Genomic DNA, 230,686 nt, shown 5'->3' with positions numbered 1-230,686 from the left:
GCAGATGCTGTCTCGTCAATCAGCGGCGTTCCCGGCCCAACCGTGAAGAACACCCACAAGCCAATCACGGCAAGCGCAGCAAGCCCGGCATGGCGCAGGCCCTTCTTCTGGTCGGGTGCGATCTCGGCATCTGCATCCTGCACGGCATGGGGATCGGGTTCTCCGCCACCCAGCATCGCCGGATCGCCATCATCTTGCAGTGGCGCAGAGCCACCGGCAGCGATCGCCGCCTGGCCTTCGGGCTCATAGGTGCCGAGCCGCGGTTCAATTACGCGATCCGTGACGTACCAGATGACCGGCAGGAACAGCACGGTCATCACCATGATGAAGTACCAATTGCCGGCGATATTGGCTTCCCAACCGGTGAACACCGTGTCGACCGCAGCCTGGGTAATGCCGAACAAAAGCGCGTCGAGCTGGCCGGGAAGGAGGTTGGCGGAGAAACCGCCGGACACACCGGCAAAGGCCGCCGCGATACCGGCAATCGGATGCCGTCCGGCGGCTGCGTAGATGACACCGGCAAGCGGGATCAGCACGACATAGGCCGCATCGGCTGCCAGGTTGCCGATCATGGCCACCAGCGCAACAATCGGCGTCAGCAGCGCGGTCGGCGCATTGCGAACACCCGCGCGCATGGCAGTGCCGAAAAGCCCGGATCGTTCGGCGACACCGGCGCCGAGCATCACGACAAGCACATAGCCGAGCGGATGGAAATGGGTGAACGTCGCCGGCATATCGACCCAGAGCCGCTGGATATTATTGGCAGACAACAGGCTTTCAGCCGAGATGATGCGCGCAGCACCTGTCGCTTCGTCAATCTCGGTTGGGTGGGCAGCAGACCAGCCGGTCATGCCGGCGATGACGCTCAGAACGATCAATATGCCGATCAGGTAGAAGAAGATGAAAACCGGATCGGGGAGGCGATTACCTGTCCGCTCAATCCATGCCAGAATTCCGCGCCGCTCTTCCGTCGCTGTCACACCGTCGCTCATAATTCCCCACCCTAACTCACAACAATGACGGCCTTATCAGCGAGAATGCGATAGAGTTCAATTGTGCACGCGCGATTGGTTGTGCCTATCGCGGCGAGCGAAACGTCCGCTTTGCGCCCAAAGCGGACATTCACCTAACCTGGCCTGTTGACTATCGGCTTCCGGTTCATCTCCATCCGCTTTGCTATCATGCCATTCAATCTGTTGGGTAGATCCAAACTTTTCCAATTCGAACATTCTGGCGCGGCTCAGGCTGTTCAGCGCGTTCATTTGCTTCGCGCGCGAGGCGTTGTTCGCGTTCTTCCGAAGGCATTAACACGACATCTGTTTCGGAGTGAGGGTCATCAGCATAGTCCGATTCGAACCGGAGATTTGGTGGGGCATTCTCAAATGTGATGAAGTCACGGGTTTCGGCGTCGCGCTCAGTGTCAAAGACCGCGTCGCCATAGGCTCCCTCGGCTGCAACCAAATCAGTGCCAGGGCCAACACCAGCTTGTGTTCGGCAATGCGGCGCGCGGACCACGAGCGCAACAACGCTGATACTCGGTTCATATGCGTAATTGTTTTCGAAACTGAGCCTGTGTCTATTGAAGTCATCGGCCTCAAACAGGGCGCATATTGCCCTTCGCCCTTGATGCAGGACGCAGAGCTCTGCGTAGTCAAAATATACGTGGCCGTAGATCATGGCGGTGTCATTGGAGAAGCCGTTGGCAAATTCACCAAGAGTGAGAGGGAGACCGATACCGGCTACCCCGTTTGCACTGATTGTGCATTCGGGATCGAAGACAGCGCTGTCTCCTCCAGAGCCGTGATACATTGGGTCTCGCCGGCCAATCTGACTATCCAAAATCAGAGCGCCCAATTCCGAACTTTCTTCACGGACATTGTCGCTGCGAAATGTTGGTTCACCATCGCCATCTGATTGGCCGCACGCAGCTGCGAGTGTGGAAAGGCAACAAATCGAAGCTAGTCGAGACCGCATGATGGTCTGTTCCTTCAGGACAATTGTATCTGTTGGGATTATAATGAAGCAGCGTCCGCTAGCCACCCACTGCGGACATTGCGGAAAACCGATTCACCAACGTCCCGTCCAAAGCGATGCTGAACTCTGGCGGCGATCAGACCGGCTTCTGCACCGAGCCGATCTGGGTCGCTATGCTGTAAAGGAAAACTGCTGGTGACCCCTACGGGAATCGAACCCGTGTTTCAGCCGTGAAAGGGCCGCGTCCTAACCGCTAGACGAAGGGGCCGTCCCAGCGGGAGCGCAAATAGGCGAGGGCGCGGGGCGGGTCAAGCATTGTGTTGCACTGCAAGGCAGTGCGTGCGCCTAATCAACCCAGGCAGCATCTTCGAGGTGGAGCTCGGCAGCGGGACGCGGACCCCAATCATCGATCTTTGCGCGACCAGCAACCCAGAGCTTGCGCACATTACCCGCGCTCAAAATGGCCTGTCCGAGCGGTGTGTCTGCGGCGCGGAAGGCAATTGTCTTGAGGCTGCGACCATCCTCGCCAGCCACAATTGCGCGGACATGGTCGGTGCCAACGATATCAGCCTTGATGACGCGCACAGGTCCCGTGGCGATGCGGGGCGCGGGCCAACCCATGCCATAGGGGCCGCCTTCCTCCAGCGCGTTTACAAAGGCCGGGGTGACGCCGCCGGGCGCGACGACTGCATCCAGCTGCAAGGCCCGCGCACCGCGCGATTCACTGACATCATTAGCGAGCCGGGAATCGAGAAACTCGGCCAGCGCGTCGATCTTGTCTTCGGCAATGGTGAGCCCAGCCGCCATCGGATGGCCGCCGCCCGCGATCAGGAGTCCGTTATCCTTGGCGGCGAGAATAGCGCTGCCGAGGTCGGCACCCGCCACCGAACGACCCGATCCCTTGCCGATGCCCTCATCGTCCAGGGCAATAACGATAGTCGGACGGTGCAGCTTTTCCTTCAATCGGCTCGCGACGATCCCGATTACACCGGGGTGCCAGCCTTTGGCCGACACCAGTGCAACTGACCGGTTATCTTGCCCCTTGCCAAGCTCGATCGCCTGTTCTGTGACCGCGGCTTCAATTGCGCGTCGTTCTTCGTTGAAATGTTCAAGTTCGGCAGCAATCGCGTCAGCTTCTTCCGGATTCTGGGTCGTTAGCAGGCGCACACCAAGATCTGATTTGCCGACCCGGCCACCGGCATTGATGCGCGGGCCAAGGCGAAAGCCGAGATCGGAGGCGATCGGTGCGCGATCAAGTCGAGACGCTTTTATCAGGGCGTTGATGCCGACATTGCGTTGCGCCGCCATCACCTTGAGACCCTGGGCAACAAAGGCCCGGTTCAGGCCCCGCAGAGCAGCGACATCGGCGACAGTTCCAAGGGCAACAATGTCCAGCAGCTCGATCAGCTTGGGCTCGGGGCGGTTTTCGAAATACCCCTTTGCTCGCAACTGTCGGACGATTGCGGCCGCGAGCAGGAAGGCGACACCTACTGCGGCGAGATGACCATGGGCGGCACCTTCATCTTCGTCCAACCGGTTCGGATTGACGAGGCTGTGGGCGACGGGAAGGTCGGAGGCGCATTTGTGATGGTCGACGACAATTACGTCGACACCCGCATCGCGGGCTTGTTGCAGCGCTTCAAAAGCCTGCGCGCCGCAATCTACGGTGACAATCAGCGACGATCCTTGTTCGGCGAGTTTCACCAGCGCCTCACCGGACGGGCCATAGCCCTCCATCAGCCGGTCCGGGATATAGTATCCGGCCTCGAGCCCGAGATCGCGGAGAAGCCGGATCAGCAGCGCAGCTGACGTCGCCCCGTCGACATCATAATCGCCGAAAATCGTTACCTTTTCCTGCGTTTCGATCGCGTCGACAATGCGCTGTGCGGCCTGATCCATATCGCGAAAAATGGACGGATCAGGCATGAAGCTGCGAATGGTCGGGGTCCGATAGGCCTCAATCTCACTGCGATCACAACCGCGCGACAGGAGCAGGCCGGTGACAAGATCGTCGGGCTGGAAATCGCCACTCAGCCCGTCAATCGCGCCGCCCCGCCAATGCCAGGGCTGGCCGGAAATGGAGTGGGCGATGTCGAGCGCGGGTGTCATGGACACAGCCCATAGCGGGCGCGACCGGTGCTTGCCATCGGCGGGTAACGCCTGGCTGTGGGCATTGGGATCCTGCAAATATGCACCATAGTGTCTTGGGGTGGAGCACCGGGTTGAACCGCGGCTGGGGGCAGTGCAGAGAATGGAAATGCAGCCGATCATTTCAATCACAAATCTCAGCAAGACCTATGACGGCGGCGTAAAAGCCCTCGATTCAGTCAGTCTCGACATCGAGCAGGGTGAAATTTTCGCGCTGCTCGGTCCGAACGGTGCAGGCAAGACGACGCTAATCAGCGCCGTGTGCGGAATCGTCAATCCGACATCGGGCACCATGTTTGCCGGTGGCCATGATGTGATCCGGGACTATCGCAAGGCGCGCCGGATGATTGGCCTCGTACCCCAGGAAATCAGCACCGATACCTTCGAGACTGTCTGGAACACGGTGAGCTTTAGCCGCGGGCTGTTCGGCAAGCCGCGCAACAAGGCGTTTATCGAAAAGCTGCTCAAAGATCTCTCACTCTGGGACAAGCGCGACGCGAAGATCATGGAGCTGTCGGGCGGCATGAAGCGCCGGGTGATGATCGCCAAGGCACTAAGCCATGAGCCCGAAATCCTGTTTCTCGATGAGCCCACGGCGGGCGTCGATGTCGAGTTGCGGCGCAATATGTGGGATCTCGTGCGCGGGCTCCGGGAACGCGGTGTCACCATCATCCTCACGACCCATTATATTGAGGAAGCTGAAGAAATGGCCGACCGGGTCGGGGTGATTCGGGGTGGTGAAATCATTGTTGTCGAGGAAAAGGCCGCCATCATGCAGAAGCTTGGCAAGCGGCAGCTCCGCCTAACGCTTACCGATGTGATGGATGCAGTTCCTGAGGCACTTGCACAGTGGAACCTCGAGCTGGCCGATGAGGGCCATCAGCTGATCTACAATTTCGATGCGAATGACGAGAGCACCGGCATACCGTCCTTGCTCGCGAAGATGAGTGCGCTTGGCATCGGATTTGCCGATCTCGATACGTCCAAGAGTACGCTCGAAGATATCTTTGTCGGGCTAGTCAGCGAGGAGGCCGCGGTATGAATATTCGCGGCGTATGGGCTCTTTACAGCTTCGAAATGCAGCGCACCTGGCGGACATTATGGCAGAGCATAGTCACGCCAGTGATCACGACCGTGCTCTATTTCGTTGTTTTCGGTAGCGCGATCGGATCGCGTATGGAGGATATTGGCGGCGTTGATTATGGCGCGTTCATCGTGCCGGGTCTGATGATGCTCTCACTGTTGACGCAGAGCATCTCCAACGCCTCCTTTGCGATCTACTTTCCGAAATTCACGGGCACGGTGTACGAGATGCTTTCCGCGCCCATGTCCCCGATTGAACTGGTGATCGGCTATGTCGGGGCCGCGGCGACCAAATCGATCTTGCTCGGCCTGATCATCCTGGCGACCGCTAATCTCTTCGTCGATGTGCGAATCGAATATCCGCTGGTGATGATCGCCTTCCTTTTCCTGACCGCAATCACCTTCAGCCTGTTCGGCTTTATTATCGGCATCTGGGCTGACGGGTTTGAACAACTCTCTTTCATTCCGATGCTGATCGTCACGCCGCTGACATTTCTGGGCGGCGCTTTTTACTCGATCAACATGCTGCCGGAATTCTGGCGCGGGGTCAGCCTGTTCAACCCGGTCGTCTATTTGGTCAGCGGTTTCCGCTGGAGCTTCTATGGCGAAGGCGATGTCAGCATCGGGGTCAGTCTTGGCATTACAGGCGCGTTCCTGATCGTTTGCCTGAGCATCGTGATCTGGATTTTCCGCAGCGGCTATCGCCTGAAGGAGTAGCTTTGGCCCGGCTTTTGATTGTCTATCACAGCATGACCGGCGGCACCCGGCAGATGACCGAGGCCGCCGCTGATGCGGCCCGGGCAGCGAAGGGCGCTGAGGTGATCGTGAAAGACGCACCGGATGCCCAACCGGAGGATTTGCTCGCTGCTGATGGCTATCTATTTGCGGCGCCGGAAAACCTCGCCGCGATTGCGGGCGTGATGAAAAGTTTCTTCGATCGCTGCTATTATCCGCTACTCGGCAAGATTGAAGGTCGCCCCTATGCAGCGATGATCTGCGCGGGTTCGGATGGCGAGAATGCGCGCACCCAGCTTGAGCGCATTGCAACCGGCTGGCGGCTGAAAAAGGTCGCCGACACCCCGATCATCTGCACCCATGCGCAGACGACGGAAGCGATATTGGCGGAGAAGGAAATCCCTGAAGCCGATCTGGCTCAATGCCGCGAAATCGGCGCGGCCCTGGCGGCCGGACTGGAACTCGGCGTTTTCTAGCTCTTGTAATGCTCGCCTTTGACCCAGCGGACGGTTCCTGAGCTTGCGCGCATCACGACGCTTTCTGTTGTCATGCAACCTTTGCGGAGGCGTTTGACGCCGTCGAGCATCGATCCGTCGGTAACACCGGTTGCCGCAAAGATCACATCGCCCTTGGCGAGTTCCTTGAGCGAATAGATCCGGTCGAATTCTTCATCCGGGATGCCCCATTTGCGGGCGCGGGCTTTTTCATCGTCGTTGCGGAAGACGAGCCGACCCTGGAACTGGCCCCCGACGCAGCGCAATGCGGCGGCCGCGAGTACGCCTTCAGGCGCGCCGCCCTGGCCCATATAAATATCGATCGTTGTGTCTTCGTCGGTGGTTGCAATGACCCCGGCGACATCGCCATCCGGGATCAACTGCACACCGCAGCCAATCTCACGCAACTCGGCGATCAGCGCCTCATGCCTCGGGCGATCCAGCACACAGGCGATAATCTCATCAGGTTGTACGCCCTTGGCCTTTGCAACGGCAGCGACATTTTCGGTCGGCGATTTGGTGAGGTCGATCGTGCCGTCGGGATAGCCCGGGCCGATCGCGATCTTGTCCATGTAGGTGTCCGGTGCATTCAGCAGGCAGCCTTTCTCGGCAATCGCAAGCACCGCAAGCGCATTGGCCCCGGCCTTCGCCGTAATCGTTGTGCCTTCCAACGGATCGAGCGCGATATCGACCTGGGGGCCGCCTTCGACCGCGCGGCCGACCTTTTCGCCGATGTAGAGCATCGGGGCTTCGTCGCGCTCACCTTCGCCGATCACGACCGTGCCATCGAAGTCGAGTTCGTTAAACGCGTCGCGCATCGCTTCGACGGCGGCAGCATCGGCGGCTTTCTCATTACCGCGTCCGATTAGCTTTGAGGCGGCGATTGCTGCGGCTTCGGTTACGCGGACCATTTCAAGTACGAGAACGCGATCCAACACTTCGCTGGCTTTTGGCATTGTCCAGTCATCCTTCAGTCATGTTGTCGGCGCGATAAGCCAGCAGCATGATCTTGTCGAGAATAGCAATCGGGTTTTCGTCAGTAACTCTGCTGTTGCCGAGTGTCGCCACTGCCGAGACGACGGCAGAGGAAGCCGTGGCCGCGGCCCGCGCTTTTTTCGCGATATCCGACGATCAATGTGAGCGGCGCGGCCGGGAGATTCTGGTCTGCGCGCAGCAGAATGAAAATGATCGATATCGCCTGCCCCTTGAAACGGTCGTTGCCGGTGATCCCGCCAATGAGGGTGTATGGGCCGAGCGCGAGCGGATTCAGGCTGAACCAAGCCGGTGCCAGGGTTGGGAACATGTCAGGGTCGGCTGCGGATCGGTGGGTGTCAGTTTCGGTATCCGTGGCGGGAATCCAAGGTTCCAACTCGGCGGCCTGCGCCGCGCACAGCCCTGATCAGCTGACCTCGTCGACAAATTTACCCGCCTTGCGGTCCTTACGGGCAGTTGCGGGGTCGAAAATCTGGCCGTTCATCGCGACATAGACGCCGTCTGGCAGGGCCTGCGCGGCTGCCAGCGCGAAGCCGATATTGAACTCAGCATCGCTATGTTTGAGTGTCGCCGGCTGCAGCGCACCGGTCAGCACGATGGTTTTTCCAGCAATGCCGCCCAATGTGCGGGCCGTATCGACCATTGTGTCTGTGCCATGGGTGATCAGGATTCGCGTCGCATCGCTCGTGTGTATGGCTTCGCGAATGGCCGCGCGATCTTCATCGGTCAGCTCCAGGCTGTCCTTGCGCATCAGCTGGGTGACCCGATGATCGCACTGGACGTTATTTTCGCGCAGGATATCGGCCACGGCAGTCGGGCCGACCTGATATTCCGACAGCGCATCGAAATAGACTTTGTCGATCGTGCCACCGGTGGTGAATATCTGGATCATATCGGTCATTGTGCCAAAGCCTGCTCTTAAAGATCCAAAATGTGCATCAGCATGGGTTCTCCCGCGAGGCTTTGTGAGCCGCGCAGGCGTTCCAGGGCATCGGTGACGCAGTGTTCCGGGCCTTGGTGCGTGACGATCATCAGATTGACAACATCGTCGCTATCTTCGCTAGGGTCCGAACCGCCACGCTGAATCATGCTCTCGATCGACACATTCGCATCGCGCATCGCGGCCGTAATCTCTGCCAACACCCCGGGGCGGTCATGCACGGCAAAGCGCAGATAGGCCCGGCCGCGCCGATCGCCGGCATCCACTGTTTCGGCCTTGGAAAGCCGGGCAAAGGGCATCGCAAAAGCCGGGCCATATTCGCCGCGCGCGACATCAATCAGATCGGCAACCACGGCGCTGGCCGTCGGCCCTTCTCCGGCACCCGCACCTTCGAAGAACAAGCGCCCAACAAAATTTCCTTCAGCAACAATCGCGTTCAGCGAGCCCAAGACATGCGCCAGCGGATGGTTGCGGGGTACCAGGCAGCAATGGACGCGCTGGAACAGCTTGCCACCGCTTGCTTCCGCCGTGCCGACAAGACGGATCTTGAAGCCTAGCGCCCGGGCTTCGGCAATATCTTCCGCAATCACATGCCGGATGCCGCTTGTTGCTACTGCATCGAAATCGAGCGCGGTGCCAAAGGAAAGGCTTGCGAGGATAGCGAGCTTGTGGGCTGCATCGATGCCATCAATGTCGAAGGTCGGATCAGCTTCGGCATATCCGAGTGCCTGCGCGTCAGCGAGCACATCGGCAAAATCGCTGCCATTCGCTTCCATCTCGGTAAGGATATAATTGCAGGTGCCGTTGAGAATCCCATAGACGGACGTGATGGCATTTGCTGCGGCGCCTTCGCGCAGTCCCTTGATGACCGGAATGCCACCAGCCACCGCCGCTTCATATTTGAGCGCAACGCCAGCTTTTTCGGCAGCGTTGGCAAGTTCCATCCCATGATGCGCGACCATCGCCTTATTGGCGGTAACGAAGGATTTTCCTGCGCCGATCGTGTCGCGGGCAAGGTTCAGCGCTGGTCCGTCCGACCCGCCAATCAGTTCGGCAACCACATCCACATCGGTGCGTGCTGCAAGGGCAGCAGGATCGTCTTCCCATGCCAAGCCGGACAGATCGACTCCGCGGTCTCGGCTGCGATCCCGCGCGGAAACAGCCGTTACTTCGATAGCCCGGCCTGCACGGCGCTCAATGAGCGCGCGATTCTCTTCGAGAAGCTTGATGACGCCTGCGCCAACAGTTCCGAGGCCAGCCAGCGCCACGCGCAATGTATCGCCCATATCATTCGCCCTTTAACTCATGCACGCCCGGCCTTAATTGTGTCCCGGTTCAAATGCTACCGGGCAAAATATGAAGACTGATCATTCTCCCCCTACAATCCTCGTGCTCGCGGGTAAGCGAGACGGTGCGCTCGATCCCCTGGCGGAACGCGCGGGCGTCACACACAAGGCGGTTGTGCCGATCGGCGGAAAACCGCTGATTGGCCATGTTCTCGCGACACTCGAAAAAGCGTGGGACGATGCGCAGATCCTGGTGTCGATCCATGACGAATCAGTGCTTGAGGATGTTGAGGAATATCAGCGCCTTAAGGCAGCTGGACGGTTGAAGGCATGCGAGGCGCAGGCCGGGATCGTCGAAAGTGTGGAAGCGGCAGCCGAACAGGCGGAATGGCCGATCTTGATCACCACCGGTGATAATGCGCTGACGACTGCTGATGCCCTGCATGAAATCCATGCGCATGGGATCGAAGATGGCGCCGATGTGGCGATCGGTCTTGCCAAGCGCGAGGATATTCAAGCTGCACATCCGGATGGCCAATATGGCTTCTACCAGTTCAAAGATATCGCGATTTCCAACTGCAACCTGTTCTGGCTGGGCAATCCGCGCGCTTTCTCTGCCGTCGAGTCCTTTCGCACTGGCGGGCAGTTTTTCAAGAATCGCAGCCGGATCATCAAGGCGTTCGGCCTTGGGAACATGATCCGCTTCCTCCTCAAGACCGAGACCGTAGATAGCGCCATGGCGCGCTTGTCGAAGCGGTTTGGTGTGAAGGTGATCGCTCACAAATTCACCGATGGCCGGCTCGCCATCGATGTCGATAATGAGCGGACCTATCGCGTAACTGAGGAGCTGATGAAAGAGACGGCATGACCGATACGCCAACTATCCTCGTGCTGGCCGGCAAGCGCGATGGAGCGCTGGATCCTCTCGCAGAACGTGCCGGTGTCAGTCACAAAGCGGTTATCCCTGTCGCAGGCAAGCCGCTCATCTCGCACGTACTCGAACGGCTCGAAGAGGCCTGGGAGGATGCACGCATCATCGTTTCGATCCATGACCCGACGGCCCTTGATCATGTCACGGCTGTCCGCCGCCTGCGCGATGCGGGTCGATTAGAACTGGCCGAGGCGAAAGATGGCTTAGTCGAAAGTGTCGCAAGTGCGGCCGAGAATGTCAGCTGGCCACTGTTGATCACAACCGGTGATAACGCGCTGACGACTGTCGAGGCGCTCCACACGATCAATGCGATCGGCGATGAGAAGAGTGTTGATGCGGTCATTGGCGTCGTCAGCACGGAGGCGATCCAGGCGGCTTATCCCTACCAGAAAAAGGGGGGATACGAGTTTCGCGACCTGACAATCTCTAACTGCAACCTCTTTTGGCTGCGCAACAGTGATGCGCTGGCTTCGGCCGAGCCGTTTCGCCGGGGCGGGCAGTTCGCCAAGCGCAAGGGCGAGCTACGGCGCGCATTCGGCCTGTGGAATCTCATCCGCTTCCGCCTCAAGCTCGATACGCTGGACAAGGCGATGGGCCGCCTGTCGCGCCGGGTCGGTGTGCCGGTTGTCGCACATCTGTTTGCCGATGGGCGGCTTGCAATCGATGTCGATAATCTGGAAAGCCTTGAGGCCACCGAATCCCTGCTGGCCGCGGACCAGGCAGACTAACGCATTTCCGCCATGCGGGAGCGAAGATTTGCGTTCCATCGATCTTGCTCAGCCGCAACGCAGGCCGCCGAATGGCATGTCGCCCGGACATTATTGTACCAGTTGCGCTGTGCCCGGTTGAAATTTCTCAATCTGTCGGGCGATGATTCCAGCCGCGCTCGAATCTGGCGGATCAGCCCAGACATTTCGCGCGCCCGATCGCCAAGCGATGAATCGGCGCAGATCAGATACTCGGTATCGCTGGGTACTCCGGCACACGCTTGCACGACCCGTTGGAGCGGTCCGGCGGGCGCAGGAGCAGGCGTTGGCGGGGCAGCTTGCGGTTGCGGCGCCGGAGTAGGGCTGGGCGCGCTGCTGGCCGGTGGCGGTGCGCTTGGTTGCGATTGTGGCGGTGGCGCTGCGGGCGTTTCAACTACTGGCGTTGCGGTACCCTCAGGAACATCATCGCCGTCTTCAATGCCCTCGGCCAAGTCTGCATCAGCGATTTCGACGGCATCGCTTTCGTCGGTTGCAATCTCCCGGTCTTCGCCTCCACGGCTGGTGATCATCCAGGTGATCAGCACGGCGGCCAGCAGGGCAATCGCGGCGAGTGCTATCCAGGTGCCGGGAATTTTTGCGGGAACACCGGTTGCTGGTTCTGCTGAGGTGGCAGGAGGAGGTGGCGGAGGCGGGGCTGTTTCCGACAGCCCGGCATAGGATTTGGCTTGCGATGCCACACGGTCAATGACGCTGTCGCGGCGATCGATCCAGTCGATCCATTGCGAGTCCGCAAGATGATAGGCGAGCTCACCCGGATCGATGGCTTCCAGGCGAAGCGGAATGATCGGCCGGCCGGCGGTATCGCCAAGGATCAGCTCGCGTTTTACGTGCCGGCTCTTCTCCGATTCCGCGCAGAAAAGCAGCAGGATGGCGGATGATTTGTCGATTGCGTTGCGGACGGACTTGTCGAACGGTTCGCCCGGATCAACGTCCCGCGGTGCGATCCAGCATTTTACTCCGCGCTTCTGTAAGGCCGTCTCGACAGCCTTTGCCACTTCGACCTTGCTCGAATGATGGCTTACAAAAACTGTGACATTGTCTTCACTGCCCACGCGCTGCCCCTCAGTCCGTGAAGCCCGAAGCTAGCCCATGTCAGGCAGATAGGCCAGCCGCGCGGCGGTCGTGAAAAGCCGCCAGCTCCCGATCCATTACGCGGAACCAAAAAGGTGGCAGCATGGCGAGCACGACCATCGCCGAATAGCCATAAGGTAGCTGCGGTGCTTCGTCATGATTGCGCAGCGAATAAAAGGGTCGGCTCGATTGCCGGTGATGGTCAGAATGGCGACCGAGATTGAACAGGCTCACATTGGTGAGGATATGGTTGGAGTTCCAGCTATGGACCGGCTTTACCGCCTCATAGCTTCCATCGGGGCGCTGAGCGCGAAGCAGTCCATAATGTTCGATATAGTTGATCGTCTCGAGTGCGAAGATCGCAAACAGCGCCTGCACCGCGAACAGCAACAGGCTAAGCGGCCCGAGGAACAGATACGTTGCTATCATCAATGCAATGGTGAAAGCCTGCCAGCGTAGGATCAGGTTATGGTGCGACCAGAACGCCCGCTTCTCTCGCTTTAGCCTCTCATGTTCCAGCTGCCAGGCGCTGGCGAAGCTACCGAACACTGTGCGCGGCAGGAACGCATAGAGCGACTGGCCGGCACGCGCCGTCGCGGGATCGTCCGGAGTTGCAACGCGGCGGTGATGGCCATGCACATGTTCGACGCAGAAGAAGCTATAGGCTTCGAGCGCCATCAGCAGAAAAGCCAGTTGTCGCTTGCCAGTCGATCGGCGATGCATCAACTCATGGGCGGTGACGATGCCGACAAATCCGCCATATTCGCCGATAATTATCGCGAAGAGCAGGAACTCCCACCAGCTCAGTGGCGTGACTGAGACCGCATAGAGCGCCCAGCCCAGCAGCAGCACCATCGACCAGGCCGCAGTCATCAGCGACATGTCATACTGGCGCTTGGTTCGCGCATCGAACCGGGCGATCCGGCTTTCCGACGGCCATAGCGATGTTCCCGTCACACTGTCGCCGATCGGCAGCAGGAAATAGAAAATCACCGGCATGACGGCGAGCCAGATGCCGCCGGCATAAAAGCTCGCCACAATCAGCAGAGCGGCAATCGGGCCGACAAGATAGGCGAGCGGATAACGCATGGGCCCTACATAGTGTCGGGCACGGTTAGCGGCAATCAGATGCGGCTATGTATCTGGGCTATTCAGCGGGCTCAGCATCGACGCTGATCGTAATCCCGTCGCCGTCATCATCTTCGATCCGGAAGCTGCGCTGGTTCGAGTCGGACCGCGTTTCAACAATCCGCCGATCTCCGACAGTCCGTTCGGATACCACCTCCTCGTCGGCCGTCGCATCCGCGTCTTCGGCCGTCGCATCCGCGTCTCCGGCCGTTCCGGCCTCGGTCGCATCGCCGTCCGCAGACTCTTCTTCGCCATCAGTGGCTTCGTCGTCTTCACGGTCTTGATCGCGTTCGCCGCGAACACCGGCACGCACACTCTCTCGTATCTCGCGACGGATCGTGTCCCGGGCGTCGCGGATGTCGGAATCCTCGATGGTGATTTGCACCGGATCACGGTCGTCAAATCCGTCAAAATTCCAAACGATCGCAGCCAATGCGATAGCGCCGCCGATATAGAGCGCGCGTTTACGCCGTGGATCGGGTTCGGGGGAGGATTCGGACGTCACGGTATTTCCCTTGTTTCTGTCCGTTCACTGTATCGCAGCGCGCATCAAAACGGAAGGTGTGTTTGTCGACTAATACACCTATTTTGTCAAATTGTGCTTGTAATCGCCCTGCGCACCAGGGGCAGCTGATCATTGCCGAAATACAAGTCGCTGCCATTGACGAAGATGCTGGGCGATCCAAAGCCGCCCCGCTCGATGACCTCTTCGGTGTTGGTGCGCAAGCGCAATTTTACCGGATCGTCCTGAGTTTGGGCGACCAATGCCGCGCCATCCATTCCGATATCATTCGCAATCGCGGCCAGCACTTCGGGTTCGTCGATATTTTCCTGGCGGTCGAAATAGGCGGAGAAAGCAGCTTCGGCGAATTGGGCGAGTGCCGGTTGATCCTCTTCGAGCGCGCAACAAGCACGCATAGCATGGACGCTGCGCACTGGATGCCATGGCGCCGGGAAATTCAACGGCAGATCGGACCAGGCCGCCCAATCGCGCAGGCTTTTCATGAAAAACCGCGCCTTGGGACCCTTGCTGTCTTCGCGCGCTGCATAGACAGATTTGTTCACTGCGTTGAACACACCGCCGACCAGAAACGGCCGCCAGGTTACCTCTGCGCCGGTTTCCGCAAGGATCGGGCGGATATTGTGGAAGGCCAGATAGGTCCACGGGCTGGAGAGATCGAAGAAGAATTCAACTTTGGCGGTCATGTCAGTCTTTCGTATCTATTCCGAACAGGACTTTTGCCGTTTGGGCATCGTCCTGGGGATTGCGATTGAGTCGCTCGCGGCCGAGATCCATGCCGCGACGCAGGCCCTCGCGTTGTTTCAACTGGTCATACCAGCGGCGGACATGGGGAAACTGCTCCAGATCGATTTCCTGGCGCTTATAGGTCTGGATCCAGGGGAAACAGGCCATATCGGCAATGCTGTACTCGGCGCCGGCGACATGCTGATTCTCTGCCAATTGCCGGTTGAGCACGCCAAACAGGCGCTCGGTTTCGCGCCGATATCGATTGATGGCATAGGGAATTTTTTCCGGTGCATAGAGTTTGAAATGGCCATGTTGGCCGAGCATCGGCCCCAGCCCGCCCATCTGCCACATCAGCCATTGGCGCACTTTCGAGCGTCCGACCGGGTCGAATGGCAGAAAGGAGCCAGTTTTCTCCGCCAGATAGACAAGGATCGCACCGGTTTCGAACACCGAATGTGGCTGGCCGCTGCCGAGCGGTTCATTGTCGACAATGGCGGGAATACGGTTGTTCGGGCTGATTGCGAGAAATTCCGGCTCAAATTGCTCGCCTGCGCCAATATTCACCCATTTCACCTGATAGGGCAGGCCGCATTCTTCCAGCATGATGCTGATTTTCCAGCCATTCGGCGTCGGGGCGAAATAGAGATCGATCATGGGCCTGTCCGTTTGTCAGCTTGACACTGGTTGACACAGGACCGGCCCCAATTCTCGTCTGAAACCGCTGTAATGTAAGGCTTTACCCAAATCGAGTGTGGCCTTTTACAATGCAGCGATTATCTCCTTGATCCGTCTTCGTGTCGATATTGGTTGTGGGTATAGTGTCCCAGCCCATCGCCTATTTTGCAAGAAAACGTTGGCGAACAGTGTCCGGAACTGGGATTGGTTTACCGGATTTCAAATCTACATGGACATGGACCAGCTCGATCCGGGCACGCAGATCATTTGTGCCGTCTTGGCCGATGAGGTGGATTTCGGTGGTCACGCTGCTGGATCCGACACGGGTCGTTTCAGCCAGCCCATCAACCTCCTCATCGGCACGGATTGGCTGGATGAATTCAACCACCGCCTTCACGACATGGAATTCCAGCGCCTCATCGCCGCTGAAATGCACATCGAGCGTGCGCCAATATTCGGTGATGATCAGATCCGCATATTCCAGATAGCGCGAATTAAACACGACCGACTGCGGATCGACCTCAGAGTAACGAACACGGAAACGATGGGAGAAGGGTGCGGCCATTAATCGCCGTCGGTACCCGCGCTGTTGGACCGGAATCCATCGAGATATTTCTTGATGCCGCGCGCGGCCTGGCGAATGCGCTGTTCATTCTCAACCAGCGCGATGCGGACAAAACCTTCGCCTTCTTCACCAAAACCAACGCCCGGGCTCACGGCCACGCCGGCATGGCGGAGCAGGTCCTTGGAAAATTCCATCGCGCCCATATGCGCGCATTGTTCCGGGATCGGCGCCCAGGCGAACATGCTGGCGTCTGGCGAGGGGACGTCCCATCCCGCGCGGGCAAAGCTTTCGACCATCACATCGCGGCGATTGCGATACAGGGTGCGGTTCTGATCGATAATGTCTTGCGGGCCGTTCAAAGCAGCGACTGCGGCGACCTGGATCGGCGTGAACGCACCATAGTCGAGATAGGATTTCACCCGCGTCAGCGCGCTGATCAGATGCTCGTTGCCGACTGCAAAGCCCATCCGCCACCCGGCCATGCTGTACGTCTTGGACATGGAGGTGAATTCGACCGCGACATCCTTTGCACCCGGGATCTGGAGCAGCGAAGGGGTCGGCGTGTCGCCATAATAAAGCTCGGCATATGCGAGATCGCTGATCACCCAGATTTCATGCTCTTTCGCGAATTCAACGACTTTTTCGTAGAAATCGAGATCGGCGACATAGGCAGTGGGATTGCTCGGATAACCGATCACCAGCACCGAGGGTTTGGGCACGCTGTATGCGAGCGAATATTTGAGGCGATCGAAAAATTGCGGTCCGGGCTGGGCCGGGATCGACCGGATCGCCGCTCCGGCAATGATGAAACCGAAGGTGTGGATCGGATAGGAGGGGTTCGGCGCAAGCACGACATCGCCGGGCGCAGTAATCGCCTGGGCAAGGTTGGCGAGCCCTTCCTTGGACCCCAATGTCACAACGACTTCGCTGTCGGCATCAACTTCGACATCGAAGCGGCGCTTGTAATAGGCGGCCTGGGCCTTGCGGAGGCCGGGAATGCCTTTGGAGGCGGAATACCGGTGGGCGGTCGGATCGTTGGCAACTTCGGAAAGCTTGTCGATCACATGCTGGGCCGGCGGCGTATCCGGATTGCCCATGCCCAGATCGATAATATCCTCGCCCCGCGCGCGCGCCTCGGCCTTCATCGCGTTCACTTCGGCGAAGACATAGGGCGGCAGGCGGCGGATGCGATAGAAATCGGTATTCATAATGTCGCTGTTCTACAGAGACTTTGCGCAAGGAAAAGCAAAAAGCGCGTTTCCGCATTCCCGCGCCGCCGGGAATCGAGTAGCTTCGATCGGATCTGGATTCCCGCATGCGCGGGAATGACGAGGGAGACTGGATGTGGCGAGTAAAAGCGATACCTCTGACACAGGGCCGGATATGCCCACGCTGGAGGATATGCAGCACTGGACCGGAATTCTCGGCCAGGCGCAGCAGATGATGCTTGAATATGCCTCCACCCAGATGGAGCAGGCCAAGGAGGGCGCGCCCGGCGCGCTTGATCCGGCGAAGCTGGCAGAGGCCGTGCCATCAACCGACCAGCTCGCCGCGATGTTCCCCAGTGTCCCGGCTTTCAGCTTCGACAGTGAAAAATTCGCCAAAGCGCAGAGCGATTTCTGGGAAGATAGTTTGAAGCTATGGACGCGCTTCCTTAATCCGGGCGATGGCGAGAGCGAAGGCGAACCTGCGCCGCCGCGCTCCAAGGACCGCCGCTTTGCCGCCCCGCAATGGCAGGATAATCCGGTTTTCGACATGATCCGGCAAAGCTATCTGATGATTGCCGATCATATGCTGCGCGGCGTTGACCTGATTGATGGCGTCGATCCCAAGCAGAAGGAGCAGGTCCGCTTCGCAACCCAGCAGTTTGTGGATGCGATGAGCCCGTCCAATTTCGCCCTGACCAATCCGCAGGTGCTCGAAAAGGCGATGGAGACCAAGGGTGAGAGCTTCCTCAAGGGCCTCGAGCATATGCTCAGCGACATGCGCAAGGGGCAGCTCACCCATACCGATCCCGATGCCTTCACCCTGGGTGAGAATATTGCGACGACGCCTGGCAAGGTGGTCAAGGAAACGCCGCTCTACCAGCTGATTCAATATGAACCGGTGACGAAAAAAGTATTTGAAACGCCGCTGATCATCTTTCCGCCCTGGATCAACCGTTTCTATATTCTCGATCTCAACGAGAAAAAGAGCTTTATCCGCTGGGCCGTGGCGCAGGGGATCACGGTGTTTGTCGTCTCCTGGAAGTCCGCCGATGAAAGCATGGGTGAAGTGACGCAGGACGATTATGTTGTGCGCGGCCAAGTCGATGCGATCGATACGGTGCGGGAGCTACTCAAAGTGCCGTCGGTCAACACGATCGGCTATTGCGTGGCCGGCACGACGCTGGCGATGACGCTGGCCTATCTCGCCGCTCGCGGCGAAGCGGACAAGGTGGAGAGCGCGACCTTCTTTACCGCGCAGGTGGATTTCACCATGGCTGGCGACCTCCATCTCTTCATCGACGATATGCAGGCCAAGCTGATTGAACAGCTGGGCGAGGGCCAAGGCTATCTGGACGGCCGCTATATGGCGGCGACTTTCAACATGCTGCGCGGGCGTGACCTCATCTGGAACTATGTCGTGAACAATTATCTGATGGGCGAGGAATATCCGGCATTCGACCTGCTCCACTGGAATGGCGACACGACGAATCTGCCTGCGAAATGGCACAAGAATTATCTGCAGGATTTCTATCGCGACAATAAACTCGCCGAGCCGGGTGGGCTGAGTGTGGATGGCGAGCCTATCGATATGCGCAATGTGGAAACGCCCAGCTATGTCCAGGCAGGCCGCGAAGATCATATCGCCCCGCCCGAAAGCGTATGGAAGATCACCGAGCATTTTGCCGGTCCGCTGAAATTCGTACTCGCGGGATCGGGGCATATTGCGGGCGTCGTCAATCCGCCCGACGCCAACAAATACCAATATTGGACGAACAAGAAGCAAGCGGACACGCTGGAGGACTTTATCGCCGGCGCGAAGGAAACGGCCGGCAGCTGGTGGCCCGACTGGCTCAAATGGTTGGGCGGCCATTCGGGCGAGATGGTTGAGGCGAAGAAGGCGCGCATCCCGGGCAAGGGCAAATTCAAGGCGATTGAGGATGCTCCGGGCAGCTATGTGCGTTCGCGCTAAGCGAAGAAACGCGCAATTTCCTTTGTGATAATAGTCTATAACCCTATATAAACAGCCACTTGGCAATTTTGTTGCAGTGCACAAAAAAGTGCTTGCATTTTGCCGAGTCGTCCTATATTGTGCACCGCAACATAACAGATTGAAGGTCTGGCCACAGCGCCGGGCCCCGATAACAGGCCGTTCAAGTCGGCCAACACAGAAGGAAGACGAAAATGGCTACGAAGAAAACCACGAAGACGACCGCCAAGAAGGCCGCTCCCAAGGCTACCAATCGCGTTGAAGAAGCGATGGAAACCGCCAGCGAGCGCGTAAAGGAAACCGCTGAAAAGACGCGTGAGCGCGTTGAAGGTTTCGTTGCTCAGGCACAGGACCGCGCCAAAGAAACCGCTGAAAAGGTTTCGGCAATGGGCACGGACATGGTTGAATTCCAGAAGGCAAACGTTGAAGCAATGGTCGAAAGCGGCAAGATTGCTGCCCAGGGCGTTCAGGACATTGCCAAGCAGAATGCTGAATATGCTCGCACGAACCTCGAAACTGCCACCAAGGCATTTGAAGGTTTCGGTTCGGTCAAGTCGCCGCGCGATCTGATCGAAGTTCAGAACGAACGTGCTCGCGCTAGCTTCGACACGCTGGTTCAGCAGGCTTCGCACAACACTGAAGCATGGATGAAGCTCGCCGGTGACGCATTCCAGCCGATCTCCGAGCGTTTCACCGCTGCAATGGAAAACGTTCGTAAAGCTGCCTAACTCTCCGGCAGTATTCGAACGAGACAAAAGGGGTCGCTCCGGTAACGGAGCGGCCCTTTTTCTTTGGCCATCGGCGCATCACCCCCTTGCTTCGCGGCGGTGCAATACGATATTCTCCTCATCATGCTCGACAGCCGTGAAATTCTGGCCGCCAATGGCGATGAAGATGGGGACGATGAATCCGGTGGATCCGGGATCGGCGTCGCCACCCAAACGCGCACGCGGACCAAGAAGCCATCACCCTATAAAGTGCTCATGCTGAATGACGATTTCACGCCGATGGAATTTGTGGTGCTCGTGTTGCAACGCTTTTTCAGCATGAATATGGAAGATGCGACACGCGTGATGTTGCAGGTGCATCAACGCGGCGTGGGTGTGTGCGGGGTCTTCAGCTATGAAGTGGCCGAGACCAAGGTGACCCAAGTGATCGATTTTGCCCGCGAAAACCAGCACCCGCTTCAATGCACGATGGAAAAGGCCTGATTTAGCTGGCCGGGATTGCGCGTTTCTGAGGGTGCGCTAGAAGCCGCTCATGGACAGTATAGTAATTCGCGGCGGCAACCGGCTTTCCGGCACGCTCCAAATCTCTGGCGCAAAAAACGCGGTGCTCACGCTGATGCCGTGCGCATTGCTGACCGATGAGGCCTTGTGCCTGGAAAATCTGCCGCGGCTCGCCGATGTCGATGGCTTTATGCATTTGCTCAATCAGCATGGCGCGTCGACCATGCTGGAAGGCGGGCATAATGGCGGAGCGCGCAAGATGACGGTGACGGCAAAGACCATCGCCTCCACCGTCGCGCCCTATGATTTCGTCCGCAAGATGCGCGCCTCTATTCTGGTACTGGGTCCGCTTGTTGCGCGGGCCGGCGAGGCGACCGTATCCATGCCGGGGGGCTGTGCGATCGGCAACCGACCGATCGATCTCCATCTGAAAGCTTTGGAAGCACTGGGCGCTGAGATCGAGCTTGCCGCTGGCTATGTGAAAGCGAAGGCGCCGGATGGTGGTTTGCACGGCGGCACGATTTCCTTTCCGGTCGTCTCTGTCGGAGCGACAGAGAATGCACTGATGGCAGCGGTGCTCGCGAAGGGCGAGACGGTGATCGAGAATGCTGCGCGCGAGCCGGAGATTGTCGATCTGTGCAATTGCCTCGTCGCAATGGGCGCAGAGATCGAAGATATCGGCAGCGACCGACTGGTCGTCCATGGCAAGGATCGGCTGCACGGTGCAACCTATGCGGTGATGCCCGATCGGATCGAAGCGGGCAGCTACGCCTGTGCGGCGGCGATCACAGGTGGTGAGCTGATGCTCAACGGCGCCCGGGCGAGCGACATGCCATCGATCATAGCGGGGCTTCGCGATGTTGGCCTGGAGGTTGATGAGCGCGATGATGGGGTGAAGGTGACGGCCAATGGCCGCCTCGACCCAGCGACTATATCGACCGCGCCTTTCCCGGGCTTCCCGACCGATATGCAAGCCCAGTTCATGTCCATGCTGGCACTCGCCGACGGGACCAGCATGCTGACCGAAACGATCTTCGAGAACCGCTATATGCATGTGCCCGAGCTAGCGCGCATGGGCGCGGATATCGAAGTGCGCGGCCGAACGGCGGTGGTGAAGGGCGTTGACGAGCTGGTTGGCGCCAATGTGATGGCAACGGACCTGCGCGCCTCAATGAGCCTCGTGCTCGCCGGGCTCGCGGCCAAAGGCGAAACCAAGGTGCTGCGCGTCTATCATCTCGATCGAGGCTATGAGCGGCTTGAGGATAAGCTCGGCGCAGTCGGTGCGGATATCGAACGCGTCAGCGAAGGCTAGATTATCGTAATGATCGTGTGAATAGTGAGGCCGACAAGCCCGCCAACCAGCGTCCCGTTCATCCGGATATATTGTAGATCCCGGCTCACCGCATTTTCCACCCGATCGGTGATCGTTTTCGCGTCCCAGCCTTTGACGGTGTCCGAGACCAGCCGGACGATGCTGTCGCCATAATCGGCTACGGCGCCGACAGTCGCGCGGCGCGCAAAGCTGTTGATCGCGCGTTTGATTTCTGGATCTTCCTGCAAGGTGCGGCCCAGTTCCTGCAGCGCTTCGCCGAACCGTCCCTCCATTGCCCGATCGGGATCGCGCGCTGCGCGGAGCAGCGCCTCGCGCGCCTGCTGCCACAATCCGTCAAGCCATTCGGTGACGGCTTCATTCTCGATCATATCCTGTTTGAAATGCTCGACCCGCTGGCGCATCTCCGCGTCATGCTGGAGGTCAAATGCCAGCCGGACAAAACCTTCATTTGCTTGGTCGCGCAGCGGATGATGCGGATCGCCTTCCATCTGCACGAGCAGCCTCCTGAGGCCGGTGATGATCGATTCTGACAGGCGATCGTCAATTGCCAGCCAGCGCATGAAGTTATTGGCCCGCTCATGGACCATGGCGCGGACAATATCTTCGTTCGAGTCGAGGATATTTGCAGCCCATCGGACCATGCCATCAACAATCGGGATATGGCGATCTTCTTTCATCGCCGCGACCATCGATTGGCCAAGCAGCGGCGCAATATCAAGATCGCGGAGCCGGTTGGCGATCATCGTCTTGGTGGTGCCGCCGAGTTTCTCGTCATCGAGATTTTCGAGCACCATCGCGACCAGATTGGAGGCGCCTTTGCGCATCCGGCTCTCATCGCCATTGGGATTGGTAAGAAATTTGCCGATTGCGCCCGCGACATCGAAACGCTGCATCCGGCGTGCGACGATTGCAGGCGTCAGGAAATTATCGCGCAGGAACCAGGCGAGTTGCTCACCAATCTGATCTTTTTTCCGCGGTACGATGGCAGTGTGCGGGATCGGGATACCCATGGGATAGCGAAACAGTGCCGTGACGGCGAACCAGTCTGCCAGTCCGCCGACCATTGCGGCTTCGGCAAAGGCCTGGACAAAACCCCAGGCCGGATGCGCGTCTTCCATCGAATGAGCGAGGACGAAGATCCCCGACATGAGGAACAGCATGGCGGTGGCCGTGCGCCGCATATTGCGGCCACGATCTTCCGATGCATTGAACCGGCTGATCGGCCGGGTGGGTTCCTCAGATGTCATTCGGCGGGCTGGATCGTTGCCTTCTCGTCATCTTCGGGCTTGTAGGTAAGCGCCCGACCGAAGAAGCGACGCAGCCGTTTTTCGGTACTGTCAGCCAGACTGAAGCAAGCCGGCACGATCACGAGCGTCAGTACGGTCGAGAGGATAAGGCCGCCAATCACCGTCCACCCCATGGGAGACCGCCACGCCCCATCGCCGGTCAGGGCAAGGGCCGTTGGGACCATGCCTGCGGTCATGGCGACGGTCGTCATCACGATCGGCTGGGCGCGTTTGTGGCCCGCTTCGATAATTGCGGTATCCTTGTCGACGCCCTTATCCATTTCCTCGATTGCGAAATCGACGAGCAGGATCGAGTTTTTGGCGACAATACCAAGCAGCATCAACAATCCGATAAAGACCGGCATGGAGAGCGGCTGACCGACAATGTGGAGCGCAATCGCACTGCCTAGTGGGGCCAGGATCAGCGACCCCATATTCACGAGCGGCGCCATGATCCTGCGATACAGCAGCACAAGGACGGCAAAGACTAGCAGCACCCCGGACAGCACGGCCACGAAGAAGTTGAACAGCATTTCTGCCTGCCATTCTTCGGGACCGGCAACGACGCGATCGACACCCGCCGGCATGTTTTCCCAGAAGGGAAGGGCATTGATCTCCGACATCGCATCGCCGCTCACCAGGCCGGGCGCGAGATCGGCGCCAATCACGATGCGGCGGCGCTGGTCATAGCGCCGAATTTCCGTCGGACCCGAACCGAATCCGATATCGGCGACGAGGCGCAGCGGAACCGAGCCGCCATTTTGCGTTGTCACCGGCAGGTTTTCGATGGTCGAAAGATCACGGCGTGATTCTTCGGCCAGCGCCACCCGGATCGGAATCTGGCGATCGCTAAGCGAAAAACGGGCAGCGTTTTGATCAATCTCACCCTGGGTTGCGATGCGGATCGCACGGCTGAGCTCTGCCGTAGTCACGCCGAGATCGGCAGCCAGGTCGAGACGCGGTGTCACAACGATTTCCGGACGCCGCAAATCGCCGTCGATGCGTGGTGCGATAATCGTATCCAGCTCGCTCATCTGGCGGACCAACTCATCGGCCTGTTCCTGGAGAATAACAGGATCGTCACCGCCGATAACCATCGAAATGTCTCGGCCGCTAAAGCCGCCTTGCTGCGATCGGAATGTCACGCGGGCATCGGGAATAGCGCGCAAGAGCGGCGCTGTTTCGCGTTCGAACTCGGTGCTCTTGCGTTCGCGATCATCCTCCAACGTCATGAAGATACGACCGCTGCCCGGATCGATCCGCTGGAATGCCGTGCGCACTTCCGGTTGTTCGCGCAGGATGGCCGCGACCTGGTCAGACACGCGTTCGGTTTCCTCAAGCGTCGTGCCCGGAACCATCTCAATATTGACCCGGCTGAAATCGTCATCGGTTTCCGGCTGGAAAGTGATGCCCAACTGGCTAAACGCGAAGATTGTTGCGACCAGCGCACCGCCGCCGCCGAAAATAGCGGTCTTCCAGCGATGGACGAGCGACCATTTCAGAAGCGCCATATAGCGATCCATGACCGGACCTTCGCCATGTTCGCGGACGCCTTCGGCACGCAGGAAATAGGCCGCGACCAATGGCGTAATTAATCGCGCCACGGCGAGGCTCATGACCACGGCAACCACCGTGGTGAGGCCGAACTGGATGAAGAACTGACCGGAAATGCCGGGCATCAGCGCGACGGGCAGGAAGACCGCGACAATGGCCATAGTCGTGGCCAGCACGGCCAGGCTGATCTCTTCTGCGGCATCAATCGATGCCTGGTATGAGGATTTGCCCATCCGCATATGCCTGACGATGTTCTCGATCTCGACGATCGCGTCATCGACAAGGACACCGGCCACCAGACTAAGCGCGAGGAGGCTGATAAAGTTGAGTGAGAAACCGAAGAGATCCATGAACCAGAAGGTCGGGATGGCAGAGAGCGGGATCGCGATCGCCGAGATCAGCGTCGCGCGCCAGTCACGCAGGAAGAACCAGACAACGATAACCGCAAGGATTGCACCCTCGATCAGTGCCATCATCGCGGATTCATAATTTTCGCGCGTATATTCCACGGTCGTGAAGAGTCGGGTGAAAGTAACGCCCGGATTGGCTTCCTCGATCTCCGCAAGCACCCGCTCGGCTTCGTCATAAACGGTAACGTCGGACGCACCCTTGGCGCGTTCGATGCCAAAGCTCAGCACCTGGCGGTTGTTCATCTTGGAGAGCGAACGCTGCTCACCATAAAGATCGCGAACTTCGGCGATATCGGCGAGTTTGACCGTTCGGCCACCGCCCAGTGCAATATCGGTCTGGCCGAGTTCATAGGCGGTTTCTGCATTGCCGAGAACGCGAACCGATTGCTCGGACCCGGCCACTTCGGCGCGGCCGCCTGCCGCATTAAGGTTGGTCGCGCGGAGCTGTGCATTAACCTGACTGGCAGTGATGCCCAAAGACTGGAGTCGTGCGGGATCAAGGATAACGCGGATTTCGCGGCTTACCCCGCCACCACGGTCGACTGCGGCCATGCCTTCAATTGAAAGCAATTCTCGAGCGACATTATTGTCGACGAACCAGCTGAGCTCTTCGAGCGTCATGTCGACATTTTCGACTGCGAAATAGGCGATCGTTCCGCCACCATTGATTTCGACGCGGACAACCTGCGGTTCTAATATGCCCTCCGGCAGGTCACCCCGAATCTGGGCGAGCGCATTGCGCACGTCATTCACTGCGCGATCGACCGGCGTACCAATCGTAAATTCGATAAAGGTGCGCGAATTGCCTTCATTGACGAAGGAGGAGAGCGTGTTCACGCCGCTGATATTGCGGACCGCAGCCTCAACCCGCTGGGTGACCTGATTTTCCATTTCCGTCGGTGCGGCGCCGGGCTGGGCAATAACCACCTGGACGGCCGGGAAATCGATCTCGGGACTGTCATTCACGTCGAGCCGGATGAAGCTGACAATGCCAGCCAGCATCAACCCGAGAAACAGCACGAGCGGCGGGGTTGGGTTCTTGATCGCCCAGGTCGATACGGTCCGGAAACTCATTAGTGGCTCCTAGCTCTCATCTTCCTGGGACATACGCTGCGGTATCACTTCGTCGCCCGGGTTCAGGAAGGCACCGGCCGAGCGAACGACCCGTTCATCGCCAGCTAAACCTTCACGGATCGTGATGCCCGCGCTGCCGACCGTTCCGATCGTCACGTCGCGGCGCTCCACGATATTATCTTCGTTGATAACATAGACATAATTGCCGGCGCTGTCGCTCTGGACCGCAGATTCTGGCAGCATCGGCGCATCAATCGATCCGCTGATGATTTCCGCCGTGGCAAATCCGCCCGGACGCAAGCCTTCCTGATAGGACAATGCGACACTCGCGGTGCCCTGGCGGCTCTGCGCGTCAATGGTTGGCGAAAGTTGCCAGACCTGGCCTTCAAAGCGATCGGCGGTGCCGACCGGGATGATTGTGGCTTGCTGGCCTACGGACATACCGCGCAAATCGGATTCCGATACGCGGGCATTCATTTCCATCTCACCGCCCTGGGCGAGCATGAACAAGGCGCCGCTACCGGCACTCACGACCTGGCCAGGCTCGGCATTGCGCGTGAGCACCAGCCCAGCGGCCGGCGCACGAATCGCCAGGCGACCTGCCCGGGCGCGAAGCTCATTGAGCTGGGCCCCGGCGACATTAACCCGTGCGCGCTCGGCATCGCGGGTTGCGGTCAGACGGTCGATATCGGCCTGACTGATAAAGCCACGCTCAACCAGCTGGAGCGAACGATCGAGATTGGCTTGGGCAAGCGCAAGATTGGCACGGGCCACCTCGAGCTGCGCAGATGCGCCGCCGACCTGTTGTGACTGGACCGAGCTTTCGATGGTCGCGAGAACCTGCCCTCTACCGACCCAATCGCCGGCATCGACCATTACACGCGCGATCTGCCCGCCTTCACCAGCCACACCGACCGGCATCGGACGCCGGGCGTCCAGCGTCCCGCTGGCTGAAATCGTGTTGGAGATGGACTGCGAACCCGGAACGATAACCGTAACGGTCGGCAATACGCGTGCCGGGCCGTCTTCGCCCGCTGCTGCGCCAGCGCCTTCACCGGCACCGCCCTGGAACATGAAATAGGCAGCAGCAATCACCAGCGCACCAAGGATGGTCGCAATGATGATAATCCGCCGCCGTCGATCCCGGCGCCGTTCTTCTTCTTCGAATTCGCTCATCGGCGCGGCGTCACCCGCAAAGCGCGTTTCAACATTCATGTCTGCCACCTTGGCTATACTCCGAATTCCCTTACTGTCGTGCTGTATTACATGAATATAACACAGGGCTCAAGTCGGAAGTGTTTCTGCGGTTCGTTTGCGTTTTTTGCAGTGCAAACGCAAGGTGTCCTGACGGACAATATCGACCGTTCATCGAAGGGAAACGCCACTTCTGGTGGAAACGGGAAAGCCGGCGATTCGGCACATACATAAACGACCCAAGGGAGCGACAAATGAGATATATGATCTTCGGCCTCGCAGCGGCAGTTTCACTGGCATCAGCAGCGGCTGCACAGGTAGCAACACCGGTCCCGGTCATTGAAGGAACGCGACTCGATATCGTGGCGACGGGCGAGTCGCTGAGGACGCCGGATATAGTGGTGATCAACGCCGGCATTGTTACTGAAGCGCCAACAGCATCTGATGCGCTCAGGGCGAATAACAGACAAATGAATGGCGTGTTTCGGGCTCTGCGGTCCGCCGGTTTTGCCGATCGCGACATCCAAACCGCGTCGATCAGCCTCCGCCCGCGCTATGATCATTCGAATCGCAACGAGCGTCGCCTGCTCGGTTATACGGCATCGAATCAATTGACGATTCGATTTCGCGATGTCGATCAGGCGGGGACCGTCATCGACATGCTGGTCGCCCAGGGTGTGAACCAGATTAACGGACCAAGCTTTCAAGTAGATTCGCCGGAGGACGCCCTGGATGAGGCGCGCCGCGACGCGATCACCACTGCCCGCGCCCGCGCTCAGCTGTATGCGGCAGCAGCCGGGATGCGGGTCGTACGCATCGTCGCGATCAGCGAAGCCGGTGCGTCACGTCCACCGGTTGTTATGCAGCGCATGGCCAGTGCCGCGATGGACATGGCCGAGTCGGTTCCGGTCGCGCCGGGCGAACAGCGGCTTACCGCCAATGTGTCTGTGACGTTCGAGCTGCAATAAAATGGGGCCGGGCATTTGCAGCCCGGCCCCATCTTCTAACGATATCTATAGCGTGGGTTAGCGAACGCGTCCGCGCTGGATCAGATTCATGATCAGCAGCAAGACGACGGCACCTGCAAAGGCCACGCCCAGCGTTTCGAGGTTAAACGGATTGTCCCGCATCCTGTCAGACGCGCCGCCGACGAGCATGCCGTACAAGAAGCGTCCCAGCACCGAGCCGACACAGCCGACGATGATGTTCCAGAAAATGCCCATCGATGCATCGCGCTTCATGACAATGCTCGCGAGCCAGCCGATGATACCCCCCATCACAAGGGCCAAAATGAAATCAAGCATGCGTTCCTCCCGTTGGCGCGCCGTCCGAATGGCGACGCAAATGCACATATATTCGATCTACGCCACGGAACACCCATTAGTTCCGTGCTGCCGAATCTTATGTGTTGAGCGGGAAGCTAGCCGCTTCGGGCCAAAAAACAAATTCCCCGGCCGCCGACGGAGATGGCGACCGGGGAACCCATTGTTGCGAACGACCGATGGACGACCGTGCGACAATATTTCTAAAAGCTGGCTCTAATATTTCTGCTGGCGCTCATAGAGCGACTTGTAATGCTGGATCCGGGTGACCCGCAGGCCGGGCATTCCCGAACGATCAATCGCGCGCTGCCAGCTGGCAAATTCTTCAACCGTCAGATCGTAACGCTCACACGCCTCGTCCACGGTCAGCAAACCTCCATTTACGGCGGCCACAACTTCAGCCTTGCGACGCACGACCCAGCGACGGGTCGAGGGCGGCGGAAGCGATTCCATCGTCAACGGTTCCCCCAAGGGTCCTATGACTTGTGCCGGTCGTATCTTTTGGTTCTCGATCATTATTTCCTCAATGGGATCATGCGATCCTGCTTGGCTCTTCGGCATTACGATGAATGCCTTATATGCAAAGCACGTTGAAAAAAGCCTAAAATGCCAAGGTAAACAGACACTTTATGATCCTTTCCGTGCGGTTACCGGCATGGACGAAAATGGGACAGTCGGATTGAAACATCCTTTCAGCACGGCCCCCATTGTGCTGCTTGTCCGTCGGTCTGCGTCCGAGCCTGGTGCGAAGAGAGATATCAGCGCTTCCGTGGCTGCAATCTGGCGTGTCTCGCCCAATGCAAGGCGGGTCGCCAGGCGCCCGGTCGGCTGAGCCGCCTGTGCCGCGGCCAGCAAGCCGACAAGGGCGCGGAAGTCCGGAGCGATAGCCCCGGCCGCGTCCATGCGATTGCGAAATGGTGTGAAACTCATCTCCATGGACATAGCTATTAGGGAGGAAGGTTGAAAACGTGGTAAAGGCGCTGGCAACGCTTTGGTGAGGATTGGCGGCGGTTTTCGATGGGTTTGGTTAGCAAAGCGGAAACAGGGCTAAAGATTGCCCTTTGCGGACATGGCTACGAAACACTAAATAGCCCGTCATGACAGTCCCAGATTTCCAGCTTGATAAGCCGGCGGCAGAAAGCCGCATCGTTGTCGCCATGTCCGGCGGCGTCGATTCATCGGTCGTTGCAGCGCTCGCGGCCAAGACCGGCGCCGAGGTGATTGGGATTACCCTCCAGCTCTATGATCACGGCGAAGCAACCGGTCGTACCGGCAGCTGCTGCGCCGGTCAGGATATTCGGGATGCCCGTGCTGTCGCCGAAACGCTGGGCATCGCGCATTATGTGTTCGACTATGAAAGCCGTTTCCGGGAATCAGTGATCGACGATTTTGCCGATGAATATATGGCGGGCCGAACGCCGATCCCCTGTATCCGGTGCAACCAAAGCGTGAAGTTTCATGACCTGCTTGGAATGGCCCGCGATCTGGGCGCCGATTGCTTGGCGACCGGGCACTATGTTCGGCGCGTTTTGGGGGAGGATGGTCCAGAATTACATCGGGCCCATGATCCCGCGCGAGACCAAAGCTATTTCCTTTTCACGACCACCAAGGAGCAGCTCGATTATCTGCGCTTCCCACTGGGTGACATGCCCAAGGCGGAAGTGCGCGAAATTGCCAAAGAGCTCGGCCTGGTCGTCGCGATGAAGCCAGACAGCCAGGATATCTGCTTCGTGCCCGATGGGGACTATGCGAAGATCGTCAAGAAGATCCGGCCCGAAGCGGGCGAGGGTGGCGATATCGTGACGCGAACCGGGGAAGTGCTCGGCCAGCACCAGGGCCTGATCCACTTCACGGTGGGCCAGCGACGCGGATTGGAGATCGGCGGCCAGCCCGAACCGCTTTATGTGGTGAAACTGGAACCGGAAACGCGGCGCGTGATTGTCGGGCCAAAGTCGGCGCTCGCGGTCAATGCGGCGCGGATCGAGGATCTGAACTGGCTTGGCTCCGACATTGATACGGCAATTGATGGTCCATTGACCGTCAAGGTGCGGTCTCTGGCAAAGCCTGCTCCCGCCCGCTTTGATGGAGAGATGGTTACCTTCGACACACCGGAGTTCGGCGTTGCGCCGGGCCAGGCTGCGGTCATCTATGCCGGCGATCGGGTGATGGGTGGTGGCTGGATTGCCGAAACCGTTGCCGCTGAAGAAGCGCTGGCGGCCTGATGCGTTTTGCGCGCTGGACGTTCGGCCTGGCCGCGATCTGGGGCATCATCGTCGTCGGCCCGCTTTATTTCCTGGAAAGCCAGATTGCCGAGAGCGCGCCGCCAGCGATTACGCATCCGGAATATTATTATGGCTTTATTGGAGCGGTGCTGGCCTGGCAGTTGGTCTATGCGCTGATTGCAACGGACCCGATGCGCTATCGACCGATCATGTTGATCGGCGCGCTCGGCAAGGTGGCGTTTTTCGCCGCCTGTATGGTCCTCTATCTGCAAGGACGCGCGGAAGCGGTGCTGCCGCTCGCAACGGCACCCGATCTCTTGCTGGCGATACTATTTTGCGTTGCCTGGGCGCGGCTTGGCGCTCAATCGGCGGATTAGTGCTGCGGAGCGCGGAATTAGTCGCTATTTCCGGGGAGCGGTTCCAATACGCATCCAAGACCCTCGCGGAACTGGGCTGAGCGGCTCGCGAGCAGCGGCACGCTGGCGGTGATGCGGCGTTCTTCCGGGTCATCAGTCATCGAAACCATCTCCATGCCGGGCTCATAGTCATTGTAGCAGCTCTCCATGTCGCGCCCGCCAATATAGCGGCACGAGCACACGACATGCGCGCCATAGCCAACCCCGAGCTCGACCGTTGGCTTCATCCGCATGGCATAAACCACAACGGCAATTAGTAGGACGAGCAGCACGATTATGGTGCCGGTGAGAATTGGGCGCTTCACTTTCATGGCCGCCAGCCCTAGCCTGATGCGATGATGAAGCAAAGATGGGTTATTCCGCTCGCCGCCGGGGCAGCACTGGCCGTTATCGCCGCTGCACCGGTTCTTGAAACAGACATGTCAGTCGAGGACGCGGCAAATGATACCGCGCCTGCTGTCGTGGCACGGCCAGATATCGAACCGTTGGTCGACGCGCTATTCAGCGCCGAAGGCGTTGGCGAAACGCGCGTAGTGCTGGTGATGCACGAAGGCGAGATTGTCGCCGAACGTTATGCACCCGGATACACACCGGACATGCGCTACATCTCCTGGTCTATGGCCAAGACGGTGACGGCAATGCTCGTGGGCTTCCTGGTGGAGGACGGCGTGCTGGAGCTCGATGCCCCAGCGCCGATCCCCGAATGGCAGGGCGAAGATGATCCGCGCGGCGCGATCACGTTGCGGCATCTGCTGCATATGGCTTCCGGCCTCGACCATACCGAAGTGAATGATCCGATCTGGGATTCGGATACCAACCGAATGCTGTTCACGTCCGAGACGGATGATATGGCCGCCTATGCCGTGTCGCGGCCGCTTGAGGCTGATCCGGGCGAGAAATTCGAATATTCGAGCGCCACCACCATCATTCTCTCGCGGATCATCGCCGATGCGCTGACGGACTCCGAAGATCCCGGCGCGCGGGCGGCAGCCTATCGGCGATTTGCCGAGCAGCGCCTTTTGGGCCCGGCCGGCATTTCCAGCGTATTCTTTGAGTTCGATGCCAGCGGTACGCAGATTGGCGGCAGCCTGATTCACGCTACTGCGCGCGATTGGGCGCAGCTTGGCGAAGTGATGCGAACGGGGCAGGGGCTGGACGGTCGCGAAATCATCTCGCCTGAATGGCGTGAATTCATGGTCACTCCATCGCCGCTCAATGGCGAATATGGTGGCCAGACCTGGCTGAACCGGCCGGGCGGCGTTTACGGCAACCCTGTGTTATTCCCGGATCGCGCTCCCAACTCGCTCTTCGCCTTTAACGGCCATCTTGGCCAATATGTGATGGTGTCCCCTGAACAGGGCCTCACGGTCGTCAGACTGGGCAATACGCCTGATGGTGACCTGCGCGAGGCTGTCGTTGTTCGATTGGCGCGGATCTTCGAAGCTTTCGGATAATGTGCTGCAGATCATAGCGGCGCGCCGCGCCGTGCCGTATCGCCACCCCATATAGGAATTAGAATCGGCTTATCGCTGTTCAGCCCCGCTTCACCGCAGCGCTGCTACCTGATAAGCGGATCGCCGAACCTTTGGGGGGATAATGACGATGAAATCGAAGTTTTTGGCCGGACTGGGCGTGGGCCTGGCTGCACTGGCCGTGACGCCCCCTGTACAGGGCCAATCCCAAGATACCGCATTGACGGTCGGCCGGACTTTCCAGGGCGAGCTGGCTGCGGGCGATCAGGTGTCAGGCGGCAAGCAGCAATTTTACGACCAATGGACCGTTCGCGGAACGCCAGGTCAGCGGCTCTCGATCCTCATGGAATCCGAAGCGTTCGATACGCAGCTGCGCGCTGTATTGTCGGACGGCACAACCTTGGTGAATGACGATAATCACTGGGTTCCCGAAACTACAAATAGCCGGATTGATCTCACTGTCCCGAGCACTGGTCGGATTTCTGTTCGCGCACAGGCGTTCAGGCCAGCAGAAACCGGTGCCTATACAATCCGGCTGGAACAAACCGAATCCCTGGCAGCCGCGGCAGACAATGCCGTGCCACCTGCCCCCATCACCCTTGGCCAGTCGCGCAACGGTTCGCTGACCTCCGGCGAAGATCTCACCATCGCTGGGCGCTACACGGATCGCTACGTGTTCAATGGTACGCGCGGTCAGCGCGTGGACCTGCGTGCGTCAGGCGAATTTGATACGATGCTCACCGTCACGGGCCCGGATAATTTCTCGGTCCGCAACGATGACGACACCACCGCACGCGAGCAGACACTCAACAGCCGCGTGCTCGCAACATTGCCGGCCAATGGGCAGTACACAATCTCCGTCACCAGCTATGGCCGGGGTACGACTGGCAGCTATCAATTGGCAACCGGGCTCAACAGGGCAGGCGTGCCGGATACTGAAACCCTTACCGGCGATGCGACTCCGCTGAGTTTTGGCCGCACCCTGACAAGCGTGCTCGGCAAAGAAGACGAAACCCTTGGCAGCGGCGAATATCTTGAGCGCTATAGTTTCGAAGGTCGGCGAGGCCAGCCGATCACCATCGATCTGAGTTCGGATGATTTTGACACCTATCTGATTCTTCGTGCACCGTCCGGCGAACAGCAGGATATCGATGATACCGGTCAATCTCTGAACAGCCGCTTTGAGCGCGTGCTCGAAGAAGATGGCGTCTACACAATTATCGCGACCAGCTATGCGCCGGGCGCGACCGGCAATTTCCAGCTAGCGCTGAGCGAGGGCACGACCCGCATTCCGGCTAATCCGGAGCAACGCCAGGTGTTCGCCATCTCGGTCGGCATTGCAGATTATGGCGGCAATACCTCCAATCTCAGCTACACCGATACCGATGCGCGAAAGCTGTTCCAGAAGTTTGAAGAGCTAGGCATGCTGCGCGAGGAAAGCATTGTGCTGACCAACCAGGACGCAACGCTGCCGGCGTTCCGCCGCGCCTTCCAGCGTGTCGCATCGCAGGCCGGGCCAGATGATATCTTCCTGTTCTTCTATTCAGGCCATGGCAGCCAGGTTGACGATCCCAATGATCGGGCTGAGCTGGATGGCCGGGACGAAACGCTTGTCTTTGCCGATGGCGAGGAACTAACGGATGATGATCTGGCGCTGATGTTCGCCGATATCCGGGCTGGCACAACGATGATCGTTCTCGATGCCTGTTTCTCGGGTGGCTTCGAGCGGGACTTGATCACGCGGCCGAACATGATGGGCCTGTTCAGCTCCGAAGAAGATCTGACGAGCCTGGTCGCTTCGGAATTCAATGCAGGCGGCTATCTCTCGCGCTTCTTTTCCGACGGTGTCGGCGGTCAGGCCGATGACAATGGCGATGGCAACATCACCGCTGGCGAGCTGGTGGCCTATCTGCGCTATCGCTTCCGGGAACAGTGCGACGGACGCAATTGCATTGAGGCGGAAACCGGCGATGCGCAGCGCAATCACCAGGAACTGGTCGTCCAGCGCGGCAGCGTCGAAGTCGACGATATCCTCGTCACCCTGCCAGACCAGTTCGGTCTGATGCGCGGTGGCGACTAAGGCGCAGCTCAACCAATCTAGGGAATTGCGAAACTGCCTTCGACGACAGTGACGCAGTTTCCGCCAAGGATCGCGCGATCGCCGTCCAGCCGACAGGTGAGATATCCGCCGCGTTGGCTTGCCTGATATGCGGTGAAACGATCTCGTCCGAGCCGGTTCGCCCAGAACGGCGTCAGCACGGAATGGGCAGAGCCCGTGACGCTATCCTCATCAACACCGGCACCCGGAACAAAGACGCGGCTGATAATATCGGTGTCTGTGCCCGGGGCTGTAGCGGTGAAACTGTCATCACCTAGCGCACCCAGTGCCCGGATATCGGGATCGAGATTCAGCACATCCTCGGCAGATTCATAGAGAAACAGATTATAGTGATCCGGATGGCGAAGGGTTTCGACCGGCTTGGTGCCCATCGCCGCTTCGGCTTCTGGCAGTGACGTCGGTTCGGCGACAATCGCTGGCAATGCCACGGCATATTGGTCGCCGTCGCGCCACACCTCGAGGATCCCGGCCTTGCGGGTGCGGAAGCGGACCCGGTCGAGCTCGGGATTCTGGGTCAGCAGCACATGACCGCTGGCCAGCGTCGCATGACCGCACAGTCGGATTTCGTCGGATGGGGTGAACCAGCGCAGCTCATAGTCCGCCTCACCGCTTGCGTCGGGGACATAAAAGGCCGTCTCGGCAAAATTATTCTCTTCGCCGATCGCGCGCAGCTGATCATCATCGAGCCATGCGTCAAGCGGCATGACCGCGGCCTGGTTGCCAGTGAATGGGCGGTCGGCAAATGCGTCGACATGGAAATAGGGGAGGATAGGCATTGCGAGCTCCTTTGCTGGCACCGCTCTATCGCCGGAGTGAATGCCAACAAAGCGCAATTATCTCGTCACGGATAAAGCAGGCCTTCATCCCAACCGCTTTCAGTGCGCGTGAACACGCGGCGATGGTGGAGCCGATGTTCGCCATCATTCCAAAATTCGATCCGCTGGGGATCGAGTCGAAAGCCGGACCAATGCGGGGGGCGTGGAACATCCTGTCCGTCGAAACGCGCCTGTACCTCTTCGTAGCGCGCTTCGAACACGCCCCGGTTTTCGAGCGGACGAGACTGGTCGGATGCCCAGGCGCCAAGCTGCGAATCCCGGCTACGGGTCGCAAAATAGGCATCGCCTTCAGCATCGGAGACCCGGCTGACCGGGCCTTCGATGCGCACCTGGCGCCGCAGCGATTTCCAATGGAAGAGCAATGCCGCCTTTTTAGTGGCGATCAGCTCTTCTGCCTTGCGGCTTTCCAAATTGGTGTACCAGACGAAGCCGCGCTCATCGTGACCTTTGAGCAATACCATGCGCACTGAAGGCTGATGGTCCGCAGTCGTCGTCGCCAGCGCCATTGCATTGGAGTCGTTAAGCTCACTGGCGCGCGCTTCGGCAGCCCAGGCGGTAAACAAGCTGTGCGGATCATCTGTCATGGCAGGGCTTCTAGGGCAGTCACCTATCGTCTATCAATGGCGCAGATGGGTTGAACGAAGGGGGAGTTATCATGGATTGGCCATTGGTATTTAGACTGGCGAACCTGTTTGCCTTGCTGTGCTGGATCGTTTTGATCTTTGCGCCGCGGCAGGAGATTATCTTCACCTTGCTGAGAGAGATTGCGATTGGGCTTTTATGCCTGCTCTATGCCAGCGTGCTTGTGATGATGATGGTCTTTCCACCGCCTGGCAGCGAGGGCGGAGATTTCTCATCGATAGAGGGCGTACGAGCGCTTTTTGCCAGCGACGCAGGCATCACGCTGGGTTGGGTACACTATCTGGCATTCGATCTGTTTGTCGGGCTTTGGGTAGCGCGGACCGCCGATGAAATATCGCTGTCCCGGATCGTTCAGGCACCGATCCTGGCCGCCACTTTCATTTTCGGCCCGGCCGGACTGCTGATCTTCCTCATAGTCCGACGTATCCATGAGGCCCGAAAAACCGCTTGAAATTGAACATCAATCGCCCCATTTCAGCTGTGGTATTATTGCAACAGTTGGCTAATGGGACATGATATACGACACGGGGACCATGGCAGCAGATCCATATGCAACACTGGGAGTCTCGCGGGGGGCCAGCGAAGCCGAAATCAAATCGGCCTATCGTACGCTCGCCAAAGAGCTGCATCCCGACCGCAACAAGGACAATCCGAAAGCCGCTGAGAAATTCTCTGCGGCAACCAATGCCTATGATCTGCTGAGCGACAAGGACAAGCGTGCCCAGTTTGATCGCGGCGAAATTGATGCTGAGGGAAATCCCCTGCATCCATTTGGTGGCGGCGGCTTTGGCGGGCAGGGCGGCGCTGGTGGTTCATCTTTCGAATTCTCAGAAGCGGGTGATATCGGAGATATCTTCGAAGGCCTGTTCGGTGGTGGTCGAAGCGGTTCGTCGCGCGGCCCGTTTAGCGGATTTGGCCGGCGCAGCGCGCCGCCACCCAAGGGCGCGGATGTGGCCTATCGCCTAGCCGTGGCGTTCGATGATGCTGCTCGGCTCGATGATCAACGCATTACCCTGTCGAGCGGCAAGACGATCGATCTGAAGCTCAAGCGCGGCGTTGAGAGCGGAACGCAGATGCGCCTGACTGGCCAGGGCGAGGAGGGACCGGGTGGATCAGGCGATGCGATCGTCACGATTTTCGTCCAGGATCATGAATTCTTTGAACGCGATGGTGACAATATCCGCCTCGACGTGCCGATAGGCCTCGATGAAGCCGTGCTCGGTGCGAAGATCAAAGTGCCAACTGTGGACGGGCCAGTCATGCTAACGGTGCCCAAAAATGCGGCGTCGGGGAAAACATTGCGGTTGAAGGGCAAGGGATTTCATAAGAAATCTGGCGGTCGCGGCGATCAGCTGGTGAAGCTCGAAATCGACCTGCCTGAAGATGATGGCGATCTCGCCGAGTTCGTGAAGAGCTGGAAACCCGGCAAACCGCAAAATCCCCGTTCGGAATTCGGTGTCTAGGCTTTGACGCACGAAGCCTCGCATTCGCCTGAGGCGCGGCGCAGACTGGACGAGCTGCGCATCCGCGAGGGTAAACCGCTTGAACGGCCGGAGCCCAATACCTGGGGCTGGACGACAACCAAACGGGTAATTGAAGGCGTCTATGCCGAAGGCTTTATCCATGCCGGCAATCTGGCGTTCATGGCCCTGCTGGCGCTGTTTCCCTTCTTCATCGTCCTGGCTGCCATCGCCCAGAGCGTGGGGCGCACCGAAGACGGGCTCCAGGCGGTGGCCATGTTCCTCCAAAATGTACCACCAAGCGTCGGTTCGGCGCTGGAGGACCCGATCGCCAGCGTATTGTCGGCACGTACCGGAAATCTCCTCTGGATCGGCGCGGCCATCGGTTTGTGGACCACGGCGAGCTTTATCGAGACGATCCGCGAGATTCTGCGGCGCGCCTATGGCACGCCCTATGGGCGGCCCTTTTATGAGTATCGGCTATTCTCGATCGGATTGATTATCGCGGCCGTCGCAATCGCGCTGCTCGCCTTTGGTTTGCAGTTCGTCATGACCGGGATCGAGCAATTCATCTATGACGTTGCACCGGTGCTGGAAGAATATCGGGTGGTCGTAACAATTTCCCGGTTGGTGCCTGCGGCGGCGATCTATATCGGCTTCTACCTCGTGTTCTGGACGCTAACGCCACGCGAATATCGGGCGCGGCGCTATCCCAAATGGCCAGGCGCGCTGCTGGTCACGGTCTGGTGGCTTGGCACCACGGCGTTAATGCCAATCATACTCTCCAACCTGATCAGCTATGATCTCACCTATGGCAGCCTAGCCGGTTTCATGCTGTCGATGATGTTTTTCTTCGTCATTGGCTACGGGGTGGTGGTTGCATCGCATTTGAACGCAGCACTGGCGGAAGTACCCGAAAGCGAGTTAAGGGAAACAGCGGACGAAACTGCGTCCGAAATTACAGTCGAGGAACCGTAATGACGGGATTGATGGACGGAAAACGTGGCCTGATCATGGGGCTAGCCAATGATCGGTCTTTGGCATGGGGTATTGCCAAGCAGCTGCACGAGCAGGGCGCCGAAATGGCGTTCAGCTATCAGGGGGAAGCATTGGAGCGGCGTGTGCGGCCGCTGGCCGAAAGTGTCGGCTCCGATTTCCTGATTGAATGCGATGTTTCCGACATGGATGCGCTGGATGCGGCATTCGCTACGCTCAAGGATCGATGGGAGACGATCGACTTTGTCGTCCATGCGATCGGCTTTTCCGACAAGAATGAGCTGCGCGGCAAATATGTCGATACCAGCCTCGATAACTTCCTGATGACGATGAATATCTCGGTCTATTCGATGGTCGCGGTCACCAAGCGCGCCAGCGAAATGATGCCGGAAGGCGGATCGATCCTGACGCTGAGCTATTATGGCGCTGAAAAAGTCGTCCCGCATTATAACGTCATGGGCCCAGCCAAATCGGCGCTTGAGACGAGCGTACAGTATCTCGCGATGGATTTGGGGCCGGACAACGTTCGCGTGAATGCAATTTCGGCTGGCCCGATCAAAACGCTGGCGGCGAGCGGGATCGGCGATTTCCGCTACATCCTAAAATGGAATGAGCTCAATTCACCGCTCCGCCGCAATGTGACAATCGATGATGTCGGCGGGGCCGGGCTTTACCTGTTGAGCGATCTCGCTTCAGGGGTCACGGGCGAAACCCATCATGTTGACGCCGGTTATAATGTAATTGGCATGAAGGCCGAGGACGCGCCGGATATCGCGCTGGAGAAGTGATCCGGCGCTGCCGCGTGCGGCCGATCGAGGGATGGGTAGATAGCTGATGAGCCATAACAGTTTTGGACGCATCTTCCGCTTTGCGACCTGGGGTGAGAGCCACGGGCCGGGGCTTGGTGCCGTCATCGATGGCTGCCCGCCAGGTATTGCGCTCGAAGAAAGCGATATCCAGCCCTGGATGGACAAGCGCCGTCCTGGCCAGTCCCGCTATACGACGCAGCGCCAGGAACCGGATGCGGTCAAGATCATGTCCGGCGTGTATGAAGGACGCACTACGGGTACGCCGATCCATCTGATGATCGAAAATGTAGATCAGCGGTCCAAGGATTATTCGGAGATCGCTGCCAAATACCGCCCAGGTCATGCCGATTATACTTATGACGCGAAATATGGGTTTCGCGATCCGCGCGGTGGTGGCCGTTCGTCGGCACGGGAGACCGCCGCCCGTGTCGCGGCTGGCGCTGTTGCCCGCAAGGTGCTGGGTGAGGCGATCTCGATCCGCGCCTATCTGACCGAACTGGGTGGCATTGCGATCGATCGCGCGCGGTTTGACGATGCGGCGATTGATGCCAACAGCTTCTTCTGTCCTGACCCGGTAGCGGCGTCAGAGTGGGAAGCGGCGGTTGATGGCGCGCGCAAGGATGGCAATTCGCTAGGCGCGGTTGCTGAATGCGTCGCGCTGGGCGTGCCCGCTGGCTGGGGCGCACCCGTCTATGCAAAACTCGATGGCGAGCTCGCCGCGGCAATGATGTCGATTAATGCCACCAAGGGCGTTGAGATCGGTAATGGCTTCGAAGCGGCGCGCATTTCGGGGAGTGAAAATGCCGATCAGATGGAGCCGGGCAACAATGAACCGCGCTTCCTTTCGAACAATGCCGGCGGCATTCTGGGCGGAATATCAAATGGCGATGCGATAGTCTGTCGCACTGCATTCAAGCCAACCAGCTCGATTTTAACGCCATTGAAGAGCGTTACCAAAGACGGCGAAGCGACTGAGATATCGACCAAGGGCCGCCACGATCCCTGTGTCGGGATACGCGGTGTCCCGGTCGTAGAGGCCATGATGGCGCTGGTGTTGGCAGATCAAATGCTGCTTCACCGCGCTCAATGCTCCTGATAAGCAAGAATATTCGGGGGTAGGATTTGGAAGCAATACGGCTCTTTATCGACGCGAACGAGGCGATTATCGGCCTTGTGATATTGGGCGTGATGTTCGTCGCCTTTCTGTTCGAACGCTTTCCCGCCGCCGTCGTAGCCCTGTTCGGCGCCTGTACATTCCTGTTTCTGGGAATTCTCGATTCAGACGGGCTTCTCTCGGTATTCTCGAATCCCGCTCCGATAACCATTGGTGCGATGTTCGTGCTCTCTGGCGCGTTGCTGAGAACGGGAACAATTGACGCACTGGCGTCGGGCATTGTTGCGCGCGCCGCAAAACGACCGCGCCTCGCGCTTGTCGAGCTGTTGATTGGTGCCTTTGTCGCCTCGGCCTTCATGAACAATACGCCAGTGGTGTTGGTGCTGATCCCGATCATCGCCCGGTTGGCGGAAGCCACCGGGATGTCGCTCAAACGGCTGCTGATACCGTTATCCTATATCTGTATCCTAGGCGGTACGATGACCTTGATCGGAACATCGACCAACCTGATTGTTGATGCTGTCGCACGGCAAGAAGGGCTGGAGCCGTTTGGGATATTCGAGATTTCTCCCTATGGATTCATGGCAGCGCTGGCCGGTGCGGTGACGCTCGCGATCTTCGGTCCGCTGCTCCTGCCCAAGGGCGATCCGTCCTCCCTCTATCGCAGTACGGAAGACACCGACTTTCTAACCGAGTTGATCGTGCCCGAAGATGGCGATGTCATCGGCCGTAAATATGGTGAGCTATCGGCCCTTCGCCCCTCGCGACTGAAAGTTTTGTCGATCAAGCGTGGCGACCAATTTGTTCGGCAAGAGATTTCAGAAGAAATCGCGATGGCTGGCGATCATTTGATCATTCGCACCGACATGACAGAATTGCTCTCACTCCGTCGGACGCGCCAGTTTGAAATGGGCATCGCCGGGCGCAATGGTCCGAGCGCAAACAGCGAAGCGCTGGTCGAGGCAACTATCGCGCCGACCCATCCGAGCCTTGGGCGTCGTCTCAGCGACATCCCGTTTCTCAGCCGTTTGCGGGTACGCATTATTGGCATCACGCGCCACCGGCAGCTGCCTGGGCCGGACATGCCCAATTCGCGCATGCGGGCGGCGGACCGTCTGTTGGTTACGGGTTCTGAAGATGCAATTCGGCGGATGTATGAAAATCCCAACCTGCTCGGTGTCGGACAGACGCGGACCCGGGAGTTTCGCCGCGATCGTGCGCCGATTGCGATCATGGCCCTGGCGGCCGTTGTCGCTCTGGCGGCGCTCAATATTGTTTCGCTCGCAGTCGCTGCGATCCTCGGCATGGGCGCCATTCTTGCCGCGCGCTGCATTGATGCGGAGGAAGCCTGGGGCTCGATCGACGGCAATGTGTTGATCCTGATCTTCGCGATGCTCGCTGTGGGTGTCGGACTGCAACAGGCGGGTAGCGTCGGGCTGATCGTCGATGCGGCAGTGCCAGTGCTGCAATCGGTGCCGGCCTGGTCGCTGATCTTCCTCGTCTACATCCTCTCCGTGATCCTGACCGAGATCGTTACCAACAATGCGGTTGCTGTGATTGTGACGCCGATTGTGATCGGTTTGGCGAACCAGCTGGGCGTCGATCCGCGGCCATTGGTGATCGCCGTCATGTTCGCCGCATCGGCCAGTTTTGCAACGCCCATCGGCTATCAGACCAATACCCTGGTCTATGCCGCGGGTAATTATCGCTTCCTCGATTTCGTCAAAGCCGGCCTGCCATTGACTGCGGCTGTGGGCTTCACGACCTGCTTAACGATCGCCTTTATGTTCTCCTAGGAGTTGCCGCGCCGCCGCTTGGGCGATAGCAGAAGAAAAAACAAAGCGGGCGGAGAGAGTTACGTGATCAAGAAATGGTTTGAAATCCCGCTTTGGCAACGGGTTATCGGCGCACTCATTCTCGGGATCATTGTCGGTCGCCTCTGGGGGCCTGACGCCGAAAGCATCAAAATCATCGGCGATGTCTTTGTCGCATCGATCCGTATGCTCGTCGTCCCACTCATTTTCTTCAGCCTTGTTTCCGGGGTGGCCGCGATTGGCGACCTTAGAAAACTCGGTAATGTCGGCGGCCGCGCGCTGCTGCTGTTCATCGTCACGGGTCAGATCGCCGTTTGGCTGGGCCTGGCGCTCGGTACCTTTGTGGGCCCGGGTCTTGGGGTCGATACCAGCGCAATCGAAATGGGCGCTGTTCCAACGCCCAATGAGACGACCTGGCGCGATATGCTTTTGTCGGTGATCCCGGAAAGCCCGGTCCAGGTGATGGCGGACGTGGCCGTGCTGCCGCTGATCGTCTTCTCGATGCTGCTCGGCATTGGCATCTTGATGGCCAAGGAGGATGGCGAACCTGTCCAGAAAATCTTCGATAGCGGCGCGATCATCATGCAAAAGGTCACGATCCTGGTCATGGAACTGACCCCATTCGGTGTCTTCGCGCTGATGGCCTGGGTCGCCGGGACGCTGGGTTTCGACGCACTGGTGGCGCTCGCCAAGCTCGTGGCGCTCAACTATATCGGCTGCCTCTTGATCATCCTCGTCATGTATTCGGCGATGATCAAATTCCTCGCCAAATTGCCGGTGATCGATTTCTTCCGTGGCATCATCGATGCAATCGCGGTGAGCTATTCGACCGCATCATCCAATGCGACACTTCCTGTGACGCTGCGATGCACACAGCGAAACCTTGGCGTTTCTCCCAGTGTATCGAGCTTTGTCGTTTCGCTGGGCGCGACGATCAACATGAACGGTACGGCGATGTATCTGGGCCTCGCCACCTTGTTCGGCGCGCAGATCTTTGGTGTTGAATTGACGCTCGCGCAGTATTTCCTGATCTCGATCCTCTCGACACTCGGTGCCATCGGCGCCGCCGGTATTCCCGGTGCGGGCTTGATCATGATGGCGCTGGTGTTCGGTGCCGTTGGTGTGCCGCTGGAAACGATTGCCTTTGTAGCGGGCGTGGACCGGATCATGGATATGATGCGGACGACCACCAACGTTTCCGGCGATGCAGCGGTGGCGACGACAGTGGCCAGCATGACCAACGAAATCGATCGTGAGGAAATGGTCTCGGCGGACGACGTTTAGCGGCGGCGTATTCCGATGACGGTGCCCTTGGTGCCGTCGCTCACCAGTTCGAAATCGAAATTGGGGTGCGCTTTTGCCCAGCGCCTTCGGATCACCCGCTCGCCGGGTCGCGCGCCATCGTCCAGCATCACCATTCCGCCAATTGCAATCTTGTCGAACGCTTCTGCGGCACCCCCGCGCGTAAAGGGATGAATGGTCCAGCACGGGCCGTCGATCAACATCAGGTCGATATCATCCGGCAATGGTCCGTGATCATACCACAGGCCATGCCAGGGCCCCGGAGAGCGGACCAGCGGGACGGCGTGCATCTCTGCTGACAGGTTATGATCAGCGAGCCAAGCGCGCGTCTGTTCAACGAAATCGGCATGCTGATCGAAACTGACCAGCTGCCCGCCGCCGGCTATCTGGAGCGCGCGCGATGCAATCAGGGTCGATGCGCCTGCGCCGAACTCCACGACCAGCTTGGGGCGCGTTTCGAGGATGCGATCGGCGATCTTGCTGAGCAGAGCCACATCGGCCTTCCAACTGCCCAGATTGGGTAAGGCATCACCAGGCAGGCCCAGCCGATCGAGCAGCGCTTCCTTATCTGCTGGGCTCCCGCCATTGAGCGACCGCAACAGCCAGGGCCATTGGATGGCGCCGATACCCAGCAACGCCGCCCAATCTGCAGCACTGCGGTCAAATGCCGCTTCATCGGCATGAGCCCGCGGCAGCAACTGGGTGGATTCGCGTGATGTCATCGATCCATCCTCAACTCTGCTCGTCCATCGCGGCGATATATTCCTCGATCAGCGCGATGCCTTCGTCATGGAGCATCCCGCGCCCCAGTTCCGGCATCGCGATGCCGGGGTCTCGCGATTGCATGCGATAGACGAAGATCGAGCGTTCCGGATGACCGGGTTCGATATCGAAATCGCGACCGCCGCTGCCGCGCCCGGCGGCTACCGGGCGTTTCAAGATGCCGCGGGCGACGGTCTGGTCTTCATTATAGCTGAGGAACAGGCCCGAATTGCTCGCGCTGCCCTCGCGCTCATGACAATGGGCACAATTGATATCGAGATAGGCGCGGGCGCGCTCGTCGAGCGTACCGCTGCCCGGATCATCCCAAACCGGCACGCGGGGTGCATCGTCGGGAGCCTGATCGAGTATCGACCAATCAACCCATTGCGCCAGCCGTACACCATCATTCAGATTGCGCGCATTCGGTCCGATCAGGGCGATCTCGTCATCGCGCGCATGACAGGTCTTGCACTGGTTCTGGTTCGGGACGCGATAGCTGATCTCTTGCGTCTCTCCATTGGCATCGATCCAGCTCACCGGCATGCGGCGCCCCGCCCGGCGCAAGGTCGCATCGCTGCCATCTTCATTCCAGACATAGGGGAGGGCGACCCAGCCGCTGTCCCGCCGCAGCAACACGCGGGTCTCCAGCCAGCGTATCTCGCTATCGGGATCCCGAAAATCGGCCGGATAGCCAAAGCTTTTGATGAGCGCAGAGCCGACCGGAAACTCGAACACCCCGTCGGCATTGTAGGTCGCAGTCTGACCTTCCGGCACATAGACAAAGCGGTTTTTGAGCGCATAATCGCTGAACAAGGGCGTGTTCAGCGCATAGGGCCTGACCCTGTCATTGGGCGAATGGCCGATCCCGTCGGTGAAGAAGCGAAACTCGGATAGCGATCGGGGCAGCGTATCGCCGGTGATCACGTCCTGGGCCACAGGCATGGGCGCGCTGGCACTGACAAGCGCCAGCCAGCCGGCCAGTGCGGCCAGCGCGCGGATCACTGGAGTGCAGCCTCCATGCTCGCTGGCAGGACGACCGCTTCAGGTGCATCTGGCGTTTCTTCGCTGGCAATTTCCGCCATGGACGGTTGCGCCTCGCTAAGCGCCTGGCCAGCGCTGGTCAGGCCGAGCGACAGAACAGGTACTTGGTCATTGACGATGATATTGTCACCAATGCCGTCCCACAGCACAGGCGGCAGGGTGCCGCCGACAGCAGCGGCCAGCTGCTCGCCGCCCTCAAAATCCGGCGCATAGCCAGCGCGACCCTGTACATTGTCGCGCACCACCACATCGCGAATTGTCGGCTCGTAATTCGGATCGTCAAATTCTTCGGTATAGGCGACGAGCATCACATTGCTGGTGCCATGATCCTGGATCACATTTTCAAACACATGGACGTTGCGATTGGCCATCACCATCACACCGGTACCGGCGGGTACGCCCGCGACGATATTGCCTTCCGGCGCGAAATTGTCGGTATTGTTGTCCTGGATCAGATTATTGAACACCCGGACGCTATGGCCACCCATTTGCGGCAGGTTCGGCAGGTCAAAGACGAGGATGCCGCCGGTATTTTCCGTCGCCATATTCTCATAAACATCGGCGAAGAAACTGTTCTCGATCTCAATCCCGGCGACATTATGGGTCACCATATTGTGGCGCACGACAATCTGCTGCGACTGGCCGACATATATTCCTGCATCCGATGCCCCGATCACCCGTGAATTCTGTACCAGAACATGGGTCGATTCGACCGGATAGATGCCATAGGCGCCGTTGCTTGCATCTGGGCCGTTCGTCCATTCAACCCGCAGATTGTCATAGACGATCCGATTGGCTTCCTTGGATTTTATCCCATCGCCGCGTGTATTCTCAATCGCAAAACCGTGCAGCACGACATCGTCTGACGTCACCATCAGACCCTCGCCGGAACCGACTTGGTTGGTGAAATCGAGAATCGATTCGTCCGGACCGGCACCGCGAACACTGACATTATCGACATCGAGCGAGAGGCCATCGGTCAGCTCGAACCGGCCTGCGCCAATCTGGACCGTATCGCCGGGTTCCGCCTCGATCAGCGCGGTTTGCAACCGTTCCTGGGCGTCCGGACCCGCTTCAACGGTGTGAATGGCGGCAATTGCGCTTGTCGATGCAAGAAGCATCGCGCCAATGGCGACGATCGATTTCATAACACTGGTCCTCCCTAAATCCCGGGACCAGTCTACTGACAACACTGTCAGCGATCAATCGGCGAAGGGATCGCGCACCAATATCGTATCTTCGCGTTCCGGACTTGTTGAGACGAGCGCCACTGGGCACCCGATCAACTCTTCGACCCGGCGGACATATTTGATCGCCTGGGCGGGAAGATCGTTCCAGCTGCGTGCGCCCGCTGTCGTCTCGCTCCAGCCTTCGATTGTCTCATAAACCGGCTCGACCGCGGCCTGATCCTGGGTGTTCGGCGGCAGATAGTCATAGTCCCGGCCGTTCACCCGATAGCCGACGCAGATCTTGAGTTCGGCAAAGCCGTCCAGCACATCGAGCTTGGTGAGCGCAACACCTGTCACGCCGGATACTGCAACTGACTGGCGCACCAACACCGCATCGAACCAGCCACAGCGCCGCTGGCGACCGGTAACGGTGCCGAATTCATGGCCACGTTCGCCCAGTCGTTGGCCATTCTCATCCTCAAGCTCGGTCGGGAAGGGGCCTGCACCAACCCGGGTCGTATAGGCTTTGACGATGCCCAGGACGAAACCGACTGCGCCCGGGCCGAGGCCTGAGCCGCCAGCGGCGGTCCCGGCAATCGTGTTGGACGATGTGACGAATGGATAGGTGCCGTGGTCGACATCGAGCAATACGCCCTGCGCGCCCTCGAACAGGATCCGGTCTCCACGCTGTCGCGCCGCATTGAGCGAGCGCCAAACCGGCTGCGCAAATGGCAGGACAAAGTCCGCGATCTCGCGCAAATCATTGAGCAAGCGCTCGCGATCGACCGGCGGCTCGTTAAAGCCGGCACGCAACGCATCATGATGCGCGCACAGGCGATCGAGCTGCGGCGCAAGATCGTCCAGATGGGCAAGATCGCAGACCCGGATCGCGCGGCGCCCGGCCTTGTCTTCGTATGCGGGGCCGATACCGCGGCGCGTCGTGCCAATCTTGCCTTCACCGCTGGCGTCTTCGCGCAGGCCATCAAGATCGCGATGGATCGGCAGGATGAGCGGGCAGGTCTCGGCGATTTGCAAGGTATCGGGCGTGACATCGACGCCTTGGCCGCGCAGCTTTGCGACTTCTTCGCGCAGCGCCCAGGGATCGAGCACAACGCCATTGCCGATCATCGATGGTGTACCGCGAACAATGCCGGAGGGCAGGAGGGATAATTTGTAGGTTTCGTTGCCGATCACCAGTGTGTGGCCAGCATTATGGCCGCCCTGGAACCGCACGACTGCGTCGGCGCGGGCCGATAGCCAGTCAACGATCTTGCCCTTGCCCTCATCGCCCCATTGGGCGCCGATTACCGTTACATTAGCCATGGAGAAACGCTTTCGCTTGCGGGTTACGACCCGCTCCTAATTGCCTGAGAGGGGTACGTCCACGGCGCTATTCACGGTTGCGCCGAAATTGCCGTCTGAATTCAGATTTCCTGCGGTTCGCTACCATCATATCGATGGGTGCAATCCAGCGTTTCCGCGCTGTCCGCGTTGGTGAGTGCGGCAACCGTCCGCCAACCATCCGCGCGCAGCTGGTTGGCGGTGGCTGCATCCGTTCCCAGCGGAAGGAACAGACGCTTCTTGTCCTTGGTTCCCAATCCGGCGTCGACCAGCGGATCGACATAGAGGGAAAAGCCCATCGCCGGTTCTTCTGTGCCATCGGCATGGTTGATCACATAACTCCCACCGCGGCCGATCTCGCCGCCAATCCCTGCGCCAAACAGAGAGAAACCCAGCCAGCTTTGATATTCAAAGCCATGCCGTTCGGTGGGATCGAGCGTAATCGTCGCTCGGCTGGCGAGCGTCCCGGCAATCGCTTCTACGCCGTCCAGTCGTGATTTGAGCGCACCGCCGGCATCGATCGCGCGCATCTGCGTGAGCGCTCTGTCAACCGGCCCGGCGGCATGGATCAGCGGCAAATAGGCATCGGCTCCCAGCGCAGCGATCGCACCTGCATCCTTCTCGTCCAACTCGGTACGGACCGGTTCGACCAGCTCAGGAGCGAGCGGGAAGGGGCCTTCGGCGAGGGTCGGCACGAGATCGGGCAGCGTTAGGTCTACCGTAATGTCGGAGACGCCAGCAGCGGCCAAAGCATCAACCGCAACGGACAGGATTTCACTCGCCGCGGCCACGCTATCCGCGCCGATCAGCTCCGCTCCCGCCTGGACGAGTTGGCGCTCGGGCCGCAGCTGGGTCGCACGCAATCGAAGGATCTCACCACCATAGCCAAGCCGTACAGGGCGCGGGCGCCCCGCCATGCGGGTTGATGCAATACGGCCAATCTGGGCGGTGATATCGGGCCGCAGGGCCAATGTCCGCCGCGATACCGGGTCGATGATCCTGAGCAGATCCTGCGCACCATCGGATTTGAGCTGGCCGACCATGCCTTCCTCAAACTCCGCCAGCGGCGGTGAGACGCGCTCATAGCCATAGGAAGCGACGCTATCCATTACAGACCTGAGCAGGCGTGCGGCAGCCTCGGCCTCGGGCGGAAGCCGGTCGCGCAGCCCTTCGGGCAGCAATCCAGGTGCAATCTTGGTCATGGGGTTTGCCTTAGCGTCATATTCGATTCGCTAGAAGCTTAGTCCCATGACGGTTTTTACGCCTTCAAGATTGCAGACATCCCACATCAGCGGCTCTTCGACCTGCTGATCAACGGACAAGAGCAAGATTGCGTCACCGCCGCCTTCACGCCGGCCAAGGTGGAAATTGCCGATATTCACGTCGGCCTTGCCCAGTGTCGTCCCGATCCGTCCGATAAAGCCGGGGGCATCCTGGTTGACGACGTAGAGCATCGGTCCGGCAAGATCGGCCTCGATCTTCACGCCAAACAGTTCGACGAGCCGGGGCACATTTTCACCGAATAGTGTGCCCGCTACCGATTTTTCGCCCTCATCGGTCATCACCGCGACACGGATCAGTGTATGATAGACGCCTTCGCGATCATGGCGGACTTCGCGGACGTCTAGCCCGCGCTCTTTGGCGAGATAGGGTGCGTTGACCATGTTCACGGTGTCCGAATAGGCGCCCATGAACCCGGCCAGCACGGCACCGGTGATCGGTTTCTGGTTCAGCTCGGCGGCTGCCCCTTCTACTTCGATCGAGATGCCTTTCACCGCGTCATGCGCGAGCTGACCAACGAGCGCGCCGAGCTTTTCAGCAAGCGTCATATAGGGTTTCAGCTTCGGCGCTTCTTCGGCGGAGAGCGACGGCATGTTGAGCGCGTTCGTTACCCCGCCATCAAGCAGGAAATCCGACATCTGTTCGGCTACCTGGATCGCGACATTGACCTGCGCTTCGCTGGTCGATGCGCCGAGATGCGGCGTTGAAATCAGGCCGGGTGTGCCGAACAGGGCATTTTCCTTGGCCGGCTCTTCGGCAAACACATCGAGAGCCGCACCGGCCACTTGGCCGCTCTCAAGCGCGTCTTTCAATGCCTCTTCGTCGATCAAGCCACCGCGCGCGCAGTTGATGATGCGCACGCCCTGTTTGGTTTTGGCAATTGCCTCGCGGGACAGGATACCGCGCGTCTGATCCGTCAGCGGCGTGTGCAGCGTGATGAAGTCTGCCCGTTCGAGCAGCTCGTCCAGCGTGACCTTTTCAATCCCGAGCTCAACGGCGCGTTCCTCTGTCAGAAACGGATCATAGGCGATGACTTTCATTTTCAGCCCATGCGCGCGATCCGCGACAATCGATCCGATATTACCGGCGCCGATCAGGCCAAGCGTCTTGTGAGTCAGTTCGACACCCATGAATTTCGATTTTTCCCATTTGCCAGCCTGGGTCGACGCGTCAGCCTGGGGCAGCTGCCGGGCAAGTGCGAACATCATGGCGATGGCGTGTTCGGCCGTCGTGATCGAGTTGCCAAACGGCGTATTCATGACAACAACACCGCGTGCCGATGCTGCAGGCACATCGATATTGTCGACGCCGATGCCAGCGCGACCAATCACTTTGAGATTAGTCGCCGCCTCAAGAATCTTGGGCGTGACCTTGGTCGATGATCGCACGGCAAGGCCATCATATTCGCCAATGATCTCGGCCAGTTCTTCTTTGGATAGGCCGGTCTTTTCATCGACTTCCAGTCCGCGAGACCGGAAGACTTCCGCGGCTTTGGGGTCCATTTTATCGGAAATAAGTACTTTGGGCATGACGAAAACCTTTCATGGTTTTCATCATCCCAGCTTGGGCTGGGATCTCGGGACATTAAGCGAAACTCAGATGGCCAGAGACTCCAGCTTTCACTGGAATGACGGAATTAGGAAGTATGTTCGGCTTGGACTTCGGCGTAGGCCCATTCGATCCAGGGCAGCAGCGCAGCGACGTCATCGGTTTCCACTGTCGACCCGCACCAGATCCGCAAGGATGGCGGGGCGTCGCGATAGCCATTGAAATCATAGCCGATGCCACGCTCTTCGAGCATCGCGACGATCTTCGCTGGCACGGCCGCCTGGTCTTCGACAGACAAGCCATCATACCATTCGCCCTGGAACACCATGCAGACACCGGTATTGGTCCGCTTGGTCGGATCAGACACCATGTTGCGCATCCACGGTGTGGCTTCGATCCACTGATCAACGACAGCCGCATTGCGATCCGCGCGGGCCTGCAATTCCGGCAATCCGCCAATCGACTTCGCCCATTCGAGCGCGGCGATATAGTCTTCCGTGGCCAGCATGGACGGCGTGTTGATCGTCGCACCTTCAAAAATGGCCCGGTTGATCTTGCCATTCTTTTTGACACGGAAGATTTTTGGCAGCGGCCATTCCGGATCATAGCTTTCGATCCGCTCAATAGCGCGCGGGCTGAGGATCAGCATGCCATGTGCGGCTTCCGACCCCATAACCTTTTGCCAGCTATAGGTGGTGGCATCGAGCTTCGGCCAGTCCATCTCCTGAGCGAAGATCGCTGACGTGGCATCGTTGATGGTTACGCCTTCGCGCTCGTCCGAAATCCAGTCAGTATCGGGGATCTTGGCGCCCGAGGTCGTGCCGTTCCAGGTGAAGACGATATCATCGCCCGGATCGATCTGACGCAGATCGGGAATTTCACCATAGTCAGCTTCAAGCACGCTAAGCCCGTCAGGCTTGAGCTGTTTCACCGCATCCTGGATCCACACATTGCCGAAGCTTTCCCATGCGGCAACGGTTGCCGGACGCGCGCCGAGCATGTTCCACATGGCAAGTTCAACAGCGCCCGTATCGGATGCCGGAACAATGCCGATCAGATAATCGTCGGGAATGCCCAATATCTCACGGCTGAGATCGATCGCATATTTCAACCGGCCTTTGCCGAGTTTTGACCGATGCGAACGGCCAAGCGAATCGGTGCTCAACTTGTCGAGCGACCAGCCAGGGAATTTGGAAGTGGGTCCGGATGAAAAAAACGGGCGGCCCGGACGGACCGTTGGTTCTGTAGTCATATATTCTCTCCTCACAGAGAGCACGCGCTGCGTTGGGGCAGCGTGGCCCGTCGCCGCAATGGGTGTTGCAGCGCAGCATGTCAACGGAGATATTACGCAGCGCCACCACGGACGCAGCGATATGTGATCGATCAGGCGATAGATTCAATCTTGTCGAGCTCTTCGTCCAAAGATTGTAGTATCTTTTCTAGCTCATACATCCGTCTATCGATGGCATTGAGCACACCTTTTTGACCTATACCATTGATTCTCTGTTCTTTTTCAGATTCGGTCGACGGTTGGCCGAACAGCCGTTCATTGACGCCATAGGCCTTGTTCAGCCGGGCAGAGAGTTTCGACACGGTCGTGCTGAGTTTGCGTTCAATTTCGGTCAATCGCGCGGTCGGTTGCGGTGCGTCAGGGTTTGCCGGGTGAGAGTTATCGAGCGCGTCATCATCGGTCGCTTCGACGGCCGTTTCGATGATCGCTTCCTCGTCAGTTCCCGCGTCAGAAAAAACACGGATTGCCGCTTTACCCGGCTTTTCTCCGCTGTTTGCGTTCGTCGCCGCGGGATCCGTATATTCAATGGTCATTCTAGCCTCCCAGTGAGTGTTTCCCCCCAGAGAGACCTGCCGTTATACCAGCTCACTTTGCTAAGTTGCACAATAAAATGAACGGGATGTACCAATATTGGACGAGCCAGAAGCGGTTTCAATTCCACATCAAACTTTTCTTTTCGTCGCGATGGTGAGTCGGATGGCCGCATCTGCGGCATATGAACCGTTACGCCGGTCCGGCGGTTAACCTTCTGCTAACTATGGTTCGATACTCTTTTCCCATGCACCGGAAACTGCTCTTATTGCCGCTTGTCATGCTGGTCTCGGCCTGTGGGATGATCGATGGGCGCACCGATGGCCCGCGCTCAACGCAAAGCTCCGAGCGGCTGGCGCCGCCGAGTGCCAATACGCGCCAATGCCTGGCAGGCCTGACCCGCCAGAATGTGCAGTATCGCCGGCTTCCCGATCGCAATTTTTCAAACGGTTGCCGTGCCGTTGGCTCCTTGCAGCTGCTCCAGGTCGGCACGCCGACGCGCAATTTGGGCGCGATGACCTGCCCGCTGGCGGATCGCTATGCGCGATGGACTCGCGAAGTATTGCAACCGGCCGCCGAACGGCATTTTGGCCAGGCCGTGACCCTTGTTGAGACATTTGGAACCTATGGGTGCCGAAACATCGCTGGAACCGGACGATTGTCTGAGCATGGCAAGGCCAATGCGATCGACATTTCGGGTTTCACACTTGCCGATGGGCATCGGATTACGGTGTTAGAGGGTTGGAATAACAGCGATCGTCGGGAAAGGGCCTTTTTGCGCGACCTGCATCGCGGCGCCTGCGAACGATTTGAAATCGTACTCGGCCCTGATGCCAATGCCGATCATCGCAATCATTTTCATTTCGATATGGGTAGCCGCGGGCCATATTGTCGTTAAGACTAGGGTCTATGAATGACCCAACCATACCCGATCACATTTTCTATACCTCTGGCGAAGACGCTGCCTATGCGCGCGAGAGTGTTTCAACCCCGCAGACCGAGGATCCGGCCTATCGCCTGGCGTTCCAGGACACCGAATTCCTGTTGCGCGAAGATCTGAGGCCGATCCGCTTTCAGCTGGAGCTATTAAAGCCCGAACTGTTGCTCGACGAAGCCAATATCGGCTCGACGCTGGTGGTCTATGGATCAGCCCGTATCCCAGAGCCATCCAAGGCGGCGGAAATGCTCGAACAGGCCGAAGATGGTCTGCAAAAGCGGATTGCTGAACGCATGGTGGCCAAGTCCAAATATTATGACGAGGCCCGCAAACTGGGCCAACTCGCCAGCAAATGCGATTGCGACGAGGACGGCAAGCGGCAGTTTGTCGTCTGTTCGGGTGGCGGCCCTTCGATGATGGAGGCGGCGAACCGTGGCGCGACCGATGTCGGTGCGGAATCGATCGGGCTTAACATCGTGCTACCGCACGAACAGGCGCCCAATGAATATGTGACGCCGTCGCTCAGCTTCCAGTTCCACTATTTCGCGCTGCGCAAGATGCACTTCCTGATCCGTGCGCGCGCTGTCGCCTGCTTCCCGGGCGGGTTTGGCACGTTCGACGAAATGTTCGAACTGTTGACCCTGGTTCAGACGGGCAAGATGAAGGCCGTTCCGATCCTGCTTTTCGGCGAGGATTTCTGGACGCGGGTTATCGATTTCGAGGCATTGGCCGAAGAAGGTACAATCTCACCTGAAAATCTGAACATCTTCCGCTTTGTCGACACCGCCGACGAAGCCTGGGAAATGATCAATGATTTCTATGTTGAGCCGATTGGCTGGAAATCAGAACCAACGGTGTTGAGCCTCGACTAGCTGTCGGTTTCTGCCGCTGCTTCTTCACCACCCTCGATATCGGCTTCCGCTTCCGGGTCTGCAGCCTCTTCGGCTTCGGTTTCGGCGTCTTCAACCTCAGTATCTTCAGCGGCTTCTTCTTCCGGAGCCGGCGGTTCGGGCAATGGCATGTCGGAGCCATTGGCGTTCATGTAAAGAATCAGCGCGGCGCGATCGAGCGGGTCGGACAGACCGGCAAAGCTCATCGTCGTTCCCTGCGCAAATGCGGCCGGACGCGCGATCCAGTCTGACATATTGTCAAAATTCCATGTGCCTTCGATTGAAGACAGCGCGCCGGAATAATTGAAACCCGGGACGGATGCGATATCTGCACCGATCTTTCCCCACAGGTTCGGTCCAATTCCATCGGCGCCGCCCTGATTGATCGTGTGGCAACTGGCGCAGCGACGGAACACCGCTTCGCCCTGTTCGACGGTTACCGACGGGAAGGCCATGGCCATTGTCATCTCGGGTTCTTCGTCGCCACCTTCTTCGGCGACGCCTTCAACAACATAGCCCATCGTTTCGGGACGTTCGCCATGAAACATCTCGGTCGTGACGATCGACGTACCGAGCGCAACGATGCCTGCTGCCAAAGACCAGCCTGCGATGGTGTTAAACTGACTCATGAATCTGATTCCCGCTGTCCGGATTGCTTGGGCAGGGCTTTAGAGAGAGGCGGCCATTATCGCAAGCCGTCAATCACTTGTCTTCGGCCCATGCGCGCAGCAAAGTATGCGCGATGGCGAAATGCGGCGGGGCGATGAATTGCGCATCCACTGCGCCGTCAAAGGCATCGAGCACCTGTTGCTTGGTAACCCATTTAGCTGCCTCCAATTCTTCGGTGTCGAGGGTGAGCTCATCGCTCTCCACCGGCGCGATACAGGCCATCATCAATGTGTTGGGAAATGGCCAGGGCTGGCTGGACAAATAGCGCACCGATGTCGCGTGAACACCGGCCTCTTCGAAAAGCTCCCGCGTTACAGCGCCTTCGAGCGATTCGCCCGGTTCGACAAAACCGGCCAGTGCCGAGTATCGATCTGGCGGGAAGCGGGGTTGTCGACCCACCAGCGCCTTGCCTTCAAAGGTCGCGAGCATGATCACGACCGGGTCGACGCGCGGGAAATGTTCGGCACCGCAGCTTTGGCATGTGCGGCCCCAACCGCCCTTGGAAACCTGTGATCGATTGCCGCATCGGCTGCAGAAGAGATGCCCGCGATGCCATTCGATCAGCGAGCGAGCGGCCGCATAGGTCGAGGCTTCTTCGGGCGGCATAATGTCGAGATAGCGCCACACCGCATAGGCTGCCTGTCCAGTGGGCGGCGCATTTTCGATAAGCGGAGCAAAATAGGGTGTATCGCCCTCCATGCCCAGAAAAAGCAATTCTGAATCATCCGGTCGGTCGATCATCGATCCCCAGACGAGCATATTGTCTGGTCCTATCTCTGGATCGAGATCGTTGAGCTTCAGCAGCCGCGCCCTGAGACTGCCGCGTACCTCGGCGAGCTTGTCCTCCTTGATGCGGATCTGGTCGGCGCGGTCGAGGCGAGATCCGGTCAGTCCCGGATTAAACGGCGTATTCACTCAACATTCTCCCTCTGCGCGATCGCCAGCGTTGCCGCCTTGGCAAACAAGGTCGGCAGGCCGGCCTCTTCGATCGTCTCAATTGGCCACCATTCGCCTTCTGCGTCACCATCCGTCAAGGCGTGTCCGCCCACCACATCCAGTTCAAGAGCGAAATGGGTAAAGACATGGCTCACAGTGCCGAAGGCGGCCCACTTGACGTTAGCGGGCGCCTCGGCAAATCCGGGGGCCGTATCCACCCACTCTCCGCTCGGCAGCGCGCGCATCCCGCCCAGCATGCCTGAGTCCGGCCGACGGACGAGCAGCACGGCGCCATTCCGTTCGAGCCAAAAGGCGGTGCCGTGCCGCACTGGCTTCACCTTTTTGGGCAGTTTAACGGGAAATCGCTCGGGATTGCCGGTCCGCTCAGCTGCGCAATTCTGACGCAGCGGACAGTCCGGGCAATCGGGATTACGGGTTGTGCAAATGGTAGCGCCGAGATCCATCATCGCCTGAGCGAAGTCGCCCGGGCGACCAGCAGGCGTATAGGATTGGGTGTGCGATCGAATTTCCGCGCGCGCCTTTGGCAATGCTGATTCAATTGCATGGAGCCGCGTAATTACGCGTTCGACATTGGCATCAACGACGGTAGCGGGTTCGCCAAAGGCAATCGCTGCCACAGCCGCGCCGATATACGCACCTATTCCCGGAAGTTCCCGCAACTCGGCTTCGGTCTGCGGAAACTGGCCGCCATGATCCGCAACTATAGTCTGCGCGCACGCATGAAGGTTTCGGGCCCGCGCATAATAGCCAAGGCCGGCCCAGGCAGCCATCACATCGGCACTATCAGCCGCTGCGAGCGCTTCCACCGTCGGCCACTTCTTGGTGAACATCTCGAAATAGGGCTTCACCGCCGCAACAGTCGTTTGCTGCAGCATGACTTCGGACAGCCATACGCGATACGGATCGGGCGCTGGCGCCCCCGGCTCAGCCCGCCAGGGGAGCGACCGAGCCTTATCGTCATACCAGCCCAAAAGGGCGGTGCTGATCGCTAAATCGGGCATTTGTGCGGGATTTCTCGACGCATCTATTATCCACATCGCACTGAAAGTTTTTATGGCAGCCATTGGGACCCTATGGCATGAGCAAGCGGATGGCGAAAACCCGCAATATTACAGGGACTGGCACCTCCCGAACCCGGGATAAGACGGATCGGCGCAGCCGCCGCACCCGTGCGCTGGGCGATATGGTGCCGAATATCGGAAAAGCGTCGTTTCGCCGGTTCGGATTCGTGCAGAGTGCGATCGTTACACGCTGGCCGGAAATTGTCGGCGAGCGCTATGCCGAGGTGTCGACACCGGATTCGATTCGCTTCCCGTTTGGCCAGCGGTCTGACGGTGTGTTGCGGCTGAACGTTTCCGGCGCACATGCCACAATGATGCAGCATATCGAGCCAGCGATCATTGAGCGGGTTAATCGTTTCTTCGGTTATCCGGCGGTAGCCCGGATATCGATACAGCAGGGCAAGGCCGCCAAGCCTCAGGCGCGGCGTCCGGCGCCTCCGTCTTTACGGCCAATCCCTGAGGAACTGGGAGATTCGCTGCGCGAGGTCGCCGATCCCGAGTTACGGGCCTGTCTGGAAGGCCTGGCTGCTTCGGTGGTCGCAACCGAGGGCGCGCCTTTGGTCGACGATAATGCGCCGCCCCGGCAATTGCAGGTTAAGCGTCTCGGCGATATTGGCCGCGACGCATCAAATGGAGTGAATGAGTAATGTCTAACCTTTGGAAAGTTTCTGCCATCGCCCTTGCGGCAACCCTGGCGGCATGCGGCGGCGAAACATCTGCCAACGGCGGCGCGGCAACCGGCCCCGTCGAGGCCGATACCTCACAAGATTGGGTCGCGGTTGTCTCGAAGACCGAAGAAGGCGGGTTCCGGATGGGTAATCCGGATGCACCGATCGCGATCGTTGAATATGCATCGCTGACCTGCCCGGCTTGCGCAGCCTTTGCCGCACAAAGCTATGAGCCGATGGTCGAAAACTATATTTCGCAAGGAACAGTCAGTTTCGAGATTCGTAACTTTGTGCGCGATCCGCTGGATCTCAGCGCGGCCCTGCTCGCACGCTGCAACGGGGAAGAACCGTTCTTCCCGCTGAATGAGCGCTTGTTCGCCAATCAGACGAATATGTTCGAGACGATCCAGAGTGCCGATCAGGCGCAACTTCAGGCACTGTCGACGCAGGAAGCCGTCCAGAGCGGCCAGGCATTTGTCGGATTTGCGCAAGCATCTGGCCTCATCGATTTGGTCGGTGGCATGGGGATTTCGGGGCAACGCGCTCGTCAATGCCTGACAGACACGGCAGCGATCCAGGAACTGGAAGAGATGCGCAATCGTGCCCTCAACCAGCATAACATTTCCGGCACGCCGTCATTCCTGATCAATAATGAACTTGTCCAAGGTTTGAATGGCTGGGCGCAGCTTGATGCCCGGCTCCAGGAGATGGTGGAATAGATTGAGGATATCGGGGGCAGATTGCACGCTCATGGTCCAACGGCATAGCCGATGCGGATAAAGCGCCTCAAACTTGCGGGCTTTAAAAGCTTTGTCGATCCGACGGAGCTCAGGATTGAACCTGGGCTAACCGGCGTTGTCGGCCCCAATGGCTGTGGCAAATCCAATCTGCTGGAAGCGCTGCGCTGGACGATGGGTGAGAGCTCGCCCAAGTCGATGCGCGGTGGCGGTATGGAAGATGTGATCTTCGCCGGCACCGATGCCCGGCCTGAGCGTCAATTTGCCGAAGTATCGATTCTTGCCGAACGTGACGAAGGCGATCGGCCCGACAATGATACGATTGCGCTTGAGAGCGAGGTTGAAGTTGTCCGGCGGATCGAGCGCGGTGCGGGCTCTGCCTATCGCGTCAATGGCCGCGATGTGCGGGCCAAGGATGTAGCACTGCTGTTCGCCGATGCGGCGACCGGCGCCCATTCACCGGCACTGGTGAGCCAGGGCAAGATTGGTGCTGTCGTATCGGCCAAACCGGCTGAACGTCGCCAGATGCTGGAAGAGGCGGCGGGGATCGCTGGTCTCCATGTTCGCCGCAAGGATGCCGAGCAGAAGCTGCGTGCGACTGAAACCAACCTCTCTCGGCTCGATGATCTGCTTGCCGATATGGAAACGCGCATTCGTGCACTGAAAAGGCAGGCGAGTGCTGCACGGCGCTATCGCAAACTCAGCGAGAAGATAGAGCTTGGCGAAGCGCGGCTCGTATTTGCCCGCTGGCGCGATGCGGCGGCGGCTGCCGAAGCCGCCAAGGCCGAGGCCGAACAAGCCGAAGCCCGGGTTGGCGAAGCGGCCGAAAAACAACGCGCTGCAGCGGTGCATCAAGCCGAAGCCGCGCGCGCGCTGGCGGAACAGCGCAACGCGGCCCAGGAAGCACGCGAAACTGCTGCGGCACTGGGGCATGAGCTGGCCGCTCTCAAGAACGAACGCAGCGCGCTGGAGCGGCGGATCGATGAACTCGCCAATCAGCGCGAGAATCTGAAACATGATCGTGGGCGCGAAGATGCGCTGTCACAGGATGCCGCTGCCGCACTTGAACGGCTTGAGGCCGAAGAGAAAAGCATCGCCGCGCGGTTGGAAGGCACTGATGAGCGGCTGGCAGAGAGCGAATCCAAACTTCAGGAAGCGGAAACCGTTTCGCGCGAAGCCGAACTGGCCATGGCCCGCGCACTCGCGGCTCAGGCATCGCAACAAGCGGATGTCCGGGTTGCTGAAGCCAATGCGGAAAGTGCACGCGAGCGGCTCGACCGGGCTGAAGGCGAAGCAGAGCGGGTCGCGACTGAACTGGCTGAGTTGGGCGATATCAAGCCGCTCGAAAAGGCGCTCGCCGCGGCAGAGAAAGCGCGCAAACGCACCGAGGCTCGGGTTGCCGAACTGCAAAACGCTATCGCGTCGGCCGACGAGCAGCGGCAAAAGGCTGCCGATGCGCGCGACGCCGCCGAAAGCGATACCGCCGCCGCCCGCGCCGCTCTGTCGGCGCTGGAATCCGAAGCGCGTGCACTCGCGACCGATATGGACGACGCGATCGAGGATAAGGCGCTCGGCTATGTGCGTGCGGACAAGGGATATGAGAGGGCACTGGCCGCAGCCCTCGGCGATGACCTCGAAGCAGGACTTGGCGAGGCGAGCAGTCGGCGCTGGTCAGGATCTGAAAGCCATGGCAGCGATCCTGCACTGCCCGTCGGAGTTGAGCGTCTTGCCGATCATGTAAACGCGCCGTCGCAGCTGATACGTCGGCTCGCGCAGATTGGTGTTCTTGAAACCGATAACGGCTCGATCGAGCTTGCGGTTGGCCAGCGCATCGTGACCACAGATGGTGGGCTACGGCGGTGGGATGGCTATGTCGCACGGGATGAAGGCGCCGCCGCAGCCGACCGCCTGGTGCGCGTCAATCGGCTCGAAGCCATTCAAGCGGAACTCCCGGAAGCGCGTACGACGTTGGAAGAGGCTGCGGCTCGGGCGACAACCGCAATTGCGAGCCTAACCGAAGCGCGCACAACGCTTGAGGACGGTCGCGCAGCTTTGGGTACGGCAGAAGATGATGCGCGCGCGGCGATCCGCGAGGAAGATTCGGCGCGCGCTGCGATCGAGCGGCTCGGCGATCAACAGGCTGGGCTTATCGAACGCCGCGATCGCACCGCTGCGGAGCTCGACGATGCCAAAACGAACCTCAAAAACACCGAGAAAAGCCTTTCCGATCTGCCAGATGGCGGAGACATGGATGCCTCTGTCGAACGGCTGAAAAGCGCGAGCGAAGCGGCTCGGATCATTCTTGCCGAAGCGCGGGCAGAGGCGGCCACAATCGGCCAGGCCATCGATGCCGACAAGGCGCGGCTGGAAGCGGCCAAGGCAGAGGCCGACAGCTGGAAGAGCCGGGCGGGCGAGGCTGCACGCCGGGTCCAGGAAATGGCCAAGCGCGAAGCCGAAGCCGAGGCTGAAGCCAAGGCCTTGGTCGATGCACCGACGGAGATTGAAGCGAAGATCGCCGGACTGCAGACCAAGGCGGTGGAAGCCGAGCAAAAGGCCGAAACTGCGCGTGCAGAAGAACGCACCGGCGAAGAACGGGTTGCCGAGACCGAAGGCCTCGCCGCTGAAGCCGTGGAAGCCCTGTCAGCCGCACGCGAACATCGCGCCGGTGGCCAGGCACGCTTTGAGAATGCCGAAAGCCGCCGCCGTGAGTTTGAGCGCGTGGCGAGCGAACGGTTCCAGTCTGCACCCGGCGGACTGGCCGAAAAATTCGAATTCGATGCGGATCAGGTCGCTGGCGCTGAGGAAGAGTCAGCGGCGCTGGACAAGATGAAGACCGATCGCGAGCGGATCGGGCCGGTCAATCTGGTCGCCGAAAGCGAGCTGGAAGAGCTTGAGACCGAACGCGATACATCGCTTGCCGAGCGCGAAGAGCTGGGTCAGGCGATCAACCGGCTGCGCGGTTCTATCGGCAATCTCAATCGCGAAGGTCGCGCGCGCTTGCTGGCGGCGTTCGAAGAGGTCGACAAGCATTTCCGCCGACTGTTCGGCACGCTGTTCCAGGGCGGACAGGCGCATCTTGCGCTGATTGATTCCGATGACCCCCTCGAAGCGGGCCTGGAAATCATGGCCCAGCCGCCGGGCAAGAAACTTGCCACATTGACGCTGCTATCGGGCGGTGAGCAGGCGCTCACCGCGATTGCGCTGATTTTTGCCCTGTTCCTCACTAATCCGGCACCGATCTGTGTGCTCGACGAGGTCGATGCCCCGCTCGACGATGCGAATATCGAACGCTTTTGCGAACTGCTCGACCAGATGGCTGCAGAAACCGACACCCGCTACCTGATCGTCACGCATAACGCCGTGACCATGTCCCGCATGCATCGTCTCTACGGCGTGACGATGGTGGAACGCGGCGTCAGCCGTTTGGTATCTGTCGATCTTGGTGGCGCCGAAACGCTGCTCGCAGCGGAATAGCTATTCCGACGCTTGCCCATCGCGCGCGGCAATGGCCGGCGGGACAAAGTCTGTAAACAATCCATCGATACCAGCTGCGAGAAAAGCGGCGACTTCCGCTGCCATATCGCCATGGCTACGCTCGTTACCCGACCGCTGGGTCCGCAAATTGGCCGGCAGGAAATAGTTTTCCGGACGGAATGTATAGGCGATCACCAGCAATCCGGCCGCTTGTGCATCGCTAACCAATGTGCTCGGCGCTTCCAATTCGCCTGCGCCGTTCCGATCCATGATCAGCGATTTGTGCGGGGCCACGGCATCGGCATAGGTCGCTATCGTCTGTAATCCTTCGGCCGACGCCATATGCGCATAGCTGGTGTCCGGCGCATCGGCAGGCGCACCGCGCGGACCGATCAATTGCACCAAACGCAGGTTCGTCAGCACATCCAATGCGGCCAGGGGCGCGATTTCAAATGACTGGATCATCACCGGATCCGTGGCGTTGTTATAGCCGGCTTCGCCAAGCTGGCGGGCAAGCGGCTCTTCCATGCCAAGGCCGATTGATGTGAAATAGGATGGAAATTTTATCTCGGGCATCAGGCCGACGCTGCGATCCTGTCGCTGCACCAAGGCAATGACTTCCGCCAGGGTCGGGATTGCATATTGGCCATCCTGTTCGGCGCTTGCCGGGCGGAGCTGGGGAATACGCTCGCGTGCCCGCAAGGTGCGCAGCTCAGCGAGCGTGAAATCCTCTGTGAACCAGCCGTTTACCTGGCGACCCCGGATCGTTTTGGTCGTGCGCCGGTCAGCAAACTCGGGATGGTCGGCAACATTGGTGGTGCCGGATATCTCATTCTCATGCCGCGCGACGAGCACGCCATCCTGCGTCATCACGAGATCGGGCTCGATATAGTCGGCCCCTTGATCGATTGCGCGCTGATAGGCTTCCAGAGTGTGCTCAGGCACTTCTGAGGATGCGCCGCGATGCGCGATGATCAGGGCTGTCGGGCTATCTGTCATGGGCGGTGGAGCCATTGTTGCACAGGCGGGGAGCAGGCAGATCAGCAGGGATAGAAAACCATATCGCATCGCAGTGCTACTCCTGGCCTCTCAATGTCGCGAATTCGGCTGTGTGGCAATGGTGTCAGCTGGTTTTCGTGATCTGATATCGTGAGAAAAATGCCCGGCGATTGTTTCAGTTCCCGCGAATGACTAACTGGAGAGCTACAGATTGCCGGAGGCGAGGGACGTTTATGACTGAAAATGCCGAGGAAACCGAGATTAATCCGGTGGAGGCTGACTTGCTTCCGCTCGATCCCCGCCAGAAATCCGTGTTGCGAATTCGCGCGGCACTGCTGGGGCTAATTCCCTTGGCGCTGCTGGTGGTTGGCGATTTTTTCCTGAGCCGCGAACTCGAATGGGCCGCCGGGATCGGAACCGGACTTGGAATATTGCTCTATCTGTTCCTGGTCCTGGTGCTGCCGGGACGGCGCTATCGCCGCTGGGGCTATTATGAGGGCGAGCGCGGGATCCGGATCGCCTCGGGGCTGATCGTACGCCGCGATACAATCGTTCCCTATGACCGGGTTCAGCATATCGATGTATCCCGCGGGCCGATTGAGCGTCCGTTCGGTGTCTCAACACTCACCCTTCACACAGCGGGCAGCTATAACAGCACGGTCGATTTGCCAGGACTGGCGATCGATGAGGCCAATCGCATGCGCGATGAGATCCGCAGCTATATCAGCGAGGATCTTGCATGAGCGAGGCGCCAGAAAACTGGTCCCATCTGCATCCCGCCACATTGGCGATCAAGGCGCTGGAGCAATTGCCGCAGCTGGTGTTCGGCCTGCCGGCGGCGGCCTATTTCATTGGCGACACGAGTATCTTCGTGGCCGCTATCATCGCGCTGATCGGCCTGCTCGCATCGATGCTGTTCGCCTATGTCTATTGGCGCCGCTTTACCTATTGGGTCGGTGAAGAGCAGTTGGTGATTCAAAGCGGCGTGCTCAATCGCAACCGTCGCACTATTCCCTTTGATCGCATCCAGGATGTGAGCCTCGAACAGAAATTGTTGGCGCGGATCTTTGGTGTATCGATCGCCCGAATTGAAACCGGTGGAGGCGGGGGAGACGAGGGCGAGCTCAACTGTATCAGCCGCGCCGAAGCAGATCGGTTGCGCGATACAATCCGTGCCTATCGATCTGGCATTAGGACGGCCCTAGCGGATGGCGAAGCCGAGCAAGAGGAAGTCGCAGCCCCGCCGATATTTACGATGGGATTGGGGCAGCTCTTGATCGCCGGCCTATTCAATTTTTCACTGGTGTTTCTGGCGGTTATCGCCGGGTCTACCCAATATTTTGGCGGATATCTGCCGAGCGAATATTTCGACGCCGACAGGGTTGTTGATAGCTATGGAAAGCGGGCCACAAGCCTCGTGTCGGCCTATTCGATCCTGACGATTGCAATGCTATTGCTGGCCGTTGGTGTTATCACCGGATTAGCGCGTACGATCGCGCGCGAGTTTGGCTTTCGCCTCAGCCGCACGGAAACCGGGCTGCGCCGCGAACGCGGGCTCTTCACGCGCACCGACGTTGTGATCCCGTTGAAACGGGTACAGGCGGGTATCATCACCACCGGGATCGTCAAGCGCCTGTTCGGGTGGCGCGCACTCGCGGTCCAAAGCCTCGGCAGCGATGGCGCCGCTGGTACGCATCATGTTGTAGCGCCACTGGCGCAGCAAGATGATATTGATCCAATTCTCGGCGAACTCAGCATGCCTGCACCGCCACCAGTCGAGGCGTTCGAGCGCGTGTCTACCCGGCTGATTTGGCGGAGCTGGATCGAAGACGGGATAGCGCTTGCCATCATCACCGCGATTGCCGGGATTTTCTGGTCGTCGGCCTATCTGCTGCTCTTCTTTGCGATCCCCTTGGCGATCGTCCCGGTGCTGCAATATCGCGCCCATGGCTATTGCATAGCCGATGGTCTCCTGTTCGTGCGGCGGGGTTTCTGGCGGCCACGGGTGACGATCTTGCCGCTTATCAAGGTGCAGTCGGGAACGCTGCGCCAGAATCTTGTTCAACGTCTCCTCGGTAGCTCGACCCTTGCGATCGGCACGGCAGGCGCATCTCTAGCCACACCCCTACGGATAGCAGATCTGGATGCGGGAATAGCGCGCGCATTGCTTGGGACGAGTATTATCCGCCACTGATAGCGCCGGTTAGCGGATATCCGCAGATCAGCATAGGTCATTGGTCGAGCGGATGCTGGTCAGAGCGCAGATCGCGGCCTAATCCTGTTCCCAACGAATAGGGGAGAATGAGACGATGCGAGCTTTGGTAATGGCACTGACGCTGTCGGTATCTGCTGTGGGGTTGTCCGGGCCGGCATTCGCGGCACCTGAAGATGATCTCGATGCGCTGATGGATGAAGTATGGCAGGGCGCGCTGCGCGAGTTTCCGGTGTTTGCGACCGGTGTCGGTGTGCGAGACTATGATGATCAGGTTTCCGATATCAGCCTGGCGGCTCAGGATCGGCGCACGGCCACCGCCCAGGCTCAGCTCGATCGGCTGCGCGCGATTCCCGAAGACGAGCTCTCAGCAGAGGCCCGCACCAATTATGGGATATTGGAGCGCATGCTTGCCGAAAGCATTGAGGCCAATGGCTATGGCCAGCGGATGATGCTCTTTTCCAATACGCGCGGCTGGCATCAAAGCTTTGCTGGCATGTCCAACAATCTGCCATTCCAGACCGATGCGGATTTTGAGAGCTATCTAACCCGCCTCAGCCTCTATCCGAGCATTAATGACGAGGCGATTGCGATCAGCACCCAAGCTGCAGAGCAAGGCTATACGCTTCCCTGCGTTGTTCTGGATGGTTTTGAGGAATCGATTTCCGGTGTGATTGGCGAGGACCCGACAACATCGCGCTTCTACCGACCGTTCCAGGGGACGCGTCCGGCTGGCGTCAGCGAAGAGGCCTTTAATGGTTATGCCGCGCGGGCACGGGAGATCATCACGACAATCCTCGCGCCGGAATATGAGCAGCATTTGCAATGGTTTACCGAAGTGTATCGGCCGCAATGCCGCGAGACGGTGGGGATATCTGCGCAGCCCGGAGGTTCGGAATTCTACGACTACCGGATCCGCCAGATGACGACGACCAATCTCAGCGCGCAGGAAATCCATGATATCGGCCTCTCCGAAGTCGCCCGGATCCGCGCCGAGATGGAAGAGGTTACCGTTGAGGCCGGTTTCGATACGCGCGAGGCCTTTATCGAGCATCTGCGGACGGATCCGCAATATTATGCCGAGACGCCGGAAGAGCTCATGGCAGCGGTCGCGCTACAGACCAAGGAATTGGACGGATTGATGCCGACCATGTTCTCGGTCCTGCCGCGCTTGCCCTACGGTCTGCGAGAAATCCCTGCTGAGGTGGCCGAAGGCGCGACGACTGCCTTTTATAATCCTGGCTCTCCCGAAACGGGCATCGCCGGCTTCTATTACGTCAACACGTCCCTGCTCGACCAACGGCCGCTTTGGGAAATCCCGGCACTGTCGGCCCATGAAGGCGTGCCCGGCCATCATCACCAGATCGCCCTGCAGCAGGAAATCGACATGCATCCATTGCGGCGTAATCTCGCTTTCTTCACGGCCTTTATCGAAGGCTGGGGGCTCTACTCGGAACGCATCGGTATCGAGATGGGCATCTATGATACACCGGCCGAAAATATGGGCCGACTGTCATATGAAATGTGGCGGGCGTGTCGGTTGGTTGTCGACACTGGAATCCATGCGCTGGGTTGGTCCAAACAACAGGCGATTGATTTCATGAGCGAGAATACGGCGCTCACAGAAGCCAATATCGAGGCGGAAGTTAATCGCTATATTTCGCGGCCGGGCCAGGCACTTGCCTACAAACTTGGTGAGCTTCGCATCCGCGCGCTACGGGCTCGTGCGGAAGCGGCGCTAGGCGATGATTTCGATGTTCGACTGTTCCATGATGCAGTGCTGGGCCAGGGCTCAGTGCCGCTCGACGTGCTTGAAGGTCAGATTGATCGCTGGATCGCCGCACAACAAGCGGACGGCGAAGGGTAAGGCTAGCGGTTTAGAATTCGAGCAGGGCTCCGCGTTCGGCTCTGGCCGACCGGAGCAGCTGTTCGGTGCAGCCGGTAAAGCCGCCTGGGCCAACCGGTGAGCAACTCATCGCGCCACCGCGTCCGACATATTCGACCGCCTGGGACTGGGCGAGCCAGCTCTGGTTGGCGGCCATGTCGCGGGTATCGCGTAACTCTGGCGGAATGCGATAGCGTTCGCTCTCGTCGCGGCGGACGCAGACAACGATAATCTCGCCATTGCTCGTTGGGCACGCTTCATCGCCATAAACGATCTGCATGCGGACATTATTCTGCGCTGCGGCAGGCGCCGAAGGGATAACGGCCATCGCTCCGATAAGTGCCGTGGCGGCAAGCAAACGCGTCATTATCATCCTCCTAAATGCAGCCAATACGCTACAGCTTTTCAAGCCCTGTCGGCAAGATGCCAGATAGATTATTGCGCTGGCCTGAACTCGCTATTCGTCAAATCCGTTTCGCCGCCGCAATCGCAATCCGGCATCCCAGCCGGATAGCGCCAGAAAGCAACGGATAGGCCGGTGCATCTTCCGCACCCTCGGCAATCGCGGTTTCGCGATGTTCGGCCTCTTCAGCTTGAAATTCGGCGATCATATCGCTGAGTTCGGGATCCGTGTCGCCCAGCTCTTCCAGCTGTTCGCCATAATGATTTTCGATTTCGGTTTCGATCGCCGCCGTACAGGCCATCGCCGCTTCCGGGCCCATCAATGCGGTGGCCGCGCCTAGCGCAAATCCTGCGCGGTCCCAGATCGGTTGCAATAAGCTGGGTCGAACACCGCGTTCAACGGTGAGGGCGTCGAAACGGTCACAATGGCGACGTTCCTGTTCGGCCATGCGCGCGATTGATCGCGCCGCTGGGCTGCGGTCACCCAATATGGCCAGCTGGCCGGCGTAAATGCGGGTCGCACCATATTCGCCGGCTTGATCGACACGGATCATTGAGTCGATATCCGGCTGTCGATCGCCGGGTAACGGGCCAGCGAGATCTAACGGTTCGTTTTGCGGATCAGCCATGCGATTCCTATAGCAGTTCCGATCGAGATGATCGCGTTAAATCCGGCAAGCGAGATGCCGAATAATGTCCATTGCGGCTGGTCGCAGGAGATGATCGGCGTTGCCATTATATCGGCCATGAAATCACCAGACCCTGCATCCATCGTGGCGCAGCCCGTAATCCCTTCCCAAAAGCCGTATTCGACACCGGCATGGAAGACGCCGATCGCTCCACTGATGAATATCGCATCGGCTGCCAGCCAGAGAAAAAGCGTACCCGCTCGCTTGTCGCGTAAGATAAGCGCGATCAGCGCCAGCGGTACGGCTGCATAATGGGGCCATCGCTGCCAGTGGCACATTTCGCACGGATAGAGGTCTCCAATGATCTCCGAACCCAGTGCACCGGCGAGCAACGCGAACGGCACGAACAGGGCAAGCGCATACGCTAGTCCTTTCGAGGTCATGGTCACGACGTTTCCTTCAGCTAAGGCGAGTTAGCGGCGCGTGAGAGACGCTGTCGCAACCGGCGGATCTTCCGCCGCCAGGCGCGCGATCGTTTCCACCGCATAATGCATCTGGAAGTCGGTAATACCTTGCTCTGCCAGCTCTTCAGACGTTGCGGAGAAGCGTGGATCTTCGCGGATGTCATCCTCGATCACGTCTTCAGCCACGGCTTCTTCGTTGATCAGGTGGCGGCGCAGATCAGCCTCCCGGAACCGCGGCGCGTCGCGCCAGTCCGGATTGGTGAGCTGCGGAACTTCGAGGTCAGGTTCGATGCCGCCTTCCTGCACCGAATTGCCGGCCGGCGTATAATAGCGAGCGGTTGTCAGGCGCAGGGCCGTGACTTCGGACAGCGGAAGGATGGTCTGGACTGATCCCTTGCCGAAAGTCTGTTCGCCGATGATCAGGGCGCGCCGGTGATCCTGTAGCGCCCCGGCGACGATTTCTGATGCTGAGGCCGTGCCCGCGTCTACTATTACGACAAGCGGCAAGCCATTGGTGTCATCGCCTGCACGCGCATAATAGCGCTCGATATCGCTGGCGCGCCGTCCGCGTTGTGACACGACTTCACCGCGTTCCAGGAAGATATCCGAGACCGAGATGGCTTGGTCGAGCAGGCCGCCCGGATTCGAGCGCAGATCGATCACATAGCCGGTGGGCTGCCCGCCGATCGACTGGTTGATAGAGGCAATGGCTGCCCGTACTTCTTCGCCCGTGTTGCGGTTGAAGGTGTTGATGTTGATGATGCCCACGCGATCCTGGACTTCCCATTCCACCGCCCGCAGTTCGATGATCTCACGGGTGAGCGTGAATTCCAGCGGTTCGGTCTGGCCGGGCCGCACGACCCGCAGGTCAATCGAGGTTCCTGGCGCGCCGCGCATCTGTTCCACAGCTTCGTCGAGCGTACCACCAAAGATCAGCTCGTCGTCGAGATGGGTGATATAGTCCCCGGCCTGGATGCCAGCCCGGTCTGCGGGCGTGTCTTCAAACGGTGCGATGACTTTCACAGCCCCGTCTTCGAGGGTGACGGTCAGGCCCAGCCCGCCATATTCGCCCTGGCTTTGTGTCGTGAGCCGCTCGAAGCCAGTTTCGTCGAGGAAAGAGCTATGCGGATCGAGGCTCGAAAGCATACCGCTGATCGCGCCGCGCATCAGATCTTCGTCGCTGATCTCGTCGACATATTCGGAGCGCACCCGCTCAAACACGTCCATGAACTGATCGAGTTCGCGATAGGTGTCGACATCGACAGCAGCGAGGGTCGCGGTGAAGGCCGGGATGAGCGCCAAAGTGCCGACGGCACCGATCGCACTGATAAAAGGTCTGGGCATGGTTCAAACTCTCTAAACTGATCGTCGCATGATAGCGGTTTTCTGCGGTTCAGGAAAGGATAGCCTTGGTGGCCTTAACCGCGGCTTACAAGCGACGAAATATCGACAGGCTGTCCCGCTCGGCGCAGTTCCACCGTCACAACCGGCCGATCTGTGCCGGTTCGGCCGATTGGCGCCCCCTGGCCAACGACATCGCCGACCCCAACGCTAATGATGTCGAGATTCGTGATTAACGTCGTCCATCCGCCACTATGATCGATGATGACGATCCGTCCATAGCCCCGGAATTCACCGGCATAGCTGATCCGGCCGGCGGTTGGCGCAATGACTTGGGCGCCAGGTTGGGTGGCGATCGTCAGGCCGCGTGAGCGCACCCCGGCATCCGACACCTCGCCCAGCCCTTCAACCACTTCCCCCATTACCGGCAGACGATAGGGCGGTCGGCGGTTGCTGCTGTTTCGGTTCGCTTGCCGCGTGGGTGCACGGGCTTCGCCGGGTTGGGCTGGCCTCAGCCTTGGACCTGGAAGCTCGATAAGATCGGCGCGTATTTCGGCCTGCCGATCCATCTCTTCCATCAGCGAGCGAATGTCCCGCGCATCTTCGCCCAGCGCCAGGACGCGATCGCTTTCGATCATGGCAGACTGTTCCAGCTGGGCCGCCTGCGTCCGTTGTCCCTCCTCCAGCTCGGCCAACTCTACTCGGCGATCTTCGAGCTCCGATTGCCGTCCTTCAAGCAACGCGACAGCGCGATCTTCCTGCAAGCGCAGATTGGCACCGCGCGCAACCTCGGCCCGGAGCGCCGCAGTTCGCTCCCGCACCGCCGGCAAGGTGGTTGAGAATAAAGACCGAATATGGACAAGATCCGTGATCGAACCTTGGTGAACCAGCGCGAGCGCTGGCGGGCGTCGCGCCATGGTCTGCAATGCTGCAGTTAATCCGATAATCGTGCCTTGGCGTTCGGCGAGCCGGGCACGTTGTTCAACGCGCAATCGTTCGATTAGCGCAATTCGGTTCTGCGCAGCTGTTAGATCCGCTTCGGCGGCCTGTACCTCGGCTGCAGCCGCCGCCTGTTCTGCCGCGGTTCGCTCAGCCTGGCTTTCCGCAGATTCCGCGCGGTCCTGAAACTGTTCGGCACGCTGCTGCGCTATTGCACGCTGGCGAAGTGCCTCTTCGAGAGCTTCCGCTTCGCCGTTTCCACTATCGGGCTGGGCAAGTGCGAAGGGCGCCAGGATTGCCGAAAACAGGGCAAACATTGCTAGGATCCGAATGATCATGCCCTATCCTTCGCGATGATAGGGGTGGTTGGCAAGGATTGAGCTTGCCCGCCACAGCTGTTCAGCCAGCATCGCTCGGGCCATCAAGTGCGGCCAGGTCGCCTTGCCAAAGGCAATGGACAGATCGGCGCTGGCTTTTTCCTCGACGGTCAGGCCGTCAGCGGCGCCAATCAGAAAGCGAATTTCCCGCGTCCCTTGATCGCGCCAATCGCCAATCTGATTGGCAAAGGCCACTGATCCCATTTGGCGGCCGGTCTCATCCAGCGTGACGATTTTCGTGCCTGTCGGGGGAGGGGGAATCTTGCCGCCTTTATCAGGCAGTTCGGTAATCCGAACGGGCCAGCCGATGCGCCCCATATAGCGATCGACAAGCTCGGCTTCCGGCCCGCGGCCAATCTTCCCGCGGGCAACGATGTGCAGTGTCAGGCTCAGCTATCTGTCGCTTCGTCGTACTGTTCGCCAAAGCCCCACATGCGCTCCAGATTATAGAAGCTGCGGACTTCGGGGCGAAACAGATGAACGACCACATCGCCAGCATCGAGCAATACCCAGTCTGCTGTTGGCAGGCCTTCGATGCGGGTCGGAATGCCGAATTCGGATTTCATCCGCTCGGCAAGTTTTTCGGCAATGGATGCGACATGACGGGTCGATCGACCGCTGGCTATGACCATGTAATCGCCAATCGACGATTTCCCGGCGAGCGGGATCGAGGTCACGTCCTGCGCCTGATCGTCATCAAGGGACTGCAAAATGAGCTGGTGAAGGTCTTCGGCCGTTTGGGCGTCAGTATTCGGAAGCGTCGCAGCTGATGAAGCGGGCAAGATGTCTCCTATGGGATGCGCCGTCGCGTAACTGGATCACGCGAAGCTGTTGGGGGGAATGCCAGATGCCACTGCGGATTGTCACGCCGCAAGCGGGTGGCGGAACGAGGATCGGGTCGAAAGCGCAGATACACGAGCGCTGGCGGTCTCCAATCGGTCCAATCACGCGACTGGCTTGCGGGCCGGACGAAGCGCCGCAGCCATGCCATGGCCGGAGCGGTCAAGGCCTCATCTTCATACCCCGGTCGAGCGACCACGGCAATCACAATATGCCGGGCTATTTGCCGCCACTCCTTCCACCGGTGGAATTGGGCGAGATTGTCTGACCCCATAATCCAGATAAATCGGTGCTTTGGGTAGCGCCTGACCAGCTTTTTGATCGTATTTACCGTGTATCGCGTGCCCAGTTCGCCCTCGATCGCCGTCGGGCGAATACGGGCGCCGCGCGCCATTTTCCGCGCAGACGCAAGCCGAGCCTGAAGCGGCGCCATGTCTTTGGCGCCCTCTTTCAACGGATTTCCCGGAGATACCAGCCACCAGACCTCGTCGAGATCCAGCGCTTTGAGCGCGAACCGACTAATTCCGCGATGTCCGCCATGGGCCGGATTAAACGAGCCGCCGAGAAGACCGATATGCGTCAAATGACTCTCTGAACCGTTTCTGGCGCAAGGTCCTGCCATCGCATCCAGGTGCCAAGCGCGTAGCAAATCCCATAAACAAGGACGATGAGTGAGCTCCAGATTGAAAAGGGTGTGATCACCTGACCGGACATTGCCAGCGCAGGAACAAAGGCGATGGCGCGAACCAGATAGATGGCTGCAATCAGGATCAGCGCGGTACGGAGCAACGGCAAGCGAAACAGCCAGCCTGCACCGGAAAATGCATAGGCTGACCAGATGGCGAGAATCCCGGCGATTCCCAAGGTGATGATGGTCGGATAGGCTTGGCCTCGAGCGGCCATTTCAGCCATTCGCTCTCCGGCACCAAAAAAGCGATACCAGCTCGGCCCACCGATGATGATCGCGATGTGCATGAGCGATGCCACGGCTGACAGGCATCCGCCGATGATGAGCCAGGCGGCTCCCGTCATGGTCGGATGGTTCCCGAACCGCGCGCGATCCACTTATATGTCGTCAGTCCTTCCAGAGCGACCGGGCCGCGGGCGTGCAGGCGCCCAGTTGAGATGCCGATCTCCGCGCCAAGGCCAAACTCGCCGCCATCGGCAAATTGGCTCGAGGCATTGTGCATGACGATCGCGCTATCGACGCTGTTCAGGAAATGGGCTGCCGCAGCTTCATCGTCGGTGACGATTGCGTCGGTATGGCCGGAGCCGTGACGGGTAATATGGGCGATGGCGGCATCCATGCCGTCGACGATGGCCACGGAGGCAATTGCGTCGAGATATTCGGTGTCCCAATCTTCGTTGGAAGCCGCTTGGACGCGAGAATCCAAATCCTGTGCAGCATCGTCACCGCGCAATTCGCATCCGCCATCGATGAGCGCGCCGAGCAGCATTGCGGCTTCGGGAAAAGCCTTGTCGATCAACACGGTTTCCATTGCGCCGCATATTCCAGTGCGCCGCAACTTGGCGTTGACGACAATATTGCGCGCCATATCGGGCCGTGCGTCGGCGTGAATATAGGTGTGGCACAGGCCGTCGAGATGCGCGAGCACCGGCACCCGCGCCTCCGCCTGGACGCGCGCAACCAAGCCCTTGCCGCCGCGCGGGACGATGATGTCGATGAGCCCGGCGGCGCCGAGCATGGCGCCCACGGCTGTCCGGTCGGTTGTCGGTACCAGTTGGACCGCATCTTTCGACAGGCCGGCCGCCACCAGGCCTTGCTCCATACAGGCATGAATAGCGGTGTTGGACTGGATCGCTTCCGACCCCCCGCGCAAGATGGCGGCATTGCCAGCCATCAGGCACAGGGCGCCGGCATCGGCCGTCACATTCGGGCGGCTTTCATAGATGATACCGACAACACCAAGCGGAATGCGAACCCGGCTAAGCTCCAGGCCATTGGGCGGGGTACGGCTATCGATAATTTCGCCAACCGGATCATCGAGTTCCGCCACGGCTTCCAGTGCAGAAGCAATGCCTTCTACTTGCTCCGGATCAAGTTTCAGGCGGTCGAGCATCGCAGGGCTCAAGCCATTGGTTTCGCTGCGCGTCATATCCTCGGCATTGGCGGCAAGGATGATGTCCTCGGCGCTGCGCAGTGCGGTCGCCGCATGGCGCAGTGCGGCGCTTTTCGTGGCTGTGTCGGTCTGCGCCAGGCTCTGCGCAGCCACACGGGCGCGTTTGCCCATATCGGCAATCATCGCTTCAACGTCAGGAATGGCGCGCTGTTCGTTCATGCTTGGCGGCATATCATGGCGAGAGGCGTGCGTGAACGGCTATCGACGAACCCATGGTTGCGCGGCTATGGGCGGTAGCGGGAGCGCGACATGGATAATGGTATTGAAGGCTTAGGGGCAGCGGTAACGGGCGGCTTAGCGGCACGCGCCGTTGAACCCGGCTATGGCGAAGAGGGATCGGACCATGGCGAAACCCATTGCGGCAATTGCTCGACCGAGCTGGTTGGCACGCATTGTCATTATTGCGGGCAGAAAAAGCATGTCCATCGCAGTATCGCCGCAATCGCGCATGACCTGATCCATGGTGTTCTGCATCTCGATGGAAAATTCTGGCGGACCTTGCCGCTATTGGCATTCCGTCCCGGCGAACTGACCCGGCGCTATATTCATGGTGAGCGCGCAAAATTTGTATCGCCGCTCGGCATGTTCCTGTTCGGCGTTTTCCTGATGTTCGGGATCCTGACGATCTACGGCGCATCGCTCTCCAACATTGATCTCAACAATGTTTCAGCCGAAGCCGCCGAAGGCCATCTGGATAATCAAATTACAAATGCACGTGCTGAGCTGGCCGGTACCATGCGCCAGATCGCAATTGCTGAAAGCCAGCCAGGCGGTGCGGCTCGGTTGCCGGAGCTAGAACAGGATTCGGAACGGCTCGAAGAAATCATTGCAGGCATAGAAACGAGCCAGCAGGCGCTAGGATATACCGATCTCGAATTGCCGGATACGGGGTGGGCGCGGCTCGACAGCGGTTTGGCCAAAATCAACGATAATCCCAATCTGGCGCTCTATAAGCTGCAGGCAAATTTCTACAAATTTTCCTGGCTGTTAATCCCGATTTCGGTGCCTTTTGTCTGGCTGCTATTCTTCTATACGCGGCGCTTCAAAATGTACGATCACACGGTTTTCGTGACCTATTCGCTGGCCTTCATGTCGCTCTTTGCGATCGCGCTGACCGTACTCGGATTTGCTGGCATGGGGCTCCCCTGGATACCGCTGGCGATAATCTTCATACCCGTAATCCATATGTATAAGCAGCTGCGCGGTACTTATCAGATCGGGCGCATCAGTGCATTCCTCCGCACTATAGTTTTGGCGTGGTTCTGCTTTTTCACATCGACGGTGTTCTTCGTTCTGCTGCTGGCAATCGGGGCGCTCGGTTAGCGCAAAGAAAAGGCCCGCCGAAGCGAGCCTTCCCTTTGGTGATATGTTTGCCTAGGCGCCTTCAGGGGCGGGGCCGCCGAACGGCCGCTTGCGCGGCTTTGTCTTCGGAATGCTTGATCCGCCAGTGGGAACCGCTTTCGCCTTGTCATCACGATCATTGTCTCGACCGATATCTTCGCCCTTGATCGCTTTCTTGGCTTCGTCGCCGCTCAGGGTTTCGAACTCGAGCAGCGCTTGGGCGAGCTTGTGCAGCTCGTCGATATTGTCGGTCAGCACTGTCCGGGCAACACCTTCGGCTTCTTCGATCAGGCGGCGGACTTCGGCGTCGATGAGCTTGGCCGTTTCTTCGGAGACCTGCTGGTTGCGGGCGACCGAATGGCCGAGGAACACCTCGTCCTGATTGTCGCGATAGCGCAGCCAGCCTAGCTTTTCGCTCATGCCATATTCCATAACCATCGAGCGAGCCATGTCGGTGGCCTGCTGGATATCGTTGGACGCGCCGGTGTTCAGCGAATCTTCGCCATAGATGAGCTGTTCGGCAATCCGGCCGCCAAAACAGAGCGCGAGCCGCGCCTTCATCTGCTGCATCGACATGGAATAGCGATCGCGATCCGGCAGGTTCCAGGTCACACCCAGCGCACGACCGCGCGGAATGATGGTAACCTTATGGAGCGGGTCGCAGCCTTCGACGTGCAATGAGACGAGCGCATGGCCCGCCTCGTGATAGGCGGTCGATTTCTTCTCGTCCTCGGTCATCACCATGGATTTCCGTTCGGAACCCATCATGACCTTGTCCTTGGCCTCTTCAAACTCGTCCATCGCGACAAGACGCTTGCCTTTACGGGCCGCGAGCAGCGCGGCTTCGTTCACAAGATTGGCGAGATCAGCGCCGGAAAAACCGGGTGTGCCCCGCGCAATCGTCCGGGAATCCACATCGGGTGCGAGCGGCACCTTCTTCATATGGACATCAAGGATCTTTTCGCGGCCTTCGATATCGGGTCGCGGTACGACGACCTGACGATCGAACCGACCGGGACGGAGCAATGCGGGATCGAGCACATCGGGCCGGTTAGTGGCGGCGATGATGATGATGCCTTCATTGGCTTCGAAACCGTCCATCTCGACCAGCAGCTGGTTGAGCGTCTGTTCGCGTTCGTCATTGCCATTGCCGAGGCCAGCGCCGCGATGGCGACCGACCGCATCGATTTCGTCAATGAACACGATGCAGGGTGCATTCTTCTTGGCTTGTTCGAACATGTCGCGGACACGGCTGGCGCCGACACCGACAAACATCTCGACAAAGTCGGAGCCTGAGATCGTGAAGAAGGGGACGTCAGCTTCGCCAGCGATGGCGCGCGCAAGCAGCGTTTTACCCGTACCCGGTGAACCAACCAGCAATGCGCCTTTTGGAATTTGACCGCCAAGGCGCGAGAATTTTCCCGGGTCCTTCAGGAATTCGACAATCTCTTGCAGCTCTTCGCGGGCTTCGTCGATCCCGGCGACGTCTTCGAAGGTTACTTTGCCCTGGCGCTCGGTCAGCATCTTGGCCTTGGATTTGCCGAAGCCCATTGCGCCGCCGCCGGCATTTTTCTGCATTTGCCGGATGATCAGGAAGGCGATGCCAAAGATCAGGATGAAGGGCAGGAGATTGAGCAGGACATAGGTCCAGATGCTCGCTTGCTCCGCCGGACGACCGGTGATCTCGACACCAGCATCCCGCATTTCGTCGACCGGGACTGCGACGCGCGGCGGAAGATCCGTTCGGAAGGTGGTCTGATCGGTCAGTGTGCCCGTGACAAAGCCCTCATTAATCTCGACCTGTTGGACTTCACTTTGCTCGACCCGGTCGAGGAAATCCGAATAAGGGAGGGTTTCATCGGCCTGTGCGGTGCCACTGTCGAACATTGTGACGAACAGGATCAGGGCGACCAAAATACCGGCCCAGATGAAAAGGCTTTTCATCCAGGGATTGCTGCCACCCTCTTGGGGATCTTTATCGTCGTTCATTGTGTAAGGCCCTTCTTGTGCGACCAAAATAGGATGTCGCGACAAAAAGACAATTGGCGCTAGGGGCTGAACAGCCGCTGAAGCGGGCGTTTCAGCCCGTTTTTCGCGGAGGTGCCGCAGAAAAGCGCCAGTTTCCAGTCTTTTCGACCGCGCAGAGAATCTGGCCGATCGTGCAGTTTTTTCCAGCCAATAATGCCGCAATTGTGCGGTCCAGGGCCTCGCCACGCCGCGGATATTCCGGATCGACCACATTCAGGCAGCGTTGAACAAGGCGGCGCAGCAATTCATTTGGCAGGTCAACTGGGGTCAATATTGCCTCTTTTGCGCCTGTGTTGATGTGCGTCGCCGCAGCCTGGTCGGTCATCCACTCAAGTGCTTCACTGGCATCCCGCATCGCCGCAATACTGAGCTCAATTCGTTCCGGATCGAAATCCGGAAAGTCGGCCAGCGCGTCACGCATACGCACCCGGTCAAACTGGCGATCAGTGTTGCTGGGGTCCGATACCGCGGCAATATCGCGGGTCTCCAGATAGTCAGACAATTCTGCCTTGCGGACGCCCAGCAGCGGTCGGATGATGGCGCCATTGATCGGGCGGATGGCGGACAGTCCGTCGACACCACTCCCGCGCAGCAGACGCATCAACACCGTTTCAAGCTGGTCGTCAGCATGATGGGCGGTGGCGATCCACTCGATCAGCGTTTCGCTGCGCCATTCGCCCAGCAGCGCATAGCGCGCCTCGCGAGCCGATGATTGGAGATTGCCCTTAATCGGTTCAGCCGGTGTGAGGATCGCATGAGGGATATCCAGCTGTCGACAAATGGCTGCCACATGTTCTGCTTCCTCAGCGGCTTCGGGCCGGAGGCCGTGATCAATCGTCGCGGCCGAAACTGCACCGGAATATGCCTCGGCTGCCAAGGCCAGCAACGCCATGCTGTCCGGCCCGCCGGAAACGGCAATGCCGAGCCGTCGATCACGGCTGGGCACAGTGCCGGTCAGCGCTTCGGTAGCGGTCCGGAACCGGTCAAGCAGGGGCGATTGCGTCATGCCCGCAGCTTAGCGAGGCGGTCGCAAAAAAGCGAAATGCTTAGTTGCAGCTGGCTGCCGAACGCGCGGCCGGCACCTGTTCGCGAATAGTGCTGCGCAGGCTGCTACCATAGACTTCTTCCAGCTCGTCAAAGGCCAGGCAGGCGCGGTCATTATAGTTGAGTTCTGTCAGCGCCACGCCAAGGAAGAACAGGCTGTCGGCAGCGCGATCACCATCCGGTAGCTCTTGATAGTTGCGGACGAATATCTCGGTCGCATTGGCCGGTTTGTCGTCATCCAGATAGGCACGGCCCAACAGGTTGCGCGCATAGCTTTCGAACCGGTGCCCGGGATAAGTTTCAACCGTTTCCTGAAGCTGGGTGCGCGCGTCAGCGTAGCGCCCGTCGCGCCACATTCGATAGCCCCGGACATAGGATGCTTCACCAGCATCATCCGGCAGGGGTGGCTCGCTGCTCGATGTTTCAGGCGGTGGAGGCGCTGTTTCAGCGGCTTCGCCGGCTGCAGGCTCGGTCGTTTCGTCGGCCGGTGCAGCGAGGATCGGCGTGTCTACATCCGGGTCAATCGCGGCGCCGCCTTGCAGCCCCTCTACCATGGCCCGAAGCTGGCGCAGTTCGAAGCTGTTCTCTTCGACCTGCCCCGTGAGTGTAGCGAGTTGGCGTTCAAGCGAATTCACCCGGTCGGTCAAATCAGTAATCGGCGAGGAGGCGGGATTTCCCGCCGTTCCATCTTGCGTTCCCGATTGAATCTCAGGTTGGAAGAAATCAGGGTCTCCCCCTGGGAAAACCTGGCGCTGCAGCGCGCGAATTTCGCGCTCCACCCGGTCGATGCGGCGATCGATATCGGCACCTTGCGACAAGGCCGGCGTGGCGGCGCAGCTTGTCATCAATGCGACAATGAGCAGTGAACGCATGGCGATTTCCCCTCTTCAGAGCCTTGCGAGGCTTATATCGCTCAGGGCTCTGATCGCCAATATCTAGGAGTGTCAGGCTGTTAGTTGACTGACGGGCCGCTTGTTTGCGGACGCGGCTGGGCCAGGTCTGCCGGCAGCAGACTCACGTCGCTGATAACGGTCTGCGGTGGGCCGATCGGATCGACAGGTTGGCCGCCAACTGTAATGCGCAATCCATCGGCGCGACCTGTGCGAATAGCGGGGCGCTCGGCATCGCTCGGCACTTCATACCGATCGCCAGCCTGCAGTTCGGCTTCATAAATGCGCTCGCCGCTGTCTTGCTCGTAAATTCTCAGCCAGACCGTATCGGTTGCTTCGATGACGACCGCGCCTTCTGTCGGTGGAGGCGTAGCCGGGGTCGATGCTGTCTCGGTCTGGGCGGATTCTGTGGCAATTGGTTCGTCTGTGCCGGCCGCCATGCGTGCACGATCGTCACTATCCAGACCAAACATGCCGCTCCGCCACAGCGCATAGCCAGCAATCAGCACAACAGCGATGGCTGCGGCTATCCATGCCAATGTACGAGGGGGGACCCGCGACGGGTCGGTCGGTTCGAAAAAGTCGCCTGCGGCTTCGCCCGCTGAACGATAGTTGATTTCTTCGCGAAATTCTTTGGCCAGTGCCGGGGCATCCAGGCCAACCGCCAAGGCATAGGCCTTTACGAAACCGGTGCTGTAGGTGGGCGCAGGTAATTTTTCGTAATCGCTATTTTCAATATTTTGCAATTGCCGCAAGGGTATACGGGTAGTTTTGGCAATGTCGTCGAGCGAAATGCCTTGGCTCTCTCGAGCTTCGCGAAGTCTCGTCCCTACTTGGGATTCGAACAACGCAGCGTCTTCGCTACCTTCTTCCGACATCTGCGTCCCCTGCTGACGCCGTGAACCGACGATCTGCTTATTCCAATGGCTTTCGCAAGCCCCCTGCATTTCTGTCAAGCCAATCTGGCCTGTGCTGTCAGCCGATTCAGCCGATTGCGACCGACCGTTGTTCTGCCCAGTCGAGCAGAGTCTGTCGCATATCAGGTGGAGGCTCGGCGAGCCATTCCTCCATGCTTTGTTCCAGCTGCGTTGCATCCAGTGAACGGATCATCGCCTTAATGGTTCCCACTGCCGCAGGCGTAATGGATAATTGTTCGACGCCGAGCCCGATCAGCGCCATCGCTTCGATCGGTCGGCCGCCCATTTCGCCGCAGATTGTGGCCGGCACACCCGCTGCCTTGGCCTCGCGGACAATACGGCGCACGAAGCGCAGGATTGCCGGGCTCAACCAGTCGTAACGATCGGCGATGCGCGGATCGGAGCGATCGGCGGCAAACAGGAACTGGGTCAGATCATTGGTGCCAATCGACAGGAAATCGAGCCGCGGCAGAAGCAGGTCCAGCGCTTCGGCGAGCGCCGGGACCTCCAGCATGCAGCCATAGCGAATATCATGGGGCAGCATGTGGTGGTTATCTTCAAGCCAGACACGCTGCGATTCAAACAGCGCCCGGGCTTCATCAAACTCCCAGGGTTCGGAAACCATCGGAAACATCACGTTGAGCGTTTTGCCGGCTGCCGCCTCGATCAGCGCGCGGGCTTGCACCTTCATCAGGCCTTCGCGATCGAGCGACAGGCGCAATGCGCGCCAGCCCATCGCCGGATTTTCTTCCTTGATCGCGTCGGTGCGCAGATAGGGAACGGATTTGTCGCCGCCGATATCGAGCGTGCGGAAGATCACCGGTCTGTCGCCAGCGGATTCAAGCACGTCCTTGTACATTTTCTGCTGCGCTTCGCGGCGGGGCAGGGTGGCTGAAACGAGAAACTGGAACTCCGTGCGAAACAGCCCGATGCCGTCAGCGCCAGAGAGGCTCGAGCTCGTTACATCTTCGCGCAACCCGGCATTGACCATGATCTGGAGCCGCTTGCCACATTTGGTTTCCGGTTCCGCTTCGCGCAGCGCTTCATATTCGGCGCGTTTCTGGCGCATCCGATCAAGCTTTGTTTCAAAGGCTTCGACCATTGTCGGGGAGGGCCTGACATAGACCGTGCCTTCCTGGACATCGAGCAACAGCTCATCGCCATCATGGATCAGCCGGCGGACATCGGAAACCTGACCAAGCACCGGCACACCCATGGCGCGCGCAACAATGGTGACATGGGCTGTGAGAGACCCTTCCTCGAGGACCACGCCCTTTAGCCGGCGGCGGTCATATTCAAGCAATTCGGCCGGGCCCAGATTGCGCGCGATCAATATGGAATCATTGCGCAGTCCCAGCTGGGCGGCAGTCCCGAGCTGTCCCGCCACGATCCGGATCAATCGGTTGGCGAGATCTTCCAGATCGTGCATCCGTTCCGCGAGCAAGGGATCGTCAATTTCGTGCATCCGCGCCCGGGTGCGTTGCTGGACACGCTCGATCGCGGCTTCGGCGGTCAGTCCGCTATCGATGGCCGCGTTGATCCGGCGGCTCCAGCCCTCGTCATAGGCGAACATCTTATAGGTTTCGAGAACGTCCTGATGTTCGCCGCCAGCGCCGAAATCGGCCTGATTGGCGAGCGCGTCAATCTGTTCGCGCATCTTGCCGAAGGCGGCGTAGACGCGCGCGCGCTCCGCCTCGGTATCGTCGGCGACCGTATGTTCGATATTGACGCGCGGCTGGTGAAACACGGCAACGCCTTCGGCCATGCCGACAACCAGTTTCTGGCCGGTTAGCCGCATCGCTTCGGTCTGGCGTGCGGCTTCGCCGTCCGGGCCGCCATCGTCGATCAGCTCGGCATTGGCGATCAGCTCGGCAAGCACCATCGCGACGGTTTGCAGCGCTTCGATCTCGACATCGTCATAGGGGCGCGGATCGGCATGCTGAACCGCCAGCACGCCGACGGTACGCTCGTGGTGGATGATCGGGATACCCGCAAAGCTGTGATAGGTTTCCTCACCGGTTTCCGGTTTGTACGCGAAGTCCGGATGGGCGGTCGCTTCATCGAGGTTCAGGATTCGGCCGCTATCGGCGATCACACCGACCAGGCCTTCCCCCATGGCAAGCTTGGTTACATGGACTGCGTCCTGGTTGAGGCCGAGTGTTGCATAGAGCTCCAGCACACCTTCGCGTAGCAGGTAGATCGAGCAGACTTCGCTATTCAGCGCTTCGCCGATAATCTCGACAACACGATTCAACTTTGCCTGGGCGTGCGTGCGCGACGCCATAACATCGTGGAGCCCGGTGAGAATCTCCCGGGAGGCGGTGGTGGCTTCGGCAAAACTCATGAGATTCGACTAGCAGAGCCATGCGGGCGGCGCCATTGCCGAAACCCTAAGCGGCGCAAAAGATTAGCTTGTGTATTGCAAGCTTTGCGACGCTTGAATGGCAGTTGGCGGCGATCTGGGCTATGGTGCGCTTCTTGGCAGGAGCCGAACCATGACAGACTATAGCGTAAGACCCGCTGGCCCCGAAGATGCTGCGCAGCTCGGCATTGTTGGACCGGCCTCCTATGCCGCGGCCTATGGGTATCTATGGCCCAAGCCAGCGCCGTTGATGCAGCATCTGGAAAGCTATGGCGAAGCCGCGGTGCGCAGCGCCATGGAGGATGGCAACACCAAATTCTGGCTCGCCGAGGGCGATGGCGCGGCGGTGGGTTTCGCGATGGCCGTCCACAAGTCACCAAACCCAGTGACCAAAAGCGATAACGGCGTCGAACTGAGACGGGTGTATCTCCTGTCCAATCTCCGCGGATCCGGGCTTGGCAAGAAGCTCTATGAAACCGTACTTGAGGACGCAAAAGACGCGGGCCGCGATCATATCTGGCTGGATGTGATGGACAGTGCCGATTGGGCCTATGGCGCCTATTTGCGCTGGGGTTTTGACGAGATCGGCGCGCGCAGCTTCGATCGTGAAGTCTATGAGGATCGCCGAAAAATGATCCTGTTGTCCAAGCAAATTGATTGATCTTCCGAAACCCGGAACCATTCCAAAGGATTGAAACCATGCGAAAATACCTGCTCGCCCTATCGGGCTTGCTCTGTGCCGCCACGCCGCTCTCGGCCCAGTCTTCCGCCTTCCATCCGGGGCCTGTTTTCACCGAATTCGGACAGGTCGCGACCATCGAAACAACGATGGATATCCCGGCTGATGCATCTTTTGCCATCGCATTCGACACGGCAACCCGCGCCGATGTCGGCGAGATCAATCGGACGCTGAATAGTGCAGCGCGCTTCATCAACATGCATGTCGAAGCCGGTGTGCCGCTTGAGAATATCCGCGTCGCGGTCGTCGTGCATGGCGGGGCATCGCTCGATCTGACCCGAGCAGAACTCTATGCGGCCCGCCAAGATGGCGCGGAGAATGCCAATGCCGCTGCCATTGCTGAGCTGCTCGATAACAATGTGCAGATCATCCTGTGCGGCCAGACTGCGGCTTACTATGAGATTGGCGTTGCGGACCTGCTACCGGGTGTCGGCATGGCCCTGTCGGCAATGACAGCACATGCCCTGCTGCAGCAGAACGGTTTTACGCTGAATCCGTTCTAGCCGGCCAATTTCTCGCGGATATTGGGGAAAGGTCACGACACTCAGGATTAGTTCTTGTCGCGTTCCGCGGCTCGTATATAGCTAAGGGACAAGCGCCGCCCGGGCAATTTATCCCGAGTATCTAAGGGAAGAAACGGCATGAATTCAATGCTGCAACAACGTCCGTTGCGAACGGTCAATCTGCATGATTGTCAGGCATGTATGGATGGCGAGGTTCCCGAGGCTATCTTGCGGACGCCCTCGATGATGTCGCCAGAAGAAAGGCGCTTTATCTATGGATTGGCGAAAACCGAATATCGTGGCGACGGATTGATATTTGACGGCGGTGCGTTTCTTGGCGGGTCGACGCTTGCTTTCGGTTTGGGCCTCCAGGAAAATCGTCAGTATGACGCAATTGTCGAAAAGTTCAGACAGCCGATCGTGACGTTCGAGCGAGGTCAGACAAGCAGCAATCTCGTTCGAACGCTCAACCGACATGGGCTTGATGTGAAGGAGAATGAGAGCTTCATTCCTGCCCTCCAGTCCAACATCGAAGCGGTCGCAGATCTGGTTGAACTGCGGGTCGGCGATATTCTCGATCAGACTTGGGACGGCCCGATCGAGATAATGTTTCTCGACGTTGTGAAGAATATGAAAATCCTAAATCATATTTTTTCGAATTTCTTTCCGCACCTGATCGAAGGGGCGTTGGTGCTGCAGCAAGACTATTTTATCGAAGGCATGGCCCCGCTTAAGTTGATGCAGGAATTCACGGCGAAATATTTTGACTATGTAGGCGAAGTATCCTCGATGGGAATTTTTCGAGCGAAGAAAACCGTTCCTGCCGAAATACTAGCTACAAATGTCCGCAAGGATCTTGATGTTGACACCCAACTCACCTTGCTGGCGCAGGCGCGGGACCGGAGCGCCGATATCAAAAGACGATTCATGGTCGATATTTCGCGCGTTCGGATTCTGACTTTCTCCGATCGGCGAGACGAAGCAGCAGAATTGTGGGAAACGCTCAAAGCTGAATATCCCGAAGAATGCGATGACAGCCTCAAACGCGTGAACAAGGCTTTTCTCAAGACTGAAGAACTGGTCAACGCTGATTGACCCAGACACGGTTTCGTCCGCGGGTCTTGCTAGCGCGGTTCGCGGATCATCGGTGTCATGACCGGAGAATCGCCATGGCGGATCTCCCCCATGATTTCGAAGCCATGGCGCTGATAGAGCGAAATATTTTGCGGGTTTGAGCTTTCCAGATAAGCGATTTTGCCATCCGCATCCGCGCGTTGCGTGGCATGCTTCATCAGCGCCCCGCCAAGCCCTTGGCCAATATGAGCCGGGTCCGCAGCGATCAGCGGCAGGTACCAGATATCCTCTTCGGGATGATAACGGTCCATCTCTTCGAATACCGCGCCGACATTCTCCATCCGATCTTCGTCAATGGTTTCGCCAATAATGGCGTCCATCTGGTCGCCATCCGGGTGGACGCCGGGCGGCAGCCACAATGCCGCAGCCTTACTCTCATTGGCGAGAAGCGCGCTGCCCGCTTCAAAGGCATTGCCGCCAAAGGCCCCGGCGACGCGCGTCATTGCGTCGAGATAGACATGCGATTCCGGCCACATCCAGCGGCAGAACGGGTCAGAGGAAAAGCCGAGCACGATCGTATTGATGGCACGGTCGCGGTCTTCAGGCGTCGCGGCACGGATCGTCGGCGGCTGGTCGGTCATCGCAAGTCCTCCAAAAGCTTGGATTTCACTAAGATAGACTATGCATGGGGCTGCGGGGCTTGTCTAACCCCGGTTCTTGTCCAGAGCTTTGACCGCCTCGTCCATCAGCGTTTCGATGATATCGGCCGCCGGTTCTTCGGCTTTCACCATGCCGACCGACTGGCCTGCCATGAGCGAACCGTTTTCAACATCGCCGTCGATTACCGCGCGGCGCAATGCGCCAGCCCAGAAATGTTCAATCTGCAGCTGGGCCTCACCCATTTCGATTTCGCCGGCATCGAGTAGCTTGGCGACTTCGATCTGCTTTTTGTTGAACTCCTGCGTGCCTTTGTTCTTCAGCGCGCGAACCGGGATCACTGGGAGTCGGTCGTCAATCTGTGTGCTGACGATCGCATCGCGGGCCGGGGCGCGCATAAAGGCTTTTTTGAAATTCTCATGCGCGATGCACTCGCTCGCACAGACAAAACGCGTGCCGAGCTGAACGCCGACCGCGCCAACCTCGAGCCAGGCCGCAATCGCATGGCCACGGCCAATGCCGCCGGCGATGAAGATCGGCAGCTCGTCGCGCAGCTCAGGCAGGATTTCTTGTGCAAGCACGGAGGTACTGACCGGGCCGATATGGCCGCCCGCTTCCATGCCTTCGATCACCAGTGCATCAACGCCGGACCGATGCAGCTTCTTGGCCAGTGCAAAGGCTGGGGCAAAACAGATCAGCTTGGCGCCGAATTCCTTGATCTTGGGGATCGCCCAGCCGGGTGGCAGGCCACCGGCCAGAACGACATGACTGACTTCATGCTTGGCGCAGACTTGGATCAGCTCTTCGAGCTGCGGATGCATGGTGATGAGATTGACGCCGAACGGCTTGTCAGTGCGCTTGGCCGTTTCAGCAATTTCCTCGTCCAGCATGTGCGGTTCCATCGCGCCGCAGGCGATCACGCCAAAGCCACCGGCATTGGAAATGGCGGAAACAAGGTTGCGCTCAGAGATCCAGCTCATCGCGCCGCCAAGGATCGCATATTCGGTGCCCAGGAACTCGCAGCCCCGCGCCATCATTCGCTTGATATCAGTAATATCGGTCACGCGGGCATCCCTATGTCGACTGGTGTGTAGCGTCTTTGTTTTCGGTCAAGAAGCGCCGGGATCGGCCTGGCCTTCACGCGGCGTCATCCTCTGCATCCAGGCCATAGGCTGTATGGAGAACGCGCACGGCGAGCTCGGTATAATCTTCTTCGATCAACACGCTGACCTTAATCTCCGACGTCGTGATCGCCATGATGTTGATCCCGCGATCCGCCAGCGTCTGGAACATGGTGGAGGCGACACCGGCATGGCTGCGCATGCCGACACCGACGACGGACACTTTGCAGACATTGATGTCATGCGTCATCTCGCGATAGCCGATTTCATCGCGCGCTTTTTCGAGGATATCGAGCGAGCGGGCGAGATCGTCGGAGGGAACGGTAAAGGTCACATCGGTATTGCCGGTTTCCCGGGCAAAGTTCTGCACGATCATGTCGACATTGATATCGCCCTCCGCGAGCGGCGCGAAGATCGCGGCGACGGAACCGGGTTTGTCGGCGACCGAAGTCAGTGTGACCTTGGCCTCATTCTTGGCATAGGCGATTCCGGTGATCAGCTGTTTTTCCATTTCGCTGTCCTCAATATCCTGTTCGTCGACGATCATCGTGCCGGGCTTGTCCTCAAAGGAGGACAGCACCTGGAGTGGCACCTGATGTTTCATGGCCAGACCGACCGAGCGGGTCTGCAGCACTTTCGCGCCGACGCTCGCCAGTTCCAGCATTTCTTCGTAGGTAACCTTCGATAGCTTGCGGGCGCGTGGCACGATCCGGGGGTCGGTCGTGTAAACGCCGTCCACATCGGTATAGATGTCACACCGATCCGCGCCCATGGCGGCGGCGATTGCGACCGCCGATGTATCCGACCCGCCCCGCCCGAGCGTTGCGACACGGCCTTCTTCGGTCATGCCCTGAAAGCCCGGGATCACGGCAACGCGGCCGCCTTCAATGGCTTCGCGCAAAATGTCCGTATCGATATCCGCGATCCGCGCCGAGGCATGGACTTCGGATGTCCGGATCGGGAGCTGCCAGCCCATCCAGCTGCGGGCGTCTACATCCATCGATTGCAACATGATCGCCAACAGGCCGGACGAAACTTGTTCGCCCGAAGCGACGACGACGTCATATTCGCGCGGATCGTATAGCGAGGAGGCCTCGCGGCAGAACTGGACCAGCCGGTCTGTTTCGCCAGCCATGGCCGATACGACAACCGCAACATCATTGCCGCGATCCACCTCGGCTTTGACGCGCTCCGCCACTGCCCGGATCCGTTCGATCCCGGCCATGGACGTGCCGCCGAATTTCATCACGATGCGAGCCATGGATCTTGCCGAAACCCTCGAAAAATTGCGCTTTGCCCCATGGAACAGGGCGGGCGATCCTGTTAGGCAGGGCCGGATATGAACGCAAGTGCAGCATCATCGAGTCCGTCGACATCCGTTGACCCCAAAGAGGCCGAACATTTCGGCAAATTGGCGGCGGAATGGTGGGATCCCAAAGGATCCTCCGCAATGCTGCATCGGCTCAACCCGCCGCGGCTTGGCTATATCCGCGATGCGATCGATCATCATTGGGATGCCGATGAGCATGATCGCCAGCCGCTAAAGGGCAAACGCGCGGCCGATATCGGCTGCGGTGCGGGGCTGTTGGCCGAACCGCTGGCGCGGCTGGGCGCCGATGTGACGGGGATAGATGCGGCCGAAGAGAATGTCGCGGTTGCCAAGGCGCATGCGGCACAATCGGGCCTCGCGATCGATTACCGCGCTGGCGGTATTGAGATGGCCGACGGCCCCTATGATCTCGTCACCTGCATGGAAGTGATCGAGCATGTTGCCGATCCCGCTGCTTTTGCGCAGGGCCTTGCCGATGCGCTGACGCCGGATGGCTTGCTGATCATGTCCACGCCCAACCGGACGGGTTTGTCGAAGGTTGCGATGATTACCGTGGCCGAGGGCGCCGGGCTCATTCCCAAAGGCACGCATGACTGGGACAAGTTTCTGACACCCGAAGAGCTGACCAGCCTGCTCGAAGATGCAGGCCTTAGCGTGACGGACATTTCCGGCCTCAGCTTCTCGCCATCGCGCGGGTTCGAAATTTCCGAACGCACGGGGCTGAACTATCTGGTGACCGCAGCGCGGACAGGCAGTTAGAAATCGACCTTGTCATAATGGGCGGGCGGCGAGATCACTTCCATCCGCTCTGAGAGTAGCGGGCGGAAACTCGGCCGCGATTTCAGGCCGGCATACCAGGCCTTGGCCTGTTTATGGCTCGACCAGTTGAATCCACCCAGATAATCCGCGACCGAAATCTGCGCTGCGCCGGCAAAGTCTGCAAGGCTGAGGGTCGATCCGCCGATCCAGCGGCGATGATCCAGCAGATAATCGATATAATCGAGATGCGAGTCCGCCGCCTTCATGGCTTCGCGCAACACTGTGCCGTCTGGCGCTTCGCGATGGATCAGCCGTTTGAACATCCGTTCATGCATCAGCGGGGCGACGACATCGGTGTAGAAATTCTCATCGAACCAGGCGATGAGCCGGCGGATTTCCGCGCGGTTGTTGGCCGGGCCGGTGATCATCCGGGCCGCGTCGACGGTTTCTTCGAAATATTCGCAGATGGCGCGACTATCGATCAGCGTCGCGCCTTTTTCCTTATCGACCATCACCGGCGTCCTGCCGGCCGGGTTCATGTCGAGAAACTCGTCGCGCCTCTCCCATGGCGATTCCCGCACGAGATCATAGCCGATGCCCTTTTCACCGAGCAGCAGGCGAACCTTGCGGCTGAACGGGCAGAGCGGAAATTGATAGAGTTCCCACATGGATCGCGTTTGTAGCGCAGTAGCCGAATCCGTCCAGCGGTTATTCGCTCAACCTATTCCGGCAGGCTTTCACCAAGCCGCTCGCCCCAGCGTTCCAGTTCGGGGAGCAGGGTCTCGAATTCGCTGAGCATGGTGCCGATCATCGCGGTCGCCATACGGGCTTTCCCGCGCAGTTCTTCCTCAGCTCCCGGATTGTCGCGCAGCATCATGTCACGCACCGTATCGCCGGCGCGGATATCGCCTTCGATTTCCACATTGGGCGCGATACTGGCCAGCCGGCCAATTGGCATATCGAGCAACACGCCAATGATACTGTCGACAGCGAGCACGGTTTCATCCTGCGCGGCATAGGGATCATCGTCCCAGATATCTTCGTCGGTTTGCTGGGCGAGAGCCGGCGTGGTTGTCAGAGCTGCTGCGGCGAGAATGATCGGCAGTTTCATTATGTCTGGTATCCCCATATTCCGTTTGGGCTGAGCGTGTCGAAGCCCTGTTCTTCTCACCTAGTAAGACAGAGCAACCCTTCGACAGGCTCAGGGTCAGCGGTGTTTCGTTGGCTATGCCTTAGCAGATCGGAAATGAGTACGCGCTGAACGGAGTGCTATCCGACCGGTGCGTAATAATAGACCATCAGCTCATTGCCGCCTGGATCGCGAAAGTGAAAGCGGGAACCACCCGGAAAATCATAGGTTTCGCGAATGATCGTTCCGCCAGCGGCCAGCACCGCCTGTTCGGCCGCGGCAATATCGTCCGTCTTGAAGCCGGGCAGGGGCGGGGGCGTTTCGCCGAAACAGGCAAGGCCAAGCTCGAACGCGTCGGTGTTGGCACCGGCATATTCCGGGCCATAATCGGTGAAATCAACCTGAAACGCCTTGGTATAAAAGGCTTTTGTGGTCTCCATATCGCCGGTCGCCAGTTCAAGATAATTGGGCATCTGCATCGCGAATCTCCTCAATGTTCATCTTATGTTCTTGGTTGAGGAAAGCAAGGCTGTGCCGATATCTCCTGACATAGGCAGTAGCGCCTATTCGGCGGCGGCGATTTCTTCTTCGTCGCTGAGCGGGTGTTCTAGCCGGTCGATCATTTCCTTGGGGCAGACCTGCCAGAATTGTTCGCGCCAATGATCCCAATCGTCGATGATCGAATGGGCCCAGGGGCTGTCAGTGGCTTTTGCATGTTCGCCGATCAGCTCAAGCAACCGCTCTTCCCAATGCGATGATTCCAGCCGCTGCCAGACGATGCTCTCCGGGTTGGCATGGCGCGGAAGCGTATCGTCCGTATCGAGGATGAAGGCCATGCCGCCCGTCATCCCGGCCCCGAAATTCTTGCCGACGGTACCAAGGATCACGGCAACACCGCCCGTCATATATTCACAGGCATTGGCACCGGCGCCCTCGATCACGACTTCTGCGCCCGAATTGCGTACAGCAAAACGTTCGCCAGCCCGGCCGGCTGCGAACAGCTTGCCGGAGATCGCACCGTAGAGAACGGTGTTGCCGATGATCGTATTGTCCTTGCTCTCAAGCGGTGAGGAGACGGTTGGCCGGACGATGATATGGCCACCTGAAAGGCCCTTGCCGACATAGTCATTGGCATCGCCAAACACTTCGAGCGTGATGCCTTTGCACAAGAAAGCGCCAAGCGATTGTCCGGCGGACCCACGCAAACGAACATGGACATGATCGTCAGCCAGTTCGGACATGCCAAACCGCCGTGTAATCTCGGACGAGAGCCGCGTGCCGACCGCCCGGTGCGTGTTGCGCACCGTATAGGTGAGCTGCATCTTCTCGCCATGTTCGAAGACGGATTTTGTATCGGCGATCATCTGCGCATCGAGGCTGTCGGGTACTTCATTGCGCCAGCCTTCGATATTGAAGCGGCGCTGATCGTCCGGCGCATCCACCTTGGCGAGGATCGGATTGAGATCGAGATCGTCGAGATGCTCCGCGCCGCGCGAAACCTGGCGCAGCAATTCGGTGCGGCCGACAATCTCGTCGAGCGACCGATAGCCGAGACGGGCGAGAATCTCGCGCACTTCCTCGGCGATAAAGGTCATCAGGTTGATCACCCGCTCGGGCGTCCCGACAAATTTCTTCCGCAGCTCGTCCTTCTGAGTGCAGATGCCGACCGGGCAGGTGTTGGAATGGCATTGGCGCACCATGATGCAGCCCATGGCAACAAGGCTGAGCGTGCCGATGCCATATTCCTCCGCGCCGAGGATCGCGGCGATCACGATGTCGCGGCCGGTTTTCAGACCGCCATCGGTGCGCAGCCGGATGCGGTGGCGCAGGCCGTTCAATGTCAGCACCTGGTTAACCTCGGACAGGCCCATTTCCCAAGGCGTACCGGCATATTTGATCGAGGTTTGCGGACTTGCACCCGTGCCGCCCGTGTTGCCGGCTACCAGGATCACATCGGCATGCGCCTTGGCAACACCCGCAGCCACCGTACCGATCCCGGCTGAGCTGACGAGCTTCACACAGACCCGCGCTTTCGGATTGATCTGCTTCAAATCGTAGATCAGCTGGGCGAGATCCTCGATCGAGTAGATGTCATGATGCGGCGGTGGCGAGATCAGCGTTACGCCGGGCGTCGAATGCCGCAGCTTGGCGATAAACTCCGTCACCTTGAAACCGGGTAGCTGGCCACCTTCGCCGGGCTTGGCGCCCTGGGCGACCTTGATCTCGATCTCGTCGCATGCGTTCAGATATTCTGCTGTCACGCCAAAGCGACCCGACGCGATTTGCTTGATCACACTGTTCGCATTGTCGCCATTGGCTTTGGGTTTGTAGCGGCTCTTATCCTCGCCGCCTTCGCCTGACACGGCTTTTGCGCCGATCCGGTTCATCGCAATTGCCAGCGTTTCATGCGCTTCAGGCGACAGGGCGCCGAGGCTCATGCCCGGCGTTACGAAACGCTTGCGGATCTCCGTAATCGCCTCGACCTCATCGATCGGCACGGGCTGTTCGGCATAGTTGAACTCCATCAAATCGCGCAGATAGACGGGTTCGAGATCGCGGATACCGCGGGAGAATTGGAGATAGCTGGAATAGCTGTCCGTGCTGACCGCCGTTTGCAGCAGATGCATAAGCGGCGCGGAGAAGGCGTGCTGTTCTTCGCCTGCGCGCTGGCGATAAAAGCCACCGATCGGCAGGGTGACGACCGCCGGGTCCCATGCAGATTCGTGCCGCAGCTCGGCGTTGAGTTGCAGCGAGGCGTAGCCTTCGCCCGAAATCTTGGCCGGCATGCCGGGGAAGAATTCGTTCACCAGCGAGCGAGACAGGCCCACCGCTTCGAAATTATACCCACCGCGATAGCTGGAGATCACCGCGATCCCCATCTTCGACATGATCTTGCGCAGGCCTTCATCGATCGCGAGCTGATAGCGCTCAAGACAATCTTCCAGCGTGAGATCACCGAACAGGCCGCGTGTATGGCGATCGGCAATCGCCGCTTCGGTGACATAGGCGTTCACAGTCGTCGCGCCGACCCCGATCAGCACCGCAAAATAATGGGTGTCGAGACACTCAGCCGAACGGACATTCACCGATGCATAGGAGCGCAGCCCCTTGCGCTTGAGATGCGTATGGACGGCAGCTGCAGCGAGCACCATCGGAATGGCGACCCGGTCCGGCCCGCAATTTTCGTCGGTCAGGAACAGTTCGATATGGCCCTCGCGCACCGCAAGTTCGGCCTGCTTGCGGACCGTCACAATCGCTTCGCGCAATGTCCCGCCGGTTTCGTAGCTACAGTCGATTTCGGCGGCGACATCGCCAAAGCCTTCCTTCAGCCCGCCCCATTGTTCGGATGTCAGCACCGGTGAATCGAGCACCAGCACGCTATCCTGTTCGGCTTCCCGGTCGAGGATATTGGCAAAGTTCGCAAAGCGCGTTTTGAGGCTCATCACATGCCGTTCGCGCAAGGAATCGATCGGCGGATTTGTCACCTGCGAGAAGTTTTGGCGGAAGAACTGGCTGATAAGTCGTGGTTTTCCGGAAATAACGGCGAGCGGCGTATCGTCACCCATCGATCCGATCGCTTCCTTGGCCGTTTCGACCATCGGCGCGAGGATCAGCTCCATATCCTCCATTGTTTGGGCAGCCGCGACCTGGCGGCGCAGCAACTCGGCCCGGTTCCATTCGGGCGCATAGCTGCGCTTCGGCTTGGGAAGGTCTGCGGTTGTCTTGAAGCCCTTCACCCATTCGCCATAGGGCCGTTCGGCGGCAATCTTGTCCTTGATCGCCAAGTCCTCAAACAGCGCACCCTCTTCAAGATCGACGGCAATCATCTGGCCGGGGCCAAGCTGGCCTTTCTTCACAATCTGGCTTTCCGGGACGACGACCATGCCGGTTTCGGAACCGACGATCAGCAAGCCATCGGACGTCTGCGTCGTGCGCAAAGGACGCAGCGCATTGCGATCCATGCCGGCGACGATCCAGCGGCCATCGGTCATCGCCAATGCAGCCGGACCGTCCCACGGCTCCATCATGCTGGCGAGATAGGCGTACATATCCTTGTGCGATTGAGGGATATCATCGTCATGCTGCCAGGCTTCGGGGACGAGCATCAGCTTTGCCGTCGGCGCATCGCGACCGGATCGGCAGATGGTTTCGAAGACGGCATCCAGCGCGGCAGTGTCCGACGACCCGGCCGGGATCAGCGGTTTGATTTCTTCCGAATGATCGCCAAAGGCGAGGCTCGCCATCTTGATCTCATGGCTTTCCATCCAGTTCTTGTTGCCGCGGATGGTGTTGATCTCGCCATTATGGGCGAGCGCTCGAAATGGCTGGGCGAGCCACCATTGCGGGAAGGTGTTGGTCGAATAGCGCTGATGGAAAATCGCCATTCGGGATTCAAACCGCTCATCGGTCAGGTCCGGATAGAAAGTCGCCAGCGATTCCGCGAGGAACAGGCCTTTGTAGACAATGCTCCGGCACGAAAGGCTGCAAATGTAAAAGTCGCGCACCTGGGCCGCGATGATCCGCTTCTCGATACGCTTGCGGATGAGGAAGAGGTTTTGTTCAAACTCGCCCGCATCGCCATCTTCAGGCATTGGCCCGGCGATCATGATCTGTTCGATTTCGGGTCGTGTCGCCTGCGCCTTTTCACCGATCACCGACACATCAACCGGCACCTGGCGCCAGCCATAGATGGAGTAACCGAACTCGATGATCTCACTCTCGACGATGGTCCGGCACATTTCCTGGGCGTGCAGATCCGTGCGCGGGAGAAACACCATGCCGACAGCGAGCCGGTTGGGCATCGGGCGATGACCGCTATCGGCAATCGCATCGTCGAAAAAGCGGGCTGGCAGATCGACGAGAATACCCGCGCCATCGCCCGTCTTGCCATCCGCATCGACCGCACCGCGATGCCATACCGCGCGCAAGGCTTCGATCCCGGCCTCGACAACCCGGCGTGATGGCTGTCCGTCAATCGCTGCAACAAGGCCCACGCCACAGGCATCGGATTCGAGCTCTGGGCGATACATACCATTTTCGGCGAGATGGATATGGGCAGGCGTATTGGTCATTCTTCGGTATCCGGTTCAGCATCTGTCGTCTGGTTGCCGCCACCGCGCATCGCGTCGAGATTGCTGTTGGTGACGGATCGGTTGGCGGCGGGGGCTGTGGGTGCACCGTTTTGAAGTTCGGAGAGCCGTGTCATCAATGCTGGCAGTTCCGTCTGCAAATGCTGCATCGACTGCGCCATGACTTGGCGTTGCCATGCGGCAATATCCGGGTCCGCCATGATTGTGGTGGATTGCGCGAGATAGGTCTGGCCGGGGCCGGACTCGAAAAAATCACCAATGTCGCGCATCTCGCGCCGCGTGAAGCGCCGGGCGTAAGCGCGCGCCATCGCTTCCATCATGGTCGGCAGGCTGTTTCTCGCAAGCGCCAATTCGCTGCTGCGCTGGCTTACTAAAAATTCGCGGAACAGCGCCTCAGCGCCCGGCGTATCAGTAAAGGCCGATTGCAATTCCGGTGATTGCAGCACGCCGGCCTCCAGATTGGCCATCATCGGCTCAATCATCGATATGATCATCGCCTCACGCTGGCTGGCCGGCATCAATATCTCGAGCAATTCGCGCGCCGCTTCGATGCGTTCGGGCTCCGGCTCGGCATAAGCCGGCTGGGTTGGCGGCGCGGCAGTTTGCGAAACGATGGTTTGTGCCTGGGCAGTGGCGGGACTGGCGCCGATAACCGCTGCGGTCGCGAACGCGAGGGTGATATTTATCTTCACGCCAATTCCTCCACAGGGGCGGCTTGAACCGCTGCTTTGGGCGCCTTCGCCTTGAGATATGTGTGCATATGCGCGGCGACGTCGCGGCCATCGCGGATCGCCCAGACGACAAGGCTCGCGCCGCGGACGATATCGCCGGCGGCAAACACGCCATCGAGGCTGGTCTGCATGGTCTTGTGATCGACGCGCAGCGTGCCCCAGCGCGTTACCGAAAGATCCGGACTGCCGAACATGCCCGGCAAGTCTTCAGCATCAAAGCCCAGCGCCTTGATCGCGATATCGGCATCGAGCTGGAACTCCGTGCCCGGATCAATTTGCGGTGCGCGGCGGCCCGAAGCATCGGGTGCGCCCAGCCGCATCTTGCTTGCCTTGACGCCGGTGACACCCTTGGTGCCTTCAAACGCCTGGGGCGCCGACAGCCAGACAAATTCCACGCCTTCTTCCTCGGCATTGCGGACTTCATTTTGCGATCCCGGCATATTGTCGCGATCGCGGCGATACAGGCATTTTACCGATTTCGCGCCCTGGCGGACGGCGGTGCGGACGCAATCCATGGCGGTGTCGCCACCGCCGATCACGACGATATTCTTGTTGGCAGCGTTGAGCGCGCCGCTGTCGAATTCCGGCACCTTCTCGCCAAAGCCCTTGCGGTTTGAGGCGATCAGAAAATCAAGCGCTTCGATTACACCATCCGTGCCGACGCCCGGTGCCTTGAGCTGACGTGCCTTGTAAACGCCGGTCGCGATCAGGAGCGCGTCATGCTTGTCGCGCAGTTCGGCCAGCGTCGCATCGCGACCGACTTCAAAATCCTGGTGGAAGTGAATGCCGCTATCTTCGAGCCGCTTCACCCGCCGCATCACAATCTCTTTTTCGAGCTTGAAACCCGGGATGCCATAGGTCAGCAGCCCGCCCGCACGGTCATGCCGGTCATAGACATGCACCTCATAGCCATGGCCGCGCATATATTCGGCCGTCGTCAGGCCAGCCGGACCTGCGCCGATCACACCGACTGACTGGTTGGATCGATCGCGGACCGGTTCGATCGGTTCGACCCAGCCTTCCTTCCACGCGGTGTCGGTGATGTACTTTTCGATCGATCCGATAGTCACGGCGCCATGGCCGGAAAATTCGATCACGCAATTGCCTTCGCACAGCCGATCCTGCGGACAGATGCGCCCGCAAATCTCCGGCATGGTCGATGTTGAATTGGACAGTTCATAGGCTTCGCGCAGCCGCCCTTCGGCGGTCAGCTTGAGCCAATCGGGTATGTGATTGTGCAACGGGCAATGGACCGAACAATAGGGAACGCCGCATTGCGAGCAGCGGGCCGACTGTTCTTCGGCCTTTTCGATGGCATAAGCGCGCGCGATTTCGTCGAAATCTTCGCGTCGGTCGCCAGCTGCGCGTTTCGCAGGATAAGCCTGCTCAACGCCCACAAATTTGAGCATTGGATTGTCTGCCATCGGATTCTCCGTTGAAGCGCCTATGATATCACGAAAAACGGCGAAGTCACGCGGAAAACGACCATATAGGACATATGTTCTGTCCTAATGGCCGATTATTTCATTGAGTTGGAGCATATCTGTTGACAGCGCCAAAATATAATGGCCGTAACGGCCCTATAATTAGCGCAAGACAGAGCGGAATCGGCTGTGATAGGGGCCATGCATGACATTTCTTCAAATGCTGCTGATCGCCATTGTCCAAGGCGTTACCGAGTTTCTTCCGATCTCTTCCTCGGGACATCTCATTCTCATTCCAGCCCTCACCGAGTTTCCGGACCAGGGCCCGGAAATCGACGTTGCCGTCCATGTCGGAACGCTGCTCGCTATCATTGTCTATTTCTTCCGCGACGCATGGGGCCTGGTGCGCGGTGGCTTTGCATCTGTCGGGGTGGGCGAGGCGCCTGTGGAACGGCGCTTGTTCTGGTGGATCGTCATCGGCACCATTCCTGCGGTCGCCTTTGGATGGTTCCTGAGTTCCAACGGATATCTGGAGAGCTTTCGATCGACCGATCTCGTGGCCGCTAATCTTATCATTTACGGTCTGTTGCTGGGTGCTGCTGATTATTGGGGGAAGCAGGAGAAGAATTACGAAGATATGAGCCTGCGTGATGCGATCATCGTTGGCCTTGCCCAGGCCTTGGCCCTGATCCCCGGGACCAGCCGATCCGGCATAACGATGACCGCGGCGCGCTTCCTGGGCTATCATCGGGTCGAGGCCGCGCGCTTCTCTTTCTTGCTATCAATCCCCGCTGTCGCCGGTGCTGGCGTGTTGATCGTACCGGAGATTATCGAGGCTGGTGGTGATCGGCTGGGCGAGGCTTTGATCACCGGCGGGATGACCTTTGTCGCTGCACTGCTCACCATGGCCTTCCTGATGCGCTTCCTGCGCAAGGCATCGATGATGGTCTTCGTCGTCTATCGTGTATTGCTCGGCATCGGGCTGCTCTGGGCCTTTTGACGGTTCCTAGCGCGCTTGCCGGATAAAGGCGTCGACCACACAGGATTGTGATTGGGACAGTACGGCATTGGCCGCCCGCGCATCGGAATATCCGCCGGCCATCACGACAATGAGTCCCGGAGCAAAGCCGGCATAACTATCGGACGGTCCAACAATTGGTGTGATTCCGGAACAGGCTTCGAAATCGCTGGCGCGTTGGTTTGCGGCCGGATCGCCAGGCTGGAAGCTGCCGACCACGACATAAAAGTCGCCATTGCCGGGTGAGGGCAGGGCGGGTGGCGGCGTAGTGATCGGTGTCGGCATGGGTGGCGGTGTCGTGGCGGGGGCCGGGTCGGGCGTGTCGTTCGCACTATTTTCCGATGCATCTTCGTCGGCTGTCTCGGCTGCGGCGGTTTCGACCGGCGCGTCGGAATCGCCGTCCCGCGTCATGAAATAGAAGCCGACAAGCATGATCAGGGCTACAATTACGGCCGATACAATTGGCACCGGCCATTGCGATCCCGAGCTCGGCGCAGGAGCGGGCGCGACCGGCGGCGCTGAAGCAGTCGCACTGGCTGCCGGCTGCAAGGGTGGTGCGGTGCTGCTGGCGATGGGCGAAGTGGTTTGCTCATCGGCCTGACTTTTGATCGTCTCGATCATCCGGGTGATCGTATCATCCTCACCGTCAAACCAGTCGATCCATTGATAATCGTTCAGCCAATAGGCGAGACCGTCCGCCGCCTTGTCTTCCAGTCGCACCGGAAATATCAGCTTGTCGGCGTCTTCGGCCATCATTAGCTCGCGCTTCACATGGCGTGACTGGTCCGATTGTTCGCAAAAGAGCAAAATGATGAGATCGGATTGGCGAACCTGGTTCACGATCGCCTTGTCGAAGGGTTGGCCGGGATTGATATCGTCGGGTGCCATCCAGCCGATAATACCGTGATGACTGAGGATGACCTTCAAACGACGTGCGGTTTCCACCTGCGAACTGTGATGACTGATAAACGCCGTCGGTTGTCGTTTAGCCCCACCATCACTCATCAGACTATCCCCCTGTTATCGCGCTATCCTCTTCATCGCCGCATGGCCCCAAATATCGGGCGGTCTGGCGGACGAGAAATCGAAATTCGCGATCCGTATCTTGATCATAGGCATATTCAGCGTCGGCGACATAGCCCTCAGTCGTATATTGTCCGTCCATCGCCAGGTTGAGATTGTCACCCTCAAGGCTGTTCGGCCGGCATTCCATGGCCAGAGTGAAGTTACCGTCGGCCATTGCGATGTTGACCAGCGTACATTGATTGCGGCCATCCGGATCGAAAAAGGCGATACCCGGCATCTGCGCTTCTTCGGCCGTGACGCACACCTGCGGTGCTTCGGATTCAAAGGCCGCTTCCCAAAGCCGCATGGCATCCGCATCGGGGTTTTCGGTGCGGAGGATCCGGCTGACATCGACCCGGGTCTCCCATAACCCTGCGCGGATTAACGGTTCAGCTGCGGCTTCCTCGCCGACCGAAATGCCAAGCTGCGGGGCCGCGACATAGGCGGTGGCGAGCGCACCGGCGGCAAGCGCTGTCCAACCGATGCGGCGCTGCCAGATGCTGCGCGTGTAAGACCCGCGCGGTCGGCGCAGGCGTTCGGCAAAGCCGCGTACATCATCGGGCGCAATCGCATCCGGGCTGGCACCGGCGGCCTCGGCGATCTGCTCGCGGATCGCATCGATCGCGCGTTGGATCGTTGCATCCTTGCCGTCGAACCAGTCGATCCATTGATGGTCGTTCAGCCAATAGGCAAGTCCATCGGCTGGCACTTCTTCGAGCCGGATCGGATAAACGGGCACGCCCTGATTATCGGCGAGGATCATCTCGCGCTTCACATGGCGTGAGGCATCCGATCCCTTGCTGAACAGCAGCACGACCACATCGGACTTGCCGAGTTGGTTGACGATCGCATCGTCAAATGCCGTGCCGGGCGGTACATCGTCTGGAGCCATCCAGCCGGCCAACCCATTGCGATCGAGTATCTTTTTGAGGCGCCGTGCGGATTGCTCATGCGAGCTGTGATGGCTGATGAAAACGACCGGGCGAGACGCGCTGTTGGTATCAGCCACGACCATCCTCCTGGGTCAGGCGGACCGACCGGATCAGGCTTCTCCGACCTGCGACGCAAAGCGCCCGAGCGTGCGATATTGGACCAGCCAGTTTTCGGCGAGAGCTGCCAGCGGCCGCGGCTGGATGCCGAGCTCGGCAAATCCCTCGGCGTCATCGGGCATGACATTATCCGTCTGCAAGCTTTGCCATTGGTCCCAGGTGATCGGCGCGCCGGGCAGGAAGCCCATCCGCGCCATGATCTTGCCCAGCGCATCCGGCACATCGAAAATCGGTTTGTCCGATAGCCCGATACTATCGAGGATGAACTGGTTGATTTCGCGCATCGAAAGTATCTGCGGACCGCCCAGTTCAAATGTCTTGCCGCGATGCTGGGCCGGGTCGGCGAGCACGGTTGCGACGGCATCGGCGACATCGGCGACATAGACCGGCTGGAACTTGGTTTCGCTGCGCATCACCGGCACCATGAAGGGGGCCATACGCGCGAGCGATGCAAAGCGGTTGATGAACCCGTCTTCCGGGCCGAACACCACTGATGGCCGCATGATGACAGCATCGGGCATCGCTTCGCGAACCGCACCTTCTCCGGCTGCTTTGGAGCGTGCATAGGTCGACGCCGCATCATGGCTGGCACCCATCGACGAGATCTGCACGAAATCGCGCACCCCGGCGGCTTTGGCTGCTTCAGCTACATTGCCCGCGCCATCCACATGAAAGGCCTGGAAATCGCCATCCAGGATACCGACAAAATTGATTACCGCATCCGCGCCTTCGACCGCGCGGGCAAGCGTGGCAGGTTTTCTTATGTCAGCCGCAACAAACTGCGTCTGACCCAGTCCGCCCATCGGTTTGATGAAAAAGGCGGTTTCCGGATGCCGTTCTGCCACACGGATTCTGAACCCCGCATGCAGCAGATCCTGGGCGACATAACGGCCCAGAAAACCGCCGCCGCCAAACATTGTTACCAGCCTGTCCTGCATCGCAAATCAGCTCCTTCGGAATTGCTGTGTCCCAATGACGTTTAACCAGCACATTGACAAGCGCTCGATCGGCGATCATAGCGCGCAACCTGCGTTCTGGCGAGCAATTCGCTGCGGATGTGGGCCCAGATGGCGGAATTGGTAGACGCGCCAGCTTCAGGTGCTGGTGTCCCTTGCGGACGTGGAGGTTCGAGTCCTCTTCTGGGCACCAGCAGTGTGTGTCTCAGTATCCCAGACTGCTTGCAAAACCTGAGAACTCAGGGCATCTCCATTCCATGGCTGTTTCAGGACATCTCTGGTCATGCCCCCAAAACCCGCGCCATTCAGGGGCATGGTTGGGGGCATTCGAGGGGCTGCGCCGACGTGTCAACAGGGGGAATACCCACTAATGGCACTAACCGCCGCAGAGATTAGGGCCTTCAAACCTGCCTACAAGCCATTCAAGAGGGCCGATGGTAGAGGGCTGTATATCGAGGTTTTTCCTAATGGTTCCAAATTGTGGCGCTGGAAATATCGTGTGTCCGGCAAGGAGAAGCGGCTCGCACTGGGAGCCTGGCCTGAGGTCAGTTTGGCCAAGGCTCGCGAGCTTCTTGCTGAAGCCAGAGGGCAATTGAACGAAGGCATCGATCCGTCGGTTCACCGCAAGAAGCTGAAGGCTACCGCCCAATTTGAAGCTGCCAACACATTTGCAGCAATTGCTTTGGAATTTATCGAAAAGAAAATGGTGAGCGAAGGCAGGGCAAGGCGCACGATTGAAAAGGCACGATGGCATTTGAGGCTGCTGTCGCCGGCGATTGGCAAGATACCGATTGCGGATGTCGATCCGCAGATGCTTCTTGCCGCATTGCGCAGGCTAGAAGCCAAGGGCACCTATGAAACTGCTAAGAAATGTCGTGGCTTTGCCAGTAGGGTGTTCCGCTATGCCATCTGGACAGGGCGCGGCCAGCACGATCCGGCCGCTGCACTCCGTGGCGCTTTGGTGACGCCTAAGCCTAAGCACTATGCTGCCGTTCTTGTTCCAGGAAAACTCGGCGCTCTCCTTAGGGCGATTGATGATTATGATGGGCACCCCATCACGAAATTTGCCCTTCAAATAACACCTCAGGTCTTTGTGCGTCCCGGAGAATTGCGTCATGCCGAATGGGAGGAAATTGATTTGGATGCCGCTATCTGGCGCATTCCAGCAGGAAAGATGAAAGCAAGGCGCCCTCATGCCGTCCCGCTTTCCAGTCAGGTGCTGTCCTTGCTTGGCGAACTGAAGAAGATATCTGGCGGCGGCAGGTATGTCTTTCCGTCATTCTCCACGCCCAATCGGCCTATGAGTGAGAATACGGTCAATACCGCATTGCGGCGCATGGGTTTCACGAAGGACGAGGTGACAGCGCACGGCTTTCGCGCGACCGCGTCAACATTTCTGAATGAAAGCGGCAAGTGGAATCCTGATGCCATAGAACGCGCGTTGTCGCATGGAGACAGCGATGCAGTGCGTGGCGCGTATAGTCGTGGCAACTATTGGGATGAGCGGGTCCAGATGCTGCAATGGTGGAGTGACTATCTGAGTCGCCTGAAAGAGGGGGGTGAGGTTGTTCCGTTCGATCGGCAAGGGAATAGGGTTTGAGTGAAACCGGGGATCATGTTTCTTGGCTCTCCAATCAGCTCGATTGGTTTCAGCATATTACGCCGGAATCGGTCGAATTCGCCCTTAGGGATTTTGAGTTGCCGACAGAGCGTAGCAGTCGCTGGCTAGCAGGATCTATTCGCAAGGCATTCTTTTGCTCGATTGGCACCGAGGAAGAGATAGACGAGTATCCGGGTCAACATGCTGTTAGGCGAGAAATTCAATCAATCGCCGATGCGATCGCAAATGCTAAGACCCTTTTCGCCGCGCGGAGCAGCTGGGCCGAAAGCGTTTTCCGCCAATACAGCCGGTATGATGATCAGGACGAGCGACTCGACACGGAATTGCCGAAGAGCATTGAGTTTGACGCTTTGGATCGATTGGATGCGGTCAAGAAAGGTTGCTGGGTCGAAAGTAGTAAGGAGATTGCATCGGGATCTGCGGACTGGCGAAAGTTTCGTAGAATGGTGTGCGGGATGCTTGAGCTGGAGGACTATATGCGCGCAGCATCCGATGCTCTTTGCAACCGGGATGATCCTCCTCGCTGGCGGTCTGCCGAAAAGAGAAAGCGCCGGTTAGCTTTTGCGCGCGAGTTGGCGCTCATCTTCGAGAAAGCTTATGGAAGAGAGGCAACGATCAATAACTGGCCAGATGAAAATGGTGAGCCAAGACTGGGCCCATGGGCGAATTTTTTTAACCGGATTGCCTGCCTCACGTTGCGGATCGAGAAAGTGCCAAATCTTACCGGGTTGCTGAAGGAGGCGCGCCGGGAGCGTATCGAAGAGGTAAGGGTGAACTTAATTCGGGCAATCCACCCTTTAGGATACCCTTGGCGCAACGGGGAACGTTGAGCTTAGTCAGGTTGCATCCACAATCATGGAGGCACCAATGAATAGGTTCATCACGATCAACGAATTTTGCGAACGTTTCGGAGTGGGGCGTTCGACCGCATACCGCGAAAACAAAGCCGGACGATTGCCTTTTCGAAAGATTGGCCGGTCGACCCGAATTGCAGAATGCGATGTCCAGCAATGGATCAACAATTTACCAGCGCAGTAACCGGTCATGCTAGGTTATTCGCTCGCTTCCTTGCGTAGAACCGCTGCAGGCTTGCTGAGCGCGAATGCGATGGAAATCTTGTGACAAATCACAACAGGAAGCCAAACAGAAAAGGCCGCAACAAACGCACATTCACGCGCCTACCTCATTCCGTGCAGGACAGCGCTGCATATCGGAGCCTTAAGGCTGGACCCCGCGCGCTTCTGGTCGAAGTGATCAGAAAATATAACGGCCGAAACAACGGGCGTATAGTTATGAGCGTTCGGCAAGCATGTGTGGCAATCAACATTTCTGACAAAGATACAGCCGGCCGTTACTTCAAAGAGCTTATTGAAAAAGGGTTCCTAACTGCAGTCAAGCAGGGAGGTTTCAATGTGAAAGATCCTAGCACTAGTCGGGCTACAGAATGGGCATTGACCTGGGAGAGAACGAATGACCAAACGCCTACACGCGAGTTCGCTAGATGGAGGCCGCTATAGATTGCGGTCCGGCATATCAGGCTGTTCGGTCCGATTATGCCGGACAACGATCAAGAATCTTGTGATTCTGGTCCGATTTTCCCGGACGTCAGACGCGCAATTACCAGAATGTCGGTCCAGTTATTCAGGACACATATACATCTAAGCCATTGGCCCTCAGCAATCGTCACTGCTTCAATCTCGTCAAACTCGCAATTGATTTAGGAAAATGTGACTGCGGTCAAAATCCAGTAAGCTGACGATCTGCTGCCATTTGATTCAAATGGATGAAACAGTCGCGTTTAGGACGAACTGGACCGCATTCGGTATTAGTAGCGATCTGGCGAGCACCAAAATTATTGCGTGCAAAGGAGGTGGAAGAAAGTGGGAGGAACTGGTTCAGGACGGCATGTCGGAAGGCCTATCGCCGAGAACGCCTATTCAATTGATATTGCCCATTTGTGCCGGAGTGGGTTTGCTGTGGTTGGCTCATACATCTCAGGAACGTTGCAATGGAAAAGCGATGGAGAGCAGTTGGCTTGCATCCGTTTTGAATGCGACATGCGGGATCTCAACGATTCCAACTTAGCATTACAGTTCACGTTCTTGGACCGCTCGACTGGCGACAGGCGCGAACGCCGTCAGGTTTTTGGTCTTGTCTTTACGGAGCCTCATTTCGGTGGTCGGCGATGGTGGATAGAGTGTCCTCTCAACGGCTTACGTTGCCAAAAGCTGTATTGTCCAGTCGGTGCCGCCACATTTGCCAGTCGAGCATCATGGCAACTCGGATACCAGTCACAGCGCGAGAGTGCCTGTTACCGGCCGTATACGAAGCTCCAGAAGCTGCAACGTCGTTTGGGTAGCAGAGTTGGCTACGATGCCCCCCTGCAGCGTCCAAAGGGCATGTGGCGAACCACGTTTGCCAGACACAAAGCTCGCCATGAGTTATTGCGTATCGAATGCGAAAACGAGCTAAGTCGCGCCATTGAACGAAATCTAGCCTGACCCCAGCGGCTCTGCCACGGATCTTGCTGTGTAACATCCAGACCGCAATCCGTTAGGTCTTATAGTGGACACGCGTGATACCTTTCGATTTCGCGGAGCAGCCCGGGTTGTTCTTCGGCACCAAAAATGTGAGGATGGTCGAACATATGACCGGTTTGGGCTTTCCGCATGATTGATGTTGTGGACTTTTTTTGTGGATGCGGAGGGACCAGTGCCGGCCTTCGAGAAGCCGGAATGTCAATTGTCGCTGGCATTGATTTTGATCCTGAAGCGGGCCGGACTTTTGAGCGGAATTTTCCAGAAGCTTGCTTTTTTGAAGCCGATATTCAGACGTTCCAATACTATGACTTGGTGCCATTGCTGCCGCGGGATCGAACCGTCCCGCTGATGTTCGCCGCGTGCGCGCCGTGTCAGCCATTCACAAAGCAGAACACAGCCAAAAAGGTTAGGGATAAGCGTAAGAACTTGCTCGACGAACTGCACCGGTTCGTTAGGGCTTTTCGTCCAGAATATATTTTGGTCGAAAATGTTCCTGGGCTACAGAAAGTTAGGAAAGATCAGGGCGCACTGGGCCGATTTCTGAAGCTATTACGTTCGCTGTCCTATCGGATTGATGTTCAAATCCTTAGATCACAAGACTATGGCGTGCCTCAGTCGCGTCGGCGGCTGGTAATGGTTGCAAGTTTGATGGGTGAAATCACGATTCCGGAACCAACGCATGGCCCCGGGCGGGATTGTCCAGAATACGAGAAAGTTTGGACTTGGATTGGAGACTTGCCCCCAATTGCGGCAGGCGAGAAACATCCTGATATTCCAAATCATGTAGCTGCGAATCTCTCAGATTTGAACCTAAAACGAATTGACGCAACACCAGAAGGTGGGGGGCGATTGGACTGGCCTGAAGATTTGAAACTTCGATGCCACCAGAACCATGGCGGCCACACAGATGTCTATGGTCGTTTGCACAAGGATCGACCCGCAGCCGCTATGACGACACGCTGTATCAGTTTGTCGAATGGAAGATTTGGACACCCTACTCAAGCCAGAGCGATTAGCGTGCGGGAGGCAGCACGGCTTCAAACTTTCGACGATGATTTCATCTTCTGCGGAACGCCCAACGAAACGGCTCAACAGATCGGCAATGCCGTTCCTGTTAGGTTGGCTAAGGTTCTTGGAGATACTTGTATGCAGCATTCAACTGAAAGGTTGGGCTGATACCTATGGCCAAGTTTAATGTCAGCGCCAGAACTGTTGATATGCTGGGTCGTCAGCAAATTGCTGGCATACCGACAGCGATCAGTGAGCTATTCAAGAATGCTCATGACGCATACGCCAACACCGTCGAGGTGGATTATTATCGTGAAGATAGACTGTTTGTCTTGAGAGATGATGGTCTCGGAATGACGGTTGAGGATTTCGAGAAACGTTGGCTTACACTCGGAACAGACAGCAAGCTAAAAGGCGGAGAGTTAAAGCCGCCTCCCTCGGACGGAAAGAAAAAGAAAAGACCCATCTTGGGGGAAAAAGGCATTGGTCGTCTTGCCATCGCTCTTATCGGACCTCAGGTTCTTGTCATCACACGAGCTCGAGTAAAAGGAGTTCCCCATAAGAAAACGGTCGTTGCATACGTGCATTGGGGCTGGTTCGAATTACCTGGATTGGACATTTCAGACGCCGTGATTCCTGTTCGAGAAATCAAAGGAGGAACGTTGCCGACCAAAGAAGATGTATTAGAGATGGTCGGGGAAGCTCGAGACGCGCTAAATGAAGTGTCGAAAAAGTCCCTTGCGAGTCAAATCGCGAAAATTGCAAAAGAAATGGATGCGTTTGACATCGATCCGAGCGCGTATTTCGAATTTCTTGGCGATCCAAATTTGACTGGTAAAGGCTGCGGGACTCACTTTTTCATTCGCCCGGCCGATGACATAATCGAGAGCGATCTCGATGATGAGGAGAACGGCGTTACTCGATTTCAAAGAAGTCTAATTGGATTCACAAACACAATGTCGCCGGGTCATGCCAAACCGGTGATCGAAACTCGCGTTCGCGATCACAGAGACGAAGGTGATCCAATTGAGGTAATCGGCAATAAAGCTTTCTTCACACCGGATGAATATGAGATGGTCGACCACCATTTCACTGGGAGGTTCGACGAGTATGGGCAGTTCCAGGGTGAGGTAGCGATCTACCAAACTGAGCCTGAACCATACGTATTAAACTGGTCCGATTCAAAAGGACGGCGTACGCAGTGTGGACCATTCAATTTTTCATTTGCGTATCTTCAAGGCCAAGCACGAAATTCGTTAGTCCCGCCGGACGAGTATGTTCAAATTCAAAAGAAGTTGGAACGTATTGGTGGTCTTTACATCTACCGGGATGGAATCAGAGTTCAGCCCTACGGCGATTCTGATTACGACTTCCTGCACATTGAACAAAGACGTTCACAGGGTGCCGCTTACTACATCTATTCTTATCGACGAATTATGGGGGCCATAGATCTGACGGGCGCTCAGAATCCACATTTGATGGAGAAAGCGGGCCGCGAAGGATTCAGAGAAAATCTCGCATTCCGAGAGTTTCGTTCGATTTTGATCAACTTCTTCATTCAAACCGCCGGAGATTTTTTTAGGCAATCAGGCCAGTTTTCTGAGAGCTTCATTGGTCGGAGAGCCGAGTTCGAACGTCTCCATGAAATCAGAAAAGCGAGCGAACAGAAACGTAACGCAAGAAAGGCCAAACTGACTCGCCAATTGAACGACTTTTTTGAAAATCATGACGCGAATTTGCTGACGAAAGAGATGGACGATTTGTTGGCGGAAACGAACTCGAAGCTTGATAGTTTATCAAGAAGGAAGTCGTCACCGCAGACGAAAGCGCTTTCCTTCCTTCGCCTGGAAAAAGAGCAGCTAGCGAAAGTTGGAGCAATTCGAGCCAGAATCACCATTGAGAAACCTCCTGGCCTTGTGACAAGCGCACAAATGCGAGGAGAATGGGCATCCTACTTTGCAGAGTTTCAGCACGTAGAGGAGGAGATAATAGCTCCTCGTGAACGAGAGCTAGAGCGGATTATTTCGCAAAAAGTTGAAGAAACTAAAATTCCTCTTCAGCCAGCGATTCGATTAGAAGAGAAAATCAAGTTTGAAGGTCGGCAGTCTAAGGAACTTCTAGGTGCCCTGCAGTCCGAAGCCGAGGGATCGATAGAAGAAATAAGCACAAAAGTGCGAACTATTGCACGGAAGAGCTTTTCGGAGATTGATGCCACAATAAAGCAGATAATCGAAGATTTATCGGACTTAGATTCGAAGGACCTGGAAGAAGAAAAATTCTCCAAGATTCGAGGTGAGTATGAAAACAAGTTGACCGATGCATTTGAAGCTGAGCAAGCAAATTTGGTTCGGTTGCGAGACCAGATAGCCCTGGTTAGCCAGGCTTGGCAGGAGGGGTATAGTTCGATCGAACTTACCGACGCCCTTGAATCTCAGGTAGAAGAGCTTCGGCGAGAGAGTGACAGAAACCTTGAACTTGCCCAGATTGGTTTGGCAATAAACACCATCAATCATGAGTTCGAAAAAACCGTGGGGTCTCTTAGGAATGGATTTCGACGGCTTAACAAGTGGGCCGAAATAAATCCGGATTTCGCACCACTTTACCAAGAGATGCGCGTCAGCTTTGACCATCTGGATGGCTACTTGTCATTGTTCACTCCCCTTGACCGTCGAATTTATCAGAACAGGGTGGACATTACCGGGAAGAACATTTCAGATTTTCTCGAAGATCTGTTTGAGGTCCGCTTCAAACGGCATGAGGTTCGTCTGCGTGCGACGGCTGCTTTTAACAAAGCAAAGGTGCACGAGTATCCGTCGACAATGTATCCGGTTTTCGTGAATCTGATCGACAACGCAATCTATTGGTTGAGTGGCAAAAAAGACAAAAAAAGAGAAATACAGCTCGACTACAAGAACGGATCATTCATCGTTCACGACAATGGGCCAGGCGTAGAACTTCGCGATCGCGAGAATATATTCGAGCTGAGTTTCACGAGAAAGCCTTCAGGAAGAGGCATGGGATTGTATATTTCCCGGGCGGTATTGGAGAAGCAAGGATACACGCTGGCTCTTGATAATGATCGCACGATCAAGGGGGCCAAATTCCTAATTACTAAGTCTAAAGGCTAGGGGGGCGTTTTGTCGGGGCCAACCAATTTCGCTGATGATCGTAGGAATGCGGCAGGTCTGTTTGCTCAAACGATGCTGGTGATCGATGATGAGGCCTTGCAAGCTGATGTTGAAGAGAAACCCGAACCGGCCGCGCCTATGGTTGCGCCGGCGCGAGGGGCGTCCCGTCCAGCGTTACCCCAGTCTCCCTCCCCGCCAACAGCGATCGCGCCAGTTGGCAATAGGCTGAATGCAAAGAAACTAATCGAAAGGTCTTTGGACCTGGGAATTATCTGCTCAGTTTTGAGAATTAAAGCTGACGACAATTCTATTAAGCGGATAGTTAGGGCAGCAGAAAACGCTGATATAGTCTCTCTTGATTGGGACGTTGAGAGTGACGGCGGTGATCTTGCAAAAAAGCTGATTACAAAAATTGTTCGTTCAGATATTCGGAGAAATGGCCGATTGAGGCTAATATCAATCTACACATCTCTGAGAAGTAGAGCTTCCATACTCAGACAAATACAGGAAACGCTTCGGGAGAAGCTCCATAGAGAGTTTTCCCGCACGATCGAGTGTGTGACAGGCGAGTCACCGGATGGCCTCACCCGATTGAGAATTGTTTGTCTTCTGAAGACGGACGGAATCCGGCCGATTATGCCGGTTCAAAAAAGATTTGAAGTTGGCGAAAAAGATCTGCCCGATCGACTGTTAGTTGAGTTTTCTAACCTGTCCGAGGGATTACTCGGAAACGTGGCAATGGCCACAATTGCGTCAGTCAGAGATGTTACACATCACGTTCTGCAAGTTTTTGATCGAAACATGGATGGGCCATACTTCCACCACAGGGCAACCATAGACAATCCGACCGAAGCCGAAGACTACGGAATTGACCTCGTTCTAAGCGAGATAAAAAAGGCTGTTATCAGAAAGAGTATTTCACCCTTTTTGGATAAGTCCGCGATCGGACGAAGCATTGAGACCAAATTCAACGGTCAGGATAAGACACTCACTTTTGAGACTCCTGGGAACAGCCCGAATGGCGAAGTCGAATTTACGCCTGACCAAACGAAAGTTCTAATTCAAGAAGGTTTGGATTGGTTTTCGGAAAATGGTCATGCAAACGCAATCCAGGGGTTTAAAAAAAAGGGAGTCGGAAAAGGAATCTCGACCTTGTTTGAGGCGGATTTGCAGAAATCCAATGCACAACTCGCAAGGTTTGCTTCACAGTCGCAGTTGAGTTTCCAGCCGCGCGGCCATCGCGTAAGATGTGAGGATTACGGTCCAAACCTAACAACCGGCACAATTATACGAATGCCGAAAGGTGCGGGTATACTGATTTGTCTGCAAGCTGTTTGCGATACGGTTAGGCGGCCAAAAACTTCGCCGTTTATATTTGCGCGATTGGAAGCGGTGTCGAAAGTTGAGAACCAACCAGTATTTGTTGTTCCGGTGCAGGTTGCCGGCGAGATTGAGTATCAAATTTTCGCGTTGAGTTCGTCAGCTTATTCCGATCTTTTATCGATTGACTTCGATGCCGAAGAGTCTTCGCAAACCGTCAGAGCTAAGACAACGCAAGGGCGCGCCGGTTTCCATTTTTTTGGGAGTGATGGGTCTGCCTATCAATGGCTTGGCACTTCGAAAAGTAAAAGATCAATGAGAGCAGTCTATGGAATCGCCCAGAATATGAGCAGGATAGGTTTCGAAGAGTTTGCGCCGTTTAGAGCGCACTGACGTATCAGTGCGGATAGGCGAATGCCACTTGTTGGGGCATATTTGGGGGCATTTTGTCGGACGGCAAAATAACTACTGTGAAATATTAGATAGATAAGGGCTAGTTTAGAGTCCTCTTCTGGCACCAGACTTGGTCTGGTATTTCAAAGATCTCCTGCAATATGAGTTTGCTGTAGCTATGCGATGAGCGTGGTCAGGCTGTTGCCTGTGCGCCTCGCAAATCCGAATCCTACCGTAGTTCGGCAGCCGGTAGTTGTTGCGGGTTGGCCGTGTTGCCATTGGGGTGCGCGCGCAGGTCTTCGATCCTGTGCGCCAGATCAAAGCCGCTATCGGTGACAATTTTCTCTAACACCTGAATTCGCGTCTGCATATCACGTATCATGACAGCATTTTGCTTGGCCTGGGCGGTAGAAATGGCGGCTTGTTTGTCCATCATCTTGCGGCGATGCGTGGTCGATATCGCATAAAAGGCGATGGACATGCCTGCACAGATTCCTGCGAACGGCACCATCATGGCGAGATATTCAACTGGCATGACTTTCTCCTTGGCTTGGTTGGTGGTGTTATGAGGGTTGTTGGCTGGGAGCGGTTTGCGCGCCGTGGTTGGCGCTTTCGCTTGGCGCTCGTTCCCGTCGCGCGCGCCGTTGCATCAGGTAGATCGCCGCGCTGCCCCATGCGGTGAAGATGGTCGCTGCCAGGGCAAAGCCGATATAGGTTTCGAGTTCCGGCTCGAGCAGGGCGTCGACGCCGCCCGATGCGGAGATCGCCGCCATGTCGAACACGGCATGGACGATGATTACGCTCCAGATCGTTCCCGCCCGCTCGCGCATCGCGGCGAACACCATTCCAAAACCCGCCGCCGAGAGGCCGTAGATGCCGGCCATCGACCAGCCGAATACGCCGAACGCGGCGATGCTGTGGCTCAGGCCAAACAGGAAAGAGGTGGTAAAGGCGCGCTTCCAGACATTGCTCGCGCTCAGCGCTTGCCACAGGATACCGCGAAACAGCGTTTCCTCGGTAAAGGCAACGAAGATAACGACAACCGCCCATCCGGCGATTTCCGGGGCCGTGAGTGCGGCCCGACCGGGCTCGAAAAAAGCCAATATCCCCAGCGCGATCAGCGGCAGGCCGATCACATAAGTCGACAGGCCTGTACCCGAAGTAAAGCCGACCGAGGCGCACAGGCGCATGCGCCACAATACCGCGGCGAAGACGAGGGTCAGCACGCCCTTATTGAGCAGATAGCGTTCCATTTCGGAGGATGGATTGAGCCAGTCCATCAATGGTGCCGCCAGGCCGATAGACCAGGCGATGAGGAAAATGAATAGAGCGACGAAGACGAAGGTCAGTTTGTGCGTTGACATTGGATCACCTGTTGTGAATATATATTCGCATACACATCGTATATATGAATACATATTCACAAGTCAACCGGTCACGGGGAGAGCAGCATTGCCGAGCCATCCTGACATCATCGAACCGACCCATAAAAAGGGCCGCGAATCCCAGGCGCGCATTGTCCAGGCGACATTGAGGCTGATCGAGACGACGCCCTTTGATCAGCTGACGATCGCTGAGATCATGGCGGAGGCGGAGATGGCCGTCGGCACTTTCTATCGACGCTTCAAGACGAAGGAGAGCGTGCTGCCATTTGTCTTTGCGGCTTATGGTCAGCTGTTTGAAAATTGGGCGCGCGGGTTTGAAGACTATTCGCTGGAAACCTCAGACGAGATCATTGAGATGATTGTGCGCCGAACGGCCAAGTTATTCGCGCAAAATGCTGGCCTTATCCGTACCGTGCATCTTTACATCCGGCTGCACCCGGAACTGCAAATCACGCGCTCGGGGCGCAACGCTTTGGGGGATAGTCTGGGTGCGGTGCTCGCAAAGGATTTCGATCATCCGACCAAGGATGATCTGGCCCGCGGGCAGATGGCGGTACTCACGATGGTGAGCGTGATGACGGAGCAATATCTGTACAAAGCGCATTCCCCGGCCAATGCCACCAAGCTCTCAAACGCAGCGGTTCAGGATTTGCTGATACATATGCTCAGATCGCTGAAGGCGTAGCGGCCGTTAGAATTGTTCGACCCGATAATGTTCCTTGTCGTGAATGCGATGGAGAAACCAGGGTGGGAAGCCGTAAACTTCGCGAACAAAGTCCGCTTGCGATGCATGGATTTCCCAACCGCGGATCTTGGCCCATCCTTCACCCGGCATGGCATGGGTTGGCTCGGGCTGATTGGCTGCGACCCGGGCACCCACCTCTCCGCCAAAGCGGCTCATCATCTGGCGAGGAGCCAGGACATAGGCAATTGCCCGAGGCGCGGTTTCCGGATCGTCTGCCTGCAGCCTGCGAACGACCTCGGTTGCCACGCGGCCAACCATCATATGATCGGCATGGCCGGTATAGCCGCTCTCTGGCCAGAATGTGACGACGAGATCGGGTTGCCAGCGCACAATATACTCGCTCAAAACCGTGGCATATTCTTCGAAGTCCGCGTCGACCAGGCCGCCATCGGGATATTCCAAGACGCCCTGTTCCGAGACGCCCAGCGCATAGCCATTCTTCAGCAATTCAGCATGGCGTATCGTTCCCAGGTCCTCAGGTCTGCTGATCTGCGGCATTGGAGTGCCAGCTTCGCCGCGTGTGAATGTGACAATGCGGGTGATTGCATCATCGCGTTCCCGGGCTCGTATCAACAGGCCTGTTACCAGCTGTTCGTCATCGGGATGCGCAAATACGGCGAGTACCGAACGCGCCTCAACATCTCCGGCGACGGACTCTACCCATTGTGCATCAGGCTCTTCGAAATGCGAGTCAAACCACCAGAGCGCTGCTATCGCGCCAGCTAACAGCAATGCAGTTATGCCCAACAGAAGATTTTTCATACGCATGATCAATTCCAGCCCGCGATGGTTCAGAAGGCGCGGCTGATGCCCACATTTTCTGGCAGATCGAAGAGCACGCGGCGGCTGCGGAAATCGATTGCCACGCGATCAAACAGGCGCAGCTCGCTCATACCGAGGATCATTGCCGGCCTGTCAGAAAGGCCGAGGGTATCAAAAACCGGTGAATCGGCGAAGGATATCGCAATTTCGCTGAGCCGGACATTACCCAGCTCCAACCGGCGCGCTACCCGCGTTTCGCTGCGCAATTCCTCGCCATTGATATCGGTCAGGATCGAGTCCGCGAGCATCCGTCTGCGGTTTAGCCGACGTTCCAATGCGAGGTTGCCGATCGAAACTTGCGCGCCCGTATCGATAATAACATCTACCGAAATACCATCGAGCTCAGCGCGATGGATGATCAGCTGTCCAAGCCGTTCGCGCGCGCGGACGACTATGTCATATCCTCTGGATCCGCCACGCGGCAGGGATTCCGATACGATCATCTCGCCGGCGCCAAAGTCCAGCAGCACGCGTTGGTCCTGCAGCGTATCAAGGCCAAGAATGCCGTCCGCGTCGCCGAAGAAATCCGGATCTTCCACCAGCGGCGCGGTGCGGATCGTGAGTTGGCGATCGCCCAGGTGGAAATCGGGCACTGTGGTGGTCTCAACCGTGCGCATGCTGGCCATGCCGACAAGGGTGGCGGTCTCACGGTCGTTCAGCTGCAATTGATCGGCAAGACCAATCGATAACAGCGTGGTCTGCGCACCGGTATCGACCATGAAATTGAAGGGCCCTTCGCCCATGATGGTGACCGGCACGGTCATACGGCGGTACCGCTCAACCTGCATGGCAATGATTTCGGTAAGCGTCGGCTCAATGGTGGCACTGGCCGCTGTAATCGGCGCCTCTTGAGCTTGGTAGAATGACGCATCAGCGGCGCCAGTATTGGCTCCCGCCAAGCCAAGGAGAAAGGCAATTGCAATTGGCGCCATTGTCCTACTCCCAGTTACGTTCACCAATCTCTGCGGTTCACAGAATAGCACGCCCCATGCCGAACACCTAACAATGGCCGCTGTTGCGGCTGGGCGATCGCATTATGCGGATTGATCAATTCTCCGCACGAGCCGCTGCAACGCTGGGCGGATCTTCAGGTGAACGCGATACATGGCTTCCAATATCGCAAGGCTGATCCGGTTGCGGGCGGCAAGGCCGAGCGGGCGGAGCAGAGGGATCTGGCGCCACATGGCGGCAAAGGCTGCCGCACCCGAAACAATCTCCCCATCTTCCTCGGCATGGAAGCGCGCGAGTAGCTCGGCGCGATTACCCGGGCAGGCCGTCTGTTCGTCCGACACATCGACAAAATGCAATCGGCCCCGGCGATCCAGCCTGCGCATCCACGCAATTTCGCGCGTGCATAGCGGACAGGCGCCGTCGAACCAGATGGTCGTAACGGACGTTCCGTCAGGCGAGGATGCGGGGTCGGCCATACCGACCATATAGGGTCTCGCGCGCGCCGGAATAAGATGGGCGCGGGTACAGGCGATTGAAGGCGATTGGTGCCAGTTGCCTAGCGGCTGAACAGCTGGCGCCCGGCGAGATCGAGCATGATTTCCTCCGACCCGCCACCGATCGCATTGACCCGGACCTCGCGATAAATGCGCTCGACCTTCGATCCCTGCAGATAGGACGCACCGCCCAATATCTGGGCGGCATCGCGCGCGACGCGCTCGAGCATCTCGGTCGCCTGGACCTTGAGCATGGCAAAGTCCGCCGGCTGCCCAACGCCCTTGCTCTCCGCCCAAGCGCATTGATCGACCCAGGCCTGGGTCGTACCAATCCGCCGCGCCATATCGGCCAGCTTGACGCGGATGACCTGGTGTCCGGCCAATGGTTTGCCGAATGTCTTGCGTTCCCGCGCCCAGTCCGCTGCCTCGATCAGGCATACGCGGGCAAAGGAGCAGCAGCTCATCGCCATGCCCAGCCGCTCGCGGTTGAAATTGCGCATGATACCCATGAAGCCGCTATTTTCGCCGCCGATCAGGTTCGCCGCGGGCACCCTGACATCGTCAAAATAGATCGCCGCGGTGTCCGAACAATGCCAGCCCATCTTCTCGAGTGGTGTGCGCTCCACGCCTTCACGGTCCATTTCGATCAGCAGCAGGGAGACGCCGCCGGCCCCTTCGCCGCCGGTGCGCACGGCAGTCGTCATATAGTCGCAGCGCATGCCCGAGGTGATGAACATCTTCTGGCCGTTGACGACATAATCATCGCCATCGCGCACGGCACGGGTCTTGAGGTTCGCAACGTCGGATCCGCCGGATGGTTCGGTAATGCCAAGCGCGATGATCTTGTCCCCGGCGAGGACGGGCGGCGCGATCGCCTGCTTCATCTCTTCGGTGCCAAGCGCGAGGATCGGGGGCAGGCCGATCCCGTGGGTCATCAGCGATGCGCCCAGGCCGCCAGCGCCGACCCGGGCCAGCTCATTGCTCACCACCATGCCGTGGAAAATATCAAAGCCTTCGGAATGGCCGCCATATTCTTCGGGATAGTTGAGGCCTAATATGCCGGCTTCGGCGGCTTTCCTGTGCAGATCGCGCGGCAATTCGCGATCGGCTTCCCATTGATCGATATTGGGCTCGATCTCCCGCGTGACGAAGGTGCGCACGCTTTCCGCCAGCGCGTCATGGGTTTCGTCATAATAGGGAGACCGGGCGCGCCAGGCATCGAAATCATAGGTCATGGTTGGCGGGCCTTTCAGGTATCGGGGATGATATGGTTGCGTCTGATGCTAGCTCATCGACAGCGAATTGCCAGCCTCTCAAGCCGGCGGCACGAAAACATAGGCGTGGATCGCTGCACGTGCATCTGGATCGGCAAATTCGGAGAAATCGCGCGGCGCATCGCTCCAGTCATGGCGGGTCAGGATCTCGCGTTCGTCGGCATAGTCGATCCTGTGCTCGACTCGCATATCAGCTGATTCGCGATTTACTACAAGCAGATAGCGGATCAAGTTGATCGGCGGTCTGAGGTCGGGCGGAAGCTGTGCATCGACCCAAAAACGGATTGGCCCTGCCTTGCCTTGCGCAAATGGCCATTCCTCTGCGCGCATGAAGAAATGCGTGCCATCGGCGGCATCATGGATCGGATGAGGGACGGACTGCCAGCTCATAGCAAAGCGCGACAGTCCGTCCTCAAATCCGTCATCTGCTAGCCAGCGCGATGCATGGCGCACAGTTTGTTGCCATCGGGATCGCGGACATAGGACAGGTTCATATTGCCCATTTCCGATTCCCGCAGGCCAGGCGGATCTTCGATCGAGGTGCCACCATTGGCGACGCCGGCATCATGGAATGCAGTGACCTGTTCAAGCGAGTCACAGGCAAAACCGATTGTCGCGCCATTGGCGTGGCAGGCCGGCTGGCCATCAATCGGCTCGCTGACGCCGAATACACCGCCATTATGGATCCAGAACAGCCGGGTCTGGCCGTCCGAGTTCACATTGACCATCGGGTCGCCCGCACCCAGCGTCCCGAGTACGGCGCTGTAGAAAGCCTTGGCCTTATCGACATCATTGGTGCCGACCATAATATGCGAAAACATGCATGTATCTCCTTTGGTTGAACTGTTGGAAATCTAGTAGATAACGACGCTGCGAATGCTCTCGCCAGCGTGCATCATGTCAAAACCTTTATTGATATCTTCAAGCGGCAGACGATGCGTGATCATCGGGTCGATCGCGATCTTGCCGTTCATATACCAGTCGACAATCTTGGGAATATCGGTGCGCCCGCGCGCCCCGCCAAAAGCCGTGCCTTTCCAGACACGCCCGGTAACCAGCTGGAACGGACGCGTGGCAATTTCCTTGCCGGCCTCTGCCACGCCAATGATCACGCTCTCGCCCCAGCCGCGATGGCAGGCCTCAAGCGCGGTGCGCATCACGTCGGTATTTCCGGTGCAGTCGAAGGTATAGTCCGCGCCGCCGCCGGTTTGTTCAACCAGATGCGCGACCAGATCGCCGGATACGTCTTTCGGGTTCACAAAGTCGGTCATCCCGAACTTGCGGCCCCATTCTTCGCGGTCCGAATTGATGTCGACGCCGATGATTTTCGAGGCACCGACCATCTTGGCACCCTGGATCACGTTCAATCCAATACCGCCCAGTCCGAACACGATAACATTCGCGCCAGCCTCCACATCGGCGGTGTTGATCACCGCGCCGACGCCGGTCGTTACACCGCAGCCGACATAGCAGCTGGTCTCAAACGGCGCGTCCTCACGGATTTTCGCAACCGCGATCTCCGGCAACACCGTAAAATTCGAAAAGGTCGAGCAGCCCATATAGTGATAGATCGTTTCGCCCTTGTACGAAAAGCGGCTGGTGCCGTCCGGCATCACGCCCTGACCCTGCGTATCGCGGATGGCGGTGCACAGGTTGGTTTTCTGGCTAAGGCAGCTTTTGCACTGGCGGCATTCGGGAATATAGGCCGGGATCACATGATCGTCCGGCGCGACAGACGTCACGCCCGCACCGACTTCGCGGACAATGCCAGCGCCTTCATGGCCGAGGATCGAGGGAAAGATCCCCTCGCTGTCAAACCCGTCCAGCGTATAGGCATCCGTGTGGCAGATGCCGGTTGCTTTCAATTCAACCAATACTTCGCCCGCTTTGGGGCCCTCCAGATCGAGCTCCACAATCTCCAGCGGTTGCTTGGCCTCGAATGCGACGGCAGCGCGTGTCTTCATCCCCTTAGATCCCCTTTGGTGCAGTCGGAGTCGCGCATGGCGACTGCTCGCGGGAAAGCATCGGGAAAGGGGCTGGCGGCGTCAAGCGGGTTGGGGCCCAGTTATTCGGGTGTTGCCGGTTCCCAGAGCTGGATTGGATTGCCTTCGGGATCGGCAAGGCGCGCAAAGCGGCCATTGGGATAGGTTTCGGCCTCTACCTCCACCTCAATCCCGTTCGCGTGCAGCTGGGCAGCCATGGCGTCGAGATCATTGACCCGGAAATTGATCATCCACATCTGCTCGGGCCGCCCGAAATATTCGGTGGCCTGGCCGAACGGCGCGAATACAGTCGGCCCCGCTTCCTGTTGCCACGGCTCGGTGTCATAGCTTTGCGGCGTCAGGTCGATACCGAGATTTTCGAGATACCAGGCGGCAAGCGCGGCCGGTGCCTCAGCGCGGAAAAAGAAACCGCCGATACCAGTGACGCGTTCCATGGCGGGTTCCGACGCGCCCTCGGTTTGGGCAGTAGCGGGGGCGCCGATGGCGAGCGCGCATGCCGCAACGAGGATCGCCTTGGGTGGTGTAATTTGTTTCATCGCGTATCCCTTTCCTGAATGTCATTATGCGCAGGATATTTCTTGACGAGCAATCGGTTCAATATTCAAACTCCCGTCTATGATATTTGATTGGCTGAAGCGACGGAGAAACAAGGTTGGTGGCCGCCTCAGCTGGAAAGATTTTGACTGGGAGAAAGCGGATTGGAAGGCACCGCCGCGACCTGCGCCTCCGAAACACAAATTGCCCTGGCTAGCGGCGCTCACCACCTTCCTTGCCATATTGGCTGTCGGCCTATTCGTAATAGGGACCTATCGTTGAGTGTTGTGAATTCGGATGCAGGATAACGCGCCATGCCAGCTATGGTCTGCCCTACAGCGGGTCAAATGCGGTATTCTGGTTCGCATGACCGAACAATCCAGTCCGCCCAATTCACGCGCGACCCGGTTTCACATTGATGGTGTGGCCGCTGAAGGTCCGGTTTTGGTGTCCTATTGGCCACAGAGCCGGATCCAATGTGTCCAATAGGACGCAGCCTTGCCCCGGCCTGTGTCAACCAGTGTCAACTAAATCGGCAAATCCGGAAGGGAGATTGATCGCGTCACGAATTTGGGAATGGCGCACCCGACAGGATTCGAACCTGTGGCCTCTGCCTTCGGAGGGCAGCGCTCTATCCAGCTGAGCTACGGGTGCGTGCCGAGAGCGCCTAGCAGGAAGCGTGTGCGCTCGCTAGCCTGTTTTTGTGCGGCCCCGCAGCAGCTATTCCTCTTCGGGAAACTCGATCTCCTGGAATTGGCCCAGGCCGCAACTCGGCCCGTTGACGCGGGCGCTGCCGCTCTGGATCACCGTGATGATATCGGATGAACAGAGCCGACTGAGCGAGGTCTGGTAGCCAAAGGCTTCTTCCCGCGCCAGGCCGCTGCACCGGTTTGGCAATGTGTTGCGATATATGGTGTTACCCGACATCCGGAAATCGATGGTGCGATCGTCATGCACTCGCGTGCTACGGATCCGCGGGATCGAGATGCAGCTTTCCGCTTCGCCAACGGCGCGCGCTTGTTGCCAGCGCGGTACTTCGTCTTCGGCGGAAATGGCGGTGGGCAGCGCGAGCGCGGCAATTGCAGCAGCGGCACCGGCTGTCGATAAGGAAAGAAATGAAATGCGCATGGCGGTCTCCTTGAAATATTTGCATAGCGAAACCAAGATGAACGGTGGTTTAAGCAGTTTTGCGCTTTCCCCTAGGCTCTGATGTCTTGGGCTTGTAGCGGCAGAAGTCGGTCACCGAACAGCGCCAACATTCGGGTGTCCGTGCCTTGCAGAGATAGCGCCCATGCAGGATCAGCCAATGATGGGCGTGCTGTTTGAAATCTTCCGGCGTTGCTTTTTCGAGCTTCTTCTCGACCGCGAGCGGTGTTTTGCCAGGAGCGAGACCGGTCCGGTTGGAGACGCGAAAAATATGGGTGTCGACGGCAATGGTCGGGATCCCAAAGGCTTCGTTGAGGACGACATTGGCGGTCTTGCGGCCGACACCGGGCAACGCTTCGAGCGCGTCGCGATCGGACGGCACTTCGCCATCATGGTTGTCGACGAGGCGTTGGGCAGCGAGAATCACATTCTTCGCCTTGGTATTGAACAGGCCGACTGTCTTGATGTGCTCCTTGAGCGCGGCTTCGCCGAGATCGAGCATCTCTTGTGGCGTTGTGACCTGCTCGAAAAGTGCCTTGGTGGCCTTGTTCACGCCGACATCGGTGGCCTGGGCCGACAGCGCGACAGCGACGAGCAGGGTGTAGGAATTGGTGTAGTTGAGCTCGGTCCGTGGCTCGGGAATATCTTCGGCGAGCCGGGCGTAGAATTCGTAGATATCGGCCTTTTTCAACTAAAGCCCCAACATGTCGGTCATGACATAGCGACCGGCCGGCATGTCGGAGAGCCAGAGGGCGGCCTTGATCGCGCCACGGGCGAAAATCTCCCGGTTCTCGGCGCGATGGCCAAGTTCGATCCGTTCACCCTCGGCGGCGAAGATGACTTGGTGATCGCCGGCTACCGATCCGCCACGCAGCGAGGTAAAGCCGATCGCGCCTTCGGCGCGTGCGCAATCCGTGCCATGGCGGGCGGGTTCTGATGCCGTCGCAAGGTCTGTCTTTCGACCGGCAGCTGCGGCTTCGCCGAGCAGCAATGCCGTGCCGGATGGCGCATCGACCTTGTGACGATGATGCATTTCGACAATCTCGATATCCCAATCGGGACCGAGTTTGGTTGCGGCATCGCGAACCAGTTGCGCCAGCAGATTGACGCCAAGCGAAGTATTGCCAGCCTGGAGTATTGCGATCTTTCGGGCTGCCTCATCGATCTGGGCGTGGTGCGAGGTGTCGAGACCGGTCGTTCCGATGACGATTGGCGTTTCGGTTTTCATTGCGGCGGCGAGTGTTCCGGATAGTGCGTCGGGGGCCGAGAAATCGACCAGCACGTCGCTGCCTTCCGCTAGTGCTGTGACATCACCGCCCGCATCAACACCGCCCGCATGGGAGCCGCTAGCGTCGAGCAATGCCGCAATCGCGAGGCCCATCCGCCCCTTGCTGCCAACTATACCAATCTTCGTCATGCCACCCCGTCTCAAGCGTCGTGCTGCGCAGATAGCTGCAAGCCTTCCCTTTATCTACCATCTGGCCGCCGGATAGCCATGGCCGATTTGCCGAGTGACTATGGTGTTAGGATGGGTCGGCCGATCGTGCGGCAAGGCGCGCATGGGCCCATTGGTCGATTAACCTATCAACCAACCGGCGTTCTGCTGCGTCCGCTGGAAGGTCGTGATAGCGCATGGGAGCACCGGTGCCGATCTGCACCGTTTCGTCACCTAGATCGAACACGGTCCATTGCCCATCTTCGCCAATCCGCCCGATCGCGCCCGGGCGTTCCAGACTGCCGAGGAACTGAAAGACACCGGCTGCGCGATGTTGCGGCACAGACGCACCAGCGGCATTCAAAATGATGCGCCGCATATCAGCCAGGCCGATCGGGCCTGACAGATCGAGGCCGGGTCGATTGACGATGAGCGGGATTTCCGTCTGTTGACGATTGAGCATATGACCATGACCCAGGAACCCGTCATCGAAAAGGGATTCGCCGTGATCGGCAGTGATGACGATCAGGCTGTTCTCATAGACACCAAGTCGCTCGAGGCGCTCGATAAGCTCACCCAGCAACCGATCATTATAGGCGATGGAGTTCCAGTAAGTGCGAGCTACATCATCGCGATTGGCAAGGCTGATATCTTCGCGGGCGATCGGATCGTCCGTCAGGATCAAATCCGTTCCCGGTGCCCAATAGGGAAAATGGGCGGACTGGAAGTTGAAATAGAGGAACTGCGGATCACTCCACTCCGCCGGGTCGCTCATGCGTTCATCGAACTCGCGCAACACGATCCGTCCATCAACGTAAAGCGAACCCTGCGCGGCGAAGCTGAAGGCACGCTCTTCGCGCAGATCTTCGGCGTCGATAAAGAACCTGCCCCGCCGCATCCCGGTGACATCGGCGGTATCGCCGAAGTCTTCCGCCTGGCCGGAGAAAACACCGACCTGATAGCCATTATCGAGAAAGTCATCGATCATCGACCGGACACCGGATGGCGGTTCGACCCAGCCAGTGAACATAGACTTCAACGAAGCGGTGGTAAAACCGACATGGCTGTATGCGGTGCGCGCAAAGCTGCCTTCATTCGCAATCCGCTCCATCAACGGGGCGACCGGACGACCGTCGATCCGCATGCCGAGTACGTCACTGCGCATACTTTCCATCACGATCAAGATCACATGGGGCCGGGGTTCCGCAATTGTCGCGACAAAAGGTGGAGCAGGCGAGGCGGCGACCAGATCTCCTCCGAAACCGTCCTCATCGATCCCGTTTCCCGGGATGTCGAGCGCATAGGGATGGCGGGCAGAATTGAACGGCTGGAGATCAATCGGATTGGAGTACCAGCTCCATCCGTCGCGATCGAAGTCAGTCAGCTGATGCAGGACCGTCGACATAACATATATGCTGTTGAATCGGGCTAGCGCTGCGCGGCTGTCATCGATCTGGTTCATGGAAAAGAGCAAGACCGGTGCAAGGCCGATAGCGGCAATGAGGTTGCGCGGGGCCAGACGTATATGGTCCGGAGCAATCATTCGTCCGCGCGACAGGCGTACAACTATCGATCGCAGGATGAACCACGCAATGATGGCACCCAGGCCAACGATCAGCATGAGACCCGCCTCGCTGACTGCGTAGAGCATGGCGTCTAGAAGGCTGCCACCGCCGAGATTGCGAACGATCTGGAAGCTTACTGCATCACTGAAATAGCTGAGCGCCTGATATTTGGCGACGATGGCGCCGCACCAGATTAGCAGGAGGAAGAAGGCGAAATTGAAGAAGAAAGTGGGTCGGTTGGCGCGGCTGCCATGGATCCGCCGAAAGACGCGATAGATTAGATAGAAGAGGAGCCCCTGGCAAAACACCAGGGCCAGCAGGAAGGCGACAGTTTCAAGGCCGGAGTCCAGCGTTTGAGACTGACCAAAACCACCGCCAAAAAGTGCAAATTTGCGTTCGGCAAGTGCCAGTTCGAAGCCAAGCGTAAGGAGGACGAGCGCCGGCAGCATCGCAAGCGACGCAAAAGTCGACGCGGAGCGACGACCAGAATGGATTAATGCCCCCCCCATATCGCCATTCAGGCTAAGGGAAGACGGTTAAATTGGCGTTTAGACACCTAGTGAGTTGCACCAATTCGGACTATGATCAAATCATGAGTGATATCCGTAACATAGTTGTTCTTACCGGTGCTGGGATCTCGGCCGAAAGTGGTGTGCCAACGTTTAGAGGGCCGGACGGCCTTTGGGAGGGACAGCGCGTAGAAGATGTCGCAACCCCCGAAGCCTATGCGCGCAACCCGGATCTGGTGCTCGATTTTTACGATCAGCGCCGCGCAAAACTCGGAACCGTTGAGCCCAATCCCGCGCACGAAGCGCTGGGGCGGCTCGATCGGGAATGGTCAGGTGAATTGCTGATCGTGACCCAAAATGTCGATGATCTGCATGAGCGGGGAGGGGCCAGGCGGCTGCTGCATATGCACGGCGAACTGAAATCCGGCTGGTGCATGGCATGCGGCGATCGCTTTCCGTTCAGCGGTAAGATGGCAAATCGCCCAGCCTGTCTGTCCTGCGGAGAGCAGGGCAAGGTTCGCCCGGATATCGTTTGGTTTGGTGAGATGCCTTACAAGATGGACCGGATCGATGCAGCGCTCGCGACCTGCGATCTGTTTGTCTCGATCGGAACCTCGGGAGCGGTCTATCCGGCTGCCGGCTTTGTCCAGACAGCGCGCTATTCAGGCGCCCATACGCTCGAGATGAACCTCGATCCAAGCGAGGGCAGCATTTTCTTTCATGAAAGCCGGATGGGAAAAGCCGGTGAGTTAGTGCCGCTATGGGTCGAAGGACTGCTGGGTTGATCTACTCTACCCAGTCGAGCCCGATATCGCGATAAAGGCTCTGATCCTCTTCCCAATCCGGTTTTACTTTTACGTGCAGGAATAGATGGACCTTGCAGCCCAATAGATCGGCGAGTTCTGCGCGCGCCGCCGAGCCAATCTCTTTGATGCGACTGCCGCCCTTGCCAAGGACAATGGCTTTCTGAGTCGGCCGCGCAACGAGGATTTGCTGGCGAATTTCGATCGAGCCGTCTTTGCGTTCGCTATAGCTTTCGGTGTCGATAGCGCTCGCATAGGGCAGTTCATTGCGCAGTTGATGATAGAGTTGCTCGCGCGTCACTTCTGCGGCGAGCAGTCTTTGACTGGCATCGGAGACCTGGTCTTCGGGAAAATGCCATGTCCCTACGGGCATCGCATCCACTAGCGCGGATTTGAGTTCTGCCACGCCATCTCCGGTTGTCGCCGAAATGAAGAAGGTGTCCTGGGGTTCCAGCAGAGCATTTAGTCCAGCGGCCAGGCGCAGCAGTTCGTCCTTCTTCGCAATATCGACCTTGTTGAGGATCAGCAGCTTTGGTTCTGGGCGTTTGCGCAACGTCTCCACCATGGCCTCGATCCCGCCTTTTACGCCTGCCTTGGCATCGATGATCAATGCAATCAGATCAGCGCCTTCGGCGCCGCCCCACGCAGCCGCCACCATCGCTCGATCGAGCCTGCGCTTTGGCGCGAAGATTCCCGGTGTATCGATCAAGACGATCTGAGTCTGGTCTGCGATCGCAATTCCCATCAGACGCGTGCGCGTCGTTTGGGCCTTGGGGCTCGTAATTGCGACTTTCTGGCCGACCAGCGCATTGACGAGTGTCGACTTACCGGCGTTGGGTGCGCCGACTACCGCTACGAAACCGCAACGTTGGGCCGAGTCCGTCATTGCAGCTTCTCCAGCAGCGCTTGGGCCGCGGCTTTCTCTGCCTCTTGTTTCGACGACCCTTCGGCCTCAGCGGCGTCGCGATTGGGTATCTCTGCTCGCACCGTGAAGTGCGGGTTATGCGCAGGGCCGGACCGGTTAGTGACGGAGTAGACCGGTGGCTTGCAGCGATTGGCGGCAGCCCATTCCTGCAATGCGCTCTTTGGATGCTGCGGCGCGCGATCCATTTCTTCGAGCCTGCTCTCCCAAACGCGATACACAAAGGACCGAACCGCATCGAAGCCGCCGTCGCGATACAGCGCGCCGATCAACGCCTCCATTACATCGCCGAGCACATTGTCGCTGTCAGCACTCCCATCGTCGCGTGCTTGCTTGCCGAGCCGGATATGCGGGGCCACACCCAGTTCGCGAGCGACGGCGGCGCAGGTAGGACGGGAAACAAGTGATGCGAGTCTGCTATTGAGCATACCCTCAGGATCTGTGTCATGGCGCTCATAGAGCCAAGTTGAAACGACAAGCCCAAGGACACGATCACCGAGAAACTCGAGCCGCTGATAATTTGGGCCATCCATGCTCGGATGGTTTAGGGCGCGCTCAAAGATCGCCATGTCATTTGGTTCATGCCTCAGCGTTTCAACAAGCCAAGCAGTGGTTAAGTGAATGTCAGTCATCGCCGGGGTCCTTAGCCGTACCGAGGCACGAGCGCCAACGCATTATCGACGTTCACAAGCCGCGGCCAATTCGATCGCCACGTGTGGCCGAGAACCAACTGAGCGGATTGATCCAGCGCGCAGAGCCGTCGGTTGACCAGAAAATGACCAGCGCGCGCCCGACAATATACTCTTCCGGAACAAGGCCGATGCCGCCATCAGGTTCTGCTGGGAAGCGACTGTCAGCGCTGCGATCCCGATCATCACCCATCAGGAAATAATGGCCATCGGGTATCCGAAACTCTTGGGTCGTATCTGCCGTACTGTCACCGGCATCAAGTACCGAATAGCTGTGACCGCCGGGCAATGTTTCGCGATATTGCGGCGTCAGGCAAAATATTGTGCCATCTTCATCCTGTTCCGTTCGGCCGTTACTGCCTGGGCCTGTTGGACAGTCCTTTACATTCTCGATCGGTTCCCGGAAATCCTCGAGAGCTTCGCGTGGGATCATTTCGCCGTTGAGCTGCAATTCTCCGGCAATCATTCGGACGCTATCACCCGGTATGCCGATCACGCGTTTGATATAGGCGGTGTCCGCGGCGGCTGGGGAGCGAAAGACGATGATGTCACCGCGCTCGGGACGGCCATTGCCGATCCGGCCATCGAAGAGATCGGCCCCAAAGGGAAGGCTGTATCTTGAATAGCCATAGGGCCATTTGGCAACGAACAGATAGTCACCGGTGAGTAAAGTCGGTGTCATTGACCGGGATGGAATGTTGAACGGTGCAATAATCAGGCTGCGTACAACGATCGCAAGCAGGGCAAGCAATAAAATGAAGCGCAACCAGCCAAGTGCCGAACGGCGCCCGGCCGGCCGCATATTGGCCGATGAGGATCGCGATCCGCTATTCTCGTCAAATTCCCTGAGCATTGCGCGCGATGTCGACGAGGTGCGAGGCCCGGTCAAGCCTGATGCAATCATGATCTTGCGACAATTTGCGACACTTTATCGCCCTACTGGCAAAGCTCTGCGACATTTGACCGTTATTCCATGACCTGTGGCGGGAAGAACCCGTTTCGGATGAACAGTATAGCGTTAGGAATAACCCGATGAAAAAAATAGCAATTATCTCAGCAAGCGCCGCCTTGGTGGTCGCTGGTGTCGCAATTGCGCAGCCTGGTGGCATGCGCGGCGACGCAGATGGCGATGGCAACCTCACTCGCGACGAAGTCAATGCGCAGATCGACGCACGCTTTGCGCGTGCCGATGCGAATGGCGATGGCGCAATTGATGAAACGGAACGCTCTGCGGCCCGTGAACAGATGCGTGCGCGCTGGTCCGAGCGACGCGGGCGCCACGGTCGCCATGGTAGACGCGGCAATCGCATGGAACGAATGGACAGCAACGGCGATGGTGTGGTCACACGCGAAGAAGTGACGGAGCGAGCTCTTGAACGATTTGATCGCTTTGATGCGAATGGTGATGGCCAGATCACTCAGGCCGAGCGGGATCAGGCCCGTGCTGAGCGTCGCGAACGGCGCGCCCAGCGACGTGCCAATCGCCCCAATCCGGATGCGAATGGCGATGGCCTGGTAACCCGTGATGAGATCGCAGCGATGGCCTTCGAACGGTTTGATCGGGCGGACGCGAATAGCGATGGCGTCGTCACTCGCGAAGAACGTCGGGCTGCCCGCGAGGCGCATCGCGCCGCACGGCACGGCGGATAAGGGCCCGGCAAGCGAACCCCTACCGCGTGCTTCGCCCCTCCCAATATGAGGCACGCGGCGTTTGGCGGGTAACCGGTGGCTTCCCTGGCCGGTTGCCCGCCATATCGCTTAGCGGGTCGAGCCGCGCTATGCTCTCCCTATGACATCAAAACCCCATCTCTTGCTCGTAGAAGATGAGCGCAGCATTCGTGAGCCATTAGCGAGTTTTCTCGGCAAGAATGGCTATCGCGTGTCGCAAGCCGCGGGCGCTGACGCAGCGCGCAAGGCGCTTGCTGGCTATGCGATAGACTGCGTGATCAGCGATATCATGATGCCCGGCGAAGATGGGTTAAGCCTGACCCGGCATATCCGTGCGACGAGCGAAATCCCTGTCATCTTGTTGACGGCGAAATCGGAGGAGACCGAGCGGATCGTGGGGCTCGAAATGGGTGCCGATGATTATGTGGTAAAACCCTTCTCACCGCGCGAATTGCTCGCGCGCATCAAGGTAATTCTCCGCCGGTCCGGCGCGACCGGCGTCCATCAACGCGCGCCCGATCAACAAAGCTATGGCTTTGGCGACTGGGTTTTGAGAGCGGGTGAGCGCACTTTGGTTGATAGAGATGGCGTTGCGGTCGCACTGTCGACGGGCGAGTATCAATTGCTTCTCGCCTTAGTGACCCACCCACAGCAAGTCCTTTCGCGTGATCAACTGCTTGACCTTACGCAAGGACGGGAGGCTGCAGCGTTCGATCGCGCGATCGACAATCAGGTCAGCCGACTCCGTCGCAAGATCGAGCGCGACCCGAAATCCCCCCAGCTGATCAAGACAGTCTGGGGCGGCGGCTACACTCTTGCGACGGACGTCTCAAAATTGTGATGCGGTTCTGGCCCAAAAGCCTGTTCGGTCAGTTGATGCTGATTGTCGCCCTGGCGCTGTTCATTGCGCAGGCGATCAACTTTGTTTTGCTCGTCAGAGCGAGTGAACAGTTGCGATTTGCTGAGGCGGCTGGCCCAGTTGTTGCGCGCGTCGTGACGGTGTCGGAGCGGCTTGACGCAGGGTTGCCAGTTCGACCACGGCGCGGGCCACGCGGTGGGCCAGGACGGCGCGGTCCATTGAGTGTAGACACTCAAAGTGCAGTTCACATGGAATCTCATCCGCGCGTGAGACTCTATGAGAACCGTCTCGTAAATGGCTTTGAAAACATCGATTTTTCTGTCCGGGCGATTGAAATCGGCCGTGTCGATATCGATCAAATGCCGATTCCGCGCCGGTTGCGCGAACGTGTCGAACACAGACGGCCCCCGGAAATTTTGCGGGTCTCGATTCAGCTGGAAAGCGGCGAATGGGTCAATAGCTGGATGCGCCTGCGTCCGGCTGGTGCAGGAGCTTTGATATCGATCATTGCTCAGACCGTGATTCTCTACGGCGTGTTGCTGTTCCTGCTGTTTCTCTTCGCACGCCGGGTGTCACGTCCATTGAAATCACTGACCGTCGCCGTGCGCGATTTTAGCGAAGATAGCGGCAGCGATGTGGTCCCTGTCGCAGGGCCGCAAGACGTTGCTAGTTTGATCGAAGCATTCAACGCCATGCAGGTCCGCATCTCTGCGATGCTGGGTGAGAAGGATCATATGTTGGGTGCCATCGGCCATGATCTGCGAACGCCGCTATCTGCCCTGCGTATCCATGCGGAAAATGTGGAGGACGAAGCGGAACGCTCGCGAATGGTCGAGACGATATCAGACATGACTGAAACCTTGGACGATATTCTCTCGCTCGCGCGCCTTGGCCGGCCCAATGCGCAGTCCGAACCGCTCGATCTAACCGCGCTTGTGGACAGCGCGATCGAAGATTTTCGAGATGTGGGTGCGGCAGTCGAGTGGAACGGCGGCGAAAAGGTAGTGGTCAACGGTCGCGCCAACCTGCTCAAGCGAGCAATGCGCAATCTGATCGACAATGCCATCCGCTATGGCGAGGTAGTGAAAGTTCGTGTTCGCGCAGATGAATTGATGGCCGTTGTCGAGATAGAGGATCGCGGACCCGGGATTCCAACCGAGGCGCTTGAGAGCGTATTCGAACCCTTTTCCCGACTCGAAGGCTCGCGCAATCGAAACGAAGGCGGCTCAGGTCTCGGTCTGGCACTGGCCCGGGCGATTGTCCGTGAACATAGTGGCGAGCTGATCCTCGAAAACCTACCGGACATAGGCCTTTGCGCCCGGATCACGCTGCCGCTGCGGTCAGACTGAAGCAAGCCGCTTGCCGCCGGGCGTCCATCGCGTCAGAAGGGCGCATATGTCCGACAATGATACTCTCTGGCAAGCCGTCGATCAGGCTGAACGCAAGACTTTGGCAGCAATGTTCGATGGCGATCCTGACCGCCTAGATCTGCTGACGATTGAAGAGGCAGGTCTCTATTTTGATTTTTCCAAGACTCATTTGAATGCCGGGCTGATCAAGAGTTTTGGCGAGATCGCCGATGCGCAGGATCTTGCCGGGAAGCGCGACGCGCTATTTGCCGGCGCTGCTGTGAATGTCAGCGAAGGTCGCGCGGCCGAGCATATGGCGCAGCGCGGGCAGGGGGCGCCGGAAAGCGTAGCGCTTGCCAATGCTTTGCATATGCGGATGCGGGCGCTCGTCGACGCGATTGAGGCGGGTGCACTGGGCGAGATACGCCACATTTTGCACCTTGGTATTGGCGGATCGGCGCTTGGACCCGAATTCGTCATTGATGCATTGGGTCGGGAAGAGCCGGCCTATGATGTTGCGGTTGTTTCCAATGTAGATGGCGCTGCACTTGAAGGACCGTTCACGCTGTTCGACCCGGAATACACGCTACTCGTCATTGCATCGAAGAGCTTCACGACCGCCGAAACCATGCTCAATGCACAAAGTGCGATCCAGTGGCTGCGAAATGCCGGTATTGGCGATCCTTTTGGACAGATTGTCGCCGTAACTGCGGATCCGGACCGGGCGGTTGATTTCGGCATTGACCAGACCCGTGTGCTGCCATTTCCCGATACTGTTGGGGGGCGATATTCACTTTGGTCGTCAATCGGATTTCCGATAGCGCTTGCGTTAGGCTGGGAAGCCTTTGAACAGCTTCTCGAAGGTGCGGCAGCCATGGACCGGCATTTCCGCTTGGCCGAATGGCCTCAGAATGCGCCAGTGCTCGCCGCTTTTGTCGATCTCTATTATGCCCAAGCACGCGGGAGCGAGACCCGCGCTGTATTCCCTTACGATGAACGACTGCGTCTGCTTCCACCCTATCTGCAGCAGCTTGAAATGGAATCGAACGGCAAGGCGTCCGATCGGTCGACTGCCCCAATCGTATGGGGCGGGGTCGGCACCGATGCGCAACATGCCGTGTTCCAACTGCTGCATCAGGGAACCCATCTTGTCCCGGTTGAGTTTATCGCTGCCGCCGAAGCGCATGATCATCGCGATCCTGCGCATCACGAGCAGCTGCTGATCAACTGTTTCGCGCAGGCGGCTGCACTGCTCGCTGGTCGCGAGTCGGATGATCCAGATCGAAATTTCCCGGGAGATCGTCCCTCGACGACGGTCCTATTGGAACGGCTTGATCCGTTTGACCTGGGTGCGCTGCTCGCCTTCTACGAGCACCGTACATTTGTCAGCGCAGCGATCCTTGGCATCAATCCATTCGATCAATTCGGTGTTGAGCTTGGCAAGCACATTGCGCGCTCGATTGCCAATGATGAGGAAGCGCTTGCGCTCGATCCGTCTACCCAGGCTCTGATCGACCGTGCTCTTTGAGTGACTGGCGAGAAGCAAAACGATCACTGTGATCGGCAATCTCTTCTTGAGAGTAACCAGTGGCGTACCCAGATCGAACACTAACAAGAAAATAACAGCGGGAATTACATATGGCCGAGTTTGACTATGATCTATTCGTAATCGGAGCGGGATCCGGTGGCGTGCGCGCCGCGCGCGTATCGGCTGCCTTTGGTGCCAATGTTGCCATTGCTGAAGAGCACAAAGTTGGTGGCACATGTGTGATCCGCGGTTGTGTGCCCAAGAAACTGCTCGTGTACGGCGCGCATTTCGCGGAAGACCTTAAAGACGCCCAGAAATTCGGATGGCAGCTGTCGGAGCAACCCAGTTTCGATTGGCCAACCTTGCGCGATAATGTTCTGAAAGAGGTCGACCGGATCAATGGTGCCTATACTGACACGCTGAATAGTCATGATGTTGAGATTTATCACGAGCGCGCAACCATCAGCGGTCCCAATGAGGTCACATTGGCAAGCGGCGAGACGAAGAGCGCGAAATATATCCTGGTCGCGACCGGCGCATGGCCGCATATCCCGGAATTTCCGGGCTCGAAACATGCGATCAGCTCGAACGAAGTCTTTCATCTCGACACCTTGCCGAAGCGCGTATTGATCGCCGGTGCCGGCTATATAGCCAATGAATTTGCCGGTATTTTCAACAAGCTTGGTAGCAAGGTGACGCTGATAAATCGTTCAGATGTGATCCTGCGCCAATATGACCAGTCGATCCGCGATCGCCTGCTCCAGATTTCGATGATGAAGGGTATCGAATTCCGCTTCAATGCGCAGTTTGAGAATATCGAGCGCAACGATGATGGCAGCCTAGAAGTGCGTATGAGCAATCATGATCCAATCACCGTGGATCAGGTGCTGATCGCGACCGGCCGCGTGCCCAAGACGGATGGCCTGGGCCTCGAAAGTGCCGGCGTTGAGTTGGATGATGGCGGTGCCATCGTCGTGGATGAATATAGCAAATCCAATGTCGACAGCGTCTACGCGGTTGGCGATGTTACCAATCGGGTACAGCTAACGCCTGTCGCTATTCGCGAAGGCAATGCCTTTGCCGAAACGGTGTTCAACGACACGCCGACTACGGTTGACTATGGCTGCATCCCCTCGGCCGTCTTCAGCCACCCACCACTGGCCGCTGTCGGGCTAACCGAGGGCGAAGCGCGAAATCAGCTCGGCTCGATCAAGGTCTACCAGTCGGATTTCCGGGCGATGAAAGATGTGCTTGCCGAGCGTAACGAGCGCGCGCTGTACAAGATGGTCACGGATGCAGATACGGACCGTGTTGTTGGTCTCCATATGATCGGGCCGGATGCGCCGGAAATCCTGCAGGCCGCTGCTGTGGCGATCAAGGCGAAACTCACCAAAGCAGACTTCGACAATGTCGTCGCCTTGCACCCGACGATGGCCGAAGAACTGGTCCTGCTGCGTTAGCGTCGCAATCTGGCCGGGCTCAGTTCGGTTGGATCGATGTCCATAGCGCGGAGAGGCTCTGGCCAATCGAGGTCGAGCGACAGCGCTTCGGCCGCCATGGCCATTCCCGGTGATGTCTGGAGGCCAAAGCCTCCCTGACCTGCCAGCCAGAAGAAGCCGGGCGCGTCAGGCGCGTAGCCGGCGACCGGGCTCTTGTCTGGCGCGAAGGTTCGCAAGCCCGACCATTTATGGTCGATCCGCCGGATCGACATGGTCGTTGCCTGCTCGACCTGCCACGCAGCAAGAGCGATGGTTTCCTCATCGGGCTGAGCATCGCAAGGTTCGCTGGGGGTTTCGTCCATAGGGCAGGCAAGCAATCGACCGGAACCTTCCGGAAGCATGTAGAAACCTTCACCAACAGTCTTGGTGAAGGGCCAGTCGCTGACATCTATGCCGTCCGGCGGGCGGATCGCGATGATGGTGCGTTTCAACGGTGTCAGGCAGAGCGGCGTAACACTGGCCATTGTCGCAATATCATCAGCCCAGGATCCCGCTGCATTGATGATACGCCGTGCCTGATAGCTCTCACCGGGCGTATCGACGATCCAGTTGGAGCCGACCGCGCGAATGCCAGTCACTGGAGAATTTGAAATCAGTGCACCACCTGCATCTCGCAATGCTCGGACATTGGCTTGGAGCATAGCATCGCTATCGAGCTTATAGGCGTCAGGATCGTATAGTCCGCCGACAAAACCATCATCGCCGATCTTCAGAACAGGGACGATGTCTGAAATCTCCTCCTCAGCGATTTGCCGCGCATCAGGGGAGTGGGAGAGGGTGGTCTCGGTCAGTCTCTTGAGCGCTTCGCGTTCATGATCGCGGGCGATGAAGAATGCCGCCATGCGTCGGGCGAGTGGCGGATGATCGCCTTCCTGCGGCGTTGCGAAGATCGCCTTGCTGATCGCGGTGAGCCGATGGACCAGTCCGTTGCCGATCCCGAAATGGCAGAATGTCGCGCTGCGCCCCGAGGAGTGATAGCCGGGTGCGCTTTCGCGTTCGAGCACGACAGTATCGCAATGCTGGGCAATCCGCGCGGCGGCGGAGAGGCCGGCAATGCCCGCACCGATGACGATTGTGTCGAGGGTTCGCATAAAGGTGCCTTATGGCGTTCCAACAGCTCTGCAAAGGCTATTGTATTATCATAGTAATACAGTGTAGCAACGGCGCAGAAATCAGGAGGCCCATGTCGTGAAAATCACACCGCTCTTGCTGTCGCTTGCCCTGGCTGTGCCCGCCAGTGCCTCGGCCCAGTCGACCGATGCGGCGAACGATGTCACCATTCCCGATGTGGTCGAGTTCGGGGCCAGTCTCGAAACCATGACGGAACGGCTTTCTGACCATTGCCCCGAATGGAACATCCGAACGATCGATCCGCCCTTCATGCCGGATGTGCAGGAGATCCAGCAGCAACTCGATTGCAATGGCTTTGCCTATATGGGCGAACCCCGCTTTGCCGAGTTCGTTTTTCGCGACGGGGTTCTCGAAATGATCTGGATGATGGTCGATGCGGACGACGAGGATCGGATCATTGCGGCGATGCGCGCGGCCTATGAGACCGAGGGCCTCTATTTTGAAGGCAGCGAACAGGCGCCGCGGATAATCGGGTTTCAGGATCATAACACAGCCTGGCGTTTCGAGCCGCCCGAAGTGCTATTCTATTCCGAAGCGATGGCGCCTGCCCTGGAAGCGTCCGTGCAACCCTCATCCGCCGCAGAGTAACGCCGCCCCCGGGTTCCGTTGCGTTCGGCAGTAACGCCTCATAGGATTGCCGGCATCCAATCGGGGGAGAGAGATGATGACCGGCACCGTTCTTGTTACCGGAGGCAGTGGCTATATTGCCGGCTTCACCATTCGCCAGCTTGTCGCCGAAGGCTGGACGGTCCGCACGACGATCCGCTCGCTCGCCAAGGAGCAGCAAGTCCGCGATATCCTGGATGTCGATAACAGCAAGCTGAGCGTATTTGCGGCCGATCTCATGTCCGATGAGGGCTGGGCCGAGGCGATGCAGGGCTGCACCCATGTTGCGCATCTCGCCTCGCCGCTCCCCGATGCCTCGCCCAAAAATGAGGATGATCTGATCATTCCCGCGCGCGACGGGGCCTTGCGGGCCCTGCGCTTTGCCAAGGAAGCGGGCGTTCAACGCGTCGTGATGACGTCCTCGATGGCGGCGATCGCCTATGGTGTGGATCGCGGCGAATATACGTTCAGCGAGAAGGACTGGACCAATCTCGATCACCCGGACGTCTATCCCTATGTGAAATCCAAGACGATATCCGAGCGCGCCGCGCGGGATTGGATGGCTGCCGAGGGCGGCGAGATGGAATATTGCTCGATCAATCCGAGCATGGTGCTCGGCCCGATTTTGAGTCCTGATTTTTCGACGTCTCTCGAAGCCGTGAAGAAGATGATGGATGGTAGTTTTCCGGGCGCGCCGGATCTTGGCTTCTGCGTTGTCGATGTACGCGATGTGGCCGACCTTCATGTCCGCGCGCTCACTGCGCCGGATATGGACGGCGAACGCTTCTTCGCGGCAGGCAAATTCTACAAGCTGCATGACATCGCGATGCTGCTCAAAGAGAAGCTCGGCGATGAAGCCAAAAAGGTGCCGACCCGCAAATTGCCGGACTGGCTGATGAAAGTCGTGGCGATCTGGGACCCGGTCGCCCGCCAGGTGAAGTCAGAGCTCGGCAAGGTCCGTCATGCCGATGTCAGCCATGCCAAGGAAAAGCTCGATTGGCAGACGCGCGATGAAGAGGTGACGATTATCGACACTGCGCGCAGCCTGATCGATCACGGCATTGTGACGACTTAAGCGGTCGCCGGAACAGCGGCCGGCTCTTCGCCCTTTGCTGAATTTCCGGTGCTGATCAGCGGCCAGGCCAGCATTTCGCCTGTCGACGTCGCCGGCAGATTTTCAACGCCATAGCTTTCTGGATAGGCGCGCGTGATTTTCGCGGTGCCAAAGAGCACGTCCCAGAAGAACAGAAGATTGCCGAAATTGCCCTTATAGTTGGTCACGCCATCCGCCTTGTGGCGGCCGTGATGGGCATGGTGGGTTGCGGGTGTCGAAATGGTGCGTTCGACAACCCACATGACCGGCGAGAGCCAGCCAATCTTGTAGAGCGGTCGATCCCAGGCAGCGTCCGAATGTGCCCCGGTAATCACCAGCAGCTTCACGACAATATAGCCCGCATAAACATAGCCGAGGCCGAGATAGATCAGCACCCCGGAGAACCAGATCCCAGGCATGGTGAGATAGTAGAAAAGATTATTCCGATAGACGAGGCGGATGCTCATATAGCGCGCGTCATGATGCGGGCGATGCAGCTTGTAGAGCAGCGGAAATGTGTGCGCAGCGCGGTGCCACCAATATTGCATCATATCGTCGAACAGCAGGAACAGCGCGACAGCGGCAAGGATCGGGATGCCCGCCAGCGCTCCGGCATAGCCCGGAGCGATCTGCCCGGCGAGCCAGGCGGAACTGAACAGGATGAAGGGTTGGGTGACAAAGAGCAGCACGATGGTGCTGACCGCTTCGACGATCCCGTCACCGCGGGTCTGCTCTGCCTTGTTGAACAGCGCCGTGCGCCACAATTCAATCAGCGCATAGCCGAAATAGATAGCCAATATGATGATCGTACTGGTCTGCATGACACCCTCTCCCTTGTCTTGTTGATCAAGACGTAGCAGTAAGTGCGGTCATGAACTGCAAACTAGTTAGCAATTGATGGACGCACCCTTTTCTCCCTTTTTCGGCGAATTTCTGGGGCGCATGCCCGAAGAGATGCAGGCGGCTTTGGCATCGGCGGGTACCTTGATGCGCTATCGCGATGGCGCGACGATCCAGCAGCGCGGCGATCGCAAGCCCGGGATTTCGGTCATTGCGGAAGGCGCGGTACGGATGAGTGCAACCGATGCCGAGGGGGAGCGCTCCACCTATCTTGTCCATGGTCCGGGCGATGCCTTTGGCGAGATGACGCTGTTTCTCGATATCCCGCGTACGCTCGATGCGGTGGCCGTCGGCGATACCGCGATCCATGAAGTGTCGCGCGCGGGCTTTACGCAATTGCTCGATACCCAGCCCGCCATTCGCGATCATCTGCTGGTAAGCCTCGCGCGGCAATTGTCACTGGCGCTCGAACGGCTCGACGATCAGCGACGGCTCCCCGCCAATGCCCGGCTTGCAAAAGCGCTGGTCGATCTCGCCGAGCCGGATGGCGATCATCACATCGTCCGCGCCAGCCAGTCGGCGCTGGCCGAAGCCATCGCCACCAGCCGCGTTACCACGGGGAAAGTATTAACTGAGCTCGCCGAGGCTGGTCTCGTCGAAACCGCCTATCGCGCCGTGCGCATCGCGGATCTCTCCGCGCTCCAGGATTGGGTCGCCGCCCGCAGCCTGCTGACGCCGCTCAACCCGCGCGACTAGCCAACCCGGTTCGCGACCAGATCGTCGACCACGGCCGGTTCAGCCAGCGTACTCGTATCGCCCAGGCTGCTGACATCGCCTTCGGCTATCTTGCGCAGGATGCGGCGCATGATCTTGCCGGAGCGGGTCTTGGGTAGGGCGGGGGCGAACTGGATCGCATCGGGCGAGGCAATCGGACCGATCTCGGTACGGACCCAGCCGACGAGCTCCTTGCGCAGCTCTTCGCTCGGCTCTGTGTCCACGTTGAGCGTCACATAGGCATAGATGCCCTGGCCTTTGACCTCGTGCGGCATGCCGACCACGGCGGCCTCGGATACATCCTTGTGGAGCACGAGCGCGCTTTCGACTTCGGCAGTCCCCATGCGGTGGCCAGAGACATTGATTACGTCATCGACCCGGCCGGTGATCCAATAATAGCCATCCTCGTCCCGGCGACAGCCATCGCCGGTGAAATATTTGCCGGGGAAGGTGGTGAAATAGGTGTCGAAAAAGCGTTTGTGATCGCCATAAACGGTGCGCATCTGGCCGGGCCATGAGCGGGTGATGCATAGATTGCCTTCGGTCGCGCCGTGCAAGACCTGGCCTTCGCCATCCACGATCTGCGGCTCGATGCCAAAGAATGGCTTGGTCGCGCTGCCGGGCTTGAGATCGGTCGCGCCGGGCAGGGGGGCGATCATCGCCGCGCCGGTTTCGGTCTGCCACCAGGTATCGACGATCGGGCAGCGCCCTTCGCCGACGACATTATGATACCAGCGCCAGGCTTCCGGGTTGATCGGTTCGCCGACCGTACCGAGCAGGCGAATGCTCGCGCGGCTGGTGCGTGTCACATAATCATCGCCTTCACGCATCAGCGCGCGCAGCGCCGTCGGGGCGGTATAGAGGATCTCGACATTGTGCCGGTCCGCTACTTCCCAGATCCGGCTCGGTGTCGGCCAGTTGGGGACGCCTTCATACATCAGCGTCGTCGCGCCATTCGCGAGCGGGCCATAGATGATATAGCTATGGCCGGTGACCCAGCCGATATCGGCCGCGCACCAGTAAATCTCGCCCGGATTATAATCGAACACATATTTGTGGCTGAGCGATGCCCAGAGCAGATAGCCGCCCGAGGTGTGGAGCACGCCCTTGGGTTTGCCGGTCGAGCCCGACGTATAGAGGATGAAGAGCGGGTCTTCCGCGCCCATCGCTTCGGGCGGACATTCCGCATCCACGGTTTCAACGGCTTCATGATACCAGACGTCGCGTCCGGCCCGCATATCGATATCGCCGCCGGTCGCCCGGACCGTGATGACTTTTTTGAGGCAGCTGACCTGTTCGGCCGCCTTGTCGACATTGGCCTTGAGCGCCACGCGCTTGCCGCCGCGTCTGCCTTCATCGGCGGTGATCACATGGCTGCTGTCGCAATCGGTGATCCTGCCGGCGAGCGCTTCGGGTGAGAAGCCGCCAAAGACGACGGAGTGGATCGCGCCGATCCGTGCACAGGCGAGTACTGCAAAGGCCGCCTCCGGGATCATCGGCATATAGATGGTGACCCGATCGCCGCGGCGTGCGCCTTCCTGCTTCAGGACATTGGCAAAACGGCATACTTCACGATGGAGTTGGCGATAGGTGAATTTTTTGGGCTCCTCCTCCGGATCATCGGGTTCCCAGATGATCGCGACTTCATCGCCGCGCGTCGCGAGATGACGGTCGAGGCAGTTGGCTGAGACGTTCAGCTGGCCATCGGTAAACCAGTTGATGTGAAAATCGCTGGCATCAAAGCTCCAGTCGCCGGAGATTTCGGGCCGCTTGATCCAGTCCAGCGTGCGCGCCTGTTCCAGCCAGAAGGTGCCCGGATCGGCCAGTGACCGGCCATAGAGGAGTTCATATTCCGCCTTGTCCGCATGGGCGCGGTTGGCCCATTCTTTCGGAACCGGGAAGATATCTTGCTCGCTCACCACTTGGTCTCCTGAATTTTCACTGCCTTAGTGACGCGAGGGCGGGGGTGATAGCAACCCTGTTTTTGCGTCTGGGCCGGAGAATGCCAAGCCCCCGGCTTGCTTTCTGACGCCAGATTGTCATGTGGGGCGCCTAAGGATGCGCGCCCAGGAGAGTGCAGCATGGATGAAAACAAGCCGGGCTTCTTGCAGTTCGACCGCGATGGCGAGACCTCGCCGCGGCGTCTGGCTGTGCTGGTCGGTGCCGGTGTCGTCGCGCTGTTGCTGCTGCTCTGGCTGTTCCGCGATCCAGCACCAGAAGCCGACCGCGCTCCACCGGTTAACGCGCCGCCACCAGCAGCTGAGCCCGTCGCCACGCAGAGCCAGCCCGCACCGACCAATTCGGTTGCCGAGCTGCGGCTCCATGGTGTGATGGGGATCGGGGATAGTGGCTCGGCCATCATCTCGACCGGCGCTGGCCCGCAGCGCCTGGTGCGCGTCGGCCGCAATGTCATTCCTGGCGTGCCGCTGCTCGCGGTTGCCGGTGATCATGTGCTGCTGCGCGAAAATGGCCGCGAGGTGCGGCTTGCCTTTGCTGATGACGCCAATGGTGGCGCTGCGGCGACGCCTTCTGGCGCGTCGAGCGAACCCGACGGTCGCAACAGCCCAGAAGCCCGGCGAGAATCCCGCGAGTATCAAGCTGCACTCGCCCCGGCCCGGATCGACGGTCGCCATGCCGGCTATCGCTTTCGCGCGGACCGCATGCCCGAGCTGTTTCAGAGTGCGGGAATCACCCCAGACGATATCATCTTGCGAGTCGGTGGACTCGGGCTTGAAGATGCCGATGACGTTGCCGGAATCCCGGAACGGATGCGCGAGCGAGGGACGTTCGACGTCGAAATAATTCGCGATGGACAAGAACAGACGATCACCATCGATGGGCGCTGAGGCAGCAAATTAGCCGGTCGTAAAGCTTTGTGACATTTTCGTTTCGGCAGCCGTAACATAAGCCCAATATTTCCGTCATCAGGGAATCACATAGACCCCATAGGGGCCGTCGCGGAGACCGCTGGCACCCGCCTGGCGGTTCGTCACGCCAAGTTCACGGTCCAAAGGGGTTCTTCTTCATGTCACCTACTCGCACCTTGCTCATGATGAGCGCTGCCATTCCGCTTGCTGCATGTGGCGCCGACGATGTCGCGTCGCCCGGCGAAGGCAATATCGTTGTTGTTACGCCGGCCGCGCCTGCACCGCCGCCTCCTCCGCCTCCGCCGTCTGGTCCGGCACCGTCGACGGCCCGTTTCGATGCGATCACACCGGCGTCTGCTTGCCCGATGGGTACGACGAACACGGGTACGATCGACGGCGATGATGACGGTTCGGTCGATTTCCGCATCTGCCAGGTCGACGGCACGATCACCGGTACGGTCACGCTGCAGAAGCTTGACGGTGTCGTCTATTCGCTCGGCGGCCGCGTTGATGTCGGCGTTGATGTCGGCGGTGATGGCATGGCAGCCGGTGGCACGCAGGGCATTCTTAACATCGACCCCGGTGTAGTCATTATCGGTGCCGGAACCGCAGATTTCCTGGTTGTTCAGCGCGGATCGCAGCTTAACGCAATTGGTACGCAGAGCAGCCCGATCACCTTTACGGCCCGCGCGAACTTCCAGAATGAGACCGACGGAACGGGCACAGTGAACGCCGACTCGATCGGCCTGTTCGGTGGCCTCGTCATTCTTGGTCGCGCGCCGATCAACGATTGCGACAGCGGCAACCCCGCTGGCGGCACGGCCGATTGCCAGACCGAGATCGAAGGCACGACCGGCGCTTTCTACGGCGGCGACCAGGCGATGGATGACAGCGGAACGCTGCGCTACGTCCAGGTCCGCTACCCGGGCTTCGAAGTCAGCACCGGTAACGAGCTCAACGGCATCTCGCTGGGCGGCGTCGGGGCTGGCACCGAGTTCAGCTATGTCCAGGTTCACAACAGCTCGGACGATGGCATCGAATGGTTCGGCGGGACGGTCAATGGCGATCATATCGTCGTAACCGGTGCCGATGATGACAGTCTGGATGTCGATAGCGGTTACAACGGGGTGAACCAGTTCATCATCGTCGAACAACGCGCTGCTGGCGGCGACCATTATATCGAGGCCGACTCCCGCTTCGATAACACGCCGCGTTCGGATCCGACATTTGCCAACTTCGTCTTTTACGGCGGTGGCAGGTCGAAGAATTTCGGCGTGCTGTTGCGCGAAGGGATTGGCGGCCAGCTGTGGAACGGTCTCATGACCGACAAGGCCGAATGTTTGAACCTCGATGATGCGGAAACCCGCGACGATGGTGTCCCCGACTTCCAGTCGGTCGTCATCGATTGCCCGACGGCCTTTGGCAGCGAGGGCAATATCACGGTCGCCGAAATCACGACGCTGTGGAACCTGGGTGCGAATAATGACGAGAGCTTCTCGAATTCGCTGACCAACGGTTTCGTCAACGGCGCCAATGAAAGCGGCGTCACGGCGTTCACCGACGCGTCGATCCAAACGGTCACATATATCGGTGCCGTTGAAGAGGGGGCAACGCCCTGGACCCAGGATTGGACCTGCGGCCTCTTCGGATCCGACGAGCAGGGCACCGGCAACGCCGGACTCTCCTGCCTGGTCACGCCGTTCTACGGCTAATCGTCGAGCATGATCGGGCGGCGGCTGCATTCAGTCGCCGCCCATTCATGTTTCTACCGCATTGAAGAGAGTAGCCATGACCAAGACATTCACGCTCGCGGGCCTATTGCTTGTATCGAGTGCGCTCACGGCCCCCGCCGCCATCGCCCAGACAACCGAAGATCCCGCTGCCCAGTCCGACGCTCCGGTCGAGGATGAGCAGCAGGATGTCGACATCTCGACCAGCGGCGGCAGCGGAACGCCGATCGTCGTTACGGGACGCTATATCCCTGAACCCATCCGGGAATCGTCGGAAGTTCTATCCGTCCTGTCCACCGAAGATCTGGCCCGCACGGGCGAGGGCGATGCCGCTGGCGCGCTCCAGCGTGTCTCCGGCCTCAGCTTGGTCGGCGGGCGGTTTGTGTATGTCCGCGGTCTGGGCGAGCGCTATTCACTGGCCCTGCTCAACGGTTCGCCGTTGCCATCTCCCGAACCGCTGAAGCGGACGGTCCCGCTCGATCTCTTCCCGACCAGCATTCTTGCCAGCTCGCTCGTTCAAAAGACCTATTCGGTCAATTATACCGGTGAGTTTGGCGGCGGTGTGATTAACCTGACCACCCGCGCAGTGCCCGACGAGCCGTTCCTTACATTCAGCGGCAGCCTGAGCGGCAATAGCGAAACCACGCTCCAGACTGGCTATACCTATTATGGTAGCGACAGCGACTGGACCGGTTTCGACGATGGTACCCGGGATATCCCGAGCCTTGTCCAATCCGCCCTCGATAGCGGTGTGCGCATCCGTTTCGACCAGCCCGAGTTCAACGATCCCTCCGCGCCCGGTTTCGTGGCGGACATCGTTGATATCTCTCAAAGCTTCCAGAACGCGAATATCAACCTTGTCCAGCGCAATGACGACATTCCGTTCAACGGCAGCGTCAACATAACCGGCGGTACCTATCTCGATATCGGTAGTGACTTCCGGCTCGGCTTTGTTGCAACTGCCGGTTGGAGCAACAGCTGGGAAACCCGTGGCGGCCTGCGCCAGCAGGGTGAATTCACCAGTGGTGACCAAACGATCACGCCCAATGTGTCTGATTTCCGGTTCCTCTCGACGCAGAACCGGATTGTCGTGAACGGCCTGCTCGGGATCGGTGCGGAATTTGGCGAACATAAGATCCGCTTCACCAATCTCTATATTCGCGATACTGCGAAAGAAGCCCGGATCAGCACCTCGGTGACGCCGGTACGCAGCACGGGCACCATCCAGAACAACCAGAATACCGAATGGTTTGAACGCCAGCTCATCAGCACTCAGCTGGTCGGCGAGTTCGACTTTGGCGATATCAATGTCGATGTGCGCGGCAGCTATGCCAACGCACAGCGTGAGGCACCCTATGAGCGCGAAATCCAATATGCGTTCAATACGACTGCCAATGATTTCGTTCATGACACGCGTTCGGGCGGCCAGACCGACCTGCTGAGTTTTTCGGAGCTGAGCGACGACGTCTGGGGTGGTCAGATCGATCTGACGTACAGCGTTCCAACTGGTCGGCGGTTCGATATCAATGTCGGCTATGCCTATTATCTGAACCAGCGCGATTTCGAACGCCGGGCATTCCGCTTTGTAACGCAACGCCAGGGCGGTCTGCCGTTTCCGGTTACCCAGCTGCGCCCGGACTTCCTGTTCTCCAACGCAACAATCGGTTTTTACGATATCTTCGTTGAAGAACGTACCGATGCCCAGGGTGGTGACGCCTATACGGCCGAGCTGGAAGTGAATGCTGGCTATGGCCAGCTGGATGTCGAGCAGTTTGACGGTTTCAGCATCGCAGCGGGCGTCCGCTATGAAGATGCAACGCAAAGCGTAACGGCTATTCCGTTTTTCGGGTTCAATGTGAATCCGCTATTCGTCGCACCGCCGCTCGAAAATGATTATTGGCTGCCGGCGGTGACCATGACCTGGAACTTTGCCGAGGATATGCAGCTGCGTCTCGGTGCGTCGCGCACAATCGGCCGGCCGCAATTCCGCGAATTGGCAGCGCCGTCCTATACAGATCCGGACAATGATCGCACCTTCCGCGGCAATCCGCGATTGATCGACTCCGAACTGCTCAATGTCGAAGCCCGGTTCGAATGGTATTTCCAACGCGACGAACTGTTCAGCATCGCGGCCTTTTACAAGGATATCGAAAACCCAATCGAACAGTTGGCGACGAGCGGTGACAATGACATCAACGTCACCTTCCTGAACGCACCGCAGGCAACGCTTTATGGTTTCGAGACCGAGTTGGTGAAATTCTTCCCGCTCTATGATTGGGGCGGCCTGTTTTCGTCCCGCCGACTGAGAGCCCAGCTCAACTATACGTTCACCCAGTCGGAAATTTCGGTAGGCGGCAACGATACGGTTCTGATACCGGGCTTCTCGACCCCGCAGCCGGCGGCAGACTATTTCGTCGATGGAGTCGCGCTGACCGGGCAATCGGATCATATCCTCAATTTGCAACTCAGCCTGGAAGACGAGGATAGCCTGTCGCAGCAATCGCTGCTGGTCACCTATACAAGTGATCGTATCACCAACCGTTCGCCAATCGGGGACGCGCCTGACATTGTTGAGGAAGGACGGATCCAGCTCGACTTTGTGTGGCGCCAGGCCTTTAGCCTGTTCGGTCAGGAAGTGCAGGGAACGCTTGAGATTCGCAATATTCTGAACGAGAATTTCCGCGAATTTTATGGTGCTCCGGACGGATCTTCGATCGATGCCCTGAGTTATGATCGCGGCCGGAGTTTCTCATTTGGTCTCAGTACGACCTTCTAGGTGGACGGAAATACACGACTAAGGGGCGGAGAATCGCAATTCTCCGCCCTTTTTCCTTGGTTTTTCGGTCTTAGGTCTAAAAATCAGCGTGTTGCCTCCCTATATCGGCAACATGGTTTGCGCGACCGCGCAACACCGCTAATGTCGCACTTGGGAAAGGGAGAGACTCTAATGGGCCTGCGGGATTTCATTTCGAAACAATTTGTCGATGTCATCGAATGGGAGGAGGAGCCCGGTCTGCTGGCCGAACGCCTCGATTTCCAGGACAATGAAATCCAGAATGGCGCCCAGCTGACGGTCCGCGAAACCCAGGCTGCCGTGGTGATCGACGAGGGCGTTCTGGCCGATATGTACGGCCCGGGCCTGCACACGCTCGATACCTCGAACATGCCGATCCTCACTAACCTGAAAAACTGGGACAAGGCATTTAAATCCCCGTTCAAGACGGACGTCTATTTCTTCTCGCAGAAGGAACAGGTGAATCTGAAATGGGGCACGGTGCAGCCGGTAACGATCCGCGATCCAGAACTGGGTCCGGTGCGGCTGCGCGCCTTCGGCACATATTCCTTCCGCGTGAAAGATATCGCGCCATTCTATTCTGCGCTTGTCGGCACGTTGGACGATGTAACGGTCAGCTCGATTGAACCGCAATTGCGCGCCGCGATCATGACGGCGCTGGCCACCGGCCTTGGCGGCGGCGGCGTTCCGTTCCTTGATCTTGCTGCCAATCAACAGAAGCTGTCCGAAGCGCTGAAGGAAGCGGTTGGGCCGGCATTTGAGCAATATGGCCTCGAGGTTCCGACATTTTTCGTGGAAAGCGTTTCGCTACCCGAAGAGGTCCAGAAGCATCTCGACAAGAAAAGCTCGATGCGGGTGCTTGGCGATCTCGATCAATATGCGAAATTCCAGGCCGCAGAGGCAATCGAAAAGGCTGCCGAACAGGAAGGTGGTATGGCCGGTCTCGGTGCCGGTGCTGGCGCGGGTATGGCGATTGGCCAGACGATGGCCGGCGCGCTGGCCCAGCAGCCTGCAGCTGCACCAGCCGCCCCAGCAGCGCCTGCCGCTGCAGCCGATGATGCCGATCCATTCGAGATGATCGAGAAGCTCCACAAGCTGCAGGAAATGGGCGCGATCAGCCAGGAAGAGTTTGACGCGAAAAAGGCGGATCTGCTGAGCAAGATATAATCGGAACGCGGGGGAACTGGCAAAGCGATGCAGTCTGAAAACTGCCCGAATTGTGGAGCGGAGGTGATCTTTCAATCGCCCGCTCTGCCTGCCCGTATCTGCGATTATTGCCACAGCACTGTGAAACGCATTGCCGAGGGCGTCGAGCTCGCTGGCGAAGTAGCCGTGCTGCCCTTTGACGTGAGCCCGATCCAGATCGGTACGCGCGGCGAATATGCGGGCATGCATTTCGACGTGATCGGTCGCATCCGGCTCGCCTATGACCAGGGTGCCTGGAATGACTGGCTGTGTCTGTTTTCGGACATGACCCATGGCTGGCTCAGCGAATCCGACGGCCAGTTCCAAATGGTAAGGGAGCGGCCTTTGTCCGAGATCCGCTCCAAGCTGGTCGGTCGGCTGGTCGCGGGCGACACGGTTCAGATAGGCGAACGCACCCAGATTGACGGAGCGGAATTTGTCGTTGCTGATGCACGCAAGGCGACCTGTGTCGCGGCCGAGGGAGAACTTCCCTTTGCACCGGAAACCGGCTGGGAAGTGTTTAATGTTGATCTGCGCGATGCAGAAGGATTCTCCGCCAATTTCGAGGCTGAAGAGGATGAGGATCCGGCCTTTTACATGGGTCGCTATGTGACGCTGGCGGAGCTCAATCCGAAAAATTTGCGTGCCATTCATGGCTGGAAGATGCCTGACTATGCCGCCTGAACCGCCCGAAGATCCCCCGTCATCGGACGATCGTCCCAATCCCTGGGGCGAAGCGTCTGGCGAGGAGTTGGTCGAGGCGGTGACCGGTGCGACCTCCGAACGCACTGTGCTGCCGTCCGAAAGCGATAGCGCGCCAGCGGCCGAACAGTTCAACTGCCCCAATTGTGGCGGGTCGATCGAGATCAAAGCGGCCGGCTATTCGGTCAGTATCGTCTGCCAATATTGCGGCTCGACGCTTGATATTACCAACCCCGACGTTTCGATCATCCAGCGCTATGAGGGCGAAGTCCGCAAGCTTGAGCTGCCGCTGGGTAGTCGCGGCGAGCTGCGCGGCGTCGAGTGGGAAGTGATCGGCTATCAGCGGCGATCCGAAAATGGCAGCTATCCCTGGGATGAGTATCTGCTCTTCAATCCCTATGAGGGCTATCGCTATCTCGATACCGATGGTCGCGGCTGGAGCTTTGGCCAGCAGCTGACCGCGTCGCCGGAAAAGAAATCTCTGTTGGGCTTCGAAGTCGATGGCGAATTCTACGAGCCATTTTATGCGCAGACCCGGGCTCAAGTGGATTATGTGCTGGGTGAGTTTTATTGGCGCGTGGAAGTCGGCGAAGAAGCGCTGACTGCTGATTTTGTGCGGCCTGGCAAGATGTTGAGCTGGGAACGCAGCGCCAAGGAAACGGTCTGGACACTGACCGAGCTGCTCGAGCCCAATGAGATCACCGATGCCTTCGGGATTGAGCCACCGCGTGGTGGCGGGCTCCCCTTGCCGCACCAGCCATCGCCCTATCGCAAAAAGGCCGGTCAGTTCATGAAGCTGGCCCTGGCGGTCGGTGCAGCACTGCTGATCATCACCGCCCTGTTCGGCGGAACCAGCGATCCGCAGACGACCCGGATCAATCTGGCGACCAATGGCGTTGAGCAGATGGCCAAGATCGGCCCGATCACACTCGAACGCCCGCGCCAGGCGGTGACGGTTTCGGCCCAGGCGCCAGGGATTGAGAATAGCTGGGTGGATCTAACCTACACGCTCACCAACAATGATACTGGCGAGATTTTCGAGGCGAACAATGTCGTCGAACGTTATTCGGGGCGCGATGCCGAGGGTAACTGGTCCGAAGGCAGCAGTTATACGACCAGTAAATTTTCAATGATCCCGGCGGGCACCTATGAGCTCAATGTCTATGCGGCGGGCAGCCGCTGGACGGGCAGCCAATATGGCAGCAGCAGCAATGCCCAGGTCGAAGTGACGATCGAGAAGGGCGCCACTTTCTATTCCAATCTGTTCCTCGCCTTGCTCGTCGTGTTCATTCCGGCGCTTTGGCAATGGTGGAAACATCTGAGCTTTGAGTCGCGGCGGCGGTCGGACAGCGATTTTGCGGGGGATGACGATGATTGATGAGGTGAGACTATGAACCGCGGAGTTTTCATATTCGGGATGTGGTGCCTGATCGTAACGTCGGGTTTCGCCTATGCATCCTTCAGCGGATATTCGCCCTTTGCCGATGGCCAAAGGGCCACCGGCGGGCCGGGCGGTGTGTTTATCGGGCGCGGCGCAGGCCCCCGTCACAAATGATTTTGCGCGTTAGAGAGATTTTCAGGGAGAGCCAGTCATGAACCTATTCAGCCTTTATCTTATCGGCGGGACTTTGATGTATGCGGCCATTGGCATTTTCGTCATGGTCGTCGCCTTTGTCCTTCTCGATCTGCTGACACCGGGCAGCTTGTGGGAAGAAATCGAAGCCAAGCAGAACAGCGCGGTCGCGACCTTTGCCGGTTGTATCGCCATCGGCCTGTCGATCATCGTGGCTGCCGCAATCGTTGGCTGATAGTGCGGCCTCAAGCCGTCGCGCAGGGCCGCTCGCCTATGCGCTCATCGCCTCGGTATTCGTCGTGGCGATCTGTGGGCTTGTTTATCAGCTGCTCGCGAGCACCATCGCCAGCTATCTGCTCGGCGACAGCGTCACCCAGTTCTCAACGATCATTGGCGTCTATCTGTTTGCGATGGGCATCGGCAGCTGGTTCTCCCGCTACGTCAAAAAGGATGAGCTAAGGCTCTTCATCCGTGCGGAAATATTGATCGCGCTGATCGGGGGTTGGGCCGCGGCGATCCTCTTCATGCTGTTTCCGGTCGTCGACGAGTTTCGCATCGGGCTCTACGCGCTCGTCCTGATCATCGGATTTCTGGTTGGGCTTGAGATCCCGCTGCTCATGCAGATCCTGCGTGACGATTTCGATTTCCGTGAAACTGTCTCGACCGTGCTGACTTTCGATTATGTCGGTGCGCTCGCCGCCTCGCTGCTCTTTCCGCTGATCCTGATGCCCTTTATCGGCATGATCCGCACCGGCTTCATGTTCGGCTTGCTCAACGTTCTGGTGGCGATTGCGTTGATCGCGATCCAGCCCAAGGGGCGACGCTTGCCTGCGGAAATGCTGGCGGGCGTTGCAGTTGCTGCTTCGCTGGTCATCGGCCTGGTGGGTGCCGAGCGGTTCCAGCGCCTGGCCGAAACAGCGAGCCTCGACGAACCGATCATCCATGCGACATCAACACCGTTCCAGCGTATCGTGCTCACCCGCCGTGGCGACAATGTGTCGCTGTTCCTGAACGGCAATCTGCAATTCTCATCGCTCGATGAATATCGCTATCATGAGGCGCTCGTGCTCCCCAATCTCGGTCGCGTAGAAAATCCGCGCAACGTTCTGGTGCTCGGCGGCGGTGATGGCCTGGCCGCGCGCGAAGTGTTGCGCCATCCCGATGTCGAGCGGGTCACGCTCGTCGATCTTGATCCGGCCATGACCCAGCTATTCCGAGAGACCCCGCTGCTCGCGCGCATCAATGAAGGTTCACTCAGCGATCCGCGAATGACGGTGATCAATGCCGACGGGTTCCGCTGGGTGCGAGAAGATGACGGCCAATATGATGCGATCGTGATCGATTTTCCGGACCCGACCGATTTCTCACTCGGCAAGCTTTATACGACGACCTTCTATCGGGCTCTGCGCAACCGGCTCGCTCCGGGCGGCATGGTTTCGGTGCAGAGCGGATCGCCCTTTGTCGCGCCCGGCGCGTTCTGGACGGTGGCTGCTACGCTTGAAGAGGCGGGTTTCGAGATCCGGCCCTATCACGCCTATGTGCCAAGCTTTGGCGATTGGGGCTTCATCCTTGCCTCGCCAATGGGCGTTGCAGAGGAAGCGGATATCCTTCCTGGCGGTCGCTTTGTGACAGCAGAGTCCGAACCGGCACTGTTCGATTTCCCGCCCGACATGGCACCCGTGGCTGCCCAGCCCAATCGGCTCGACAACCAACTGCTCGTGCGGACCTTTGCCAGTGAATGGCGGCGCTATGACGGATAGGCTCAACCCTTCTTATGACGGTCGCCATGTCCTGGCGGACTTTCACGGCTGCACCGCCCGGCTCGACGATATTGACCTGGTGGAGCGCGCGTTGACCGAAGCGGCCAGCATTGCCGGTGCGACGGTCCTCGATTTGAAGCTCCATCACTTCGGTGAGGGGGAAGGGGTAACCGGCGTCGCACTGCTCGCGGAATCGCATATGTCGATCCATACTTGGCCCGAACATGATTATGCGGCTCTGGATCTATTTCTGTGCGGTGCCCGGCATGACATTGACGGAGCGTTGGATCATCTTGCCAAGGCCTTTGGGCCGGCTGATATCGCAACGCGCACGATCAAACGCGGCTATGGCGTAGCGGCGCTTGTCGATTAGGGCCAAGAGCTCCGTTCGCCCTTGTTTTCCCGGCATTTCTCATAGACACAGCATTCTCGCTGAACTGTCTGGCATGAGTCGGACATGTGCGAATTGCAGTGGCGTGCCAATATATGTTGCGAATAGTTCGCAATTGCAATAAAGGCTGCGGCAGCACCTCTATTTTCGAAGGACTCCTGATGCGCATTCTCCCCCTAATTGCCGTTGTTTCCAGTCTTTTCCTGGCCTCTTGTGGGTCGCAAGGCGGTGATGGAGATTCGGGCGCCGGTGACGCCGGTACGCTGACCATTTATTCCTCACGCCATTATGATTCCGATTATGCGCTTTACGAAGCGTTTGAAGCGGCGACCGGCGTTGATGTCGAAGTGATCGAAGCGGATGGCGATCTGCTTGTCGAACGCGTGAAAGCTGCGGGGGATCGCAGCCCGGCTGATGTCATCATCACCGTCGATGCCGGACGTCTCTGGCGCGCCGAACAGGAAGAGCTGTTTGCGCCACTGGAATCGGATGTCCTGAACGAACGCATTCCGGAAAATCTGCGTCACCCGGATGGTCTTTGGTATGCGCTCGCCAATCGCGCCCGTGTCGTTGTCTATGCCGATGATCGTGTGACCGAGAGTGAACTGACCGGATATCCATCGCTGGCCGATCCGGCGATGCGCGGTCGGATCTGTGTTCGCTCGTCCGGCAATGTCTACAATGTCTCGCTGCTCGCATCGCTGATCGCCCGCTGGGGCGGCGAAGAAGCGCAGCAATGGGCAGAAGGTGTCACCGCCAATTTCGCGCGCGATCCATTGGGCGGCGATAGCGACCAGATCCGAGCCGTGGCCGCTGGCGAATGCGATGTCGCGATCGTGAACCATTATTATCTCGCCCGCCTGATGACGAGCGAGCCGGACGTCACCGAAGGCCTGTCAATCTTCTGGCCGGAAGACGCACCGGGTGTGCACGTCAATATCTCGGGCATGGGTATGGCCGCCAACGCTCCCAATCCCGAGCTCGCCCAGCAGTTCATGGAATTTGCGGTAAGCGATGACTCGCAGCGTTTGTTCGCTGAGCTCACGGCTGAATATCCGGCAGTGCCGACGGTTACCTATGACAATGATGTGCTGGATGGCCTCGGCGAGTTTCAGGCTGATCCGCTGGCCGCGACGGTGCTTGGCGAGAACCAGGCTGAAGCCCAGCGCATTTTTGACCGGGTGGGTTGGCAATAGCCACGCAGGCTGAACCTAACACCAGCATGCCAGCGCGGCAGCGCCTGGGGTTTAACCCGACGCCAATTGCCGTGCTGGCCGCCCTGGCTTGTGTCGCGCCGATAGTCGCGTTGTTGGTGATGGCATTTGGCGGTGGCTTGGAGCATCTCCAGCATCTCGCCGAGACCCAGCTCGCGCTGTATGCATGGAACTCTCTGGCGCTGGCCGCGATTACCGGGCTTGGCATTCTGTTGTTGGGCGTTCCGACCGCCTGGCTGATTGCACGATACCAGTTCCCCGGTCGCGGGTTTTTCACTTGGGGACTGGCGCTGCCGCTCGCCATGCCGACTTATGTCGCAGCCTATGCCTGGGTATCGATGACGGCGGCTGGCGGACCGGTTTACGCAATGACCGGCGGAGTCGCGCCCACCGTTCGCGGGCTGATCGGTGCCGGTTTTGTCTTCTCCTTTGCTTATTATCCCTATGTGTTCCTGCTCGCGCGTCAGGCCTTCGAAAATCATGGCACCGGGGCAGCCGATGCCGCGCGGACCCTCGGCGCGGGGCCGTGGCGATCCTTTTCGCGCGTGGCACTGCCGCTGGCCCGGCCGGGGATCATGGCCGGTGTTGCGCTCGCCATTATGGAAACGCTGGCCGATTATGGTGCGGTCGACTTCCTTGGCGCGCCGACATTCACGGTTGGTGTTTTGCGGGCCTGGGGATCCTTTGGCGAACCGGCCGCCGCAGCGCAGCTCGCGATCATATTGCTGTTTGTAATGATGCTGTTGTTCGGCGGTGAGCGGGCCGCCCGGCGGCGCCAGAGCGTGGCCGAGCGCGGTGGACGGCAAAATCCACCGCCGCGCCTGCAACTGACCGGTGCCAAGGCCTGGTTGGTGTGCCTTTTGTGCGCGACGCCGCTGATCATCGGCCTCATCATTCCCGGTGCCCGGCTTATCGCGCTGAGCATTGATCTGGAGTATCTCAGAATTCCCTATGACGCGCTGCGCGGTACGCTGATCCTGGCCGGCGCCTCGGCGATGATCGCGGCTGTGTTGGGATTGGGCGCTGCCTATGCGGCGCGGACGGGCGGACGTTTTGCCCAAACCGCCGTGCGTGCGGCGCATGCCGGCTATGCGGTGCCGGGTGCGGTCGCGGCGCTCGGTGTGCTCGCGCTATTCAGCTTCACCCAATCACTGCTCGACACCAGCCTTGGCGCATCGGCTCCGGTGATTGCCGGTGCGGGGGTGGCGGCGCTGCTCTTCGCCTATCAATCGCGCTTCGCGGCTGCCGCAATAGGCCCGGCGGAAAGCGCGCTCGGACGGATATCGCCCAGCCTCGATCATGCGGCGCGATCGCTGGGTGCGAGCCCTGCCGGCGTCATCCTGCGCGTCCATCTACCACTGGCCAAGGGCGGTATAGCCACAGCAGCGCTTTTGGTGTTCATAGAGGTGATGAAGGAATTGCCCGCGACGATGATCTTGCGACCTTTGGACTTTGAGACACTCGCCGTGACCGCGCATAATTATGCGTCGGACGAGCGGCTCGCGCAGGCGGCTGTGCCCTCGCTGATGCTGGTCGCAATCGGGCTTCCCGCGATGATCATTGTTTCGCGGCTGGTGTCCGCGCGGCAGGGCACGGCAGCTGCATGACCGAGCCGCTGATCTCTGCTCGCCAACTGTGCAAGTCCTGGAATGGCCGCGCGATCATGCGCGATGTCGATATCGATCTCGTCAAAGGCCGGGTGACGGCGGTGCTCGGGCCATCTGGCGCCGGTAAATCGACCTTGTTGCGCGCCATTGCGGGGCTTGAATCCGTCGATAGCGGCACGGTTGCAAGTCCGAACCACGTGATGACAGACGGGCGCGTGATCGTACCGCCCGAGCATCGCAATATCGGCATCGTATTCCAGGATTTCGCGCTATTCCCGCATTTGACCGCGCTGGACAATGTGATGTTCGGGCTTGGACGGGCACCGCGAGAGATCCGCCGGGATTTGGCGATGAAACAGCTCGCGGCGGTCGAGCTCGATGATCGTGCCAAGGCGTATCCGCATATGCTGTCCGGCGGTGAGCAGCAGCGCGTGGCGCTGGCGCGTGCTCTTGCACCCGAACCCGAAGTTATCCTGCTCGACGAGGCGTTTTCCGGCCTTGATGCCCGGCTGCGCGAGACAATGCGCGAAACCGCGCTATCGGCGCTCAAGGCATCGGGCGCGGCGGTGCTTATCGTTACGCATGACGCGCAAGAGGCGCTGTTCATGGCGGATGAACTTGCGCTGATGGCAGATGGCGTAATAATCCAGTCTGGCGAGCCGGCCAGCGTCTATCGTACGCCCGTATCGCGGACCGCCGCGCGGTTGCTCGGTGAGGTCAATGAATGGACGGGCACGGTTGAAGGCGGTGCGCTCACTACGCCCTTTGGTGCGCTATCTGCCGCAGGTCAGAGCGATGGCAGTGACGCTACCGCACTGGTCCGTCCCGAAGGTGTTGGCCTGACAGCGGACGAACAGGGATCGAATGAGATTGTCAGCCGCCATTTGCTAGGCGCGATGTCTTTGCTGGCGGTCAAAGCGCCGGATGGCACCGTCTGGCATGCACGGATGGTCTCGGCCGAAGCGCCTGTCGATAGCCGAGTGAGCGTGACTCTCGATCCGGGTCTCGCCAGTATCGTTTCCGCATAGAAAAGCCCGGCAGCCCCAAAGGGCGACCGGGCTATCCTGGCCATAAAGGCCGTATCTTCAGACGCGTTCGATAATGATCGCCGGGGCCATGCCACCTGCTGCACACATTGTTACGAGGCCGCGCTTCAGGTCCTGGCGTTCCAGCTCATCGAGCATGGTTCCGATCAGGATCGAACCGGTTGCACCAATCGGATGGCCCAGCGCGATCGCGCCGCCATTCACATTGACCTTCTCACGATCGAGATCGAGGTCACGGATGAATTTTTCGGCGACAACGGCAAAGGCTTCGTTGATTTCCCACAGATCGATATCGTCCTTGGTGAGGCCAGCCTTGTCGAGCACCTTCTTCGCCGCCGGCACCGGTGCATTGAGCATCAGCGTCGGATCATCACCCATATTGGCAGTGGCCACGATCCGGGCGCGCGGCTTCAGGCCATGCGCATCGGCATAGTCCTTGGATGCGAGCAGAACGGCAGCCGCGCCATCGACAACACCCGAAGAGTTGCCGGCGTGATGGACATGCTGGATTTCAAGATCCGGATATTTCTGGTTGATCAGCTTGCGGAAAGTCGTGCCCTTTTCGTTGAGCGGCACATCGGCAATCTTGGCGAATGACGGCTGCAGTTCGGCCAGGCCCTCGGCGGTGGTTTGCGGCCGGGGGAATTCTTCCTTATCGAGAATGACATTGCCGTCATCGTCGACGACCGGCACGACGCTCTTGTCGAACCGGCCTTCTTCGATAGCGCGGGCTGCACGTTTCTGGCTTTCCAGGCCCAAGGCGTCGACGGCTTCGCGGGAGATACCTTCCATCGATGCGATTGCATCGCCGCATACGCCCTGATGCGATTGCGGATGCACTTCCTGGAGGCGATCATTGCCCGAACCCATCATGAAGGGTTTGAAGCCGGCCGCCATTTCTTCCTGCGCCATGCTCGAGGTCAGCGACATCATTTCGGTACCGCCGGCAATCACCAGATCTTCCATGCCGGACATGATCTGGGCCGCTGCGAAATTCACGCTGGTGATCCCGCCGCCGCAGAAGCGATCGAGCGTCGTTCCGCTCGAGCGGATGTCATAGCCGGCGTCGAGCGCGGCCATCCGGCCCATATCGCCGGCCTGTTTGCCTTTCTGCGAGCTCGTGCTCCAGATGACGTCTTCCACATCGGCGGTGTTGAGATTGTTACGCTCGGCAATGGCCTTGAGAACCGTCGCCGCGAGATGCTGGGGATGTTCGTCAGCGAGTGAGCCCTTGCCCACTTTGCCGATGCCGCGAGGGGTGCGGCAGGCGTCAATGATATATGCGTCAGCCATGGAGACTTCCTTTCCTATTCAGTATCTTGGATCGCAGCGTTGAGCCGCCATCTATAGTTCAGAGAATGCTTTATCCTTGTCGACGCGCACATCGGCCGGCAGGCCCAGCACGCGTTCGGCGATGATGTTCTTCAGGATTTCATCGGTACCGCCAGCAATCCGCAGGCCCGGTGCCCACATCAGGCTTTCCTGGAAGATCGCGTCTGCCGGCGCTTTGTCCTTGTCGATGATCAGGCCGTAATGGTCCTGCATCTCGACCGCACTGTTGCAGATATCCTGAAGATGGTTGGCCGTGATGATCTTGCCGATCGAGTTTTCAGGGCCCGGTGTTTCGCCACGCGACAATGCTGTCTGGGTGCGGAACTTGGTGAGGTTGTAACCCTGTGAGGCGACATACCAGTCGGCGAGCTTCTGACGGAAGGCCTGGTTGCTGAGCGTGCCAGCGTCGCGGGCATAGTCCATGATTTCCTGCCAGTCCGGTCCTGGAGACCCGCCCACGGCAAGGCGCTCATTCATGAGCGTGACGAGCGCTACCTTCCAGCCCTGACCCGGATCACCGAGACGATCAGTATCGGGGATGCGAACATCGGTGAAATAGACCTCGTTGAATTCGCTGCCGCCAGAGGCCTGGTGGATCGGGCGCACTTCAACACCCGGAGCCTTCATGTCGACAATGAACATGGTGAGGCCCTTATGCTTGGGCACATCGGGGTCGGTGCGCACGAGCAGGATGCCGTAATCAGAGTAATGAGCACCGGAGGTCCAGACCTTCTGGCCATTGATCACCCAATCATCGCCATCGCGCACCGCCTTGGTCTTCAACCCGGCGACATCAGAGCCAGCCGATGGTTCGGAGAAGAGCTGGCACCAGATTTCTTCGCCATGCAGGGCTTTTTGAACATAGCGCTGCTTATTCTCGTCAGACCCGAAGGCGATTACCGTCGGTACGCACATGCCAAGGCCGATCGCGAACGGGCCGGTGGGCGCGTCGAACTTCGATTCTTCCTGGTTCCAGATAACCTGCTGCATCGCCGTGCCGCCGCGCCCACCAATGGCTTCGGGCCAGGTGATCTGGGCAAAGCGGTTCTCAGCTTTCACCTTCTGCCATTCCTTGGCGCGTTCCAGCATCTTGTTGCGCGGTTCGCGTCCGCGAATTGCACTCGCGGCTTTCGGCTTGAGATGCTGTCCGAGAAAGGCGCTGGCTTCGGCGCGGAATTCTGCTTCTTCGGGGGTGTCGTTGAAATCCATGGGGTCAGCCTTTCCTTACGCAGCGTTTCGGGTTTCGAGGGCGCGGACGAGTTTCTCTTTCCAGACGGATGGAGCGCCGGCCTGTACGGCGAGCAGTTTGGCGCGCCGGTAGAAGAGGTGACAATCCACCTCCCAGGTAAAGCCCATGCCACCATGGGTCTGAATATTTTCCTTGCTGGCAAACCAATAGGCTTCGCTCGCCGCGACCCGCGCAGCGGCGGCCGCTTCGGGCAGCTCGCCAGCATCGGTTGAGAGCGCCCATGCGCCATAATAGGAATTGGAGCGAGCCACCTCATTCTTCACATACATTTCAGCAAGCTTGTGCTTGATCGCCTGATTGCCGCCGATTGGCCGGCCAAATGCCTGGCGTTCCTTGGCATAATCGGTCGCCATATCGAGGCAGACCGATGCGCCGCCAACCTGTTCAAAGGCGAGCAGCACCGCCGCACGATTGAGGATTTCGGCGTAGAGCGCTTCGCCATCGCCTTGTCCGCCGAGCCGTTCGGCACTGGCGCCGTTAAAGGTGATTTCGGCATGGCTGCGCGTTGGCTCGATGGTTTCCACCGAGCTGCGGGTCACGCCATCCTGATCCAGCGCGACGACGACGAGGCTCGATCCGCTGCCATCCTTGGCGAGAACCACCGCATGGGTCGCGACATCGCCATCGGTAACCGGGATCTTGGTGCCGGTCAGGGTGCCGTCCTTGAATTCGGTCTTCAGCTTGCCGGCTTCGACCGGGCCGGGGCCTTCGGACGCCGCGATGCAACCGATGGCCGAGCCATCAGCGATCCTGGGCAGCAATTCGCTTTTCTGGGCATCGGATCCGGCAAGCTTCACGGCTTCGGCAAAGAAATAGACGCTCGAGGCAAAGGGGATCGGGGCGAGCGCGCGGCCCAGCTCTTCGGCAATAACGCACAATTCCAACATGCCGAGACCCAGTCCGCCATGTTCTTCGGGAATGGCCGTTCCCAGCCAGCCCATCTCGACTACCTGTTTCCAAACATCTTCATGGTGGCTCTTCGCATCATCATCCAGCACTTCGCGCACTTCGGCGGTTGTGCATTTCGCGGTGAGGAATTTCCGCGCTTCATCGCGCAGGAATTTTTGCTCGTCGGAGAAATCGAAATTCATCGGGACTCGGTCCTCTGCCTAAGTTACGTTAACGTCACCCTAGCCGAGAATCCGGTCGGGACAAGCCTTTCCCGTTTTGAAGCGCCGGATTTCTGACCCAGAAACCGGGCGCGTGTTACAGCTGCAGCGCTTCGGATTGGGGCACACCGCTCCAGAATTCCGGGTCATGGCCATAGAAGATGCGCGCGCCCTTATCTCGCAATTTGGAGAGTAATTCCAAAGAATTGCGGCAGGCGTCGAGGCTCCAGGCATGGTCGGGAAGATGCATCTCATCGAGCGATTGACGCATGTTGCAACAATCACCGCACAGGATCGCTTCGCCGCCCCCCGTTTGCACACGAACCGATTGATGGCCGGGCGTATGGCCGGGGGTTGGGAACAGGACGACACTGCCGTCACCGAACAGATCATGCTCACCGCTCACCTGTTTGACAGGTTGGCCGGTATCGAAATCGACTGCGTGATAGGCACCATCTTCACCGCCCAGTCCAAAATCCCATTCACCCGATTGCACGATCACCGTCGCATTGGGGATCAGCGCATTGCCGCCTGCATGATCGAGATGGAGATGCGAGTTGATGATCCAGTCGATGCGCGCTGGATCGACGTTCAGCTCCGTAAGGCGATCGGCGATGCTCTCACCCTTGGGCATGTCGACAATCTTGCCGAGCCCGTCAGCCATATCGGTAAATCGCGGTGAGAAGCCGGTATCGAACAAGGCCAGCCCCTTGGGGTGATCGATCAGATAAGAGCAGGCGGGAACTTTGACCTTGCCGGGCTCGCCTTCGAGGAAGAAGCCCATCGGCAAAGTGATATAGCCGCAGGTAAAGGCGAACAATAATACGCCTTCATCGCCGTCGTGCCGGACGCCTCCGTTGGCCGCACCCATTATTTGCCCTTTCCGGTGAAGGCCGCGATCCGCTCCTGCATATCGGGGCCCGTGCCTTCATTCTCCATCACTTCCCATTGCAAACCGGCGTCCATCGGATCGCAATCGGTGGCTTCAAGCAGGCGCTTGTTCGCGGCGTGGGAGAAGGTGGAATTGGCAATGATCCGTTCGGCTAGCGCTTCGATCTCGGTCTCGAATTCCTCTTGCGGTACCGCATATTCGGCGAGCCCGATCCGGACGGCTTCGGCTGCATCAATCATGTCGGCTGTGAACATCAGTCGCTTGGCGGTTGCAATACCGACGCGGCGGGGGAGGCGCTGGCTCATGCCCCAGATCGGGGTCAGCGCCCATTTCGCATGGGTGTCGCCAAAGCGTGCACGGTCCGATGCGAGGATGAAGTCGGCGGCGAGCGCCACTTCCAGCGCCCCGGTGTAGCAGTGACCATGGACCGCCGCGATCACCGGTTTGGGCAGCTTTTCCATCATCCGCAGCGTTTCCGAATGCCAGCCTCGGGAGGGTACGGCTTCGCCTTCGGCAATATCGGCAAGGTCATGACCGGCGGAGAAGCATTTGCCCGCGCCGCGCAGCACCACGCATCCGATGCTGTCATCTTTGCGCAGGTCCGCAATATGATTGCGCAGCTCGCGGAACATCGAAACGGTGAGTGCATTCAGTTTGTCGGGACGGTTGAGGGTCAGCATCGTCCAGCCGGATCGATCCTCGCGCAAGATTTCATCTGCCATGTCGATGCCTTCCTTCCAATGTGCCTAGCTGGTCGCGCGATCCGATCGCCGGGTGATTTCGGACCATAGGCCGTCCGCCCCGAGTGCCGTGACCTGCGCGCCGAGCTTTTCCGACCAGTAGCGATCATTTCCACATTCCATCCGCCATGTGTTCAGTCTTCGGGTGAAATGGTGAAGCGGATATTCCTGGGTGAAGCCGATAGCGCCATGCACCTGATGGGCAATCGCGGTGCCCGAGCCGACAGCCAGATTGGTGCGCAGCTTGGCCGCAGCGATCTCAAACGATCCATCGCCCTGATCGAGCGCCAGTGCGGCGCCGGCGCCCGCAGAGTTTACCGCGGCAGCCTCAACCGCAAGGATTGCCAGCGACTGTTGCACCGCCTGGAACTTGCCCAGCGGACGGCCAAATTGCTCGCGCGTATTCACATGCTCGATTGCCATTTCGAGGATCCGGTCGAGCGCGCCCGCGGCAAGGCAGACACGGGCGAAAGCTCCTGCTTCTGTAGCGTCAATGTCTGTCGCGTCGAGGATCATTCCGGCAATATCGAGGTCGGATCCCTCATAGCCAGCGATCCGCAGCACGGCGAAGACATCGCCCCAATCGCCACCAAAGCCGCCATCGGCTTCCGGCACGAGCAGCATTGCGAATCCGGCTTGCTCGAGCGCGGCCATATCGGTTGCATCACGCAACACGGTGGTTGCGGTATCGCAGAGGAGGGATCGGTTCTCGCTCATCTCAGTCCAAGCCCGCGCGCAATAATCCCGCGCAGGATTTCCCGAGTGCCGCCCCGCAAGGAAAAGCTGGGAGCTGTCTGCACTAGCAGCGCAAGGGTTCGCGCCAACGCACTATCGCTGGCGCTGTCGAAATCGCCGCCGAGCACAGCCTGGATCGCGGTCGGCACATCCTGTTCGTAGCTATTGCCCAAATCTTTCACGATCGCTGCCTCGACCACGGGATCTTCGCCATTGGCGAGCTTCGCGGCCGTCGACATGGACATCTGCCGCAACGTCCAAAGCTCCGCAGTGAGCTGGCCGATCACCGATTGGACGGTCGGATCATTGCCCTGTTCGGCGATCAGGTAGCGGAACAGTGCATAGCTGGAGAGATAGCGTTCGGGCCCGGATCGTTCGAGCGCGAGTTCGGCGGTTACCTGCTTCCAGCCATTGCCCTCTTCACCGACCAGCGCCGTGGCCGGCACCTCGACTTCTTCGAAGAAAATCTCGTTGAAATCATGCTGGCCAGCAAGATTGACGATCGGTCGGACTGTAATGCCGGGCGTGTCCATGTCGATCAGCAATTGGCTGAGGCCCGCCTGACGCTCGGTACCCGGCTCGGTACGGACAAGCGCAAGGATTGCATGTGCCCTATGTGCGCCCGAGGTCCAGACCTTCTGGCCGTTTACGATCCAGCCCGTATCCGTCTTGCGCGCTGATGTCTTCACCCCGGCCAGATCGGAACCGGCACCCGGTTCGCTGAGCCCGATACAGGCATAGGTTTCGCCCTTGGCCATGCCGGGCAGGTATTCTTCGCGTTGCTCTTCCGTGCCGTAGCGAAGGAGAAGTGGCCCGGTTTGTCGATCGGCTATCCAATGCGCGCCGACCGGTGCACCGGCAGCCAGCAATTCTTCGAGTACGATATAGCGTTCGAGCGGATCGCGCTCATGCCCGCCATAGCGTTTGGGCCAGATCATCCCAACCAGGCCTTCTTGGCCGAGCCGCCGGCTGAAGCCTGGATCGGCGACCGACCAGCTGTTTGCGCGGTCCGCTGCATCCCAGTCCGCTTCGCAATCCGCGACGATATCACGCACCTGTTGTCGCAAGGCGCTTGCTGTATCGGGGGTTGCAAAAGGGTGGATGGCAAAGCTTGGCATGTGCGGTGGTTCTAAGCACAAATCGATCCATGGCAAAGCCTAATTGCGGGGCGGCTCGGCTATGGTCGATCCGGGCGGTCCGCGCTATGCGGTCAGTGAAGAGGAGAGCGGAATGGGTGATTTTGTACAGCGCGAAACCAATGGCCGGGTGGCGATCCTTCTGCTCAACAGCCCGGATACGCTGAACGCGATCGGCACGCGCGAGCATTGTGAAGACCTGATCGGTGCGCTCGAAGCGATTGAGGAAGATCCAGCGATCAGCGTCGCGATACTGACAGGCAATGGCCGAGCCTTTTGTGCCGGCGGCAACCTCAAGGGCATGAAGGACAAGACCGGTATTGGCCGGTTGCCGATCCCCGCAGACACCATGTCCAACTATCGTCGCGGCGTTCAGAAGATCACCCGTGCATTCATGGAATCCAATGTGCCGATGATTGCTGCCGTCAACGGCCATGCGATCGGGCTCGGGCTCGATCTTGCCTGCCTGTGCGATGTGCGCGTCGCGGCCGAGAGCGCGAAATGCGCGGCGAGCTTTATCAAGGTTGGCATCGTGCCCGGCGATGGCGGGGCATGGTCGCTGCAGCAGATCCTCGGCTATTCGAAAGCGGCCGAACTGTTTTTGACCGGCGAGCGATTTAGTGCCGCTGCGGGCCTGGATATGGGCCTCTTCTCCCAGGTGGTGCCGGACGATGAGCTGATGGATGCAGCCCAGGGGATTGCCGCCAAGATCGCGGAAAATCCACCGCGTGCCGTGCGCTTGACCAAGCGCTTGCTGCGCGAAGCTCAAGCCCAGCGCTATTCCGACATTCTTGAATTATCGGCTGCCTATCAGGCGGTTATCCACGAAACGCGCGATCATGAAGAAGCCGTCGACGCGTTCCTTGAGAAGCGCGCGCCCAACTTCACCGGCGAATAGCGCCAGACACGCTTATTTGGGTGGCATCCGGATGGCGCCATCCAGCCGCAATGCCTGTCCGTTGAAATAGGTGTTGCGCGCGAGTTCAAGGATCAGGCTGCCAAATTCGTCCGGGTTGCCGAGCCGCTTGGGGAAGGGGACGGACGCGGCGAGATGATCGAACATTGCCGGTGCGCGATCCTTCATGCCGAGCATCGGCGGCGTCGCAAATATACCCGGCATGATCGAATTGACGCGGATCCCGATATCCATCAGGTCGCGCGCCATGGGCAGTACGAGCCCGTTCACACCGGCTTTGTTTGAACCGTAAATGACCTGGCCGATCTGTCCGTCCTGGGCAGCGGCCGAGCTCGTCAGCGTAATGCACCCGCGTTCGCCGTCCTCGTTGAGAGGTTCGGCATTGGCCATACCGAGTGCGGAGATTGATGCGATCCGGTAGCTGGCGACGAGGATGCCTTGCGCGCCCTTTTCATATTCATCGGTCGCGAGCCGGACAAATCCGCCCAGCTCCTTGTCATAGCGCAGTGTCTTGCCGCGGCCGGATGTCATCGCGCAATGCACCGTCACCCGTTCCTGGCCATGGGCATCGCGGGCGGCTTCGAACCCATCGAGCACCGATTGTTCATCGGTAATGTCGACATGTTGGAAGGTCGCACCGATTTCGTCCGCCTTGGGCTGGCCTGCGTCTGCGTTGATATCGAAAATCGCGACCTTGAAGCCCGCCCCGGCCAAGGCCCGCGCGCTAGCGTTGCCGAGCCCTGACGCCCCGCCGGTTACGACCGCTGCCAATCCTGGTTCGAACTTCATCGTGTAATTCTCCTTATCTCGTCTCACTTGCAGTCTTGCCGGCCTGCCGCTTCGCAAAATAGGCAAGGCAGACAACCAATAGTGACAATATCGCGGCGAGCCCTGTTGTGCCTGCCCAGCCGGAAAGGTCATAGGCAATCGTGCCGCTCCAGCTTCCCAGCCCTCCGCCGAGGAACATGAAGACTATGTAGAGCGTCATCAAGCGGGTGCGGATTTGCGGTGGCTGATCGAGAACCGTCATCCGGCCGCTGATATCGATGACTGGCCCCGATATATTCATAAGCGTGAGCGGGATGAGGAGCAGCCAGATATTGTTTCCCGCCGGGAAAAGCAGCAATACGCCAACCATCTGGATCAACACCATCAGCAAGCGCGCGCGATGGGCGCCCAGCCGGTCGGCGAGGCGACCGAACCGCGTCGTGGTGAGCAGGTTGATCGCGGCAATCGCCGCGAGATAACCGACGACATCGGTGCCATATCCCATCTCCGGGCTGGTCAGGTGAAGGCCAAGACCGAGCCACAGGACGAGGAAGATGGCAAAGCTCAATCCCTGGATAATTCCGGAGACCATGATCTGCGGGTTTGCGCGCAGCATGCCGAACAGCGAGGACAGCAGCTGGCCATAGGGCAGGGCTTCGCTGTCATCGGGTGGCGGGCTGTCTTCGCGCATCAGGATCGGCAGGACCACGACCGAGGCCAGCATCAGCAGCGTCGCCATGCCATATACGCTCCGCCATCCCAGATATTCCGCGATCACACCCGACCCGGTGCGCGAGAGCAGCACGCCGGCGATCACGCCGGTGGTGAGGATTGCGGTCACATGGCCGAGCCGTTCGGGTGGCACACGCTTGGAAACAAAGGCAGGCAGCAAATAGGGCGCGACAGTGAAAAAGCCGAGCAATGCCGAACCGGTGACGAACAGCCAGAAGCTTTGCGCAACCGTCATAAGCGCCAGCGCCCCGACCTGGGCGGCTAGAAACAGCGGAACCAATCGCCGATTGCTGAACCGATCGCCAAGCGGCAGCAGGAGCAAGATCCCGAGAGCCAGGGCAAACTGATTGAACGCCGGAACCGCGCCGACTTGCGCCGCGCTGACTTCAAAGTCGGCGGCGACGGGCGCGATGATCGGGTGGATATAATAGGCATTGGCCGTGACTATCGCAGAGGCGATGGCGAGCCCGATAACGACCCGATCTGGGAGATAGTCACGCAAGGGCCTAGCTGAGCGTCAGGCCGCCATCGGCGATCACAGTATGGCCCTGGACGTAGGAGGCGAGCGGCGATGCAAGAAACAGCGCGACACCGGCCATTTCATCAGGTGTGCCGGGGCGACCGAGCGGGATGGCCTGCAGACTGGCTTCCAGCCGCTTGTCATTGTCTGTCGTTACGGCTGTCAGCTTTGTCGGTATCAGGCCGGGTGCGAGGCCATTGACCCTGATCCCGTAGCGGGCCCAAGCTTGGCCTAATGTCTTGGTGAGGCTGACGGCAGCGGCTTTCGATGCGGCATAGGCAGGATTGCCGATATTGGCGCGGAAGCCGGATACTGAGCTGACGATGATCACCGATCCATTGCTCTCAGCCAGCATATCGCGAAACGCGTTTGCCGTGTGCATCACCGAATTGATGTTCACGTCCATCACTTCGTCCCAGCCGGCTTTTTCAAACTCGGCGCGCTTGTAGCGGACTATTCCCTGGCTCAGGACGAGTACGTCTAGGGTATCAAAGTCAGGCGAGGCGCTATTGATACTGTCGAAATCGGACACATCGACTTGCGCATAGTGCAGCCCTTCAAGATCCGATCCTTCGACACCGTCATAATCGGCTGCGTTTGCGCGGGTTCCCCAGATATGAACCTCGGCACCTTTGGCACGAAACCCCTGGGCGATTCCGTTGCCGATGCCGCTCGACCCGCCCACGACGAGCACTGTCTTGCCGGTGAAATCCAGTTCATCTGCCATGATCTGTGCGCCCCTTGTCACTCTTCTTCTGATCTATCTTTCTAACAAGCGTATCGATGGTTGCGCGAGAATGACACAGCTTTTCCGCAAGATGGCCGCGAAAATCGCTGCCTGAGTGATCGAGCACTAGTCGCGCAGCGCGAATAATTTTGTCGGGTGAGATGTTCCGCGCAACGCCACGTCTCCCAGCGGTTTCCAGCCGGAATCGCGATCAGAGCCCAGCACATTGCTGAGCACCTGTTCCGACACCACCATTACGGCATCCTCTGCCTTGGCAACGGCTTCGAGGCGCGAGGCTTCGTTTACCGGCGCACCAATCACGCTGAATTCAAGTCGCTCTTCATCGCCAATTGCTCCCACCATGACTTCGCCGGCATGCACAGCGATCACAACCGAGATCGGCGGCAGGTTGCGCGCGGTGCGCAAATCATTCCATCGTTCCAGTTCGGCCAGGGCTTCCTTGCCGGCCGCAATGGCATTGCCCGCAGCCGATGCGGAATCTTCTTCGAGGCCGAAGACAATCAGTGCGCCATCGCCGATAAATTTGTCGACCACACCATCATGCGCGGCAACGACGCGCGTGATGCGGGAGCGATACTCGCTGAGGAAAGCGCTGATCTCTGCCGGTTGGAAGGATTCCGATAGGGCTGTGAAGCCGCGGATATCGACAAACATGATGACGAGATTGGCCAGCCGGCCGGCGCGCAGGCGCGATATGTCAGCGTTCGTCATCTGGTCCGCGAGTTCGCCCGGCAGGAAGCGTTTCTGATTGGCGCGTACTTCGACTTCGTCAGCAATGCCGTGGATCAATTTTCGACCGCGCCACACAGACAGGGCGGCGATACTGATGACCAACAACAGCATGATAATACGTACAAAATTGGGAATACCGGTATAGTTGGACGTGAGATAGCGGAGAGTCGGCTCGTCAGGCGCGTTTCCGGCGCCTGGATTGAACAGTAAGAGGCCGATGACCGCGCTGACCAGCAGCAGCGACGTCGTAATCTGAAAGACCAGCCGATAGCGCAGGGTTTGCAGAACCAGGAACACAGCGAGCAGATAACCGGCGGGAGACGACAGCGCAGCGAAGGAACTCGCGCCCGCAGAATTCAGGTCAGTGTAAATATTGACCGCGATCAGGATGACTTCGGCAACCGCTAAAACCCACGCGATCCAGGTCCGATACAGCCCCAGCTTCACGATCCCGACAGAGAGCACACCGAGACAGAAATAGAGGGTGAGCACGGTCAGCGAGTGATAGACCTCGGACACTGTATTCGGATCGGACGGCATGCCTGCGCGCTGAATCAAGACGAATGCGGCAAGTCCGAGGATTGTTGCGACCAGCATACGGGCAATGCCGATCAGCGCTTCGGCTTCAACCTCGGCAGAACGGAACAGGCGATCAAAATGTTGCATAGCGCCTAGCCTGATCGGTTTTTTGAAATTGTACAAGAAATGCAGCGGTATGAAATGCCGCGAATGCGTGTCTCATCATCCCTCTTCGGGAGAACGCCAATCACCACCCAGGGCCAGGCTGAGATCGATATAGTGGGTCAGCACGGAGCGCTGGATCGCGACCAGGCTGCTACGGGTGCCGAAGACGCGCTGCTGAATGTTCAACACATCGATCAGCTCATTCTCGCCCTCATCAAAGCGCAGCTGCGCAATGTAGAGCGCCCGGCCGGATGCTTCGTCTGACGTCAAGAGCGCGCGCCGGCGTTCGCGCAATATCTTGCCCTGATCGAGCAAGCCTTCGACTTCGGAAAACGCATTGAGCGCGAGATCCGCATAGTTGGCGACCGCTTCTTCTTGCGCGGCGGTGGAGACGTCGACCTGGGCTTGCCGCCGCCCACCGTCGAATATCGGTGCGAGCAGATTGGCGGCCAAGCGCCACACCACGTTTACAGGATCTAACAAGTCTGACAATTCATTTGACGCACCACCGAGCGATCCAGTGAGGCTGATTTGCGGGAGGCGTGCGGCCTGAGCCTGGTCGACACCGGCAATCGCCGCTGCAATGCGGCGTTCGGCAGCAATAATATCCGGCCTGCGTTCGAGCAGCTGTGAGGGGAGTCCGGCGGGCGGCGGTGGCGGCTCGCGCATCAATCGATTGGGGAATTCGAGATCGGTATCAGGATATTGACCGAGCAGCACTTCCAGCGCCCGGATCGCATCGCGTTCGCCAAGCTGTGCGCTGAGCAGGGAATCGCGCGCGCTCTCCAGGTCTGTGCGCGCCAGCGCAGCATCCTGTGCGTTCGCATAGCCATTCTCAAAGCGCACCTGCACGATCCGGTCGATCTCGGTCAGGGCGTCGACAATATCCTGGGCGACACGGATCTGCATACGCGCTTCAATCGCGACGAAATAGGTCCGGGCGACCGCTGCTGCGAGTGAATGCTGGGCAAAGCGATAGTCGGCCTCTAGCGCGCGGGCACTTTGCCGGGCGGCTTCAACGTCGGACCGGACCCGGCCCCAGACATCCACTTCCCAGCTGGATTGCACGCCAAGGCTAAAAGCGTTGCCGGTCGGTCCGCCTTCTAACGGTCCGCTGCGTGCCGCTCCTGCGGTTGCGTCTAGCGTTGGATAGAGTTGCGACTGCGACTGGCGCAGCAAGGCATAGGCCCGCGCAACGGCTGCGGCTGTGGCCTGCAGGCTGCGGTTCTTTGCTTGCGCTTCGGCAACCAGTTCCGAGAGCACAGGATCGTTAAACGCGTCGATCCAGCCAACATGCACGTCGCCAACCGTTTCCTGCGCCATGATCCAGCGTTCAGGGACCGGCGGCAGGTTGGAATCTGCAATGCCCGATGCTTCGCCAGTCGCATTGCTGAAGCTCGCGCAGCCCGACAGCGCTGCCGCCAGTATCGCTGGCATCATCGTTGCTGCGAGGAAGCGCTTCATGCCTCGACCTCCGCATCTGCGGTTTCATCGCGACTGATCCGGAAGAACAGCAGATAGAGGACCGGAATCAGCACCAGGGTGAGCAATGTGGCGAAGCTCAGACCGAAAACCAGCACGACCGCCATCGATCGGAAGAAGGCATCTGCGAATAGCGGGATCACCCCGAGGACCGTCGTGATCGCACCCATCGCCACGGGCCGGACACGACTGGCAGCGGAATCGATAACCGCATCATAGCGCGGTTTTCCTTCGCGGATTTCGAGATCCATCTGATCGACCAGCACGATCGCATTCTTGATCAGGAGCCCCGACAGCGACAGCAGACCAAGGATCGCCATAAACTCCAGCGCGGAGTTGGTAAGCAGCAATCCGATCACGACCCCGATGATCGAGAGCGGGACGACGAGCCAGATGATCAGCGGCTGGCGGAGCGCGTTGAACAGCACCACGACGACCAACACCATGGCGAGGAAGCCCATGGGTAGCGTGCTCGCAAGATTGCCATTGGCTTCGGTGCTGCTGCCATATTCGCCGCGCCAGGTGAGGGTGTAGCCAGGCGGTAGTTCAATCGCCTCTATCGCGGGACGCACGCGCTCAAAGGCCACCGATGCCATTTCACCGGGGATAGGATCGGCCTGTGCCTTGATCGTCCAAACACGATCGATCCGTCGCATCATTGCGTCCCGCCAGACTGTTTCAAAGCCGGTCACTGTTTCAATCAATGGAACCGTGCCGCCAGTAACCTGGCTCGGAATCTGGACGCTGGCGATGCTTTGCACGTCGCGGCGTTCACCCAATGGCGCCCGTGCGACGATCGGTATCAGCGTATCGCCCTCGCGGTACACGCCGACATTGCGACCCGAAAAATTGGTGCGCAATGCGTTGGCCAGATCCTCGCGCGATATGCCGAGCCGCCGGCTGCGCGCTTCGGAGTAGGTGGGTTCGATGACGCTTACCCGCTGGCGCCAATCATTTTTGACAGCCGTGATCCGGTCGTCCGATGCATAAATCACTTCAGCTTGGGCCGAGAGTTGCCGCAGCACGGCCGGGTCCGGCCCGGAAAATTCTGCTTCCAGCTTCGATCCGCCACCGGGCCCGAGTTCGAACCGCCAAACCTTTGTCTGCGCATCGGGATAGTTGGAATCGATATGGTTCTGGATGACCGGCATCAACGCATCGATCTGGTCGTAATCGACCTGGAGTAGCAGCTGCCCATAGGAGGAATTATTGCTCTCGGCTGGATAGACCAACATGAAGCGCAACGCCCCGGCTCCGATGAGTGTGTTGACGCCTTCCACGCCCTCAAACTCGGCAACCTCGCTTTCGAGCTGGGTCATATTGTCAAAAGTATGCTCAATATCGGTGCCTTGCGGCATCCACACATCGACGACGAGCTGCGGGGTAGTCGAGGCCGGGAAGAAGCCCGACTTCACAAAGCCAAATCCGAAAACTGCCACGACGAACATCATCACGGCAGCGCCTACTGCCTGCCACGGACGACCCAGCACAGCGCGCATAAAGTCCTTGTAGCGGGTCATGAACTTGCCATCGCCTTGCTCTTCGACCGCGTCTCCTTCGACTTCTTTGAACAGCATGTCAGCGAATAATGGTACGGCGGTGATGGCGAACACCCAGCTGTAGAGTAGCGAGATCAGGACCACCCAGAAAAGATGGCCGGTAAATTCTGCGGTGGACCCCGGCGCAAAGCCAATCGGCGCAAAGGCAATGATCCCGACCAGCGTGCCGCCGAGCAGCGGCCATTTGCTGCGGCTCACAATCTCCTTGGCGATATCGAGTTTCTTGCGCCCCTTTTGGACGCCCACCAATATCCCTTCAGTCACCACAATCGCATTGTCGACGAGCATCCCGAGCGCAATGATCAGCGCGCCGAGCGATATTCGATGCATCGGTATCCCGTTCAGATACATGGTCATCAAGGTGGCCGCGATCGTCAGGATCAGCACCGCGCCAATGATGATCGCCGAGCGCAAACCCATGAAGAAATAGAGTGTGACCAGCACGATCACGAGCGCCATCAAGACATTGAGCGCAAAGGCCTGAACCGCCGCGTCGGTTACTTTGCCTTGGTGATAATATTCGTGGATCTCAATGCCGAGCGGGCGGCGGCCCTCGCTCTCGGCGAGCGCGGCATCAATTGCCTCGCCCATAGCGACGACATTCGTTCCCGGGACATTGGAAACACCGATGCCTATCGAGGGCTCGCCATTGTATCGGTTCTGGAAGCTTGGCGGGTCCTGATAATCGCGGCGGACCGTTGCCACATCGCGCAGGAACACCACGGTGTCGGCTTCGGGTGTCGAGACGAGGATATTCTCGATTGAGGCAACCGAATCCACTTCGCCGGTTGGCTGGATCATGACGCGGCGATCGCCGATCCGCACATCGCCGGATGAGACTACGGAGTTCTGCTGGGCGAGGTCGTTATAAACCTGGTCTACCGAGACGCCGAGTGCCGAGGCGCGTTCGCGCGAAATCTCGACATAGATGACTTCTTGTTGCTGACCCTGAATTGCGACCTTTGCCACGCCATCCACTGCGAGCAGTTCGGTCCGCAGGTCGCGGGCATATTCGTATAGCTCGCGCGGCGAATAACCCTCGCCGGTGATCAGATAATAGATGCCATAAACGTCACCAAAATCGTCATTGACGATAGATTCTTCCGCACCGGGCGGCAGCGAGCTTTGCGCATCGCGCACCCGATTGCGCAGCTTTGTCCAGATCAGCTGCAATGCGTCGCGGGTCGTGGAATCGCCATATTTGATCTCGACCGTGATCCGAGACAGGCCGTCAGACGATACCGAACGAACTTCCTCAACCTCGCCCATCTGCTGGATCGCACTTTCCAACGGTTCGGTGACTTCGTTGGCGACTTCTTCCGGCGTTGCGCCCGGATATTGGGTAATGACAACAGCTTCGCGGATCGTGAATTCCGGATCCTCGAAGCGCGGCATATTGCCATAGGCAAGCCATCCGCCAACCAGCACCCCGATGATGACCAGGAAGCTGATGAGCCGGTTTTTTATGGAGAATTCAGCAGGACTCATTGCCGGCGGCTATTCTTCATAGGGCCGGATCTCCATGCCCTCATGGAGATAGGATGCCCCTGCGCCGGCGATTTTGTCGCCGCGTCGCAGTCCGCTGGTGACCGTCATCATTTCGCCATCGGCGGACGCCACCACAACATCGCGGCGGGACACGGTCATAGTCTCTTCATCGACCAGCCAGACATAGCGATCATCGCCATCTGATTGGATAGCGGCCAGCGGAACCGAAACACCTTCGGGTACGATGCCACCTTCTTCCAATTCCAGTCGCGCCCGGACCGTGCCAGTCATGCCGGGCAAAATGAGCGTATCGGAAGGCGGTGTGAAATTGAATCGTACTTCAAAGGTCTGGCTCGATGGATCGGCCTGGGTCGATGTCGAATAGATGGTCGCCGGCATTTCGACATCCGGCGCCGCATCAAGCGTCATCACACTGCCGAGCGGGCGGATTTGCCCGGAATTGGCAACGATTGTGGCGGGGACTTGCACAACCGCGCGCGCTTGGCCTTGAGTCTGAAGCGTCAAGATTTCCTGCTGCGCGCCGATATTTTCGAACCGCTCGACATAAGTCCGCGCGACGACGCCGGAGAAAGGCGCGCGGAGCACGGTGTCATCAAGTCGCACGCGCGCGGTATCGAATTGGGCGCGCGCCACTTCGCGCGCCGTTCGGCGTTGTTCGTAAACATTTTGCGCAATCGCATCCTCAGCAACAAGGCGGGACGCGCGCTGATACTCGGCATTGGCGTTGTTATATTCCGCCCGGGCGGTCGCGAGATCATTTTGATAGGTGCGCGGATCGAGACGGGCCAATACCTGGCCCTGGCGAACATTATCGCCTTCGCGAACCAGCATTTCCTGCAACGTGCCGTTGATTTCGAATGTCAGATCCGAAGAGCGCGCTGCTTCGATAACAGCTGGCAGACTTTGTGTGCGGACATCAGCACCGGTCGATACTTCGATGATTTTGACGGGGCGGACCGGCGCAGTTTCTTCTTCGGCACCGCCCGAACAAGCGGCCAAACCAACAGCCACTCCGATCGCTAACAGGCTATCGCGGCACATGCGGCCGATTTGATGAGCCGGCGAGCCGGAGATTTGCGGATTCGTCGATTGACCCATTATCGAATCTCATGCCCCTGAAGTCGTTCAACGCACCATAACTCAACGAAATCTGTGACAGTTGCAACCAGCGAATCAGGCCGATCCGGCACCAACCACGAATGACGCTACGGTGGTCGTGCTGCCGCCGATGTTGAGCATGCCGACCGTGTCCGCGCCCTCTACCTGATAGTCGCCGGCCTTGCTCGTTACCTGTTTCGAACAGTCGAGCATCATGCGAACGCCGGTCGCGCCTACTGGATGGCCGGAACCGATTAGGCCGCCGCTCGGATTGATCGGATGATCGCCATCGATGGCGATTGCGCCATTTTCGATGATCTTCCAGCTTTCACCCGGGTCGGTCAGGCCGAGATGGTCGATCGCCATATATTCGGTCGTCGTGAAACAATCATGGACCTCGATGCCGTGGAGCTGTTTCGCTGAGCCAACGCCCGCACGATCGAGTGCGTCGGACACCGCTTTGCGGACATGCGGAAAGACATAATCCTCCGCCTTGCTCGCTTCGATTTTGGGCTGATAGCCGATATGTGCCGTACGATGGCCCCAGCCATCGATCCGCGCGAGATCGTCGAGCGACTTGCCATGTGCCTTGCAATAGTCCCGGGCACGCTTCTCGCCAGCAAGGAAGATCACCGCGCCGCCATCGGACACCTGACCGCAATCCTGCCGCCGGATGCGTCCATCGATCACCGGATTGGCTTCGTCATCTTCTTCAAAACTCGCATTGCCAAAGGTCCATTTTCGCGTCTGCGAGTTGGGATTGCGCCGGCCATTGGCAAAATTGTTACGCGCGATTTCAGCGAGATGCGCCTGTTTCAGGCCAAATCGCGTTTCATACTCATCGCCCAGTTCCGAAAAGATATGCGGCCAGGGATATTTCACGCCTTCGCATTCCTTGCCGGAGAACATCGCCGGCCCGCCAATAAACTGTGCGGCTTGATCGCCCGGCACGTTCCGCATCATCTCGATACCGAGCACGCAGACCAGGTCGTAGCGCTCCGCCTCGATCTCGGCCATCGCGCTGAGGATGGCCATGCTGCCCGACGCGCAAGCGGCTTCGTGGCGCTGTGCAGGCATGCCGGAAAAGCGATCATCGACCGCAGCAAAGAACCCGCCAAGCTGGCCCTGGTTGCAGAATAGCTCGGCCGTGAAATTGCCGACATGAGCGGACTCGATTTCCTCGGGTTCGAGCCCGGTATCCTCCAGCCCACCTTCAAGTGTGGCCTTGAACATCGCGAACAAGTCGCCGCCCTCGCGATGCCAATTGCGCGCGAAATCGGTTTGATAGCCGCCAAGAATGAAAACCGGTTCTGCCATGATGCCTCGCCTATGCCTGTGTCAGTTCGTCGCAATCGGCCCAGATGGCATGCGTGCCGCTGCTGATCCGATGGGGGAGTTGGATCCGGCACACCGGACCCGCTTCGATATCGCGCGCATCGACCAGCACGCATTCAGAGCGATCATCGTTCGTGTTGATCGTGAAGGTGACGAGATAGCCATCTTCTTCTTCCTTCGACCCGACCCGCGGAATGAATGCTGGCTCGCTCAGATATTCGCCGTCCGGGAATTGCAGCTCAACCGATTCCCCGGTTTCAAAGTCATGCTTGACGATACCGGTGAAGAGAAACCAGCCGGGCTTGGCCGTGGTGCTGTAGAGAAAGCGTGTTTTCTTCGCCTGGAACTTGCGGTTGAAACAGCCAAATTCGAGGATCCGTTCGTCGAGATGCTCTTCATGCGTTTCGCCGGTTTTCAGGTTGAAGCGCCAGCGATGGAGTTTCGGCTTCATCGAATGCTCGTCGACATAAGCCATCAGCTGCGCCCATTCGCGCGGCGCATCCTGGAGCGGCTTGGGCTGCGGATCTTCCTGGAAATAGCCTTCCAGCACGATCTCATCACCCTCTTCATAGGCGTTCATCCAGTGAAGGACGAAGGTCGGGTCGGCCTTGAACCAGCGAATATCCTTTTCCGTGCCATAGCGCGGGATGATCGCAAAGCGGGTGCCGAGTTCGGGATAATAGCGGGCCGCGTGGAGGTCTCGCTCCAGTAGTTCGGGATCCCAGAACAGTGGCAGATCGTTGAAGATCGTATAATTTTCGGTGAAGGCCATATCATGGGGGAGGCGCGGCCCGGGCAGCGGGATCGGCACATAATGGGTGAGCTGCTCATTCTTATCGACAATGCCATAATGCATGTATGGCGCCTTCTTCGAATAGTTGAAGAAGAGCAGCTCGCCGGTCTCAAGGTCGACCTTGGGATGGGCCGATATGCCTTCATCCGGGCCCCAGTCCGCAATGCCAAGATCCTGAAGCGTGACGGGATCGAGCAGATAGGGCTCGCCGCACTGATAGAAAGTCGAAACCACCTTGCCGGCATGGATGACAACATCGGTGGAGGAGGAATCCTTGAGCGATCCCTGGGCGCCCCAGCCGGGTCGTTCGGAGAGCGCAGGGTTGGCGGCGATGCCAGCCCATAGCGATCGCCCGGCATCCTGCTCAGCAAGGAAGCCCTTGGTCTTCACAAAACGGTTTCGATAGCTCGCCTTGCCGCCATCGATATGGATCGCATGCAACATCCCGTCACCATCAAACGGATGATAGGTACCGATTGATTTATGAACCGGATTTTCCGTGTTCCGGACATAAACACCTGAGATGTCATCAGGAATTGTACCGATCGCCTCAAGGTCGAGTGCGTCATATTCTTCGAAGTTCGGAGTCCATGCGCCGCCGATATAGGGGTGGCCATCATCTTCCAGTGTGGGTTTCACACGGTTCACGATAGTCGTCGCCATGGCGCATAGTCCTTTCCGATCAAATGATTATTATCGATACCGGAATGAAGATGCTCTGCCTAGGCTTGGGGAAATAGCTATGGCCAAGCGGCGTTCTGCGCAGCATATCGGGGCAAAGATATAAGGGGCGCACTTATCATGGATGCTGTTTTTTCACTGTTTGCAACCAATGCAGCGATCATTCTCGCGATCCTCGTCCTTCTCTGGCTGATCAGTGTGGCGATCAAGGATGTTAGCTTTATCGATGCCTTTTGGGGCTTCAGTTTCGTCATCATTGCCGGGGTTACCTATTTGCTCACCGAGGGCGGATCGGAAGAACGACGCCTCCTTATCCTCTGCATCACCGCGGTTTGGGGTACGCGACTGGCCGCTTATCTGGTCTGGCGCTGGCGGCTCGAAGGGCCGGACGGGCGCTATCTGGCGATGCTCGGCAAGGCCGAACCGCATCCGCATCGCTTCAGCTTCCGGATGGTGTTCATGCTGCAAGGCGTATTGCTGCTCATCGTCTCGCTGCCGATCCAGCTTGGCATGGTACCGGCTGAGCCTGCCGCGGTTGGTGTGCTAGGATGGATTGGCGCGGGCCTTGCGATTATCGGCATTGCCTTTGAAACGATCGGCGACTGGCAGCTTGCCCGTTTCAAGGCGCAACGGACAGGCGGTGTGATGGACAAGGGCCTGTGGCGCTATACGCGGCATCCCAACTATTTCGGCGATACCTGTGTTTGGTGGGGTTTGTTCCTGATCGCCGCCGAGACGAGCCTGGGCTTGTTCAGCGTGATCGGACCGTTGCTCATGACCTATCTGCTGCTCAAATGGAGCGGCGCAGCCTTGCTCGAGCGCCGGATGAAGCGCGCCAAACCTGAATATGAAGATTATGTGCGCCGGACGAGCGGATTCATTCCCTGGCCACCGAAATCAGACGCATAGCTGGGTCTGACGACTAGCGCAGCAGATGCGCGCCCTTTGACGGCAGGTAGATTCCGGCACTCGCTTGCACTTCAGCCATGCGGTTATGGTCGTGTTCGACCCAGCCGATGACATCCTCGGCGAGTGACTTTTCGACCACTGCTACCAGGCAACCGCCAAAGCCAGCGCCCGTCATCCGCACCCCGCCGCGATCACCGATTTTCTCGGCGAGCATTGCCACCATCTGATCGATCGGCGGGATCGATACCTGAAAGTCGTCACGCAATGAGGCGTGAGACGCCGCCATGATTTCAGCCAGGCTTGCGGTGTCGCCAGTCGTGAACGCATCAATGCCTCTGCGCACCCGCGCGATCTCTGTGACGACATGGCGTGCGCGGCGGAAACAGGCCTCATCGAGATCACCGCGTTCGGGCTCGAGCCGAGCGGGATCCAGGTTCCGCAAGGCATCGACACCATAATGTTCGGCGGCCGCTTCGCATTCTGCGCGCCGCGTATTGAACGGGCTGTCGGTCAGGATTCGCTGGATTCCGGATTCGATGATCACGATTGCAAGGGACTCTGAAATCGGGACCGCGCGCTGTTTCATCGATTGGCAGTCGATCAGAACCGCCGCGCCCTCTGTACCGCAGGCCGATGCCATCTGATCCATGATACCGCAGGCGCAACCGACAAAATCATTCTCCGATTGCTGGGCGATGCGGGCCAGATCGCCCGGATCGACCTTCGCATCCGCGTGCATCGATAGAGCGAGAGCAATCGCCACGCCGAGGGAGGCGGATGAGGAAAGACCGGCACCCATCGGCACATTGCCAGCGATGGCAAGATTGGCCGCAGGCGGCTGGATACCGCGCTCGCGGAGGAAATGAGCAACGCCGCGGATATGGTTTTTCCAGTCCGCTTCTGCATGGTCGATTACGCCTGCAGTGGCCGAGAAACCGTCGCTATCATCATCGAAGTCTGCGGCGAAGGATCGGATTTCGCCATGGTGCGCCGGCCCGATCGCGATCATCGTTTCCCGGTCAATCGCGCAGGGCAGGACAAGACCATCATTATAGTCGCAATGCTCGCCAATCAGATTGACCCGGCCTGGAGCGGCAACAATGCGCACCGGTTCTTCTCCATAGGCGCGGCGAAAGGCAGCGCTGACCCGCTCGATCAAGATGTCCCGTGGCGTCATTATCCGCTCTTATAATGGATATCGCTTGTGGCGCGGAGCATTTCGGCAGCGCGCTCAGGCGTAATGTCGCGCTGGGCCTCGGCCATCAATTCATAGCCGACCATGAATTTGCGAACCGAGGCGGAGCGCAGCAGCGGCGGATAGAAATGCGCGTGGAGCTGCCAGTGATCGATATCTTCCTCGCCGATTGGCGCGCCGTGCCAGCCCATCGAATAGGGAAAGCTGCATTGAAACAGGTTGTCATAGCGCGCCGTGAGTTGCCGCATGGCTGTGGCGAGATCGTCGCGTTGCTCGCTCGACAGCTCGGGCATCCGCTGGACCGGGAAGCGCGGTAACAGCAGCGTTTCAAAGGGCCATGTCGCCCAATAGGGGACAATGGCGAGCCAGTGATCGGTTTCGACGACGGTCCGCCTGCCATCCTTCTGCTCGCGGTCGGCCAGCTCCAACAACAGCGACGCACCCTGTTCGGCGCGATAGGCGCGTTGGTGGCGATCTTCGACGGCCACTTCGTCGGGCACATGGCCCGTGGCCCAGATCTGGCCATGCGGGTGCGGATTGGAGCAGCCCATCATCGCGCCCTTGTTTTCGAATATCTGGACGTTGCGATAGCGGCCGGATTCGGCAAGCGCTGCGGTCTCTTCGCACCAGGCATCGACGATAGCGCGAACTTGAGAATGCCCCAGCTCGGGCAAGGTTTTCGCATGATCGGGAGAGAAACAAAGCACCCGGCATGCGCCGCGACTGCTTTCGGCTGCGAACAGGGGATCATTGTCCGCTTGCAGATCGTTTTGCTCCAGAAGGGCGGCGAAGTCATTGTCGAAGACAAAAACGCCATCATAATCGGGGTTGGTATCGCCAGTTTTCCGAGTGTTGCCTGGACAGAGATAACAGTCCGGGTCGTGCGATGGCGGCTGGGATTGCTCTTCGCCCTCTTCACCCTGCCACGGGCGGGAGAGACGGTGAGGCGAGACCAATACCCATTGGCCGGTCAGCGGATTTCGGCGGCGATGCGGCTGTCCGAAATCGACTGGCATCAGGTCGTGACCCGGCGTGGGAGGATGAACTCTGCGCGATTGCCCAGGAACAATCGATTGGCGACCAGCGCTGCGATCACAGAGGTTACCAAGGTAACCACCATGAAATCGATATAATGCATCGTGATGATGCCGGCGGGCTCAAGCCGGAAGGTATAGAGGCCATACAGCACCACGCCCCAGATCACGCCGCCCACCGCGGCCGGGGCCGCGACATTGCGGAACAGCAGCCCGGCGACAAAGGCCGACAGGATCGGCATCGATAACAAGCCGTTCAGCTGCTGCAGCAAATTGATGATGCTATCGGCATTTTGGTAGAGCGGAACCAGCATGATGGCGACGACAGTCAGCAGGATGGAGACAGCGGCCGCCAGCTTCCAATGATCCTTCACCTCGCCGACAAATTGTTCATGAAAGTCGATCGAATAGAGCGCGACCGAACTGTTGAGCACGGCGCTGAAAGTGGTGATGACGGCTGCAGCCACCATCGCGGCAAAGGCTCCCGACAGCCACGGCGGAAGGATCTCGGCGATCAGTCGCCCGTAAGCCGCATCACCGACATCGCCGAACATCTTGTACGCGACGATGCCCGGTATCACGACGATAGGCGGAACGATGAGGATGCGCACTATGGCGGCGGCCATCACGCCCTTCTGGGCTTCTTTCACGGTCGGCGCCGCCATGGCACGTTGGGTGATATTCTGGTTCGTTGACCAATAGAAAATCTGGATGAAGATCATGCCGGTGAACAGGGTATGGAAGGGGATCGGAGAATCCGGCCCGCCGATCATGGTCAGCCGCTCGGTCGGCACGCCGGTGACGATATCGAAATCGACCGCTGCCAGCGCAAGGATAACGATCAGGACAGCCAGCCCCAGCACACCGATGCCGGAATAGGTGTCCATAACCGCGACTGCGCGCAGGCCACCGAAGATCGTATACGCCGCTGAAATTACGGCCAGAATGCCAGCAAAAAACAGGATCGGCATCGTGCTACCGAACAGCGACTGCATGAACAATCCACCCGAATAGAGCGCCGCCGGCAGGTAGATCAGGATATTGCCGAACAGGAAGAGCGCGGAGATCAGTGTCCGGATGCTGCGTCCGCCATATCGCTTCTCGAGCAGCTCGGTCACCGTCGTGCATTTGTTCCGATAATAGATCGGCACGAAAATATAGGCGAGGATCAGCAGCCCGGCGAACCCGCAGATCTCCCACCAGGCGAGGAGCAGCATCTGGTTGCCGTTCATGCCGACAAGCTGGTCCGTCGACAGGTTGGTGAGGGTGATCGACCCGGCAACGAACAGCCAGCTCAAACCACCGCCGGCAAGAAACACATCCCGGCTCGAACCGTCATGACTGGCTTTGCGAATCTTAAGCCAGGTGGCGAGGCCCACAAGCGCCGTCAGCAGGACACACACCAGAATCTGAATGCCGCTTGCGGCAGGAAGGTTAGCGAGCATGTGCGGCCTTTGGCAGTGAGCGCTCAGCTTAGAGCCGAACTGACGCACAGCCGCAAGGGTCCGGCTGTTTGACTCACGCTGCCTGCCGTCTTTTATGGTGCGGATGACGGGGACCAGCGAATATGCGCGGATCGATGGCGAGGGGATTAGCCTTGTCATTGCTGTTGACGATAGAGGCGTTGCAGACCTCATCTATATTGGCGCGAAGCTGGCTGCCGCTGAGGACTTGGCCACACTGACGAGGAGCCAGCAGCGTGGTCGGCATGAGAACCAGCCCGATATCCCGCCGGTCGCCGGGCTGCTGCCTGAGAGCAAATTCGGATACGCTGGGCATTCGGCGGTCGAGCTGCGTAATGGTGCAGATCGGGTGCAGACGGATTTTCGTGTCACGGCGGTCAGGACGGAGGGCCAGCGGCTGTCGGTCACCTTCGACAATGCGGCGCCAGCATTGCGGATTAACCTGTCATGGGAGATCCGCACAGGGCCTGTCCTGGTCACCCAATTGGCACTGGAAAATCGCTCCGGTCATACGCTCGCTATTGATCGACTGGTATCAATCGCTCTGCCAATCCCGGCACGTTTTGAACGCCTTATCTCCTATTCCGGACGTTGGGCTGGAGAGATGCGGGAAAGCGAAGACGCAGTCGGACCGCATGGCTTTGCAGCCCGCTCGGTCGGTGGCAGACAGGGATTTGGTGGCGGCAACTGGCTGATTTTCGTCGATGCACACGATGCCGGCGTGTTGGGCGCGCATCTCGCATGGAGCGGCGATTTCGAGACATTTGTCGATCGCGATGCCGATGGTCGCGCGACTTTGCTGATGAGCCCGAGGCTGGACGCTGGTGAAATCACGCTGGCACCTGGCGAGCGGTTCGAGACGCCAGAGGGGCTCGTGGCGCTCGGCGATGATCGATCACGGCTTGCGCAGAGTTTTCATGACTATGCGCGATCCGATGTCCTGCCCGGTCGCACTGAGTGGGGGCCTCGCAAGGTGCATCTCAACAGCTGGGAAGCACTGAGTTTTGCCATGGACGAAGCCAAGCTGATGGCTCTGGCGGATCGCGCTGCGGAGCTGGGTGTCGAGCGCTTCGTGCTGGACGATGGCTGGTTTGGCGGGCGGCGAAACGACCGCAGCTCGCTGGGCGATTGGACCGTGTCTCCCGATGTGCTGCCCAATGGATTGGATCCGCTGGTCGCGCATATCGAGGAGCTCGGCATGGATTTCGGCCTTTGGGTCGAGCCGGAGATGATCAGCGCCGATAGCGACCTTTATCGCGCGCATCCGGATTGGTGCCTCCAGATTCCCGGTCACGAACAGCGCGAGCAACGTCACCAGCTGGTTCTCGACCTGACCGTGCCTGGCGTTACGGACTACCTGTTTAGCGCGCTCGATGCGCTGCTGTCGGCGCACCGTATCGCCTATCTCAAATGGGATCATAATCGCGATCTCTTTCCTGCGGCCAATGCGGATGGCCCAGTTGGCTATCGGCAGACCCAAGCGCTCTATGATCTGCTCGAACGGTTGCGCCTAGCGCATCCGGATATCGAGATTGAAAGCTGTGCCAGCGGCGGTGGCCGGATCGACTATGCGATCCTGTCCCGCTGCAATCGCATCTGGGCGAGCGACAATAATGATGCGCTGGAACGACTCCGGATCAACCGCAGCTGGTCGCAATTCCTGCCGCTCGAGGTGATCGGTTCGCATGTTGGCCCATCGCCCAACCCGATCACCGGACGCCGATTGGATATGGATTTCCGCGCCAAGGTTGCGTTGTTTGGCCATATGGGTGTGGAAGCCGATCCCGGGGCGATGGACGCGCATGATCGAGAGGTGCTGCGCGCCCATATTGCGCTGTACAAACACTGGCGGGGCCTGTTGCACAGCGGCCGTCTGCAGCGCCTGAACCATCAGGATCCGGGTATCTCCGGCCTATTGGTCACGGACGACCAACACGGCCTTGCGCTGGTCGCCCAAAGCGGATTTGCCGAAAGTTTTGGAACCACTCCAATCCGCTTTGCAGGCCTTGATCTCGACGCCACCTATCGTGTGACTCTTCCCGAACCATGGCCGCGCAAAGCCAGCCGCTATCTCGCCGATCGCCAAGGCTGGCGCGATGGTCGCATACTCAGCGGCCAGGCGCTCCGCGATAATGGGCTTGCGCTGCCGCTCACCCATCCCGAAACAGCATGGCTGATCGCATTTGAAAGGACCCATGGATGAAGCTGGGCTGTTGCTACTATCCTGAACATTGGCCCGAAGAAATGTGGGCAGATGACGCGCGCCGGATGAAAGAGGCCGGATTGTCGCTGGTACGGATTGGCGAGTTCGCCTGGAGCCGGATTGAGCCCGAATATGGCCGCCTCGACTGGGACTGGCTCGATCGCGCGGTGGAGACGTTAGGTGATGCCGGGCTTCAGATTGTCATGGGAACGCCGACTGCGACACCACCCAAATGGCTGATCGATAAACGCCCCGACATGGTGCCTGTGGGCGCTGATGGATTGCCGCGCCATTTTGGTTCGCGGCGTCACTATTGTTTCTCCCATCCGGGCTATCGCGAAGAATGCCGCCGGATCGTGGCTGCACTGGCGCGCCGCTATGGTGAGCATCCGGCGGTGATCGCCTGGCAGACCGATAATGAATATGGCTGCCACGACACGGTCCGCAGCTACTCCATGGCAGCAGAGCGTCGGTTTCGCGAATGGCTTGCGGAACGCTATGGCGAGATCGGGGCGCTCAACGCTGCCTGGGGCAATGTGTTCTGGAGCATGGAGTATCGCAGCTTCGAAGCGATTGACCTGCCCAATGCGACGGTCACGGAACCCAATCCTGCCCATATGCTCGACTATCGCCGTTTTGCTTCGGACGAAGTGGTCTCATTCAATGCGCTGCAGACGGCGATATTGCGCGAGCATTCACCGGGTCGCGATATCATCCATAACTATATGGGATTCTTCACTGATTTCGATCATCATGACGTGTCGAAAGAGCTCGATATTGCAACCTGGGACAGCTACCCGCTCGGCTTTCTGGAGCAGGCCTGGTTCGATCGCACGGAGAAAGACGCCTATCTGCGCCAGGGCCATCCGGATTTTGCTGCGTTCCATCATGATCTCTATCGCGGATGCACCGATGGACGGTGGGGCGTGATGGAACAACAACCCGGCCCGGTGAACTGGGCGCGGTTCAATCCGGCGCCCTTGCCCGGGATGGTCCGCCTCTGGACGCTGGAGGCCTTTGCCCATGGCGCCGAGTTCGTCTCCTATTTTCGCTGGCGCCAGGCGCCATTCGCGCAAGAGCAAATGCATGCCGGGCTTTTACGACCCGATAGCAGCGAGGATGTTGCGATCGGCGAAGCGCGCCAGGCGGCTGCGGATCTGGAAATACTGGGTGAGGGCGGCCCGTCCGCCAGCAAGGTCGCGCTGCTCTTCGCCTATGAAGCGCAGTGGATGCTCGAAACGCAACCCCAGGGCCGCAGCTTCCAGTATCGCGAACTGGCGTTGAACTTCTACACCGCCCTGCGAAAGCTCGGTCTCGACATCGATATTGTCGGGCCCGATGCGGAGCTTGGCGATTATGCGATGGTTCTGATTCCAACCCTGCCGATCGTGCCGGACGGTCTGATTGAGAGATTGCAGGCGCTGGAATGCCCCGTGTTGATCGGGCCGCGCAGCGGCAGCAAGACCGGGAGTTTCTCGATCCCCGAAACACTTGCGCCCGGCGTGCTGCAGGATCTGCTGCCGCTAAAAGTCGTCCGCGTGGAAAGTTTGCGCGATGGCGTGCGAGAAGAAGGCGATGGCTTCTCCGTGAGCCGCTGGCTCGAACATGTCGAAACCGATCTCACGCCGGAATATGCGCTCAGCGATGGTCGCGGCATCGTCTATGCGGAAGGGTCGTATCGCTATCTCGCCGCATGGCCGGACGCGCGGTTGTTATCAGTGCTAGTGGGCCGCATGGCCGGAGAGGCCGGCTTGAAAACGATCGAACTGCCAGAGGGATTGCGTGTCCGATCATCTGCGGATCACATCCTCGCATTCAACTATTCGAGCGCAGCGATCGATATTGGTCCGGTCGAAACCGCATTGGGCGCTGGGAACCGGGTGAGCGGCTTAGATCTCCTCGAGCCAGCCGGTGTCGCGATTTGGAAGCGATAGTCCCAAGGATAATCCAGACGCTTGTCATTGCGCCATGGGATGCGCATTAGCCGGGCGATGGCGGACCGGCGAACCTATGCAATAATCGGCTGCGGCATGATGGGCCGCGAGCATATGCAAAACCTTGCTCTGGTACCGGATGCGGAACTTATTGCGATAGTCGATCCCGACCCTGAGTCTCGTGCCACCGCCGGGACGCTTGCGGAAAAGCTGGGCCAGTCACCAACGATGTATGGCGAAACTGCAGAGCTGTTCGCGGCGTCCCGCCCGGATGCCGTGATCATCGCTTCCCCCAATTTTACGCACTATGACGTTGTCCGCGAGGTGATGCCGCACAATGTCGCGATTCTTGTCGAGAAACCGATGTGCACCACCGTCGATGACGCGCGATCGCTCGCCAAGATTGTCGCGGATTATGCGCCGCTCTTCTGGGTCGGCTTGGAGTATCGGTACATGCCTCCCGTCGCGCGCTTTATCGATCGCGTGCGGGCGGAAGAGACGGGACCGGTCAATATGCTGACAATCCGCGAGCATCGCTTTCCGTTCCTGCCAAAGGTTGGTGACTGGAACCGCTTCAATCGGAATACGGGTGGGACGCTGGTTGAGAAATGCTGCCATTTCTTCGATCTGATGCGGCATATCCTGGACGATGAGCCGGTGCGGATTTTCGCCAGCGGCGGCCAGGATGTGAACCATCTCAACGAACGCTATGACGGCGAAACCCCGGACATAATCGACAATGCCTATGTGCTGCTGGACTTTGCCAGCGGTGCGCGGGCGACGCTGGATCTGTGCATGTTTGCCGAAGGATCGGAACAGCAGGAAGACATTTATGCGCTGGGCGCGACGGGAAAGCTCGAAGTGCAGATCCCGTCGGCGGAGATCACATGGTCACCGCGCGATCGCAGCGGCACTGTGGTCGAGCCCGTGGAGACACCGCGCGAAGCATTGGATGCGGGCTATCATCACGGCGCGACCTATTTTCAGCTGCTCGATTTTCATCACGCGCTGACGCATGACGAACCGGCGGTCATTTCGGCGCTGGACGGATTACGGTCCGTGGAGATGGGAGCCGCGGCCCAGCAATCCATCGCCACCGGCCAACCGGTCATGCTGGATTTTGGAGAATAGATAATGCCTCTCGCAGACATGCCTCAGATCGGTTTTGGCCTTTGGAAGGTTGCACCGGAAGATTGCGAGGCGACGATCCTTGAGGCCGTCAAAGCAGGGTATCGGCATTTCGATTGCGCCGCGGATTATGCAAATGAAACTGCGGTGGGCGAGGGGATTGCTGCTGCAATCGGTCAAGGGCTGGTGACGCGCGATGAGCTCTGGATCACCTCGAAGCTGTGGAACACATTCCACGCGCCCGAGCATGTCGAGCTGGCCTGTCGGAAATCCCTCACCGATCTCGGCCTCGACTATCTCGATCTCTATCTGATCCATTTCCCGATCGCGCTTGCTTATGTGCCGATTGAAACACGCTATCCGCCGGAATGGATCTACGATCCCGAAGCTGAAAATCCCGAGATGGTGCGTGCGCCTGTACCGCTGCATGAGACCTGGGCCGCAATGGAAAGCCTGGTCGACTTGGGTCTCGTTCGCCAGATCGGGATATGCAATTATAACAGCGCCTTGATCCACGACCTGATGAGTTACGCAAAGATCCGGCCAGCGGCTTTGCAGATCGAGGCGCACCCCTATCTGACGCAGGATAAGCTGGTCCGGCTGGCCGGGGAGTATGGCATTCCGGTCACCGCCTTTTCGCCGCTCGGCGCACTGTCCTATGTCGAGCTTGATATGGCGGGCGACGGCGATAGCGTGCTCAATGAGGCGGTGGTGCGAGCGGCGGCCGAAGCCCATCGCAAGACACCGGCACAGATCGTCCTGCGCTGGGGTATTCAGCGCGGTACAGCGATCATTCCCAAGACGAGCAAACCCGATCGGATGCGCGAAAATCTCGCCATCTCGGATTTCTCCCTTAGCGAAGCGGAGATGGAAGCGATCTCAGCGCTCAATGCCAATCGGCGTTTCAATGATCCCGGCGTGTTTACCGAAGCTGCCTTTGGCACCTTCCATCCGATCTACGATTGATGACGGAGCGCGGCGCGATGGACAGTGATTTCCCGACGATCATCTCCGGCGAAGGCGACCTGGCCGCCTATTTTGCGCGCGAGAAGGCCGCACTCGATGCGCAACTGGCGACAAGCGGCGCCATTCTCTTTCGCGGTTTTGAGGTCCCCGATCCGCAGGCATTCGACGCGGTGGTTGGCGGCTATGGGGAGGAGGACTTCGCCTATGCCGACTCCCTCTCCAATGCCGTCCGGGTGAATGTCACGGATCGGGTGTTCACGGCGAATGAAGCGCCACCCACCACCAGCATCTATCTCCATCATGAAATGGCGCAGACGCCGATCTATCCGAGCAAGCTCTTCTTCTATTGCGAGATCGCGCCGGATGAAGGCGGCGCAACGCCATTGTGCCGGTCGGATATCCTGCTCGAGCAAATGGAGGCGGCCGATCCAGAGTTTGTCGCCGCCTTTGCCGAGAAGCGCGTGCGCTACACCAATGTCATGCCGGCAGATGATGATACCGGGTCCGGCCAGGGTCGCAGCTGGCGCAGTACATTGAGCGCGGACACGCCCGATGCCGCCGAGGCGCGATTGCAGTCGCTCGGTTATGAGTGGGAATGGCAGGACGATGAGACGCTCCGAGTAACGACCCCACCGCTCGATGCGGTGCGCAGCTTGCCGGACGGATCGCGCAGTTTCTTCAACCAGCTGATTGCTGCGTTTCGCGGCTGGTCAGATAGCCGCAACGATCCGTCCAAATCGATTTGCTTTGGTGATGGTACGCCGATCGATGGCGATCAGATGGCCGGCGCGATCGCGCTCGCGGACGCGCTGTCCTACGATCTGGAATGGCAGGCCGGCGATGTCGCGCTGGTCGACAATTTCCGCGTCATGCACGGGCGCCGTCCCTTCGTTGGAAAACGCCGCGTGCTGGCCTCGCTCATCAAATAGCCGGGCGGGCAATTCGCGCAGCCCAGAACCACATGGCTGTGTTGCCCGCTGCCAGGAGAGCGAGCAGAATGGGCAGGGCTGCAGTCGCGCCATTGCCCGAGGCAAAACCGATTGGCGAGAAGATCAGGTAGAGCGCAACGACGCATGAGAAGAGCGTGACCGCGAGCGGTTTGGCAAAGCGCCACGGCGTCATGTCGACCTCGCTTTTCGGTGTGAAACTCCATGGCGTTTCGCGCGGCTTCCAAGCGCCGCATGCCAGCATGATCAGCACCTCGATACCAAAGAGCAAGGCATATTGATGGAGGAAGTGCAGCGTCACCACATCATCGAATACGAACCGCAACAGGCCATAGGTGACGACATGGAAGATGATCACGATCTTGGCACCAAGAGCAGGCACGCGCTGGGTAAAAAGACCTACAATTACAATAACTACTGTCGGTATATTATAAAATCCTGTGAATATCCGGATGACCTGCCAAAGGCCTTCTTCGGCGAAGTAGAGGAGCGGCGCGACGACGAAGGAGAAGAGTGCGATTACGACGCTTGCAATCTTGGCGATGCGGACCAATTCGGCATCACTCGCCTTGCCACCGCGTGCCGGCGCATAGACATCGAGCGAGAATAATGTGGCCGCACTGTTGAGCAGCGAATTGAACGAACTGAACACCGCGCCCAACAGCACGGCAAGGAAGAACCCGGTGAGATAGACCGGCAGCACATCGCGGATGAGACGCGGATAGGCCTCGTCGATCGAGCCAAGCCCGGGGCCGTAAAGATGGAAGGCGATGACGCCGGGGATCATCATCAGGAACGGCACCAGCACCTTGAAGAAGCCGGAGAACAAAACACCCTTCTGACCCTCGGCTAGAGAGCGCGCACCCAGCGTCCGCTGAATGACATATTGGTTGGTGCACCAGTAAAAGAGATTGGCGAATATCATGCCGGTGAAGATCGTCCCGAACGGCGTGGGATCGTCCGCCGCGCCAATCGCGTTGAGCTTGTCGGGATGGTCTGCCGTGATCCGCGCCAGGCCATTGGTTATGTCGCCATCGCCCAGCGCGATCAGCCCAAGCACCGGCACCATGATGCCAACGATCAACAGCCCGATGCCGTTCAGTGTATCCGAAACCGCCACCGCCTTGAGGCCGCCGAATATGGCGTAGATCGAACCCACCACGCCGATCAACACGACCGTCCCGACCAGCGCCGAGAAATAATCGAGCCCGGTCAGTGCCGGGACATCGAACAACAGCATCACAGCAACCGATCCGGAATAGAGAACCGAGGGTATCGTCACCAGACCATAGCCCAGCATGAACAGGATCACTGACATGCGCCGCACAGTCGGGTCAAAACGATCGTTCAGAAATTCCGGCAATGTCGTGAAGGCACCGGCCAGATAGCGCGGCAGGAATATCAGCGCCATCGCGATTGTCGCTACAGCCGCCGTCACCTCCCAGGCCATGCTCGACAGATTATAGCCATAGGCCGAGCCGTTGAGCCCGATTAGCTGCTCGGCAGAGAGATTGGTGAGCAATAGCGAGCCGGCGATAAAGGTCGCGCCCAAACCGCGCCCGGCGAGGAAATAGCCATCCTTGGTATCGACAGTCCCGCGGGTCTTCAGCCAGCTGAGCCAGCCGACCAGCGCCATGAAGAACACACAGCTAGCAAGGGTAAAGCCGAGCGACGTCACCGTAGCGTATTGCTGATCGTCACCGTGTCGCTGTCAGCTGGAAGGCTAATTCGCATGCCATCTTCACCGACATGGATCGGACCATCGAACAGGCTTTCCGCGTCTCCGAGAAAAAACGCATTGAGCATGCTCGTCGGTAGCGGCGGTACGATATGATAAAGGACAAGCTCACCGGCCCCAGCTTCTTGCGCGGCCCGGGCCGCGTCTTCCGGCGAGGCGTGATAGTCCTGGATATCGAATAATACTTTGGCGATCGCGTCTGCACCCTGATCTTCCGCCGCCTGTTCCATCAGCCCAATCATATCGGGGTCGAGCGCCTCATGGATCAGAATGTCGACGTCTTGCGCTGCAGCAACCAGGCTTTCCTGATAGATCGTGTCACCGCTGATCACCACGGATCGGCCGCCATAGTCGATCCGATAGCCAACCGGATTGACAATCGGATCGTGGGATACGGGAAACGCCGTGATCGTCAAACCATCGCGATCGAACACGACCATATTGTCATCGCTGTGGGTGACCTCAAACTCGACAGGGGCAAATCCATAGCCATCGGGATTGGCGACCGCAGCGCCATGGTGAGCCGTCCGATAGCTACTGTCGACGCGATAGGCCGCGTTGATCCCCTCCACAGTCTCGATCGTCCCGGCGGGCCCCAGAACAGGGAGGGGCGTGTCTCTGCTGCCGCCGACCCAGGCCTGGACCAGCAATTCGCCAATACCGTCAAAATGATCGGAATGGAGATGGGTGAGATACAGGGTCTGGATCTGGGCGACCGGGAAACCCATCCGATTGGCGGTCCGCATGCTGCCAGCCCCGACATCGAATAGAACCGCCTGCTCGCCGGCGACGATCCCGACACAGGGGCCGGCTCGATTGTGGTCCGCCATCGGCGATCCGGTTCCGCACATATAGACATGCAGCCCATCAGGCAGGTCCGCGGTCGGGTCTTGCGCAACCCGCTGGGTCACAGCTCGCTCGAACAACATCTGGCCGATCTGGCGTTGGAACAGGAAATAGCTGGCTGCCAACACGACCGCGATCAGCCCAGCGGTAAGTAGTATCCAACGCATGGCTTTGCTCATCCCCGTATCGCCCTGGTCCAATCCCGATCTATCACTTGCCGCCCGTCAGCCTGTTTCCCGCATGAATGTGATCACAGCATCTGAAAGGGCTTGGGCGCTGTCTTCTTGCAGGAAGTGCCCACCGCCAGCGATGGTCACATGATCGCGACCTTTGGCGCCGGCAACGCGATCCTGAAATGCCTTCTCGCCGCCACGGGTAACCGGATCCTGATCGGAAAAAGCGGTCAGCACGGGCTTGTCGAACTTTTCGAGGACAGCCCATGCCCGGTCATTGTCTTCCCGATCGGCCTTGTGATGCGGCAGCAGTGGCACCAGGCTGGGGAATTTGCGAGCGCCAGCGATATAGCTTTCATCCGGGAACGGCGCGGCATAGCCATCGAGAACGTCCGAATCCTCAATCTGGGAGAGAAGCTCGAATACCGCGCGCGGCGTAAAGTCGGGCGCTTCGGCGGCATATTTCACCCAATAGAGAAACGCGCCGGGATTGCCGCTTTGGAACTGCTCGCCGACCTCCTGGGCGCTCGGCACCGGCACGGCCGGATACATTTTGCCGAGCATTTCCGACATGTCATCATTCACCTGGGCTGAGCTTGGGAGCCCGGTATTGGCGATCACCAGACGCGCAAAGCGATCCGGATGCGCGCCCACAAGCCGCAGGCCGATCAATCCGCCCCAATCCTGGCAGACCAATGTCAGGCCATTGAGGTCCAGCCCCGTCAGCCATTGCTCCATCCAGTCGACATGGCCGGCATAGGTGTAATCGTCGATGCTGGCGGGTTTGTCTGACCGGCCAAAGCCAATCAGGTCGGGTGCGATAACGCGATAGCCGGCGGCGGTCAGGATCGGGATCATCTTGCGATAGAGATAGGACCAGCTTGGTTGGCCATGCATGCACAAGATCGGCTCGCCGTCGCTCGGCCCCTCGTCGAGATAATGGAGGCGCAGCTCAGTTCCGTCCGCTGCTGTGACAATGTGGTAATGCGGTTCGAACGGATAGCCGGACAATCCTTCGAAACAGCTATCCGGGGTGCGCTTTACATCCATCTATTCTCTCCTGACCTATTCCGCTCCGAGCTATGCGATGGTCGGTTCCCGGTCAATTTCAAAGGCTGCAAGGATGCGGCCTCGCTAGGCCAGGGTCCGTTCGATGAACCAATAGCTTGCGGTAATACCGATGGCATAAGCGGCGATGCGCTTGCCGGGATGACTGAGCGCGGTGGCGAAACGATCGACGAGCGCGAGCAGGCCAAGTGCGACGAAGACAATCGCGAGCTGGCCAACCTCCACACCAAGGTTGAAGGTGAGCAAAGCCATCGGGGTTTCATTCTCTGGCAAGCCTATCTCGGCCAGTGCGCCGGCAAAGCCAAAGCCGTGCAACAGTCCGAAAAGAAAGGCGACGAGCCAGGGAATCCGTTCGGACAGACGCGGTGGTTCGCCGTCGCGTCGCTTTACGATCTCCACGGCGAGAAACAGGATCGACAGCGCGATCACCGCCTCGACAGGTTGGGAAGGAAGCCCGAAAAACCCCAGCGTCATACCGACCAGCGTGATCGAATGCGCGATGGTGAAGGCGGTGACGGTCTTGGCGATCGTCCAGCCGCCTTTGAGCAGCAACACCAATGCCAGCACGAAGAGCAGGTGATCAAAGCCGAAGACTATATGGTCGATGCCAATAACAAAATAAGTGCGCGCCACCTGCCACCGGTCCGCACGCGCTGCGATTTCCGCCATGGGTTCCGAAGGAGTCAGGCGAATGGCCTGGGAGGGACGATCGAGCGGAGCGACACGCAGCAGGACATCGACGAGGCTTGCCTGATAATTGGCGAGTCCGATCGGCTGGCCAATAACCGCTCCTTCACACTCCACCGTCCATTGCGTGACGACAGCGCGAGGCACGGTCCGCTGCGAAGGCCTGCCCATCGTGCAGCCAGGTGGCACGACAGGTTCAACCCCCGTCGTGATTCCATTACCGGCCGGTGCCTTCCAGACGAGGCGCCACTGGCTCTCGCTTTGCTGGGTGAAATCGAGATAACCGGGCCGCATTTCGTCGGCCGAAGCTGCGGTCGAGAGCGATATCAGGATCGCAAACAGAAACGCCGCCAGATACCTCAATCGCGGCCTTCGATCTCAACCGAATAGGCCGAGCGGAGAAGGGCAAAGGCTTCTTCTTCGCGCTGTGCAGCGGTGGCGTCTCGCCAGTCATTCTCAACCCGTTGGCGGACATCGGCCAGCGTTGGCGTCTGACCAGCATCATAGGCCCGCAGCCGCACGAGATGCGCGCCAAAGCCCGATTGAACCGGCCCTTGCCACTCGCCAATCAGTTCCGCATCGATAGCGCCTGCAAATGCCTCGCCAAACTGGCGCTCAACCGCAGATCGGCTGGCGCCGGCCATGCTGAACGGCAAGCGCGTCGTCGCGCTAAGCTCCTGCGGGTCGGTTCCATTTTCCAGGGCCGCGCGGATATCGGCTTCCTCGCCATCCTCACCGAGATAGATTTGATCAAAAGTCATCACGGCATCGACCGCGTAGATCTCCGGATGATCGTCCAGCCATTGCTGCAGCACGCTATCATCTGGCGCTTCGCTTTCGACCGATGCCCGGGCAAGAAACTCCATCTTCGATCGGAGGCGTCGGCGGATGACGATGTCATCCTCGTCCAGACCCAATCGCAATGCTTCGCGGAAGTAGATTTCCTCGCGCACAAATCCGTCGATGAGTCGGTCCAGCTCCTCTGCGGTGGGCGGACGTTGCCAGGTTCGCTCCCAATTGGCCGCAATACGCGCGATCTGATCGTCATCAACGCGGATTGAATAGCCTTCAGGATGGCCCGTCCCAGAGCGGCCCAGCACAAGGAACAGCAATGCTCCTACCAGCAGGAAATGGACCAGCGGCTCGCGCAGCCATGACCGCCATCGGCTTTCCATCAACTAGGCTTCCGGCGAGTACCAGACGGGTGAGCTATAGGCGCGTTCTTGCGAAACAAGCTCAGTGCCCTCGGCAATCTCTGCCCCGAAGCGCAGCCGATCATATACCGGCCAGCGCGGCGTCGGGATCTCGATGACGCGAACATAATAGAAAGCCCGCTCAGCCGGATCGAAATCCGGATCGGTCCAGACAGCGCTGAGCTCAGGATCACCAATGCTGTTCTCATAGGTTGCCGCTTCAAGGTCGACGGTATTGCCGACCGGCGCGACGCGACCATCGTCATCGACGCTGCGCGTGTCGGCATCGCCCCAGGCAATGTCATAGACCTGCTCCTGCAGCTCCCCGTCACTGTCGAGCCAGCCTTTGACGATCTGTACGCGATCGAGATTGGCACCTTCCGGATCCATCATTGCGGTCACCAGTAAGCGCGGTGCATCACCGGTGCCTGAGAGATTGCCGCCCATCGGCACAGCCCGGTCATACAGAGTGCACGGATCGGCGGAGAGATCGGCATCTTCCAGATCCCAGCCAGCAAACAGCCGGACCGTCATGCGCGGGCCAGTTGTGGCATAGACTTCCCGGCGCGCCATCGCATCGAAGATAGCCGCGCGCGAATTGGCGCCGGCCCAGACGCCCGCATAGCCGCCTGCCAGATATTGCCAGCCGAGCCGGCCTCTGATCGAAGCACCGATCGAGTGTGCCGCCCGCGTAGCATTGGGTTCGTCGGAAACGAACTTGCCGAAATAATTGTCCTCATCGCCGGTTGCGAGCGCCGTATGGCTGTCGGTCGCGCCGATCATGCCGAACTGGAACGGATTGACGCCGAGCAGTGATTCAAGGAGCAGACCGCGCTGCAAGGCGGCGCGGGCATATTCGCCCTCGAACATCCCGGGTTCTTTCGGTATGGACGCATCGAGATTGGCCGTGTCCCAGCCGGTATTGCCGAAATCGGCAAATTCATCGTCTGGGGAGAGGCTGGGATGCGCTTCGCCATCGCCCTTGAACTGGGTGACTTCGACAATCGGCTCCCAGCGCTGGCGACGTTCAGCATAGTCGCGAGTCAGCGCGTTGCCTTCGAAATCTTCCATCGCAAACATCAGGCCGTTCGATAGATTGGCATTGTGCGGAATGGCCATGGCCCGGCCGCCGGTCCGTTCCTCATAAGCCGCAAGATAGGCCCATAGGTCTTCGGGATCCTGGCTCTGATTGGCCGGGAAGGGGAGTGTTTCGCCAAATACGTCCAACCCGTCCCGATACATTACGACACGGTGCAGATTATTGCCGGTCGGCATGGAGGTATATTCATAGCCGATGAAACTGGTGAAGGTGCCCGGGTCATTATAGCGCTCGACCGTCTCGACATGTTCGGCCCAGGTGGAGGTTATCGTCTCACGCGCGATTTCCGGATCTGCCAGTATTTCTGGCAGTGTGTCTTGCGCATAGCCAACAATCAGCTCGCGCGCGGCGCGGGTCGATTGCGCATAGCTCTCGTTCATCATCTCATGCCACCGCCGGACGGTCGGGTCGGAGATCAATGCCGGATCGCCGTCAGCAATGCGGCGGCCAATGCCGATTACCTCGGCATGATCCGAGACAACAAGAAAATCGAGCGGTCGCGACAATTGCGCATCAAGACCCGTTGTCGAGCGAACTTCATCGCCGCGCGCAAAGCGAAGCGCGTCTTCAGCCGTCAGGCGTACGCCATTGAACACCGCGTCGACACTGTTGGAGGTGTGCAGATGGGTATCACCCCATAGCACCTGGCTCGGGCACGCGGTCGTGCCGCCATCCGGTGACATGGCCAGTTCCTCTGGTGTTGGGGCCCGCTCGCCTGACTGGCATGCCGATAGCAGCATGGCGGAGAGGGCCAACATGCCGCCCCCTTTGTGGAATCTCGATTTCATCATTGTGCGCCCTCCCGAAGCATCCCCCCGACTTGACTATGGGCCGGTAGAGGCGGGCGAGGCAAGTGGGTAATAATTCCTGATTGATGCCACTATTCACCGCCTAGCCATTGCGAGCGCAGGATTTCCCGGTACAGTTTACCCTTTCCAGCGAAGGATCGAGAGGAGCGCCACCGCAATGGCCGAGAATGAAATAATCTGGAACTACGCCTATCTCTGGGAGTCGATTGCGGCAGCGCAGCCGGACGAAGCCGCCATCATTCAGGGCGACACTGTTGTGAGCTGGGCAGAATTCGATCGCCAGGCCGATGCACTGGCGGCCTATATGGTCGGTGAAGGATTGGGCCAGAAGGCGAGCGTCGCGATGTACACGCCCAACCGTCCGGAATTTCTCGTTGGCTATTACGCATCCTTCAAGGCCGCGCTCACGCCGCTGAACATCAATTATCGTTACACCTCGGCCGAGCTCGCTTATCTCATCGATAATGCCGATGCCGAAGTGGTGTTGTTCGATATCGAATATGCTGCGACGATTGAGGCGGTTCGAGAGACGTTGGGCACCGTGAAGCGCTGGATCGCCGCAGGCGTCGGCGACGCAGATTGCCCCGATTGGGCGGTGCGCTACGAAGATGTGATTGGGGTCGATGCCGCGCAACGGCCGTACGAAGCCGATTGGGGCCGGAGCAATGAAGACCTGTTGATGATCTATACCGGTGGTACGACCGGCATGCCCAAGGGTGTGATGTGGCGGCTGCATGATCTCCTGGCGAAAAGCGAATTTGGTGCGGTGCCCTTGCTGGGCGTGCCGCCGCTCGACAAGCCGGAAGATGCGGGGCCAAGAGCGGCTGCATCGCCGCTCAAATCTCGGTCGCTTATCGCGCCGCCGCTAATGCATGGCACCGGTTTGCTGACCTCGATGGCAGCGCTGGTCGCTGGTGGCACCGTGATCCTGCTGCCAACCGGCAAATTTTCGGCCGAGGGAATGCTCGATACAGCAGCCCAGCACAAAGCGACGCGATCCACGATTGTCGGGGAACCGTTCGGCCAGCCATTGCTGGATGCGCTCGACGCGAACCCGGGCCGGTGGGACCTCTCGAGCATGTTGCTGATGACCTCGTCCGGCGCAATGTGGACCCGCGAGACCAAGCTTGGCCTGATCCGCCACATGCCGCAGGTCAATCTGATCGACAGCTATTCGTCGTCCGAAGCATTGGGCATGGGCATGTCGGTCACCAATGCTCAGGGAGAAACGCAAACCGCACGTTTTGAGAGCGGTGAGACCTGCGCTGTCTTCACCGAGGATCATCGCCGCGTCGAACCGGGGTCGGGTGAGAAAGGGATGCTCGCCGTCGGCGGATTCAATCCGGTCGGATACTATAAGGACGAAGAGAAAACCGCGAAGACTTTTCCGGTCATCGAAGGGGAGCGCTGGTGCATCCCGGGCGATTGGGCGTTGGTCAATGACGACGGCACGCTCGAAATTCTGGGCCGCGGTTCGCAATGTATCAATACGGGTGGTGAGAAAGTCTTCCCTGAAGAGGTGGAAGAGGCGCTCCGCCGACATGATGCGGTACGCGATGTGGCGGTTACCGGCTTGCCGGATCCGCGCTGGGGTGAACGGATCTGCGCGGTGGTCGAACTGATGCCGGGTGCGGACAATCCCGGCGATGAGACTTTGGTCGGCTGGGTGCGCGATCAACTGGCCGACTATAAGACGCCGCGATCCTTCCTCTATGTCGACAGCGTCGGTCGCGCTCCGAACGGAAAACTCGATTATGCCGCGATCAAGCAACGCGCGCTGGACGCTGAAGCTGCGGGCTGATTGGCGGGCCGCCAAATGCGTGGCCAGTATTTGGTCCAGCTTGCACTCCACGTACAAAGCGTCGATGCTGGTTGGTAATCGATGGCAGCAGGCCTGCTTAAATCGCTGAAAGTCTATCCGAATAGGGGGCGGTATGGACGAACCCAGTATTGCGCAACAGCTCGTCGATGCAATCATCGAGGACTTCCCGAATCACGGCAAGGGCAATCGGCCGATCCATACGGTCGGCATCAGCGCGATCGGCCATTTCGAAGGGTCAAACGTGGCACCGGACTATTGCACCGCCGAACATTTCCAACGCCAGCAAGTGCCGGTCACTGTGCGCTTCTCCAATGGTGCGGGCAGCATCAAGGAACGCGATGGTTGGTCCGATGTGCGCGGCATGGCGACGCGATTTCACCTGAAGGATGACCGCGCAACTGACCTGATCATGATGACTCTGGGTGAGTTTTTCGTGCGCACAGTCGACGAGTTTCTGGAATTTGCCGAGGCATCGAAAGAAACGCCAGCAGTGGTTGAATCAGCATGGTCGAAGATCAAGGACATGCTTCAGCTCAAACCACCAATGCCCAATCCCTATCCGGACCAGCACAAAACCAATGCGACCGGATCGCTGAAATATGCGAACCATCATCGCTCCGCCCAGTTAGCGGTATTTGACGCGGGTACGATCGGGGCGCCGGTCAGCTATGTTCGCGCAACCTATAATGCCGTGCATACATTTGTTGTGACAGGGCCGGATGGTCGGCATCGCAATGTTCGCTTTCAGTGGCAGCCGGTCGCTGGTGTAAAGCTGACCGATCCGAGCGCACCCCCTGTCGACAAATATCTCCACCAGGAGCTGCGCGATCGGCTCGACAAATGGCCGGCAAAATTCCTCTTGCTGATGACGATCGGCGAAGAGGGCGATGCCCTTGACGATCCAACACGCCGCTGGCCGATGAAACGCAAACGCATTGTAATGGGTACACTGGCGCTGACAGCGATCGCCGAAGATCAGGACGCCGATAGCAAAGATATCAGCTTCAACCCGTGTCGTCTGGTGTCGGGCATCGATCTGTCGGACGATCCCATCCTTGCAGCCCGCAAGGATGCTTACGAATATTCGCGCGAACTGCGCAACGGCACGGCCTGTCCCTTCAACAATGAGTGATCCCATGTCCACCAAACCCAGCTGGTTCAATCGCTTTGTCGACAAGATGGGCACGTCGCGGTTCTTCAAATTTCTCGCGGGCCATGTGCTGGTGCCTTTTTGGGCCTGGTGGCGGCCGGTTCCAAAACGCCGGGGCGGCCCGTCACAGGCCATTCAATCGGGCGACAACCTGCAACAGATGATGAACCTGGTCATGCCGTTGAAAGACAAAACGGCGCTCGGTCGCGCCATGGCGGCGCAAACCATTGCAGCCAATCTCGATGCGATTTTTGCAGGGCTCGACAATGTCGGCAATGTGCACTTCGCCCGCTTTGTGATCATCGACAATAATCTGTGCATGATCTCGGCTTATGACGGCGATTTCACTAATTATATCCGTGACTTCATTGCCCAGATTGGCGGGGTTTTCGACGGGGTGGTGGCGCTGATCGAGGATGGCGATGATGTTCTTCCGACCGAGGAGAATATCGAGGCCTTTATCGATTGGGTGCGCGATCACGACCTCTACCAATTCCCCAATATCGTGACCGATATGATGCAATATAGCGACCCGGACGCGACCGGCGATCTGGTCAACGAAGACCTGCGACTGCTGCCGCGCGCGATCGTTCTTCAACTGCATGCAAACCGTAACGTCTTGTTGGGTGGCTATCGCGGATATCCGGCTGTGTCTGTCGGCGAGATCCGGCGCGACACGGGGATGGGCTGGTGAGCGCGATTGAGATCAACAACGGATTCAACCCGGCCGATGTCCAGGGGAATATTCTGCGCGGCTATCGCTATGGCCGGGTGCGCCATGTGATGCTGGAAGTTGTCAACGCTCGCCTGGCACGCGGCTGGCTGAGCGCTACAGTCTCTGGCGTTGAAGGCGACCCGCCGATTACCACCGAAGAGCATTGGGACGTCAAGCCGGAGTCCTGTTTCAACATCGCGTTCACGGTCCATGGCTTGCGTGCGCTTGGCGTATCCAAGGCATCGCTGCGAACCTTCCCGGACGAATTTGTCGAAGGCATGGATGCCCAGGCAGTGAAACTCGGCGATACCGGTACCAGCGCCCCGGACCACTGGCCCGCACCATTTGATGACACGACCAAAATCCATATGATCGCGTCAATCCATGCCGATGATGTTGAGCATCTGGATCGCGTGGAGGCTCTTATCCCGGGATCTGGCGAATATCAGGCATTCAAGATCCTGGGTGCCCGGGATGGTTGGAATTTCGACGGCGACAATGTCCATTTCGATTACCGCGACAATATTTCGCAGCCGCGCTTTATTGGCATTCATGACAGAGACCGTTTCCCGGATAAACAACCCTTAGCCCCGCTTGGCTCAATGTTGATGGGCTATGAGACGGAATATGAAGGCCTGCTCTGGACCATCCCGGAGCCTGACGCTCTCGGCCGCAATGGCTGCTACAACGCCTTCCGCGTGCTAGCCCAGGACGTGGAAGCATTTGAAAACTATCTCAAACAGGCGGCCAATTACCTCCTCACCGATCCGCTGGCGGACGAGTTGTTGCCGCCGGGTGACGAAGAGAAAATCGGACCGGACATGTCCCGCCATGCAGCGCTGTGCGAAGTTGTTGCGGCCAAGATGTGCGGCCGTTGGCGCAATGGCGTACCGATTGCGCTATCGCCCGATACGCCAAATCCCGCCGAAAAGGTGTCACTCACGGACTTCGACTATACCCATGGCGATCGTTGCCCCTATGGCGCGCATACTCGCCGTGCCAATCCGCGGGGCGGCAAGATAGTGCAGCGGGCGGCCAATCACACACGGCGGGTTGTCCGACGCGGGATTCCCTATGGCGATCCCTTCGATCCTGCAAAACCCGATGGCAAAGAGCGTGGATTGCTCGGCAATTTCCTCTGCGCAAACCTGGCTGCGCAGTTTGAGGCACTGATGTGCGATTGGATCAATCTGGGGTTACAGGATCCACGGATTACGGGCTGCAACGATCCGTTGCTCGGCGCTAACCATCCCGAGACGAGCTGGTTCGATATTCCACTGCCGTCCGGAAAGGTAATTCATTTGGAGGGCCTTCCGCGTCTCGTGCATGTCCGCGGCGGCGCCTATACGTTCCTGCCGAGCATTTCTGCGATCCGGTATCTCGCGTCGCTGCGCGGCTAACCCGCTGGCTGCGCCTGATAGCGGTCGAAGCTATCGACGAGCTTCTCACATTCGGCCTTGAGATCATAGATGTCGGCCAGTTCTGCGACACAGTCGGGCCATAATCCGGTGTCGCGCCAGAAATCATAAAGACCAAGACGCACGCAAACTTCCGCAAATCTCTTGTCGCGGCGCAGCGCTTCGCAGTTTGGCATGAACAGCCCAATGGTAACCGTCGCATCAGTGGCCGCGCGGCCGTCATTGTCCGGCGTGAATTCCAGCGGCCGTCCTTCCCGAATTGTATCCAGGAGATGCTCCATCGCGATGTCGACTTCGCCCATTGCGCCGGCCAGGCCAACATCAACAAAATAGCTATGCGGCGCGTTGCGGTGGAGGAACTGGGTCACGGTGGCGGCCCGCGTTGCCGCATCCATAGTCTCGATTGCGCGAATAAAGCCCACCAGGATTTGCAACGGTGCGGCATCGCCATCCGCAGTCGCCAATTTCGCCATTTCTTCCGCGCAGTCGATATCGTTATCGAAGATCGCGATGACACCGCGCAAGAAGAGCACATATTCGGCATCAGCCAAGTCGCGGACGGCATTATCAGCCGTGGATATTGCCGCGGCCTTTCGACCCATGGATCGATAGGCCATTGCCAGGCTGCCTGCGACAACAGGACTGAGAGGATCGCGTTCATACCGTGCTTCCGACAGCGAACCGGCCCGTGACAATAAACCAAGCGAGATCAGCACCATATGGTAGATTCCCGCAACGAGTTGGTCATCGGGCGACAACACATAGGCGCGCTCAGCGAGTTCCAGTTTCTCCGCATGGTCTGAAAATGCTGGTTTTGTCATGGACAGAGCTGCCATCGAGATCGCGCAATTGGGATCGAGTCTTAGCCCGCGTTCGGCCGCGACAATGGCGGAATGCTCCTCCCGATACACGGCCAAACGGCCCCATGCTTGCGCAAAATTTGGTGAGAGCGCGACGGCCTCTTCCAACAATTCCTTGCACTTCTTGCGATTTTCCCAGGTCAGGTCCTGCGCGAAAACGGCCAGTGCTTGCAGGTAAAGATCATAGGCCGTCGGATCGATCGCTCCGCGTGCCTGATCCGGCGCGAAATGATGATTGAGAGCGGTGGCAATGGCCGCAGCGATATCGTCCTGCAGCGCAAATATGTCGGTCAGCGCCCGGTCATACCGATCGCTCCACAGCGTCTCCAGGCTGGCTGTATCGACAAGTTCGGCGCTGATCCGGATATTGTCTCCGGCACGGCGTACTGAACCATCGAGCATATGTGTTGCGCCCAATCCTTCGGCGATCTTCTGGGCTGTCTTGTCCGGTCCGCGAAACTGAAAGCTTGATGCCTTGCCGATCACTTTCATGCCTTTGGCACGGGCAATGGTATAAAGAATTTCCTCGCTAACACCGTCTGAAAAATAGCTAAGTTCTTCGTCATTCGAGAGATTGTCGAACGCCAGAACAGCGAGCCGTGTCTCGCGCGTCGTTGGCGTAACATGGCTTAAGACCGGCGCCGGTGCAGCGGTGGGTTGCTGGTTTTTGAGCGCATCGATGCTCGACACAACTGTCCGCCAGCCTAGAGCCTCGGTATCTCCACTCCAGTCTGCAAGGTTGACGCATTGAATTTGATCGAAAGGCAGGGGAAGGGCGCAGTCATCAATACGCAGCTGCACCAGCTTGCCACGATTGCGTGCCAAATCAGCTTCGGCGCGCACCCATTGCGATTTTGCCGCGTCGGCCGACCAAATCACGACGACCGCTTTGGCAGACCGCAATCGATCTTCGATGACATCACCATAAGCGCGATGCGCGGGCAGCTCTTCATCCCACCACACTTCGTGGCCCAGATTACGCAGTGCCATGGCAACGCGCTGCGCCGCGGCTTCCGTCGACCGCGCATAGGATATGAAAATTTCCGACATTCCCGTGCAGACCCCCTAGATCAATAGCTCTAGCACGACGATCAGTTGGAACAAGATCACGATCGGCATGGGCAAGCTAATGGTTGCTCCGGAATTTATGATCTGATTTAGAGGGGTGTGGAGGGGCGTATGACTGAAATTCTGGGAACGAGTTTGGAACTGCCGTGCGGCGCAGTCCTATCAAATCGGCTGGCCAAGGCAGCGATGACAGAGGGGCTGGGGACACCGGACGGACGTCCGACACCGGAACTGGAGCGCCTTTACGGCATCTGGTCAGACGGCGGCGCGGGCATGCTACTTTCTGGCAATATCATCATCGACAAGGATCATCTGGAACGGCCGGGCAATGTCGTCATCGATCGAGAGCCTGACGCCGATATGGCCGCGCGCCTCAAGAGTTGGGCACAGGCCGCGACCCGCAATGGCAATCATTTCTGGGCCCAGATCAGCCATGGCGGTCGCCAGACACAGAAGCTCGTCAATCCCAACCCGAAATCATCTTCCGATGTCACGCTGGCCTTGCCGGGCGGTCAGTTTGGAAAACCCACACCGCTCACCACGGATGAGATTGCCGATCTGGTTCAGCGCTGGGCTGTGGCTGCAAAAGCCTGCCAGGATGCCGGTTTCACTGGCGTTCAGATCCATGGGGCACATGGCTATCTGATTTCTCAATTCCTCTCGCCGCGCGTCAATTTGCGAGACGATGAATATGGCGGAAGCCTTGAGAATCGGGCGCGTATTCTCCTTGAGATCGTTGCCGCAACGCGCGCGGCGGTCGGCCCGTCCTTTCCGATTGCCGTCAAACTCAACAGTGCCGACTTTCAAAAGGGCGGCTTCGATTTCGACGACAGCCTCAACGTTGTGCAATGGCTCGAGGCAGCGTCTGTCGATTTGATCGAGATTTCCGGTGGCACCTATGAGCAGCCCAAATTGATGGGCGCCGAAGGCATGGAACCCGAAGAAAAGCAGAATGTGGCCAAGTCGACTGCGGCCCGCGAAGCCTATTTTGTCGATTTTGCAAAGGCGATGCAGGACAAGGTCTCGGTGCCGCTGATGGTCACCGGCGGTTTTCGGACTCGTGCGGCGATGGAGCAGGCATTGACACAAGGCGCGGCCGATTTGATTGGCCTAGGCCGTCCCATGTGTCTGACGACCGATGCACCGAAGCAGTTGTTGGACGGGCTGGACGAACTGCCGCGCTATGAAGACGATCTTGGCCTGTTGCCAAATTGGCTTGGATTCCTGCGCAGTTTGAAAATGGTGAAAGCAATGGACGGATTTGCCGGCATCTACTGGTTCTACGAACAGCTTTGGATGCTCGGTCATGAAGGTCGGATCGATGAGGGATTTTCGGTATTCAAAGCGTTCCGGATCGTCGACGCGCGAAACAAGGCAATCATGAAGGCACGCGCGGCACTTTAGGTTTCTGATCTACCAAAAGGTTTGGACAGTGAAACGGATTTGGCTCGCCATGCTGCTGCTTCCTGCTTTGGCTAGTTGCTGGGGGCGGGTTGATGTTCCCGAACCCCCACGGGTCGACGATGCGCCGCATTTTGACGAGCAAATCTCAACCGTTACCGCGCCGGTTGCGATATCACTCGATCAAATCCAGGCGGCTCTGCGCCAGCGTATCCCTCGGCAGCTATGGTCGATCAATGAACGCGAAGAAGCCTGTATCCCGGCCGAAACCATCAGCATTGGTGATCGGCGCGTTGAGATCACCCCCGATATTTCATGCCGCCTTGTCGGCACGGTCACGCGCGGGCCGATCACATTGGGTGGCAGCGGTTCGACCTTGCTGATCCAGTTTCCGGTCAACGCAACGGTCAGCGCGCGGGAAGTTGCCGGTACCTCGATTCGCGAAACGGCGACCGGCAGCGCGGTCGTGCGGCTCGAGGCGCAGTTTACGGTTGGGCCCGATTGGCAGCTGCAGCCAGATATCGAAATTGCCTATGGCTGGTCTGAACCGCCGGGAATTGAGATCCTTGGACAGCGCATCCAGTTTGTCAGCCTCGCCGATCGTGAATTAGGCCGCGTTATCGCATCGCTCGAACGGGAGATGGAAACGGCCCTGGCGCGTACTGATGTTCGCAGCTTGGTCAGCGAAGCCTGGGCAGAAGGGTTTGCCGTCGTCGAACTCAACCGTGAAAACCCGCAGGCCTGGATGCGCATCACACCGCGTGAGTTGGCAATTGCAGGGATTGAAGTGCGAGGGCGTCAGCTCTTGATCAATGCGGGCCTGGAGGCAGTCACCGAAACCTTTGTCGGTGAGCGTCCGGAGGCCAATGACCCGACCCCCTTGCCGCAACAAGCCGAAAGCTTGGCATCACCCGGTGTCCATTTCGTAATGCCGGTTATCGCCAGCTATGCCGAACTGGAGCCAGTTCTCCTGCGCGAGCTGCGCGAGATGAATGAGCGGGGTATTGCGCTTGAGGGTGTCGGCACGATTGAAGCCGATTTCAAAAGCGTCACCATGTATGCGACGGAAAATGACCGGCTGGCAGTGGGCATTGAGGTCGATTTCCAGGTGGATGATGAAGATCGCGCGCGCGATTGGACGCGGACCGAAGGCATGATCTGGCTCACAGGTGTTCCTTATAATGAGCCCAATGACCGCACGGTCGAGATTCACGATCTCGAACTTTATGGCGATACCGATCGCCTCACCGGTGATTTGCTGGTCCGTTTTGCCATGGGTCCAGCGCTCCAGCAACGCATCGCCTCGGCGCTGACTGAAGATTTCACCAATGATTATAACGATCTGCTTGAGGATGCTGAAGAAGCCATAGCCGAATTGCCTATCGACAATAGCTGGATGGTGCGGGCAGAAATGGGCGAAGTTCGCCATGGTCGGATCCGGGTGACGGGCCCCGGATTGTTTCTGCCGGTGGAGATTGATGGTGAAGCGCGGATCGAACTGGCATTGCCAGCGAGCCGATAATCAGATTCGCGCAGGAGTCTTCTGCAAACCCGATATCTGCGATAGAAGCCAATGGGACGATGGAGGGGCGTCTTCCTTCTCGACTCGCGAAACAAGAGGCCGGATACGGAATGCCTGACTGCTATATCCTAAGCGATGCCCGGTTGGCGCCATTCGCTCCGCCTGATGGCGATGGATATGCAAGCGATGGTGTGATTGTCGTCGACCACGGAAAGATTGGTTTTGTCGGCTCCGCTGGTGACTTGCCCGCCCGCTTTGAAGATGCGCCCAGGCGGTCAGTCGGCGGATGCTTGATCACGCCCGGATTGATCGATTGCCATACGCATATGGTTTATGGTGGGTCACGCGCACGCGAATTTGAAATGCGCCAGACTGGCGCGAGCTACGAAGAGATAATGAATGCCGGCGGTGGGATCTTCTCCACGGTCGAAGCGACGCGGGCTGCGTCTGATGAAGAGCTGTTGGCGAGCGCGCTGCTGCGATTGGACGCCATGATCGCGGACGGCGTCACCACGGTCGAAATCAAATCGGGCTACGGGCTGGATCAGGACACGGAACTGCGGATCCTGCGCACCGCACGGGCATTGGAAGATCATCGCCCAATCCGGATCAAGACAACATTTCTGGGCGCCCATGCCTATCCAAAGGGCATGTCGGCGGACGACTATTTGAACGAGGTCTGCCTGCCTGCAATGGCAGCGGCAGCCCACGAAGACCTTGTCGATGCCGTCGATGGTTTTTGCGAATCCGTGGCGTTCACAGCAAGCCAGATTGAGCGTGTGTTCGTGGCCGCACACGATCTGAACCTGCCAGTTAAAATTCACGCCGAACAATTGTCCGATCAAGGCGGGGCAGAGTTGGCGGCGCGCTACTCCGCCCTGTCTGCCGACCATCTCGAACATCTGGGTGACGCCGGCATTGCGGCCATGGCCGAGGCGAAGACGGTTGCGGTGTTGCTGCCTGGCGCCTTTTACGCGCTCAAGGAGACGCAAAAACCACCGATCCAGAAACTGCGCGATGCTGGCGTCCCGCTTGCCCTGGCGACCGATTGTAATCCCGGATCCTCTCCGATGACCTCGCTGCGGTTGATCATGAATATGGGAGCGACGCTGTTTGGCCTGACTCCAGAAGAATGCCTCAACGCCGTCACGACCATCGGAGCGCAGGCTCTGGGGCTCGATGATTGTGGCAGGCTGGAGGTTGGTCAGCGCGCTGATCTGGCGGTGTGGAAGTTCGATGATCCAGCTGAGCTCAGCTATCGCATTGGAGACGCGCCGCTGGAGATGCGCATTTTCGGAGGCGAGATATGCTGAACCTGTCACCCGGTGAAGTCAGCCTTTCCCAGTTAGAACAGATTTGGCGTGAGCAACTGCCGATCAAACTGGACGCAGCCGCGCATGATCGCATTGCAGCATCGGCCGTACGCGTTGAGAAAGCGGCCAAAGGCCCGGATGCCATTTATGGTGTGAACACCGGATTTGGGAAACTCGCATCCATCCGCATTGCGCCGGAAGATACCGAAACTCTGCAGCGCAATCTTGTGCTCTCCCATTGTTCCGGCGTTGGATCGTCGACTCCGCGGGCGATTGCGAGATTGATGATGGTGCTGAAGCTTATCTCGCTCGGGCGCGGTGCGTCCGGCATTCGGCCCGAAACGGTGACCCTGCTCGAGGACATGTTGGAGCATGGCGTAACGCCCGTGGTCCCAGCCCAGGGGTCGGTTGGTGCTTCGGGTGATTTGGCCCCGCTCGCGCATATGGCAGCTGCGATGATCGGTGAGGGCGAGGCGGAATGGCAGGGCGAGGTGCTGCCGGGCGGAGTGGCGTTGGAAAAGGCGGGGCTGGCGCCGGTCATATTGGGCCCCAAAGAGGGATTGGCGCTGATCAACGGGACCCAGTTTTCGACCGCCCATGCATTGGCGGGGCTTTTCAATGCCTGGCATGCGGCACAGACGTCTCTGGTTTCGGCGTCGCTGTCGATCGACGCGGCAATGGCATCCACTGCGCCGCTGATTGACGAAATCCATGCGTTGCGCGGTCATCCAGGCCAGATTTCCGCGGCGGCTGTTATGCGTGCGCTGCTGGACGGGAGCGAGATACGCGAGGCCCATCGCGATGATGATCCGCGCGTCCAGGATCCCTATTGCATGCGCTGCCAGCCCCAGGTCGTCGGCGCGGCGATGGACATGATTATCCAGGCCGGTGAAACGCTGCGTCGCGAAGCCAATGCAGCAACCGACAATCCAATCGTGCTGACTTCAGAAGACCGGATTGTTTCGGGTGGGAATTTTCATGCCGAGCCGGTTGCCTTTGCCGCCGATATGATCGCCTTGGCGATGGCCGAGATCGGCTCGATATCCCAGCGGCGCATTGCCTTGCTGGTCGATCCAACATTGAGCTTTGATCTCCCGCCATTCCTGGCGGCAGATGCCGGGCTCAACTCGGGAATGATGATCGCTGAAGTCACGAGCGCCGCCTTGATGAGCGAGAACAAGCATCTCGCCAATCCATGCTCAACCGATTCCACACCGACGAGCGCCAACCAGGAAGATCATGTCAGCATGGCCGCCCATGGCGCGCGCCGGCTGGGGCCGATGGCGCAGAACCTGTTCCAGATTCTAGGCATCGAACTGTTTTGCGCGATCGAGGGAACGCGGTTTCGCGAGCCCCTGAAAACCAGCGCGGCGCTGAGCGGAGTTTGCGATCGTTTCTATCGGGACATCGGACCGTTGACCGAGGATCGCTTCCTTGCGCCCGATCTGGAGCGCTCAGCCCAAATGGTCGCCGGGCATGATCTATTGGGTGCCACGGGCATTGCGTTTCCTGGAATTGAGGAGAATTTCCGTGATTGATCGTTCGCATAACAGCCGCGCTGTCTTTCCGCCCACGGGTACCGAAATCACGGCCAAATCCTGGCTGACCGAAGCGCCGATGCGGATGTTGATGAACAATCTCCATCCCGATGTTGCCGAAAACCCCGACGAGCTGGTCGTCTATGGTGGGATTGGCCGGGCGGCGCGCAATTGGGAGGCTTTTGATGGCATTGTCGACAGCCTGAAAGAGCTGGAGAGTGACCAGACCTTGCTCGTCCAGTCGGGCAAGCCGGTCGGCGTTTTCCAAACCCATGCCGATGCGCCGCGCGTGCTGATCGCCAACTCCAATCTTGTGCCGCACTGGGCGAATTGGGACCATTTCAACGAGCTCGATAAGAAAGGTCTGGCGATGTACGGCCAAATGACCGCTGGCTCCTGGATCTATATCGGCACGCAAGGCATCGTTCAGGGCACCTATGAGACTTTCGTGGAAGCGGGTCGCCAGCATTATGACGGTGATCTGAAAGGACGCTGGATATTGACCGCCGGGCTCGGCGGTATGGGCGGCGCGCAACCGCTTGCTGCCGTCATGGCCGGGGCCTGTTGCCTGGCGATCGAATGCGATGAGACGCGTGCCGATTTCCGCTTGCGGACGCGCTATGTCGACGAAAAAACCCGCGATATCGATGAGGCTCTGGCGATGATCGATCGCTGGACCGCGGCAAAGGAAGCCAAGTCCGTCGCGCTGATTGGCAACGCCGCGGAAATCGTGCCGGAGCTCTTCAAGCGCGGCGTGAAGCCAGACATTCTGACGGATCAGACCAGCGCCCATGATCCGGTGCATGGCTATCTGCCGATTGGTTGGGGCGTCGCTGAATGGCGTGCCAAGCAGGAAAGCGATCCCAAGGCCGTGGAAAAGGCCGCGCGGTCCGCGATGAAGATCCATGTCGAGGCAATGGTCGATTATTGGAATGCCGGCGTTCCCACCGTCGATTATGGCAATAATATCAGGCAAGTGGCGCTTGAAGAGGGGTTTGAGAATGCCTTTGCATTCCCGGGCTTCGTACCGGCTTATATCCGTCCGCTATTCTGCCGGGGTGTCGGGCCGTTCCGCTGGTGCGCGCTGTCTGGCGATCCGGAAGATATCTACAAGACCGACGCCAAGGTGAAGGAGGTCATCGCCGATGATTCTCATCTCCATAACTGGCTCGACATGGCCCGCGAACGGATTGCGTTTCAGGGGCTACCCGCGCGCATCTGTTGGGTTGGTCTGGGTCTGCGCGACAAGCTTGGGCTGGCCTTTAATGAGATGGTTCGCACTGGCGAACTCAGCGCGCCTGTCGTAATCGGTCGTGATCATCTCGACAGTGGATCGGTCGCATCTCCGAACCGCGAAACAGAATCCATGCGCGATGGGTCCGATGCGGTATCCGATTGGCCTCTGCTCAACGCGCTGCTCAATACGGCAAGCGGCGCGACTTGGGTCAGCCTGCACCATGGCGGTGGTGTTGGCATGGGCTTCTCCCAGCACAGCGGAATGGTGATTTGCTGCGATGGAAGCGAGGACGCCGACCGCCGTTTACGCAGGGTGTTGTGGAATGATCCGGCCACGGGCGTCATGCGGCATGCCGATGCGGGGTATGAGGATGCCATCGAATGTGCCCGGGAGCATGATCTGAATCTCCCGGCCATCTTGACGGACGAGTAGACCGCGATGCCGGTAAACATCATTCCGCCGCAGCCCTGGTCCGGGCGTGATGATCCAGAAGACGGGGAGGGCGCAGTTCGTCTCCACAATCTGGTGGAGGATGATGCCTCGCGCGCGGTTTTCGGTTTTGCGTGTGATGCGGGCGTGGCGCGGAACAAGGGGCGGACCGGCGCGCATGATGGTCCTGCGGCCCTTCGCACGGCGCTGGCCAATCTCGCTGCGCCCAAAAATATTACGGCTTTCAGTGATTTAGGTGATATCGAGGTAATCGGTAATGATCTCGAAGCGGGGCAGGCCGCTTTGGCGGATACCATCGACCAAGCGCTCGGCGTGCATGATCGACTGGTTGTGTTTGGCGGTGGTCACGAAACTGCCTTTGGCAGCTTCACCGGGCTGAGGAAGCGCTATCCCGACAGCCAGATCGGCATCATCAATCTCGACGCGCATCTCGATTTGCGTTTGGTCGGGGAGGCTGGACCTTCTTCTGGTACGCCCTTTGCCCAAATCCGCGATCTGGATCCCGGCCGATTTGATTATCTATGCCTCGGTATCGCCGCAGAATCGAACACGGCTGCGCTGATGAGCCGAGCGCATGACTGGAGCGTCAACACGGTTTCAGACCATGACTTGATTGCCGATGGGCATGCGGCCGATCAAAGGATCGACGAGATCATCGAACGGTCCGACATCATCTACCTGACGATCGATATCGACGTGCTCCCGCATTTCCAGGCACCGGGCGTCAGTGCGCCAGCTGCCCGCGGTGTGCCACTCGCTGCGATTGAACATATTGTGGGCCATGTGCTGGCCGGCTGCCGCCGCACCGGTACCAACTGCCCACTGACCGACATTGTCGAGCTTTCACCGCCCAATGACCGGGATAATGTCACGGCCAGAACCGCGGCATTGCTGATCCGTACAATGCTGTTCGAAGGCTAGGCTCCAAGGCCGCCCGACCAACTCGCAATGTCAGTGACGGATATCGCCGCGCTATAAGGGATCAATCGCCGCTTATGCGTTTTTGCACATCTTCTGCTTGTGTCATGATCTGCGTGACCAATTCTTCGCAGGTCGGGATGTCATGAACCAAGGCCTGGCTTTGTCCGGATGACCAGATGCCGCCATCCATATTGCCCTTGCCATAGACTTCTTCGCGGGCGCGTGCCCCGGCCATCAGATGTTTGACATCATCGAAACTGGTCGTCGGATCGCGCTGGATGGTGGCGACCTCCTCTGACACGGCATTGCGGGCGACCCGCGCCGTGTTGCGCAGGTTGCGACCAACCAGAACAGTGTCGAGTTCATCATTCTCGACGATCTGGTTCTTGATGTTCGGGTGGATCGCGGCCTCCTGGGTGGCGCAAAAGCGCGTACCCATATTGACGGCATCTGCGCCAAGCGCGAGCGCGGCGATCAGGCTCCGTCCATCGGCCATGCCGCCGCTTGCGATGATCGGCGTGTCGGGGAGGGCATCCACTGTGGCGGGAAGCAGCACGACCAATCCGACATCATCTTCTCCCGGATGACCGGCACATTCAAAGCCATCGATGCTGATCATGTCGACGCCCTTGCGAACGGCAGACTCCGAATGGCGAACGCTGGTGCATTTGTGAATTACGGTCACGCCGGCTTCTTTAAAGGCGGGCAAATGATCTGTCGGGGCGCGGCCGGCCGTCTCGACAATTTTCAGACCGCTTTCGATGATCGCTTCACGATATTCATCATAGGGGATCGGATTGATTGAGGGCAGCAACGTAAGATTGACGCCAAAAGGCTTGTTGGTCAGCCCGCGAGTCTTGTCGATTTCTTCCTTGAGCGCTTCACCGGAAGGAAACATGTGCGCGGTAATGAAGCCAAGCGCCCCGGCATTGGCGACAGCCGCAACCAGCTCACCATAACCAACACCCGTCATACCGCCCATCAGGATGGGTGTTTCTATCCCGAGTTCCTCTGTGATGCGTGTCTTGATCATTTTTGTTCCTCTCAATCATCGGGCCATCGAAGCGCTGCCGGTCGACAGCTATGCCCTACCAGCCACCCAATGTTCCAGCACTAAGTCTGCAAAGATTTTTGCCAGATTCGCCGCGTCGATGCGATGAAATCCTGTTTCAAGAACGCTGTTCAATGGACACTTTGCTGCTCGGCAAGGTCCCCGCCAGTCAGGGGAATCCTGGTGAGCGGTGGTGCGATCTGGGAACTGGGTGGTGCCGGATGTCCGACTCGAACGGACGACCTACCGCTTACAAGGCGGTTGCTCTACCAGCTGAGCTAATCCGGCACAGGGTCTGCGAAGCCCCCATGCGTCATCGCACGCCGAAGGTCCAGCCCTCTTGTTGCGCTAATTGTTCGGTCAGTCCGGCTGGTTGCCACAGCGCTGCGTCGCTGGCGGCCATGCGGAGCCAGGCAGCCGTCAGGAGCGCGTCGGTGCGGTGATCGTCATAGGCGGGCAGGGGGCTGTGTCGTTGGGTTCCCAGGGCATCCAGCGCGCGGTCCAGTGAGGCGGCGTCCCGGATCTTGGTGGGGCCGGAGAGCCCGGCTGCCCGCGCTGCCAAGCCGGTGTAGATCTCCACCAGCATCGGGCCGGTCTCGGGAATTGGATCGAATGGCCAGACCGGAATTTTACCGCTCAGCCGGTGGAGCACGCGCATCCCCGTCAGGCTCGACTTGCCGACCTGTGCCGCGCCAACGAGATTGAAGCAGGAGACGGCATTGCCTTGTTTCTGGGTGCGGCAGCGATGTTCTGTGACGCGCAGGCGGCCTAGCCCGGCTTCGAACTGATCGCCGGTGATTGTTTCACGGCCTTCTTGGTAGCGGAAATAGGGGGCCAGTGCGGGATGACCACAGGCACCGATCGCGGCAAGGTGCTCGTCATCCGCACAAATCCGATCAAGCGTCTCCCAGAGCGTTTTGGCGCTGCCTGGGGTCTTCGACCAAGTTGGGAAATATCCGCCGCGATCGGCAAAGGGCAGGGCGGCCGAGAAATCGAAGCCGATCAGCATATCGGTTTGCGCGCCTGCCTGATCCTCGAGCCATTCCAGCGCCTGTTGACGCGACCACTGGGTGTCGGACGCAACAAGGGCGGGCGCTTGCACACCCGCCCTTGCTATTGCCAATGCGATGCCCTTGGGCTTTGCCACCGCCTGTCCCGACCAGTCGAAACAGGCAAAGTGGCCAAAGCTGCGCACCTGTTGCTGCGCCTAGATACCCGGCGGTGTCTTGTCGCCAGGATTGGTCCGGTTGGCTTTGCCTTCCGTCCAGCGTTCGAGCAGCTTGTGCGCTGTCGGACGGCCGCCAAGCCCGAAGGCGATGGCCGCGGCCACTGCCGCAGAACCGAGGATCGCCGCAAAAGCGATGATCACGATTTCGTCGGCAATCTCCATGAACTTCAGGCCCATTGCAGCAAACAGCGCGATGATCAGCCATTTGAGGAGGGTCGGAAGGAGCCCAGCCGTTTCCCCGGTCGAACTCGCCATCAGGCCAGACAGCAACCGTGCCAGCAAGACGCCAACGCCGATGATGACCAGGCCAAAGATCACCCGGCTGCCCAGGGCAACGACTTCCGTCACCATGGCCTGGACCGAGTTGATTTCCAGCACCTCGATTGCGGCGACCGTCGAGACCAGCATGATCGCCGTCAAGGTGATCGTGCCCAGAACGCGGCTCACCTTGACGCTCGATGGCACCAGGCCTGAACCCATTGCAGCATTGTCGACGCCGAGTGCTTCCATGAGTTGCTGGAGCCAACCTTTGACCCAGCGACCAATGAAATAGGCCGTCCCAAGGATCAGCGCTGCAGCGATGGCCCGCGGCAAGAAGTGCGCTACGTCATTGAGTATCTGGATAAGCGGCGCGGATATTGAATCGAGGTTCAACACATCGAGCGCGGCCGTTGCCACCGGAATGATGATCAGCACGAATGCGACGATGCCGAGCGCGGAGCTCAGCGTGGTATGATCATCGTCTTTCGCAGGCGCATCATCCGCACCGGTTATTTCCGTCACGCCGGCTCTTGCAAACCAGCCATCTGCGTTGACTGCCATGAGCCCGGTTTCGACAATGCGCCGGACTATTGTTGCAAAGATAAAGCCGAAGAACATTATCAGTCCGGCACCGAGCAGATTGTCCAGATAGCTGAAGATTTCGAGTGTCAGCTCCCGGACCGGATCGAGTACACCGGATAGTTCAAGCGGCTGGAGCGCGACCACAAGGCCGACCAGCCAGACAATCCAATAGGCAAGGGTTCCGATTTGGCTGCCCACCGTTTCGCTCGGCTGGGCGTCGCTATGTTTCTGGAGCGCCGGGATCTTGTCGACCATCCGGGCGATGCCCCATTTTACGGCCTTGGCGATGAAATGTGTAATCAGCAGGATCAGCAAGGCCGCGCCGATCTTGAATGCCCATTCCCAGACCATGGGCCAGTCTATGTCGCGATTGAGATCGAACTCCATGAAATTTCCCCTATTGCGCAATATTGATTTGTGCCGAGACCAGAATAGTCCGACTTTTTCGCATTGCCTAACACTTTACCGGCTTTCAGCCCGCAATTTCTCCCAAAAGGCCAGTCGTTCTGCGACTTTTGCCTCAAATCCTCTTGGGGATGGTTTGTAGAAATCCTGCCGGTTCATCTCCTCCGGCCAGTAATTATCGCCTGAAAATGCGTCATCGCGTTCATGGTCATAGGCATAGCCCTTGCCATAGCCGACCTCTTTCATGAGCTGGGTCGGGGCGTTGAGGATGTTTTTCGGCGGCATCAGGGAGCCGGTTTCCCTGGCTGATTTCCAGGCGGCTTTCTGTGCTGCATATGTCGCATTCGACTTGGGCGCAGTGGCGCAATAGAGACAGGCCTGGACGATCGCGAGTTCGCCTTCCGGGCTACCGAGAAACTCATAAGTATCTTTGGCGGCGATGCACTGCACCAAGGCTTGCGGATCGGCGAGGCCGATATCTTCGCTGGCAAAGCGGGTGATGCGCCTCAGGACATAGAGCGGTTCCTCACCCGCGACGAGCATGCGTGCAAGATAGTAGAGAGACGCTTGGGGATCAGAGCCGCGCATCGCCTTGTGCAGGGCCGAGATCAGATTGTAATGACCCTCACGATCCTTGTCATAGACCGGCATGCGGCGATGCAGGAGATCGACCAGACCCGCTGGTTCCAGGGGCTCCGGTAGATCCATCGAGAATAATGTTTCCGCCTGGTTGAGGAGAAACCGTCCATCGCCATCGGCCGATGCGATCAGCGCATCCCGGGCATCCTGGGTGACCGGCAAAGGGCGATCCAGATGAGCCTCGGCACGCGAGAGCAGCGTTCCCAGTGCATCTGCATCGAGGCGGTTAAGAATCAATACCTGGGCGCGGCTGAGCAAGGCCGAGTTTAATTCGAAGGATGGGTTCTCCGTCGTCGCGCCGACCAGGATTACAGTGCCGTCTTCGACATAGGGCAGGAAGCCATCCTGCTGTGCGCGATTAAAGCGGTGGATCTCGTCCACGAACAACAATGTGCGTTTGTCCGCTCCTGCCATTTGCCGCGCTTCGGCGAACACTTTCTTGAGATCAGCAACACCGGAGAATACGGCTGAGATGGCAACGAAGCGGAGTCCGACTGCGCCAGCAAGCAACCGGGCAATTGTAGTCTTTCCCGTACCGGGCGGACCCCAGAAAATGATCGAAGCGAGTTTGCCCGCCGCAACCATCCGCCCAATGGCGCCGTCAGGTCCGGTGAGGTGATCTTGGCCGACGACCTCATCGAGGGACTGTGGACGCAACAGGTCTGCGAGCGGCGCATTGGCCGAGATTTCGCTGCTCTTATCAGAACCGTCAGAAAAGAGATCAGCCATGCTGATACCCTAACGTCGGCATTCTTGATTGCCATAATCTTTTCGACCTGCCTCTTGACAAATATATCTGCGATATATCTTAGATAGATCACTAACAAGGTTTAGGAGACCCAGAATGACATATCGAAACAAAGGTGGTTTCGGCGGAAGATGGCCAAGAAGCTGGCCTGAAGCGCTGCTCGCCATGCAATTCGGAAATTTCGCGAGTGATTCCGGCGATTTTGGCGGTCGTAGCCGCAAGCGCCGTAAAAAGCGGATGTTCGACAGCGGTGAACTGCGGCTCGTTCTGCTCAAGCTGATCGCCGATGAACCACGCCATGGATATGATCTGATCCGCGCGATCGAAGAGATGACGGCGGGCGAATATGCGCCAAGCCCCGGCATCATCTATCCGACGCTGAACTTTCTTGAAGATGGTGCGCTGATCAAGCCGGTAGAGAGCGATGACAGCCGCAAGACCTTCAAGATTTCGAAACGCGGCAAGACTGAGCTGAAGGAAAAGGCCGAAGAAGTTGAAGCGTTGATGGCCCGTCTCGAAGGCCTTGGTCAGCGAGAAACGAAGGGCGATAGCGCAGCTATCAAGCGGGCGATGGGCAATCTGTTTGCCGTGCTCGGCCATCGCCTCTCTGCAAAAGGCATCGACGAAGATCTGGTTCGTGAAGTGACCGATATTCTCGACGAAGCTGCACAGCGGATCGAGCGGATCTAACGAAGTGATTATTCGGGCGCCCGCACGGCTTTTGCCAGTCTATGGCAAGGGCGTGCGCGGTGGCCCGGATACGCCTTCTGAGTGCTGGCGAACCACACGCAGATAGCCATCGACCAGCGCCTGGTTGACCTGGTCCCATCCGTATCTCTCACTGGCGGCACAGCCAGCATCGCCCGCGGCTTGGCGGGAATCTGCGTTCTCGCAATAGAGTTGCAGGGCGTCGGCAAAAGCCTCGATCGCGCCGGGACGCACCAGGCGGCCGGTTACGCCATCATCGACCAGGCTCTGGCTGCCAGTCGCTCTCGCGGCGACAACAGGCAATCTAGCGGCCATTGCTTCGAGAGTCACATTCCCAAATGTCTCGGTAATGCTCGGATTGAACAGCATGTCGAGCGAGGCGACCGCGCGGCCGAGATCGGGACCTTTCTGGAAACCAACAAACACGCCGTCAGGTAGCCTGCGTTCAAACCAATCGCGGGCAGGGCCTTCGCCAATAACCAATACGCGGTGGCGGACACCCCGTTTTACGAGCTGGTCGATCGCGTCCGAAAAGACATCAAGGCCTTTTTCCATCACCAATCGACCAACAAAGCCGACTACGACATCATCGTCGGCAATGCCGTTATCCCGTCGCCAGTCCATGTCACGATGCTTCGGATCGAACGTGTCGCGATCTATCCCGCGGGACCAGATGCCGACATCGTAGCTCATACGTTGTTCGCGCAAGATCTGGGCCATGGATTCCGACGGCGCGAAAATCGCATCGCAGCGGCGGTAGAAACGTCGCAATATCGCAAGGACGAGGGGCTCGAGAAAGGTGAGTCCGTAGTAGCGCGGATAGGTTTCGAACCGCGTATGAACTGAGGCGACGGCGGGTATATCCCAGCGTCGCGCCAGGCTCAGTGCCCGGTGGCCAAGGATTTCAGGGCTCGCAATGTGAAACAGATTGGGGCTGAACTCGGCAATGTCGCGCCGTACATTACCCGGCAGGCGGAACGGTGCGCGATATTCTGCGCGCCCCGGTAGGGCGAGGGCGGGGACATGGACGAGATCGCCCGTCGCTTCGAAATCCGGCTCCTCGACAGTCGGCGAATAGACGCGAACTGCGGCGCCCTGACGCAACAGATAGCCGACCAGGCGATTGAGCGCCTGGTTCGCTCCGTCGCGGACATAGTTATAATTGCCGCTGAACAGGGCAATACGAAGATCGGAAACTTCCATCGGTACGGGATAATCGCTTGCGGTCGAAACGCCAATGGTGGGCGCATCTGGCCGATCCGGCGTGAAAAAGCCCCGCCGGCTAATGCCAGCGGGGCTGTTTTCTGTAGCGGATCGCGGCAAGACCTAGCTTTCGCTGGTCTCTGCGGCCGCTTCTTCCTCTGCCGGTTCGGCAGCGGCTTCCTGTGCAGCCAGCATCGCTTCTTCCACCTTCTTCTGTTGGGCACGAAGCGCAGCATCGCGAGAAGAGGCAGTCACCCGGACGCGGTTCATACCCGCACCCGTACCAGCCGGGATAAGCCGGCCGACGATGACATTCTCTTTCAGGCCTTGCAGCGTATCGATCTTGCCCTGAACCGCGGCTTCGGTGAGAACGCGGGTGGTTTCCTGGAACGACGCGGCCGAGATGAAGCTGCGGGTCTGCAGCGACGCCTTGGTAATGCCGAGCAATACCGGCTTGCCCTGAGCCTTCTTCTTGCTCTTGGTAAGCTTGGCATTGATCTCGTTCATTTCCGCTTCGTCGAGCTGTTCGCCGACGAGCAGAGTCGTATCGCCACCATCGATGATTTCCACCTTCTGCAGCATCTGGCGAACGATCGTCTCGATATGCTTATCGTTGATCTTCACGCCCTGCAGTCGATAGACTTCCTGGATCTCGGACACGAGATATTCGGCCAGTGCTTCGATGCCGAGAACTTCGAGAATATCGTGCGGATCGGGCGAACCGGCGACAAGATCGTCGCCCTTCTTAACAAAGTCGCCTTCTTGCACATCGATAATCTTCGTCTTCGGGATCAGATATTCAACCGGATCACCTTCCTCGGGAACGATCGCAATCTTGCGTTTCGCCTTATAATCCCGAACGAATTCGATACGGCCGTCAATCTTGGCAATAACCGCATTGTCCTTCGGCACACGGGCTTCGAACAATTCGGCAACCCGTGGCAGACCACCGGTAATATCACGCGTCTTGGCAGCTTCACGCGGCAGTCGGGCAACGATGTCACCTTCATGCAGCTCCTGGCCGTCCTCAACCGAGATAACCGCGCCGGGGATCAGGCGGTAGACACCGGCTTCGCCGCTATCACCGTCAAGCAGCGTGATGCGCGGCTTGAGATCATCCTTCTTGGTCTTCGCCTGGTCTTCGGTAACGACGCGCTGGGTAATACCCGTGGCTTCGTCAGTTTCTTCCTTGACCGTACGGGAGTCGACAATGTCCTGGAACTTCGCGGTACCGCCTTTTTCGGTGATAACCGGTGCGTAGCTCGGATCCCATTCTGCGATCCGCTCACCCTGTTCGACAGTGTCGCCATCCTTGTGGAGCAAGCGCGCGCCATAAGGAACGCGGAACACGCCGACTTCACGGCCTTCCGCATCGATAATGGCGAGCTCGCCCGAACGGGAGAGGGCCAGCGTCCGCTTCTTGCTGTCGACGATGGCATTGAGCTCGCGATATTCGAGCTTGCCGTCGGCCGGCGATTCAAGATTGGACTGTTCGTTGAGCTGAGCAGCGCCGCCGATGTGGAAAGTCCGCATCGTCAGCTGTGTGCCCGGCTCACCGATCGACTGGGCAGCGATAACGCCAACCGCTTCACCGATATTCACCGGCGTTCCGCGAGCAAGATCGCGACCGTAGCATTTGCCACACACGCCAACCTTGGATTCGCAAGTAAGCGGCGAACGGATCTGCACCGACTGGACACCGGATTCTTCGACGGCGAGCGCCATCGGTTCGTCCATCATCAAGCCAGCTTTGACGATCACATCGCCATCCTTGCCGCCGATAATATCTTCGGCTGCGGTACGACCCAGAATACGCTCGGACAGAGTTGCAATGGTCGAACCGCCCTGGATGATCGCCTTCATCTCCAGTGAGTTCTTCGTCTTGCAGTCTTCCTCAACGATCGTGCAGTCCTGCGACACATCGACCAGACGACGGGTCAGATAGCCCGAGTTTGCGGTCTTCAGTGCCGTATCGGCAAGGCCCTTGCGGGCACCGTGAGTCGAGTTGAAATATTCGAGAACGGTCAGGCCTTCCTTAAAGTTCGAAAGGATTGGCGTTTCGATGATTTCACCTGACGGCTTGGCCATCAGGCCGCGCATACCAGCGAGCTGCTTCATCTGCGCGGGGCTGCCACGGGCACCGGAGTGCGACATCATGTAGATCGAGTTGATCTGTGCTTCGCGTCCGTCGTCGTCCTTCGGCGTTGCTTTGATTTCCTCCATCATGGCGTTTGCAACCTGGTCCGAACACCGGCTCCAGGCATCAATCACCTTGTTGTACTTTTCCTGCTGCGTGATCAGGCCGTCCTGATACTGCTGCTCATAATCGGCAACCAGCGCCCGGGTTTCTTCAACCAGCGGATCCTTGGCGTCCGGAATGATCATGTCATCCTTGCCGAAGGAGATGCCGGCCTTGAACGCGTGGCGGAAGCCAAGCGCCATGATGCCATCGGCAAACAGGACCGTGTCCTTCTGGCCGGTGTGGCGATAGACCGTATCGATAACGTCACCGATTTCCTTCTTCGTCAGAAGACGGTTGATCGTCTCATAAGGCACCTTGTGGGACTGGGGCAGCTTCTCAGCGATCAGCATGCGACCCGGCGTCGTTTCCACGCGCATCATGTAGCTTTTGCCATCTTCATCGGTCTGCGGAACCCGGCTCGTAATCTTCGAGTGGAGCGTCACAGCGCCGACTTCGAGAGCCTGATGCACTTCGGTGATGTCAGCCAGGATCGATCCTTCGCCCGGCTCGCCTTCGCGATCCATCGAAAGATAATAGATGCCGAGCACCATATCCTGCGACGGCACGATGATCGGCTTGCCATTGGCTGGCGAGAGGATGTTGTTGGTCGACATCATCAGCACACGGGCTTCCAGCTGCGCTTCAAGGCTCAACGGAACGTGTACGGCCATTTGGTCACCGTCAAAGTCAGCGTTGAATGCGGCGCAGACCAGCGGGTGAAGCTGGATAGCCTTACCTTCGATCAGAACCGGCTCAAATGCCTGGATACCGAGGCGGTGAAGCGTCGGTGCGCGGTTCAGCATGACCGGATGCTCGCGGATAACCTCATCAAGGATATCCCAGACTTCCTTACGCTCTTTCTCGACCCATTTCTTCGCCTGTTTGAGCGTCATCGAGAGGCCCTTGGCGTCGAGACGCGCGTAGATGAACGGTTTGAACAGCTCGAGCGCCATCTTCTTCGGCAGGCCGCACTGGTGCAGCTTGAGTTCCGGACCGGTCACGATGACCGAACGACCCGAATAGTCGACGCGCTTGCCAAGCAGGTTCTGGCGGAAGCGGCCCTGTTTGCCCTTGAGCATGTCGGACAGCGATTTCAGCGGGCGCTTGTTGGCACCCGTGATCGTACGACCGCGACGGCCATTGTCGAACAGCGCATCAACCGATTCCTGAAGCATGCGCTTCTCGTTCCGGACGATAATGTCCGGTGCGCGCAATTCCATCAGGCGTTTGAGGCGATTGTTCCGGTTGATCACCCGGCGATACAGATCGTTGAGATCCGACGTTGCGAAGCGACCGCCATCCAGCGGCACCAGCGGGCGCAGTTCCGGCGGAATGACCGGAACGATGTCGAGGATCATCCATTCGGGGCGGTTGCCCGATTCAATGAAGCTCTCAACCACCTTGAGGCGCTTGATGATCTTCTTCGGTTTCAGCGTCGATTTGGTGGTCGCCAGATCTTCAAGCAGGTCTTCCTTTTCCTGCTCAAGATCGAGATCCATCAGCATATGCTTGACGGCCTCTGCACCGATGCCGGCGGAGAAGGCGTCTTCGCCATATTCGTCCTGGGCTTCGAGCAGCTCGTCTTCCGTCAGCAGCTGGAACTTCTCCAGCGCCGTCAGGCCCGGCTCGATGACCACATATTGTTCGAAATACAGGATCCGCTCGAGCTGCTTGAGCTGCATGTCGAGCAACAGTCCGATGCGCGAGGGCAGGGACTTGAGGAACCAGATATGGGCAACTGGCGCAGCGAGGTCGATATGGCCCATCCGCTCACGGCGAACCTTCGATACGGTGACTTCAACACCGCATTTCTCGCAGACAATGCCCTTATATTTCATGCGCTTATATTTACCGCACAGGCACTCATAATCCTTGATCGGGCCAAAGATACGCGCACAGAACAGGCCGTCACGTTCCGGCTTGAACGTGCGATAGTTGATCGTTTCCGGCTTCTTGATTTCGCCGAAAGACCAGCTGCGGATCTTTTCGGGGCTCGCAAGACCGATCTGGATCTGGTCGAATGTCTCCGGTTTGGCCACCGGGTTCTGGAAATTGGTCAGTTCGTTCATGTCTGATCCTTATCTGCCCCCGCCCATATCAGGGCGGGGGACTGAATAGTCTTGATTACTCGGCGGCTTCGGAAAGGTTGTCCTCGTCATCACCCTCTTCGGAGAGCGATTTGAGATCGACACTGAGACCCAGCGAACGCATTTCCTTGACGAGAACGTTGAAGCTCTCCGGAATGCCGGCTTCGAAGGTGTCGTCGCCTTTGACGATTGCTTCGTAGACCTTGGTCCGGCCGACAACATCGTCCGACTTGACCGTAAGCATTTCTTGCAAGGTATATGCAGCGCCATAGGCCTGGAGTGCCCAGACCTCCATCTCACCGAAGCGCTGGCCACCGAACTGTGCCTTACCGCCCAGCGGCTGCTGGGTAACGAGGCTGTACGGCCCGATCGAGCGCGCGTGGATCTTGTCGTCCACCAGATGGTGCAGCTTGAGCATGTAGATATAGCCCACCGTCACCTTACGATCGAACTGGTCGCCGGTGCGGCCGTCATACAGGACAACCTGACCGCTTTGATCCAGCCCGGCGAGGTCGAGCATGTCAGAGACATCGCCTTCGCGCGCACCGTCAAACACTGGCGTACCCATCGGAACACCATTGGTGAGGCGGCCCGCCATTTCGATAACCTTGTCATCATCGAGCGACTTGATCGCATCATGATACGGATCACCATAGGCGGTCTGCATTGCATCGCGAACGGCTGCCGGGGCCTTGCCGGCCTTGGCATCCGGATTGGCATGGCGCCAATCTTCCAGGGCACCCTTGATCTGACGCCCAAGGCCGCGTGCGGCCATGCCCAGATGGGTCTCGAAAATCTGTCCGACATTCATGCGCGACGGCACACCAAGCGGGTTCAGAACGATATCGACAGGCGTACCATCTTCAAGGAACGGCATGTCTTCCTGCGGCAGGATGCGAGAGATCACACCCTTGTTGCCGTGACGGCCAGCCATCTTGTCACCCGGCTGCAGCTTGCGCTTCACCGCGACAAAGACTTTGACCATCTTGAGAACGCCAGGCGGCAGCTCATCGCCGCGTTCCAGCTTCTCACGCCGATCTTCGAACTTGGCTTCAATCTTCTCGGCTGCTTCGTCATATTGCTGCTTGACGACTTCAAGCTCGCCCTGACGCTTGTCGGTCTTGACCGCAAACTGCCACCAATCGTGCTTTTCAACACTTTCGAGAACGGCCGCCGTGATCTTCGTGCCCTTGGTCACGCCCTTTGGCGCGGCCGTGGCCGTCTGTCCGGTCAGCATGTCCTTGAGCCGGCCATAGGTGGCACGGTTCAAAATGGCGCGTTCATCGTCGGCATCCTTGCGGAGGCGTTCGATTTCTTCGCGTTCAATCGCCAGCGCACGTTCGTCCTTGTCGATGCCGTGGCGGTTGAACACCCGGACTTCGACGACGGTTCCCGCAACACCCGGCGGCAGACGCAGCGATGTATCGCGAACGTCCGAAGCCTTCTCACCGAAGATCGCACGAAGAAGCTTTTCTTCCGGCGTCATCGGGGATTCGCCCTTCGGCGTGATCTTGCCCGCCAGGATATCACCCGGATGCACTTCAGCACCGATATAGACGATGCCCGCTTCATCGAGGTTGCGCAGGGCTTCCTCGCCGACATTCGGAATGTCGCGGGTAATGTCTTCGGGGCCAAGCTTGGTGTCACGCGCCATGACTTCGAATTCCTCGATATGGATCGAGGTGAATTCATCGTCTTTCACGATGCGTTCGGAGATGAGGATCGAATCCTCATAATTATATCCGTTCCACGGCATGAACGCGACGAGCGTGTTCTTGCCGAGCGCAAGCTCGCCATATTCCGTCGACGGACCGTCAGCCAGGACGTCACCCGCTTCGACCGTCTCACCAACCTTCACCAGCGGACGCTGATTGATGCAGGTGTTCTGGTTCGACCGCTGGAACTTCATCAGCGTGTAGATGTCGACGCCGCTTTCATTCGCATCAACGGCGCCCGAAGCACGGATCACGATACGAGTTGCGTCAACCTGGTCGACGATGCCGGCGCGCTTGGCGACAACCGCAGCACCGGAATCGCGGGCCACAGTTGCTTCCATGCCGGTACCCACCAGCGGTGCTTCGGCTTTCACCAAAGGCACGGCCTGGCGTTGCATATTCGATCCCATGAGTGCGCGGTTCGCGTCATCATTTTCCAGGAACGGGATCAGCGATGCGGCAACCGAAACCAGCTGCTTTGGCGAAACGTCCATCAGCGTGATGATTTCGCGCGGTGCCATCAGGAACTCACCGGCCTGACGCGAGGAAACGATTTCCTCGACAAAACCACCCTTGGTATCGAGATCAGCATTGGCCTGGGCGACCGTATGCTTCTGCTCTTCCATTGCCGAGAGATAGACCACCTCGTCGGTGACCTTGCCATTCTCAACCTTGCGATACGGCGTTTCGATAAAGCCGTATTTGTTGACGCGGCTGAACGAGGCCAGCGAGTTGATCAGGCCGATATTCGGGCCTTCGGGTGTTTCAATCGGGCAGATCCGGCCATAATGGGTCGGGTGAACATCGCGGACTTCAAAGCCGGCGCGCTCACGCGTGAGACCACCCGGCCCAAGCGCCGACACACGCCGCTTATGCGTGACTTCGGAGAGCGGGTTCGTCTGATCCATGAACTGCGACAGCTGCGATGAACCAAAAAATTCGCGAACCGCGGCCACGGCCGGTTTCGCATTGATCAGGTCGTTCGGCATCACCGTCGACACATCGACCGAGCTCATCCGTTCCTTGACTGCGCGTTCCATCCGCAAAAGGCCGACGCGATACTGGTTCTCCAGCAGCTCGCCGACAGAGCGGACACGGCGGTTGGCGAGATTGTCGACATCATCGACTTCACCCTTGCCGTCCTTGAGGTCGACCAGTTCCTTGACCACTGCGAGGATGTCATCCTTGCGCAGCGTCGTCAGGTCTTCAGCCGCATCGAGATCGAGGCGCATGTTGAGCTTCCAGCGACCAACGCCGGACAGGTCATAACGTTCGCCATCGAAGAACAGGCCTTCGAACAATGCGTCAGCCGTTTCACGCGTCGGCGGTTCGCCGGGGCGCATGACGCGATAGATATCGGCCAATGCCTGGTCGGTATCTTCGGCCTTGTCAGCTTTCAGCGTGTTGCGGATCCAGGGGCCTGTCGTGACATGATCGATGTCGAGCAGGACGAGATCATTGACCTTCGCACCATCGAGTCTTTCGAGATTTTCTTCCGAAACCTCGTCGCCAGCTTCAATGTAGATCTCGCCGGTTTTCTCGTTGATCAAGTCGAACGCGCTATAACGGCCGAAAATCTCTTCAGTCGGGATGAGGAGGTTTTTGAGGCCGTCCTTTTCCGCCTTGTTGGCGGCGCGCGGCGTAACCTTCTGGCCAGCCGGGAAGACTACTTCACCGGATTTCGCATCAACAATGTCGAATGTCGGCTTCTGGCCGCGCCACGTATCGGCGATGAACGGGATTTCCCAGCCATCCTTGGCCCGTTTGTATGTAACGGTCTCGTAGAAATGCTGGAGGATCTCTTCGCTGGTCAGGCCCAGCGCGTGAAGCAATGCGGTAACCGGCAGTTTGCGCTTCCGGTCGATACGGACATTGACGATGTCCTTCGCGTCGAACTCAAAATCGAGCCAGGAACCGCGATAGGGGATCACGCGGGCGGCGAAGAGGAACTTGCCGGATGCGTGCGTCTTGCCGCGGTCATGGTCGAACAGCACACCAGGCGAACGGTGCATCTGTGAAACGATAACGCGCTCGGTACCATTGATCAGGAAGGTGCCGTTCTCGGTCATGAGCGGCATATCGCCCATGTAAACATCCTGCTCCTTGATATCGAGGACGGAGCGGGTTTCGGTGTCGGGATCGACTTCGAAAACGATCAGGCGCAGCGTGACGCGCATCGGCGCGGCATAGGTGATGCCTCGCTGGCGACACTCTTCGGTGTCATATTTTGGCGGTTCCAGTTCGTAATGAACGAAATCCAGTTCGGCCGTGCCGGCGAAGTCGCGGATCGGGAACACCGACCGGAGTGTCTTTTCCAGGCCCGAAACATAGTCAATGTCCGGATTGGACCGGAGGAACTGTTCGTAGCTGTCGCGCTGAACCTCGATAAGGTTCGGCATCTGGATGACTTCGTGAATATCGCCGAAAATTTTGCGGATACGCTTGGTGCGGGTCTGATCTGCCGCTTTCGCCTTGGTCGCCATGTAAAATATGCCTCGGTTTCTGCTCAATTTTGCAGCGCTTAGACGACAAAAAGCCGCAAGACTCCCAATCCTCGAAATCGGGGAGTCTGCAGCTTTTAGCGTCTATGAAGCCGAAGCCGATCCATTCTTGTGACGCGGTGCGCAAATTCGCATCATTGCTCGAAAGGCAGCGGTGATGGAGGCGATATAGGAAGGCGGTGTTGGAGTGTCAATTGGACGGCACCCTCAAAACCGCGATTTGCCTTTACAGGCAGGCCGGTACTAGGCTCGGCTTGTCGCGAGTAGGGGGGATTTTCGAATTGACGAATTGGTTGCGTAAAGGGCTGCTCTCGGTAAGCGCCTTGTTGGTCGCGTTCAGTGTGGCTCCGCTGACGGCTGAACCGGTCGCACCAGCCTGGATGGACGAGCCCGAACAGGCCGCCGGTGAACGACGCATCGTGGCAATTGGTGACTTGCACGGCGATCACGCTGCATTTCGTGCGATTGTCGAGGCCGCAGGGCTGGTCGATGGCAATGGTGCCTGGATCGGTGGCTATTCGATATTGGTGCAAACCGGCGATGTGCCGGATCGCGGTCCGGATACGTTGCTGATCTTGCGCGATCTGATGCGCTTGCAGGGCGAAGCGGCGCTTACGGGTGGCGCTGTCATTCCGCTGATCGGCAATCATGAGGCGATGAATGTCGTGGGCGACCTGCGCTACGTCCATGAGGGCGAATATGCGGCCTTCCGCACTGACGGGTCGGAACGCGCGCGGCGGCAATTCTATCGCGACAACCAGGATTTGATCGAGCGCGCCTATCGGCGGATGCAGGCTGACCTTTCGGAAGATCAGATCCGCCGGCTATGGCTGCGCAATACACCATTGGGCGGCGCAGAATTGATGGACGCTTTTGGCCCGGACGGGGAGATTGGCCGGTGGCTCGCGCGCAATCGCGCGGTCGCGCTGATCGACGGGACATTATTTGCGCATGGCGGAGTGAGCGAGCTTTACTCGCAACTTCCGATTACCGAGATCAACAGCCGGGTAGCAACCGCGATCGTCCGCCGCGACAATGGCTCGGAATCAATCCTGTTCGATCCGATGGGACCGCTTTGGTATCGCGGCTATTTCCTGCGCGGTTCGGGCGATGACCTCTCCTTGCTGCCGCCCGAGGAAGCGCAGCCTGAGGTCGATCTCGTGCTCGCGGCCTATGGCGCCGATCGCATGGTTGTTGGACATACGCCTTCGCTGGGCGGCATCAGAATTCTACTGGATGGCCGATTGATCGGCATCGATACCGGGATTTCTGCCCATTATGGCGGCGTGAGATCCTATCTGGAAATTAGCGGTGACACCGTCGTCGCGCATGTTGTTGGGGAGGGGAACCCATGATCTATTGCAAACTGATCCTGTCTGTGGCGGCCGTATTGCTGGGGCTCGCAATCGCGACACCCGCGCACGCACAACCGGCCGAGCCGACACCGTTATTCGCGTCGGACGAGCCGATCCGTATATCGATCCGCGGCGATTTGTCTCGCTTGGCCCGGTCGAGCGGTGCGTCGCCTGGAACGCTGACCGTGATGGGCGATGCTCCTGAAACGCATTCCATCCAGCTGTCTCCCCGCGGCGTATCGCGCCGGCGTCGGGAGATCTGCACCTTCCCACCGCTCCGGGTCGAATTGCCATCGCGCCCAGAATCCGGATTGTTCGAGGGGCAACGCCGGCTGAAGCTTGTCACCCATTGCCGCCGCCAATCATCGCATCAGCAATATGTGCTGCTCGAGTACACGGCCTATCGCCTGTTCAACACGATGACGTCGCGCGGCTTCCGCGTCCGGCTCGCCGAGATCGACTATTATCGCAATGACGATGATGAGCCGTCCTACACCCGGGTCGGCTTCTTCATCGAGGATGTTGACGATGCCGCCGCGCGCAATGGCATGGTCGAAGTCGAGCGGGGTGATTTCCCGACCAACTGGTTGAACCAGGAAGATACCGCGCGTGTCGCGCTGTTCCAATATATGGTCGGCAATCTCGATTGGGCGGTGCAGGCCGGGCCTCCGGGCGAGGATTGCTGCCACAACACCCGCCCGATCGGCGCGACCGAAAACGCGACCAGCAATTTGACGCCGATGCCTTATGATTTCGATCAGACGGGATTGGTATTTGCACCCTATTCTGCGCCACCGGCCCAGATCCGGGTGTCGAGCGTGCGCACACGCGTCTATCGCGGCTTCTGTTCGCATAATGCACAGACCCGCGCGATCGCGGCTGAAGTGTTGGCGGCTCGGTCGCAATATGAGGCGGTGATTGCGTCAATCCCGAATTTGCCGGAACGGAGACGGTCTCGCGCGCAATCCTATCTGGCCGATTTCTTTGACGATATCGCGACACCCGAGGATGTCGAAGACAATCTTATTGATGAATGCTCATGACAGCGGCCAGGGGTAGATAGCGAGCTGCCCCGGACCGCCTTGCTGGCCTTCGTCGGCAATCACCAGCCGGTTGGACCCGACAACGGTAACGCCTTCAGCTTGCGGATGGCTCATCACATTCAGCCGATGGCGGGCGAGAATCTGGCCGGTTTCGTCCAGCACCAGCATTGATCGACCGCGCGCGGAGAGGACAAGGATTTGCCCATAATCCGGCAGCCACTCGATTGCTGACGGCGCAAAGTCCGATCGTTCTTCACGCAGCGCCATTCCGAGCCCGATTTGGCGCCACGGCTCGTCTACCGCTTCCTGCGTCTTTGTGTTCCATTGATAGATGAACAGCGTCCCGCGCCGATCGCCTTCGTGCATGTTCTTGCAGGCGATGAGCAGGTGATCGGTTTGGGGAGACAGCGATAATCCTTCGACCTCGCAATATTCGCCCACCCCGGTGTCATATTGACGGTGCAAGACCCGCGTGCGGTGGCGCCCGGCTGTAAAGGCACGGATCACACCCTCGCTGTTGATGACCCAGAGCTGATCGCCCCTGGCGGCAATGCCCTCGATATCGTCTTCGACAACCGGATTGCCGATCACGAATGTGCGCAGAACACGGCCGTCCTCGATCGAGATTTCATGGATCGCACCGACTTCATCGTCATGCGCAAACACGCTGTTGGCCGACGCCATGGCAAGGCCGGATATTTCTTCCAGCGCTTCGGGCATATCGAGATAGCGGGCGCTATCGTTGATATCCGTTCCGGTGCAGCCGACCAGCAGCAGCATTGCCAGCAGAGCCCGGATCATGGTTGGGGGTTTTCCGGCTGTGCGGGCGCGGGAGGATCATCGAGTGCCTCCACCACATCGCCACTGGCCTCTGCCGCGGCGGCCTGTTTCGCGCGCTTCTTCTCTTTCTTCTTGCGGATCTTCTCGGCTTTCACCTTTCTCGGGTCGACACCGCGGCGACGGAAATAGCGCTGGCTGCCATCGCGTCCGCCATAATCATACATCCACAGAACGAGGAAGCCGTAGTTAAACGCAATGGTCACGACAAAGGCGAGCTCGACAGCGCCGATCCCGGCAGACAGCCCCGTGCCAATCGACAGAAGGATGAACAGCGCATCGCCCGGGCTCTTCAGCGCATTGCGAAACTGCACACCTGCCGCGATCCCGGCCAGTGAAAAGGCGAGCGCCAGTGAATTGTGGACCACGATCACAATACCGGTCACGATCATCGGCAAGAGGATGATCGTCTGGACCAGCGACTGGTTATATTCGTCGCGGGTACGCACCGCGACATAGGTCCAGCTGACGGGGAGGGCGGCCAGCAGGGCGCCTCCGACCGCGATAATCAACCAGACGAAGCTGCCCAGCGCGCCGGCATTTGTGGCGCCAATCTCGACACTGTCGAATGGACCTTCAATCGTCTGGGAGATCAGCTCCTCAACCCCACCGATCGGCAGATAGTTGCGAACTTCCGGGTTGACGGCAAAGGCGATCAACAGAACGACCGCGACGCCGATATAATATTTGGTCAGCGCGTAGAAGAGCCTCGGAAACCGAATGCGCATGCTATCCCCAATTCTTGCCGCCCTGTTTCTGGCATGATGCATATTCGCTCAATCGCGCGACGAAAAGGGCGGAGTTATCGGCCCGCTGGATTAACCGATCGCTGTGCCGCTGCGTTTGCCCATGAAAAAAGGGCGACGCATCGCTGCGCCGCCCTCTTTGCGTTCGAATAAATCGGGAAAGATTTACTTGAGTTCGACGGTACCGCCGGCCTCTTCGATCTTGCCCTTGATTTCTTCGGCTTCCGCCTTGTTGACGCCTTCCTTGACGGCTTTCGGTGCACCTTCGACGAGCGCTTTGGCTTCGCCGAGGCCGAGGCCCGTGATGGCGCGGACTTCTTTGATCACCTGGATCTTCTTGCCACCGTCGCCGGTGAGAACGACGTCAAATTCGTCTTTCTCTTCAGCCGGAGCAGCACCGGCGTCGCCGCCAGCTGGGCCGGCAACTGCAACTGCTGCAGCGGCCGAAACGCCCCATTTGTCTTCAAGCATGGTCGCCAGTTCAGCGGCTTCCATTACGGTCAGCTCAGAAAGGCTGTCCACGAGTTTACTAAGATCTGCCATTTTAGTCTCCAATTGGGGCGATCCGCCCCCTTCATTTCAGTATTGAGCTATTCGAAAATCAGGCAGCGTCCGACGCGCCAT

Annotated in this window: 203 protein-coding genes and 4 tRNA genes (2 of these 207 cut by a window edge); 86 read left to right on the top strand and 121 right to left on the bottom strand. The window is 58.7% G+C overall.

Translation table 11 applies throughout. From position 1 onward, the window contains the following. From HFP51_RS08205 to recJ, 4 genes are all read right to left on the bottom strand, one after another. Positions 1 to 992: the 5' portion of an AbgT family transporter gene (locus tag HFP51_RS08205; protein ID WP_176875268.1), read on the bottom strand. 664 nt of this gene lie to the left of the window's left edge; 992 of the gene's 1,656 nt are visible here — the first part of the coding sequence; it begins with the start codon at positions 990 to 992; its stop codon lies off the left edge, out of view. 196 nt (positions 993 to 1,188) lie between these two features. Beyond that, positions 1,189 to 1,809 carry a hypothetical protein gene (locus tag HFP51_RS08200; RefSeq protein WP_176875267.1) on the bottom strand — a complete coding sequence of 207 codons (621 nt, stop codon included), beginning with the start codon at positions 1,807 to 1,809 and terminating at the stop codon, positions 1,189 to 1,191. 358 nt (positions 1,810 to 2,167) lie between these two features. After that, positions 2,168 to 2,242: transfer RNA gene (locus tag HFP51_RS08195), tRNA-Glu, on the bottom strand. Between the two features lie 77 nt (positions 2,243 to 2,319). Next, on the bottom strand, positions 2,320 to 4,083 hold the full coding sequence (gene recJ / locus HFP51_RS08190; protein WP_176875266.1) for a single-stranded-DNA-specific exonuclease RecJ: 1,764 nt from the start codon (positions 4,081 to 4,083) through the stop codon (positions 2,320 to 2,322). Positions 4,084 to 4,231: 148 nt separating this feature from the next. Between recJ and HFP51_RS08185 the strand changes: the two genes are divergently transcribed. The 3 genes from HFP51_RS08185 to HFP51_RS08175 are packed head-to-tail and all read left to right on the top strand — an operon-like array spanning position 4,232 to position 6,416. Then, complete coding sequence (locus tag HFP51_RS08185) at positions 4,232 to 5,164, top strand: ABC transporter ATP-binding protein (protein ID WP_176876608.1); 933 nt, start codon at positions 4,232 to 4,234, stop codon at positions 5,162 to 5,164. Then, positions 5,161 to 5,922 (top strand): ABC transporter permease, encoded by a 762-nt coding sequence (locus tag HFP51_RS08180; protein WP_176875265.1) that lies wholly within the window; start codon positions 5,161 to 5,163, stop codon positions 5,920 to 5,922. The genes HFP51_RS08185 and HFP51_RS08180 overlap by 4 nt, the downstream gene beginning before the upstream one ends. Before the next feature lie 2 nt (positions 5,923 to 5,924). Next, positions 5,925 to 6,416 carry a flavodoxin family protein gene (locus HFP51_RS08175; protein ID WP_176875264.1) on the top strand — a complete coding sequence of 164 codons (492 nt, stop codon included), beginning with the start codon at positions 5,925 to 5,927 and terminating at the stop codon, positions 6,414 to 6,416. Here HFP51_RS08175 and glpX read toward each other — a convergent pair. After that, on the bottom strand, positions 6,413 to 7,390 hold the full coding sequence (gene glpX, locus HFP51_RS08170; protein WP_176875263.1) for a class II fructose-bisphosphatase: 978 nt from the start codon (positions 7,388 to 7,390) through the stop codon (positions 6,413 to 6,415). The genes HFP51_RS08175 and glpX overlap by 4 nt on opposite strands. Positions 7,391 to 7,443: 53 nt before the next feature. Here glpX and HFP51_RS08165 point away from each other — a divergent pair, with 53 nt between their 5' ends. After that, entirely contained in the window at positions 7,444 to 7,833 is a 390-nt protein-coding gene (locus HFP51_RS08165; RefSeq protein WP_176875262.1) for a hypothetical protein, read from the top strand. Here the strand turns inward: HFP51_RS08165 and HFP51_RS08160 are convergent, their stop codons facing one another. Continuing rightward, a complete protein-coding gene (locus HFP51_RS08160; RefSeq protein WP_176876607.1) occupies positions 7,834 to 8,319 on the bottom strand; it encodes an asparaginase domain-containing protein in 486 nt (161 codons plus the stop codon). 26 nt (positions 8,320 to 8,345) lie between these two features. Further along, the gene (locus HFP51_RS08155; RefSeq protein ID WP_176875261.1) at positions 8,346 to 9,653 is read right to left on the bottom strand and encodes a homoserine dehydrogenase; all 1,308 of its coding nucleotides are present in this window, start codon (positions 9,651 to 9,653) and stop codon (positions 8,346 to 8,348) included. 70 nt (positions 9,654 to 9,723) lie between these two features. On the opposite strand from HFP51_RS08155, the gene HFP51_RS08150 reads away from it, so the two are divergent. After that, positions 9,724 to 10,521 (top strand): nucleotidyltransferase family protein, encoded by a 798-nt coding sequence (locus tag HFP51_RS08150; RefSeq protein WP_176875260.1) that lies wholly within the window; start codon positions 9,724 to 9,726, stop codon positions 10,519 to 10,521. After that, positions 10,518 to 11,312, top strand: a complete 795-nt coding sequence (locus HFP51_RS08145; protein ID WP_176875259.1) for an NTP transferase domain-containing protein — start codon at positions 10,518 to 10,520, stop codon at positions 11,310 to 11,312. Before HFP51_RS08150 ends, HFP51_RS08145 begins: the two co-directional genes overlap by 4 nt. Here the strand turns inward: HFP51_RS08145 and HFP51_RS08140 are convergent. The 7 genes from HFP51_RS08140 to HFP51_RS08110 all read right to left on the bottom strand — a co-directional run bounded on the left by HFP51_RS08140 (position 11,309) and on the right by HFP51_RS08110 (position 17,247). Further along, positions 11,309 to 12,403 (bottom strand): toll/interleukin-1 receptor domain-containing protein, encoded by a 1,095-nt coding sequence (locus tag HFP51_RS08140; protein ID WP_176875258.1) that lies wholly within the window; start codon positions 12,401 to 12,403, stop codon positions 11,309 to 11,311. The genes HFP51_RS08145 and HFP51_RS08140 overlap by 4 nt on opposite strands. Before the next feature lie 40 nt (positions 12,404 to 12,443). Beyond that, complete coding sequence (locus tag HFP51_RS08135) at positions 12,444 to 13,511, bottom strand: alkane 1-monooxygenase (protein WP_176875257.1); 1,068 nt, start codon at positions 13,509 to 13,511, stop codon at positions 12,444 to 12,446. A 58-nt stretch (positions 13,512 to 13,569) separates the two neighbouring features. Next, positions 13,570 to 14,055: a hypothetical protein gene (locus HFP51_RS08130; protein ID WP_176875256.1), complete on the bottom strand. Its 486-nt coding sequence runs from the start codon at positions 14,053 to 14,055 to the stop codon at positions 13,570 to 13,572. Between the two features lie 86 nt (positions 14,056 to 14,141). Beyond that, positions 14,142 to 14,756, bottom strand: coding sequence for a 2-hydroxychromene-2-carboxylate isomerase (locus tag HFP51_RS08125; RefSeq protein ID WP_176875255.1), 615 nt, complete (start codon positions 14,754 to 14,756; stop codon positions 14,142 to 14,144). 1 nt (position 14,757) lies between these two features. Next, positions 14,758 to 15,453 (bottom strand): glutathione binding-like protein, encoded by a 696-nt coding sequence (locus HFP51_RS08120; RefSeq protein WP_176875254.1) that lies wholly within the window; start codon positions 15,451 to 15,453, stop codon positions 14,758 to 14,760. A gap of 181 nt (positions 15,454 to 15,634) precedes the next feature. Beyond that, entirely contained in the window at positions 15,635 to 16,039 is a 405-nt protein-coding gene (locus HFP51_RS08115; protein ID WP_176875253.1) for a thioesterase family protein, read from the bottom strand. Then, positions 16,039 to 17,247, bottom strand: coding sequence for an LL-diaminopimelate aminotransferase (locus tag HFP51_RS08110; RefSeq protein ID WP_176875252.1), 1,209 nt, complete (start codon positions 17,245 to 17,247; stop codon positions 16,039 to 16,041). The genes HFP51_RS08115 and HFP51_RS08110 overlap by 1 nt, the downstream gene beginning before the upstream one ends. A 175-nt stretch (positions 17,248 to 17,422) precedes the next feature. Between HFP51_RS08110 and HFP51_RS08105 the strand changes: the two genes are divergently transcribed. The 4 genes from HFP51_RS08105 (at position 17,423) to murA (ending at position 21,775) form a co-directional block, all read left to right on the top strand. Next, positions 17,423 to 19,216 (top strand): alpha/beta hydrolase, encoded by a 1,794-nt coding sequence (locus HFP51_RS08105; protein WP_176876606.1) that lies wholly within the window; start codon positions 17,423 to 17,425, stop codon positions 19,214 to 19,216. Between the two features lie 212 nt (positions 19,217 to 19,428). Further along, a complete protein-coding gene (locus HFP51_RS08100; RefSeq protein ID WP_176875251.1) occupies positions 19,429 to 19,962 on the top strand; it encodes a phasin family protein in 534 nt (177 codons plus the stop codon). A 123-nt stretch (positions 19,963 to 20,085) separates the two neighbouring features. Then, a complete protein-coding gene (clpS, locus tag HFP51_RS08095) occupies positions 20,086 to 20,445 on the top strand; it encodes an ATP-dependent Clp protease adapter ClpS (RefSeq protein WP_176875250.1) in 360 nt (119 codons plus the stop codon). A gap of 49 nt (positions 20,446 to 20,494) precedes the next feature. Continuing rightward, complete coding sequence (gene murA, locus HFP51_RS08090; protein ID WP_176875249.1) at positions 20,495 to 21,775, top strand: UDP-N-acetylglucosamine 1-carboxyvinyltransferase; 1,281 nt, start codon at positions 20,495 to 20,497, stop codon at positions 21,773 to 21,775. Here murA and HFP51_RS08085 read toward each other — a convergent pair. From HFP51_RS08085 to HFP51_RS08075, 3 genes are read right to left on the bottom strand one after another with little or no spacing between them, the layout of a single operon-like run. Continuing rightward, entirely contained in the window at positions 21,772 to 23,043 is a 1,272-nt protein-coding gene (locus HFP51_RS08085) for a DUF445 domain-containing protein (protein WP_370462907.1), read from the bottom strand. The two genes, murA and HFP51_RS08085, sit on opposite strands and share 4 nt — an antisense overlap. Next, positions 23,040 to 26,120, bottom strand: a complete 3,081-nt coding sequence (locus HFP51_RS08080) for an efflux RND transporter permease subunit (RefSeq protein ID WP_176875248.1) — start codon at positions 26,118 to 26,120, stop codon at positions 23,040 to 23,042. Before HFP51_RS08080 ends, HFP51_RS08085 begins: the two co-directional genes overlap by 4 nt. Before the next feature lie 9 nt (positions 26,121 to 26,129). Continuing rightward, positions 26,130 to 27,335 (bottom strand): efflux RND transporter periplasmic adaptor subunit, encoded by a 1,206-nt coding sequence (locus HFP51_RS08075; protein WP_176875247.1) that lies wholly within the window; start codon positions 27,333 to 27,335, stop codon positions 26,130 to 26,132. Positions 27,336 to 27,568: 233 nt separating this feature from the next. On the opposite strand from HFP51_RS08075, the gene HFP51_RS08070 reads away from it, so the two are divergent. Continuing rightward, on the top strand, positions 27,569 to 28,282 hold the full coding sequence (locus HFP51_RS08070; protein ID WP_255454607.1) for an SIMPL domain-containing protein: 714 nt from the start codon (positions 27,569 to 27,571) through the stop codon (positions 28,280 to 28,282). Between the two features lie 57 nt (positions 28,283 to 28,339). Here HFP51_RS08070 and HFP51_RS08065 read toward each other — a convergent pair whose 3' ends face one another. From HFP51_RS08065 to HFP51_RS08055, 3 genes are all read right to left on the bottom strand, one after another. Beyond that, entirely contained in the window at positions 28,340 to 28,618 is a 279-nt protein-coding gene (locus HFP51_RS08065) for a GlsB/YeaQ/YmgE family stress response membrane protein (protein ID WP_176875246.1), read from the bottom strand. 234 nt (positions 28,619 to 28,852) lie between these two features. Next, positions 28,853 to 29,152 carry a DUF1153 domain-containing protein gene (locus tag HFP51_RS08060; RefSeq protein WP_176875245.1) on the bottom strand — a complete coding sequence of 100 codons (300 nt, stop codon included), beginning with the start codon at positions 29,150 to 29,152 and terminating at the stop codon, positions 28,853 to 28,855. 111 nt (positions 29,153 to 29,263) lie between these two features. Further along, a complete protein-coding gene (locus HFP51_RS08055; RefSeq protein WP_176875244.1) occupies positions 29,264 to 29,566 on the bottom strand; it encodes a hypothetical protein in 303 nt (100 codons plus the stop codon). A 167-nt stretch (positions 29,567 to 29,733) separates the two neighbouring features. On the opposite strand from HFP51_RS08055, the gene mnmA reads away from it, so the two are divergent. After that, positions 29,734 to 30,858, top strand: a complete 1,125-nt coding sequence (gene mnmA, locus HFP51_RS08050; RefSeq protein ID WP_176875243.1) for a tRNA 2-thiouridine(34) synthase MnmA — start codon at positions 29,734 to 29,736, stop codon at positions 30,856 to 30,858. Beyond that, positions 30,858 to 31,235: a hypothetical protein gene (locus HFP51_RS08045; protein WP_176875242.1), complete on the top strand. Its 378-nt coding sequence runs from the start codon at positions 30,858 to 30,860 to the stop codon at positions 31,233 to 31,235. Before mnmA ends, HFP51_RS08045 begins: the two co-directional genes overlap by 1 nt. Before the next feature lie 17 nt (positions 31,236 to 31,252). Here the strand turns inward: HFP51_RS08045 and HFP51_RS08040 are convergent, their stop codons facing one another. Further along, the gene (locus HFP51_RS08040; protein WP_176875241.1) at positions 31,253 to 31,585 is read right to left on the bottom strand and encodes a hypothetical protein; all 333 of its coding nucleotides are present in this window, start codon (positions 31,583 to 31,585) and stop codon (positions 31,253 to 31,255) included. A gap of 24 nt (positions 31,586 to 31,609) precedes the next feature. Between HFP51_RS08040 and HFP51_RS08035 the strand changes: the two genes are divergently transcribed. Further along, positions 31,610 to 32,728: a serine hydrolase gene (locus tag HFP51_RS08035; RefSeq protein ID WP_176875240.1), complete on the top strand. Its 1,119-nt coding sequence runs from the start codon at positions 31,610 to 31,612 to the stop codon at positions 32,726 to 32,728. 148 nt (positions 32,729 to 32,876) lie between these two features. Beyond that, the gene (locus tag HFP51_RS08030) at positions 32,877 to 34,826 is read left to right on the top strand and encodes a caspase family protein (RefSeq protein WP_176875239.1); all 1,950 of its coding nucleotides are present in this window, start codon (positions 32,877 to 32,879) and stop codon (positions 34,824 to 34,826) included. A gap of 17 nt (positions 34,827 to 34,843) precedes the next feature. On the opposite strand, the gene HFP51_RS08025 is transcribed toward HFP51_RS08030, so the two are convergent. Continuing rightward, on the bottom strand, positions 34,844 to 35,641 hold the full coding sequence (locus tag HFP51_RS08025) for a PhzF family phenazine biosynthesis protein (RefSeq protein ID WP_176875238.1): 798 nt from the start codon (positions 35,639 to 35,641) through the stop codon (positions 34,844 to 34,846). Positions 35,642 to 35,706: 65 nt separating this feature from the next. Next, on the bottom strand, positions 35,707 to 36,285 hold the full coding sequence (gene pdxH, locus HFP51_RS08020) for a pyridoxamine 5'-phosphate oxidase (protein WP_176875237.1): 579 nt from the start codon (positions 36,283 to 36,285) through the stop codon (positions 35,707 to 35,709). 71 nt (positions 36,286 to 36,356) lie between these two features. Here pdxH and HFP51_RS08015 point away from each other — a divergent pair, with 71 nt between their 5' ends. The 7 genes from HFP51_RS08015 (at position 36,357) to HFP51_RS07985 (ending at position 43,820) form a co-directional block, all read left to right on the top strand. Continuing rightward, positions 36,357 to 36,794: an ABA4-like family protein gene (locus tag HFP51_RS08015; RefSeq protein ID WP_176875236.1), complete on the top strand. Its 438-nt coding sequence runs from the start codon at positions 36,357 to 36,359 to the stop codon at positions 36,792 to 36,794. Positions 36,795 to 36,876: 82 nt separating this feature from the next. Next, a complete protein-coding gene (locus tag HFP51_RS08010; protein WP_176875235.1) occupies positions 36,877 to 37,806 on the top strand; it encodes a DnaJ C-terminal domain-containing protein in 930 nt (309 codons plus the stop codon). Between the two features lie 3 nt (positions 37,807 to 37,809). Beyond that, on the top strand, positions 37,810 to 38,781 hold the full coding sequence (locus HFP51_RS08005) for a YihY/virulence factor BrkB family protein (RefSeq protein WP_255454606.1): 972 nt from the start codon (positions 37,810 to 37,812) through the stop codon (positions 38,779 to 38,781). Continuing rightward, a complete protein-coding gene (gene fabI, locus HFP51_RS08000) occupies positions 38,781 to 39,587 on the top strand; it encodes an enoyl-ACP reductase FabI (RefSeq protein ID WP_176875234.1) in 807 nt (268 codons plus the stop codon). Before HFP51_RS08005 ends, fabI begins: the two co-directional genes overlap by 1 nt. Before the next feature lie 46 nt (positions 39,588 to 39,633). Further along, complete coding sequence (gene aroC / locus HFP51_RS07995) at positions 39,634 to 40,704, top strand: chorismate synthase (protein ID WP_176875233.1); 1,071 nt, start codon at positions 39,634 to 39,636, stop codon at positions 40,702 to 40,704. A 26-nt stretch (positions 40,705 to 40,730) separates the two neighbouring features. Beyond that, positions 40,731 to 42,518, top strand: a complete 1,788-nt coding sequence (locus tag HFP51_RS07990; RefSeq protein WP_255454605.1) for an SLC13 family permease — start codon at positions 40,731 to 40,733, stop codon at positions 42,516 to 42,518. 63 nt (positions 42,519 to 42,581) lie between these two features. After that, positions 42,582 to 43,820: a dicarboxylate/amino acid:cation symporter gene (locus HFP51_RS07985; protein WP_176875232.1), complete on the top strand. Its 1,239-nt coding sequence runs from the start codon at positions 42,582 to 42,584 to the stop codon at positions 43,818 to 43,820. Here HFP51_RS07985 and HFP51_RS07980 read toward each other — a convergent pair. The 8 genes from HFP51_RS07980 to HFP51_RS07945 all read right to left on the bottom strand — a co-directional run bounded on the left by HFP51_RS07980 (position 43,817) and on the right by HFP51_RS07945 (position 52,804). After that, entirely contained in the window at positions 43,817 to 44,560 is a 744-nt protein-coding gene (locus tag HFP51_RS07980) for a class I SAM-dependent methyltransferase (RefSeq protein WP_176875231.1), read from the bottom strand. The two genes, HFP51_RS07985 and HFP51_RS07980, sit on opposite strands and share 4 nt — an antisense overlap. A 10-nt stretch (positions 44,561 to 44,570) precedes the next feature. Beyond that, a complete protein-coding gene (locus tag HFP51_RS07975; protein ID WP_255454604.1) occupies positions 44,571 to 45,602 on the bottom strand; it encodes an SO2930 family diheme c-type cytochrome in 1,032 nt (343 codons plus the stop codon). Beyond that, positions 45,599 to 46,789, bottom strand: coding sequence for a parallel beta-helix domain-containing protein (locus tag HFP51_RS07970; RefSeq protein ID WP_255454603.1), 1,191 nt, complete (start codon positions 46,787 to 46,789; stop codon positions 45,599 to 45,601). The genes HFP51_RS07975 and HFP51_RS07970 overlap by 4 nt, the downstream gene beginning before the upstream one ends. 54 nt (positions 46,790 to 46,843) lie before the next feature. Next, the gene (locus HFP51_RS07965; RefSeq protein WP_176875230.1) at positions 46,844 to 48,133 is read right to left on the bottom strand and encodes an adenylosuccinate synthase; all 1,290 of its coding nucleotides are present in this window, start codon (positions 48,131 to 48,133) and stop codon (positions 46,844 to 46,846) included. 101 nt (positions 48,134 to 48,234) lie between these two features. After that, on the bottom strand, positions 48,235 to 49,353 hold the full coding sequence (locus HFP51_RS07960) for an ATP phosphoribosyltransferase regulatory subunit (RefSeq protein WP_176875229.1): 1,119 nt from the start codon (positions 49,351 to 49,353) through the stop codon (positions 48,235 to 48,237). 30 nt (positions 49,354 to 49,383) lie between these two features. Beyond that, positions 49,384 to 50,961, bottom strand: a complete 1,578-nt coding sequence (gene serA / locus HFP51_RS07955; RefSeq protein ID WP_176875228.1) for a phosphoglycerate dehydrogenase — start codon at positions 50,959 to 50,961, stop codon at positions 49,384 to 49,386. Between the two features lie 107 nt (positions 50,962 to 51,068). Continuing rightward, positions 51,069 to 52,232 (bottom strand): phosphoserine transaminase, encoded by a 1,164-nt coding sequence (locus tag HFP51_RS07950; protein WP_176875227.1) that lies wholly within the window; start codon positions 52,230 to 52,232, stop codon positions 51,069 to 51,071. A gap of 131 nt (positions 52,233 to 52,363) precedes the next feature. Next, positions 52,364 to 52,804: a hypothetical protein gene (locus HFP51_RS07945; RefSeq protein WP_176875226.1), complete on the bottom strand. Its 441-nt coding sequence runs from the start codon at positions 52,802 to 52,804 to the stop codon at positions 52,364 to 52,366. A 245-nt stretch (positions 52,805 to 53,049) separates the two neighbouring features. Between HFP51_RS07945 and HFP51_RS07940 the strand changes: the two genes are divergently transcribed. Together HFP51_RS07940 and HFP51_RS07935 are read left to right on the top strand one after the other, a co-directional pair. Further along, entirely contained in the window at positions 53,050 to 53,700 is a 651-nt protein-coding gene (locus tag HFP51_RS07940; protein ID WP_176875225.1) for an extensin family protein, read from the top strand. A gap of 11 nt (positions 53,701 to 53,711) precedes the next feature. Then, positions 53,712 to 54,611 carry a TIGR00730 family Rossman fold protein gene (locus HFP51_RS07935; RefSeq protein ID WP_176875224.1) on the top strand — a complete coding sequence of 300 codons (900 nt, stop codon included), beginning with the start codon at positions 53,712 to 53,714 and terminating at the stop codon, positions 54,609 to 54,611. Here HFP51_RS07935 and HFP51_RS07930 read toward each other — a convergent pair. From HFP51_RS07930 to mutY, 3 genes are all read right to left on the bottom strand, one after another. Next, positions 54,608 to 55,258: a cytochrome c family protein gene (locus HFP51_RS07930; RefSeq protein ID WP_176875223.1), complete on the bottom strand. Its 651-nt coding sequence runs from the start codon at positions 55,256 to 55,258 to the stop codon at positions 54,608 to 54,610. The genes HFP51_RS07935 and HFP51_RS07930 overlap by 4 nt on opposite strands. Positions 55,259 to 55,331: 73 nt before the next feature. Beyond that, a complete protein-coding gene (gene nudC / locus HFP51_RS07925; protein ID WP_176875222.1) occupies positions 55,332 to 56,213 on the bottom strand; it encodes an NAD(+) diphosphatase in 882 nt (293 codons plus the stop codon). After that, a complete protein-coding gene (gene mutY, locus HFP51_RS07920) occupies positions 56,210 to 57,256 on the bottom strand; it encodes an A/G-specific adenine glycosylase (RefSeq protein ID WP_176875221.1) in 1,047 nt (348 codons plus the stop codon). The genes nudC and mutY overlap by 4 nt, the downstream gene beginning before the upstream one ends. Positions 57,257 to 57,333: 77 nt before the next feature. On the opposite strand from mutY, the gene HFP51_RS07915 reads away from it, so the two are divergent. Genes HFP51_RS07915 through HFP51_RS07905 form a run of 3 tightly spaced genes read left to right on the top strand, consistent with a single transcriptional unit; the run spans position 57,334 to position 62,195 of the window. Next, positions 57,334 to 57,963, top strand: coding sequence for a DUF721 domain-containing protein (locus HFP51_RS07915; protein WP_176875220.1), 630 nt, complete (start codon positions 57,334 to 57,336; stop codon positions 57,961 to 57,963). Then, positions 57,963 to 58,703: a thioredoxin domain-containing protein gene (locus HFP51_RS07910; protein ID WP_176875219.1), complete on the top strand. Its 741-nt coding sequence runs from the start codon at positions 57,963 to 57,965 to the stop codon at positions 58,701 to 58,703. The genes HFP51_RS07915 and HFP51_RS07910 overlap by 1 nt, the downstream gene beginning before the upstream one ends. A 51-nt stretch (positions 58,704 to 58,754) precedes the next feature. Beyond that, positions 58,755 to 62,195: a chromosome segregation SMC family protein gene (locus tag HFP51_RS07905; protein ID WP_176875218.1), complete on the top strand. Its 3,441-nt coding sequence runs from the start codon at positions 58,755 to 58,757 to the stop codon at positions 62,193 to 62,195. On the opposite strand, the gene HFP51_RS07900 is transcribed toward HFP51_RS07905, so the two are convergent. After that, on the bottom strand, positions 62,196 to 63,263 hold the full coding sequence (locus HFP51_RS07900; RefSeq protein WP_176875217.1) for a glycerophosphodiester phosphodiesterase: 1,068 nt from the start codon (positions 63,261 to 63,263) through the stop codon (positions 62,196 to 62,198). It abuts the gene before it with no gap. Between the two features lie 164 nt (positions 63,264 to 63,427). On the opposite strand from HFP51_RS07900, the gene HFP51_RS07895 reads away from it, so the two are divergent. The 3 genes from HFP51_RS07895 (at position 63,428) to HFP51_RS07885 (ending at position 67,273) form a co-directional block, all read left to right on the top strand. Continuing rightward, entirely contained in the window at positions 63,428 to 63,937 is a 510-nt protein-coding gene (locus tag HFP51_RS07895; protein WP_176875216.1) for a PH domain-containing protein, read from the top strand. Next, positions 63,934 to 65,388 (top strand): PH domain-containing protein, encoded by a 1,455-nt coding sequence (locus HFP51_RS07890; RefSeq protein ID WP_176875215.1) that lies wholly within the window; start codon positions 63,934 to 63,936, stop codon positions 65,386 to 65,388. The genes HFP51_RS07895 and HFP51_RS07890 overlap by 4 nt, the downstream gene beginning before the upstream one ends. Positions 65,389 to 65,503: 115 nt before the next feature. After that, positions 65,504 to 67,273: a DUF885 family protein gene (locus HFP51_RS07885; protein ID WP_176875214.1), complete on the top strand. Its 1,770-nt coding sequence runs from the start codon at positions 65,504 to 65,506 to the stop codon at positions 67,271 to 67,273. A gap of 10 nt (positions 67,274 to 67,283) precedes the next feature. Here the strand turns inward: HFP51_RS07885 and HFP51_RS07880 are convergent, their stop codons facing one another. The 10 genes from HFP51_RS07880 to HFP51_RS07835 form a co-directional block, all read right to left on the bottom strand. Continuing rightward, positions 67,284 to 67,658, bottom strand: a complete 375-nt coding sequence (locus HFP51_RS07880; RefSeq protein ID WP_176875213.1) for a hypothetical protein — start codon at positions 67,656 to 67,658, stop codon at positions 67,284 to 67,286. Positions 67,659 to 67,755: 97 nt separating this feature from the next. Further along, positions 67,756 to 68,322: a demethoxyubiquinone hydroxylase family protein gene (locus HFP51_RS07875; protein ID WP_176875212.1), complete on the bottom strand. Its 567-nt coding sequence runs from the start codon at positions 68,320 to 68,322 to the stop codon at positions 67,756 to 67,758. Continuing rightward, positions 68,295 to 68,765 (bottom strand): disulfide bond formation protein B, encoded by a 471-nt coding sequence (locus HFP51_RS07870; protein WP_176875211.1) that lies wholly within the window; start codon positions 68,763 to 68,765, stop codon positions 68,295 to 68,297. Before HFP51_RS07870 ends, HFP51_RS07875 begins: the two co-directional genes overlap by 28 nt. A 30-nt stretch (positions 68,766 to 68,795) precedes the next feature. After that, complete coding sequence (locus HFP51_RS07865) at positions 68,796 to 70,130, bottom strand: S41 family peptidase (protein ID WP_176875210.1); 1,335 nt, start codon at positions 70,128 to 70,130, stop codon at positions 68,796 to 68,798. 74 nt (positions 70,131 to 70,204) lie between these two features. Next, positions 70,205 to 71,404, bottom strand: a complete 1,200-nt coding sequence (locus HFP51_RS07860; protein ID WP_255454602.1) for a murein hydrolase activator EnvC — start codon at positions 71,402 to 71,404, stop codon at positions 70,205 to 70,207. Positions 71,405 to 71,407: 3 nt separating this feature from the next. Beyond that, entirely contained in the window at positions 71,408 to 71,830 is a 423-nt protein-coding gene (locus tag HFP51_RS07855; RefSeq protein ID WP_176876598.1) for a 23S rRNA (pseudouridine(1915)-N(3))-methyltransferase RlmH, read from the bottom strand. Positions 71,831 to 71,832: 2 nt separating this feature from the next. Then, positions 71,833 to 72,225, bottom strand: a complete 393-nt coding sequence (gene rsfS, locus HFP51_RS07850; RefSeq protein ID WP_176875209.1) for a ribosome silencing factor — start codon at positions 72,223 to 72,225, stop codon at positions 71,833 to 71,835. Positions 72,226 to 72,233: 8 nt separating this feature from the next. Next, positions 72,234 to 72,866 carry a nicotinate-nucleotide adenylyltransferase gene (locus HFP51_RS07845; protein WP_176875208.1) on the bottom strand — a complete coding sequence of 211 codons (633 nt, stop codon included), beginning with the start codon at positions 72,864 to 72,866 and terminating at the stop codon, positions 72,234 to 72,236. Further along, positions 72,863 to 73,315, bottom strand: coding sequence for a hypothetical protein (locus HFP51_RS07840; RefSeq protein WP_176875207.1), 453 nt, complete (start codon positions 73,313 to 73,315; stop codon positions 72,863 to 72,865). The genes HFP51_RS07845 and HFP51_RS07840 overlap by 4 nt, the downstream gene beginning before the upstream one ends. After that, positions 73,312 to 74,583 (bottom strand): glutamate-5-semialdehyde dehydrogenase, encoded by a 1,272-nt coding sequence (locus tag HFP51_RS07835; RefSeq protein ID WP_176875206.1) that lies wholly within the window; start codon positions 74,581 to 74,583, stop codon positions 73,312 to 73,314. The genes HFP51_RS07840 and HFP51_RS07835 overlap by 4 nt, the downstream gene beginning before the upstream one ends. Positions 74,584 to 74,673: 90 nt before the next feature. On the opposite strand from HFP51_RS07835, the gene HFP51_RS07830 reads away from it, so the two are divergent. Further along, a complete protein-coding gene (locus HFP51_RS07830; protein ID WP_176875205.1) occupies positions 74,674 to 75,747 on the top strand; it encodes a DUF3667 domain-containing protein in 1,074 nt (357 codons plus the stop codon). A gap of 51 nt (positions 75,748 to 75,798) precedes the next feature. Here HFP51_RS07830 and ftsH read toward each other — a convergent pair whose 3' ends face one another. The 5 genes from ftsH to ptsP form a co-directional block, all read right to left on the bottom strand. Then, a complete protein-coding gene (ftsH, locus tag HFP51_RS07825; RefSeq protein WP_176875204.1) occupies positions 75,799 to 77,754 on the bottom strand; it encodes an ATP-dependent zinc metalloprotease FtsH in 1,956 nt (651 codons plus the stop codon). 91 nt (positions 77,755 to 77,845) lie between these two features. Beyond that, a complete protein-coding gene (tilS, locus tag HFP51_RS07820) occupies positions 77,846 to 78,799 on the bottom strand; it encodes a tRNA lysidine(34) synthetase TilS (protein WP_176875203.1) in 954 nt (317 codons plus the stop codon). 40 nt (positions 78,800 to 78,839) lie between these two features. After that, positions 78,840 to 79,709: a hypothetical protein gene (locus HFP51_RS07815; RefSeq protein ID WP_176875202.1), complete on the bottom strand. Its 870-nt coding sequence runs from the start codon at positions 79,707 to 79,709 to the stop codon at positions 78,840 to 78,842. Between the two features lie 80 nt (positions 79,710 to 79,789). Next, positions 79,790 to 80,605: a helix-turn-helix domain-containing protein gene (locus HFP51_RS07810; protein ID WP_176875201.1), complete on the bottom strand. Its 816-nt coding sequence runs from the start codon at positions 80,603 to 80,605 to the stop codon at positions 79,790 to 79,792. Positions 80,606 to 80,711: 106 nt separating this feature from the next. Next, complete coding sequence (gene ptsP / locus HFP51_RS07805; RefSeq protein WP_176875200.1) at positions 80,712 to 82,988, bottom strand: phosphoenolpyruvate--protein phosphotransferase; 2,277 nt, start codon at positions 82,986 to 82,988, stop codon at positions 80,712 to 80,714. Positions 82,989 to 83,139: 151 nt separating this feature from the next. Here ptsP and HFP51_RS07800 point away from each other — a divergent pair, with 151 nt between their 5' ends. The 3 genes from HFP51_RS07800 to HFP51_RS07790 all read left to right on the top strand — a co-directional run bounded on the left by HFP51_RS07800 (position 83,140) and on the right by HFP51_RS07790 (position 85,343). After that, positions 83,140 to 83,667, top strand: coding sequence for a GNAT family N-acetyltransferase (locus HFP51_RS07800; RefSeq protein ID WP_176875199.1), 528 nt, complete (start codon positions 83,140 to 83,142; stop codon positions 83,665 to 83,667). 38 nt (positions 83,668 to 83,705) lie between these two features. Further along, on the top strand, positions 83,706 to 84,248 hold the full coding sequence (locus HFP51_RS07795) for a DsrE family protein (protein WP_176875198.1): 543 nt from the start codon (positions 83,706 to 83,708) through the stop codon (positions 84,246 to 84,248). A gap of 138 nt (positions 84,249 to 84,386) precedes the next feature. After that, positions 84,387 to 85,343, top strand: a complete 957-nt coding sequence (locus HFP51_RS07790) for a hypothetical protein (protein ID WP_176875197.1) — start codon at positions 84,387 to 84,389, stop codon at positions 85,341 to 85,343. Between the two features lie 29 nt (positions 85,344 to 85,372). Here the strand turns inward: HFP51_RS07790 and HFP51_RS07785 are convergent, their stop codons facing one another. The 3 genes from HFP51_RS07785 to HFP51_RS07775 all read right to left on the bottom strand — a co-directional run bounded on the left by HFP51_RS07785 (position 85,373) and on the right by HFP51_RS07775 (position 88,361). Then, complete coding sequence (locus HFP51_RS07785) at positions 85,373 to 85,963, bottom strand: N-acetyltransferase (RefSeq protein WP_176875196.1); 591 nt, start codon at positions 85,961 to 85,963, stop codon at positions 85,373 to 85,375. Positions 85,964 to 86,026: 63 nt separating this feature from the next. Next, complete coding sequence (locus HFP51_RS07780) at positions 86,027 to 87,013, bottom strand: nitronate monooxygenase family protein (protein WP_176876597.1); 987 nt, start codon at positions 87,011 to 87,013, stop codon at positions 86,027 to 86,029. Positions 87,014 to 87,116: 103 nt separating this feature from the next. Then, positions 87,117 to 88,361: an aspartate kinase gene (locus tag HFP51_RS07775; RefSeq protein ID WP_176875195.1), complete on the bottom strand. Its 1,245-nt coding sequence runs from the start codon at positions 88,359 to 88,361 to the stop codon at positions 87,117 to 87,119. Positions 88,362 to 88,439: 78 nt separating this feature from the next. Between HFP51_RS07775 and ubiG the strand changes: the two genes are divergently transcribed. Next, entirely contained in the window at positions 88,440 to 89,189 is a 750-nt protein-coding gene (ubiG, locus tag HFP51_RS07770) for a bifunctional 2-polyprenyl-6-hydroxyphenol methylase/3-demethylubiquinol 3-O-methyltransferase UbiG (protein ID WP_176875194.1), read from the top strand. Here ubiG and HFP51_RS07765 read toward each other — a convergent pair. The 6 genes from HFP51_RS07765 to HFP51_RS07740 form a co-directional block, all read right to left on the bottom strand. Continuing rightward, the gene (locus HFP51_RS07765) at positions 89,186 to 89,857 is read right to left on the bottom strand and encodes a glutathione S-transferase family protein (RefSeq protein ID WP_176875193.1); all 672 of its coding nucleotides are present in this window, start codon (positions 89,855 to 89,857) and stop codon (positions 89,186 to 89,188) included. The two genes, ubiG and HFP51_RS07765, sit on opposite strands and share 4 nt — an antisense overlap. Positions 89,858 to 89,910: 53 nt before the next feature. Continuing rightward, a complete protein-coding gene (locus HFP51_RS07760; protein ID WP_176875192.1) occupies positions 89,911 to 90,300 on the bottom strand; it encodes a hypothetical protein in 390 nt (129 codons plus the stop codon). 158 nt (positions 90,301 to 90,458) lie between these two features. Next, a complete protein-coding gene (locus HFP51_RS07755; RefSeq protein WP_176875191.1) occupies positions 90,459 to 90,797 on the bottom strand; it encodes a VOC family protein in 339 nt (112 codons plus the stop codon). An 84-nt stretch (positions 90,798 to 90,881) separates the two neighbouring features. Beyond that, positions 90,882 to 95,390 (bottom strand): glutamate synthase large subunit, encoded by a 4,509-nt coding sequence (gene gltB, locus HFP51_RS07750; protein ID WP_176875190.1) that lies wholly within the window; start codon positions 95,388 to 95,390, stop codon positions 90,882 to 90,884. Continuing rightward, positions 95,387 to 96,100 carry a DUF2059 domain-containing protein gene (locus HFP51_RS07745; RefSeq protein ID WP_176875189.1) on the bottom strand — a complete coding sequence of 238 codons (714 nt, stop codon included), beginning with the start codon at positions 96,098 to 96,100 and terminating at the stop codon, positions 95,387 to 95,389. Before HFP51_RS07745 ends, gltB begins: the two co-directional genes overlap by 4 nt. Next, on the bottom strand, positions 96,097 to 97,563 hold the full coding sequence (locus HFP51_RS07740) for an NAD(P)-dependent oxidoreductase (RefSeq protein WP_176875188.1): 1,467 nt from the start codon (positions 97,561 to 97,563) through the stop codon (positions 96,097 to 96,099). Before HFP51_RS07740 ends, HFP51_RS07745 begins: the two co-directional genes overlap by 4 nt. 205 nt (positions 97,564 to 97,768) lie before the next feature. Between HFP51_RS07740 and HFP51_RS07735 the strand changes: the two genes are divergently transcribed. Next, positions 97,769 to 98,563, top strand: coding sequence for an undecaprenyl-diphosphate phosphatase (locus HFP51_RS07735; protein WP_176875187.1), 795 nt, complete (start codon positions 97,769 to 97,771; stop codon positions 98,561 to 98,563). Between the two features lie 6 nt (positions 98,564 to 98,569). On the opposite strand, the gene HFP51_RS07730 is transcribed toward HFP51_RS07735, so the two are convergent. The 3 genes from HFP51_RS07730 to HFP51_RS07720 are packed head-to-tail and all read right to left on the bottom strand — an operon-like array spanning position 98,570 to position 101,633. Further along, complete coding sequence (locus HFP51_RS07730) at positions 98,570 to 99,586, bottom strand: toll/interleukin-1 receptor domain-containing protein (protein ID WP_176875186.1); 1,017 nt, start codon at positions 99,584 to 99,586, stop codon at positions 98,570 to 98,572. A 4-nt stretch (positions 99,587 to 99,590) separates the two neighbouring features. Then, a complete protein-coding gene (locus HFP51_RS07725) occupies positions 99,591 to 100,655 on the bottom strand; it encodes a TIR domain-containing protein (RefSeq protein ID WP_176875185.1) in 1,065 nt (354 codons plus the stop codon). Positions 100,656 to 100,688: 33 nt separating this feature from the next. Then, positions 100,689 to 101,633 carry a complex I NDUFA9 subunit family protein gene (locus HFP51_RS07720; protein WP_176875184.1) on the bottom strand — a complete coding sequence of 315 codons (945 nt, stop codon included), beginning with the start codon at positions 101,631 to 101,633 and terminating at the stop codon, positions 100,689 to 100,691. A gap of 123 nt (positions 101,634 to 101,756) precedes the next feature. Between HFP51_RS07720 and HFP51_RS07715 the strand changes: the two genes are divergently transcribed. The 7 genes from HFP51_RS07715 to HFP51_RS07685 all read left to right on the top strand — a co-directional run bounded on the left by HFP51_RS07715 (position 101,757) and on the right by HFP51_RS07685 (position 111,661). Continuing rightward, a tRNA-Leu gene (locus HFP51_RS07715) sits at positions 101,757 to 101,844 on the top strand. 177 nt (positions 101,845 to 102,021) lie between these two features. After that, positions 102,022 to 103,251, top strand: a complete 1,230-nt coding sequence (locus tag HFP51_RS07710; RefSeq protein WP_176875183.1) for an integrase arm-type DNA-binding domain-containing protein — start codon at positions 102,022 to 102,024, stop codon at positions 103,249 to 103,251. Next, positions 103,248 to 104,102: a hypothetical protein gene (locus tag HFP51_RS07705; protein WP_176875182.1), complete on the top strand. Its 855-nt coding sequence runs from the start codon at positions 103,248 to 103,250 to the stop codon at positions 104,100 to 104,102. The genes HFP51_RS07710 and HFP51_RS07705 overlap by 4 nt, the downstream gene beginning before the upstream one ends. Positions 104,103 to 104,127: 25 nt before the next feature. Beyond that, positions 104,128 to 104,310, top strand: coding sequence for a helix-turn-helix transcriptional regulator (locus HFP51_RS14810; RefSeq protein ID WP_370462906.1), 183 nt, complete (start codon positions 104,128 to 104,130; stop codon positions 104,308 to 104,310). 1,631 nt (positions 104,311 to 105,941) lie between these two features. Next, complete coding sequence (locus tag HFP51_RS07695; protein WP_218135287.1) at positions 105,942 to 106,988, top strand: DNA cytosine methyltransferase; 1,047 nt, start codon at positions 105,942 to 105,944, stop codon at positions 106,986 to 106,988. Positions 106,989 to 106,993: 5 nt separating this feature from the next. Further along, a complete protein-coding gene (locus HFP51_RS07690; RefSeq protein WP_176875180.1) occupies positions 106,994 to 109,948 on the top strand; it encodes an ATP-binding protein in 2,955 nt (984 codons plus the stop codon). 9 nt (positions 109,949 to 109,957) lie between these two features. After that, positions 109,958 to 111,661, top strand: a complete 1,704-nt coding sequence (locus tag HFP51_RS07685) for a response regulator receiver domain (protein WP_176875179.1) — start codon at positions 109,958 to 109,960, stop codon at positions 111,659 to 111,661. A 229-nt stretch (positions 111,662 to 111,890) separates the two neighbouring features. On the opposite strand, the gene HFP51_RS07680 is transcribed toward HFP51_RS07685, so the two are convergent. Then, positions 111,891 to 112,196 (bottom strand): hypothetical protein, encoded by a 306-nt coding sequence (locus tag HFP51_RS07680; RefSeq protein WP_176875178.1) that lies wholly within the window; start codon positions 112,194 to 112,196, stop codon positions 111,891 to 111,893. Between the two features lie 28 nt (positions 112,197 to 112,224). Next, the gene (locus tag HFP51_RS07675) at positions 112,225 to 113,025 is read right to left on the bottom strand and encodes a CPBP family intramembrane glutamic endopeptidase (RefSeq protein WP_176875177.1); all 801 of its coding nucleotides are present in this window, start codon (positions 113,023 to 113,025) and stop codon (positions 112,225 to 112,227) included. An 88-nt stretch (positions 113,026 to 113,113) separates the two neighbouring features. Here HFP51_RS07675 and HFP51_RS07670 point away from each other — a divergent pair, with 88 nt between their 5' ends. Next, complete coding sequence (locus tag HFP51_RS07670) at positions 113,114 to 113,731, top strand: TetR/AcrR family transcriptional regulator (protein ID WP_176875176.1); 618 nt, start codon at positions 113,114 to 113,116, stop codon at positions 113,729 to 113,731. A 6-nt stretch (positions 113,732 to 113,737) separates the two neighbouring features. On the opposite strand, the gene HFP51_RS07665 is transcribed toward HFP51_RS07670, so the two are convergent. From HFP51_RS07665 to HFP51_RS07605, 13 genes are all read right to left on the bottom strand, one after another. Continuing rightward, positions 113,738 to 114,559 (bottom strand): PIG-L deacetylase family protein, encoded by an 822-nt coding sequence (locus HFP51_RS07665; RefSeq protein ID WP_176875175.1) that lies wholly within the window; start codon positions 114,557 to 114,559, stop codon positions 113,738 to 113,740. A gap of 23 nt (positions 114,560 to 114,582) precedes the next feature. Continuing rightward, the gene (locus tag HFP51_RS07660) at positions 114,583 to 115,545 is read right to left on the bottom strand and encodes a retroviral-like aspartic protease family protein (RefSeq protein WP_176875174.1); all 963 of its coding nucleotides are present in this window, start codon (positions 115,543 to 115,545) and stop codon (positions 114,583 to 114,585) included. A gap of 102 nt (positions 115,546 to 115,647) precedes the next feature. Continuing rightward, a complete protein-coding gene (locus HFP51_RS07655; protein WP_176875173.1) occupies positions 115,648 to 116,040 on the bottom strand; it encodes a DUF393 domain-containing protein in 393 nt (130 codons plus the stop codon). 80 nt (positions 116,041 to 116,120) lie between these two features. Further along, positions 116,121 to 117,293, bottom strand: a complete 1,173-nt coding sequence (locus HFP51_RS07650) for an acyl-CoA dehydrogenase family protein (protein ID WP_176875172.1) — start codon at positions 117,291 to 117,293, stop codon at positions 116,121 to 116,123. A gap of 78 nt (positions 117,294 to 117,371) precedes the next feature. Next, the gene (locus HFP51_RS07645; RefSeq protein ID WP_176875171.1) at positions 117,372 to 117,722 is read right to left on the bottom strand and encodes a hypothetical protein; all 351 of its coding nucleotides are present in this window, start codon (positions 117,720 to 117,722) and stop codon (positions 117,372 to 117,374) included. Positions 117,723 to 117,760: 38 nt separating this feature from the next. After that, positions 117,761 to 118,153: a VOC family protein gene (locus tag HFP51_RS07640; RefSeq protein WP_176875170.1), complete on the bottom strand. Its 393-nt coding sequence runs from the start codon at positions 118,151 to 118,153 to the stop codon at positions 117,761 to 117,763. Between the two features lie 33 nt (positions 118,154 to 118,186). Then, positions 118,187 to 119,296: an S-(hydroxymethyl)glutathione dehydrogenase/class III alcohol dehydrogenase gene (locus HFP51_RS07635; protein ID WP_176875169.1), complete on the bottom strand. Its 1,110-nt coding sequence runs from the start codon at positions 119,294 to 119,296 to the stop codon at positions 118,187 to 118,189. Between the two features lie 101 nt (positions 119,297 to 119,397). Further along, complete coding sequence (locus HFP51_RS07630; protein ID WP_370462904.1) at positions 119,398 to 119,871, bottom strand: VOC family protein; 474 nt, start codon at positions 119,869 to 119,871, stop codon at positions 119,398 to 119,400. 575 nt (positions 119,872 to 120,446) lie between these two features. Continuing rightward, positions 120,447 to 120,523, bottom strand: a tRNA-Arg gene (locus HFP51_RS07625). Positions 120,524 to 120,589: 66 nt separating this feature from the next. Next, positions 120,590 to 120,997 carry a hypothetical protein gene (locus HFP51_RS07620; protein WP_176875168.1) on the bottom strand — a complete coding sequence of 136 codons (408 nt, stop codon included), beginning with the start codon at positions 120,995 to 120,997 and terminating at the stop codon, positions 120,590 to 120,592. Between the two features lie 49 nt (positions 120,998 to 121,046). After that, positions 121,047 to 121,706, bottom strand: coding sequence for an endonuclease III (gene nth / locus HFP51_RS07615; protein WP_176875167.1), 660 nt, complete (start codon positions 121,704 to 121,706; stop codon positions 121,047 to 121,049). Beyond that, complete coding sequence (dapB, locus tag HFP51_RS07610) at positions 121,707 to 122,432, bottom strand: 4-hydroxy-tetrahydrodipicolinate reductase (protein WP_176875166.1); 726 nt, start codon at positions 122,430 to 122,432, stop codon at positions 121,707 to 121,709. It abuts the gene before it with no gap. 106 nt (positions 122,433 to 122,538) lie between these two features. Then, complete coding sequence (locus HFP51_RS07605; RefSeq protein ID WP_176875165.1) at positions 122,539 to 124,464, bottom strand: sulfatase-like hydrolase/transferase; 1,926 nt, start codon at positions 124,462 to 124,464, stop codon at positions 122,539 to 122,541. 143 nt (positions 124,465 to 124,607) lie between these two features. On the opposite strand from HFP51_RS07605, the gene HFP51_RS07600 reads away from it, so the two are divergent. Further along, on the top strand, positions 124,608 to 125,309 hold the full coding sequence (locus tag HFP51_RS07600; RefSeq protein WP_176875164.1) for an NAD-dependent deacylase: 702 nt from the start codon (positions 124,608 to 124,610) through the stop codon (positions 125,307 to 125,309). A gap of 1 nt (position 125,310) precedes the next feature. On the opposite strand, the gene era is transcribed toward HFP51_RS07600, so the two are convergent. Genes era through lepB form a run of 3 tightly spaced genes read right to left on the bottom strand, consistent with a single transcriptional unit; the run spans position 125,311 to position 127,740 of the window. Then, positions 125,311 to 126,213 carry a GTPase Era gene (era, locus tag HFP51_RS07595; protein ID WP_176875163.1) on the bottom strand — a complete coding sequence of 301 codons (903 nt, stop codon included), beginning with the start codon at positions 126,211 to 126,213 and terminating at the stop codon, positions 125,311 to 125,313. Further along, entirely contained in the window at positions 126,210 to 126,881 is a 672-nt protein-coding gene (rnc, locus tag HFP51_RS07590) for a ribonuclease III (protein WP_176875162.1), read from the bottom strand. The genes era and rnc overlap by 4 nt, the downstream gene beginning before the upstream one ends. Positions 126,882 to 126,933: 52 nt before the next feature. Then, complete coding sequence (lepB, locus tag HFP51_RS07585; protein ID WP_176876594.1) at positions 126,934 to 127,740, bottom strand: signal peptidase I; 807 nt, start codon at positions 127,738 to 127,740, stop codon at positions 126,934 to 126,936. A 230-nt stretch (positions 127,741 to 127,970) separates the two neighbouring features. Between lepB and HFP51_RS07580 the strand changes: the two genes are divergently transcribed. From HFP51_RS07580 to gorA, 5 genes are all read left to right on the top strand, one after another. Next, on the top strand, positions 127,971 to 128,588 hold the full coding sequence (locus tag HFP51_RS07580; RefSeq protein ID WP_176875161.1) for a hypothetical protein: 618 nt from the start codon (positions 127,971 to 127,973) through the stop codon (positions 128,586 to 128,588). 139 nt (positions 128,589 to 128,727) lie between these two features. Next, positions 128,728 to 129,447: a response regulator gene (locus HFP51_RS07575; RefSeq protein WP_176875160.1), complete on the top strand. Its 720-nt coding sequence runs from the start codon at positions 128,728 to 128,730 to the stop codon at positions 129,445 to 129,447. Next, positions 129,447 to 130,814, top strand: coding sequence for a HAMP domain-containing sensor histidine kinase (locus HFP51_RS07570; RefSeq protein WP_255454971.1), 1,368 nt, complete (start codon positions 129,447 to 129,449; stop codon positions 130,812 to 130,814). Before HFP51_RS07575 ends, HFP51_RS07570 begins: the two co-directional genes overlap by 1 nt. A 46-nt stretch (positions 130,815 to 130,860) precedes the next feature. Then, positions 130,861 to 132,342, top strand: coding sequence for a glucose-6-phosphate isomerase (gene pgi / locus HFP51_RS07565; RefSeq protein WP_176875158.1), 1,482 nt, complete (start codon positions 130,861 to 130,863; stop codon positions 132,340 to 132,342). A 110-nt stretch (positions 132,343 to 132,452) separates the two neighbouring features. Beyond that, positions 132,453 to 133,802, top strand: a complete 1,350-nt coding sequence (gene gorA / locus HFP51_RS07560) for a glutathione-disulfide reductase (protein ID WP_176875157.1) — start codon at positions 132,453 to 132,455, stop codon at positions 133,800 to 133,802. Here gorA and HFP51_RS07555 read toward each other — a convergent pair. Further along, positions 133,799 to 134,932 carry an FAD-binding oxidoreductase gene (locus tag HFP51_RS07555; protein WP_176875156.1) on the bottom strand — a complete coding sequence of 378 codons (1,134 nt, stop codon included), beginning with the start codon at positions 134,930 to 134,932 and terminating at the stop codon, positions 133,799 to 133,801. The genes gorA and HFP51_RS07555 overlap by 4 nt on opposite strands. A 97-nt stretch (positions 134,933 to 135,029) precedes the next feature. Here HFP51_RS07555 and HFP51_RS07550 point away from each other — a divergent pair, with 97 nt between their 5' ends. Together HFP51_RS07550 and HFP51_RS07545 are read left to right on the top strand one after the other, a co-directional pair. Further along, entirely contained in the window at positions 135,030 to 135,560 is a 531-nt protein-coding gene (locus HFP51_RS07550) for a hypothetical protein (RefSeq protein WP_176875155.1), read from the top strand. 73 nt (positions 135,561 to 135,633) lie between these two features. Beyond that, entirely contained in the window at positions 135,634 to 136,653 is a 1,020-nt protein-coding gene (locus HFP51_RS07545) for an NAD-dependent epimerase/dehydratase family protein (RefSeq protein ID WP_370462903.1), read from the top strand. Here HFP51_RS07545 and HFP51_RS07540 read toward each other — a convergent pair. Continuing rightward, positions 136,650 to 137,492: a sterol desaturase family protein gene (locus HFP51_RS07540; protein WP_176875154.1), complete on the bottom strand. Its 843-nt coding sequence runs from the start codon at positions 137,490 to 137,492 to the stop codon at positions 136,650 to 136,652. The genes HFP51_RS07545 and HFP51_RS07540 overlap by 4 nt on opposite strands. 76 nt (positions 137,493 to 137,568) lie before the next feature. On the opposite strand from HFP51_RS07540, the gene HFP51_RS07535 reads away from it, so the two are divergent. Beyond that, entirely contained in the window at positions 137,569 to 138,267 is a 699-nt protein-coding gene (locus HFP51_RS07535) for a Crp/Fnr family transcriptional regulator (protein WP_176875153.1), read from the top strand. Here HFP51_RS07535 and acs read toward each other — a convergent pair. Then, the gene (acs, locus tag HFP51_RS07530; protein ID WP_176875152.1) at positions 138,264 to 140,204 is read right to left on the bottom strand and encodes an acetate--CoA ligase; all 1,941 of its coding nucleotides are present in this window, start codon (positions 140,202 to 140,204) and stop codon (positions 138,264 to 138,266) included. The two genes, HFP51_RS07535 and acs, sit on opposite strands and share 4 nt — an antisense overlap. Before the next feature lie 162 nt (positions 140,205 to 140,366). Here acs and HFP51_RS07525 point away from each other — a divergent pair, with 162 nt between their 5' ends. The 13 genes from HFP51_RS07525 (at position 140,367) to HFP51_RS07465 (ending at position 155,136) form a co-directional block, all read left to right on the top strand. Then, the gene (locus tag HFP51_RS07525; protein ID WP_176875151.1) at positions 140,367 to 141,131 is read left to right on the top strand and encodes a type II secretion system protein N; all 765 of its coding nucleotides are present in this window, start codon (positions 140,367 to 140,369) and stop codon (positions 141,129 to 141,131) included. Positions 141,132 to 141,310: 179 nt separating this feature from the next. Beyond that, entirely contained in the window at positions 141,311 to 142,864 is a 1,554-nt protein-coding gene (locus HFP51_RS07520) for a hypothetical protein (protein WP_176875150.1), read from the top strand. A 76-nt stretch (positions 142,865 to 142,940) separates the two neighbouring features. After that, the gene (locus HFP51_RS07515) at positions 142,941 to 145,658 is read left to right on the top strand and encodes a TonB-dependent receptor domain-containing protein (protein ID WP_176875149.1); all 2,718 of its coding nucleotides are present in this window, start codon (positions 142,941 to 142,943) and stop codon (positions 145,656 to 145,658) included. A 171-nt stretch (positions 145,659 to 145,829) separates the two neighbouring features. Beyond that, complete coding sequence (locus HFP51_RS07510; RefSeq protein WP_176875148.1) at positions 145,830 to 146,843, top strand: SPFH domain-containing protein; 1,014 nt, start codon at positions 145,830 to 145,832, stop codon at positions 146,841 to 146,843. 63 nt (positions 146,844 to 146,906) lie between these two features. Beyond that, positions 146,907 to 147,545 (top strand): DUF4178 domain-containing protein, encoded by a 639-nt coding sequence (locus tag HFP51_RS07505; protein ID WP_255454600.1) that lies wholly within the window; start codon positions 146,907 to 146,909, stop codon positions 147,543 to 147,545. Continuing rightward, entirely contained in the window at positions 147,535 to 148,941 is a 1,407-nt protein-coding gene (locus HFP51_RS07500; RefSeq protein WP_176875146.1) for a DUF4178 domain-containing protein, read from the top strand. The genes HFP51_RS07505 and HFP51_RS07500 overlap by 11 nt, the downstream gene beginning before the upstream one ends. Positions 148,942 to 148,953: 12 nt before the next feature. Then, the gene (locus tag HFP51_RS07495) at positions 148,954 to 149,118 is read left to right on the top strand and encodes a hypothetical protein (protein ID WP_176875145.1); all 165 of its coding nucleotides are present in this window, start codon (positions 148,954 to 148,956) and stop codon (positions 149,116 to 149,118) included. 37 nt (positions 149,119 to 149,155) lie between these two features. Continuing rightward, positions 149,156 to 149,371 carry a DUF350 domain-containing protein gene (locus HFP51_RS07490; RefSeq protein WP_176875144.1) on the top strand — a complete coding sequence of 72 codons (216 nt, stop codon included), beginning with the start codon at positions 149,156 to 149,158 and terminating at the stop codon, positions 149,369 to 149,371. Continuing rightward, the gene (locus HFP51_RS07485) at positions 149,364 to 150,896 is read left to right on the top strand and encodes a polyamine aminopropyltransferase (RefSeq protein WP_176875143.1); all 1,533 of its coding nucleotides are present in this window, start codon (positions 149,364 to 149,366) and stop codon (positions 150,894 to 150,896) included. The genes HFP51_RS07490 and HFP51_RS07485 overlap by 8 nt, the downstream gene beginning before the upstream one ends. Continuing rightward, entirely contained in the window at positions 150,886 to 151,269 is a 384-nt protein-coding gene (gene speD, locus HFP51_RS07480) for an adenosylmethionine decarboxylase (protein WP_176875142.1), read from the top strand. The genes HFP51_RS07485 and speD overlap by 11 nt, the downstream gene beginning before the upstream one ends. 179 nt (positions 151,270 to 151,448) lie before the next feature. Next, positions 151,449 to 152,483 carry an extracellular solute-binding protein gene (locus tag HFP51_RS07475; protein WP_176875141.1) on the top strand — a complete coding sequence of 345 codons (1,035 nt, stop codon included), beginning with the start codon at positions 151,449 to 151,451 and terminating at the stop codon, positions 152,481 to 152,483. 26 nt (positions 152,484 to 152,509) lie between these two features. Beyond that, positions 152,510 to 154,108 carry an iron ABC transporter permease gene (locus HFP51_RS07470; protein WP_176875140.1) on the top strand — a complete coding sequence of 533 codons (1,599 nt, stop codon included), beginning with the start codon at positions 152,510 to 152,512 and terminating at the stop codon, positions 154,106 to 154,108. Next, a complete protein-coding gene (locus tag HFP51_RS07465; protein ID WP_176875139.1) occupies positions 154,105 to 155,136 on the top strand; it encodes an ABC transporter ATP-binding protein in 1,032 nt (343 codons plus the stop codon). The genes HFP51_RS07470 and HFP51_RS07465 overlap by 4 nt, the downstream gene beginning before the upstream one ends. A 57-nt stretch (positions 155,137 to 155,193) precedes the next feature. On the opposite strand, the gene HFP51_RS07460 is transcribed toward HFP51_RS07465, so the two are convergent. From HFP51_RS07460 to HFP51_RS07430, 7 genes are all read right to left on the bottom strand, one after another. After that, positions 155,194 to 156,447 carry an acetyl-CoA C-acetyltransferase gene (locus HFP51_RS07460; RefSeq protein ID WP_176875138.1) on the bottom strand — a complete coding sequence of 418 codons (1,254 nt, stop codon included), beginning with the start codon at positions 156,445 to 156,447 and terminating at the stop codon, positions 155,194 to 155,196. Positions 156,448 to 156,498: 51 nt separating this feature from the next. Further along, the gene (locus HFP51_RS07455) at positions 156,499 to 157,695 is read right to left on the bottom strand and encodes an acyl-CoA dehydrogenase family protein (protein WP_176875137.1); all 1,197 of its coding nucleotides are present in this window, start codon (positions 157,693 to 157,695) and stop codon (positions 156,499 to 156,501) included. Positions 157,696 to 157,710: 15 nt separating this feature from the next. Next, positions 157,711 to 158,826, bottom strand: a complete 1,116-nt coding sequence (locus HFP51_RS07450; protein ID WP_176875136.1) for an acyl-CoA dehydrogenase family protein — start codon at positions 158,824 to 158,826, stop codon at positions 157,711 to 157,713. 115 nt (positions 158,827 to 158,941) lie between these two features. Next, the gene (locus HFP51_RS07445; protein WP_176875135.1) at positions 158,942 to 159,715 is read right to left on the bottom strand and encodes an N-acyl homoserine lactonase family protein; all 774 of its coding nucleotides are present in this window, start codon (positions 159,713 to 159,715) and stop codon (positions 158,942 to 158,944) included. After that, positions 159,715 to 160,458 carry an enoyl-CoA hydratase/isomerase family protein gene (locus tag HFP51_RS07440; protein WP_176875134.1) on the bottom strand — a complete coding sequence of 248 codons (744 nt, stop codon included), beginning with the start codon at positions 160,456 to 160,458 and terminating at the stop codon, positions 159,715 to 159,717. Before HFP51_RS07440 ends, HFP51_RS07445 begins: the two co-directional genes overlap by 1 nt. Positions 160,459 to 160,482: 24 nt before the next feature. Beyond that, complete coding sequence (locus HFP51_RS07435; protein WP_176875133.1) at positions 160,483 to 161,193, bottom strand: acyl-CoA dehydrogenase family protein; 711 nt, start codon at positions 161,191 to 161,193, stop codon at positions 160,483 to 160,485. Further along, positions 161,190 to 162,329, bottom strand: a complete 1,140-nt coding sequence (locus tag HFP51_RS07430) for an acyl-CoA dehydrogenase family protein (RefSeq protein WP_176875132.1) — start codon at positions 162,327 to 162,329, stop codon at positions 161,190 to 161,192. Before HFP51_RS07430 ends, HFP51_RS07435 begins: the two co-directional genes overlap by 4 nt. 112 nt (positions 162,330 to 162,441) lie before the next feature. Here HFP51_RS07430 and HFP51_RS07425 point away from each other — a divergent pair, with 112 nt between their 5' ends. Beyond that, a complete protein-coding gene (locus HFP51_RS07425) occupies positions 162,442 to 163,245 on the top strand; it encodes an enoyl-CoA hydratase-related protein (protein ID WP_176875131.1) in 804 nt (267 codons plus the stop codon). A gap of 12 nt (positions 163,246 to 163,257) precedes the next feature. On the opposite strand, the gene HFP51_RS07420 is transcribed toward HFP51_RS07425, so the two are convergent. From HFP51_RS07420 to HFP51_RS07380, 9 genes are all read right to left on the bottom strand, one after another. Next, positions 163,258 to 164,052, bottom strand: coding sequence for an SDR family oxidoreductase (locus tag HFP51_RS07420; RefSeq protein ID WP_176875130.1), 795 nt, complete (start codon positions 164,050 to 164,052; stop codon positions 163,258 to 163,260). 13 nt (positions 164,053 to 164,065) lie between these two features. Continuing rightward, positions 164,066 to 165,265: an MFS transporter gene (locus HFP51_RS07415; protein ID WP_255454599.1), complete on the bottom strand. Its 1,200-nt coding sequence runs from the start codon at positions 165,263 to 165,265 to the stop codon at positions 164,066 to 164,068. A gap of 4 nt (positions 165,266 to 165,269) precedes the next feature. Further along, entirely contained in the window at positions 165,270 to 166,010 is a 741-nt protein-coding gene (locus HFP51_RS07410; protein ID WP_176875129.1) for an SDR family NAD(P)-dependent oxidoreductase, read from the bottom strand. A 126-nt stretch (positions 166,011 to 166,136) separates the two neighbouring features. Next, positions 166,137 to 167,429: an adenylate/guanylate cyclase domain-containing protein gene (locus HFP51_RS07405; protein ID WP_176875128.1), complete on the bottom strand. Its 1,293-nt coding sequence runs from the start codon at positions 167,427 to 167,429 to the stop codon at positions 166,137 to 166,139. A gap of 75 nt (positions 167,430 to 167,504) precedes the next feature. Further along, the gene (locus HFP51_RS07400; RefSeq protein WP_176875127.1) at positions 167,505 to 168,911 is read right to left on the bottom strand and encodes an efflux transporter outer membrane subunit; all 1,407 of its coding nucleotides are present in this window, start codon (positions 168,909 to 168,911) and stop codon (positions 167,505 to 167,507) included. Beyond that, the gene (locus HFP51_RS07395; protein ID WP_176875126.1) at positions 168,908 to 171,976 is read right to left on the bottom strand and encodes an efflux RND transporter permease subunit; all 3,069 of its coding nucleotides are present in this window, start codon (positions 171,974 to 171,976) and stop codon (positions 168,908 to 168,910) included. The genes HFP51_RS07400 and HFP51_RS07395 overlap by 4 nt, the downstream gene beginning before the upstream one ends. 9 nt (positions 171,977 to 171,985) lie before the next feature. Then, on the bottom strand, positions 171,986 to 173,095 hold the full coding sequence (locus HFP51_RS07390; RefSeq protein WP_176875125.1) for an efflux RND transporter periplasmic adaptor subunit: 1,110 nt from the start codon (positions 173,093 to 173,095) through the stop codon (positions 171,986 to 171,988). A gap of 75 nt (positions 173,096 to 173,170) precedes the next feature. Further along, entirely contained in the window at positions 173,171 to 174,412 is a 1,242-nt protein-coding gene (locus HFP51_RS07385; RefSeq protein WP_176875124.1) for an acetyl-CoA acetyltransferase, read from the bottom strand. 10 nt (positions 174,413 to 174,422) lie between these two features. Next, positions 174,423 to 175,886 (bottom strand): carotenoid oxygenase family protein, encoded by a 1,464-nt coding sequence (locus HFP51_RS07380; RefSeq protein ID WP_176875123.1) that lies wholly within the window; start codon positions 175,884 to 175,886, stop codon positions 174,423 to 174,425. Positions 175,887 to 176,024: 138 nt separating this feature from the next. On the opposite strand from HFP51_RS07380, the gene HFP51_RS07375 reads away from it, so the two are divergent. Continuing rightward, positions 176,025 to 176,813, top strand: coding sequence for a DUF1295 domain-containing protein (locus HFP51_RS07375; protein ID WP_176875122.1), 789 nt, complete (start codon positions 176,025 to 176,027; stop codon positions 176,811 to 176,813). Between the two features lie 13 nt (positions 176,814 to 176,826). Here HFP51_RS07375 and galK read toward each other — a convergent pair whose 3' ends face one another. From galK to HFP51_RS07360, 3 genes are read right to left on the bottom strand one after another with little or no spacing between them, the layout of a single operon-like run. Then, entirely contained in the window at positions 176,827 to 177,990 is a 1,164-nt protein-coding gene (gene galK, locus HFP51_RS07370) for a galactokinase (protein WP_176875121.1), read from the bottom strand. Then, on the bottom strand, positions 177,990 to 179,024 hold the full coding sequence (locus HFP51_RS07365; RefSeq protein ID WP_176875120.1) for a UDP-glucose--hexose-1-phosphate uridylyltransferase: 1,035 nt from the start codon (positions 179,022 to 179,024) through the stop codon (positions 177,990 to 177,992). Before HFP51_RS07365 ends, galK begins: the two co-directional genes overlap by 1 nt. Continuing rightward, complete coding sequence (locus HFP51_RS07360) at positions 179,024 to 180,487, bottom strand: sodium/solute symporter (protein WP_176875119.1); 1,464 nt, start codon at positions 180,485 to 180,487, stop codon at positions 179,024 to 179,026. The genes HFP51_RS07365 and HFP51_RS07360 overlap by 1 nt, the downstream gene beginning before the upstream one ends. A gap of 103 nt (positions 180,488 to 180,590) precedes the next feature. Here HFP51_RS07360 and HFP51_RS07355 point away from each other — a divergent pair, with 103 nt between their 5' ends. Genes HFP51_RS07355 through HFP51_RS07335 form a run of 5 tightly spaced genes read left to right on the top strand, consistent with a single transcriptional unit; the run spans position 180,591 to position 187,665 of the window. After that, complete coding sequence (locus HFP51_RS07355) at positions 180,591 to 182,708, top strand: alpha-galactosidase (protein ID WP_176875118.1); 2,118 nt, start codon at positions 180,591 to 180,593, stop codon at positions 182,706 to 182,708. Next, positions 182,705 to 184,642 (top strand): beta-galactosidase, encoded by a 1,938-nt coding sequence (locus HFP51_RS07350; protein ID WP_176875117.1) that lies wholly within the window; start codon positions 182,705 to 182,707, stop codon positions 184,640 to 184,642. Before HFP51_RS07355 ends, HFP51_RS07350 begins: the two co-directional genes overlap by 4 nt. 39 nt (positions 184,643 to 184,681) lie before the next feature. Continuing rightward, on the top strand, positions 184,682 to 185,773 hold the full coding sequence (locus HFP51_RS07345; RefSeq protein ID WP_255454598.1) for a Gfo/Idh/MocA family protein: 1,092 nt from the start codon (positions 184,682 to 184,684) through the stop codon (positions 185,771 to 185,773). A 3-nt stretch (positions 185,774 to 185,776) separates the two neighbouring features. Next, a complete protein-coding gene (locus HFP51_RS07340) occupies positions 185,777 to 186,736 on the top strand; it encodes an aldo/keto reductase (protein WP_176875116.1) in 960 nt (319 codons plus the stop codon). Next, positions 186,736 to 187,665 carry a TauD/TfdA family dioxygenase gene (locus HFP51_RS07335; RefSeq protein ID WP_176875115.1) on the top strand — a complete coding sequence of 310 codons (930 nt, stop codon included), beginning with the start codon at positions 186,736 to 186,738 and terminating at the stop codon, positions 187,663 to 187,665. The genes HFP51_RS07340 and HFP51_RS07335 overlap by 1 nt, the downstream gene beginning before the upstream one ends. Here HFP51_RS07335 and HFP51_RS07330 read toward each other — a convergent pair. From HFP51_RS07330 to HFP51_RS07305, 6 genes are all read right to left on the bottom strand, one after another. Further along, positions 187,658 to 189,361 carry a solute:sodium symporter family transporter gene (locus tag HFP51_RS07330; RefSeq protein ID WP_255454597.1) on the bottom strand — a complete coding sequence of 568 codons (1,704 nt, stop codon included), beginning with the start codon at positions 189,359 to 189,361 and terminating at the stop codon, positions 187,658 to 187,660. The genes HFP51_RS07335 and HFP51_RS07330 overlap by 8 nt on opposite strands. After that, positions 189,358 to 190,446: an MBL fold metallo-hydrolase gene (locus HFP51_RS07325; RefSeq protein ID WP_218135286.1), complete on the bottom strand. Its 1,089-nt coding sequence runs from the start codon at positions 190,444 to 190,446 to the stop codon at positions 189,358 to 189,360. The genes HFP51_RS07330 and HFP51_RS07325 overlap by 4 nt, the downstream gene beginning before the upstream one ends. Before the next feature lie 45 nt (positions 190,447 to 190,491). After that, positions 190,492 to 191,490 (bottom strand): haloalkane dehalogenase, encoded by a 999-nt coding sequence (locus HFP51_RS07320; protein WP_176875114.1) that lies wholly within the window; start codon positions 191,488 to 191,490, stop codon positions 190,492 to 190,494. 84 nt (positions 191,491 to 191,574) lie between these two features. Beyond that, positions 191,575 to 192,558: a HupE/UreJ family protein gene (locus HFP51_RS07315; protein ID WP_255454596.1), complete on the bottom strand. Its 984-nt coding sequence runs from the start codon at positions 192,556 to 192,558 to the stop codon at positions 191,575 to 191,577. Then, entirely contained in the window at positions 192,555 to 193,370 is an 816-nt protein-coding gene (locus HFP51_RS07310; RefSeq protein ID WP_176875113.1) for a peptidyl-prolyl cis-trans isomerase, read from the bottom strand. The genes HFP51_RS07315 and HFP51_RS07310 overlap by 4 nt, the downstream gene beginning before the upstream one ends. Positions 193,371 to 193,373: 3 nt before the next feature. After that, a complete protein-coding gene (locus HFP51_RS07305; protein WP_176875112.1) occupies positions 193,374 to 195,278 on the bottom strand; it encodes a DUF3604 domain-containing protein in 1,905 nt (634 codons plus the stop codon). Between the two features lie 175 nt (positions 195,279 to 195,453). Between HFP51_RS07305 and HFP51_RS07300 the strand changes: the two genes are divergently transcribed. The 4 genes from HFP51_RS07300 (at position 195,454) to HFP51_RS07285 (ending at position 200,383) form a co-directional block, all read left to right on the top strand. Further along, the gene (locus HFP51_RS07300) at positions 195,454 to 197,097 is read left to right on the top strand and encodes an AMP-binding protein (protein WP_176875111.1); all 1,644 of its coding nucleotides are present in this window, start codon (positions 195,454 to 195,456) and stop codon (positions 197,095 to 197,097) included. Positions 197,098 to 197,230: 133 nt separating this feature from the next. Further along, a complete protein-coding gene (locus HFP51_RS07295) occupies positions 197,231 to 198,250 on the top strand; it encodes a catalase (protein WP_176875110.1) in 1,020 nt (339 codons plus the stop codon). A gap of 4 nt (positions 198,251 to 198,254) precedes the next feature. After that, entirely contained in the window at positions 198,255 to 198,962 is a 708-nt protein-coding gene (locus HFP51_RS07290; RefSeq protein ID WP_176875109.1) for a hypothetical protein, read from the top strand. Continuing rightward, positions 198,959 to 200,383 carry a hypothetical protein gene (locus tag HFP51_RS07285; RefSeq protein ID WP_176875108.1) on the top strand — a complete coding sequence of 475 codons (1,425 nt, stop codon included), beginning with the start codon at positions 198,959 to 198,961 and terminating at the stop codon, positions 200,381 to 200,383. Before HFP51_RS07290 ends, HFP51_RS07285 begins: the two co-directional genes overlap by 4 nt. Here HFP51_RS07285 and HFP51_RS07280 read toward each other — a convergent pair. Then, positions 200,380 to 202,311: a TIR domain-containing protein gene (locus HFP51_RS07280; protein ID WP_176875107.1), complete on the bottom strand. Its 1,932-nt coding sequence runs from the start codon at positions 202,309 to 202,311 to the stop codon at positions 200,380 to 200,382. The genes HFP51_RS07285 and HFP51_RS07280 overlap by 4 nt on opposite strands. 129 nt (positions 202,312 to 202,440) lie before the next feature. On the opposite strand from HFP51_RS07280, the gene HFP51_RS07275 reads away from it, so the two are divergent. The 6 genes from HFP51_RS07275 (at position 202,441) to hutG (ending at position 210,711) form a co-directional block, all read left to right on the top strand. Then, positions 202,441 to 203,733: an NADH:flavin oxidoreductase/NADH oxidase family protein gene (locus HFP51_RS07275; RefSeq protein ID WP_176875106.1), complete on the top strand. Its 1,293-nt coding sequence runs from the start codon at positions 202,441 to 202,443 to the stop codon at positions 203,731 to 203,733. 28 nt (positions 203,734 to 203,761) lie between these two features. Then, a complete protein-coding gene (locus HFP51_RS07270) occupies positions 203,762 to 205,252 on the top strand; it encodes a DUF4403 family protein (RefSeq protein ID WP_176875105.1) in 1,491 nt (496 codons plus the stop codon). 110 nt (positions 205,253 to 205,362) lie between these two features. Continuing rightward, positions 205,363 to 206,565, top strand: a complete 1,203-nt coding sequence (hutI, locus tag HFP51_RS07265) for an imidazolonepropionase (RefSeq protein ID WP_176875104.1) — start codon at positions 205,363 to 205,365, stop codon at positions 206,563 to 206,565. Beyond that, entirely contained in the window at positions 206,559 to 208,103 is a 1,545-nt protein-coding gene (gene hutH, locus HFP51_RS07260) for a histidine ammonia-lyase (RefSeq protein WP_176875103.1), read from the top strand. The genes hutI and hutH overlap by 7 nt, the downstream gene beginning before the upstream one ends. Next, positions 208,099 to 209,772, top strand: a complete 1,674-nt coding sequence (gene hutU, locus HFP51_RS07255) for a urocanate hydratase (RefSeq protein WP_218135338.1) — start codon at positions 208,099 to 208,101, stop codon at positions 209,770 to 209,772. Before hutH ends, hutU begins: the two co-directional genes overlap by 5 nt. 6 nt (positions 209,773 to 209,778) lie before the next feature. After that, entirely contained in the window at positions 209,779 to 210,711 is a 933-nt protein-coding gene (gene hutG / locus HFP51_RS07250; protein ID WP_176875101.1) for a formimidoylglutamase, read from the top strand. 61 nt (positions 210,712 to 210,772) lie between these two features. Here the strand turns inward: hutG and HFP51_RS07245 are convergent, their stop codons facing one another. From HFP51_RS07245 to HFP51_RS07225, 5 genes are all read right to left on the bottom strand, one after another. Continuing rightward, positions 210,773 to 211,744, bottom strand: coding sequence for a nitronate monooxygenase family protein (locus HFP51_RS07245; RefSeq protein ID WP_176875100.1), 972 nt, complete (start codon positions 211,742 to 211,744; stop codon positions 210,773 to 210,775). 230 nt (positions 211,745 to 211,974) lie between these two features. After that, positions 211,975 to 212,050 (bottom strand) — tRNA-Thr (locus tag HFP51_RS07240). Between the two features lie 25 nt (positions 212,051 to 212,075). After that, complete coding sequence (locus HFP51_RS07235) at positions 212,076 to 212,957, bottom strand: hypothetical protein (RefSeq protein ID WP_176875099.1); 882 nt, start codon at positions 212,955 to 212,957, stop codon at positions 212,076 to 212,078. A gap of 12 nt (positions 212,958 to 212,969) precedes the next feature. Beyond that, on the bottom strand, positions 212,970 to 214,220 hold the full coding sequence (locus HFP51_RS07230) for a mechanosensitive ion channel (protein WP_176875098.1): 1,251 nt from the start codon (positions 214,218 to 214,220) through the stop codon (positions 212,970 to 212,972). Between the two features lie 75 nt (positions 214,221 to 214,295). After that, positions 214,296 to 215,606 carry a replication-associated recombination protein A gene (locus tag HFP51_RS07225; protein ID WP_176875097.1) on the bottom strand — a complete coding sequence of 437 codons (1,311 nt, stop codon included), beginning with the start codon at positions 215,604 to 215,606 and terminating at the stop codon, positions 214,296 to 214,298. A gap of 115 nt (positions 215,607 to 215,721) precedes the next feature. Between HFP51_RS07225 and HFP51_RS07220 the strand changes: the two genes are divergently transcribed. Then, positions 215,722 to 216,315, top strand: a complete 594-nt coding sequence (locus tag HFP51_RS07220; RefSeq protein ID WP_176875096.1) for a PadR family transcriptional regulator — start codon at positions 215,722 to 215,724, stop codon at positions 216,313 to 216,315. 39 nt (positions 216,316 to 216,354) lie between these two features. On the opposite strand, the gene HFP51_RS07215 is transcribed toward HFP51_RS07220, so the two are convergent. The 3 genes from HFP51_RS07215 to rpoB form a co-directional block, all read right to left on the bottom strand. Then, a complete protein-coding gene (locus HFP51_RS07215; RefSeq protein ID WP_176876587.1) occupies positions 216,355 to 217,536 on the bottom strand; it encodes a glycosyltransferase family 1 protein in 1,182 nt (393 codons plus the stop codon). A 123-nt stretch (positions 217,537 to 217,659) separates the two neighbouring features. Next, on the bottom strand, positions 217,660 to 221,847 hold the full coding sequence (rpoC, locus tag HFP51_RS07210) for a DNA-directed RNA polymerase subunit beta' (protein ID WP_176875095.1): 4,188 nt from the start codon (positions 221,845 to 221,847) through the stop codon (positions 217,660 to 217,662). A 55-nt stretch (positions 221,848 to 221,902) separates the two neighbouring features. Continuing rightward, positions 221,903 to 226,063: a DNA-directed RNA polymerase subunit beta gene (gene rpoB / locus HFP51_RS07205; protein WP_176875094.1), complete on the bottom strand. Its 4,161-nt coding sequence runs from the start codon at positions 226,061 to 226,063 to the stop codon at positions 221,903 to 221,905. A gap of 299 nt (positions 226,064 to 226,362) precedes the next feature. Here rpoB and HFP51_RS07200 point away from each other — a divergent pair, with 299 nt between their 5' ends. Beyond that, positions 226,363 to 227,436 carry a metallophosphoesterase gene (locus HFP51_RS07200; RefSeq protein WP_176875093.1) on the top strand — a complete coding sequence of 358 codons (1,074 nt, stop codon included), beginning with the start codon at positions 226,363 to 226,365 and terminating at the stop codon, positions 227,434 to 227,436. Next, positions 227,433 to 228,479: a hypothetical protein gene (locus tag HFP51_RS07195; RefSeq protein ID WP_176875092.1), complete on the top strand. Its 1,047-nt coding sequence runs from the start codon at positions 227,433 to 227,435 to the stop codon at positions 228,477 to 228,479. Before HFP51_RS07200 ends, HFP51_RS07195 begins: the two co-directional genes overlap by 4 nt. On the opposite strand, the gene HFP51_RS07190 is transcribed toward HFP51_RS07195, so the two are convergent. The 4 genes from HFP51_RS07190 to rplJ all read right to left on the bottom strand — a co-directional run. After that, positions 228,474 to 229,280, bottom strand: a complete 807-nt coding sequence (locus HFP51_RS07190) for an SdiA-regulated domain-containing protein (RefSeq protein ID WP_176875091.1) — start codon at positions 229,278 to 229,280, stop codon at positions 228,474 to 228,476. The two genes, HFP51_RS07195 and HFP51_RS07190, sit on opposite strands and share 6 nt — an antisense overlap. Next, entirely contained in the window at positions 229,277 to 230,044 is a 768-nt protein-coding gene (locus tag HFP51_RS07185) for a hypothetical protein (RefSeq protein ID WP_176875090.1), read from the bottom strand. Before HFP51_RS07185 ends, HFP51_RS07190 begins: the two co-directional genes overlap by 4 nt. Positions 230,045 to 230,227: 183 nt before the next feature. Continuing rightward, a complete protein-coding gene (gene rplL / locus HFP51_RS07180; protein ID WP_176875089.1) occupies positions 230,228 to 230,605 on the bottom strand; it encodes a 50S ribosomal protein L7/L12 in 378 nt (125 codons plus the stop codon). A 58-nt stretch (positions 230,606 to 230,663) separates the two neighbouring features. Further along, positions 230,664 to 230,686, bottom strand: the 3' end of a protein-coding gene (gene rplJ / locus HFP51_RS07175; RefSeq protein ID WP_176875088.1) for a 50S ribosomal protein L10. It continues 493 nt past the right edge of the window; the window shows 23 of its 516 coding nt (coding positions 494-516); its start codon lies off the right edge, out of view; it ends in the stop codon at positions 230,664 to 230,666.

It is taken from the genome of Parasphingopyxis sp. CP4 (assembly GCF_013378055.1).
GTDB lineage: Bacteria > Pseudomonadota > Alphaproteobacteria > Sphingomonadales > Sphingomonadaceae > Parasphingopyxis.
Note: the sequence above shows the minus strand (reverse complement) of the source record. Positions and strands in the feature narration are given on the sequence as shown.

What these genes read in the sequence shown, in the direction of transcription:
- HFP51_RS07935 (WP_176875224.1), top strand. Translation starts at nt 53,712, where the DNA reads ATGAATGACCCAACCATACCCGATCACATTTTCTATACCTCTGGCGAA.
- HFP51_RS07680 (WP_176875178.1), bottom strand. Translation starts at nt 112,196, where the DNA reads ATGCCAGTTGAATATCTCGCCATGATGGTGCCGTTCGCAGGAATCTGT.
- lepB (WP_176876594.1), bottom strand. Translation starts at nt 127,740, where the DNA reads ATGCGGCCGGCCGGGCGCCGTTCGGCACTTGGCTGGTTGCGCTTCATT.
- HFP51_RS07950 (WP_176875227.1), bottom strand. Translation starts at nt 52,232, where the DNA reads ATGACTACAGAACCAACGGTCCGTCCGGGCCGCCCGTTTTTTTCATCC.
- HFP51_RS07940 (WP_176875225.1), top strand. Translation starts at nt 53,050, where the DNA reads ATGCACCGGAAACTGCTCTTATTGCCGCTTGTCATGCTGGTCTCGGCC.
- HFP51_RS08100 (WP_176875251.1), top strand. Translation starts at nt 19,429, where the DNA reads ATGGCTACGAAGAAAACCACGAAGACGACCGCCAAGAAGGCCGCTCCC.
- HFP51_RS07665 (WP_176875175.1), bottom strand. Translation starts at nt 114,559, where the DNA reads ATGCGTATGAAAAATCTTCTGTTGGGCATAACTGCATTGCTGTTAGCT.
- HFP51_RS08030 (WP_176875239.1), top strand. Translation starts at nt 32,877, where the DNA reads ATGAAATCGAAGTTTTTGGCCGGACTGGGCGTGGGCCTGGCTGCACTG.
- HFP51_RS07410 (WP_176875129.1), bottom strand. Translation starts at nt 166,010, where the DNA reads ATGGCAGATGAACTGGATTTCACCGGCAAGACAGTGCTCGTCGTGGGC.
- HFP51_RS08075 (WP_176875247.1), bottom strand. Translation starts at nt 27,335, where the DNA reads ATGAATGTTGAAACGCGCTTTGCGGGTGACGCCGCGCCGATGAGCGAA.
- HFP51_RS07395 (WP_176875126.1), bottom strand. Translation starts at nt 171,976, where the DNA reads ATGAGTCCTGCTGAATTCTCCATAAAAAACCGGCTCATCAGCTTCCTG.
- HFP51_RS07420 (WP_176875130.1), bottom strand. Translation starts at nt 164,052, where the DNA reads ATGAAGTTCGAACCAGGATTGGCAGCGGTCGTAACCGGCGGGGCGTCA.
- HFP51_RS07655 (WP_176875173.1), bottom strand. Translation starts at nt 116,040, where the DNA reads ATGGCCGACCCCGCATCCTCGCCTGACGGAACGTCCGTTACGACCATC.
- HFP51_RS07335 (WP_176875115.1), top strand. Translation starts at nt 186,736, where the DNA reads ATGACGGAGCGCGGCGCGATGGACAGTGATTTCCCGACGATCATCTCC.
- HFP51_RS07660 (WP_176875174.1), bottom strand. Translation starts at nt 115,545, where the DNA reads ATGGCGCCAATTGCAATTGCCTTTCTCCTTGGCTTGGCGGGAGCCAAT.
- HFP51_RS07305 (WP_176875112.1), bottom strand. Translation starts at nt 195,278, where the DNA reads ATGATGAAATCGAGATTCCACAAAGGGGGCGGCATGTTGGCCCTCTCC.
- HFP51_RS07785 (WP_176875196.1), bottom strand. Translation starts at nt 85,963, where the DNA reads ATGACCGACCAGCCGCCGACGATCCGTGCCGCGACGCCTGAAGACCGC.
- HFP51_RS08060 (WP_176875245.1), bottom strand. Translation starts at nt 29,152, where the DNA reads ATGATCGAGAACCAAAAGATACGACCGGCACAAGTCATAGGACCCTTG.
- HFP51_RS07195 (WP_176875092.1), top strand. Translation starts at nt 227,433, where the DNA reads ATGATCTATTGCAAACTGATCCTGTCTGTGGCGGCCGTATTGCTGGGG.
- HFP51_RS07495 (WP_176875145.1), top strand. Translation starts at nt 148,954, where the DNA reads ATGAACCGCGGAGTTTTCATATTCGGGATGTGGTGCCTGATCGTAACG.
- HFP51_RS07425 (WP_176875131.1), top strand. Translation starts at nt 162,442, where the DNA reads ATGGGTGATTTTGTACAGCGCGAAACCAATGGCCGGGTGGCGATCCTT.
- HFP51_RS07835 (WP_176875206.1), bottom strand. Translation starts at nt 74,583, where the DNA reads ATGAACGAACAGCGCGCCATTCCTGACGTTGAAGCGATGATTGCCGAT.
- HFP51_RS08185 (WP_176876608.1), top strand. Translation starts at nt 4,232, where the DNA reads ATGCAGCCGATCATTTCAATCACAAATCTCAGCAAGACCTATGACGGC.
- dapB (WP_176875166.1), bottom strand. Translation starts at nt 122,432, where the DNA reads ATGACGAAGATTGGTATAGTTGGCAGCAAGGGGCGGATGGGCCTCGCG.
- HFP51_RS08150 (WP_176875260.1), top strand. Translation starts at nt 9,724, where the DNA reads ATGAAGACTGATCATTCTCCCCCTACAATCCTCGTGCTCGCGGGTAAG.
- HFP51_RS08110 (WP_176875252.1), bottom strand. Translation starts at nt 17,247, where the DNA reads ATGAATACCGATTTCTATCGCATCCGCCGCCTGCCGCCCTATGTCTTC.
- era (WP_176875163.1), bottom strand. Translation starts at nt 126,213, where the DNA reads ATGACGGACTCGGCCCAACGTTGCGGTTTCGTAGCGGTAGTCGGCGCA.
- HFP51_RS07635 (WP_176875169.1), bottom strand. Translation starts at nt 119,296, where the DNA reads ATGAAGACACGCGCTGCCGTCGCATTCGAGGCCAAGCAACCGCTGGAG.
- HFP51_RS07760 (WP_176875192.1), bottom strand. Translation starts at nt 90,300, where the DNA reads ATGAAACTGCCGATCATTCTCGCCGCAGCAGCTCTGACAACCACGCCG.
- HFP51_RS07405 (WP_176875128.1), bottom strand. Translation starts at nt 167,429, where the DNA reads ATGCAACATTTTGATCGCCTGTTCCGTTCTGCCGAGGTTGAAGCCGAA.
- HFP51_RS07470 (WP_176875140.1), top strand. Translation starts at nt 152,510, where the DNA reads ATGCCAGCGCGGCAGCGCCTGGGGTTTAACCCGACGCCAATTGCCGTG.
- HFP51_RS07445 (WP_176875135.1), bottom strand. Translation starts at nt 159,715, where the DNA reads ATGGGTGCGGCCAACGGAGGCGTCCGGCACGACGGCGATGAAGGCGTA.
- HFP51_RS08035 (WP_176875240.1), top strand. Translation starts at nt 31,610, where the DNA reads ATGATGAAGCAAAGATGGGTTATTCCGCTCGCCGCCGGGGCAGCACTG.
- tilS (WP_176875203.1), bottom strand. Translation starts at nt 78,799, where the DNA reads ATGACGCAATCGCCCCTGCTTGACCGGTTCCGGACCGCTACCGAAGCG.
- HFP51_RS07300 (WP_176875111.1), top strand. Translation starts at nt 195,454, where the DNA reads ATGGCCGAGAATGAAATAATCTGGAACTACGCCTATCTCTGGGAGTCG.
- HFP51_RS08065 (WP_176875246.1), bottom strand. Translation starts at nt 28,618, where the DNA reads ATGCTTGATTTCATTTTGGCCCTTGTGATGGGGGGTATCATCGGCTGG.
- gltB (WP_176875190.1), bottom strand. Translation starts at nt 95,390, where the DNA reads ATGACCAATACGCCTGCCCATATCCATCTCGCCGAAAATGGTATGTAT.
- hutG (WP_176875101.1), top strand. Translation starts at nt 209,779, where the DNA reads ATGCCGGTAAACATCATTCCGCCGCAGCCCTGGTCCGGGCGTGATGAT.
- HFP51_RS08135 (WP_176875257.1), bottom strand. Translation starts at nt 13,511, where the DNA reads ATGCGTTATCCGCTCGCCTATCTTGTCGGCCCGATTGCCGCTCTGCTG.
- HFP51_RS07365 (WP_176875120.1), bottom strand. Translation starts at nt 179,024, where the DNA reads ATGCCAGTCGATTTCGGACAGCCGCATCGCCGCCGAAATCCGCTGACC.
- glpX (WP_176875263.1), bottom strand. Translation starts at nt 7,390, where the DNA reads ATGCCAAAAGCCAGCGAAGTGTTGGATCGCGTTCTCGTACTTGAAATG.
- HFP51_RS07960 (WP_176875229.1), bottom strand. Translation starts at nt 49,353, where the DNA reads ATGACCAAGATTGCACCTGGATTGCTGCCCGAAGGGCTGCGCGACCGG.
- HFP51_RS07865 (WP_176875210.1), bottom strand. Translation starts at nt 70,130, where the DNA reads ATGCCCAGACCTTTTATCAGTGCGATCGGTGCCGTCGGCACTTTGGCG.
- HFP51_RS07600 (WP_176875164.1), top strand. Translation starts at nt 124,608, where the DNA reads ATGAGTGATATCCGTAACATAGTTGTTCTTACCGGTGCTGGGATCTCG.
- HFP51_RS08145 (WP_176875259.1), top strand. Translation starts at nt 10,518, where the DNA reads ATGACCGATACGCCAACTATCCTCGTGCTGGCCGGCAAGCGCGATGGA.
- HFP51_RS07190 (WP_176875091.1), bottom strand. Translation starts at nt 229,280, where the DNA reads ATGATCCGGGCTCTGCTGGCAATGCTGCTGCTGGTCGGCTGCACCGGA.
- HFP51_RS07880 (WP_176875213.1), bottom strand. Translation starts at nt 67,658, where the DNA reads ATGACGCGTTTGCTTGCCGCCACGGCACTTATCGGAGCGATGGCCGTT.
- HFP51_RS08200 (WP_176875267.1), bottom strand. Translation starts at nt 1,809, where the DNA reads ATGTATCACGGCTCTGGAGGAGACAGCGCTGTCTTCGATCCCGAATGC.
- HFP51_RS07830 (WP_176875205.1), top strand. Translation starts at nt 74,674, where the DNA reads ATGGATAATGGTATTGAAGGCTTAGGGGCAGCGGTAACGGGCGGCTTA.
- HFP51_RS07810 (WP_176875201.1), bottom strand. Translation starts at nt 80,605, where the DNA reads ATGTCGGAAGAAGGTAGCGAAGACGCTGCGTTGTTCGAATCCCAAGTA.
- mutY (WP_176875221.1), bottom strand. Translation starts at nt 57,256, where the DNA reads ATGCCCGATTTAGCGATCAGCACCGCCCTTTTGGGCTGGTATGACGAT.
- HFP51_RS08080 (WP_176875248.1), bottom strand. Translation starts at nt 26,120, where the DNA reads ATGAGTTTCCGGACCGTATCGACCTGGGCGATCAAGAACCCAACCCCG.
- HFP51_RS07185 (WP_176875090.1), bottom strand. Translation starts at nt 230,044, where the DNA reads ATGCGCATTCGGTTTCCGAGGCTCTTCTACGCGCTGACCAAATATTAT.
- HFP51_RS07385 (WP_176875124.1), bottom strand. Translation starts at nt 174,412, where the DNA reads ATGGCAGAACCGGTTTTCATTCTTGGCGGCTATCAAACCGATTTCGCG.
- gorA (WP_176875157.1), top strand. Translation starts at nt 132,453, where the DNA reads ATGGCCGAGTTTGACTATGATCTATTCGTAATCGGAGCGGGATCCGGT.
- HFP51_RS07320 (WP_176875114.1), bottom strand. Translation starts at nt 191,490, where the DNA reads ATGGATGTAAAGCGCACCCCGGATAGCTGTTTCGAAGGATTGTCCGGC.
- HFP51_RS07695 (WP_218135287.1), top strand. Translation starts at nt 105,942, where the DNA reads ATGATTGATGTTGTGGACTTTTTTTGTGGATGCGGAGGGACCAGTGCC.
- HFP51_RS07730 (WP_176875186.1), bottom strand. Translation starts at nt 99,586, where the DNA reads ATGAGTGATGGTGGGGCTAAACGACAACCGACGGCGTTTATCAGTCAT.
- HFP51_RS07220 (WP_176875096.1), top strand. Translation starts at nt 215,722, where the DNA reads ATGACATATCGAAACAAAGGTGGTTTCGGCGGAAGATGGCCAAGAAGC.
- aroC (WP_176875233.1), top strand. Translation starts at nt 39,634, where the DNA reads ATGAGCCATAACAGTTTTGGACGCATCTTCCGCTTTGCGACCTGGGGT.
- speD (WP_176875142.1), top strand. Translation starts at nt 150,886, where the DNA reads ATGACGGATAGGCTCAACCCTTCTTATGACGGTCGCCATGTCCTGGCG.
- HFP51_RS07340 (WP_176875116.1), top strand. Translation starts at nt 185,777, where the DNA reads ATGCCTCTCGCAGACATGCCTCAGATCGGTTTTGGCCTTTGGAAGGTT.
- HFP51_RS08045 (WP_176875242.1), top strand. Translation starts at nt 30,858, where the DNA reads ATGCGTTTTGCGCGCTGGACGTTCGGCCTGGCCGCGATCTGGGGCATC.
- HFP51_RS07650 (WP_176875172.1), bottom strand. Translation starts at nt 117,293, where the DNA reads ATGACCTATGATTTCGATGCCTGGCGCGCCCGGTCTCCCTATTATGAC.
- rplL (WP_176875089.1), bottom strand. Translation starts at nt 230,605, where the DNA reads ATGGCAGATCTTAGTAAACTCGTGGACAGCCTTTCTGAGCTGACCGTA.
- HFP51_RS07740 (WP_176875188.1), bottom strand. Translation starts at nt 97,563, where the DNA reads ATGGCAGACAATCCAATGCTCAAATTTGTGGGCGTTGAGCAGGCTTAT.
- HFP51_RS08025 (WP_176875238.1), bottom strand. Translation starts at nt 35,641, where the DNA reads ATGCCTATCCTCCCCTATTTCCATGTCGACGCATTTGCCGACCGCCCA.
- HFP51_RS07360 (WP_176875119.1), bottom strand. Translation starts at nt 180,487, where the DNA reads ATGCTCGCTAACCTTCCTGCCGCAAGCGGCATTCAGATTCTGGTGTGT.
- HFP51_RS07630 (WP_370462904.1), bottom strand. Translation starts at nt 119,871, where the DNA reads ATGAAACAAATTACACCACCCAAGGCGATCCTCGTTGCGGCATGCGCG.
- HFP51_RS07490 (WP_176875144.1), top strand. Translation starts at nt 149,156, where the DNA reads ATGAACCTATTCAGCCTTTATCTTATCGGCGGGACTTTGATGTATGCG.
- HFP51_RS07570 (WP_255454971.1), top strand. Translation starts at nt 129,447, where the DNA reads ATGCGGTTCTGGCCCAAAAGCCTGTTCGGTCAGTTGATGCTGATTGTC.
- HFP51_RS07945 (WP_176875226.1), bottom strand. Translation starts at nt 52,804, where the DNA reads ATGACCATTGAATATACGGATCCCGCGGCGACGAACGCAAACAGCGGA.
- HFP51_RS07290 (WP_176875109.1), top strand. Translation starts at nt 198,255, where the DNA reads ATGTCCACCAAACCCAGCTGGTTCAATCGCTTTGTCGACAAGATGGGC.
- ubiG (WP_176875194.1), top strand. Translation starts at nt 88,440, where the DNA reads ATGAACGCAAGTGCAGCATCATCGAGTCCGTCGACATCCGTTGACCCC.
- HFP51_RS07545 (WP_370462903.1), top strand. Translation starts at nt 135,634, where the DNA reads ATGATGACCGGCACCGTTCTTGTTACCGGAGGCAGTGGCTATATTGCC.
- hutH (WP_176875103.1), top strand. Translation starts at nt 206,559, where the DNA reads ATGCTGAACCTGTCACCCGGTGAAGTCAGCCTTTCCCAGTTAGAACAG.
- HFP51_RS07350 (WP_176875117.1), top strand. Translation starts at nt 182,705, where the DNA reads ATGAAGCTGGGCTGTTGCTACTATCCTGAACATTGGCCCGAAGAAATG.
- pdxH (WP_176875237.1), bottom strand. Translation starts at nt 36,285, where the DNA reads ATGACAGATGATCCGCACAGCTTGTTTACCGCCTGGGCTGCCGAAGCG.
- galK (WP_176875121.1), bottom strand. Translation starts at nt 177,990, where the DNA reads ATGACGCCACGGGACATCTTGATCGAGCGGGTCAGCGCTGCCTTTCGC.
- HFP51_RS07970 (WP_255454603.1), bottom strand. Translation starts at nt 46,789, where the DNA reads ATGAAATCGATCGTCGCCATTGGCGCGATGCTTCTTGCATCGACAAGC.
- HFP51_RS07890 (WP_176875215.1), top strand. Translation starts at nt 63,934, where the DNA reads ATGAGCGAGGCGCCAGAAAACTGGTCCCATCTGCATCCCGCCACATTG.
- HFP51_RS07765 (WP_176875193.1), bottom strand. Translation starts at nt 89,857, where the DNA reads ATGTGGGAACTCTATCAATTTCCGCTCTGCCCGTTCAGCCGCAAGGTT.
- ptsP (WP_176875200.1), bottom strand. Translation starts at nt 82,988, where the DNA reads ATGAGTTTTGCCGAAGCCACCACCGCCTCCCGGGAGATTCTCACCGGG.
- HFP51_RS07965 (WP_176875230.1), bottom strand. Translation starts at nt 48,133, where the DNA reads ATGGCTAATGTAACGGTAATCGGCGCCCAATGGGGCGATGAGGGCAAG.
- HFP51_RS08115 (WP_176875253.1), bottom strand. Translation starts at nt 16,039, where the DNA reads ATGGCCGCACCCTTCTCCCATCGTTTCCGTGTTCGTTACTCTGAGGTC.
- HFP51_RS07455 (WP_176875137.1), bottom strand. Translation starts at nt 157,695, where the DNA reads ATGGATTTCAACGACACCCCCGAAGAAGCAGAATTCCGCGCCGAAGCC.
- HFP51_RS07310 (WP_176875113.1), bottom strand. Translation starts at nt 193,370, where the DNA reads ATGGAAAGCCGATGGCGGTCATGGCTGCGCGAGCCGCTGGTCCATTTC.
- HFP51_RS07580 (WP_176875161.1), top strand. Translation starts at nt 127,971, where the DNA reads ATGAAAAAAATAGCAATTATCTCAGCAAGCGCCGCCTTGGTGGTCGCT.
- ftsH (WP_176875204.1), bottom strand. Translation starts at nt 77,754, where the DNA reads ATGAACGACGATAAAGATCCCCAAGAGGGTGGCAGCAATCCCTGGATG.
- HFP51_RS07400 (WP_176875127.1), bottom strand. Translation starts at nt 168,911, where the DNA reads ATGAAGCGCTTCCTCGCAGCAACGATGATGCCAGCGATACTGGCGGCA.
- HFP51_RS07930 (WP_176875223.1), bottom strand. Translation starts at nt 55,258, where the DNA reads ATGAGTCAGTTTAACACCATCGCAGGCTGGTCTTTGGCAGCAGGCATC.
- HFP51_RS08055 (WP_176875244.1), bottom strand. Translation starts at nt 29,566, where the DNA reads ATGAGTTTCACACCATTTCGCAATCGCATGGACGCGGCCGGGGCTATC.
- HFP51_RS07435 (WP_176875133.1), bottom strand. Translation starts at nt 161,193, where the DNA reads ATGAGCGAGAACCGATCCCTCCTCTGCGATACCGCAACCACCGTGTTG.
- fabI (WP_176875234.1), top strand. Translation starts at nt 38,781, where the DNA reads ATGACGGGATTGATGGACGGAAAACGTGGCCTGATCATGGGGCTAGCC.
- HFP51_RS07710 (WP_176875183.1), top strand. Translation starts at nt 102,022, where the DNA reads ATGGCACTAACCGCCGCAGAGATTAGGGCCTTCAAACCTGCCTACAAG.
- clpS (WP_176875250.1), top strand. Translation starts at nt 20,086, where the DNA reads ATGCTCGACAGCCGTGAAATTCTGGCCGCCAATGGCGATGAAGATGGG.
- HFP51_RS07915 (WP_176875220.1), top strand. Translation starts at nt 57,334, where the DNA reads ATGAGCAAGCGGATGGCGAAAACCCGCAATATTACAGGGACTGGCACC.
- HFP51_RS07870 (WP_176875211.1), bottom strand. Translation starts at nt 68,765, where the DNA reads ATGACCTCGAAAGGACTAGCGTATGCGCTTGCCCTGTTCGTGCCGTTC.
- HFP51_RS07795 (WP_176875198.1), top strand. Translation starts at nt 83,706, where the DNA reads ATGCGAAAATACCTGCTCGCCCTATCGGGCTTGCTCTGTGCCGCCACG.
- HFP51_RS07460 (WP_176875138.1), bottom strand. Translation starts at nt 156,447, where the DNA reads ATGGCTGACGCATATATCATTGACGCCTGCCGCACCCCTCGCGGCATC.
- HFP51_RS07905 (WP_176875218.1), top strand. Translation starts at nt 58,755, where the DNA reads ATGCGGATAAAGCGCCTCAAACTTGCGGGCTTTAAAAGCTTTGTCGAT.
- recJ (WP_176875266.1), bottom strand. Translation starts at nt 4,083, where the DNA reads ATGACACCCGCGCTCGACATCGCCCACTCCATTTCCGGCCAGCCCTGG.
- HFP51_RS07790 (WP_176875197.1), top strand. Translation starts at nt 84,387, where the DNA reads ATGAATTCAATGCTGCAACAACGTCCGTTGCGAACGGTCAATCTGCAT.
- hutI (WP_176875104.1), top strand. Translation starts at nt 205,363, where the DNA reads ATGCCTGACTGCTATATCCTAAGCGATGCCCGGTTGGCGCCATTCGCT.
- HFP51_RS07215 (WP_176876587.1), bottom strand. Translation starts at nt 217,536, where the DNA reads ATGGAAGTTTCCGATCTTCGTATTGCCCTGTTCAGCGGCAATTATAAC.
- HFP51_RS07475 (WP_176875141.1), top strand. Translation starts at nt 151,449, where the DNA reads ATGCGCATTCTCCCCCTAATTGCCGTTGTTTCCAGTCTTTTCCTGGCC.
- HFP51_RS07525 (WP_176875151.1), top strand. Translation starts at nt 140,367, where the DNA reads ATGGATGAAAACAAGCCGGGCTTCTTGCAGTTCGACCGCGATGGCGAG.
- HFP51_RS07815 (WP_176875202.1), bottom strand. Translation starts at nt 79,709, where the DNA reads ATGCGTTCACTGCTCATTGTCGCATTGATGACAAGCTGCGCCGCCACG.
- HFP51_RS07775 (WP_176875195.1), bottom strand. Translation starts at nt 88,361, where the DNA reads ATGGCTCGCATCGTGATGAAATTCGGCGGCACGTCCATGGCCGGGATC.
- HFP51_RS07355 (WP_176875118.1), top strand. Translation starts at nt 180,591, where the DNA reads ATGACGGGGACCAGCGAATATGCGCGGATCGATGGCGAGGGGATTAGC.
- HFP51_RS07465 (WP_176875139.1), top strand. Translation starts at nt 154,105, where the DNA reads ATGACCGAGCCGCTGATCTCTGCTCGCCAACTGTGCAAGTCCTGGAAT.
- HFP51_RS07675 (WP_176875177.1), bottom strand. Translation starts at nt 113,025, where the DNA reads ATGTCAACGCACAAACTGACCTTCGTCTTCGTCGCTCTATTCATTTTC.
- HFP51_RS07860 (WP_255454602.1), bottom strand. Translation starts at nt 71,404, where the DNA reads ATGATCATTCGGATCCTAGCAATGTTTGCCCTGTTTTCGGCAATCCTG.
- HFP51_RS07280 (WP_176875107.1), bottom strand. Translation starts at nt 202,311, where the DNA reads ATGTCGGAAATTTTCATATCCTATGCGCGGTCGACGGAAGCCGCGGCG.
- HFP51_RS07755 (WP_176875191.1), bottom strand. Translation starts at nt 90,797, where the DNA reads ATGCAGATGCCCAATTATCTTGAACTGGCGACCGGCGATATGGAGACC.
- HFP51_RS08155 (WP_176875261.1), bottom strand. Translation starts at nt 9,653, where the DNA reads ATGGGCGATACATTGCGCGTGGCGCTGGCTGGCCTCGGAACTGTTGGC.
- HFP51_RS08015 (WP_176875236.1), top strand. Translation starts at nt 36,357, where the DNA reads ATGGATTGGCCATTGGTATTTAGACTGGCGAACCTGTTTGCCTTGCTG.
- HFP51_RS07910 (WP_176875219.1), top strand. Translation starts at nt 57,963, where the DNA reads ATGTCTAACCTTTGGAAAGTTTCTGCCATCGCCCTTGCGGCAACCCTG.
- mnmA (WP_176875243.1), top strand. Translation starts at nt 29,734, where the DNA reads ATGACAGTCCCAGATTTCCAGCTTGATAAGCCGGCGGCAGAAAGCCGC.
- HFP51_RS08085 (WP_370462907.1), bottom strand. Translation starts at nt 23,043, where the DNA reads ATGACATCTGAGGAACCCACCCGGCCGATCAGCCGGTTCAATGCATCG.
- HFP51_RS07575 (WP_176875160.1), top strand. Translation starts at nt 128,728, where the DNA reads ATGACATCAAAACCCCATCTCTTGCTCGTAGAAGATGAGCGCAGCATT.
- HFP51_RS08125 (WP_176875255.1), bottom strand. Translation starts at nt 14,756, where the DNA reads ATGACCGCCAAAGTTGAATTCTTCTTCGATCTCTCCAGCCCGTGGACC.
- HFP51_RS14810 (WP_370462906.1), top strand. Translation starts at nt 104,128, where the DNA reads ATGGAGGCACCAATGAATAGGTTCATCACGATCAACGAATTTTGCGAA.
- HFP51_RS07510 (WP_176875148.1), top strand. Translation starts at nt 145,830, where the DNA reads ATGGGCCTGCGGGATTTCATTTCGAAACAATTTGTCGATGTCATCGAA.
- HFP51_RS08120 (WP_176875254.1), bottom strand. Translation starts at nt 15,453, where the DNA reads ATGATCGATCTCTATTTCGCCCCGACGCCGAATGGCTGGAAAATCAGC.
- HFP51_RS07440 (WP_176875134.1), bottom strand. Translation starts at nt 160,458, where the DNA reads ATGGCAGATGAAATCTTGCGCGAGGATCGATCCGGCTGGACGATGCTG.
- HFP51_RS07895 (WP_176875216.1), top strand. Translation starts at nt 63,428, where the DNA reads ATGACTGAAAATGCCGAGGAAACCGAGATTAATCCGGTGGAGGCTGAC.
- rpoB (WP_176875094.1), bottom strand. Translation starts at nt 226,063, where the DNA reads ATGGCGACCAAGGCGAAAGCGGCAGATCAGACCCGCACCAAGCGTATC.
- rnc (WP_176875162.1), bottom strand. Translation starts at nt 126,881, where the DNA reads ATGACTGACATTCACTTAACCACTGCTTGGCTTGTTGAAACGCTGAGG.
- HFP51_RS07295 (WP_176875110.1), top strand. Translation starts at nt 197,231, where the DNA reads ATGGACGAACCCAGTATTGCGCAACAGCTCGTCGATGCAATCATCGAG.
- HFP51_RS07555 (WP_176875156.1), bottom strand. Translation starts at nt 134,932, where the DNA reads ATGCGAACCCTCGACACAATCGTCATCGGTGCGGGCATTGCCGGCCTC.
- HFP51_RS07875 (WP_176875212.1), bottom strand. Translation starts at nt 68,322, where the DNA reads ATGGCTGATCCGCAAAACGAACCGTTAGATCTCGCTGGCCCGTTACCC.
- pgi (WP_176875158.1), top strand. Translation starts at nt 130,861, where the DNA reads ATGTCCGACAATGATACTCTCTGGCAAGCCGTCGATCAGGCTGAACGC.
- HFP51_RS07500 (WP_176875146.1), top strand. Translation starts at nt 147,535, where the DNA reads ATGCCGCCTGAACCGCCCGAAGATCCCCCGTCATCGGACGATCGTCCC.
- HFP51_RS08040 (WP_176875241.1), bottom strand. Translation starts at nt 31,585, where the DNA reads ATGAAAGTGAAGCGCCCAATTCTCACCGGCACCATAATCGTGCTGCTC.
- HFP51_RS07275 (WP_176875106.1), top strand. Translation starts at nt 202,441, where the DNA reads ATGACTGAAATTCTGGGAACGAGTTTGGAACTGCCGTGCGGCGCAGTC.
- HFP51_RS07345 (WP_255454598.1), top strand. Translation starts at nt 184,682, where the DNA reads ATGCGCATTAGCCGGGCGATGGCGGACCGGCGAACCTATGCAATAATC.
- HFP51_RS07375 (WP_176875122.1), top strand. Translation starts at nt 176,025, where the DNA reads ATGGATGCTGTTTTTTCACTGTTTGCAACCAATGCAGCGATCATTCTC.
- HFP51_RS07980 (WP_176875231.1), bottom strand. Translation starts at nt 44,560, where the DNA reads ATGACATCACGCGAATCCACCCAGTTGCTGCCGCGGGCTCATGCCGAT.
- rpoC (WP_176875095.1), bottom strand. Translation starts at nt 221,847, where the DNA reads ATGAACGAACTGACCAATTTCCAGAACCCGGTGGCCAAACCGGAGACA.
- HFP51_RS07540 (WP_176875154.1), bottom strand. Translation starts at nt 137,492, where the DNA reads ATGCAGACCAGTACGATCATCATATTGGCTATCTATTTCGGCTATGCG.
- HFP51_RS08105 (WP_176876606.1), top strand. Translation starts at nt 17,423, where the DNA reads ATGCCCACGCTGGAGGATATGCAGCACTGGACCGGAATTCTCGGCCAG.
- HFP51_RS07645 (WP_176875171.1), bottom strand. Translation starts at nt 117,722, where the DNA reads ATGAGCTGGCAGTCCGTCCCTCATCCGATCCATGATGCCGCCGATGGC.
- HFP51_RS07225 (WP_176875097.1), bottom strand. Translation starts at nt 215,606, where the DNA reads ATGGCTGATCTCTTTTCTGACGGTTCTGATAAGAGCAGCGAAATCTCG.
- HFP51_RS07430 (WP_176875132.1), bottom strand. Translation starts at nt 162,329, where the DNA reads ATGCCAAGCTTTGCCATCCACCCTTTTGCAACCCCCGATACAGCAAGC.
- HFP51_RS07325 (WP_218135286.1), bottom strand. Translation starts at nt 190,446, where the DNA reads ATGAGCAAAGCCATGCGTTGGATACTACTTACCGCTGGGCTGATCGCG.
- HFP51_RS08070 (WP_255454607.1), top strand. Translation starts at nt 27,569, where the DNA reads ATGAGATATATGATCTTCGGCCTCGCAGCGGCAGTTTCACTGGCATCA.
- serA (WP_176875228.1), bottom strand. Translation starts at nt 50,961, where the DNA reads ATGCCCAAAGTACTTATTTCCGATAAAATGGACCCCAAAGCCGCGGAA.
- HFP51_RS07690 (WP_176875180.1), top strand. Translation starts at nt 106,994, where the DNA reads ATGGCCAAGTTTAATGTCAGCGCCAGAACTGTTGATATGCTGGGTCGT.
- HFP51_RS07450 (WP_176875136.1), bottom strand. Translation starts at nt 158,826, where the DNA reads ATGAATTTCGATTTCTCCGACGAGCAAAAATTCCTGCGCGATGAAGCG.
- HFP51_RS07380 (WP_176875123.1), bottom strand. Translation starts at nt 175,886, where the DNA reads ATGGCGACGACTATCGTGAACCGTGTGAAACCCACACTGGAAGATGAT.
- HFP51_RS07840 (WP_176875207.1), bottom strand. Translation starts at nt 73,315, where the DNA reads ATGACGGGAGCCGCCTGGCTCATCATCGGCGGATGCCTGTCAGCCGTG.
- HFP51_RS07885 (WP_176875214.1), top strand. Translation starts at nt 65,504, where the DNA reads ATGCGAGCTTTGGTAATGGCACTGACGCTGTCGGTATCTGCTGTGGGG.
- HFP51_RS08010 (WP_176875235.1), top strand. Translation starts at nt 36,877, where the DNA reads ATGGCAGCAGATCCATATGCAACACTGGGAGTCTCGCGGGGGGCCAGC.
- HFP51_RS07720 (WP_176875184.1), bottom strand. Translation starts at nt 101,633, where the DNA reads ATGCAGGACAGGCTGGTAACAATGTTTGGCGGCGGCGGTTTTCTGGGC.
- murA (WP_176875249.1), top strand. Translation starts at nt 20,495, where the DNA reads ATGGACAGTATAGTAATTCGCGGCGGCAACCGGCTTTCCGGCACGCTC.
- HFP51_RS07245 (WP_176875100.1), bottom strand. Translation starts at nt 211,744, where the DNA reads ATGATCAAGACACGCATCACAGAGGAACTCGGGATAGAAACACCCATC.
- HFP51_RS07900 (WP_176875217.1), bottom strand. Translation starts at nt 63,263, where the DNA reads ATGCGATATGGTTTTCTATCCCTGCTGATCTGCCTGCTCCCCGCCTGT.
- HFP51_RS07520 (WP_176875150.1), top strand. Translation starts at nt 141,311, where the DNA reads ATGTCACCTACTCGCACCTTGCTCATGATGAGCGCTGCCATTCCGCTT.
- HFP51_RS08180 (WP_176875265.1), top strand. Translation starts at nt 5,161, where the DNA reads ATGAATATTCGCGGCGTATGGGCTCTTTACAGCTTCGAAATGCAGCGC.
- HFP51_RS07735 (WP_176875187.1), top strand. Translation starts at nt 97,769, where the DNA reads ATGACATTTCTTCAAATGCTGCTGATCGCCATTGTCCAAGGCGTTACC.
- HFP51_RS07800 (WP_176875199.1), top strand. Translation starts at nt 83,140, where the DNA reads ATGACAGACTATAGCGTAAGACCCGCTGGCCCCGAAGATGCTGCGCAG.
- HFP51_RS07640 (WP_176875170.1), bottom strand. Translation starts at nt 118,153, where the DNA reads ATGTTTTCGCATATTATGGTCGGCACCAATGATGTCGATAAGGCCAAG.
- HFP51_RS07515 (WP_176875149.1), top strand. Translation starts at nt 142,941, where the DNA reads ATGACCAAGACATTCACGCTCGCGGGCCTATTGCTTGTATCGAGTGCG.
- HFP51_RS07535 (WP_176875153.1), top strand. Translation starts at nt 137,569, where the DNA reads ATGGACGCACCCTTTTCTCCCTTTTTCGGCGAATTTCTGGGGCGCATG.
- HFP51_RS08160 (WP_176876607.1), bottom strand. Translation starts at nt 8,319, where the DNA reads ATGATCCAGATATTCACCACCGGTGGCACGATCGACAAAGTCTATTTC.
- HFP51_RS07390 (WP_176875125.1), bottom strand. Translation starts at nt 173,095, where the DNA reads ATGGGTCAATCGACGAATCCGCAAATCTCCGGCTCGCCGGCTCATCAA.
- HFP51_RS07230 (WP_176875098.1), bottom strand. Translation starts at nt 214,220, where the DNA reads ATGGAGTTCGATCTCAATCGCGACATAGACTGGCCCATGGTCTGGGAA.
- HFP51_RS07620 (WP_176875168.1), bottom strand. Translation starts at nt 120,997, where the DNA reads ATGCGCATTTCATTTCTTTCCTTATCGACAGCCGGTGCCGCTGCTGCA.
- HFP51_RS07780 (WP_176876597.1), bottom strand. Translation starts at nt 87,013, where the DNA reads ATGGCGCGGGGCTGCGAGTTCCTGGGCACCGAATATGCGATCCTTGGC.
- HFP51_RS07605 (WP_176875165.1), bottom strand. Translation starts at nt 124,464, where the DNA reads ATGCTGCCGGCGCTCGTCCTCCTTACGCTTGGCTTCGAACTGGCACTT.